The sequence below is a fragment of the Vibrio sp. QJM3NY_21 genome (assembly GCF_057785975.1).
Map to the genome: position 1 here is coordinate 3,169,306 of NZ_CM173513.1, position 230,686 is coordinate 3,399,991.

195 protein-coding genes, 12 tRNA genes, 12 rRNA genes and 1 riboswitch (2 of these 220 running past the window's edge) are annotated in these 230,686 nt (G+C 45.5%); of the genes, 77 read left to right on the forward strand and 142 right to left on the reverse strand.

What is annotated here, in order from left to right:
- From rplE to fkpA, 23 genes are all read right to left on the reverse strand, one after another.
- On the reverse strand, positions 1 to 360 hold the 5' portion of the coding sequence (gene rplE, locus AC3CID_RS14150; protein WP_004736744.1) for a 50S ribosomal protein L5. Its footprint begins 180 nt before the window's first position; only the first 360 of its 540 coding nucleotides appear in the window; its start codon is at positions 358 to 360; its stop codon lies off the left edge, out of view.
- Between the two features lie 24 nt (positions 361 to 384).
- Entirely contained in the window at positions 385 to 702 is a 318-nt protein-coding gene (gene rplX / locus AC3CID_RS14155) for a 50S ribosomal protein L24 (RefSeq protein WP_004736742.1), read from the reverse strand.
- A gap of 11 nt (positions 703 to 713) precedes the next feature.
- Positions 714 to 1,085: a 50S ribosomal protein L14 gene (rplN, locus tag AC3CID_RS14160; RefSeq protein WP_004736740.1), complete on the reverse strand. Its 372-nt coding sequence runs from the start codon at positions 1,083 to 1,085 to the stop codon at positions 714 to 716.
- 162 nt (positions 1,086 to 1,247) lie between these two features.
- The gene (gene rpsQ / locus AC3CID_RS14165; protein WP_004736739.1) at positions 1,248 to 1,502 is read right to left on the reverse strand and encodes a 30S ribosomal protein S17; all 255 of its coding nucleotides are present in this window, start codon (positions 1,500 to 1,502) and stop codon (positions 1,248 to 1,250) included.
- The gene (gene rpmC, locus AC3CID_RS14170; RefSeq protein ID WP_237297584.1) at positions 1,502 to 1,693 is read right to left on the reverse strand and encodes a 50S ribosomal protein L29; all 192 of its coding nucleotides are present in this window, start codon (positions 1,691 to 1,693) and stop codon (positions 1,502 to 1,504) included. The genes rpsQ and rpmC overlap by 1 nt, the downstream gene beginning before the upstream one ends.
- Positions 1,693 to 2,103, reverse strand: a complete 411-nt coding sequence (gene rplP, locus AC3CID_RS14175) for a 50S ribosomal protein L16 (protein ID WP_004736736.1) — start codon at positions 2,101 to 2,103, stop codon at positions 1,693 to 1,695. Before rplP ends, rpmC begins: the two co-directional genes overlap by 1 nt.
- An 11-nt stretch (positions 2,104 to 2,114) precedes the next feature.
- Positions 2,115 to 2,813 (reverse strand): 30S ribosomal protein S3, encoded by a 699-nt coding sequence (gene rpsC, locus AC3CID_RS14180; RefSeq protein WP_004736734.1) that lies wholly within the window; start codon positions 2,811 to 2,813, stop codon positions 2,115 to 2,117.
- Positions 2,814 to 2,831: 18 nt separating this feature from the next.
- The gene (rplV, locus tag AC3CID_RS14185; RefSeq protein WP_004736732.1) at positions 2,832 to 3,164 is read right to left on the reverse strand and encodes a 50S ribosomal protein L22; all 333 of its coding nucleotides are present in this window, start codon (positions 3,162 to 3,164) and stop codon (positions 2,832 to 2,834) included.
- Between the two features lie 10 nt (positions 3,165 to 3,174).
- Positions 3,175 to 3,453 carry a 30S ribosomal protein S19 gene (gene rpsS, locus AC3CID_RS14190; protein ID WP_004736729.1) on the reverse strand — a complete coding sequence of 93 codons (279 nt, stop codon included), beginning with the start codon at positions 3,451 to 3,453 and terminating at the stop codon, positions 3,175 to 3,177.
- Between the two features lie 19 nt (positions 3,454 to 3,472).
- Positions 3,473 to 4,297, reverse strand: a complete 825-nt coding sequence (gene rplB / locus AC3CID_RS14195; protein ID WP_017076297.1) for a 50S ribosomal protein L2 — start codon at positions 4,295 to 4,297, stop codon at positions 3,473 to 3,475.
- 14 nt (positions 4,298 to 4,311) lie between these two features.
- The gene (gene rplW, locus AC3CID_RS14200) at positions 4,312 to 4,614 is read right to left on the reverse strand and encodes a 50S ribosomal protein L23 (protein WP_004736765.1); all 303 of its coding nucleotides are present in this window, start codon (positions 4,612 to 4,614) and stop codon (positions 4,312 to 4,314) included.
- Positions 4,611 to 5,213, reverse strand: coding sequence for a 50S ribosomal protein L4 (gene rplD / locus AC3CID_RS14205; protein ID WP_004736764.1), 603 nt, complete (start codon positions 5,211 to 5,213; stop codon positions 4,611 to 4,613). The genes rplW and rplD overlap by 4 nt, the downstream gene beginning before the upstream one ends.
- Positions 5,214 to 5,229: 16 nt before the next feature.
- Complete coding sequence (gene rplC, locus AC3CID_RS14210; protein ID WP_004736763.1) at positions 5,230 to 5,859, reverse strand: 50S ribosomal protein L3; 630 nt, start codon at positions 5,857 to 5,859, stop codon at positions 5,230 to 5,232.
- Between the two features lie 14 nt (positions 5,860 to 5,873).
- Positions 5,874 to 6,185, reverse strand: a complete 312-nt coding sequence (rpsJ, locus tag AC3CID_RS14215; protein ID WP_004736761.1) for a 30S ribosomal protein S10 — start codon at positions 6,183 to 6,185, stop codon at positions 5,874 to 5,876.
- Positions 6,186 to 6,631: 446 nt separating this feature from the next.
- A complete protein-coding gene (tuf, locus tag AC3CID_RS14220) occupies positions 6,632 to 7,816 on the reverse strand; it encodes an elongation factor Tu (RefSeq protein ID WP_012604914.1) in 1,185 nt (394 codons plus the stop codon).
- A 146-nt stretch (positions 7,817 to 7,962) separates the two neighbouring features.
- On the reverse strand, positions 7,963 to 10,059 hold the full coding sequence (gene fusA, locus AC3CID_RS14225) for an elongation factor G (RefSeq protein ID WP_146456889.1): 2,097 nt from the start codon (positions 10,057 to 10,059) through the stop codon (positions 7,963 to 7,965).
- Between the two features lie 166 nt (positions 10,060 to 10,225).
- Positions 10,226 to 10,696: a 30S ribosomal protein S7 gene (gene rpsG, locus AC3CID_RS14230; RefSeq protein WP_017073678.1), complete on the reverse strand. Its 471-nt coding sequence runs from the start codon at positions 10,694 to 10,696 to the stop codon at positions 10,226 to 10,228.
- A 103-nt stretch (positions 10,697 to 10,799) separates the two neighbouring features.
- Complete coding sequence (gene rpsL, locus AC3CID_RS14235; RefSeq protein ID WP_012604917.1) at positions 10,800 to 11,174, reverse strand: 30S ribosomal protein S12; 375 nt, start codon at positions 11,172 to 11,174, stop codon at positions 10,800 to 10,802.
- Between the two features lie 181 nt (positions 11,175 to 11,355).
- Positions 11,356 to 11,631: a sulfurtransferase complex subunit TusB gene (tusB, locus tag AC3CID_RS14240; protein WP_017083779.1), complete on the reverse strand. Its 276-nt coding sequence runs from the start codon at positions 11,629 to 11,631 to the stop codon at positions 11,356 to 11,358.
- An 8-nt stretch (positions 11,632 to 11,639) separates the two neighbouring features.
- The gene (gene tusC, locus AC3CID_RS14245) at positions 11,640 to 11,996 is read right to left on the reverse strand and encodes a sulfurtransferase complex subunit TusC (RefSeq protein ID WP_017085994.1); all 357 of its coding nucleotides are present in this window, start codon (positions 11,994 to 11,996) and stop codon (positions 11,640 to 11,642) included.
- On the reverse strand, positions 11,993 to 12,382 hold the full coding sequence (tusD, locus tag AC3CID_RS14250; protein WP_488526689.1) for a sulfurtransferase complex subunit TusD: 390 nt from the start codon (positions 12,380 to 12,382) through the stop codon (positions 11,993 to 11,995). Before tusD ends, tusC begins: the two co-directional genes overlap by 4 nt.
- A complete protein-coding gene (locus tag AC3CID_RS14255) occupies positions 12,376 to 13,101 on the reverse strand; it encodes a helix-turn-helix transcriptional regulator (RefSeq protein WP_004729851.1) in 726 nt (241 codons plus the stop codon). Before AC3CID_RS14255 ends, tusD begins: the two co-directional genes overlap by 7 nt.
- Before the next feature lie 205 nt (positions 13,102 to 13,306).
- Positions 13,307 to 14,083 (reverse strand): FKBP-type peptidyl-prolyl cis-trans isomerase, encoded by a 777-nt coding sequence (gene fkpA / locus AC3CID_RS14260; protein ID WP_004729852.1) that lies wholly within the window; start codon positions 14,081 to 14,083, stop codon positions 13,307 to 13,309.
- Positions 14,084 to 14,214: 131 nt separating this feature from the next.
- Here fkpA and AC3CID_RS14265 point away from each other — a divergent pair, with 131 nt between their 5' ends.
- Both AC3CID_RS14265 and AC3CID_RS14270 read left to right on the forward strand, forming a co-directional pair.
- Entirely contained in the window at positions 14,215 to 15,192 is a 978-nt protein-coding gene (locus tag AC3CID_RS14265; protein ID WP_488527297.1) for a WD40 repeat domain-containing protein, read from the forward strand.
- A 5-nt stretch (positions 15,193 to 15,197) separates the two neighbouring features.
- Positions 15,198 to 15,425 (forward strand): SlyX family protein, encoded by a 228-nt coding sequence (locus tag AC3CID_RS14270; RefSeq protein WP_004729640.1) that lies wholly within the window; start codon positions 15,198 to 15,200, stop codon positions 15,423 to 15,425.
- Between the two features lie 144 nt (positions 15,426 to 15,569).
- Here AC3CID_RS14270 and AC3CID_RS14275 read toward each other — a convergent pair whose 3' ends face one another.
- The 5 genes from AC3CID_RS14275 to kefG form a co-directional block, all read right to left on the reverse strand.
- On the reverse strand, positions 15,570 to 16,535 hold the full coding sequence (locus AC3CID_RS14275; RefSeq protein ID WP_372244114.1) for an isoaspartyl peptidase/L-asparaginase: 966 nt from the start codon (positions 16,533 to 16,535) through the stop codon (positions 15,570 to 15,572).
- 235 nt (positions 16,536 to 16,770) lie between these two features.
- A complete protein-coding gene (slyD, locus tag AC3CID_RS14280) occupies positions 16,771 to 17,367 on the reverse strand; it encodes a peptidylprolyl isomerase (RefSeq protein WP_017083786.1) in 597 nt (198 codons plus the stop codon).
- A gap of 94 nt (positions 17,368 to 17,461) precedes the next feature.
- Positions 17,462 to 17,662 (reverse strand): YheV family putative zinc ribbon protein, encoded by a 201-nt coding sequence (locus AC3CID_RS14285; RefSeq protein WP_086048637.1) that lies wholly within the window; start codon positions 17,660 to 17,662, stop codon positions 17,462 to 17,464.
- 183 nt (positions 17,663 to 17,845) lie between these two features.
- Positions 17,846 to 19,642: a glutathione-regulated potassium-efflux system protein KefB gene (kefB, locus tag AC3CID_RS14290; protein WP_004729644.1), complete on the reverse strand. Its 1,797-nt coding sequence runs from the start codon at positions 19,640 to 19,642 to the stop codon at positions 17,846 to 17,848.
- Complete coding sequence (kefG, locus tag AC3CID_RS14295) at positions 19,629 to 20,213, reverse strand: glutathione-regulated potassium-efflux system ancillary protein KefG (protein WP_054548209.1); 585 nt, start codon at positions 20,211 to 20,213, stop codon at positions 19,629 to 19,631. Before kefG ends, kefB begins: the two co-directional genes overlap by 14 nt.
- A 174-nt stretch (positions 20,214 to 20,387) precedes the next feature.
- Between kefG and AC3CID_RS14300 the strand changes: the two genes are divergently transcribed.
- The 6 genes from AC3CID_RS14300 (at position 20,388) to crp (ending at position 26,176) form a co-directional block, all read left to right on the forward strand.
- Positions 20,388 to 22,310 carry an ABC transporter ATP-binding protein gene (locus AC3CID_RS14300; RefSeq protein WP_171316612.1) on the forward strand — a complete coding sequence of 641 codons (1,923 nt, stop codon included), beginning with the start codon at positions 20,388 to 20,390 and terminating at the stop codon, positions 22,308 to 22,310.
- On the forward strand, positions 22,307 to 22,777 hold the full coding sequence (locus AC3CID_RS14305; RefSeq protein ID WP_004729647.1) for a TIGR02444 family protein: 471 nt from the start codon (positions 22,307 to 22,309) through the stop codon (positions 22,775 to 22,777). The genes AC3CID_RS14300 and AC3CID_RS14305 overlap by 4 nt, the downstream gene beginning before the upstream one ends.
- Positions 22,778 to 23,053: 276 nt before the next feature.
- The gene (locus AC3CID_RS14310; RefSeq protein WP_017095847.1) at positions 23,054 to 24,046 is read left to right on the forward strand and encodes a hydrolase; all 993 of its coding nucleotides are present in this window, start codon (positions 23,054 to 23,056) and stop codon (positions 24,044 to 24,046) included.
- Positions 24,047 to 24,144: 98 nt separating this feature from the next.
- Entirely contained in the window at positions 24,145 to 24,357 is a 213-nt protein-coding gene (locus AC3CID_RS14315; protein ID WP_004729649.1) for a YheU family protein, read from the forward strand.
- A 77-nt stretch (positions 24,358 to 24,434) separates the two neighbouring features.
- Positions 24,435 to 25,304 (forward strand): phosphoribulokinase, encoded by an 870-nt coding sequence (locus tag AC3CID_RS14320; RefSeq protein WP_004729650.1) that lies wholly within the window; start codon positions 24,435 to 24,437, stop codon positions 25,302 to 25,304.
- A gap of 239 nt (positions 25,305 to 25,543) precedes the next feature.
- Entirely contained in the window at positions 25,544 to 26,176 is a 633-nt protein-coding gene (gene crp / locus AC3CID_RS14325; RefSeq protein ID WP_004729651.1) for a cAMP-activated global transcriptional regulator CRP, read from the forward strand.
- Positions 26,177 to 26,381: 205 nt separating this feature from the next.
- Here crp and AC3CID_RS14330 read toward each other — a convergent pair whose 3' ends face one another.
- From AC3CID_RS14330 to pilM, 18 genes are all read right to left on the reverse strand, one after another.
- Complete coding sequence (locus AC3CID_RS14330; protein WP_488526690.1) at positions 26,382 to 27,173, reverse strand: 2-oxoadipate dioxygenase/decarboxylase family protein; 792 nt, start codon at positions 27,171 to 27,173, stop codon at positions 26,382 to 26,384.
- Between the two features lie 256 nt (positions 27,174 to 27,429).
- Positions 27,430 to 28,887 (reverse strand): succinylglutamate-semialdehyde dehydrogenase, encoded by a 1,458-nt coding sequence (gene astD, locus AC3CID_RS14335; protein WP_488526691.1) that lies wholly within the window; start codon positions 28,885 to 28,887, stop codon positions 27,430 to 27,432.
- 39 nt (positions 28,888 to 28,926) lie between these two features.
- Positions 28,927 to 29,946, reverse strand: coding sequence for an arginine N-succinyltransferase (gene astA / locus AC3CID_RS14340; RefSeq protein WP_029224872.1), 1,020 nt, complete (start codon positions 29,944 to 29,946; stop codon positions 28,927 to 28,929).
- A 108-nt stretch (positions 29,947 to 30,054) separates the two neighbouring features.
- Positions 30,055 to 31,266, reverse strand: a complete 1,212-nt coding sequence (locus AC3CID_RS14345; RefSeq protein WP_017073695.1) for an aspartate aminotransferase family protein — start codon at positions 31,264 to 31,266, stop codon at positions 30,055 to 30,057.
- Between the two features lie 465 nt (positions 31,267 to 31,731).
- Positions 31,732 to 32,310: an aminodeoxychorismate/anthranilate synthase component II gene (locus AC3CID_RS14350; protein WP_029224873.1), complete on the reverse strand. Its 579-nt coding sequence runs from the start codon at positions 32,308 to 32,310 to the stop codon at positions 31,732 to 31,734.
- A 184-nt stretch (positions 32,311 to 32,494) separates the two neighbouring features.
- The gene (locus AC3CID_RS14355) at positions 32,495 to 35,548 is read right to left on the reverse strand and encodes an ExeM/NucH family extracellular endonuclease (protein WP_488526692.1); all 3,054 of its coding nucleotides are present in this window, start codon (positions 35,546 to 35,548) and stop codon (positions 32,495 to 32,497) included.
- A gap of 471 nt (positions 35,549 to 36,019) precedes the next feature.
- Positions 36,020 to 37,036, reverse strand: coding sequence for a tryptophan--tRNA ligase (gene trpS, locus AC3CID_RS14360; protein WP_017103608.1), 1,017 nt, complete (start codon positions 37,034 to 37,036; stop codon positions 36,020 to 36,022).
- A gap of 176 nt (positions 37,037 to 37,212) precedes the next feature.
- Complete coding sequence (locus tag AC3CID_RS14365; RefSeq protein WP_054548214.1) at positions 37,213 to 37,899, reverse strand: phosphoglycolate phosphatase; 687 nt, start codon at positions 37,897 to 37,899, stop codon at positions 37,213 to 37,215.
- 102 nt (positions 37,900 to 38,001) lie between these two features.
- Entirely contained in the window at positions 38,002 to 38,676 is a 675-nt protein-coding gene (gene rpe, locus AC3CID_RS14370; protein WP_029222055.1) for a ribulose-phosphate 3-epimerase, read from the reverse strand.
- A gap of 200 nt (positions 38,677 to 38,876) precedes the next feature.
- Positions 38,877 to 39,725, reverse strand: coding sequence for a Dam family site-specific DNA-(adenine-N6)-methyltransferase (locus tag AC3CID_RS14375; RefSeq protein WP_065207402.1), 849 nt, complete (start codon positions 39,723 to 39,725; stop codon positions 38,877 to 38,879).
- A gap of 69 nt (positions 39,726 to 39,794) precedes the next feature.
- The gene (locus AC3CID_RS14380) at positions 39,795 to 41,312 is read right to left on the reverse strand and encodes an SPOR domain-containing protein (protein WP_065606427.1); all 1,518 of its coding nucleotides are present in this window, start codon (positions 41,310 to 41,312) and stop codon (positions 39,795 to 39,797) included.
- Positions 41,313 to 41,391: 79 nt separating this feature from the next.
- Complete coding sequence (gene aroB / locus AC3CID_RS14385; RefSeq protein ID WP_004729663.1) at positions 41,392 to 42,480, reverse strand: 3-dehydroquinate synthase; 1,089 nt, start codon at positions 42,478 to 42,480, stop codon at positions 41,392 to 41,394.
- 25 nt (positions 42,481 to 42,505) lie between these two features.
- Positions 42,506 to 43,024, reverse strand: coding sequence for a shikimate kinase AroK (aroK, locus tag AC3CID_RS14390; protein WP_004729664.1), 519 nt, complete (start codon positions 43,022 to 43,024; stop codon positions 42,506 to 42,508).
- A gap of 176 nt (positions 43,025 to 43,200) precedes the next feature.
- Entirely contained in the window at positions 43,201 to 44,919 is a 1,719-nt protein-coding gene (locus AC3CID_RS14395) for a type IV pilus secretin PilQ (protein ID WP_243578741.1), read from the reverse strand.
- A gap of 35 nt (positions 44,920 to 44,954) precedes the next feature.
- Positions 44,955 to 45,476 (reverse strand): pilus assembly protein PilP, encoded by a 522-nt coding sequence (locus AC3CID_RS14400; RefSeq protein WP_017085981.1) that lies wholly within the window; start codon positions 45,474 to 45,476, stop codon positions 44,955 to 44,957.
- Positions 45,460 to 46,089, reverse strand: coding sequence for a type IV pilus inner membrane component PilO (locus AC3CID_RS14405; protein WP_004729667.1), 630 nt, complete (start codon positions 46,087 to 46,089; stop codon positions 45,460 to 45,462). The genes AC3CID_RS14400 and AC3CID_RS14405 overlap by 17 nt, the downstream gene beginning before the upstream one ends.
- A complete protein-coding gene (locus AC3CID_RS14410) occupies positions 46,082 to 46,681 on the reverse strand; it encodes a PilN domain-containing protein (RefSeq protein WP_488526693.1) in 600 nt (199 codons plus the stop codon). The genes AC3CID_RS14405 and AC3CID_RS14410 overlap by 8 nt, the downstream gene beginning before the upstream one ends.
- The gene (gene pilM / locus AC3CID_RS14415) at positions 46,665 to 47,690 is read right to left on the reverse strand and encodes a type IV pilus assembly protein PilM (RefSeq protein WP_488526694.1); all 1,026 of its coding nucleotides are present in this window, start codon (positions 47,688 to 47,690) and stop codon (positions 46,665 to 46,667) included. Before pilM ends, AC3CID_RS14410 begins: the two co-directional genes overlap by 17 nt.
- 151 nt (positions 47,691 to 47,841) lie before the next feature.
- Between pilM and AC3CID_RS14420 the strand changes: the two genes are divergently transcribed.
- Entirely contained in the window at positions 47,842 to 50,403 is a 2,562-nt protein-coding gene (locus AC3CID_RS14420; protein ID WP_019350879.1) for a penicillin-binding protein 1A, read from the forward strand.
- 112 nt (positions 50,404 to 50,515) lie between these two features.
- On the opposite strand, the gene oxyR is transcribed toward AC3CID_RS14420, so the two are convergent.
- Positions 50,516 to 51,409: a DNA-binding transcriptional regulator OxyR gene (gene oxyR, locus AC3CID_RS14425; RefSeq protein WP_019821390.1), complete on the reverse strand. Its 894-nt coding sequence runs from the start codon at positions 51,407 to 51,409 to the stop codon at positions 50,516 to 50,518.
- Here oxyR and AC3CID_RS14430 point away from each other — a divergent pair.
- From AC3CID_RS14430 to AC3CID_RS14440, 3 genes are all read left to right on the forward strand, one after another.
- The gene (locus AC3CID_RS14430) at positions 51,408 to 51,587 is read left to right on the forward strand and encodes a hypothetical protein (protein ID WP_017080197.1); all 180 of its coding nucleotides are present in this window, start codon (positions 51,408 to 51,410) and stop codon (positions 51,585 to 51,587) included. The genes oxyR and AC3CID_RS14430 overlap by 2 nt on opposite strands.
- Before the next feature lie 43 nt (positions 51,588 to 51,630).
- On the forward strand, positions 51,631 to 52,359 hold the full coding sequence (locus tag AC3CID_RS14435) for a glutathione peroxidase (RefSeq protein ID WP_004729672.1): 729 nt from the start codon (positions 51,631 to 51,633) through the stop codon (positions 52,357 to 52,359).
- 288 nt (positions 52,360 to 52,647) lie between these two features.
- On the forward strand, positions 52,648 to 54,114 hold the full coding sequence (locus tag AC3CID_RS14440) for a dihydrolipoyl dehydrogenase (RefSeq protein WP_488526695.1): 1,467 nt from the start codon (positions 52,648 to 52,650) through the stop codon (positions 54,112 to 54,114).
- A gap of 329 nt (positions 54,115 to 54,443) precedes the next feature.
- On the opposite strand, the gene AC3CID_RS14445 is transcribed toward AC3CID_RS14440, so the two are convergent.
- Entirely contained in the window at positions 54,444 to 54,791 is a 348-nt protein-coding gene (locus tag AC3CID_RS14445; protein ID WP_102370802.1) for a RidA family protein, read from the reverse strand.
- An 87-nt stretch (positions 54,792 to 54,878) separates the two neighbouring features.
- On the opposite strand from AC3CID_RS14445, the gene AC3CID_RS14450 reads away from it, so the two are divergent.
- A complete protein-coding gene (locus AC3CID_RS14450; protein WP_080572706.1) occupies positions 54,879 to 55,127 on the forward strand; it encodes a DUF3624 domain-containing protein in 249 nt (82 codons plus the stop codon).
- Between the two features lie 253 nt (positions 55,128 to 55,380).
- Here AC3CID_RS14450 and argH read toward each other — a convergent pair whose 3' ends face one another.
- The 4 genes from argH to argC all read right to left on the reverse strand — a co-directional run bounded on the left by argH (position 55,381) and on the right by argC (position 60,733).
- Positions 55,381 to 57,255, reverse strand: a complete 1,875-nt coding sequence (argH, locus tag AC3CID_RS14455; protein ID WP_004729676.1) for an argininosuccinate lyase — start codon at positions 57,253 to 57,255, stop codon at positions 55,381 to 55,383.
- 347 nt (positions 57,256 to 57,602) lie between these two features.
- Positions 57,603 to 58,814, reverse strand: coding sequence for an argininosuccinate synthase (locus AC3CID_RS14460; protein ID WP_009848894.1), 1,212 nt, complete (start codon positions 58,812 to 58,814; stop codon positions 57,603 to 57,605).
- Positions 58,815 to 58,927: 113 nt separating this feature from the next.
- Entirely contained in the window at positions 58,928 to 59,716 is a 789-nt protein-coding gene (gene argB, locus AC3CID_RS14465) for an acetylglutamate kinase (RefSeq protein ID WP_488526696.1), read from the reverse strand.
- A gap of 12 nt (positions 59,717 to 59,728) precedes the next feature.
- Positions 59,729 to 60,733 (reverse strand): N-acetyl-gamma-glutamyl-phosphate reductase, encoded by a 1,005-nt coding sequence (argC, locus tag AC3CID_RS14470; RefSeq protein ID WP_488526697.1) that lies wholly within the window; start codon positions 60,731 to 60,733, stop codon positions 59,729 to 59,731.
- 153 nt (positions 60,734 to 60,886) lie between these two features.
- Between argC and argE the strand changes: the two genes are divergently transcribed.
- The 3 genes from argE (at position 60,887) to AC3CID_RS14485 (ending at position 65,824) form a co-directional block, all read left to right on the forward strand.
- A complete protein-coding gene (gene argE, locus AC3CID_RS14475) occupies positions 60,887 to 62,023 on the forward strand; it encodes an acetylornithine deacetylase (RefSeq protein ID WP_488526698.1) in 1,137 nt (378 codons plus the stop codon).
- A 251-nt stretch (positions 62,024 to 62,274) separates the two neighbouring features.
- Positions 62,275 to 64,911: a phosphoenolpyruvate carboxylase gene (gene ppc, locus AC3CID_RS14480; protein WP_488526699.1), complete on the forward strand. Its 2,637-nt coding sequence runs from the start codon at positions 62,275 to 62,277 to the stop codon at positions 64,909 to 64,911.
- A gap of 373 nt (positions 64,912 to 65,284) precedes the next feature.
- Positions 65,285 to 65,824, forward strand: a complete 540-nt coding sequence (locus AC3CID_RS14485; RefSeq protein WP_065207413.1) for a PadR family transcriptional regulator — start codon at positions 65,285 to 65,287, stop codon at positions 65,822 to 65,824.
- Positions 65,825 to 65,939: 115 nt separating this feature from the next.
- Here AC3CID_RS14485 and metF read toward each other — a convergent pair whose 3' ends face one another.
- From metF to AC3CID_RS14500, 3 genes are all read right to left on the reverse strand, one after another.
- Positions 65,940 to 66,839, reverse strand: a complete 900-nt coding sequence (metF, locus tag AC3CID_RS14490; protein WP_004729683.1) for a methylenetetrahydrofolate reductase — start codon at positions 66,837 to 66,839, stop codon at positions 65,940 to 65,942.
- Between the two features lie 275 nt (positions 66,840 to 67,114).
- Positions 67,115 to 69,526: a bifunctional aspartate kinase/homoserine dehydrogenase II gene (locus AC3CID_RS14495; protein ID WP_004729684.1), complete on the reverse strand. Its 2,412-nt coding sequence runs from the start codon at positions 69,524 to 69,526 to the stop codon at positions 67,115 to 67,117.
- A 2-nt stretch (positions 69,527 to 69,528) separates the two neighbouring features.
- Complete coding sequence (locus tag AC3CID_RS14500) at positions 69,529 to 70,710, reverse strand: O-succinylhomoserine (thiol)-lyase (RefSeq protein ID WP_029224093.1); 1,182 nt, start codon at positions 70,708 to 70,710, stop codon at positions 69,529 to 69,531.
- A 208-nt stretch (positions 70,711 to 70,918) separates the two neighbouring features.
- Here AC3CID_RS14500 and metJ point away from each other — a divergent pair, with 208 nt between their 5' ends.
- Entirely contained in the window at positions 70,919 to 71,239 is a 321-nt protein-coding gene (gene metJ, locus AC3CID_RS14505) for a met regulon transcriptional regulator MetJ (RefSeq protein ID WP_004729686.1), read from the forward strand.
- A 191-nt stretch (positions 71,240 to 71,430) separates the two neighbouring features.
- Here the strand turns inward: metJ and AC3CID_RS14510 are convergent, their stop codons facing one another.
- Complete coding sequence (locus AC3CID_RS14510; protein WP_054548226.1) at positions 71,431 to 72,720, reverse strand: malic enzyme-like NAD(P)-binding protein; 1,290 nt, start codon at positions 72,718 to 72,720, stop codon at positions 71,431 to 71,433.
- Between the two features lie 332 nt (positions 72,721 to 73,052).
- Positions 73,053 to 73,271 carry a 50S ribosomal protein L31 gene (gene rpmE, locus AC3CID_RS14515; protein ID WP_004729688.1) on the reverse strand — a complete coding sequence of 73 codons (219 nt, stop codon included), beginning with the start codon at positions 73,269 to 73,271 and terminating at the stop codon, positions 73,053 to 73,055.
- Positions 73,272 to 73,603: 332 nt separating this feature from the next.
- On the opposite strand from rpmE, the gene priA reads away from it, so the two are divergent.
- The 7 genes from priA (at position 73,604) to rraA (ending at position 81,541) form a co-directional block, all read left to right on the forward strand.
- Positions 73,604 to 75,805: a primosomal protein N' gene (gene priA / locus AC3CID_RS14520; RefSeq protein ID WP_488526700.1), complete on the forward strand. Its 2,202-nt coding sequence runs from the start codon at positions 73,604 to 73,606 to the stop codon at positions 75,803 to 75,805.
- 240 nt (positions 75,806 to 76,045) lie between these two features.
- On the forward strand, positions 76,046 to 77,050 hold the full coding sequence (gene cytR / locus AC3CID_RS14525; protein WP_004729690.1) for a DNA-binding transcriptional regulator CytR: 1,005 nt from the start codon (positions 76,046 to 76,048) through the stop codon (positions 77,048 to 77,050).
- A 122-nt stretch (positions 77,051 to 77,172) separates the two neighbouring features.
- Entirely contained in the window at positions 77,173 to 77,706 is a 534-nt protein-coding gene (ftsN, locus tag AC3CID_RS14530; protein WP_065207417.1) for a cell division protein FtsN, read from the forward strand.
- A gap of 222 nt (positions 77,707 to 77,928) precedes the next feature.
- A complete protein-coding gene (gene hslV / locus AC3CID_RS14535) occupies positions 77,929 to 78,477 on the forward strand; it encodes an ATP-dependent protease subunit HslV (RefSeq protein WP_004729692.1) in 549 nt (182 codons plus the stop codon).
- 58 nt (positions 78,478 to 78,535) lie between these two features.
- Positions 78,536 to 79,876 (forward strand): ATP-dependent protease ATPase subunit HslU, encoded by a 1,341-nt coding sequence (gene hslU / locus AC3CID_RS14540; RefSeq protein WP_017077598.1) that lies wholly within the window; start codon positions 78,536 to 78,538, stop codon positions 79,874 to 79,876.
- A 155-nt stretch (positions 79,877 to 80,031) separates the two neighbouring features.
- Complete coding sequence (locus AC3CID_RS14545) at positions 80,032 to 80,949, forward strand: 1,4-dihydroxy-2-naphthoate polyprenyltransferase (RefSeq protein ID WP_488526701.1); 918 nt, start codon at positions 80,032 to 80,034, stop codon at positions 80,947 to 80,949.
- 73 nt (positions 80,950 to 81,022) lie between these two features.
- Positions 81,023 to 81,541: a ribonuclease E activity regulator RraA gene (rraA, locus tag AC3CID_RS14550; RefSeq protein ID WP_017077596.1), complete on the forward strand. Its 519-nt coding sequence runs from the start codon at positions 81,023 to 81,025 to the stop codon at positions 81,539 to 81,541.
- Positions 81,542 to 81,653: 112 nt separating this feature from the next.
- Here rraA and zapB read toward each other — a convergent pair whose 3' ends face one another.
- Complete coding sequence (zapB, locus tag AC3CID_RS14555; RefSeq protein ID WP_004729696.1) at positions 81,654 to 81,896, reverse strand: cell division protein ZapB; 243 nt, start codon at positions 81,894 to 81,896, stop codon at positions 81,654 to 81,656.
- Between the two features lie 324 nt (positions 81,897 to 82,220).
- On the opposite strand from zapB, the gene glpX reads away from it, so the two are divergent.
- The 3 genes from glpX (at position 82,221) to AC3CID_RS14570 (ending at position 84,461) form a co-directional block, all read left to right on the forward strand.
- Positions 82,221 to 83,228, forward strand: a complete 1,008-nt coding sequence (glpX, locus tag AC3CID_RS14560) for a class II fructose-bisphosphatase (protein WP_004729697.1) — start codon at positions 82,221 to 82,223, stop codon at positions 83,226 to 83,228.
- A 162-nt stretch (positions 83,229 to 83,390) separates the two neighbouring features.
- Positions 83,391 to 84,011 (forward strand): helix-turn-helix transcriptional regulator, encoded by a 621-nt coding sequence (locus tag AC3CID_RS14565; RefSeq protein ID WP_054548230.1) that lies wholly within the window; start codon positions 83,391 to 83,393, stop codon positions 84,009 to 84,011.
- 102 nt (positions 84,012 to 84,113) lie between these two features.
- Positions 84,114 to 84,461 (forward strand): DUF3135 domain-containing protein, encoded by a 348-nt coding sequence (locus AC3CID_RS14570; protein ID WP_017077594.1) that lies wholly within the window; start codon positions 84,114 to 84,116, stop codon positions 84,459 to 84,461.
- Positions 84,462 to 84,595: 134 nt separating this feature from the next.
- Here the strand turns inward: AC3CID_RS14570 and AC3CID_RS14575 are convergent, their stop codons facing one another.
- A complete protein-coding gene (locus AC3CID_RS14575; protein WP_488526702.1) occupies positions 84,596 to 85,018 on the reverse strand; it encodes a DUF805 domain-containing protein in 423 nt (140 codons plus the stop codon).
- A gap of 86 nt (positions 85,019 to 85,104) precedes the next feature.
- Positions 85,105 to 85,452: a 5-carboxymethyl-2-hydroxymuconate Delta-isomerase gene (locus AC3CID_RS14580; RefSeq protein WP_017077592.1), complete on the reverse strand. Its 348-nt coding sequence runs from the start codon at positions 85,450 to 85,452 to the stop codon at positions 85,105 to 85,107.
- A 249-nt stretch (positions 85,453 to 85,701) separates the two neighbouring features.
- Here AC3CID_RS14580 and tpiA point away from each other — a divergent pair, with 249 nt between their 5' ends.
- Positions 85,702 to 86,472 (forward strand): triose-phosphate isomerase, encoded by a 771-nt coding sequence (gene tpiA, locus AC3CID_RS14585; protein ID WP_004729704.1) that lies wholly within the window; start codon positions 85,702 to 85,704, stop codon positions 86,470 to 86,472.
- Positions 86,473 to 86,618: 146 nt separating this feature from the next.
- Here tpiA and pfkA read toward each other — a convergent pair whose 3' ends face one another.
- The 3 genes from pfkA to AC3CID_RS14600 form a co-directional block, all read right to left on the reverse strand.
- A complete protein-coding gene (pfkA, locus tag AC3CID_RS14590) occupies positions 86,619 to 87,581 on the reverse strand; it encodes a 6-phosphofructokinase (RefSeq protein ID WP_004729705.1) in 963 nt (320 codons plus the stop codon).
- Between the two features lie 316 nt (positions 87,582 to 87,897).
- Positions 87,898 to 88,806: a CDF family cation-efflux transporter FieF gene (fieF, locus tag AC3CID_RS14595; protein ID WP_026012358.1), complete on the reverse strand. Its 909-nt coding sequence runs from the start codon at positions 88,804 to 88,806 to the stop codon at positions 87,898 to 87,900.
- Between the two features lie 164 nt (positions 88,807 to 88,970).
- Entirely contained in the window at positions 88,971 to 89,480 is a 510-nt protein-coding gene (locus AC3CID_RS14600; protein WP_065207420.1) for a CpxP family protein, read from the reverse strand.
- Between the two features lie 187 nt (positions 89,481 to 89,667).
- On the opposite strand from AC3CID_RS14600, the gene AC3CID_RS14605 reads away from it, so the two are divergent.
- The 4 genes from AC3CID_RS14605 (at position 89,668) to AC3CID_RS14620 (ending at position 92,987) form a co-directional block, all read left to right on the forward strand.
- Positions 89,668 to 90,357 carry a response regulator gene (locus AC3CID_RS14605; RefSeq protein WP_171308887.1) on the forward strand — a complete coding sequence of 230 codons (690 nt, stop codon included), beginning with the start codon at positions 89,668 to 89,670 and terminating at the stop codon, positions 90,355 to 90,357.
- Complete coding sequence (gene cpxA, locus AC3CID_RS14610) at positions 90,357 to 91,736, forward strand: envelope stress sensor histidine kinase CpxA (protein WP_054548232.1); 1,380 nt, start codon at positions 90,357 to 90,359, stop codon at positions 91,734 to 91,736. The genes AC3CID_RS14605 and cpxA overlap by 1 nt, the downstream gene beginning before the upstream one ends.
- Positions 91,737 to 91,812: 76 nt before the next feature.
- The gene (locus tag AC3CID_RS14615) at positions 91,813 to 92,430 is read left to right on the forward strand and encodes a superoxide dismutase (RefSeq protein WP_488526703.1); all 618 of its coding nucleotides are present in this window, start codon (positions 91,813 to 91,815) and stop codon (positions 92,428 to 92,430) included.
- Positions 92,431 to 92,507: 77 nt separating this feature from the next.
- Positions 92,508 to 92,987 (forward strand): tRNA (cytidine(34)-2'-O)-methyltransferase, encoded by a 480-nt coding sequence (locus AC3CID_RS14620; RefSeq protein WP_004729711.1) that lies wholly within the window; start codon positions 92,508 to 92,510, stop codon positions 92,985 to 92,987.
- Between the two features lie 181 nt (positions 92,988 to 93,168).
- On the opposite strand, the gene AC3CID_RS14625 is transcribed toward AC3CID_RS14620, so the two are convergent.
- A complete protein-coding gene (locus AC3CID_RS14625) occupies positions 93,169 to 93,693 on the reverse strand; it encodes an FxsA family protein (protein WP_004729712.1) in 525 nt (174 codons plus the stop codon).
- A 284-nt stretch (positions 93,694 to 93,977) separates the two neighbouring features.
- On the opposite strand from AC3CID_RS14625, the gene aspA reads away from it, so the two are divergent.
- The 11 genes from aspA to AC3CID_RS14680 all read left to right on the forward strand — a co-directional run bounded on the left by aspA (position 93,978) and on the right by AC3CID_RS14680 (position 108,762).
- Positions 93,978 to 95,429 (forward strand): aspartate ammonia-lyase, encoded by a 1,452-nt coding sequence (gene aspA / locus AC3CID_RS14630; RefSeq protein ID WP_004729713.1) that lies wholly within the window; start codon positions 93,978 to 93,980, stop codon positions 95,427 to 95,429.
- Between the two features lie 181 nt (positions 95,430 to 95,610).
- On the forward strand, positions 95,611 to 96,918 hold the full coding sequence (locus AC3CID_RS14635) for an anaerobic C4-dicarboxylate transporter (protein WP_004729714.1): 1,308 nt from the start codon (positions 95,611 to 95,613) through the stop codon (positions 96,916 to 96,918).
- A gap of 542 nt (positions 96,919 to 97,460) precedes the next feature.
- The gene (locus tag AC3CID_RS14640) at positions 97,461 to 98,909 is read left to right on the forward strand and encodes a YfcC family protein (RefSeq protein WP_114634081.1); all 1,449 of its coding nucleotides are present in this window, start codon (positions 97,461 to 97,463) and stop codon (positions 98,907 to 98,909) included.
- 814 nt (positions 98,910 to 99,723) lie between these two features.
- Entirely contained in the window at positions 99,724 to 100,947 is a 1,224-nt protein-coding gene (gene arcA, locus AC3CID_RS14645) for an arginine deiminase (protein ID WP_054548236.1), read from the forward strand.
- 73 nt (positions 100,948 to 101,020) lie between these two features.
- On the forward strand, positions 101,021 to 101,932 hold the full coding sequence (gene arcC, locus AC3CID_RS14650; RefSeq protein ID WP_146456945.1) for a carbamate kinase: 912 nt from the start codon (positions 101,021 to 101,023) through the stop codon (positions 101,930 to 101,932).
- 212 nt (positions 101,933 to 102,144) lie between these two features.
- Positions 102,145 to 103,155 (forward strand): ornithine carbamoyltransferase, encoded by a 1,011-nt coding sequence (locus AC3CID_RS14655; protein WP_004729719.1) that lies wholly within the window; start codon positions 102,145 to 102,147, stop codon positions 103,153 to 103,155.
- A 484-nt stretch (positions 103,156 to 103,639) separates the two neighbouring features.
- Complete coding sequence (gene pyrB / locus AC3CID_RS14660; RefSeq protein WP_004729720.1) at positions 103,640 to 104,569, forward strand: aspartate carbamoyltransferase; 930 nt, start codon at positions 103,640 to 103,642, stop codon at positions 104,567 to 104,569.
- 15 nt (positions 104,570 to 104,584) lie between these two features.
- Complete coding sequence (gene pyrI / locus AC3CID_RS14665) at positions 104,585 to 105,049, forward strand: aspartate carbamoyltransferase regulatory subunit (RefSeq protein ID WP_004729721.1); 465 nt, start codon at positions 104,585 to 104,587, stop codon at positions 105,047 to 105,049.
- Positions 105,050 to 105,375: 326 nt separating this feature from the next.
- Positions 105,376 to 105,864, forward strand: a complete 489-nt coding sequence (locus AC3CID_RS14670) for an arginine repressor (RefSeq protein WP_009844705.1) — start codon at positions 105,376 to 105,378, stop codon at positions 105,862 to 105,864.
- Positions 105,865 to 106,039: 175 nt separating this feature from the next.
- Entirely contained in the window at positions 106,040 to 107,920 is a 1,881-nt protein-coding gene (locus tag AC3CID_RS14675; protein WP_488526704.1) for a protein-disulfide reductase DsbD, read from the forward strand.
- A gap of 212 nt (positions 107,921 to 108,132) precedes the next feature.
- Positions 108,133 to 108,762 carry a response regulator transcription factor gene (locus AC3CID_RS14680; protein WP_004729724.1) on the forward strand — a complete coding sequence of 210 codons (630 nt, stop codon included), beginning with the start codon at positions 108,133 to 108,135 and terminating at the stop codon, positions 108,760 to 108,762.
- Here the strand turns inward: AC3CID_RS14680 and AC3CID_RS14685 are convergent.
- Positions 108,759 to 110,510, reverse strand: a complete 1,752-nt coding sequence (locus AC3CID_RS14685; RefSeq protein WP_488526705.1) for a potassium/proton antiporter — start codon at positions 110,508 to 110,510, stop codon at positions 108,759 to 108,761. The two genes, AC3CID_RS14680 and AC3CID_RS14685, sit on opposite strands and share 4 nt — an antisense overlap.
- Positions 110,511 to 110,936: 426 nt before the next feature.
- Between AC3CID_RS14685 and AC3CID_RS14690 the strand changes: the two genes are divergently transcribed.
- From AC3CID_RS14690 to AC3CID_RS14705, 4 genes are all read left to right on the forward strand, one after another.
- Positions 110,937 to 111,203: a DUF4212 domain-containing protein gene (locus tag AC3CID_RS14690; RefSeq protein WP_004729726.1), complete on the forward strand. Its 267-nt coding sequence runs from the start codon at positions 110,937 to 110,939 to the stop codon at positions 111,201 to 111,203.
- A gap of 10 nt (positions 111,204 to 111,213) precedes the next feature.
- Positions 111,214 to 112,917 (forward strand): sodium:solute symporter family protein, encoded by a 1,704-nt coding sequence (locus tag AC3CID_RS14695; protein WP_054548240.1) that lies wholly within the window; start codon positions 111,214 to 111,216, stop codon positions 112,915 to 112,917.
- A gap of 211 nt (positions 112,918 to 113,128) precedes the next feature.
- Positions 113,129 to 113,515 (forward strand): hypothetical protein, encoded by a 387-nt coding sequence (locus AC3CID_RS14700; protein ID WP_488526706.1) that lies wholly within the window; start codon positions 113,129 to 113,131, stop codon positions 113,513 to 113,515.
- A 12-nt stretch (positions 113,516 to 113,527) separates the two neighbouring features.
- Positions 113,528 to 114,913: a class II fumarate hydratase gene (locus AC3CID_RS14705; protein WP_488526707.1), complete on the forward strand. Its 1,386-nt coding sequence runs from the start codon at positions 113,528 to 113,530 to the stop codon at positions 114,911 to 114,913.
- A gap of 124 nt (positions 114,914 to 115,037) precedes the next feature.
- Here AC3CID_RS14705 and AC3CID_RS14710 read toward each other — a convergent pair whose 3' ends face one another.
- Both AC3CID_RS14710 and AC3CID_RS14715 read right to left on the reverse strand, forming a co-directional pair.
- Complete coding sequence (locus tag AC3CID_RS14710; RefSeq protein WP_162838729.1) at positions 115,038 to 118,469, reverse strand: hybrid sensor histidine kinase/response regulator; 3,432 nt, start codon at positions 118,467 to 118,469, stop codon at positions 115,038 to 115,040.
- A gap of 110 nt (positions 118,470 to 118,579) precedes the next feature.
- Positions 118,580 to 119,770 carry a 3-phenylpropionate MFS transporter gene (locus AC3CID_RS14715; RefSeq protein ID WP_488526708.1) on the reverse strand — a complete coding sequence of 397 codons (1,191 nt, stop codon included), beginning with the start codon at positions 119,768 to 119,770 and terminating at the stop codon, positions 118,580 to 118,582.
- Between the two features lie 232 nt (positions 119,771 to 120,002).
- Between AC3CID_RS14715 and AC3CID_RS14720 the strand changes: the two genes are divergently transcribed.
- The 9 genes from AC3CID_RS14720 to fis all read left to right on the forward strand — a co-directional run bounded on the left by AC3CID_RS14720 (position 120,003) and on the right by fis (position 129,808).
- Complete coding sequence (locus AC3CID_RS14720) at positions 120,003 to 121,835, forward strand: DUF294 nucleotidyltransferase-like domain-containing protein (protein ID WP_488527298.1); 1,833 nt, start codon at positions 120,003 to 120,005, stop codon at positions 121,833 to 121,835.
- Positions 121,836 to 121,846: 11 nt separating this feature from the next.
- Positions 121,847 to 122,479 carry a 3'-5' exonuclease gene (locus AC3CID_RS14725; RefSeq protein ID WP_004729733.1) on the forward strand — a complete coding sequence of 211 codons (633 nt, stop codon included), beginning with the start codon at positions 121,847 to 121,849 and terminating at the stop codon, positions 122,477 to 122,479.
- Positions 122,480 to 122,697: 218 nt separating this feature from the next.
- Positions 122,698 to 124,647: an acetate--CoA ligase gene (gene acs / locus AC3CID_RS14730; protein ID WP_004729734.1), complete on the forward strand. Its 1,950-nt coding sequence runs from the start codon at positions 122,698 to 122,700 to the stop codon at positions 124,645 to 124,647.
- 323 nt (positions 124,648 to 124,970) lie between these two features.
- Positions 124,971 to 125,420 (forward strand): type II 3-dehydroquinate dehydratase, encoded by a 450-nt coding sequence (gene aroQ, locus AC3CID_RS14735; protein ID WP_004729735.1) that lies wholly within the window; start codon positions 124,971 to 124,973, stop codon positions 125,418 to 125,420.
- Positions 125,421 to 125,494: 74 nt separating this feature from the next.
- Positions 125,495 to 125,944 carry an acetyl-CoA carboxylase biotin carboxyl carrier protein gene (accB, locus tag AC3CID_RS14740; protein ID WP_017083823.1) on the forward strand — a complete coding sequence of 150 codons (450 nt, stop codon included), beginning with the start codon at positions 125,495 to 125,497 and terminating at the stop codon, positions 125,942 to 125,944.
- Between the two features lie 15 nt (positions 125,945 to 125,959).
- Positions 125,960 to 127,303, forward strand: a complete 1,344-nt coding sequence (accC, locus tag AC3CID_RS14745) for an acetyl-CoA carboxylase biotin carboxylase subunit (protein WP_065207430.1) — start codon at positions 125,960 to 125,962, stop codon at positions 127,301 to 127,303.
- 188 nt (positions 127,304 to 127,491) lie between these two features.
- Positions 127,492 to 128,379: a 50S ribosomal protein L11 methyltransferase gene (gene prmA, locus AC3CID_RS14750; RefSeq protein ID WP_488526709.1), complete on the forward strand. Its 888-nt coding sequence runs from the start codon at positions 127,492 to 127,494 to the stop codon at positions 128,377 to 128,379.
- Between the two features lie 140 nt (positions 128,380 to 128,519).
- Positions 128,520 to 129,488: a tRNA dihydrouridine synthase DusB gene (gene dusB / locus AC3CID_RS14755; protein WP_004729742.1), complete on the forward strand. Its 969-nt coding sequence runs from the start codon at positions 128,520 to 128,522 to the stop codon at positions 129,486 to 129,488.
- 23 nt (positions 129,489 to 129,511) lie between these two features.
- On the forward strand, positions 129,512 to 129,808 hold the full coding sequence (gene fis, locus AC3CID_RS14760; protein WP_004729744.1) for a DNA-binding transcriptional regulator Fis: 297 nt from the start codon (positions 129,512 to 129,514) through the stop codon (positions 129,806 to 129,808).
- Positions 129,809 to 129,899: 91 nt separating this feature from the next.
- Here fis and zntR read toward each other — a convergent pair whose 3' ends face one another.
- Positions 129,900 to 130,340, reverse strand: coding sequence for a Zn(2+)-responsive transcriptional regulator (gene zntR / locus AC3CID_RS14765; protein WP_029222059.1), 441 nt, complete (start codon positions 130,338 to 130,340; stop codon positions 129,900 to 129,902).
- Between the two features lie 325 nt (positions 130,341 to 130,665).
- On the opposite strand from zntR, the gene purH reads away from it, so the two are divergent.
- Together purH and purD are read left to right on the forward strand one after the other, a co-directional pair.
- Complete coding sequence (gene purH, locus AC3CID_RS14770) at positions 130,666 to 132,258, forward strand: bifunctional phosphoribosylaminoimidazolecarboxamide formyltransferase/IMP cyclohydrolase (protein WP_488526710.1); 1,593 nt, start codon at positions 130,666 to 130,668, stop codon at positions 132,256 to 132,258.
- An 85-nt stretch (positions 132,259 to 132,343) separates the two neighbouring features.
- Positions 132,344 to 133,633: a phosphoribosylamine--glycine ligase gene (gene purD / locus AC3CID_RS14775; protein WP_488526711.1), complete on the forward strand. Its 1,290-nt coding sequence runs from the start codon at positions 132,344 to 132,346 to the stop codon at positions 133,631 to 133,633.
- A gap of 170 nt (positions 133,634 to 133,803) precedes the next feature.
- On the opposite strand, the gene AC3CID_RS14780 is transcribed toward purD, so the two are convergent.
- Positions 133,804 to 134,502: a DUF1481 domain-containing protein gene (locus AC3CID_RS14780; RefSeq protein ID WP_054548250.1), complete on the reverse strand. Its 699-nt coding sequence runs from the start codon at positions 134,500 to 134,502 to the stop codon at positions 133,804 to 133,806.
- A 47-nt stretch (positions 134,503 to 134,549) separates the two neighbouring features.
- Entirely contained in the window at positions 134,550 to 134,822 is a 273-nt protein-coding gene (gene hupA, locus AC3CID_RS14785; RefSeq protein WP_004729753.1) for a nucleoid-associated protein HU-alpha, read from the reverse strand.
- Positions 134,823 to 135,092: 270 nt separating this feature from the next.
- Here hupA and AC3CID_RS14790 point away from each other — a divergent pair, with 270 nt between their 5' ends.
- A complete protein-coding gene (locus AC3CID_RS14790; protein WP_017077566.1) occupies positions 135,093 to 136,244 on the forward strand; it encodes a CNNM domain-containing protein in 1,152 nt (383 codons plus the stop codon).
- Positions 136,245 to 136,324: 80 nt separating this feature from the next.
- Here the strand turns inward: AC3CID_RS14790 and AC3CID_RS14795 are convergent, their stop codons facing one another.
- Positions 136,325 to 136,912, reverse strand: a complete 588-nt coding sequence (locus AC3CID_RS14795; protein ID WP_054548251.1) for a YjaG family protein — start codon at positions 136,910 to 136,912, stop codon at positions 136,325 to 136,327.
- 71 nt (positions 136,913 to 136,983) lie between these two features.
- Here AC3CID_RS14795 and AC3CID_RS14800 point away from each other — a divergent pair, with 71 nt between their 5' ends.
- Positions 136,984 to 137,910, forward strand: a complete 927-nt coding sequence (locus AC3CID_RS14800) for a D-2-hydroxyacid dehydrogenase (RefSeq protein WP_171308895.1) — start codon at positions 136,984 to 136,986, stop codon at positions 137,908 to 137,910.
- Positions 137,910 to 138,503, forward strand: a complete 594-nt coding sequence (locus tag AC3CID_RS14805; protein WP_171308896.1) for a uracil-DNA glycosylase family protein — start codon at positions 137,910 to 137,912, stop codon at positions 138,501 to 138,503. Before AC3CID_RS14800 ends, AC3CID_RS14805 begins: the two co-directional genes overlap by 1 nt.
- A gap of 108 nt (positions 138,504 to 138,611) precedes the next feature.
- On the opposite strand, the gene hemE is transcribed toward AC3CID_RS14805, so the two are convergent.
- The gene (gene hemE / locus AC3CID_RS14810; protein ID WP_004729761.1) at positions 138,612 to 139,679 is read right to left on the reverse strand and encodes a uroporphyrinogen decarboxylase; all 1,068 of its coding nucleotides are present in this window, start codon (positions 139,677 to 139,679) and stop codon (positions 138,612 to 138,614) included.
- A 299-nt stretch (positions 139,680 to 139,978) separates the two neighbouring features.
- Positions 139,979 to 140,788, reverse strand: coding sequence for an NAD(+) diphosphatase (gene nudC / locus AC3CID_RS14815; protein WP_054548254.1), 810 nt, complete (start codon positions 140,786 to 140,788; stop codon positions 139,979 to 139,981).
- Positions 140,789 to 140,953: 165 nt separating this feature from the next.
- Here nudC and AC3CID_RS14820 point away from each other — a divergent pair, with 165 nt between their 5' ends.
- Entirely contained in the window at positions 140,954 to 141,451 is a 498-nt protein-coding gene (locus AC3CID_RS14820) for an Rsd/AlgQ family anti-sigma factor (RefSeq protein WP_054548255.1), read from the forward strand.
- A gap of 360 nt (positions 141,452 to 141,811) precedes the next feature.
- On the opposite strand, the gene rpoC is transcribed toward AC3CID_RS14820, so the two are convergent.
- The 13 genes from rpoC to AC3CID_RS14885 all read right to left on the reverse strand — a co-directional run bounded on the left by rpoC (position 141,812) and on the right by AC3CID_RS14885 (position 155,731).
- Positions 141,812 to 146,014, reverse strand: a complete 4,203-nt coding sequence (gene rpoC, locus AC3CID_RS14825) for a DNA-directed RNA polymerase subunit beta' (protein ID WP_029222058.1) — start codon at positions 146,012 to 146,014, stop codon at positions 141,812 to 141,814.
- A 90-nt stretch (positions 146,015 to 146,104) separates the two neighbouring features.
- Positions 146,105 to 150,133, reverse strand: coding sequence for a DNA-directed RNA polymerase subunit beta (rpoB, locus tag AC3CID_RS14830; protein WP_029222057.1), 4,029 nt, complete (start codon positions 150,131 to 150,133; stop codon positions 146,105 to 146,107).
- A 235-nt stretch (positions 150,134 to 150,368) separates the two neighbouring features.
- Complete coding sequence (gene rplL, locus AC3CID_RS14835; protein WP_054548256.1) at positions 150,369 to 150,734, reverse strand: 50S ribosomal protein L7/L12; 366 nt, start codon at positions 150,732 to 150,734, stop codon at positions 150,369 to 150,371.
- 57 nt (positions 150,735 to 150,791) lie between these two features.
- Positions 150,792 to 151,286, reverse strand: a complete 495-nt coding sequence (rplJ, locus tag AC3CID_RS14840; RefSeq protein ID WP_017077558.1) for a 50S ribosomal protein L10 — start codon at positions 151,284 to 151,286, stop codon at positions 150,792 to 150,794.
- Between the two features lie 243 nt (positions 151,287 to 151,529).
- Entirely contained in the window at positions 151,530 to 152,234 is a 705-nt protein-coding gene (rplA, locus tag AC3CID_RS14845; protein WP_017077557.1) for a 50S ribosomal protein L1, read from the reverse strand.
- A 4-nt stretch (positions 152,235 to 152,238) separates the two neighbouring features.
- On the reverse strand, positions 152,239 to 152,667 hold the full coding sequence (gene rplK / locus AC3CID_RS14850) for a 50S ribosomal protein L11 (protein ID WP_010435555.1): 429 nt from the start codon (positions 152,665 to 152,667) through the stop codon (positions 152,239 to 152,241).
- A 212-nt stretch (positions 152,668 to 152,879) separates the two neighbouring features.
- Positions 152,880 to 153,428 carry a transcription termination/antitermination protein NusG gene (gene nusG, locus AC3CID_RS14855; protein WP_012605006.1) on the reverse strand — a complete coding sequence of 183 codons (549 nt, stop codon included), beginning with the start codon at positions 153,426 to 153,428 and terminating at the stop codon, positions 152,880 to 152,882.
- A gap of 13 nt (positions 153,429 to 153,441) precedes the next feature.
- Positions 153,442 to 153,819: a preprotein translocase subunit SecE gene (gene secE, locus AC3CID_RS14860; protein ID WP_017073785.1), complete on the reverse strand. Its 378-nt coding sequence runs from the start codon at positions 153,817 to 153,819 to the stop codon at positions 153,442 to 153,444.
- Between the two features lie 223 nt (positions 153,820 to 154,042).
- Positions 154,043 to 155,227 (reverse strand): elongation factor Tu, encoded by a 1,185-nt coding sequence (tuf, locus tag AC3CID_RS14865; RefSeq protein ID WP_012604914.1) that lies wholly within the window; start codon positions 155,225 to 155,227, stop codon positions 154,043 to 154,045.
- 95 nt (positions 155,228 to 155,322) lie between these two features.
- Positions 155,323 to 155,398: transfer RNA gene (locus tag AC3CID_RS14870), tRNA-Thr, on the reverse strand.
- A gap of 14 nt (positions 155,399 to 155,412) precedes the next feature.
- Positions 155,413 to 155,487, reverse strand: a tRNA-Gly gene (locus AC3CID_RS14875).
- 38 nt (positions 155,488 to 155,525) lie between these two features.
- A tRNA-Tyr gene (locus AC3CID_RS14880) sits at positions 155,526 to 155,610 on the reverse strand.
- A gap of 45 nt (positions 155,611 to 155,655) precedes the next feature.
- A tRNA-Thr gene (locus AC3CID_RS14885) sits at positions 155,656 to 155,731 on the reverse strand.
- A gap of 210 nt (positions 155,732 to 155,941) precedes the next feature.
- Here AC3CID_RS14885 and coaA point away from each other — a divergent pair.
- Positions 155,942 to 156,865 (forward strand): type I pantothenate kinase, encoded by a 924-nt coding sequence (gene coaA, locus AC3CID_RS14890; RefSeq protein ID WP_146458067.1) that lies wholly within the window; start codon positions 155,942 to 155,944, stop codon positions 156,863 to 156,865.
- A gap of 7 nt (positions 156,866 to 156,872) precedes the next feature.
- Here coaA and birA read toward each other — a convergent pair whose 3' ends face one another.
- Positions 156,873 to 157,838, reverse strand: coding sequence for a bifunctional biotin--[acetyl-CoA-carboxylase] ligase/biotin operon repressor BirA (gene birA / locus AC3CID_RS14895; RefSeq protein ID WP_479302729.1), 966 nt, complete (start codon positions 157,836 to 157,838; stop codon positions 156,873 to 156,875).
- Positions 157,835 to 158,881, reverse strand: coding sequence for a UDP-N-acetylmuramate dehydrogenase (murB, locus tag AC3CID_RS14900; protein ID WP_488526712.1), 1,047 nt, complete (start codon positions 158,879 to 158,881; stop codon positions 157,835 to 157,837). Before murB ends, birA begins: the two co-directional genes overlap by 4 nt.
- 66 nt (positions 158,882 to 158,947) lie before the next feature.
- Between murB and AC3CID_RS14905 the strand changes: the two genes are divergently transcribed.
- Positions 158,948 to 159,379, forward strand: coding sequence for a GNAT family N-acetyltransferase (locus AC3CID_RS14905; RefSeq protein WP_488526713.1), 432 nt, complete (start codon positions 158,948 to 158,950; stop codon positions 159,377 to 159,379).
- A gap of 91 nt (positions 159,380 to 159,470) precedes the next feature.
- The gene (gene pssA / locus AC3CID_RS14910; protein ID WP_488526714.1) at positions 159,471 to 160,811 is read left to right on the forward strand and encodes a CDP-diacylglycerol--serine O-phosphatidyltransferase; all 1,341 of its coding nucleotides are present in this window, start codon (positions 159,471 to 159,473) and stop codon (positions 160,809 to 160,811) included.
- Between the two features lie 636 nt (positions 160,812 to 161,447).
- On the opposite strand, the gene AC3CID_RS14915 is transcribed toward pssA, so the two are convergent.
- The 20 genes from AC3CID_RS14915 to AC3CID_RS15010 all read right to left on the reverse strand — a co-directional run bounded on the left by AC3CID_RS14915 (position 161,448) and on the right by AC3CID_RS15010 (position 183,722).
- Positions 161,448 to 161,524 (reverse strand) — tRNA-Asp (locus AC3CID_RS14915).
- Between the two features lie 67 nt (positions 161,525 to 161,591).
- Positions 161,592 to 161,707: ribosomal RNA gene (rrf, locus tag AC3CID_RS14920) — 5S ribosomal RNA — on the reverse strand.
- A gap of 98 nt (positions 161,708 to 161,805) precedes the next feature.
- Positions 161,806 to 164,699: ribosomal RNA gene (locus AC3CID_RS14925) — 23S ribosomal RNA — on the reverse strand.
- A gap of 334 nt (positions 164,700 to 165,033) precedes the next feature.
- Positions 165,034 to 165,109 (reverse strand) — tRNA-Ala (locus tag AC3CID_RS14930).
- 21 nt (positions 165,110 to 165,130) lie between these two features.
- A tRNA-Ile gene (locus tag AC3CID_RS14935) sits at positions 165,131 to 165,207 on the reverse strand.
- Positions 165,208 to 165,273: 66 nt separating this feature from the next.
- Positions 165,274 to 166,828: ribosomal RNA gene (locus AC3CID_RS14940) — 16S ribosomal RNA — on the reverse strand.
- A 394-nt stretch (positions 166,829 to 167,222) separates the two neighbouring features.
- Positions 167,223 to 167,338: ribosomal RNA gene (gene rrf / locus AC3CID_RS14945) — 5S ribosomal RNA — on the reverse strand.
- A gap of 98 nt (positions 167,339 to 167,436) precedes the next feature.
- Positions 167,437 to 170,330, reverse strand: a 23S ribosomal RNA gene (locus AC3CID_RS14950).
- 369 nt (positions 170,331 to 170,699) lie between these two features.
- Positions 170,700 to 170,775: transfer RNA gene (locus tag AC3CID_RS14955), tRNA-Val, on the reverse strand.
- Positions 170,776 to 170,807: 32 nt separating this feature from the next.
- Positions 170,808 to 170,883 (reverse strand) — tRNA-Lys (locus AC3CID_RS14960).
- A gap of 2 nt (positions 170,884 to 170,885) precedes the next feature.
- Positions 170,886 to 170,961 (reverse strand) — tRNA-Glu (locus AC3CID_RS14965).
- A 122-nt stretch (positions 170,962 to 171,083) separates the two neighbouring features.
- Positions 171,084 to 172,638 (reverse strand): 16S ribosomal RNA (locus tag AC3CID_RS14970).
- A 394-nt stretch (positions 172,639 to 173,032) separates the two neighbouring features.
- A 5S ribosomal RNA gene (gene rrf, locus AC3CID_RS14975) occupies positions 173,033 to 173,148 on the reverse strand.
- 98 nt (positions 173,149 to 173,246) lie between these two features.
- Positions 173,247 to 176,140: ribosomal RNA gene (locus AC3CID_RS14980) — 23S ribosomal RNA — on the reverse strand.
- Between the two features lie 303 nt (positions 176,141 to 176,443).
- Positions 176,444 to 176,519: transfer RNA gene (locus tag AC3CID_RS14985), tRNA-Ala, on the reverse strand.
- Between the two features lie 21 nt (positions 176,520 to 176,540).
- A tRNA-Ile gene (locus AC3CID_RS14990) sits at positions 176,541 to 176,617 on the reverse strand.
- Between the two features lie 66 nt (positions 176,618 to 176,683).
- Positions 176,684 to 178,238: ribosomal RNA gene (locus AC3CID_RS14995) — 16S ribosomal RNA — on the reverse strand.
- A gap of 410 nt (positions 178,239 to 178,648) precedes the next feature.
- Positions 178,649 to 178,764 (reverse strand): 5S ribosomal RNA (gene rrf, locus AC3CID_RS15000).
- Between the two features lie 98 nt (positions 178,765 to 178,862).
- Positions 178,863 to 181,756: ribosomal RNA gene (locus AC3CID_RS15005) — 23S ribosomal RNA — on the reverse strand.
- A gap of 411 nt (positions 181,757 to 182,167) precedes the next feature.
- Positions 182,168 to 183,722: ribosomal RNA gene (locus tag AC3CID_RS15010) — 16S ribosomal RNA — on the reverse strand.
- Together the 16S, 23S and 5S rRNA genes with 8 tRNA genes alongside form the textbook arrangement of a ribosomal RNA operon.
- A gap of 626 nt (positions 183,723 to 184,348) precedes the next feature.
- Here AC3CID_RS15010 and AC3CID_RS15015 point away from each other — a divergent pair.
- The gene (locus AC3CID_RS15015) at positions 184,349 to 184,801 is read left to right on the forward strand and encodes an RNA recognition motif domain-containing protein (protein WP_488526715.1); all 453 of its coding nucleotides are present in this window, start codon (positions 184,349 to 184,351) and stop codon (positions 184,799 to 184,801) included.
- On the opposite strand, the gene murI is transcribed toward AC3CID_RS15015, so the two are convergent.
- The 3 genes from murI to btuB are packed head-to-tail and all read right to left on the reverse strand — an operon-like array spanning position 184,764 to position 188,180.
- On the reverse strand, positions 184,764 to 185,570 hold the full coding sequence (gene murI / locus AC3CID_RS15020; RefSeq protein WP_488525462.1) for a glutamate racemase: 807 nt from the start codon (positions 185,568 to 185,570) through the stop codon (positions 184,764 to 184,766). The two genes, AC3CID_RS15015 and murI, sit on opposite strands and share 38 nt — an antisense overlap.
- A gap of 60 nt (positions 185,571 to 185,630) precedes the next feature.
- Entirely contained in the window at positions 185,631 to 186,296 is a 666-nt protein-coding gene (locus tag AC3CID_RS15025) for a Dph6-related ATP pyrophosphatase (RefSeq protein ID WP_488526716.1), read from the reverse strand.
- Positions 186,297 to 186,344: 48 nt separating this feature from the next.
- Entirely contained in the window at positions 186,345 to 188,180 is a 1,836-nt protein-coding gene (gene btuB / locus AC3CID_RS15030; protein WP_428784613.1) for a TonB-dependent vitamin B12 receptor, read from the reverse strand.
- 40 nt (positions 188,181 to 188,220) lie between these two features.
- Positions 188,221 to 188,424: riboswitch (cobalamin riboswitch) on the reverse strand.
- A gap of 155 nt (positions 188,425 to 188,579) precedes the next feature.
- On the opposite strand from btuB, the gene trmA reads away from it, so the two are divergent.
- The gene (gene trmA, locus AC3CID_RS15035) at positions 188,580 to 189,689 is read left to right on the forward strand and encodes a tRNA (uridine(54)-C5)-methyltransferase TrmA (RefSeq protein WP_488526717.1); all 1,110 of its coding nucleotides are present in this window, start codon (positions 188,580 to 188,582) and stop codon (positions 189,687 to 189,689) included.
- A gap of 86 nt (positions 189,690 to 189,775) precedes the next feature.
- On the opposite strand, the gene AC3CID_RS15040 is transcribed toward trmA, so the two are convergent.
- Together AC3CID_RS15040 and fabR are read right to left on the reverse strand one after the other, a co-directional pair.
- Positions 189,776 to 190,147, reverse strand: coding sequence for a YijD family membrane protein (locus tag AC3CID_RS15040; RefSeq protein WP_004736696.1), 372 nt, complete (start codon positions 190,145 to 190,147; stop codon positions 189,776 to 189,778).
- Positions 190,147 to 190,788, reverse strand: coding sequence for an HTH-type transcriptional repressor FabR (gene fabR / locus AC3CID_RS15045; protein ID WP_004736697.1), 642 nt, complete (start codon positions 190,786 to 190,788; stop codon positions 190,147 to 190,149). Before fabR ends, AC3CID_RS15040 begins: the two co-directional genes overlap by 1 nt.
- Before the next feature lie 327 nt (positions 190,789 to 191,115).
- On the opposite strand from fabR, the gene sthA reads away from it, so the two are divergent.
- The gene (gene sthA, locus AC3CID_RS15050) at positions 191,116 to 192,516 is read left to right on the forward strand and encodes a Si-specific NAD(P)(+) transhydrogenase (protein ID WP_004736699.1); all 1,401 of its coding nucleotides are present in this window, start codon (positions 191,116 to 191,118) and stop codon (positions 192,514 to 192,516) included.
- 206 nt (positions 192,517 to 192,722) lie between these two features.
- Here sthA and dinF read toward each other — a convergent pair whose 3' ends face one another.
- From dinF to AC3CID_RS15070, 4 genes are all read right to left on the reverse strand, one after another.
- Positions 192,723 to 194,078: an MATE family efflux transporter DinF gene (gene dinF / locus AC3CID_RS15055; RefSeq protein WP_488526718.1), complete on the reverse strand. Its 1,356-nt coding sequence runs from the start codon at positions 194,076 to 194,078 to the stop codon at positions 192,723 to 192,725.
- A 99-nt stretch (positions 194,079 to 194,177) separates the two neighbouring features.
- Positions 194,178 to 195,056 (reverse strand): class I SAM-dependent methyltransferase, encoded by an 879-nt coding sequence (locus AC3CID_RS15060; RefSeq protein WP_237291230.1) that lies wholly within the window; start codon positions 195,054 to 195,056, stop codon positions 194,178 to 194,180.
- A gap of 97 nt (positions 195,057 to 195,153) precedes the next feature.
- On the reverse strand, positions 195,154 to 195,774 hold the full coding sequence (lexA, locus tag AC3CID_RS15065; RefSeq protein WP_004736702.1) for a transcriptional repressor LexA: 621 nt from the start codon (positions 195,772 to 195,774) through the stop codon (positions 195,154 to 195,156).
- A 94-nt stretch (positions 195,775 to 195,868) separates the two neighbouring features.
- Complete coding sequence (locus AC3CID_RS15070) at positions 195,869 to 196,231, reverse strand: diacylglycerol kinase (protein ID WP_054542654.1); 363 nt, start codon at positions 196,229 to 196,231, stop codon at positions 195,869 to 195,871.
- 220 nt (positions 196,232 to 196,451) lie between these two features.
- Here AC3CID_RS15070 and plsB point away from each other — a divergent pair, with 220 nt between their 5' ends.
- A complete protein-coding gene (gene plsB, locus AC3CID_RS15075) occupies positions 196,452 to 198,875 on the forward strand; it encodes a glycerol-3-phosphate 1-O-acyltransferase PlsB (RefSeq protein ID WP_004736704.1) in 2,424 nt (807 codons plus the stop codon).
- A gap of 103 nt (positions 198,876 to 198,978) precedes the next feature.
- Here plsB and ubiA read toward each other — a convergent pair whose 3' ends face one another.
- Complete coding sequence (ubiA, locus tag AC3CID_RS15080; protein WP_488526719.1) at positions 198,979 to 199,833, reverse strand: 4-hydroxybenzoate octaprenyltransferase; 855 nt, start codon at positions 199,831 to 199,833, stop codon at positions 198,979 to 198,981.
- The gene (locus AC3CID_RS15085; RefSeq protein WP_181257485.1) at positions 199,834 to 200,376 is read right to left on the reverse strand and encodes a chorismate lyase; all 543 of its coding nucleotides are present in this window, start codon (positions 200,374 to 200,376) and stop codon (positions 199,834 to 199,836) included. It lies immediately after the preceding gene.
- 162 nt (positions 200,377 to 200,538) lie between these two features.
- On the opposite strand from AC3CID_RS15085, the gene AC3CID_RS15090 reads away from it, so the two are divergent.
- Entirely contained in the window at positions 200,539 to 200,946 is a 408-nt protein-coding gene (locus tag AC3CID_RS15090) for a flagellar basal body-associated protein FliL (protein ID WP_004736708.1), read from the forward strand.
- A gap of 86 nt (positions 200,947 to 201,032) precedes the next feature.
- On the opposite strand, the gene glpG is transcribed toward AC3CID_RS15090, so the two are convergent.
- From glpG to ftsY, 6 genes are all read right to left on the reverse strand, one after another.
- Positions 201,033 to 201,878, reverse strand: a complete 846-nt coding sequence (gene glpG / locus AC3CID_RS15095) for a rhomboid family intramembrane serine protease GlpG (protein ID WP_488526720.1) — start codon at positions 201,876 to 201,878, stop codon at positions 201,033 to 201,035.
- Between the two features lie 58 nt (positions 201,879 to 201,936).
- A complete protein-coding gene (gene glpE / locus AC3CID_RS15100; protein ID WP_004736711.1) occupies positions 201,937 to 202,257 on the reverse strand; it encodes a thiosulfate sulfurtransferase GlpE in 321 nt (106 codons plus the stop codon).
- A 429-nt stretch (positions 202,258 to 202,686) separates the two neighbouring features.
- On the reverse strand, positions 202,687 to 203,544 hold the full coding sequence (gene rpoH / locus AC3CID_RS15105) for an RNA polymerase sigma factor RpoH (protein ID WP_026012297.1): 858 nt from the start codon (positions 203,542 to 203,544) through the stop codon (positions 202,687 to 202,689).
- Positions 203,545 to 203,721: 177 nt separating this feature from the next.
- The gene (gene ftsX, locus AC3CID_RS15110; RefSeq protein ID WP_004736584.1) at positions 203,722 to 204,690 is read right to left on the reverse strand and encodes a permease-like cell division protein FtsX; all 969 of its coding nucleotides are present in this window, start codon (positions 204,688 to 204,690) and stop codon (positions 203,722 to 203,724) included.
- Positions 204,677 to 205,354, reverse strand: coding sequence for a cell division ATP-binding protein FtsE (gene ftsE / locus AC3CID_RS15115; RefSeq protein ID WP_004736585.1), 678 nt, complete (start codon positions 205,352 to 205,354; stop codon positions 204,677 to 204,679). Before ftsE ends, ftsX begins: the two co-directional genes overlap by 14 nt.
- A gap of 77 nt (positions 205,355 to 205,431) precedes the next feature.
- Positions 205,432 to 206,685, reverse strand: a complete 1,254-nt coding sequence (ftsY, locus tag AC3CID_RS15120; protein ID WP_428784617.1) for a signal recognition particle-docking protein FtsY — start codon at positions 206,683 to 206,685, stop codon at positions 205,432 to 205,434.
- A 230-nt stretch (positions 206,686 to 206,915) separates the two neighbouring features.
- On the opposite strand from ftsY, the gene rsmD reads away from it, so the two are divergent.
- Positions 206,916 to 207,518: a 16S rRNA (guanine(966)-N(2))-methyltransferase RsmD gene (gene rsmD, locus AC3CID_RS15125; protein WP_016796095.1), complete on the forward strand. Its 603-nt coding sequence runs from the start codon at positions 206,916 to 206,918 to the stop codon at positions 207,516 to 207,518.
- 10 nt (positions 207,519 to 207,528) lie between these two features.
- Positions 207,529 to 207,795: a DUF1145 domain-containing protein gene (locus AC3CID_RS15130; protein WP_004736590.1), complete on the forward strand. Its 267-nt coding sequence runs from the start codon at positions 207,529 to 207,531 to the stop codon at positions 207,793 to 207,795.
- Positions 207,796 to 207,868: 73 nt separating this feature from the next.
- Here the strand turns inward: AC3CID_RS15130 and AC3CID_RS15135 are convergent, their stop codons facing one another.
- The 4 genes from AC3CID_RS15135 to AC3CID_RS15150 all read right to left on the reverse strand — a co-directional run bounded on the left by AC3CID_RS15135 (position 207,869) and on the right by AC3CID_RS15150 (position 210,921).
- Positions 207,869 to 208,453, reverse strand: coding sequence for a YhgN family NAAT transporter (locus AC3CID_RS15135; RefSeq protein ID WP_009848232.1), 585 nt, complete (start codon positions 208,451 to 208,453; stop codon positions 207,869 to 207,871).
- Positions 208,454 to 208,671: 218 nt separating this feature from the next.
- Positions 208,672 to 208,908 carry a YecH family metal-binding protein gene (locus tag AC3CID_RS15140; protein ID WP_017084862.1) on the reverse strand — a complete coding sequence of 79 codons (237 nt, stop codon included), beginning with the start codon at positions 208,906 to 208,908 and terminating at the stop codon, positions 208,672 to 208,674.
- A 90-nt stretch (positions 208,909 to 208,998) separates the two neighbouring features.
- Positions 208,999 to 209,619: a lysoplasmalogenase gene (locus tag AC3CID_RS15145; RefSeq protein WP_029405933.1), complete on the reverse strand. Its 621-nt coding sequence runs from the start codon at positions 209,617 to 209,619 to the stop codon at positions 208,999 to 209,001.
- Positions 209,620 to 210,546: 927 nt separating this feature from the next.
- A complete protein-coding gene (locus tag AC3CID_RS15150; RefSeq protein ID WP_004736595.1) occupies positions 210,547 to 210,921 on the reverse strand; it encodes a hypothetical protein in 375 nt (124 codons plus the stop codon).
- A 244-nt stretch (positions 210,922 to 211,165) separates the two neighbouring features.
- Here AC3CID_RS15150 and AC3CID_RS15155 point away from each other — a divergent pair, with 244 nt between their 5' ends.
- The gene (locus tag AC3CID_RS15155; RefSeq protein ID WP_004736596.1) at positions 211,166 to 211,495 is read left to right on the forward strand and encodes a DUF2500 domain-containing protein; all 330 of its coding nucleotides are present in this window, start codon (positions 211,166 to 211,168) and stop codon (positions 211,493 to 211,495) included.
- 59 nt (positions 211,496 to 211,554) lie between these two features.
- Here the strand turns inward: AC3CID_RS15155 and AC3CID_RS15160 are convergent, their stop codons facing one another.
- The 7 genes from AC3CID_RS15160 to rhtB all read right to left on the reverse strand — a co-directional run bounded on the left by AC3CID_RS15160 (position 211,555) and on the right by rhtB (position 218,183).
- Positions 211,555 to 212,568, reverse strand: a complete 1,014-nt coding sequence (locus AC3CID_RS15160) for an acyltransferase (RefSeq protein ID WP_054548345.1) — start codon at positions 212,566 to 212,568, stop codon at positions 211,555 to 211,557.
- Positions 212,569 to 212,707: 139 nt separating this feature from the next.
- Positions 212,708 to 213,928 (reverse strand): organoarsenical effux MFS transporter ArsJ, encoded by a 1,221-nt coding sequence (gene arsJ, locus AC3CID_RS15165; protein WP_488526721.1) that lies wholly within the window; start codon positions 213,926 to 213,928, stop codon positions 212,708 to 212,710.
- A 221-nt stretch (positions 213,929 to 214,149) separates the two neighbouring features.
- On the reverse strand, positions 214,150 to 214,659 hold the full coding sequence (locus AC3CID_RS15170; RefSeq protein WP_488526722.1) for a cyclin-dependent kinase inhibitor 3 family protein: 510 nt from the start codon (positions 214,657 to 214,659) through the stop codon (positions 214,150 to 214,152).
- Positions 214,660 to 214,817: 158 nt separating this feature from the next.
- Positions 214,818 to 215,819 carry an ArsJ-associated glyceraldehyde-3-phosphate dehydrogenase gene (locus AC3CID_RS15175; RefSeq protein WP_488526723.1) on the reverse strand — a complete coding sequence of 334 codons (1,002 nt, stop codon included), beginning with the start codon at positions 215,817 to 215,819 and terminating at the stop codon, positions 214,818 to 214,820.
- Between the two features lie 41 nt (positions 215,820 to 215,860).
- Entirely contained in the window at positions 215,861 to 216,202 is a 342-nt protein-coding gene (locus AC3CID_RS15180) for a metalloregulator ArsR/SmtB family transcription factor (RefSeq protein ID WP_171309423.1), read from the reverse strand.
- 99 nt (positions 216,203 to 216,301) lie between these two features.
- Positions 216,302 to 217,522, reverse strand: coding sequence for an EAL and HDOD domain-containing protein (locus AC3CID_RS15185; protein WP_054548349.1), 1,221 nt, complete (start codon positions 217,520 to 217,522; stop codon positions 216,302 to 216,304).
- Between the two features lie 43 nt (positions 217,523 to 217,565).
- Positions 217,566 to 218,183 (reverse strand): homoserine/homoserine lactone efflux protein, encoded by a 618-nt coding sequence (rhtB, locus tag AC3CID_RS15190; protein WP_004736604.1) that lies wholly within the window; start codon positions 218,181 to 218,183, stop codon positions 217,566 to 217,568.
- An 81-nt stretch (positions 218,184 to 218,264) separates the two neighbouring features.
- On the opposite strand from rhtB, the gene AC3CID_RS15195 reads away from it, so the two are divergent.
- On the forward strand, positions 218,265 to 219,245 hold the full coding sequence (locus AC3CID_RS15195) for an alpha/beta fold hydrolase (RefSeq protein ID WP_114634111.1): 981 nt from the start codon (positions 218,265 to 218,267) through the stop codon (positions 219,243 to 219,245).
- 223 nt (positions 219,246 to 219,468) lie between these two features.
- Positions 219,469 to 220,296, forward strand: a complete 828-nt coding sequence (locus AC3CID_RS15200) for a Cof-type HAD-IIB family hydrolase (protein WP_114634112.1) — start codon at positions 219,469 to 219,471, stop codon at positions 220,294 to 220,296.
- A gap of 87 nt (positions 220,297 to 220,383) precedes the next feature.
- Here AC3CID_RS15200 and AC3CID_RS15205 read toward each other — a convergent pair whose 3' ends face one another.
- On the reverse strand, positions 220,384 to 220,851 hold the full coding sequence (locus AC3CID_RS15205) for an EVE domain-containing protein (protein ID WP_017096078.1): 468 nt from the start codon (positions 220,849 to 220,851) through the stop codon (positions 220,384 to 220,386).
- 39 nt (positions 220,852 to 220,890) lie between these two features.
- Here AC3CID_RS15205 and AC3CID_RS15210 point away from each other — a divergent pair, with 39 nt between their 5' ends.
- Together AC3CID_RS15210 and AC3CID_RS15215 are read left to right on the forward strand one after the other, a co-directional pair.
- On the forward strand, positions 220,891 to 222,435 hold the full coding sequence (locus AC3CID_RS15210; protein ID WP_488526724.1) for a COG3650 family protein: 1,545 nt from the start codon (positions 220,891 to 220,893) through the stop codon (positions 222,433 to 222,435).
- 2 nt (positions 222,436 to 222,437) lie between these two features.
- On the forward strand, positions 222,438 to 223,034 hold the full coding sequence (locus AC3CID_RS15215) for a tRNA-uridine aminocarboxypropyltransferase (protein WP_488526725.1): 597 nt from the start codon (positions 222,438 to 222,440) through the stop codon (positions 223,032 to 223,034).
- Positions 223,035 to 223,214: 180 nt separating this feature from the next.
- Here AC3CID_RS15215 and AC3CID_RS15220 read toward each other — a convergent pair whose 3' ends face one another.
- The 5 genes from AC3CID_RS15220 to AC3CID_RS15240 form a co-directional block, all read right to left on the reverse strand.
- A complete protein-coding gene (locus tag AC3CID_RS15220) occupies positions 223,215 to 225,695 on the reverse strand; it encodes a bifunctional diguanylate cyclase/phosphodiesterase (protein WP_479301358.1) in 2,481 nt (826 codons plus the stop codon).
- Positions 225,696 to 225,887: 192 nt separating this feature from the next.
- Entirely contained in the window at positions 225,888 to 228,386 is a 2,499-nt protein-coding gene (locus AC3CID_RS15225; protein WP_488526726.1) for a bifunctional diguanylate cyclase/phosphodiesterase, read from the reverse strand.
- A gap of 170 nt (positions 228,387 to 228,556) precedes the next feature.
- Entirely contained in the window at positions 228,557 to 229,273 is a 717-nt protein-coding gene (gene yigB / locus AC3CID_RS15230) for a 5-amino-6-(5-phospho-D-ribitylamino)uracil phosphatase YigB (protein WP_488526727.1), read from the reverse strand.
- Between the two features lie 15 nt (positions 229,274 to 229,288).
- Positions 229,289 to 230,221 (reverse strand): tyrosine recombinase XerC, encoded by a 933-nt coding sequence (gene xerC, locus AC3CID_RS15235; RefSeq protein ID WP_114634116.1) that lies wholly within the window; start codon positions 230,219 to 230,221, stop codon positions 229,289 to 229,291.
- A protein-coding gene (locus AC3CID_RS15240; RefSeq protein ID WP_488526728.1) for a DUF484 family protein crosses the window boundary here: on the reverse strand, positions 230,190 to 230,686 show its 3' portion. The gene runs 202 nt beyond the window's last position; only the last 497 of its 699 coding nucleotides appear in the window; its start codon lies beyond the right edge, outside the window; it ends in the stop codon at positions 230,190 to 230,192. Before AC3CID_RS15240 ends, xerC begins: the two co-directional genes overlap by 32 nt.

Sequence of the window (230,686 nt, forward strand, 5' to 3'; positions counted from 1 at the left end):
CTTAGCGCTAACACCACGGAAATCACGTACACGTGGAAGTGCGATAGAGATTAAACGCTCTAAAAATTCCCACATGCGCTCACCACGCAAGGTTACTTTACAACCAATTGGGTAGCCTTCACGAATTTTGAAACCAGCTACAGATTTACGCGCTTTCGTGATAAGTGGCTTTTGACCAGAGATCGTTGCCATATCAGATGCTGCGTTTTCTAGCAGTTTCTTATCGTTGATTGCTTCACCAACGCCCATGTTTAGGGTGATTTTCTCAATCCTAGGGACTTGCATGACGCTTGTGTAGCTGAACTCTTTGGTAAGCTCAGCGACTACAGACGACTTGTAGTAATCATGCAGTTTCGCCATAGTAGAACTCCAAATTACTTCTAATTAGTTAGAAACAGTTTCGCCGTTAGATTTGAAGAAACGAACTTTCTTGCCATCTTCGATACGGAAACCGATACGGTCTGCTTTACCAGTAGCCGCGTTAAAGACTGCAACGTTAGAAGCATCAATAGCTGCTTCTTGTTCAACGATGCCACCTTGTTGACCTAGAGCCGGAACCGGCTTTTGGTGTTTTTTAACAAGATTGATGCCTTCAACAACAACTTTACCAGTTGTCAGAACCTTAGTTACTTTACCTTTCTTGCCTTTATCTTTACCAGCAAGAATGATTACTTCGTCGTTACGACGGATTTTAGCTGCCATGTTGCCGCTCCTTACAGAACTTCAGGTGCAAGTGATACAATCTTCATGAATTTCGCGTTACGAAGTTCACGAGTCACAGGACCAAAGATACGTGTGCCGACTGGTTGCTCAGTAGTGTCATTTAACAATACACAAGCATTACTGTCGAAGCGAATGACAGAACCGTCTGGGCGACGAACGCCTTTACGGGTGCGCACTACTACCGCCTTCAGAACATCACCTTTCTTTACTTTACCGCGAGGAATCGCTTCCTTCACTGTAACCTTGATGACGTCACCGATATGTGCATAACGGCGGTGAGAGCCACCCAGAACCTTAATACACATTACCTTGCGCGCGCCAGAGTTATCTGCTGCGTCAAGTGTACTTTGCATCTGGATCATTGTTAGTGCTCCGCTAAATATTAAAACTAGACCCTCTCGGGTCGGGCTGCCTCTTTAAAAGGGACGCGAATTGTACCACCCTTTTTTTAAATTGGGTAGACAAAAAACAAGCGGCTCCAAAAAATAATTTGGAGCCGCTTATAAGTTATAGAATTACAAAGATTAAATCTTCGCTTTTTCTAGAACTTTAACCAATGTCCAAGACTTAGTCTTAGACAGAGGACGACACTCAGCGATTTCAACTTTGTCGCCTAGGCCACAAGTGTTGTCTTCGTCGTGTGCGTGTACTTTAGTCGTGCGTTTGATGAACTTACCGTAAATTGGGTGTTTTACAGTACGCTCAATAGCAACAACGATAGACTTGTCCATCTTGTCACTTACTACACGGCCTTGCTGGATGCGGTTAGTTTCGCTCATTATGCGTCTGCCTTTTCAGTCAAAACAGTTTTCACACGTGCGATGTCACGGCGTACAGCTTTTAGAGTATGAGTTTGCTGAAGTTGACCAGTTGCAGCTTGCATGCGCAAGTTGAACTGTTCACGTAGCAAATTCAATAGCTCAGCGTTAAGCTCTTCAACGTTCTTTTCGCGTAGATCTTGTGCTTTCATCACATCACCTGCTTAGTTACAAAAGTAGTTTTAACAGGCAGTTTACGCGCCGCTAGGCGGAACGCTTCACGTGCCAACTCTTCAGGTACGCCATTCATCTCGTACATAACTTTGCCTGGTTGGATTTGAGCAACCCAGTACGCAACTGAACCTTTACCTTTACCTTGACGAACTTCAAGAGGCTTTTCAGTAATTGGTTTGTCTGGGAAAACACGGATCCAGATTTGACCTTGACGCTTAATGTGACGTGTCATAGCACGACGTGCCGCTTCGATTTGACGTGCAGTCAGACGACCACGGCCAACAGCTTTAAGACCGAATTCGCCGAAGCTTACTTCAGTACCTTTAGCTAGACCACGGTTACGACCAGTCATAACCTTGCGGAACTTAGTACGTTTTGGTTGTAGCATCGTTCGACTCCTTACTTACGGCCTTTACGCTGCTTCTTAGGCTTATCGCCTTTTGGCTCTACTGCGTTAGCAGCTGGCATACCGCCTAGAATCTCACCTTTGAAGATCCAAACTTTAATGCCGATCACACCGTATTGAGTGTGAGCCGAAGAAGTTGCGTAATCAATGTCTGCACGTAGAGTGTGTAGAGGCACACGGCCTTCACGGTACCACTCTGAACGTGCGATTTCAGCACCGCCAAGACGGCCGCCTACTTGTACTTTGATGCCTTTAGCGCCTAGACGCATAGCATTTTGTACCGCACGCTTCATTGCACGACGGAACATAACACGACGCTCTAGTTGAGACGCGATGCTATCAGCTACAAGCTGACCATCTAGCTCAGGCTTACGTACTTCAGCGATGTTAATTTGCGCTGGTACACCTGCGATTTTAGCTACAGCTGCGCGTAGCTTCTCTACGTCTTCACCTTTCTTACCGATAACAACGCCAGGACGAGCTGTGTGAATAGTCACACGGATGCTCTTCGCTGGACGCTCGATAACGATACGAGATAATGATGCTTTTTGTAGTTCCTTGGTAAGGAACTGACGTACCTTGAAGTCGCCGTCTAGGTTGTCAGCGAATTCGTTGGTATTAGCAAACCATGTAGCATTCCAAGGCTTGACGATGCCAAGACGAATACCATTAGGATGTACTTTCTGACCCATTGCTTACTCTCCTAGTCTTTAGCGATCTGCTACAACAATAGTGATGTGGCTTGAACGCTTCAAGATACGATCCGCACGGCCTTTAGCACGAGGCATAATACGCTTCATGATAGGGCCCTCATCTACGAAGATTTTAGCGACATTTAGATCGTCGATATCTGCACCTTCGTTATGTTCCGCGTTAGCGATAGCTGACTCAAGAACTTTCTTAACTAAAACAGCAGCTTTTTTGTTGCTGAAAGTTAGAATTTCTAGAGCCTGGTCTACCGACTTACCGCGAATTTGGTCTGCAACTAAGCGAGCTTTCTGTGGAGAAATACGAGCAAAGTTATGTTTAGCTAAAGCTTCCATCATCTACTCCTTATTTCTTCTTAGCTTTCTTATCTGCAGCATGACCGCGATAAGTACGAGTTGGTGCAAATTCGCCTAGTTTGTGACCGATCATTTCTTCGGTAACGAAAACAGGGACGTGCTGACGACCATTATGGACAGCGATGGTCAAACCAATCATTGTTGGGATGATCATTGAGCGACGGGACCAAGTCTTAATAGGCTTTTTGTCTCCGCTTTCCACCGCTTTCTCTACCTTCTTCAGCAAGTGTAGGTCAATAAAAGGACCTTTCTTGAGAGAACGTGGCATGGCGATTCCTCTTTATAAATTATTTAGTGCGACGACGTACGATGTACTTGTCAGTGCGCTTATTCTTACGAGTCTTGAAGCCCTTAGTAGGAACGCCCCAAGGAGATACTGGGTGACGACCACCAGATGTGCGGCCTTCACCACCACCATGTGGGTGATCCACCGGGTTCATTACTACACCACGTACGGTTGGACGTACGCCGCGCCAGCGTGAAGCACCAGCTTTACCAAGTTCACGTAGCATATGCTCAGAGTTACCAACTTCACCGATCGTTGCACGACCTTCAGAAAGTACTTTGCGCATTTCACCAGAACGTAGACGGATAGTTACGTATGCACCATCGCGAGCGATGATTTGAGCATAAGCACCAGCCGAACGAGCTAGTTGTGCACCTTTACCAGGCTTAAGTTCAACACAGTGTACAGTAGAACCTACTGGGATGTTGCGCATCGGCAGAGTGTTACCTGCTTTGATTGCAGCATCTACGCCAGATTGAATCTGGTCGCCTGCGTTAACACCTTTAGGTGCAATGATGTAACGACGCTCACCGTCTGCGTACAGAACTAGAGCGATGTTAGCACTACGGTTTGGATCGTATTCTAGACGCTCAACTTTCGCTGGGATGCCATCTTTAGTACGTTTGAAGTCAATCAGACGGTAATGGTGTTTATGACCACCACCGATGTGACGTACTGTAATACGACCGTTGTTGTTACGACCACCGTTCTTAGAGTTTTTCTCTAAAAGTGGTGCGTATGGCTTACCCTTGTGCAGGTCAGCGTTAACAACTTTAACGACGTGACGACGACCAGGGGAAGTCGGCTTACATTTAACAATAGCCATTTTTACTACTCCTGTTATTCCGCGCCGCCAACGAAGTCAAGATCTTGACCTTCTTTCAAAGTAACGTAGGCTTTCTTAACGTCTGAACGACGGCCTTCACGCATACCTTGACGTTTGGTCTTACCCTTTAATACAAGAGTATTTACAGACTTAACTTCAACTTCAAATAGCTTTTCTACAGCTGCTTTGATCTCTTTCTTAGTTGCATCTTTAGCTACTTTGAAAACGATAGTGTTCGCTTTCTCAGCTGCCATAGTTGCTTTTTCAGAGATGTGCGGAGCACGTAGAACTTTTAAGATACGCTCTTCAGTGATCATGCTAGCATCTCCTCAACTTGCTTAACTGCGTCAGCAGTCATCAGAACCTTGTCGAAAGCGATTAGTGATACTGGATCAACACCAGCAACATCACGTGCATCTACTTTGTATAGGTTACGAGCAGCTAAGAATAGATTTTCATCTACTTCGCCAGTCACAATCAGAACGTCGTTTAGCTCAAGCTCTTTAAGCTTAGCTACAAGTTCTTTTGTTTTTGGTGCTTCTACAGAGAAGTTATCAACAACGATTAGACGCTCTTGACGAATCAACTCAGACAGAATGCTCTTCATAGCACCGCGGTACATTTTTTTGTTTACTTTTTGGCTGTGATCTTGTGGTTTCGCAGCAAAAGTAACACCACCTGTACGCCAGATTGGGCTACGAATTGTACCAGCACGTGCACGGCCAGTACCTTTTTGGCGCCATGGCTTAGCACCGCCGCCTGATACTTCAGAACGAGTCTTTTGAGCACGAGTACCTTGACGAGCACCTGCTGCATATGCAACAACTACTTGGTGTACTAGAGCTTCGTTAAAGTCACGTCCGAAAGTAGTCTCGGAAACAGTTAGTGCATCAGCACCTTTAACCATCAATTCCATTACTTACTCCTAGACGTTATGCTTTAACAGCAGGTTTTACGATCACGTTACCGCCTGTTGAGCCTGGTACTGCACCTTTAATAAGGAGTAGATTGCGCTCAGCGTCAACACGTACGATCTCTAGGTTTTGAGTCGTTACACGCTCAGCTCCCATGTGACCTGCCATTTTCTTGCCTTTAAACACGCGGCCTGGAGTTTGACATTGGCCAATTGAACCCGGTGCGCGGTGAGACAAAGAGTTACCGTGAGTCATATCTTGAGTAGAGAAATTCCAACGCTTGATAGCGCCTTGGAAGCCTTTACCTTTAGATGTACCAGTAACGTCTACTTTTTTAATTTCGTTGAAAAGTTCTACGTTTAGCTCAGCGCCAACTTCAAACTCTTCGCCGTTTTCTAAACGGAATTCCCAAAGACCGCGACCTGCTTCTACACCCGCTTTCGCGAAGTGACCAGCTTCAGGTTTAGTTACACGGTTAGCTTTCTTAGCACCAGTAGTTACTTGGATTGCTGCGTAGCCGTCTGTCTCAAGAGTTTTAACTTGAGAAATACGGTTCGCTTCAACCTCAACAACAGTTACTGGGATAGAAACGCCTTCTTCAGTAAATACGCGGGTCATACCCACTTTACGTCCGACTAGACCAATCATTATTCTTATCTCCCTTAACCTAGGCTGATTTGAACATCAACGCCAGCTGCAAGATCAAGACGCATTAGAGCATCAACAGTTTTATCTGTTGGCTCAACGATGTCGATCAAACGCTTGTGAGTACGAATTTCGTACTGGTCACGTGCATCTTTGTTGACGTGTGGAGAGGTAAGAACAGTGAAACGCTCTTTACGAGTAGGAAGTGGAATAGGACCACGAACCTGTGCGCCAGTACGTTTTGCTGTTTCAACGATTTCCGCAGTTGAAGCATCGATTAGCTTGTAATCAAACGCTTTAAGGCGGATACGAATACGTTGGTTCTGCATGAGACAGAGCTCCAATTATTAAAAATTACACAAACAATATCGCCACTCAAGCTCGAAAGAACGAGAGAATGCCGATTGATTTATGTGAAACCGTAGCATCCAAAATCAGGACGCATTGTCAGTTAACTTTTGAAGTAAACACGAAGTTTACTATTTTTATTAACCGCGAACATAAGCTGAGTATACATTACTAGGTAAGACCTACTCCTCAGTGCTCATTGGTTCACAAACCGGCGTTAGCCAGTGCGATGCATTATACAGATCACGTTTTAGTATGCAAGTAGTGTTGGGAAAATAATCGGAATATATTGAAAAAGGAACTTGGGGAGATATGGAGTATTGCGCGGGACAGGAATGTTTCTCTATAAATAATAAAAGGGAAGCCGAAGCTTCCCTTTTCAGATGCGTGCTCTTCTAATGAAGAGTGTGCAAAAATCTAAATGCTATTAAGCGAAGATTTTAGCTACAACACCAGCACCAACTGTACGGCCACCTTCGCGGATTGCGAAACGTAGACCTTCGTCCATTGCGATTGGAGCGATTAGCTCAACAGTCATTTGAACGTTGTCACCTGGCATTACCATTTCTACGCCTTCTGGTAGAGTGATATCGCCTGTTACGTCAGTTGTACGGAAGTAGAACTGTGGACGGTAACCCTTGAAGAAAGGAGTGTGACGGCCGCCTTCGTCTTTAGAAAGTACGTATACTTCAGACTCAAACTTAGTGTGTGGGTTGATTGAACCTTTAGCAGAAAGTACTTGGCCACGTTCAACGTCATCACGCTTAGTACCACGTAGAAGTGCACCAACGTTCTCACCTGCACGACCTTCGTCAAGCAGCTTACGGAACATTTCAACACCAGTACAAGTAGTAAGAGTAGTTTCTTTGATACCAACGATTTCTACTTCGTCACCTACACGTAGGATACCGCGCTCGATACGACCAGTAACTACAGTACCACGACCTTGGATTGAGAATACATCTTCAATAGGAAGTAGGAACGGTAGGTCAACAGCACGCTCTGGAAGTGGAATGTAAGAATCTAGTGCTTCTGCAAGCTCAACAATCTTGTCTTCCCACTGCTTTTCGCCGTTTAGAGCGCCAAGTGCAGAACCTTGAATTACTGGAAGGTCGTCTCCTGGGTACTCGTACTCAGAAAGAAGTTCACGTACTTCCATTTCTACTAGCTCAAGTAGCTCTTCGTCATCAACCATGTCACATTTGTTCATGAATACGATGATGTAAGGGATACCAACTTGACGACCAAGTAGGATGTGCTCACGTGTTTGTGGCATAGGGCCATCTGTAGCAGCAACAACTAGGATACCGCCGTCCATTTGAGCAGCACCAGTGATCATGTTTTTAACATAATCGGCGTGTCCAGGACAGTCTACGTGTGCGTAGTGACGTTCAGGAGTATCGTACTCAACGTGAGAAGTTGCGATTGTGATACCGCGCTCGCGCTCTTCTGGAGCGTTATCGATAGATGCGAAATCTTTAGCAACACCGCCGTACACTTTTGCAAGTGTAGTACAGATAGCAGCAGTTAGAGTTGTTTTACCGTGGTCAACGTGGCCGATAGTACCAACGTTTACGTGCGGTTTCGTACGTTCAAATTTTTCTTTAGACACAATCGTGTTCCTTCCTAGTTATGATTCGCCACGTTCATTATTGAGCGAGACGCGCCAGAAATTGCTATTTTATGCGCCAACTCTCGTTAGCGCAATATTTGGACGCATTGATCTTTCAAAAAATGAAAAAAATGCATCCCTTTTGTTTAACCACGCTCTGCAATGATTGCATTAGCAACATTTTTTGGCACTTCGGCGTACTCACTAAACTCCATAGAGTAAGAAGCACGACCTTGTGTCGCAGAACGTAAATCAGTTGCGTAACCGAACATGACAGACAACGGAACTTGTGCACGAATTATCTTCAGGCCAGCTGTCCCCTCGTCCATACCTTCGATGATGCCGCGACGACGGTTAATATCGCCAACAACGTCACCCATCCAGTCTTCTGGAGTAGTTACTTCAACTTTCATCATAGGCTCAAGCAGAACCGGTTGCGCTTCAAGTGCACCCGATCTGAAAGCCATAGAGGCAGCGATTGTAAACGCCATCTCACTTGAATCTACTTCATGGTAAGAACCATCATATAGTGTAGCTTTGATATCCAAAACTGGATAGCCAGCAAGTACACCATTGTTCATCTGCTCTTCAACGCCTTTAGCGACTGAAGCGATAAACTCTTTAGGTACGATACCGTTGGCAATTTCATCAACGAAGACAAAGCCTTCGCCAGCTTCTGATGGTTCAAGTTTTAGCCACACGTGACCGTACTGACCTTTACCACCATGCTCACGGATAAATTTGCCTTCCGCTTTCGCAGTACCGCGAATCGTTTCACGATAAGCTACTTGCGGGTTACCAACGTTGCAGTTGACGTTAAATTCACGCTTCATACGGTCAACGATGATATCTAAGTGTAGTTCGCCCATACCAGAAATCAGTGTCTGGCCAGTTTCCGCATCCATATCAACGCGGAATGATGGGTCTTCTGCTGCTAGTTTACCTAGAGCGATAGTCATTTTATCTTGATCAGCTTGAGAGCGAGGCTCTACAACGATCTGAATAACTGGATCTGGGAATTCCATACGCTCAAGAACGATTTTATGGTTCTGATCACATAGAGTTTCACCAGTAGTAACATCTTTAAGGCCGATAATGGCTGCGATGTCACCTGCTCGTACTTCTTTTACTTCTTCACGTTTGTTTGAGTGCATTTGAACAATACGCCCTAAACGTTCACGTTGTTTCTTCACAGAGTTGTAAGCTGTTTTACCGCTTTCAACAACTCCAGAGTAAACACGGATGAAAGTTAAAGTACCAACAAATGGGTCTGTTGCAATTTTAAATGCTAGCGCTGAGAACGGTTCTTTGTCGTCCGCGTGACGCTCAATTTCATTCTCGTCGTCATCAACACCTTTAATTGCCGGTACATCGACTGGAGAAGGAAGGAAATCAACCACTGCATCTAGAACAGCTTGTACACCTTTATTTTTGAATGCACTACCACAAGTGGCCAGTACGATTTCATTATTAAGGGTACGAATACGAAGACCTTGCTTGATTTCAGCTTCTGTTAATTCACCTTCTTCAAGGTACTTATCCATCAGCTCTTCATTTGCTTCTGCAGCAGCTTCAACAAGTTCGGTACGATATTCTTCAGCCATTTCTTGCATGTCTGCAGGAATATCTTCGTACGTGAAAGTCATGCCCTGGTCAGCGTCGTTCCAGTTTATTGCCTTCATCTTGAGAAGATCGACAACACCTTGAAAGTTTTCTTCAGCACCAATGTTCAGTTGAATTGGAACAGGGGTTGCGCCTAGGCGGTCCTTGATCTGTTCAACTACGCGCAAGAAATCTGCGCCTGTACGGTCCATTTTGTTAACGAAAACCATACGTGGAACTTGGTACTTATCAGCTTGACGCCATACTGTCTCTGACTGAGGTTCAACACCAGACGAGCCACAGAAAACAACAACTGCACCATCAAGTACACGCAGAGAACGTTCTACTTCGATTGTGAAGTCAACGTGTCCAGGAGTGTCGATGATGTTGATACGGTGGTCCGAGAACTGAGCTTCCATACCACGCCAAAACGTAGTCGTTGCTGCTGAAGTGATCGTAATACCGCGCTCTTGCTCTTGCTCCATCCAGTCCATGGTTGCTGCACCATCGTGAACTTCGCCGATTTTGTGAGAAAGACCGGTATAGAACAGAATACGTTCACTTGTGGTTGTTTTACCTGCATCTACGTGAGCAACGATACCGATATTACGGTATTGCTCTATAGGAGTTTTACGAGCCACGGTTGAATCCTCTTATTAGAGACTTAGGGACTATTGCTATGTCTAGATTATGCGTTAAAAGCGATACTTCGCTAAAAAGTGCTTGCCCTAGAAATAGCAATAGTTCCTAGCATAAGCATAGGAACTAAAGAAGTGCTGCAAGGAACCTTGCAGCACTAAAAAGGTATTACCAGCGGTAATGTGCGAACGCTTTGTTTGCGTCAGCCATGCGGTGAACGTCTTCACGTTTCTTAACCGCAGTACCTTTGTTCTCAGACGCGTCTAGCATTTCAGCAGCTAGGCGTTGAGCCATAGATTTTTCACCACGCTTACGCGCAGCTTCAACTACCCAACGCATAGCAAGAGCGTTACGGCGAACCGGACGAACTTCTACAGGTACTTGGTAAGTTGAACCACCCACACGGCGAGATTTAACTTCTACCGCTGGGCGAACATTTTCAAGAGCTTCTTCAAATACAGCTAAGTGATCTTTACCAGATTTCTCAGCCATAGTTTCTAGTGCAGTGTAAACAATCTTCTCTGCAGTAGATTTTTTTCCGTCAACCATAAGGATGTTAACGAATTTTGCCAGCAGTTCAGATTTGAACTTAGGATCTGGAAGGATCTTACGCTGGCCTATTACGCGACGACGTGGCATGGAATTTCTCCGTTGTCTTCTTCAGGTTTTTTCCAAAACTTTTCAGAATAATAAATAAATAGTGTTTGGCCTTACTTAACGCTTTCTTTTTAAAAAAGACGCATTAAGACTTAGGACGTTTCACACCATACTTAGAACGACCTTTCTTACGGTCGTTAACGCCTGCACAGTCAAGTGCACCGCGAACAGTGTGGTAACGCACACCTGGTAAATCTTTAACACGACCACCACGGATAAGAACAACACTGTGTTCTTGAAGGTTATGACCTTCGCCGCCGATGTATGAAGTAACTTCAAAGCCGTTAGTTAGACGAACACGACATACTTTACGTAGTGCTGAGTTCGGTTTTTTTGGAGTAGTAGTATATACGCGAGTACATACACCACGTTTTTGTGGGCACGCTTCTAGTGCAGGCACGTTGCTTTTAACAACCTGCTTTACACGAGGAGTACGTACCAACTGGTTAATAGTTGCCATTAACTAGCTCCTGATTTACTTGAAAGTAAGCTTGATGAAAAATCTAGCCCTATTACACATAGTGTAAATAGGGACGCAAAATTCTATTCAGCAGTGGGATGTGTGTCAAGAAATATACAGATCTTTTTTAGCCGTCTAGAGCTCAGGATGGTCTTTTTTTAACCATACTGATAAAACACAGCTACCAAGTTACTGATTTGTCGTTCAAAACCGTTAGTTTGACGAATCCGTCGAAGTCCACTTGATCCAGAGTGCTTGAAGCAAGTTGTTGTAAACCTCGGCTATCGAGATCTGTTTTTAATACCGACACATGTTCAACGGTTGAGATTTGATTGAATAACTCATGATTTGGAAGGCAAACATACACCGCATCTTCAACCAAAAGGATGTGATCCTTTTGTTGCGAGTACGCCAATGCAAGCTTGAGTTTGTCTACTGATTTTACAATATGAAGCATAACGTTCCCTAGAAAGTCAGTATTTTTTGGCTCTGAGCTAACTTCTGCGTCAACTCATTCACTTCTAGCGCAGTCACATCGATCAGTAAGTTATCGGTCGAAAGACCAAACTGATTGAGGCTATGTTGACATACGTAAACCTGCTCGATGTCGTAGAGGTCCATAAGCTTGAATGCAGAAATATAGTCACGTGATAGGGATTCATCAGGCTGTTGAGCCTTGAGGAGCTGTGTAACGCCATTACCGACAAAGAACACGGTAATGTCTTCACTATAGGCTGAAGCCGCTAGCAGTGCGTCTAGCCCTTCCCTGCCAGCTGCCGTCGTATGAGGAAAAGTGTTAAATACAAAGGCCAATTTACTCAAAACTGTACAACCCTATCTTTCGTCAAAAGTGCTTCAGATAAGCTCCCTAACCCAGCTTGGGTAAACCCAGCCGCCAAGTTAGATGCACTCAATTGATGTTGCGTTGCTTCATCCGTGCTGATCACTCCGCGTCTAAGCGCAGCAGCAACACACGTTTCAAGGCTAACATTGTGCTCATCCGCCAGTTTTTGCCAAGCGGAAGCCAAGTCGAATTCATCATTAGCAGGTACGGTAAGGTCAGAGCCATTACTGACGCCATCTTGATAGAAGAATACACTGTGAAGTTTGTGGCCCTGATTAATAAGAGCCACTGCAAACTGGTAAGCACTTCTTGCCGACTGTGAACCGTAGACCGGTCCATTCACTAAAAGTGTATAGCTTAACAACCCTCTTCATCCTCTGTTTTACGTTGTCGGATGTATAGGTATACGGTGTGCTTAGAGATGTTCAATCGCTCAGCAACACGGTTAATCGCGTCTTTAATATCGAAAATACCTTTGTCGTAAAGCTCCATCACGATTTGACGGTTCTTAGTATTGTTCGATACTGATTTGTCGGCATTGATTTCTTCAATGGTGCGTTCAACCGTCTGGTCGACAAGCTCTTCCACATCACTCGCAAAGTTTACTGATGATGCTGCTTCGTCCGCATCTTGCGTAGGCATGAAAGATTGCAGTACTTGTGAGAATGGCGCATCTAAGTTTACGTTAATACACAACAAACCAATCACTCGGTCTTCACCATTGCGGATAGCAACCGTGATCGACTTCATCAATACTCCGCCTTTAGCGCGAGTAAAGTATGAACGTGAGAAGTTACGCTTAGAACCTTCAATATCTTTCAGCATCTTCAATGCGAGATCGGTGATCGGCGAACCAACCTGACGACCTGTATTTTCGCCGTTGGCAATTTTAATCGCAGAAGTATTGAGGTCTTCTAAAGAGTGTAAAACGATTTCACAAAACGGACCGATAAGACTCGCAATACCGTCAACCACGGCCTCATAAGATCTTAGAATGATTTTATCGTGTTCACTGAATGGCATAACGTGGACTGATTCCATTTCAAGTAACACATCTGCATTGACTGTTTCTGTAGTAGTCACTTATTCCTTACCTTCGTGTGAAAAATCAACAAATTTATGTAAGTTTATCAGAAAATTTTAATTGCACACCTAGCTAACATTGCAACTAGTGATTTAGAACAAGTTTAAAAATCAAATACTCACCTTCAAATCATAAAAAAAGCCTAACTCAAAGTTAGGCTTTTTGTTCAATCAACGTATTTTAGAATAAAACTTTTAGCTGATATTACTGAGCAGGAGCCGCTTCAGCGTTATCAATTTTAAGTAGTTCAACTTCGAATACTAGCGTTGAGTTAGCAGGGATAGTCGGTGTGTCTTGCTCACCGTATGCTAGCTCTGGCGGGATTACGAATTTGTACTTAGAACCAACTTGCATCAGTTGTACGCCTTCAGTCCAGCCTGGGATTACGCGGTTTAGTGGGAATGTTGCTGGTTCGCCACGATCGTAAGAGCTGTCGAACTGAGTACCGTCTGTTAGCGTACCTTTGTAGTGTACTTGAACGGTATCAGTGTCTTTTGGAGAAGCACCTTCACCAGCCGTCATTACTTGGTAAAGTAGACCAGATTCAGTTTGCTTAACGCCTTCAGTTTTAGCGAACTCAGCACGGAAATCATCACCGGCTTTCTTCACTTCTGCAGATTTTTCTGCCGCTTGTGCTTGCATTGTTTCAGCAACACGCTTGTCTAGAGCTTCAAGAGCTGCGCGAGTTTCTTCTTCGTTAAGTGCTGTTTTCTCTGCGAATACGTCTTCGATACCTTGAAGAACCATATCTTTGTCTAGGTTAATGCCTAGCTCGCTTGGCTTATCAATGCTTGTGCTTAGGTAGTTCGCGAAAGATACACCGATTGCGTATGCCGCTTTGTCATCTTCTGTTTTAAAGTTTACTGCTGCAACTTTAGCTTCTTCTACCTGTGGAGCTTCTGCCTTTGGTTCTTCTTTCTGACAACCAACTGCTAGCATAACCGTTGCGGCAAGCAGTGATACTTTTAAAACTGATTTCATTGAATTCTCCAATTAATGGCCAAGCCATTGGTTATTGTGCACAAATCTAATGATTAGATTGGTGTGAATACGTTAGTTATAACAATATACTAGTCATATGTCTTTCGACACAAACCGGATTATTAGATGTGATGCGAATATTTTTCCACTCATTGCTATGTACGATTGTCATCACCTTGTTAAATGGTTGCTTTTTCTTTCAAGATGATGAGCAACGTTGGGAAATTGAACCCAATGGTGCCACCAGCTTTGCACTAAGCAGAGATGGACGCTTCGCCCTGCTCTACTCTCAGCAAAAACAACTGTTACTCTGGGACCTCGTCCAAGATAAAGAACTCGCTCAACTCGGCCCGCAAGATCAATCAGAAAACCAAGTATCGCGTATCCGCATCTCGGACAACGGCCGCTTCGCCATTACCGCCAGCCAGATGAATTTCGCCGTTTGGGACTTATCTTGGACTCAAGCTGAAGGGCTTTGGTCTATTTCCGATGGCCTAATTCGTGATGTCGATATATCCAGCAATGGTGAAAAAGTCTTACTTGGCCTGTCTAATGGCAAAGCTATCTATGTGGACTTAGTCACCGGACGCCGTCTTGAGTTCCTTGCTCACCGAGAAAAAGTTAATTCAGTCTCCCTCTCTTCTAATGGCCGCTACGCATTATCAGGCGGCAACGACTACAAAGCTTACCTTTGGGATACCGAATCAGGCTTGGTGTTACGTACCTTCGAGCATGAACAAAGAGTAGTACGAGTTGCACTACAACGGGATGGAGAATTGGCTTTTACTTCCGATGGCGGCAACCAAGCGATGATTTGGGATCTAGAAACAGGTGAACCTCAAGCGCAATTGCAGAGCTGGTCTCGACAGCTGATATTCTCTAGTGCTCGCTTTTCTGACGACGGCAGTATGTTGGTGACGGGTACACCATCCAGCCAAGTGAGTGTGTGGCATACTCAAGATGGAAAACGCATTTCTCGTCACGATGCCGAGCCATTAAAAGATGCTCGCCCTCCCCGTGCGGTAGTGTATGATGCAGCCTTTGATGAAAAGAACCGTGTGATATCGGGCACCTCTGCGGGCATCGCCCAAGCTTGGAATGTGGATTAAGAACGATGACAGAAAAGCGAATTGAACAACTAGAAAGCCGCGTGAATGACCTAGAATGTCAGTTGGCTTTCCAAGAACAAACCATTGAAGAACTCAATGAAGCGCTTAGCCAACAACAGATGTTGATCACGAGAATGCAAGATCAAATGAAGTTCGTGGTGGGTAAAGTGAAAAATATGGATGGCTCAAACCTCGCTGACGCATCAGAAGAGACGCCACCTCCACACTATTAAGCGCCGTTCAAAATGACGAATTGATTCTAGTGACGTGTATCACTAGAAATATGCAAACTAAAAGGGCGACAGATTCTTATCTGTCGCCCTTTTGTTTGTTTAGTCTGCGCTAATTCAACCAAAGCTAGTTAAACCAATATAAGCTTAGTCATCGGCATAAATCTTCACTTCCACGCAGCCGTTAGTATCAACACTCGCGCGATACATTCCTGAACTGTTCATACCGAAGTGAATATCACCTTGGCCATCGATAGCAATCAAGCCGCCTTCGCCACCCATGGTTTTCAGTTCACCTTGAATGATGTGTTCACAAGCCGTATGCACATCTTCCTTGAGATAACGCATTCTTGCCGCCACATCACTGGCGACCATCTTTCTAAGGAAGAACTCACCCATACCTGTCGTTGATACGGCCACGTTGCCATTTTCAGCAACAGTGCCTGCACCGATGATTGGAGAATCTCCCACACGACCGTATTTTTTATTGGTTACGCCACCGGTACTGGTTGCTGCAGCTAAGTTACCGGCCTGGTCTAATGCTACTGCGCCAACCGTGCCGTACTTTTTATCATCTGGATATTTTTGAGCTTGTTGCTCATCGTATTTTGCTTCAGACAAAGCAAAGATACCTTTCTCTTTCATCGACTGAAGTTGGTCATAACGACGCTCAGTAAAGAAGTAATCTTGCTCGGTGAAGATATACTCATGCTCAAACGCAAACTTCTCTGCGCCTTCACCAATCAGCAGCACATGATCGCTTTTAAACATCACATCACGCGCAAGCTCAATGGGATTTTTGATATGGCGGACACCTGCAATAGCACCCGCATCCATTTCGCGACCGTGCATCACAGAAGCATCCATCTCAACAAATTCGTCATGAGTTAAAACAGAGCCTTTACCGGCATTAAAATGCGGGCTGTCTTCCATCACTTTAACCGATGCAACCACCGCATCCAGCGCATCTCCACCCGATTGCAACACTTGATAGCCGGCTAAAACAGACTTTTCCAAAGCCTCGGTAATACCCGTTTTTAGTTCATCGTTCATTTGCTCTCGTAAGATGGTTCCTGCACCACCATGAATGGCAATTGAAAAAGGCTGTGACATGCGAACTCTCCACTGACGTCGTCTTATAATGTTGTGCTATCAATACCACATCCATGGTTTGATGTCTGATAGCGAAAACCACACTTTCTACTAATGCTTAGATTTGCGGACACTTAGATTTGCAGACACTTAGTTCGCTAGATTAAAAGTCAGCTCAAAAAGCGAGACTTCTAAACGAAGAAAGCCTCCGCAAGGGAGGCTTTCAGTATTCTTAAACTAAACCGCTAATTCGGTATTAGTGAGAACCACAGCTACCGCCGCCGCAGCAGCCGTCTTTTTTCTCTTCAGCGTGGTCATGGCCTTCGCCACCACAGCAACCGCCTTCGTGGTCATGATCATGGTCGTGACCGTGGCTACCACAGCCGCCTTCTTGGTGTACGTGACCGTGTTGAACTTCTTCTTCAGTCGCTTCACGAACGGCTACAACTTCAACGTCAAACGTTAGAGTTTGGCCGGCTAGCATGTGGTTACCATCAACAACAACTTCGTCGCCATCTACTTCAGTAACTTCAACTGGGATTGGACCTTGGTCAGTATCCGCTAGGAAACGCATGCCAACTTCGATTTGTTCAACACCTTGGAATACGTCTGCAGGAACACGTTGAACTAAGTCATCGTTGTGCTCGCCGTAAGCGTCTTCTGGAGTAACCGTTGCTGAGAACTTGTCGCCAGCTACTTTGCCTTCAAGCTCTTTTTCAAGACCTGTAATTAGGTTGTTGTGACCGTGAAGGTAATCTAGTGGAGCTTCTGCAGTTGATTGGTCAACTACTACGCCATCTTCAAGTTTCACTTGATATGCAACACTAACTACTACGTTCTTTTCAATTTTCATGAGAGCTCCAAGGAGGTTTGGACTAAGCTCGAACAGTTGAGCTTAGGAAAAATTCTGTACCGGGATATTATGGGGATCAATTAACGAAACTCAATCATTCTGGCTTAAAAATACCGATCATTTCTTGATTCGCGTGTTCAGATTTCTCTACAGTTTTCGGTTTGCGCTGCTCTGTGAAGTCACAATCGACGCATTCCACCAGCTCAATATTATTTTCAACCCACCAGCGGAGTGTGTCTTGAGTCTTGCAGCTTGGGCAGCTCGCCCCTGCGATAAAGCGTTTTTTCTGTTTCACGTTCATATCCTTTACTACTCTGGGTTCGCAGTTCTTCCCACATGCTCTATTCGAGACTAAGCAGAGACCGCGTTTATTATTAGATTGGTTCTTTAAGTTACAGTTTTTAAGAACAACTATAGAGCTAAGCTCAAGCGATTAGTTCTAAGTTCTAAGTTCTAAGTTCTAAGTTCTAAGCTCAGGCTATTGCCAATAGTTTCTAGATTGGTGATCATTTTCCATCTCATGTCCAAAGATCTCTTCAAGCTCTTTACGAGCCTCTTTCGCTCTCTGAGCTAACTCGGCATCTTCGCTATGCTGAGGAAGCAACTCTTTGAGCATACCATTATCCAATTTCCTAAAATGTGCTTCTGCTCGCTTCGCTTTATATGGATGCATACCAAGTTCAGTCAATGTTTGACGACCTAAATCTAGAGCCCCAAGGAAAGTTTCACGAGAATAGTTGCTTACACCATGGTTAAGTAATTGATACGCTTCAACACGGCTTCGAGCACGCGCTAAGATCTTCAACTGCGGGAAATGCTGCTTACACAAATCCACGGTCTTCATGATTTCATCGGGAGAGTCGGTACACAGCACAATGGCTTCAGCCTTATCCGCTCCCGCAGCTCGTAATAGTTCAAGGTGAGTTGAGTCACCGTAGAATACCTTGTAGCCGAATTTTCTAAGGATATGGATTTGGCTGGCATCACTTTCAAGAACGGTGATACGAATCTTGTTGGCATACATTAGACGCCCAATGATCTGACCAAAACGACCAAAGCCCGCAATAATCACTCGAGGGCTGCGATCAACCACATCCGAAGACATTGCGCTTTCACTGATTTGATTGAGTTGACGAGCAAAGAAACGATCTTGCAGCTTAAGCATCAATGGCGTGGTCACCATCGAAAGGCTCACAACAACCAGTAAGAACGACACTTGGTCACCACTTAGGATGCCTTGTGCACTCGCTGCGGTAAAAATAACGAAAGCGAATTCACCACCTTGGCTGAGAATCATCGCCATACGGCTGCGCGCTTTAGTTTGAGTGCCGAAGATACGAGCCAGCGTATACAGCACTAAGCCTTTCAATACGACCAGAGACGACACCGCGATCAATATTGCGAATGGACTTTCTGCCAGTAAACCTAGGTTCACCGCCATACCCACAGAGATAAAGAACAGCCCGAGCAGTAACCCTTTAAATGGGTCTATGGCGATTTCAAGCTCATGTCGATATTCACTTTCAGCCAGAAGTACGCCCGCTAAGAAAGTACCTAATGCCATCGACAAACCAATCTGCTGCATGATGACGGCAATACCAATAACCAATAATAGCGCCGCGACCGTGAACAACTCACGCACACCGCTCATGACTACGTATCGGAACAGTGGTCTCAATAAGAAGTGACCACCGACAAGCAAGCCAATGACACCACCTAGCATCCACAACATGTCAGCCCAACTGCCGCCCGTATTACCCGCAAGTAGAGGCAACATCGCTAGCATTGGAATAACAGCAATATCTTGAAAAAGTAGTACTGCAAAGCCGGATTGCCCCGCTTCTTTTCCGCCAAGCTCTCGCTCTTCAATAACACGTAAGGCTATGGCTGTCGAAGACAGCGCTAAACCCATACCTATTACGAGGCTGGTTTGCCATGTTAATCCGAACAAACAGGCGATAGCGGTAATAATCAAGGTGGTGATCAGCACTTGCGCTCCACCGAGTCCGAGAATAGGCGCCCTCATCTGCCACAGTTTTTTAGGGTTAAGCTCTAAGCCAATCAAGAAAAGCAGCAGCACCACCCCGAATTCGGAGAAATGTAGAATCGCCTCGACATCACTGATTAAACCAAGCCCCCACGGGCCAATCGCCACGCCAGCTAATAGATAGCCGAGTACTGAACCTAAGCCAGCTCGCTGCGCGATAGGAACCGCAACCACAGCAGCCGCTAAAAATATAACGCTACTTTGTAGAAAATCATTAGTCAGAGCCATCATTCGCCCCTATATCTTGTAGCGGGTCTCGCAACCAATTTCGATACGCTTCTGCGTGTTGGTAAAGCGTCATATCCGAAACATTTCTCGCCCAGTGTAAAACTAAGGGGGATATCCAGTGCATCTGACACAAAGCAGCGGTTAACTCGAATGGTTGCAAGATCTCTTGTAATGGATATTTATTATAGCCTGCGGCGCCAAACGCCTCTTCTTTACCACCGGTAGTAATAACGCTGCGCCAGTGTTTGCCTTTAAGCGCACTCTGCTCACCGAATGCAAATCCTTTTCCTAACACACGATCAAACCACTCCTTCAATAACGAAGGACAGGAATACATAAACAGAGGATGCTGGAACACAATCACATCGTACTCTAGGAGTAAGTCATGCTCATAAGGCACATCGATAAAGAAGTCTGGGTAGATGGCGTAGAGATCGTGAATTTTGACATGACCGAGCGACTCGACCTTTTTAACCATCATTTGATTAGCAATAGAGGTGTGTGGCTCTGGGTGTGCGTAGATTATTAACACCTTTGGCACGGCTTTGTCTGTCGAGGGAGTAGTACTCATTCCTTTGAAACATTCCTTTGAGGGCTAAACGGTGGCAAGGCCACAAGAATTTAAGCAAAAGTTATTAATATGTTATTGGCATCATAACGCAAATTGCATTGTGATCGACTTTTATCTGGTTTCAGCCTACTATGCAGGCGTCTGTTCACCTCTAATTTCTATGCTATTTCAATTATGATTACTTTCTCTGATATTCAATTGCTCCGCGGTGGTAAGCCACTCCTCGACCAAGCATCTGCGACTTTTCATCCTGGCGACAAGATCGGTTTGGTTGGTAAAAACGGCTGTGGTAAATCTACGCTGTTCGCCCTAATCAAGGATGAACTGTCTATTGATGCAGGCTCGTTCAGTAAACCAGCTCATTGGGAAATGGCTTGGGTTGCTCAAGAAACACCAGCATTAGAAAGAACAGCCATTGAATACGTGATTGATGGCGACCGTGAATACCGTGGCCTTGAAGATCAACTAGAGAAAGCGGAACAAGCCGACAACGGCACATTAGTCGCAGAGATCCACGGCAAGGTTGAAACCATTGGTGGTTACAGCATCAAAGCACGTGCTGCCGAGTTATTGGATGGCCTAGGCTTTCGCCAAGAGCAAATGACATGGAACCTAACCCAGTTCTCGGGTGGTTGGCGTATGCGTTTGAACTTAGCGCAAGCCCTTCTATGTCGCAGTGACTTACTGCTACTCGATGAGCCTACCAACCACTTGGATTTAGACGCAGTAATGTGGCTAGAGCGCTGGTTACAAAACTACCCAGGCACACTGGTTCTTATCTCGCACGATAGAGACTTCTTAGATCCTATCGTCAACCGCATCGTGCATGTTGAAAACCAGCAGCTCAATGAATACACAGGTAACTACTCGTCGTTTGAAACTCAACGAGCACAAAAGTTAATCCTGCAGCAGGCAATGTTCCAAAAGCAGCAGAAACAAATGTCTCACATGCAGAGCTACATTGACCGTTTCCGCTACAAAGCATCAAAGGCTCGCCAAGCGCAAAGCCGTATTAAAGCACTAGAGAAAATGGAACAAGTGCTACCCGCTCAGTTTGATAATCCATTCAGCTTTGAGTTTAGAGAGCCAGACGCGCTGCCGAACCCAATAATGATGATGGATGAGGTATCGGCGGGCTACGATGACAACCTGATTCTAGAAAAGATTCGCCTTAACCTCGTTCCGGGTAGCCGAATTGGTCTGCTTGGTCGAAATGGTGCTGGTAAATCAACGCTAATCAAGCTGCTTTCAGGTGAACTGAAACAGCAAGGCGGTGAGCTGAGCTATTCGCAGGGCGTTAAGATGGGTTACTTCGCTCAGCATCAATTGGAGACGCTGCATCCAGAAGAAACGCCACTTCAGCACATGATGCAAATTGCACCGAAACACACCGAGCAACAACTACGTGACTACCTAGGTAGCTTTGGCTTCCAAGGTGAAAAAGCACTCGACAAGGTGGCCCCATTCTCGGGTGGTGAAAAAGCGCGTTTAGTATTAGCGCTACTGGTATGGCAAAAGCCGAACCTGTTGTTACTCGATGAACCAACCAACCACTTGGATCTCGACATGCGTCAGGCGTTGACCTTCGCCCTACAAACGTTTGAAGGCGCGATGGTTATCGTATCGCACGACCGCTACCTACTTCGTGCGACTACCGATGATTTATACCTTGTACACGACCGTCAAGTTGCACCGTTTGATGGTGACCTAAGCGATTACTACAAATGGCTAACCGAACAGCAGAAAGTTGAACGCAAAGAAGCACAAGCATTGGCACCAGCAAAAGACGGCGCCAACAGTGCAGCAGCGAAAAAAGAGCAGAAACGTAAAGAAGCCGAGTTCCGTAAACTGACGGCACCACTTCGTAAAAAGCTGACTCAATTTGAAAAGCAGATGGATAAGTTAACGCTATCTCTCGAAGAAGCTGAGCAAGAATTATCCGACACTTCACTGTATGAAGCTGAAAATAAGGCTAAACTGAATAAAGTACTCGCTCTGCAAGCGAGCAGTAAGTCACAGCTAGAAGAAGTTGAAATGGATTGGATGTCCACTCAAGAAGAGCTTGAGCAGATGGAACAGGATATGGATAGCTTATGAGCCCAGAGCACGCACCAATATCACTAACACTGGAACGACTATGGCAATTTAGCCTTCAGTATTACAGTGTGCGCGGTGTAAAGGATGCGTGCCTAGCTTTGCAAAACCAGTTCCACGGCAACGTCAATCTACTGCTGCTTCTCAAATGGCTCGATGAGCAGCAATTGTCTTTTGCCGAAGAAGAGTGGCACAAGGTACAACAGTGCTTAAGCCGCTCTGAAACCCTGCTTCATAGCTATCGAGAGCTGCGTAAGCACCTCAAACCTCAAGTCGTCGATTCCCTCTACCGTGAAGCTCTCCAATTTGAACTGCAGTTAGAGAAGCAACAGCAATCTGATCTCGTCGACTGCATTAATTCTCTTCAGCTTACGGCTAACCAGCAATCACCACTCGCTTTTCAATACTGTCGTTTATTAGGGGCAGAAAACCTCTACGACGCTTTTTCTGAACCAGCACCCCAACCCTAACGCGTTTCCTTTCTCTAATCTTCAATCAAGATCCCAGCTGACCTTGGTAGTATCGCTCTTCGTTTTCACACGGGAGTGGCGCGCATGACTGGCAATATGTTTGAAGCTCAATCTCGACAATATTCAACCAGTTACCTACACCCTGTTTTTGTAACCCGTATCAGTGAAACCCTTGCGCTTATACCGAGAATCAACCAAGCTCAAATAAAAACGTGGGCGTTTCGCTAAAAGCTCAACACTTTATCAAAGCCCATAAAAGAAGCATGGACTGTTTTTATGACAATATTTACCGCAGCCGCTGGTTTATCTAATCCGCACTTACAAACCTTAGTGCCACGATTTATTAGAAAGCAGGCATTGTTTGACCCTCAATGGCAAACCTTAGAAACCCCTGACGGTGACTTTCTCGATCTTGCTTGGAGCGAATCGCCAGAGGGTGACACCCCAAGTAATGAGGCTCGAAGTAACAAGCCGATATTCGTTCTATTCCATGGCTTAGAGGGAAGCTTTGAAAGCCCTTATGCCAACGGACTGATGAATGCCTTTGCTAAAGATGGCTGGCTATCAGTGATGATGCACTTCAGAGGCTGCAGCGGAAAGCCCAATCGCTTGGCTCGCGCTTACCATTCAGGTGAAGTCGAAGATGCACGCTTTTTCCTAAGACATCTACACGCCCAGTTTCCCAATAACCCGAAGGTAGCGGTTGGTATATCTTTGGGCGGTAACATGCTGGCGAACTATTTGGCTGAGTACGCGGACGACCCACTGCTGTCGGCGGCGACGATTGTCTCTGCACCTTTTGATCTGGCTTGTTGCTCTAGTCGTATTGAGCGAGGTTTCTCTAAGCTCTATAAAAAGTACCTGCTCAACTCTCTCAAATCGAATGCCTTGAAAAAGATTAAGCTGCTGCAAGAAAAGCTCGGTATCACCGCCGAAACCATTAAGAAGATAGACAAGCTGTATGAGTTTGATGAACGTATTACTGCGCCTCTGCACGGGTTCAAGAATGCTCAGGATTACTATGCTCAGTGCTCAGCGCTTCCTAAACTTAATAAGATTAAACTACCGACTCAGATCATCCATGCCAAAGACGATCCGTTTATGACAGACGACGTGATTCCAAAGTTCGTGTTGCCTGACAACATCGACTATCGCCTATTTCAAAAAGGCGGCCATGTGGGGTTCATTACCGGTAGCACGCTCAAACCAAGGTTTTGGTTAGAAGAAGCGTTACCCGCCTACTATGAAAGTATTCAAGATTCGGCATAATGGCCGAGCCTTTTTAAGGACTGAGTGGTAGACGTCACTAGACACAGTAATCAACACATCAATAAACCTATTTATGAACATAAAAGAGAGAAGTATTTATGATCATCCCATGGCAAGACATTGCGCCAGAAACACTGGAAAACCTCATTAAAGAATTCGTGCTGCGTGAAGGCACAGACTACGGCGACGTAGAGGTTTCACTGCAAAACAAGATTGATCAAGTGAAACATCAATTAGCCTCAAAGGAAGTCAGCATCGTGTTTTCTGAGCTGCATGAAACCGTTGATATTCAAGTCACAAAACGCTTCTAAGCTGCGCTCATAAAGGAGCCGTGTTATAGTGGTAAACGATTGCTAACAAGTAAGTTACTCAAAAGACAAGGGTTGTCATGTCCGCTAAACATCCAATTATTGCGGTGACGGGTTCATCAGGAGCCGGCACCACCACTACCTCAGAAGCCTTCCGAAAAATGTTCAATATGATGGACGTGAAGGCCGCTTGGGTTGAAGGGGATAGTTTCCATCGCTTCACTCGACCAGAGATGGACGTCGAGATCCGTAAGGCTCGCGAGCAAGGTAAGCACATCAGCTACTTTGGTCCACAAGCCAACGATTTTGGCGCATTAGAAGAGTTCTTCCGTCAATACGGTAATGAAGGCACGGGTAAAGTCCGTAGTTACCTACATACCTTCGATGAAGCCGTGCCTTACAATCAAATGCCGGGCACCTTTACGCCATGGCAAGAGATCCCAGAAAATTCCGATGTGATGTTCTACGAAGGTCTTCATGGTGGCGTAGTCGATGGCGATATTAACGTCTCGCAACACGTCGACCTGCTTATCGGCATGGTACCTATCGTAAACCTAGAGTGGATCCAGAAATTCGTTCGTGACACACGCGATCGTGGGCATTCTCGCGAAGCGGTGATGGACTCGATTGTTCGCTCAATGGATGATTACCTTAATTACATCACCCCACAATTTTCGCGTACTCACATCAACTTTCAGCGTGTTCCAACCGTAGATACATCGAACCCACTGAACGCCAAAGGGATTCCAAGTTTAGACGAAAGCTTCGTGGTTATACGTTTGCGTGGCATCAAAAACGTCGATTTCCCCTACCTTCTAGCTATGATAGATGGCTCATTTATGTCACGCCACAACACGCTTGTGGTGCCAGGCGGCAAGATGAGTTTTGCTATGGAGCTCATTGTAAGGCCCATCCTACAACAGCTCATCGAAACCGGAAAAATAGGTTAACAAGACACCATTCTGGTTGATTACTTTTCATACCGTGATCATGTGCACAATTTTGCGTAAAAAATCGTAGCTTGGTCACGATTAAAATCAAGAAATAGTACCTGAAAAAGGATACTATTCTTAAACGAAACACAAGATAGCTTGCAGCGCTCAACGAGTGCTCTTATCCTACAAGTCAATCCAGGCTTAGCTAAAATACGGAAAGCGGCAAGCATACCCTGCAGAGGAAGTAAGATATTATGGTTCTAGGTAAACCCCAAACCGATCCAACATTAGAGTGGTTCCTTTCACACTGTCATATTCATAAGTACCCTTCAAAAAGTACTTTGATTCATGCTGGTGAAAAGGCAGAAACCTTGTACTACATCGTTAAAGGTTCTGTGGCAGTTCTTATCAAAGACGAAGAAGGTAAGGAAATGATTCTTTCTTACCTAAACCAAGGTGACTTCATTGGTGAACTTGGCCTCTTCGAAGAAGACCAAGAGCGTACTGCATGGGTTCGTGCAAAATCTCCTTGTGAAGTAGCTGAAATTTCTTTCAAGAAATTCCGTCAGCTTATCCAAGTGAACCCAGATATCCTAATGCGCCTTTCAGCGCAAATGGCAAACCGTCTACAAGTAACTAGCCAAAAGGTTGGCGACTTAGCGTTCCTTGACGTAACAGGTCGTATCGCTCAAACGCTACTTAACCTAGCGAAACAGCCAGATGCAATGACTCACCCTGACGGCATGCAAATCAAGATCACTCGTCAAGAGATTGGCCAGATTGTTGGTTGTTCTCGTGAGACAGTAGGTCGTATCTTGAAGATGCTAGAAGAGCAGAACCTAATTTCTGCACACGGTAAAACTATCGTGGTATACGGCACTCGTTAATCTCGATTAACTGAGCCAAAAATTTGAAAGCCACCAAATGCAAATTTGGTGGCTTTTTTGTTTTCTAAAGATCTAGAGAGCAGATGCGAGATGCGAGATGCGAGATGCGAGATGCGAATGGAGCACCTCCCGCGTCCAAGCGCAAACACTCTCAAAGCGAAGCGTACCCGCATCTTTAGGGTAAAGCCCGTGCTCGTATCTTTCTTTAACCGTTGGTGCTCTCAAAGATCTTGTCAGCCGATACTGCAACAAATCCTGTATAAATCTCACCATTCGCCATCGCATAACGCTTAGCGAACTCGTAGAAGCCACCAGGAATCACCTCATTGCCTTCAACAAATGAAACTGGCACTTTGTCTGCCATTGTAGATGATTGCTCTAATAAGACCTCTGGAGAGCCTTTAACCTGACCGCCAGATGCATTGATAGTGAAACCTGAATCACTCAAATAGTCATTCACAGTCTGTACTTCATCGAACTCATTAAGCTGGTTCACACTCACCGTAAAGTGGTTTGCACCGTAACCATGAGCCGCTAGCCAAGACGCGTATTCACTCTCTTTTGCTAGCACTTGGAAATCCGCGAAACTCAGATCCCAAAGGCGACCACCAAACAAGAACTCATGACCTTGAAGCTTGCTTGCGTCTACTTGCTCAACCAACTTCGCAACGATCTGTTGTAAGTCACTTGAACACTCTTCTACCTTCAACTCACTAATGAACACTTTCGGTTGGTTTGGGTCTGGGTGCTCGTAGTGCTTAGCCACTAACTTCTTGCTCTCAAACAAGTAGTCGCCACACGCCTTGTAGCCTAATTCAAGAAAAGGCTTGGCCAGTGTTTCAATGCCCAGAGGTGCAACATTGAAAGTACGCAGTGCAATGTGATCATTAATCAGGGATTCGTCTTCTTTCAGCAGATGATGAACTTTCTCGGCCGATGGGCAAAGCCTGTGAATGTAATCGTCCCATAGTGATTTAAAGAGTAGATCGGGCGTCATGGTGACTCCTTGTCAGAGGTTCTAGCAAGCTAGTAATTTGGATTAGAGAGGGAGAGGCTGGACACAGAGTCAGCAGCCATCAGCCTGTGACATACTTGTTCTATTATTATCTACCGCCCAATCAAGGTGTCGGACGTGATGGAAAAGGAAGCGATAACACCGCTTCCTCATTACACAATTAACCAATGAATCTGTTATTCATGAACCTAGAGCTCATAAGCTTATGATTCATGAACTTATAGCTTAAGAGCTTAAACTAAAGCTCAATACCTGGGCTAAATGTCGCTGGCAGTTGAGTTTCACCACCTTCCATTGAAGCCATAGGATAAGCACAGTAGTCAGCTGCATAGTACGCACTTGGGCGTAGGTTGCCTGAAGCACCCGGACCACCAAATGGTGCATCACCACTTGCGCCTGTTAGCTGGCGGTTACGATTAACAATACCCGCACGGATATGGTCAACGAAGTATTCCCACTCTGAATCGTCGGTTGAAACTAGGCCTGCAGACAAACCAAAGCGCGTGTCATTAGCCAATTCTACCGCTTGCTCTAGCGATTGGTAACGAACCACTTGCAACAATGGACCGAAGTACTCTTCATCTGGTAATTCAGCAATGTTGGTTGCATCAATAATACCCGGAGAAACAAACGCCGCTTCACCCGCCTTTGCTTCTACTAGGCTTACACCGCCTAACGATTGCAGATTAGCTTGCGCGTCCAGAATGAATTTAGCCGCAGCTTCCGAAATTTGTGGCCCCATGAAGGGTGCTGGCTCAGCGAATGGCTGATCGACACGAATCTTCAAGGTCGCAGCCACGAGCTTGTCCAGCAGTTGATCGCCCTTCTCTCCAACAGGCACATACAAGCGACGTGCACACGTGCAACGTTGACCCGCACTGATGAAAGCCGATTGAATGATGGTATAAACCGTCGCGTCAGCATCACCAAATTGGTCAGTGATCACCATAGGGTTGTTGCCGCCCATCTCTAGCGCCAGCATTTTGCCCGGTTGACCCGCGAATTGACGGTGAAGAATATGACCAGTATTAGCACTGCCTGTAAATAGCACACCATCAAGACCTTTAGCATCAGCCAATGCGATGCCGGTCTCTTTAGCGCCTTGCACTAGGTTAATCACGCCAGCAGGAAGGCCAGCGTCTTGCCATAGTTTCATCGCAAATTCACCTGTCCAAGGTGTTTGCTCTGACGGCTTAAATACCACGGTATTACCCGATAGCAATGCTGGAACAATATGACCGTTAGGTAGGTGACCTGGGAAGTTGTAAGGACCAAATACCGCCATTACGCCTAATGGACGATGACGCAGTACGATTTGGTTGCCTGCCGCTTCACGTGAAGCCTCACCAGTACGCTCATGATAAGCACGAATAGAGATAGCGATTTTACCTGCCATCGCACCCGCTTCAGTACGAGTTTCCCAAATCGGCTTACCCGTCTCTTTCGCGATGATTTGTGCGATTTCTTCGTTGTTTTCTTTTACTTTCTCAGCAAAATTCAACACGATCGCTTCACGCTCTGCAAAGCTCATCTTTTTCCAAACTAGAAAAGCTTCACGTGCCGCTGATACTGCAGATTCAACCTGTGCTGGAGTTGCACTATCACCTTGCCACACTACTTCATTATTGTATGGGCTTACCGATGTCATGGCGTCACCTTGACCTGCCACCCACTGTCCTGCTATCCACTGAGTCATACTTCTATCCTTAAAATCTTCGACAGATAATCGCCGCTCTTATTGAGCCAACATGCGAACAAATTCGCCTTCTTTTACTTCAAGAGCGCTTGCTACTTCAGATGATAAAATCACTGTGTCGCTTGCTTGGTCATACGCACCTTTCGCAGCTACTGCGCGGAAGTTCTCAAACGAGGTATTACCAATTAGGAAGTCTTTAGAGCTAGAGTGCTCTGCAATTTTCACTTGAGCACGAATCGCATTACGCACCGATTCGATATTTCTTAAATCACACTCAACCGTTGGGCCTGCATCAAAGATGTCGACATAACCGCGGTTAGTGAAACCCTCACGTTCAAGCAGCTTGAGTGCAGGGCGCGTATTGTCATGTACCTCTCCAATCACTGCCTGAGCTTCTTTGCTTAGTAGGTTCACGTAGATAGGTAACTTCGGCATCAGATCAGCAATGAAGCCTTTCTTACCAATACCGGTTAGGTAATCGGCGAGCGTGAAATCAATCGAGAAAAAGTGCTCTTGCAACCATTGCCAGAAAGGAGAGTTACCTTCTGCATCTGATACGCCACGCATCTCAGCAAAAATGGTTTTTGAGAAACGCTCTGGGTGCTCTGCCATGATCAAAAATCGGCACTTCGACATCAAACGACCATTCAAACCACCACGGAAATCAGGGCGTAAGAATAGCGTGCAGATCTCACTGCAACCTGTGTAGTTATTGCCGAAAGTTAGTAGCTTAACAACGTTATTCACGCCTAGCTTTTGTGATGAATGGACAACTTTACTGATGTGATAAGAATAAAACGGTACATCCCAGCCAATCGAAGCTTCGATGCCGGTCGTACCTGCCACATCTCCAGTTTCGCTATCGCAGCCAACCATCAAGTAACCTTCGTCACCAGGTTCGGTCACGTCTTGTTTAGCGAAGCTATATTCAGAGTGAGTAATTCGGTTGGTTAACAGTTCTTCGTTAACCGGAAGAGATGTAAATCCGTGTCCTGACTCAACGGCGCAGGTATGCAGCGCATCGTAATCAGATAGTTTAATTGGGCGAACAACTAGCATCAATATTCCCTCCAGATGCAAAATAGGCCCAAAACCAGAAGCTTGGGCCTTTAGCAGAACGTCATAGGAGTCGCTCTAATGGCGAACATTCCTATAACGCCGCTCAGGCTAAACTAGCGTAGCGATTGCTTTGTCTAGTTTTGATAAGCCTTCTTCAATTTCTTGTGTGGTGATAACCAGTGATGGCGTAAAGCGAACCACGTTTGCACCCGCAACCAATATCATCAGGCCTTGTTCGCCTGCTGCTACTAATACGTCACGTGCACGTCCTTGCCACTCATCATTCAGCGCAGCGCCTAACAATAGGCCTTTACCGCGAACTTCACTGAATATTTGGTATTTGTCGTTAATCTTAGCTAGCCCTTCACGGAACATTGCTTCACGCGCTTTCACGCCTGCCAAAGTTTCAGGTTGGCTAACAACATCAACAACCGCTTCAGCAACAGCACACGCCAGTGGGTTACCACCGTAAGTAGAGCCGTGCGTACCGACTTTAAGGTGCGTAGCGAGTTCTGTAGTCGTTAACATTGCGCCGATAGGGAAACCACCACCTAGTGATTTCGCAGTGCTTAGGATGTCTGGTGTAACACCTAAGCCTTGGTATGCGTAAAAGTTACCAGTACGGCCATTACCTGTTTGCACTTCATCAAAGATAAGCAGCGCATTGTGTTTGTCACACAGCTCACGAACTGTGTTCACGAACTCAGATGTTGGAGAGATGATACCGCCCTCGCCTTGCAGAGGTTCCATCATGATTGCACAAGTGCGATCAGAGATGTGCGCTTCTAGCGCTGCAATATCGTTGTAAGGCAGGTGCGTAACATCGCCTGGTTTAGGACCGAAACCATCAGAGTAAGCTTCTTGACCACCAACGGTTACTGTAAAGAAAGTACGACCGTGGAAACCTTGTTTGAATGCAATGATTTCAGATTTCTCAGGACCGTGAACGTCAGCAGCCCAACGACGAGCTAACTTCAGCGCAGCTTCATTCGCTTCAGCGCCAGAGTTAGCGAAGAATACTTTTTCTGCAAAACATACGTCTGTTAGCTTTTTAGCTAAGCGTAATGCAGGTTCATTGGTCATTACGTTACTTAAGTGCCAAAGCTTATTTGCTTGCTCAGTAACGGCATTCACCATTGCTGGGTGACAGTGACCCAAACAGCTCACAGCGATACCACCAGCAAAGTCGATATATTCTCGGCCTTGTTGGTCCCAAACGCGTGCGCCCTCCCCTTTTACCGGGATCATTTCCATTGGGTTATAACAAGGCACCATCACCTCATTAAAAAGACTACGTTCTACATTATTTTCCACTGTCATCGTACATTCCTTCTCGATACCGCAAGCTTCGCAAATAAGCGTAATGGTTCATAAGTGAGACAAAGATATTTTGTCCCGCCATAATCCCGCTGCAGCATTATATTTACATTTAATTAACCTTTTCAATAGTAGATTATTCTTTAGCCATCACTCACTACCAGCTAAACATCACTACCTATGACTATTTATGCATCAATTAATCTGTTTTATGAAGCTTTTTTTACCTAAACGCATGACAGGCAACAGCAAAGCCTTACTGGCACTGCGGTATATTGGGTTCGAGAGGAAATAAGGCGAATAATATTGCATAGACTAAAAACTTAGCCTGAAGAGGGAGAAATGTTATAAAAGGTGATCAGCGTCAGAGGGATAGAGACGCGTAGTGCCCCGAATTTAAACGCTTAACAAGTAAGTTGATACGTTTAACTGGCTTACTAACACGGATAAAGAGTCGAATTAAAACACTCAACGTGCCAAGAAGTTAGCGAGAAGCTGATGTCCTTGCTCTGTTTTAATCGATTCCGGGTGAAACTGCACCGCATCAATCGGCAAGGTTTTGTGTTGATAACCCATGATTTCATCCATGCTGCCATCTTCAAATTCCGTCCATGACGTCAATTCAAAGCAATCCGGTAGCGTGCCATTTTTCACGACTAAAGAGTGGTAACGCGTTACGGTCAGAGGATTATTAAGCCCTTGAAAAACGCTTTTGCCGTTGTGACGTATAGGAGAAGTTTTACCATGCATCACTTGTCTAGCTCTTACCACTTCACCACCAAAAACTTGGGCAATGGCTTGATGACCCAGACACACACCCAAAATAGGCAATTTACCAACGAAGTGTTCAATCACCTGTAGAGAGATTCCCGCATCATCAGGCGTGCAAGGGCCCGGCGAGATAACAAGATGGCTAGGATTTAGCGATTCAATACCTTCGATATCAATCTCATCGTTGCGTACAACTTTCACAGTGACCCCTAACTCACAGAAGTACTGATACAAGTTATAGGTAAAAGAGTCGTAGTTATCGATGATAAGTAACATGGGTCGAAATCGTTTGCTAAATACTAAATGATTGGGAGATATAGGGGCGGTATTGTGCAATACCCATGGCGAAAGGCAAGTGGAAACTGCATTTCGCCAATAATTAAGGCCAACCTAAGTTGACCTTAATTGTTTACAGATAACTTTCAGTTACCTGAATTAGCTTGTATGACTTATGGCTAATCTATTTGCGAGTACGACGGCGTAGGAAGCCAAAGCCGAACAGAGCAAATAAACCGCTTAGACCAAATGATGCACCTGATTTCGAACTGGTTTCAACGTTTTCTGTAGAGGCTTCACTAATAGTGATATCTGCAGAAACTGTTGATTTCACGGTACCCGCACTGTCAGCCAATTCTTGAGTCATAACATAACTAGCTTTTTCTGGCTCTTTATCAAAGCTAACTTGTACAACACCTGCATCAACATCTGGTTGAGTTAAAGTAGTTGAAGCTGTTAGATCATCAGAAGCAGCCATTGCTTTTAATGCCGCCTGGCTTTTCTTCGCTAAACGAACCGTCACAACATCTCCAACAACAGCCTCTTCAGGTAAGTAATATTCAACCTTCAGTTTTTCGCCTTTAGCAGGCAATTTGATCTTATTCGATTTCGCGTAATCAAGAGCAATGATCACTGGATCATGATCCGATGCCGAGAACACATCTGCGTACTTTGGCATCTTGCCCGTATACTTAGATGAATACTCAAACATTGTGCTTTCTGACGCATTGATATGCCAGTCTGTAATTGAGGTTACTTTGTTAGCCAGCGATGGATTTGCTAAAGCATGATCCAAGTTACCTTGCTCACCGCCGTAAGTGTAAGAGAACGTATCAGCTCCGTGGAACTTAGTATTCAAGTTAATGTAACCAAAACCTTTCGTTATGACACTACCCGTAGCTTCATAAGGTTTATTTTCACCAGCGTCATCTTTACCTAATGTAGTAAATGAAGCTGTGCGGATCTCGCGATCATATTTCGCTTCAGAATAGTCAGTTAGAGTAAGAACAGGATCTTCCATGCCATAAGCATTCAAATCACCAATAATCAGCACATCACCTTTAACTGATTTAAGGCTATCGCCTAATACTTTAGTTGCTGAAGTACGGAAGCGATTACACTTACCTTGTAGATCTGCTGGATCAGATTTCTCTTCAAAACTCTGCCACTGCTCAATACAGTGAGAGCCTTTTGATTTTAAGTGGTTAACAACAACCGACAGCGGTACGGTACTACCTTTTGCAGTAAAGGTTTGTAGCAGGCTATGACGCTGATATTTAGAAAGCGCAGTATTTGACTCTTGCGTTCCGTCTTCTTTCGTTCGTGTTAACACATCCGCAGGAATATGCTGCTCAGGAGTAACTATAACTTTCGCTTTGCCTTTTGGTACTACTTTGTCAGCACGGTATAGCATAGCTACCATAATGGCGTCGCTACCAAAGAACTCCCCCTTGGTCATGTCCGCTTTTTTGATTTCTACATAGCTGTAGTGCTTTTTAACGTCATCAATTGTCGCGTTGAGGCCATCGGTTAGATCTTTAAGTGCACTACCATCTCCAAAGCCATTGTTTTCAACTTCCATCAAGCCGATAATGTCAGAATCCATTGCAGCTAGTGCTTTTATAATTTTTGCTTTTTGAAGCAAAAACTCATCATTCACTTTGGCACCACGGTTACAGCCTCTTGAGGCATCAGCATCTGCCTGATCACTACAAGATGCATTCAGCGGCCCACCAATACTGCTGTGGCTATTGAAGTAGTTCAGTACGTTGAAACTAGCAATACGTATATCAGCATTCGTCAGTTCCGGTGCTGCTTTACGGGTCACATCAAAAATTGTGTTACCTTGAGCATCAACAGCTTTTGTTACAAAAGTATCTTTGGTTGCTGTATTAGTCGCGATTAAACGATATTGGCCATAGCTGTAATCTACAACCCCTTGTAGGCCTTCCACGCGAGAACCCAAACGAATGTGGTTTTCTGAACTGCCGTCTTGGTCTGTATCTTTAGCAAAATCAGGGTAGTACGGTATTTCGCCAGAAGCGGCTTTATAATCCGACTCTAGGTAAACTTGGCTTACTGCATTTTTCTTTGCCAGATCGGTTGCTTGTGCACTTTCAGCGGCGAAAACTTGAGTTGGCTTCATCAGTGGCTTCTCATGAGCCAATACCATGTTATTTCGACGACCTGCATAGTCGTAGCTAAAGTTTCGAGTGACAAACAACTTGGAGTCTGCTGACAGCTCTACATTCATGCCCTCGTAACGCTCTAACGCTTGATGCAATGTTTCACCATCGGCAACAACAAACTCTACCGCTGTTGGCGCAGCTTGCGAACTTTGCTTAACAAAGCTATTAGCATCTGATTTCAATTGCGTTCGGTTAAACAGCTCATGCGCCTTACCTTTCACACACACCACATCGCCAGGGGATAAGCCAGTATCTGAACTGCCGGTTTCTACAAAGAGACCTTCGGATGTTTTAGCGTTGTAGTCATCCTCTAGGGCTTGTAAGTAGAAGCCTTTAGTAATGCTTTTCGTTACAGCTGAAACGACACCAGTAACAAAGATATCTTGCTCTGATTCAAATTTACCGTCAGGTATTAGTGGCGAACGATCACCATCCCCCTGAACGGCTTGAATAGAGGTAAACGTTGGAGTAGCACCATCATCGGTACAAGTAAAGGCTGGTGGCGGCTCTGGCGCATCATATCCTAGAGATCCAAGGCCTGTGATGTCATCTTTAACAAGTTCTTTCCACTGTGCTTTATCGTAAGAAGCATTTGACGTCATTGCTTCATCTTTACGGATAAAAGTTTTATCTTTAGCAAAATCAACATCGCCCATAACACCAAACATGTCATGTACTTCACCTTGCGCGTTTAGTAACGCAATCGGATCGTTACCATTAAAGTTAGCTACTGCTCCGTCTTGCTGATTTGCTAGTGCTTTAATTGCATCACTGGCTCTTGAGTGAGCTAACACCCAAACACTTTTTGCGTTAAGTATTTTACCAGTCAAGTCTATTTTAGTATCCCAGATACCACCACCGTTACTTGATTTGGCAAGCGAGAAGCCATCAAGAGAAACCGCGCTGTCACCAGTATTAGCGATCTCAATGGCTTTATTGTAGCTGCCGCCTTCTACGTATTGCGAAATGATGATTTCAGCCGATGCACTCGCGGCAAAGACACTACTCACCGCGAGGGCGATTGCGGTATGGGTAAGTTTGCGTTCCATGGTTATTTACCTTTAATAATGAACTTGATATCGAGAGCAAGCACAAATTCCACTGGTTTATTTGCACTTGCTCTACCAAAGATGGCCATTACTGAACTTTGCCAAACGTGAGACTAAAAATAGGGAAGTCTCTACACATTATGACTTATGGCAAAAATCAGCGTTATTATCTTATTTAGCCAATGTCTCTTTTTTATGAAACACACAAAAGTAATTCAGCATTTTAATGAGAGATTAATCGCTAGTGACTTTTCACTCTTTTGACTCACTGTCCAGTTCCAACAGAACTCGAGGCTAAGCAACATTTTTTTACATAACGTAGTAAAAATTAGAGCTATTACTCATTTTTTGTTTTCATTTTGCTTTATATGATTTGACATTAAATTAGTAATCACTAATAAAAAAGGCCACCCTATTAAAGGTGACCTTTTATTTATAATTAATGATTTTTAAAGTGATTTACATGCCAATCTACGGACGAGTTACAAAACCTACCGCTTCGTATGCTTTTTTCAGCGTTACGGCAGCGCGCTCAGAGGCTTTTTCAGCACCCGCTTTCATTACTGCATCCATATAAGCACGGTCAGCACGGATACGGTGGTATTCAGATTGAATTGGCTCAAGCATCTCAACCAATGCTGCGCCTACATCTTTCTTAAATGGACCGTACATTTCAACGCCTTGGTATTGCGCTTCGATCTCTTCGAACGTTTTACCCGTCGCTGCAGAGTACAGACCCATTAGGTTAGAGATACCCGCTTTGTTTTCCCAATCGTGAGCAATACGTGGTGGTGTTTCTGCGTCAGTCTGCGCTTTGTTGATCTTCTTGATGATCGACTTAGGCTCTTCTAGCAGAGTAATCACGTTCTTACGGTTATCATCAGATTTAGACATCTTCTTAGTCGCATCTTGCAGGCTCATCACACGTGCATTCACTGTTGGAATGTAAGGTTCTGGTACTTGGAAGATTGGCGTTTCAGGACCGTAGATGTTGTTAAAGCGATTTGCGATATCACGCGCTAGCTCTAGATGTTGTTTCTGGTCGCTACCTACTGGCACTTGGTGAGCACCGTAAAGCAGGATATCTGCAGCCATCAACACTGGGTAGTCGTATAGGCCTACGTTTACGTCATTTGAGTGACGTGCAGACTTATCTTTAAACTGAGTCATACGGCTCAGTTCACCCATTTGTGTGTAACAGTTAAGAAGCCAACCAAGTTGAGCATGCTCTGGTACGTGTGACTGAACAAATAGCGTGCTCTTCTTTGGATCAACACCGACAGCAAGACAGATTGCTAATGCGTCTAGAGTGGCTTCATGCAGTGCTTTCGGATCTTGGCGAACCGTAATTGCGTGAAGGTCTACAACACAGTATTGGCAATCGTAATCATCTTGCATCTGTTGCCATTGACGTAGAGCACCCAAGTAGTTACCGATACTTAGTTCACCAGATGGTTGAACACCACTCAATACGATGGGCTTGCTCATGCTTTTAATTCCTTTGCTTGTTCGCTAAGCTCGTTAACTTAGTTTCTTAACGTAGTATCTGAAAAACTTAGCTTCTTAACTTTAAAATAGAAAAGCCGCACAGCTCTTCTGTACGGCTCATCCAGTGTACTCATTGATAAGTATTTTGCTAGTAGGTTAGCTAACTTTTGTCCGCTTTATGCTGAAACTAGAACGACATCTAGTAATTGTGCAATGTTGTCTGCGACATAGTCAGGGTTTGATACTGAAATCGGCTCACCGTGGTTATAACCGTAAGTCAGACCAAACGAGTGGCAGCCTGCGTTCTTAGCCGCTTTGATGTCGTTGCTTGAATCGCCTACCATCAGCATCTCTTCAGCCTTCACATTATGCTTTTCCAGCAACCAGTTCAGCGCTACTGGGTTCGGTTTCTTCTCTGGGAAAGAGTCGCCACCCAACACATCAACAAAGTACTTATCGATACCGTGCTGCGCCAGAACATCTGGTACAAATTTCGAAGGCTTGTTGGTGACAAGCGCCATGGTGAAGCCCGCTTTGTCTAGCTCAGCTAACGTCTCTTTAACCGATGGATAAAGGTGACTCAGCTTATGGCCGCCCTGCTCGTAGAAATCATCAAACAGGATACGCGCTTTCTTCAAAAGATCAGGCTCAAGGCTTGGATCAACCGTAAGATTACGGCTCAATGAACGTCCAATAAGAACATCAGCACCATTACCCACATAGTCGCGAACTTGTTCTTCGCTTACTGAAGAAAAACCCAGTTCCTGACAAGCTTGGTCAGCGGCGACAGCCAAATCAGGCACGCTATCTAACAAGGTTCCATCCAAATCAAAGGCAATCAGTTTTATTGAGCTTAATGACATCTTACTTTCCTATTTATTATGTTCGTCTTATGAGTTGAGCTCCAAGACGTAAAAAAGGGGCCAATTAGCCCCTTAATATTCAATCTATCTGTAGTTTTACGATTATGCGTTTACTTTTGCAAGCTCTGCACGCATCTCATCAATCACTTCTTTGTAATCTGGTTGATTGAAGATAGCTGAACCGGCAACGAACATATCTGCGCCCGCTTCTGCGATTTCACGGATATTATCTACCTTCACGCCGCCATCAATCTCTAGGCGGATATCACGGCCTGACTCATCAATAAGTTTACGAACAGCGCGCAGCTTATCAAGAGTATGAGGAATGAAAGATTGACCGCCAAAGCCAGGGTTCACTGACATCAGTAGAATCATGTCGACTTTGTCTAGGATGTAATCAAGGCAAGAAAGTGGCGTTGCTGGGTTCAATACTACGCCTGCTTTACAGCCGTGTTCTTTAATTAGCTGTAGAGTACGATCAACGTGCTCAGACGCTTCAACGTGGAAGGTAATCATTGATGCACCGGCTTTAGCAAACTCAGGTACGATGCTGTCTACTGGCTTAACCATTAGGTGAACATCGATTGGAGCTGTGATGCCGTAGTCTCGCAGCGCTTTACAGATCGGAGCACCAAAAGTCAGGTTGGGTACGTAGTGGTTATCCATCACATCGAAGTGCACAACATCGGCACCGGCTGCGAGTACTTTTTCTACGTCTTCACCAAGACGAGCAAAATCTGCAGACAAAATCGATGGAGCGATTAGAAAATCTTTCATACCAAACCTCTTAAGAGTGAGTAAATTGCGAATATCACCGCCTTGTGACATCTCGTACACGAATACAAGACTCAATCCCAAGACTATTTGGTGTGCAATTCTACCTAAGCACCTAAGCAGATTCTAGCAGTTCGAAAGATTAGTTTGTGAAAGTACCCGTTGGTCACTCAATTTAATGAGTTTGGGGATTATGCTGACGACTACAATTCTGTTGAAACGTGTTGCTGGTTTTTCTCTTTATGAAAAAGTGCCAGTAACTCATCAACTTTATTACGCCCTGCGCCATTACGGCTAATGGTGCGCTTAACCTTGACCACGTTCAGTTCCGCACCATGGTATAAACGGCGCGTTAAGGTCGTATCATGGTTTGAAATCAAGACAGGGATGCCTCGTTCCATTGCCGCTCTTTCTGCAACATCAGCCAAGGCAGCTTGATCATCTAAGCTGAAGCCATTACCCGCATAAGAGGTAAAGTTAGCAGTACTAGACAATGGCGCATAAGGAGGATCACAATAAACCACACAGCCTTTACGGGCGCGGCTAAAGGTCTCGCTATACCCTTCACAAACAAACGTCGCTTTCTTCGCTTTCTCAGCAAAAAACTCCAACTCAGCTTCTGGAAAGTAAGGTTTTTTATAAGAACCAAATGGAACGTTAAAACCGCCCTTCTTGTTGTAACGACACAGGCCATTGAAGCCAAATCGGTTCATGTACAAGAAAGCTAACGAGCGATACATGACGTTATCTGTACCATTGAACTCAGCGCGAACATCTAAGAACACTTCTCTACGGTTATTCTCCGGACAGAACCAACGCTTCGCTTCAGTGATATAGGTTTCAGGATCGGTTTTAAGTAGATTGTATAGGTTGATAAGATCGGGATTGATATCTGCAAGCAGGTACTGTTCAAAATCAGTATTCAGAAATACTGAGCCGGCACCGACAAACGGTTCTACCAATTTACGAGCAGGTGGCAGGTGACGTTGGATGTCTTCAACTAGGCCATATTTACCACCAGCCCATTTTAGAAAGGCACGCTGCTTTTTCATTTACTGCTCTATCTATCAACTCAAAAATAAGGCTGCGGAATGTAACATATTTTGAGGCTAAGCTCAGGGTTATTTCGCACGTTCTATCTCTCGATGCACTTGATTCATCGATTTTGCCCAAGGTTCCAACTGCTGAAGTGGTTTTGATAACGCACTTACGGCATCTCGCGCGACTTGAATCGTTGGATAATCTTGATAAGTGATAATAAACCACTTAGTGTCATTGCGAAGTGTTGGGTAAATACGAACCTTGTCTTCGACTTCATATTCTTCAATAAAAGACTGAACATCTTCTAATGACGTCATCGCGCTCAACTGTAAGGTATAAGCGCGTGGCGAGATAGCTTGTAACTCTTCGCGAGCAAATGAGAAGGTGATCTTTTTCGTCGGCGGTGTTGATTCCGTTAGGTCAGTATCTTCATCAACTGAAGCTTGTGACTCGTTTTTCGCCGCATCAGGTTGCGCGCTAACCGCGGCACCTGTATTTTCTTCTACGGCAGCATCAATCGCACTGGTATCGGCACTTTTCGGCTTGTCATCAAGCAAGGCATCAACCACATCAGAAGTAATCACCACACGTTGCTGCTCTTGTTTCACCTCGCCAACACTGGCTGTACCTTCCACCACAACCGGTGGTAAAGATGAACTGTCATCGTCAGCACCTTGATAGCTCATGTCAGCTTCGGCTTCAGAATCTGAAGATCCGTCGACTCCGGCTTGCTCGGTACCACTTTCCACTTCAAACGTTGGGATAGCGGTTTGTTCGATGGGAGCGATAAGTGATTGCGCTTTATCGTCAGGGGTTGGTTGACTGAACATCCACCAATAGCCACCACCAATTAAAACCAACAACAAGGCCACCACAATCGCGATATTGATGGGTGAGCCAATAATTGAGCGAATAATAATCCTTTTTTCCACTTTCAATTCTCCTAAAGCCATTAACTCGCCGGGCAAAGGTTGCGCTTTATTAAACGCACGTCGCACGCGAGTTTCAGACTCATCATCAACATATCGAATCACTAGGGATTCAAAGAAATGTTCCGCTTCTGGTTGAGAAAGATCATCGATTTCGAGGTCGATAGGCTTGTGTGGTTGCCCGTAACTAAGACGTGTTAGTAGCGTGTCTAGATGGCCAATTTCCGAGAAGAGAACGATATTAATCGTCCATTGAGGGTTTGATTGAGCTTCAAGTACCAACATCCATAATTCGGATACCAATAGCTCAGACAGTCGATGGGCATCATCTACAACGATAACCACATTACACGACTCTCCATCCAGTAGCCTTGCGAGGCTATCTGATAAAGAATCATGTTGATTAAACAGGGGATCAGAAACAATTTGGCTAAGAATAAGCGCGCGACGTTGTTGATCGTCTTGGCTTGGGTGACAAAGCAGTAAGCACTGATTTTTTTCTGTCGACCACGCCTCAAGATAACGTTGAGCCAACCAAGATCGGCCAGAGCCAGCTTTGCCCGCAACCGTTACAAGGTTTGAACCAAAGTTAGTCAAAAGCTGTAAGCGCTCTAGCAGCTCAACTTGAGACTCTAACTCTAATACTCTTAATTCATGAGCCAAACTCATTGGGGATCCCTACTGATAAGATCGATCAGTAAAACGCTTCAGCAGCCTAGAGTTTAGCTAGGCAACCTCACAACCAAATTTAAAGAGTACGGCAGAAATCAATCGCTTGTTTAATGATGTCTTGAGGCACATCAGCGACCACTTCAGCGGTACCAATACTTGTTGGTAATACCAAACGTAACTGACCAGACAGCACTTTTTTATCACGCATCATGTGCTTCATAAAGTCTTCAAAAGACATGCTTTCTGGCGTATGGATTGGCAGTTTCGCATTCTTGAGTATAGAAATAATTCGCTCAAGTTGCTGCTGAGAGATCAGTCCCTGTAATTGAGCGGTTTTCGCTGCCATTACAGTGCCTGACGACACAGCTTCACCATGTAGCCAATTACCATAGCCTAGTTCTGCTTCGATCGCATGACCAAATGTATGACCTAGGTTCAATAACGCTCTGATTCCTGACTCTTTTTCATCTATAGCAACCACTTCAGCCTTAATTGCACAACAACGAGCAATCGCGGTAATCAGTGCATCTTCATCAAGTTGATAAAGTTTCTCTAGATTCTGTTCCAACCAATCAAAGAAGACTTCATCGTAAATGATGCCGTATTTGATCACCTCAGCAATGCCCGCTGCGAACTCACGCTCAGGAAGCGTTGATAGGCAGTTAGTATCGATGATGACAGATTTTGGTTGGTAAAAAGCGCCGATCATATTCTTGCCAAGAGGATGGTTCACTGCAGTTTTACCACCTACAGAGGAGTCCACTTGAGAAAGAAGGGTCGTCGGGATTTGAATGAAATCAATACCGCGCTGGTAGCAAGAGGCAGCAAAACCGACCAAATCACCGATAACACCACCACCCAAAGCAATCACCACCACATCGCGGCTGTAATTTCCTTCAAGCATGTAGCTCATCACTGAGTTGAACGTTTCAAGTGTTTTGTATTGCTCACCGTCTGGCAACTCTAAAAGAGAAGTTTGACAGCCTACTTGATCCAACAACGATAAAATTTTATCGGCATAAAGAGGCGCTACTGTCACATTACTGATAACAACAACTTTCTGTTTGCCTGATAAAAAAGAAAGGTACGCCGGGTCTTCAAATAACCCGGCGCCAATAGAGATAGGGTAGCTACGCTCAGCTAGATTGACCGTAATCCGTTCCATGGGTTTGCTCTCCGAAAAAATGAACTTAACGTTCTTCTAGCATTTTTACGATCTGGTTGGCTACCACTTTTGCACTTTGATCGTCGGTACGAACTGTGTAGTCCGCCACTTCGTCGTATAGTGCGTTGCGAGATACAGCTAGATCTTCTAGCACATCACGCGGGTTGTCTGTTTGAAGTAGAGGGCGTTTCTTGTCGCGGTTAGTGCGAGCAAGTTGCTTTTCAATTGTTGTTTCTAGGTATACAACAATGCCTCGTGCAGATAGACGGTTACGGTTTTCTTTGCTCAGCACTGAACCACCGCCTGTCGCAAGAACAATACCTTGTTCTTCTGTCAGATCGTTGATTACAGATTCTTCGCGCTTACGGAAACCATCTTCGCCCTCAACATCAAAAACCCATGCGATGTCTGCGCCAGTGCGCTCTTCGATCACAGTGTCAGAGTCTAGAAACTCCATATGAAGTTGGGAAGCTAGGTGTCTACCAATTGTACTTTTGCCGGCGCCCATTGGGCCAACAAGAAAAATATTGCGTTTCTCAGCCATGTTTTTAGCAGTAATTTACAACGTTAATTCAATGACATCGCCACAAGGTAGGTCAGTACAAGTACTGAAATTAAAAGGCCCGTGGCACCGATTCCTCACAGATAATTCGTGATAAGACCCGAAATTATCAAGGTTAGGTGCCACTAATGCAACTTTATTTTTAATCTAATTGCTCATTACTGAATCACAACTTTGGGTGTAACAAAAATAAGTAGTTCACTTTTACCCACATTTTCATAGCTACGACGGAATAATGCACCCAAAACTGGCAGGTCTCCTAACAGAGGAACTTTGTCCACTGTACTGCTCACACTGTGCTGAAATATCCCGCCAAGCACGACTGTTTCACCATTATTAACAAGCACTTGCGTCCCTATGCGTTGAGTATCAATGGCAACAGCCTCACCCGTTCCCGTTTTTACTACTTGCCCTGGCCTATCTTGGGTCACGCTTAAATCCAATACCAAACGATTGTCGGGCGTGATTTGTGGTGTCACCTTAAGACTCAACACTGCTTTCTTAAATGCGACCGAAGTAGCACCACTTGAAGACGACTCTAAATAAGGAATTTCAGTACCTTGCTCAATATAAGCGGGTTTTTTATTGGTGGTGATTAAACGTGGGCTAGAAATAATCTCAGCTTTTGACTCTTGTTGTAGTGCCGACAATTCAAGATCAAGCAAGGTATCTGAACCCAGTTTGGCCACCTGAAACGCAATGCTTGATGCATTAGGAGACGTTGCCCCTAGATTAACGTTGAGGAAATCGTCAATCGCACTATTCCCACCATTATCGTCATACGGCGTAATTTGCGATGGGTGGTTGCCCTCTATCGAGCCGCCAACTTTGAAGCTACCGTTGGTGGAAGAAACACCCCAACGCACCCCTAACTCATCAAGGTTACCCTCGGTAACGGTTACGATGCGCGCCTCTATCTGGACTTGCTTCACGGGGATGTCCAAAGATTCAATGATGCCTCGTATCACGGCAATGTTTTCTGCCAGTTCACGAATCAATAGGGAATTGGTGCGTTCATCAATGGTGATCGAGCCACGATCGGACAACATGCTCACCGCACCTTCACCGCCAATCATGTCGGCAATGTCGGTGGCTTTAGCAAAATTAATCTTGATGATTTCCGACTTAAGCTCCCCTAACTCCTCTTCCAAGCGAGATTTCTCTAACGCTTGTTGCTCTCGAAGATCGAGTTCTGCTTTTGGCGCCACCAAAATAACATTGCCATCAACGCGCTTATCTAGTCCTTTAACTTGCAAGATAATGTCGAGAACTTGCTGCCAAGGTACGCCATCTAAACGTAAAGTGAGGTTACCCGCTACTGAGTCAGACACCACGAGATTGAAATCGTTGTAGTCAGCAATCAGCTGCAGGACATTTCGTACCGGGATATCTTGGAAGTTAATCGATATCAGTTTGCCCTCTTTTTCTAAAACGCTTTTCTCTTTGGTCGCTTCATTGATAACAGGCTTGCTGATCACCACCTCTATGAAGCGACCTTTTAGGTTATATTCATACTGATAGTCGCCAGCGATCGTCGCCAACAGTCGTGTGCTGGGCGTCTCTTTATAGACTTCAATACCTTCCACTAGGGTCGCGAAATCCTTCACATCCAAAAGATAAAGCTTATCGTCATTAACTTGAGTATTGAGTAATTCGATACTTAACCCTTCCTGAGCACGTTGAACATCCACCACAGCGGTGCTGGTTGCCAGCTCAATAATAATGACGGCGTCTTTATCTTTGTTTACCCTAAAATCAATATTCTCCAATTGATTAGGTAAGCTCTCGGCGTGACTGAGCACGCTAACAACCAACATCACAGACACAGCAAAACCTTGTAGAGCCTTGCTCACTAATCCACTTATTCCTTTAATCATATTTACATCTCATATCCACATCATGTGACATTGGTTTACTTCAGAGCCAGTCTAACGTTGCGCTTATGCCAACAACCTAAGCCATCTGGAAGAGTTTCATTAATCTGAACGTACTGGCTCGTCACTTTAGTAACTCGGCCGTTATTTAAGCCGATAAACTGGCCTTTTTTGACGTTTACCACGTTCCCTTTGGGTGTTTGCACTAACCCAAACACACTTGTTCCGCTTCCCATGACGCCTCTTAAACGAAGCTTACTCAACGGGTACTTTTCTAATTTCCCATTACGAGAACGCGCGCTAGGTTGCCAACAGTCCTTCTTAACTAAAGGCTGGTTTTGCACGATGGCTTCTTTAGGCAGTTCAAACGGAGGACGAAAGGCTCGGCGCTGATAAGTAGCGGCCAAAAACTCAGTCGCAGGAACCAATTGTTCCACCTCTTTTCTCGCTTTGGCCTCAACTTGCACTACAAAGTCTTCTAACGAATCTTCATTCGCTTTACAGCCCGTGAGCACAAGCAATAATAATGTTGAATAAAACACGCTATTGGGTTTCATCATTGACCTCCGATTTAAATTGGTAGGTATAAGCTCGAACCCTGAAGTGCAGCGTGCTACTTTCTTGACTGACTCGCTGCCAATTCACGTCATCAAAGCTGATGATGCGTGGCAGCTTAGCAATGGCCGCAGAGAAATCACCAATCTCGTGGTAGTCACCCGTCAGCTCGATGTTGAGCGGTAAACGATAGAGAAACTCTTTGTTCTGCTTCTGCCCCCAGTCAATTCGCGTAAATGTCAGCTTATTATCCAATCCAAGCTCGTTCACAGAGGCCAACATACTGGCTAGCTCTTTTTGAACGGGCAATTGCTCCAATAGATAGTCATAACGGCTAGTTAGCTCATCCAGCTGGCTCTGAAGCTTAGGTAAGGCCGCAACCTTATTGGCCTTTATTCTCAAGGTCGCTTTTAAGGTCTGCTCCTGTTGCTTCATCTGTTGCAGTTCATCGTCGAGCGGCAGCACATAAAGCCAAGTGCCAACACCTTGGATTAACACTATCAACACCAGAATCACGAGAAGCTGAGGCAACAATGGCCATTCGGTGATCTCATCAACATCGAGATCTTGCAAACTCATCCTGTTTTGCCAACTAATCTTATTTTGAAGGTTAGCCATGATGCGCCCCCTTCTCTTTTCTGCTCGCGGTTGTGTTTTCTAAAGACACAGGGCTAAACACAAAAGAGACCTTGAAGGTCTGAAACTCTTTATTGAAGCGCTTGCGGTTATGAACGATAGAGTGCATCTCGACCCCTTCCAGAGAATCTGAACGCTCGAGGTTGTCCAACATCGTAGCGAGACGAGCAGTACTGTCGCTAATGCCCGACATTTCAATCTCCTGACCATTCATCTTTATCTTGTCGACATACACACCCTCAGGAATCAGCTCCGGCATCAAGTTCATAAAGTCGGTGGTCTTATTGCGGCCAAGCTGTAGCGATTCGACTACATCAAGCCTAGTCAGAATCGCTTTATGCTCCTGCTCTGCGACCTTTAATGACTGAATTTGTCGGTCGAGCTCGGCAATATATCGATTGAGGTAACTAAGACGGGCTTGCTGCTTGGCTTGTTGGTCGTAAAAATAGTGACCAACCGCCCATTGCCCTGCAAGCGCGATGATGACACCAAGAATGATCAGATGGATAAAGCGCTTCTTATGCTGAGCGCGAATCTCATCACGCCACGGCAGCAGGTTAATTTGATGCAACATGCTTTTCTCCCTGCCACTTGAGTCCACTCATCGCCATACCCGCCGCAATACCGAAATGTTGCCAGTTCGTTGGTAATCGACGTCGCTTCGCCACCTTATTCTCAAATAGAGACAAAGGGTTCAGTGACTCGCAACTCAACTGGAATTGACGTTCTAGCTCTTCGGTTACCATAGGAATGCTGGCGCCCTCGCCCATCAGCCAGATCCCTGAGATAGGTTGCTGCGCATTTCCCGAGGAATAGAGCTGTAATTGACGCTTGAGCTTCTCAATCAAATTAACAATAAATTGATGTGTATCTTCAGTGGTGGCGAACACACTCTCGATATCACTTACAGCACCATTGCTGCGAAGATCTTTGGTACCAAAAGCGATATCTTTATAAAACGGTGCCAAACCTTGTGGAATAATGCCTAACGACGTTTGGTCGATTCCCACATCCACCAGCAGCCAATTTTTCTTTTCGGGGTACAGGCGCGATGCCATTTGCCAGATGTTAAGCAACCCATGCGCCTGCGTGTCTACCACCACAGGTTTAAAACCAGCTTTGGTCAAAGCATCCGCTCGGCTATCCACCACTTCTTTACGAGTGGCGTATACCTGATAACTGCTTGTCGAACCTTTACCAAATCGTTTGTCTTCCAGCTTTACAAAATCTAAACTCAGCTCCTCTATCGGAAAGGGAGATTGATGAGCAAAGGTTTGATAGATCGAAAACTCCTTTTCTCTGTCTTCTAACTCACTCTCTATTTGCAGTACTTTGCTGATCACCGTGTTATCAGGTACTGAAATGGCGACGTTGCAACAGCCAAAAGGCAGCCCTTTCCTAAGTTCTTTAAGTTTCTTAACAGTTTTCTGATACTCCAAAGTATGGTTAGCTGTAAAAATGTCGTCCGAAATCGGCAGCTCTTTGTATCCCACTAGGGCATACAACTCCCCCACGGGTTTTAGTACCACAGCTTTGATGCTGTGATGATTTATATCTATACCTGTAATTAATGATGAACCCATGTGACCTAGCTCCTGAAGTGCCAAGCATTTCGTTGATTATCTAGGGGTTGTGATTATTAGTTAAATAAGCGTTAATAAACGAAAGCTAAGTTTTTAGCCTAGAGTACAAGGGTTTGCTGCTTCTCAGCCTTAACTAATCAGGGATTATCCGGTGAAGTTCATAAAGCGATTATTCATATTTACATTGATTTGCATGATTCTTGGAGTCAGTACAATTTTTGGGTTTTATTATTACGTAAAACCAGAGTTGCCTGATGTTGCCACTTTGCGTGATGTGAAGCTCCAAACGCCAATGCAAGTCTTCAGTCAAGACGGTAAGTTGATCTCTCAATTTGGCGAAAAGCGTCGTAACCCAGTGACTTATGACGAGATTCCTCGCCACTTAGTTGAAGCTCTGATTGCCACCGAAGATAGCCGTTTTTACGAACACCCAGGTATTGATCCAATTGGTATCACCCGTGCAGCGCTCGTCGTTGCAATGTCGGGTTCAGCCAAACAAGGGGCGAGTACCATTACTCAGCAGCTTGCGCGTAACTTCTTCTTATCTAATGAGAAAAAGATCATGCGTAAGATCAAAGAGATCTTCATTGCGATCCATATCGAGCAACTGCTTAGCAAAGAAGAGATCATGGAGCTTTATGTAAATAAGATCTTCCTTGGTCACCGCTCGTACGGTTTTGGCGCGGCAGCGCGTGTTTATTTCGGTAAAGATCTCCCTGAGCTTACCCTGAGTGAAATTGCTACGCTGGCGGGTATGCCAAAAGCACCGTCCACGATGAACCCTATCTATTCGATTGAGCGCGCGACTCACCGTCGTAACGTGGTATTACGTCGTATGTTAGACGAGAAATACATCACTCAAGCAGAGTTCGATGAAGCTCGTAGCGAGACATTGATATCGAAATATCACGGTGCAGAGATTGAACTGAGCGCGCCGTATGTTGCTGAAGTAGCACGTGCGTGGATGGTTGAACGCTATGGCGAAGCCGCTTACACATCAGGTATGAAGGTTTACACGACCGTTGATTCAAAACTGCAAAAGGCAGCGAACCAGGCGGCGATTAAGAACCTACTTGGCTACGATGAGCGTCACGGCTACCGTGGTGCAGAAAAAGTATTGTGGCAGACGGCTCAATCAGCTTGGGATCAGGAACAAATCGTTAAACACCTTAAGTCTCAACCAACCTATGGTGACTTAGTCCCTGCGGTTGTTACCGCGGTTGATTCGAAAAGCGCTCAAGTTTGGGTTAAAAACCAAGGCGAAGGCACTATTGAGTGGCAAGGCATGAACTGGGCGCGTAAATTCCTAACGGATAATCGCCAAGGACCAGCCCCTTCTCAAGCGAAAGAGATTCTTGCTGTTGGTGAGCAAGTTTGGGTTCGCCATGAAGCAATTACAGGAGACGAAGTATCTGAAGAGCCGACAGAAGAGTCAGCAGAGGCGAAGTCAGAAACCCCTGTTGAATGGCGACTAAGCCAAGTACCCAATGCGAACACCGCTTTTGTTGCAATGAACCCGAACAACGGCGCAGTACTGTCGATGGTGGGTGGCTTTAACTTTGTTCACAACAAATTCAACCGTGCGACGCAATCTATCCGTCAGGTGGGTTCTGGTATCAAACCATTTATCTACTCAGCGGCCATTGATAAAGGCCTAACGTTAGCCTCACTGATCAACGATGCGCCTATCAATCAATGGGATAAGAGCCAAGGTACCGCATGGCGACCAAAGAACTCACCACCGACCTACGTGGGTCCTACGCGTTTACGTATTGGCTTAGCTCAATCTAAAAACGTAATGGCTGTGCGTGTGCTGCGTGAAGTTGGCTTAGATGATACTCGTAACTACCTAACTCGTTTTGGTTTTGATATTGACGAAGTACCTCGCTCTGAAACCATTGCTCTAGGTGCGGGTAGCTTAACACCAATGAAGGTAGCTCAAGGTTACTCAGTATTCGCTAATGGCGGCTACTACGTTGAACCTTTCTACATCAGCCGCATTGAAACGCCATTTGGTGAGACTGAATTCGAAGCGACACCAAAAGTGGTTTGTAAGGACAATTGCGATCATAAGGTTGCCACAGACCCAATGGCCGATGAGTTTGCAGAACAAGATGTGGATGCCAAAGTGCAATACGCGCCTCAAGTCATCTCTGAGCAAAACGCATTCCTTGTTCGCGAAATGATGTACAGCAACATCTGGGGCGGCGGTGACTGGAGTGCTGGCACAGGTTGGAATGGTACAGGTTGGCGAGCTCAGCCGTTGAAGCGTCGTGACATTGGCGGTAAAACCGGTACAACCAATGACTCGAAAGATACATGGTACAGCGGCTACGGCCCTGGCATGGTGGCAACGGTATGGGTTGGTTTTGATAACCACAACCGTAACCTAGGTCGAACTAAAGCGAACTCTAACCTTGGCAAGAGCCAAATTACCGGTGCCGAAGCGGGCGCTAAAACAGCAGAACCTGCATGGGTTGATTTCATGGGTACTGCGTTAGCGGGCGTTCCTGCTGAACGTAAAGAGATTCCGGAGAACATCGTTCGTGTTCGTATCGACCGTGAAACTGGCTTACTGACTAACAAGTTCGATAGCTCATCGATGTTCGAGTACTTCGAGAAAGGCACAGAGCCAACTGAGTACATCACTGAACGTTTCAATGATGACATCTACTCAACGTCATCAGGCGAAGCAGTAGAAGAGCTATTCTAGCTAGGGTTTGTTGAACCTAGTAAGATGAACCAACAAAAAAGGGTTGATATGAATTCATATCAACCCTTTTTTTATATCTACATCTGAACGAACTCAACTCTAAACTCGAGTGCTAAGCCGCTTTTTCCAATTGAGTTCGGATAGCCTCAGCCAGTTGCTCAAAACGCCCCTTTAGCGGAGAGCCCGGTCGGTAGGCAACAACAATGCGACGTGAAGGTGTTGGATTCACCGCTGGCACGTAACACACGCCATCTTTCTGTTTTTCCTTTGGAACCGATAACTGAGGTAACAAGGTAATACCCGCCCCTGCCGCTACCATGTTACGCAGCGTTTCTAAGCTGGTCGCTTTAAAGCGTTCATCATCTTTTGCACCCGCAGCAAAACAGAAGCCCAAGGCTTGGTCTCGTAAGCAATGACCATCGCCCAGTGCAAGTACGGTTTGTCCATTTAACTGCAGCATATCGACAGCATCCTGCTGTGCCCATTCATGATCACACGGTACGGCAACGCTTAATGGCTCGTCATAGACATCAATCTCTTTGAACGCCGCCGTTTCATCTACCGCAGCCAGCACCAAGCAATCAAGTTTGCCATCTTCTAACTGGCTCACTAACTGATGTGTCTGCGCTTCGTGCAGGTAAAGCTCAAGATCGGGGAAACTCTCTTTTAGATAAGGAATGATCTTAGGCAAAATGTACGGGCCAACGGTCGGGATAAAACCAATATGCATCGGCCCCGTCATCGCTTCACCGTGTCCACTTGCCATATCTTTAAACGTCTTTACCTCGTTGAGAATGCGCTTGGCTTGCTCAACAAGTTGTAAACCTGATTCTGTAAATATTACCTTCCTTGGGCTACGCTCGGTTAACTGAAGTCCAATTTCATCTTCCAGTTTGCGTATTTGACCGCTCAATGTCGGCTGACTTACAAAGCACGCTTCTGCTGCTTTTCGAAAATGTTTGTGCTCAGCGAGCGCCACCAAGTATTCAAAGTCACGAATGTTCATGCTCAGTCTCTTACCTCAGGTTTTAATAAGAACAAGGGTTTTAATAGAAACATTTAAAAGAAAAATGCTCTTGATAGAATTTACCTATCAAAACCATAACATCAAACGATTAGAGCTATCAAAGGATTTATCTAATAATGGGCTCAACGAAACGAAACAGAGCAAAGAAAAACGTTAAGCTCTGATAGAACAAAATTAAAATACTATTTAAGGAAATCAATATGTTTGCATCTAAAGAAGGTCAATCAATCCCTCAAGTAACATTCCCAACTCGCCAAGGTGATGCATGGGTTAACGTAACGACGGAAGAGCTATTCAAAGACAAGACAGTTATCGTATTCAGCCTACCAGGTGCGTTTACACCAACATGTTCTTCAAGCCACCTACCTCGTTACAACGAGCTGCACTCTGTATTCAAAGAAAACGGCGTTGATGACATCCTTTGTGTTTCTGTAAACGACACGTTCGTAATGAACGCATGGAAAGCAGACCAAGAAGCTGAAAAAATCACATTCATCCCAGATGGCAACGGGGACTTCACAGACGGCATGGGTATGCTAGTTGAGAAAAACGACATCGGCTTTGGCAAACGTTCATGGCGCTACAGCATGCTGGTTAAAAACGGCGTGGTAGAAAAAATGTTCATCGAAGAAGACGTACCAGGCGACCCGTTCAAGGTTTCTGATGCTGATACTATGCTTAACTACCTTGCTCCTGAACACAAAGAGCAAGAGTCAATCACAGTATTCACTAAGCCAGGCTGTCCTTTCTGTATGAAAGCAAAACAGAACCTAATCGACAAAGGTCTAAACTACGAAGAAGTGGTTCTAGGTAAAGACGCAACAACAGTAAGCCTACGAGCAATCTCTGGTCGCACTACCGTTCCTCAAGTATTCATCGGTGGCAAACACATCGGTGGCAGCGAAGAACTAGAAACTTTCCTAGGTTAATCACTTAGTCGCTAATAAACGCTAATAAACGCTTAGTGATTAAATAACCTAAGTAATTAAATAGCTTAGTAATACCAGCTAACTCACCTTTTTGTGGGTTAGCTATTCCAAACCACTCTTATCTGAGCTTTGGAAAAGAATATAGCTCGTAGCTCGCAAACCTAAGAGTCACAAGCTAAACCTAATAAAACAGAATCACAAAACTGACCCGCAATCCTGACTCTCAAAAAATCACCAGAGTTGGAGGGGTTCGTTCACACTAAATTTAGCCATTGCGAGAAAATTATTATGAAACAAGTCAATGTAGATGTAGCAGTTATCGGGGGCGGTACAGCAGGTCTAGGTTCTTACCGCGCTGCAAAAGCACACACTGACAGTGTCGTGATGATTGAAGGCGGCCCTTACGGTACAACCTGTGCTCGTGTTGGTTGTATGCCATCTAAACTGCTTATTGCAGCAGCTGAAAGCGTACACCAAATCGAGAAAGCTCCGGCTTTTGGCGTTCACCCACAAGGTGATATCGTGATTAACGGCCGTGAAGTGATGGACCGAGTGAAGTTTGAACGTGACCGTTTTGTTGGTTTTGTTTTAGAAGGTGTTGATGAAATCCCAGAGCAAGACAAGATTTCTGGCTACGCAAAGTTCTTAGACGACAACACGCTACAAATTGATGACCACACGGTTGTCACCGCTAAACGTATTGTTATCGCAACCGGCTCTCGCCCTGCATATCCGGCAGTTTGGAATGAGCTTGGTGATCGTCTGATCATTAACGACGACGTGTTCAGCTGGGATGATTTACCGGAATCAGTCGCAGTATTTGGCCCTGGTGTTATTGGGCTTGAGCTTGGTCAGTCACTGCATCGCTTAGGTGTGAAGACCAAACTGTTCGGTTTGGGTGGTCAAGTTGGCCCAGTAACCGACCCAGAGATCATGGCTTATGCAGATAAAGCCTTCAATGAAGAGTTCTATCTTGATGCTGACGTAAAAATCGAAAGCATGAAGCGTATTACCATTGAATCGGGTGAAGCTCGTGTCGAAATCCAGTTCATCAATAAGCAAGGTGAACTAGAAACTAACGTCGTTGAATACGTACTGGCAGCGACAGGCCGTCGTCCTAACACTGATAAGCTTGGCCTAGAGAATACCTCTCTTGAGCTTGATGAGCGTGGTGTTCCAATTGCCGACCACTACACGCTACAAACATCGCTACCATCAGTATTTATTGCCGGTGATGCAAGTAACCAACTGCCTCTGCTACATGAAGCAGCAGACCAAGCACGTATTGCCGGTGATAACGCAGGTCGCTTCCCTGAGATTCGCGCTGGCTTACGCCGCTCTAAAATCTCTGCGGTATTCTCTGACCCACAAATCGCGATGGTGGGTGAAACATACAAAGAGATCATAACCCGCTTAGGCACCTGTGGCTGTTTCGCAACAGGTGAAGTGTCTTTCGAGAACCAAGGTCGTTCACGAGTGATGCTACGCAACAAAGGTATTCTGCACGTTTACGGCGAGCAAGGTACAGGCCGTTTCCTTGGTGCTGAGATGATGGGACCAAACGCAGAACATTTGGCTCACTTACTCGCATGGGCACACCAGAAAAAGATGACGGTTTCTGAAATGTTGGATATGCCGTTTTACCATCCAGTAATTGAAGAAGGTGTACGAACAGCGCTACGTGACCTAAATGCGAAACTGCACCTTGGTCCAGAGATGGTGAAACACTGTCTAGATTGTGGCCCTGGTTGTTAATCTCAGGTCGTTGCAAAACTAGCAGTTTGGTCTATTAACAGAGACTAGGTACTAAAAAGGAAAGCCATTGGCTTTCCTTTTTGTTTTTGGCCACGAGCAAATAATAGATTCCCGATTACGCTCCTTCGTCGCTTTCGGGAATGACGATAATTTTCCTATACCGTCAATCCGAAGCTAACCAGTATAACGATGCTTTTTAATACGCATCTAAGCTGAAGCAGACCAAAGTGACGCATCAGCTAAACCAAAACTTAACCGTCATTCCAGAACCGAGGGACGAGGTATCTGGAATCTCTTGAAGCCATTACTTGTCGCTAAAGGCTTAGCGATTACTTCTCAGCAGCAATCACAGAGATCTCAACAAGTAGCGCTTCGCGAGCCATGTCGCCCGTCACACATGCGCGAGCTGGAGCGTGACCTTCTGGAACCCATGCATCCCAAACTGCATTCATTTCTTGGAAGTCTTTCATGTCTTTCAAGTAAATCGTTGCTGACAGCATGTGTTCCTTGTCGCTACCCGCTTGCTCAAGTAGGGCTTCTACTTTATCTAGCATCGTCTGTGTTTGCTCAGTGATGTCTTTGGTTGCATCAGCACACACTTGGCCACATAGGTAGATAGTGCCGTTGTGTTTCACAATACGGCTCATGCGTTGTTTGGTGTCTTGGCGCTCAATCATCGACTTTCTCTCTCTGTGTCACCGTGATCCAATATCTTGTGACGTGTTATTATCAGGGCAACAAGCATAACGCGAATCAAACCCAATATGACATGCATTCATTGCAATAAAAGTGAAAAAATCCGTAACAAACTCGGTCGCTGCCAGCGTTGCATGAATCAGCTGATGGTGTTGTCGATTTTGAGTTGGGGAGTATGGTGGCTATTTTTCAGAGAAGATCCAAAAACCATCAATGCCATCGCTTTGATGATGGCCGCTTTCGCGTTCAGTGGTTTGTTGTCGCTGCATTGGTTCATGAAGTTTGTGGTGCTGCCTTTAAGGAACAAAAAGCATTAATAACGAGATTGGTTGGATAGGCGATAACGGCTAGGTGCTAGATTCAATACACAAAAAATTAATCTCAACTCGAGTTATCATCACTTCTCAAACAACAGATAGAAAAAAGCCCCAGAACCAATCGATTCTAGGGCTTTCTTAGAAAATTCTAAGAAAAAGCAGTGGTACTTTAATAGACCGGACTTTTCTTAGTTTGTTCCCAAAAAAGATCAGATTTTTGATCTTTTTTTTAGGGAGCTACAAAATCAATGTGTTATGCCACATTAACCTTTGCGATAATCTGCTCTACCAAGTTTACTTCCAAGGCCACTTCATCACATGCATGTTGACGAGGGCACTGGTCACAATCTTTCAGCACCTTCTCAGGCAGCAGAGATTTTGATGTCGGTAAGAAGTCATGCTTCATAAAGAACTCTGGAGTACGAGTCAGTACAAACACCTTCTTAATGGCCATTTGTCGTGCTTTATCAACCAAGTGCTGCACAATCGCTGTACCCTGCCCTTGACCTTGCCACCCAGCCTCAACACCGAGCGAGCGAATTTCCGCTAAGCCAGAGTCATACACATAGAGTGAGGCGCAACCTGTCACCTCACCATGATGTTCTGCGACAGCAAACGAGCCAATATCACGCACCAGTTCATTACGAGAACGAGGTAGGTTTTCACCCATGTTCGCCCAGTAGGCCACCATGCCTTCCAACGCTTCAATATCCGTCAGACGAGCAGGACGAACCTTCACGATGGAAGTGTCACGCTGTGATAAACGCTTCTCAGCTTGGTCAACCGCGTAAGCCACTTGCTGTGGTGATACACCGCCTAGCGCGCTACGTTTTTCAAGACACGATTCAATGGTCAGAATGTCATACACATCCTCTTCAATCACCTCAGAGAACTCTTTCATCTCTGCGATGGTTAACTCTTCTAATGCACAGCCTTTAGCAATCGCCGCCACTACCGTCACACCAACAATATGGTGAGCTTCACGGAAAGGAATGCCTTTCGCTACTAGGTAATCAGCCAGCTCAGTTGAGTTCGCGTAGCCTTGTTTCGCTGCTTCAAGTGTACGTTCGCCGTTCACTTTAATGCCGTCAAAACAAAGAGCAGCCATTTCCATACAATCATTCCAAGTGTCTAAAGCGTCGAACAGACCTTCTTTATCTTCTTGCATGTCTTTGTTGTACGCCAAAGGCAGGGCTTTCACTGTCATCATCATTGCGGCTAATGAACCATAAACACGGCCAGTTTTGCCACGGATAAGTTCGAGCGCATCAGGGTTTTTCTTTTGTGGCATCAGAGATGAACCTGACGTCACAGTATCCGCTAACTCGATGAAGTTCGATTCACCTGAGTTATAGAAAATCATATCTTCTGCAAGACGTGAAAGGTGAAGCATAGAGATAGATGCAATCGACATCAGCTCCATCACATGATCACGGTCAGAGACTGAATCTAGAGAGTTGCGTGTTGCACGACGGAAACCTAAGTTGTGAGCTAACTCTTCACGGTCCATCGGGTAAGCAGTTCCTGCAAGGGCACCAGAACCCAGCGGACATGTATCTAGACGCTTAATCGCATCATTCAAACGCGAGTAATCACGCTCAAGCATTTCAACGTAAGCCAAGCACCAATGAGCAAAAGTTACCGGCTGAGCACGTTGTAAGTGAGTGTATCCAGGAAGCACGGTTTCTTGATGCTGAGAAGCGACATTCACCATTTGGCTTTGCAGACGATCAAGCGCGAGTAGCAGTTGGTTACCTTGTTGACGACACCATAGTTTAAGGTCGGTCGCTACTTGGTCATTACGAGAACGGCCAGTATGAAGTTTTTTGCCCAAATCACCGACTTTGCCGATAAGTTGTTGCTCAACCCAGCTGTGAATATCTTCTGCATCAGAACGTAAGATCTGTTCAGGATCTTCCATCACCTCGAGTTTTAGCTCGTTCAGTGCAAGCTCTAGTCTTTGCTGTTCTTCTTCTGTTAGAACGTTGACCGATTGTAGAGCCTTTGACCAGGCAATAGAGCCCACAATGTCTTGCTCAGCCAATCGGTAATCAAAACGAAGAGAATCGTTAAAATCTTTGAACCGGGTGTCTGCTGCTTGGGTAAATCTACCGCCCCATAATGCCATTGTGTATCTCCTAATTGCACAGTGCTCACTGTTTTTGCAAATGATAATTCTGATTAAGATTCAGTATTTTTCTGATGGTTTAAACTTACGGCAATTCAAAATGAAAATAAAGTATTAATTCATTATTTTCACATATTTATTCACCAAAAGTTCATTCCATTGATTATTTTCAGCGTGGAGAGCGAATTATATGCCATTCGACAGTAAAAACCGAAGCTGATTTATTAAACAAACAAAAAGCAAAAAGCCCACTCACTAATCAATAGTAAATGGGCTTTGCATAATGATGTCTGTTTACTGGCCTTCAACCTTTCGCTAAAGGCTAGCTCACTAACTCATTGTTCGGATTACTTTTGGCTATTCAGAGCACGGATACGGCTTGATAGCGAGTAAAGACGGATGAAGCCTTCAGCGTGGCTTTGGTCGTATACTTCATCTTCACCAAAGGTTGCAAACTCTTCTGAGTACAGGCTGTTGTCAGAACGCTTCTGAGTCACCGTTGCATGGCCTTTGTAAAGTTTGATAACCACTTCACCATTCACGTCTTGTGCTAGCTCATCTGTTGCTGCAAGAATTGACTTACATAGCGGAGTGAACCAACGGCCGTCATATACAAGGTGAGAAGCCTTAACACCCAGCTCTTCACGGAATTCGAATGCCGCTTTATCAAGAACCAATTGCTCTACTGCACGCAGTGCTTCCATCATGATTGTGCCACCCGGAGTTTCGTAACAACCACGAGACTTCATGCCAACAAGACGGTTTTCTACGATATCGATACGACCAACACCGTGTTTAGCACCCTTCTCGTTTAGGTAAACCAGCGCGTTGTATGGCGTCATTGTTTCGCCATCAACCGCAACCACTTCACCTTTTTCAACTTTAAGCGTCACTGTTTCAGATTCGTTTGGCGCTTGCTCTGGGTCTACAGTCCAAGCCCAGCAATCTTCATCCGGTGCGTTCCATGTGTTTTCTAGAACACCACCTTCTGTAGAGATATGCCATGCGTTTGCATCACGCGAGTAAATCTTGGTAAGAGAAGCCGTACAAGGGATGTTACGCTCTGCTAGGTAATCTAGACACTCTTCACGACTTACTAGATCCCATTCACGCCAAGGTGCAATTACGTGTAGGTCTGGTGCTAGTGCAGCAAATGCACCTTCAAAACGAACTTGGTCATTACCCTTACCTGTACAGCCGTGACATAGAGCGTCTGCACCTACTTTACGTGCAACTTCAACCTGAGCTTTCGCAATGATTGGACGAGCCATTGAAGTACCTAACAAGTATTTACCTTCGTAGTAAGCACCTGTTTTAAGCGTTGGGTAGATGTAATCTGCCACCATCTCTTCTTTAAGGTCAGCGATGTAACACTCAGACGCACCAGAAGCTTTTGCTTTCTCTTCGATTCCAATCAGCTCTTCATCGCCTTGGCCTACATCAGCAACAAATGCGATAACTTCGCAGTCATAGTTCTCTTTCAACCATGGGATGATTACTGATGTGTCTAGACCGCCAGAGTAGGCTACTACAACTTTCTTTACGTTAACTTTGCTCATTTTCTTTCTCCTAGTTTCCATACTGCACATGGCGGTCAGCGTTGGAAATCACTTTAATAATTATATATTTAATTTATTTATCTAAATTCTTTAGTAGTAACTCGTAGTGAGGTCTACTGAGGTAAAAACTGTGTTCCTATGCTCTTACCTGCAAAAAGTTGTGTCAGCTTGTCTGGGTATCGCCAGGTTGCAACTTCAATTGGTCGTCCTAGGTCATTAGCCGCTTCTAGTGCAGCTTGTACTTTCACGATCATGCCATCGGTAATCACTTTACCTTTAATAAGGTCATCGGCTTGTTGCTGATTAAGGCTTGGAATCAGATGACCTTTACCATCCAACACACCACTTACATCAGAAAGCAGTACCAGTTCAGCATCAAGTGCGCCTGCAACAGCAACCGCGGCTTGATCGGCATTAACGTTCATCAGTTGTCCTTGATCAGTGAGACCAATAGAACTAATGATTGGTAATGCACCAGCATTTAGGATGGCTTGCAGAACGGTTGAGTCGCCCGGCTCAGCTTTACCTACTGCACCCAATTCAGGGTTCAGCTCGCTGACTTTACATAAACCACCGTCTGCTAGGCTCAAACCAACGGCATTGATACCGTCTTTGATCGCCTGACCTTGAAGTAACTTGTTGGCTGTACCCGCTAGCGCGCCAGCAATCACAGGGATCTGATCATAAGGAGTAACACGTAGCCCTTCTTTCTTAACGGTTTCGAGGTTCAACTTATTCATCAAATCATCAACAAGGTAACCACCACCGTGAACAATCACGATTGGTCGTTGTGCTTGTTGTTGGTAAGCAGAGATAGCACCAAATAACTTGCTAAGTGTTTCACCACAAGATAGCGCAGCGCCACCTAACTTTATGATTAATGGTTGATTATTAAGGCTCATATCTAGATTTCCTTACACTAACGCAGTTAATGGCGCAAAACCATAACGTAAATTCAAACACTGCATCGCTTGGCTAGATGCACCCTTTAATAAGTTATCAATCGCTGAAACAACGATGATGTGTTGACCTTGAACCTTCCAACCTAAGTCGCAGAAAGGCGTCTGTTCTACATCTTGAATTCTTGGCAATGTCTCTTCGAGTAATCTCACCGCTGGTTTACCTTGGTAAGCTTGCTCAAAGGCATCTTGTATCTGTTGTTCTGTCACGCCTTCGGCCAATTTCATGGTGATGGTCGCCAAAATACCGCGCTTAAAGTTGCCTAGGTGCGGGGTGAAAATCACATCACATCCTAAGTGTGCAGCCATTTCAGGTTGATGACGGTGATTGAATACCCCATAAGCTTGTAAGCTCACTTCACAGAAGCTGTTGACCATGCTCGCCTTACGACCGGCTCCGGTTACACCACTGGTTGCATTAATCACCGGCCATTGGTTTGTATCAAGTAGCTTTGCTTCAACCAAAGGCTTAATCGCTAATTGAGAAGCTGTTGGGTAACAACCGGCTACTGCGACAAGTTGAGCTTCTTTAATTTCTTGCTCATTCCACTCAGCTAAGCCGTAAGCCGCTTTATCGAGCCACTGTTCATGTTGATGCTCAAAACCGTAGAACTCTTGATAAAAGTTTTCGCCTTTAACTCTAAACGCGCCCGATAGGTCGAATACTTGGCAATCATTCTCAAGAAAGATGGGGGCTAGGTCGTGGCTTACTTCATGCGCGGTTGCTAAGAAAATCACATCAGACTGTTTAGCCACTTCTTCCGGATTTGTTAAAGGTTGTACTGGCATATCAATCAGGCCAGCTAACTTACCGTGCAGTGCAGCGATAGGTTTACCCGCGTCTACACTATTGGCTGAGACATATAAACCTGATAGCGTGAGCTCAGGGTGTCTGTTTATCATTAGAGCCAGTTCTGCTCCTGTGTAGCCGCTTGCGCCAATGATCGTGGTTTTCAACATCTCAACACATCCATTCCTGAGGTAAGTAACATTTCAAATTTGACTATTCATACTTAATTTTTAGCTTTATTTGATTTCTTATGCATTAAATATGATTTAATATGTGTTTTACCGACTTATGGTTTTCCTGTCAATAGTAGAAGTGAAGATATTATGCAATTACCGAGTTTCCTTGAGGTCTATAAAGGCCTAATTTCAACCGACTCTATTAGCTCTACCGATCCAAGCTGGGATCATGGCAACGAAAAAGTCATCGAGAAAATGGCTCAATGGTTTAAAGACTTGGGCTTTAGTGTAGAGGTCGTAGAAGTCGAACCCGGCAAACATAATATGGTCGCAAAGATGGGTTCTGGAGAAGGCGGCTTATTGCTTGCAGGACACAGCGATACGGTGCCATTCGATGAAGGACGTTGGAATTTCGATCCTCACGCACTGACAGAACACAACAACCGCTTCTACGGATTGGGCACCGCGGATATGAAAGGCTTTTTCGCTTTCGTTTATGAAGCTGCAAAGAAGATGGATTGGAGCAAGCAAACCAAGCCGCTTTATGTATTAGCAACCTGTGACGAAGAAACCACTATGCTGGGTGCACGTCATTTCACTGAAAATGCGCCGTTTAAACCGGATTACTGCATCATTGGTGAGCCAACCAGCCTCGTGCCGATTCGTGGTCATAAAGGCCATGTCGCTAATGCTGTTCGAGTCACGGGTAAGTCAGGCCACTCTTCAGATCCAGCTTTAGGCGTCAACGCCATTGAGATCATGCATGAGGTGCTGCTTGCCTTAATGCAGCTGCGTGACAAGCTAGTCAAAGAATACCATCACCCAGGTTTTGCAATTCCAAGTCCTACTCTAAACCTTGGTCATATTCACGGTGGCGACAGCGCTAACCGTATCTGTGGCTGCTGTGAACTACACTATGACGTTCGTCCTTTGCCCGGTATCAGCTTAGATGGCTTGGATAACATGCTGCGCAGCGCGCTTAAAGAAGTAGAAGCAAAATGGCCGGGCAGAATTGAGATTACTCCCCTGCATGAGCCAATCCCGGGTTATGAGTGCCAGCACGACCATCCATTTATTGGTGGCATGGAATCAGTTTGTGAAATTGAATCGCAAACCGTGAACTACTGTACTGAGGCACCTTTCCTTCAAGAGTTATGTCCAACCTTGGTGTTAGGTCCAGGCTCAATTGACCAAGCTCACCAACCGGATGAGTTCTTAAGCTTCGATTTTATTGACCCAACAATTGATGTTCTGAGTAAATCGATCCGTAAATATTGTTTCTAGTTATTACTTCCCTTCCAATATTTTCGTATAAAAGCCACCCCAAAAGGTGGCTTTTATTCTGTTATCCCTGACACAGCCTGATCTTGTAATTAAATTTCACTTTTTCCCTAAGTTTTGAAAAATTTACTTCTCCCGCATTTTTAAACCTAATAATTGCAAACTTAGAATGCTTTATTTGACTAGATACAGCACTTTTCGCTAGATTGTGTACTTAACAAGGAACAATGGATGTAATTTTTTTACGAGGCAGGATGACAATGAACGAGAAATACGCCGCTCTCAAGAGTAACGTAAGCATGCTGGGACGCTTGCTAGGTAACACAATCCAAGATGCACATGGTGACGTTATCTTAGAGAAAGTGGAGACTATCCGTAAACTTTCCAAATCCGCCCGCGCAGGCAACAAAGCTGACCGTGACAGCCTAGTTGAAGAAATCAAAAACCTGCCGAACGAACAACTCACTCCTGTTGCTCGTGCATTTAACCAATTTCTCAACCTCACCAACATGGCAGAGCAATACCACACCATCTCTCGCCACTGTGAGGAGCATGTTTGCGAACCAGACGTGCTGCAATCTCTATTTTCTAAACTAAATCAAAATGACATCAGCAAGCTAGACGCGGCTCAAGCCGTTCGCGACCTGAACATTGAACTCGTTTTGACCGCTCACCCAACAGAAATCACTCGTCGAACCATGATCAACAAGCTGGTTAAGATCAACGAGTGTCTGTCTAAATTGGAATTAAGCGACCTATCACACAAAGAACGCGTGAAAACAGAACGTCGTCTAGAGCAGCTTATCGCTCAAGGTTGGCACTCTGATGTGATTCGTCAGCAACGCCCGACACCACTTGATGAAGCTAAGTGGGGCTTTGCGGTTGTAGAAAACTCTCTATGGGAAGCCGTGCCTGATTTCCTACGTGATATGGATGGCCGACTAAAAGGTTACCTTGGTGAAGGCCTACCAATCGATGCACGCCCAGTTCACTTCTCATCTTGGATGGGTGGCGACCGCGATGGTAACCCATTCGTAACGCACACCATCACCAAAGAAGTACTGCGCCTATCTCGCTGGAAAGCCGCTGATCTGTACCTAGGTGACGTGAACGAGCTGATTACCGAACTGTCGATGACGAAGTGTAATGATGCCGTTCGTGAATTGGCTGGCGATGAGCACGAAGCTTACCGTGCAATCCTTAAGAGCCTACGCACTCTGCTGAACAACACGCTAGAAGTGCTTGATGCAAAACTGCATGATGCTGAAGTACCGAAGAAAGAAACACTACAGAACATCGACCAACTTTGGACACCACTTTACGCGTGTTACCAATCGCTGCACGAATGTGGCATGGGCGTAATCGCGGATGGTTCTCTGCTTGATACCCTACGTCGCCTAAAAGCATTCGGTGTGCATTTAGTTCGTCTCGATGTTCGTCAAGAAAGTACACGTCACTCAGATGTCCTATCTGAACTGACTCGCTACCTAGGCATTGGCGATTACGACCAGTGGAGCGAGCAAGACAAGATTGCTTTCTTAACCAATGAATTAAGCTCAAAACGCCCACTGCTACCGCGCGACTGGGAGCCATCTGAACAAGTCAAAGAGGTTTTAGACACCTGTAAGGTCGTTGCTGATCAACCTCGCGAAGCCTTTGGTGCTTACGTAATTTCTATGGCTCGTACAGCATCGGATGTGCTGGCTGTTCACTTGTTGCTGCAAGAATGTGGTTGCCCGTACCGCATGGACGTATGTCCATTGTTCGAAACGCTGGACGACTTGAACAACTCAGAAGCAGTAATGAAACAGCTAATGAGCATCGATTTGTACCGTGGTTTTATCCAGAACCACCAAATGGTGATGATTGGGTATTCTGACTCAGCGAAAGATGCCGGCGTAATGTCTGCAGGTTGGGCTCAATACGACGCGATGGACAAGCTGGTTAAGGTTTGTGATGAAGAAGGCATCGAACTGACTCTATTCCACGGCCGTGGCGGTACAGTTGGTCGTGGTGGTGCGCCAGCGCACGCAGCCCTACTTTCTCAACCACCTAAGAGCTTGAAAGGCGGCTTACGTGTAACAGAACAAGGCGAGATGATCCGCTTTAAGCTTGGCTTACCAGATGTTGCCGTAAACAGTTTCAACCTGTACGCAAGTGCGATTCTAGAAGCGAACCTTCTGCCGCCACCAGAACCAAAGCAAGAGTGGCGCGACCTAATGGAAGTGCTTTCTCAAGTTTCTTGTGAGGCTTACCGTAACGTGGTTCGCGGTGAAGAGAAGTTTGTCCCTTATTTCCGTCAAGCTACGCCAGAGCTAGAGTTAGGCAAATTGCCCCTTGGTTCTCGCCCTGCAAAGCGTAACCCGAACGGTGGCGTAGAAAGCTTACGTGCGATTCCATGGATCTTCTCTTGGAGCCAAAACCGTTTGGTACTTCCAGCATGGTTAGGTGCAGGTGAAGCAATCCAATACTCCGTAGATCAAGGCCATCAAGCGCTACTGGAAGAAATGTGTCGTGAATGGCCATTCTTCTCTACTCGTCTAGGTATGTTGGAAATGGTGTACTCGAAGTGCAACATGGAAATCGCTAAGTACTACGATCAACGCCTTGTTGATAAAGAACTGCTGCCGTTAGGTGAATTACTGCGAGAACAATTGCAGAAAGACATCAAAGCCGTGCTGAATGTAGAAAATAACGAGAACCTGATGCAGAGTGACCCATGGGGGCTTGAATCAATTCGCCTACGTAACATCTATGTTGAGCCACTAAACATGCTTCAAGCTGAGTTGCTTTACCGTACTCGTAAGTGTGAAACACCACCAGCAGAGCTAGAAGAAGCACTAATGGTGACGATTGCAGGTATTGCAGCAGGTATGCGAAACACTGGTTAATTAGTGATTCCTACTATAACCTAATCAGCATTTACATCTAAAAAAAGAACAAAAGGTCGCCATGTGCGGCCTTTTTATTTCACCAGATAACCACTAGTAAGTATTTTGTCAGTTTTTTGGGTTATTTTGTTCATGTATTCTACTTTATGCTTATTATTTAGATATACTACTGCTCCGCTGCGGAAACACTCCAACAAAATAATCTGCAGCAACTTGACCTATAAACTGGTCAACCTAGGTGATAAACGGCTTTGTAAGGTGACATAACCAACCGCCGAGTTGGTGCTACTTAGACATAACCAATATAACGTGCCATTAGAAGCACACTTGTTGTCTAAGTATTTGTTTACTGTTTACCATTTGGATTTCAGACATGTCATTACCACACGTAATTCTAACCGTTTTAAGTACACGCGATGCTACTGGTTACGATATCACAAAAGAATTCTCCTCAAGCATTGGTTACTTCTGGAAAGCTAGCCACCAACAAGTTTACCGCGAGCTAAATAAAATGGCTCAGAACGACCAGGTAACTTGCGTGCTTGAGCCTCAAGAAGGCAAACCTGATCGTAAAGTTTACTCTATCACTGACGCAGGCCGCAGCGCGCTAGGTGAATGGTTTGAACAACCAACTGCACACCCAACCGTTCGTGACGAGTTCTCAGCTAAGCTAATGGCTTGTGCTGTACAACCTGCTGACGCTTACCGTGTACAACTTGCTGAGCTAGTTGAAGAGTCTCGCAAACTGGTTTCTCACTACAAAGAAATCGAAGCGGCTTACTACGCAACGCCATCTACACTAGACAAGCAAGCACGCCTTGAGCGTTTAACGCTTCGTCGTAACCTACTTATCCGTGAAGCATGGATTGTTTGGGCGGACGAAGTACTGCTTGAACTTGGTGCTCTTGCTTAAGTTAAGCTAGACGCTAGAAAAGCAAAAGGCTTGAACTCTTAGAGTCCAAGCCTTTTTTGTATCTATCGGACTTGAGATTTACAGCAAATAGCGCTTTAACAAGGCTGAAGCTTAATTACAGCGCAGCAACTTGTGGGCGAACACCTAGAGTATGGCAAAGTGCGTAGGTCATTTCTGCACGGTTTAGCGTGTAGAAGTGGAAGTCTTTCACACCTTCACGGCTCAGCGTACGAACCATATCGATCGCTTGGCTCGCACCGACTAACTGGCGGGTCGTTGGATCATCATCCAAGCCTTCGAATTGCTTCGCCATCCAGCCCGGTACTTTTACGTTATTCATCGCAGCGAAACGAGACGCTTGCTTGAAGTTAGATACTGGCAAGATACCCGGTACAATCTCAACATCCACACCTGCCGCTACACAACGGTCACGGAAACGTAGGTAGCTTTCTACATCGAAGAAGAATTGCGTAATAGCACGGTTCGCGCCCGCATCCACTTTACGCTTTAGGTTAATAAGATCAGATTGAGCGCTTTTTGCTTCAGGGTGAACCTCAGGGAATGCCGCTACTGAGATATCAAAATCGTGGCGAGATTTAAGTAGCTCGACTAGATCAGATGCGTACATCTCTGGCGCACCGCCGCCTGCTGGAATGTCACCACGCAACGCAACAATACTTTCAATGCCATTTGCCCAGTAGTCGTCGGCAATTTGAATCAGCTCTTCGCGGCTCGCATCAATACATGTTAGGTGTGGTGCTGCCACTAGGCCAGTTTGGTTCTTAATTTCTTTAATGATTGAGTGGGTACGGTCACGTTCACCCGAGTTTGCACCGTAAGTTACCGATACAAATTTTGGTTGAAGTGTTTTAAGACGGTGAACAGAGTTCCACAAGGTCTCTTCCATCTTCTCACTGCTTGGTGGAAAAAACTCAAATGACACATTGATGTTGTCAGAAAGCTCAGCGATATTCTGATTTAAAGCGTCGATATGACTAGCGTGTGTGTATCCCATCTTACTCTCCCTGTGGCAAAAGCAACCACTAAAACTCAAATCCTTAAACGACGTTTAGACGTCTATATGTCTGTAGAATGTATTGAATACGATTTAATGTCAACAGATCCATTATGAATTTTTCTCAAGTAGATCGTGAGTAAAACTCAAGTCGTTAGATGGGTCGCAAAGCAGAAATAATGTAGAAAAAAGGCTGACAAACACATCGTGCTTTCAGCCTTATTTATCTTAGTGAATAGTATGCTATTTACGTACTAAACCAACCGATCTAAGTATCAAAACAGGCTAGACATTCTGTTTAGATCAGATTGAATTGCGCCAGCTGTTACTTCACGACCTGCACCCGGGCCACGAATAACCAATGGATTATCTTTGTACCATTTGCTCTCAATCGCAAAGATATTATCGCAGGGCAGTAAGTTCGCCAGTGCGTGCTCTTTCGATAGTGCTTCAACGCCTACGGTTGCTTTACCATTCTTCTCCAAACGCGCTACGTAACGTAGAACCTTTTGTTGAGAGTGCGCTTTTTCCAAACGCTCAGCTAACTCTTCGCTCAGCACAGAAGCCTTATCAAAGAAATCATCCACCGATAGCTCTTGCAGCTCTGCAGGTACTAACGATTCAACTTTAACGTTTTCAGGTTCAATATCCAAACCCGATTCACGCGCCAGAATCACCAGCTTACGCATGACGTCTGAACCATCAAGGTCAGCACGCGGGTCCGGTTCAGTCAGGCCTTGTTGCCACGCTAAGTCGACTAACTCGCTGAACGGCACCGTGCCATCAAACTGTTGGAACAACCAAGATAGAGTGCCAGAGAAGATGCCTGATAACGCAATAATATCATCGCCGCTTTCACGCAGGTCTCGTACTGTGTGGTTGATAGGTAAGCCTGCACCCACTGTCGCGTTGTACAACCAATGACGGCTGATCTTAGCGAAAGCATCTTGTACCTGATGGTAATACTCGCTCGATGCAGAACCAGCCACCTTGTTAGCCGAGATTAGGTGGATACCTTGTTGTGCAATTTGTAGGTATTTTGCAGCAAGCACAGGACTTGCAGTTACATCGAGTACTACTGCTTCATCGTAACCCTGAATAGAGCCCAAACGCTCTAACCAGTCGTTACCGTTGTTGGCAATCGCTTCGTCATCAAAACGCTTACCTACAGAAGTCGCATCAATACCTTGGTCATCGAACCAATAGGTTTGGCTATCAACCACCGCAACCAATTCAAAGTTCATCCCACGACGCTTTTCAAGTTCCGCTTTTTGCTCGGAAAACAGGCTTAACCAACTTGAGCCAATGTTGCCCTTACCACACAAGGCAATCGCTACACGCTTCTGAGCTTGGAACAATTGAGAGTGAATGCCTTTCACTAGGCTTGATGTTTCACTCTTACGAATCACGGCCACCAAGCTTAAGCCTGAGTTCGCTTCTGAGATGAACTCCACTGGCGAGCTCTTGAGCTGTTGGTAGAAACCGTAGCAATGGTTCGGGTTCTTAGTCACACCCGCCCCCACAGCAGCAATCAGAGAAAAACCTTCTTTCAGTTTAATCTCAGCTTCAATCGCGTGGTCTTGTAGATATTCTAATGCACCACCAGCGATCTCTTCCGTGTAAGCAAGGCGCAAGCAGTGTTGATCTGGTTCTAATTCATAAGCAAGCGGCTCTAATTGAGCACGCTTAAGCCCTTCAAGGACTTCACTCTCCAGACGGTCGAAATCATGGCCGTGACCAAAGGTCAGTTGCACGATAAGAACTTCATCCAAAGAGGTAATGATTTTTGCACCACGCCCCGATGCCAGTACTCGCTCTATCTGTGTAGAGCCTGCCTCCGGCTGGTAGCTGCAGCGCAAGCTGAGATCCATAGCACTTTGAGCGACAGGCTGTAGCGTTCGACTGTGTAGCACTGGAGCCGCAAGACGAGCTAATTCACTGGCTTCATCAAGGCGAAGCAGAGGTAATAAACACGCATCCGAAACCAAACGAGGGTCTGCGCTGTATACTCCCGCCACATCACTCCAGATTGTCACGCGTTCAACTTCAGCCAGAGCACCAATCACGGTTGCTGAGTAATCCGAACCGTTACGACCAAGCAGTACCGTTTCGCCTTCGCAGTTCTGAGCCATAAAGCCAGTAATTACCACGCGGCAATGTGCATGCTGCGCCAAGGCTTCTTTAATCAGAGGATAAGAGCGTGCGCGGTCAACTTCAGGTTGAGCACCCGCTTCTGCACGTAAAAAGGCACGCGCATCTTGAGCAACTGCTTGTAAGTCATGCTGGCACAACAAGGTCGCCAGCAAACGTGAAGACCAAACCTCACCATGACCCAGTACTTGTGCTTTTTGTGCTTCACTCAAGGGAGCTGTAAGCTCACCCAAAGCGGTAAATTCTTGTTGAATGGTTGCCGTTAGTTGCGAGGCAGCTTCACCTTCAAGCAGAGCCTCAATCAGTTCAAGTTGAAACTGACGAAGGGTTTGCAGGCATTCATGAGCAATACGACCATCTTTGTCGAGCGCTTCGACAAACTCAATTAAGCGGTTGGTTGTTTTGCCTGCGGCCGATACCACCACCAAATCCGTCGCTGATGAATATTCTCTAAGAATGTTGACCACGCGTTGGTAACATTCAGGGTTCGCTAAACTGCTGCCACCAAATTTATGTAGCTGGCGAAAGGTTGCCATTATTAAGCCTCCCCTTCAGCAATAAAGCGTTGTGTTTTTTCAAACGCTTGCTTGAGATCGTCGATTAGGTCTTCCGCATCTTCAAGGCCAACAGAAAGGCGCAGTAGTTGTTGAGAAACACCCGCTTCTGCCAATGCTTCTTCGCCCATCGCACGGTGAGTCATCGACGCAGGGTGACAAATCAGGCTTTCAACACCACCCAGTGATTCAGCCAAAGAAAATAGCTCTAACTTATCTACAAAATATTTAAGTGCTTCAAAAGAGCCCGCAAACTCAAAGCTCAACATGGAACCAAAGCCCAACTGCTGTTTCTTCGCGATCTCGTGACCCGGGTGTTCAGGAAGGCTTGGGTGGTAAATAGTGCCCACCAGATCTTGTTGTTGCAGCGCCGTCAGAATTTCACGTGAACTCTCTTCGTGAACACGCATACGCGCACCTAGCGTACGAATACCACGTAGAGTCATGTAACTATCAAATGGTGTACCGGTCGCACCAATACAGTTGCCCCACCATGCAAGCTCTTCAGCGTGCTCTTCAGTTTTCGTCACGACAACGCCACCAATAACATCTGAGTGTCCGTTGATGTATTTGGTGGTTGAGTGGATAACAAAATCAGCACCCAGCTCTAAAGGCTTTTGGAACACCGGCGTCAAAAACGTGTTATCGACAGCAACCAGAGCACCAACCTCTTTCGCTTTACGGCAAGTCTCTGCAATATCAACCACACGAACCAACGGGTTCGATGGGGTTTCTATTAAGATCAATTTTGGCTTGAGCGCGATCGCCGCATCCAATGCTGCTTGATCCGATTGATCAACGAACAAAACTTTGAAGTCACCTTTTAACGAGCGGGTATTAAACAGGCGGTAAGTACCACCGTAGCAGTCGTGTGGTGCGATAATAAGATCATCACCGCCTAAGAAAGCGGATACCCACAAGTTAAGTGCCGAAGTGCCGCAGTTAGTCACCACAGCACCTTTGCCAGACTCAAGCTCAAACAATGCCGTTTCTAATAAGCCACGATTTGGGTTACCAGAACGGGTGTAATCGTACTTTGGCACTTCACCAAAAGCGGGAAACCCATAGTTAGTCGAAAGATAAATGGGTGGGACAACGGCATGGTGTTGCGTGTCTGACTCGATACCAGTACGTACTGCGATTGTTGCTGGCTTCCGGCTGCTCATAGGTGCTTCCTTACAAGTTTTGCGTCTGAGAATCACAGCGGCTTGTCGGCATTCTGCGGCTGTGTTAGATATATGTTATTCACTTTACTTTCATAAATGTGAGACGTCAACACTTCTGGACGTCTATATGTCTTTGCTTATGGCAGTAAATCCCGCTAAAATCACCACTATTAATTTATTCTAACAACTAAAGTGATGAAGGTACGCAATGGCCGACTGGAATGGTGAATACATAAGCCCATATGCTGAGCATGGAAAGAAAAGCGAACAAGTAAAAAAAATTACAGTTTCTATCCCTCTAAAAGTGTTAAAGGTTCTTACTGACGAGCGCACTCGCCGCCAGATTAATAACCTACGCCATGCAACAAACAGTGAGCTACTGTGCGAAGCCTTTCTACATGCGTACACAGGCCAACCACTGCCAACGGATGAAGATCTCCGTAAAGACCGTCCAGACGACATCCCGACTGAAGTGAAAAAGCTGATGACAGAGATGGGTATCGAATTCGAAGCGTTTGACGAAGAATAAAAACAACTCAGTCACTGGCTTCAATATTGATTCGCTATAGCTGAACCTTATTTGTCACATCATCCACTATGTTATCTGTAGCTGTTCTGTGAATGATAGACATAAAAAAACCGACTCCTATGAGTCGGTTTTTTATTATTCTTTTTCGCTCAATAGAGCAACAGTTATTACGCTATTACGCTATTAAGGCATTAAGCCATATAGTTAGCAGGCATCTCAATACGAGCTACGCCAGATTCAACGGCCGCTACTGCAACCGCTTTTGCTACGCGAGGAAGTAGACGTGGGTCCATTGGCTTAGGAATGATGTAGCCTTTACCAAACTCCAGTGCAGTCTCACCTGCAGCAGCGAGTACTTCAGCCGGAACTTCTTCTTTCGCTAGTTCACGAATCGCTTTAACCGCAGCCAGCTTCATCTCATCATTGATTTCGCTCGCACGCACATCAAGCGCACCACGGAAAATGAATGGGAAACAAAGTACGTTGTTTACTTGGTTCGGGTAATCGCTACGGCCTGTACCCATGATAAGGTCAGAACGAACTTCATGAGCAAGCTCTGGCTTGATCTCTGGATCTGGGTTTGAACATGCAAACACAACAGGCTTATCAGCCATCAGCGTGAGTGCTTTAGCTGGTAGCAGGTTAGGACCCGATACGCCCAAGAACAGGTCAGCGCCTTCAATAACATCTTCAAGCGTGCGCTTGTCCGTGTTATTTGCGAATAGCGCTTTGTATTCATTCAAGTCTTCACGACGAGTGTGGATTACACCTTTACGGTCAAGCATATAGATCTTCTCACGCTGAGCGCCACACTTAATCAGCAGTTCCATACAAGCAACAGCTGCTGCGCCAGCACCTAAACAAACGATCTTACACTCTTCAAGCTTCTTACCTTGAAGCTCAATCGCGTTCAGCATACCTGCAGCCGTTACAATCGCAGTACCGTGTTGGTCATCATGGAAAACAGGGACATCACAACGCTCAATCAGGCGACGCTCAATCTCAAAACAGTCAGGTGCTTTGATGTCTTCTAGGTTAATACCGCCGAATGTATCTGCGATATTCGCAACCGTATCAACGAACTCATCGATTGTGCGGTGTTTTACTTCAATATCGATAGAATCTAAACCAGCAAAACGCTTAAACAGTAGCGCTTTACCTTCCATAACAGGTTTAGAAGCAATAGGGCCAAGGTTACCTAGGCCAAGAATCGCTGTACCGTTAGAGATAACTGCAACCATGTTGCCTTTACCTGTGTACTTATAAACGTTATCAACGTTCTGTGCGATCTCGCGAACAGGCTCAGCCACGCCTGGGCTGTATGCAAGTGCTAGGTCTTCTGCAGAGTTTGCAGGCTTCGTCAGTGCTACGGCAATTTTGCCTGGAATTGGGAACTCATGGTAATCAAGAGCTTGCTGACGGAATTGTTCTTGAGGCGATAACGCTTGAGAGGATTGATCTTGGCGGCTGTCTTCAGACATAGGTGTAGGTTCCTAGGATATTATTATTTGGGGGATCTTGTTCATGTTAATAGATGTACTTCAAAGTTCCTAGGTGGTTAAAGCCTCTGTCTCATTAAAAAACGAGATTTCACTACTAATAAGACCAGTGAGCAGTTGAAATTACTGTCGCTTGTTGAACTTTCGAGCGGATTTCGAGAGTGGAGTATTGGGTGTAAGTTATGAAACAAAACTCAAGCGGGTTGCCTGTCGTTTTCGAGAAGTTGATGGTTGAATATGATTCAGCGTTTTCTTAGATTTCAGGCAACAAAAAAGGACACCGAAGTGTCCTTTTTATGTCTAAATAGCGAGAATTACTTCTTGCTAGAAAGAGCACCGAAACGCTTGTTGAAGCGATCAACACGGCCGCCAGTATCTACGATACGTTGCTTACCAGTGTAGAATGGGTGACATTTGTCACATACGTCTAGGTGGATAGATTCTTTTGCAAGCGTTGAGTTGAACTCAAATGTGTTGCCGCAAGAACAAGTTGCAGAAACTGCTTTGTATTCTGGGTGGATACCAGTTTTCATGGGATAACCTCAAGTAGGCCGTGTCGCTATACGATTCTAAGCCGCACACCACACGTAGTTAAAAAATAAAATAAAGACACCGCTGCATCACTAAACTGCGATAAAGCCATACCTTTAAGGCGCAGTATAGTAATGAATCTATAAGGCAGGATCAACTGATTTGATACATTTTTCACCAATAGCCTCTTTTATTTCCTTTGTCGGCCTGAGATTTCGGGCTTTCGTTATCTTCCTGCGTTAACTCGATACTCTCATCCAAACTGCTCCTCGAATTTAACGCCCTTATCCATTAGACTGTTCGCTCTCGTCAACTCAGATAAAGCTGTCCCTTTATGCGTCCAATGATTGCCCGCGTGGCACTGCCTGTTCCACTAGACAAGCAGTTCGATTACAAGATTCCTAACCACCTATTCCCGATTATTGGTGGACGAGTATCTGTGCCTTTTGGACGACAAACCTTAACAGGTATTGTTACAGCTCTGGTTAACGAATCTGAATTCGAGCTAGACAAGCTCAAGCCCATTAAAGCCTTATTAGACAACCAACCTGTTTGGCCAGAATCGGTCTACTCACTCTTGGTATGGTGCAGCCAGTTCTATCAGTATCCACTGGGTGAAACCTTGGCTAATGCTCTACCAAGCGCTTTACGAAAAGGCAAAGCTGCCGACTTCGCAACGCTTGTCGAGTGGCAATTGACCCCATCAGGCAGAGATCAACTGATGCAAGGCTTTGGTCGTGCGGTTAAGCAAGCCAAAGTGATGCACATGCTTGAACACGGCCCTGTTCCTCATCAAGAGTTCATTGACGAGGAAGTAGGCAGCGCGGTGCTTAAGACTTTGGAAGAGAAAGGTTGGATTGAGTCGGTAGAGAAAAAGCCAAAGCGCCAGCCGTGGCCCGTTGAACTTGAAAACGAACAAGACAAGCCGAAGCTCAATGCTGAACAAGCGATCGCGATTGCGACAGTAAATAGCCAAACCGATTTTAGTTGCTTCTTGCTAGAGGGGGTTACCGGCTCAGGTAAAACCGAAGTCTACCTCAATATGATCAAGCCGATTCTCGAGCAAGGTAAACAAGCATTAGTCTTGGTACCGGAAATAGGCCTCACTCCACAAACGATTAATCGCTTTAAGCGTCGTTTTAATGTGCCTGTTGAGGTGATTCACTCTGGATTAAACGATTCTGAACGATTGAATGCTTGGTTATCAGCACGTGACAAAATAGCGGGCATTGTGATTGGTACGCGCTCGGCTCTGTTCACGCCGTTCGCTGATCTGGGAATTATCATTGTCGATGAAGAGCACGACGCCTCTTATAAGCAGCAAGATAGCCTACGCTACCACGCTCGTGATGTCGCGATCATGCGTGCTCATAAAGCACAGATTCCGGTTGTGTTAGGCTCGGCGACTCCGGCCTTTGAAACGCTGCACAACGCTCAGATCGGTAAATACAGTTACCTCACCCTGACCTCACGTGCGGGTGTCGCGCTGCCGACCACCAATAAAGTGTTGGATGTGAAGGGTGAATATCTAGAAAGTGGCTTGTCTGCTTCTTTGATTGCTGAAATGCAAAGACACCTCAAAGCGGGCAACCAAGTGATGTTGTTTCTCAACCGCCGTGGGTTCTCTCCCGCATTGATGTGTCACGATTGTGGTTGGACAGCGGAATGTAAGCGTTGTGATGCCTACTACACCTATCACCAATACAGCAATGAGATGCGCTGTCACCACTGTGGTTCTCAGCAGCATATCGTGCACAATTGCCAAGGCTGTGGTTCAGCGAACTTAGTGACGGTGGGTGTAGGTACCGAACAGTTAGAGGCTCAACTTGGTCAGCTATTCCCTGAATACAAAACCATTCGTATTGACCGAGACAGCACCCGCCGCAAAGGCAGCTTAGAAAGTGCGCTCGAGTCGATTCGTAAAGGTGAATACCAAATTCTTATCGGTACACAGATGCTTGCTAAAGGTCACCACTTTCCTGACGTGACACTTGTGGCGTTATTGGATGTGGACGCCTCTTTATATAGTAGTGACTTCCGCGCCTCTGAACGGTTGGCGCAACTGTTTACTCAAGTCGCCGGTCGAGCAGGCCGTGCCAGTAAGCCGGGTGAGGTTATCTTACAAACTCACCATCCAGAACATGGCTTGTTACAAGCGTTGCTGCACAAAGACTATAACCACTTTGCCCAAACCGCATTGGCCGAGCGTAAACAAGCGATGCTGCCACCTTATACCTTTATGACTCTATTTAGAGCGGAAGCCAATGACACACATTTGGTGGAAGAGTTCTTGCGTCAGGTTCGTCATACATTAGAATCGCACCCCTTGTTTGACCAATATTGCATGGTTCTAGGCCCCACCCCAGCGCCACTGGCCAAGCGAGCGGGCAAATCACGCTGGCAGTTGATTCTACAAACTCAGACTCGTTCGTTAATGCAGAAGTTATTAATGAGTGCGAAGCCGGCAATTAATATGTTACCTGCTGCGAAAAAAGTCCGTTGGTCACTCGATATTGAGCCGCAAGATTTGAGCTAAACCTACTTGGGTTAAAACTAATGATAAGTTTGTTCACAAATATTTCATATTTCTCGTGAGCAACCTCACACTAGTCATGTGATTTTTGTTAATCTAGCCGTAACTTTACACGGATGAAACGAATAAAATATTGCAATAAAAAAAGTGTTAGCAACACTTTCATAATATCTATCCGATTGTATTAATTATTCACGCCTTAAATACTTAGGCGACAAAGGAACTTAAAAGAGGGTTTAATTTATGGCGACAATGAAGGATGTTGCCCAGCTAGCAGGCGTCTCAACGGCAACAGTATCACGTGCATTGATGAACCCTGAAAAAGTCTCGGTTTCGACTCGTAAACGAGTTGAGACAGCAGTACTTGAAGCTGGATACTCACCCAATACATTAGCTAGAAATTTACGTCGCAACGAATCAAAAACCATCATTACTATCGTTCCTGATATCTGTGACCCTTACTTCGCCGAAATCATTCGTGGTATCGAAGATGCCGCTGTAGAGAATGACTACCTCGTTCTACTGGGTGACAGTGGTCAACAAAAGAAGCGTGAGTCTTCATTTGTTAACTTGGTCTTCACAAAACAAGCAGACGGTATGCTACTGCTTGGCACTGATCATCCGTTTGATGTCAGTAAGCCTGAGCAAAAGAATTTACCGCCAATGGTTATGGCGTGTGAATTCGCACCTGAGCTTGAACTGCCAACGGTTCACATCGACAACCTAACCTCTGCATTTGAAGCCGTGAATTACCTAGCTCAGTTAGGTCATAAGCGCATCGCTCAGATCTCTGGACCAACGACTGCAACCCTGTGTAAGTTCCGTCAACAAGGCTACCAACAAGCATTGCGCCGCGCTGGAGTATCAATGAACCCAGCTTACAGCACTGTGGGCGATTTCACCTTTGAAGCTGGTGCGCAAGCGGTTCGTCAATTACTCGCACTTCCTGAACAACCTACAGCGATCTTCTGTCATAACGATGCGATGGCGATTGGTGCGATTCAAGAAGCGAAGAAGCTAGGTTTACGCGTTCCTCAAGACCTATCGATTGTTGGCTTCGATGACATCCAATTCGCTCAATACTGCGATCCACCGCTAACCACTATTTCTCAGCCTCGTTATGAGATTGGACGCCAAGCGATGTTGATGATGCTTGATCTATTGAAGGGCAACGATGTGCAAGCAGGTTCGCGTCTGCTTGAAGCTAAATTAGTCGTTAGAGGCAGCACCGCACCACCTCGAATGTAACCCTCAGAAATACCCTTATAAATCTGCGGCACATTTTGATGTGCCGCTTCCATTTCTGCACTATTATCCTCGCGCAATCTGGATTACCATGAGGACAGAATCAGCAACTATTGAATTGTCTTGTGGCTAATAGAGATTATGTAAAGCGCGGTCGTGGCACGAAAAAACCGACCAAGAAACAAGCCCCTCGCCGTAAACCTTGGCGCAGTGGTCTTTTGGCGATCCTCCTTGCCGGTGGTTTTGGTTATGGACTTTACTTATTGAGTAATGATCCTGAGCCGCCAACTCCAGTGGTAACCAAACCAAAACCTAAGCCAAAACCAGCGAAAGTGATTCCACCGCCTCCTGAAGAGAAGTGGGACTACGTTGAAACGCTGCCAAGCCGCGAGATTGAAGTTAAAGCCAAAGAACAAGAGATCTCTAAGATCCCTTACGTGATGCAGTGTGGCGCTTACAAAACGTCAGCACAGGCAGAAACGCGCAAGTTAGATATTGCGTTCCAAGGTATCTCGAGTGAAATCCGTAAAAAAGACGGCAGTAGCTGGTACCGTGTGGTTCTAGGGCCATACAAATTGAAGCGAGATGCAGAGCGAGATCGCCATAAGCTGCAACGGGCGAAAATCGAACCTTGCGCGATTTGGAAAGACACCGATTAGATTTAGCGATAGTCTTAATCTTAATCTTAGCAAAAGCCGAAAACCAAACACCGAAAGCCTCCCATTGTGGAGGTTTTCTTTTATTTACTCCCTTTAGTCAGTTTTCCTTACAACTTCCGCCGATAAGTTGCGCGACATCACTCGCCCTTCCTTGAATTATCCGAGCACCATCCTCATATACTTTTTATACCCAAAGATAAGAAATATTAAGAGGCCCTACTCGTGACTACCATTGTATCTGTACGTCGTAATAATAAAGTCGTCATCGCGGGTGATGGACAAGTATCTCTAGGCAATACTGTAATGAAGGGCAATGCCCGTAAAGTGCGTCGCCTATACAACAACAAAGTACTGGCTGGTTTTGCTGGCGGTACGGCAGATGCTTTCACGCTATTCGAAAAATTTGAAAGCAAGCTGCAAATGCACCAAGGCCACCTAACCAAAGCTGCCGTTGAGCTGGCGAAGGATTGGCGTAGCGACCGTGCTCTACGTAAATTAGAAGCACTGCTAGCAGTCGCGGATGAAACCGCTTCGCTGATCATTACTGGTAACGGTGACGTCGTTCAACCAGAGAACGACCTGATTGCGATCGGTTCGGGCGGTAACTTCGCTCAAGCAGCAGCGACTGCACTATTAGAAAATACTGATTTAGATGCGCGTGAAATCGCAGAAAAGTCGCTGAACATAGCTGGCGATATCTGTGTATTCACCAACCATCACCACACTATTGAAGAACTAGAAAGCACCGTTGAGCTGCCAAAGCCAGAGTAACGACCGCTTCCATCAATAACGTTGTATTCAACAGTGATTAAAGAATTAAGGAAAAACCATGTCTGAGATGACTCCTCGCGAAATTGTTCACGAACTCAATCGCCACATTATCGGCCAAGACAACGCTAAGCGTTCAGTGGCTATCGCTCTACGTAACCGCTGGCGTCGTATGCAGCTTGAAGAAAGCCTGCGTGTTGAAGTATCACCAAAGAACATCCTGATGATTGGCCCAACGGGTGTGGGTAAAACTGAAATTGCTCGCCGTCTAGCGAAACTCGCTAATGCGCCGTTCATCAAGGTAGAAGCGACTAAGTTCACCGAAGTTGGCTACGTTGGTAAAGAAGTTGAGACCATCATCCGTGATCTAACGGACGTTGCGATCAAGATGACGCATCAACAAGCGATGGAAAAAGTACAATACCGCGCTGAAGAGCAAGCTGAAGAACGTATTCTTGATGCCCTTCTACCACCAGCACGTGATGCTTGGGGTCAGAACGAGCAATCAACTGAAGACACCACCTCTTCAAACACTCGCCAAATTTTCCGCAAGAAACTGCGCGAAGGTAAGCTAGACGACAAAGAGATCGAAGTCGATGTAGCCGCACCGCAAATGGGCGTTGAAATCATGTCACCTCCTGGTATGGAAGAGATGACGAACCAGCTGCAGGGCATGTTCCAAAACCTAGCGGGCGACACCAAGAAAAAACGTAAGATGAAAATCAAAGACGCATTCAAAGCACTGACGGAAGAAGAAGCTGCGAAGCTTGTGAACCAAGAAGAGCTAAAAGAGAGCGCGATCTTCAACGCTGAAAACAACGGCATCGTATTCATCGATGAGATCGACAAAATCTGTAAGCGTGGCGACAGCTCAGGCCCAGACGTATCTCGTGAAGGTGTTCAGCGCGACCTACTGCCTCTAATCGAAGGCAGCACAGTATCAACGAAACACGGCATGGTTAAAACTGACCACATCTTGTTTATCACATCAGGTGCTTTCCAAGTAGCTAAGCCATCTGACCTGATCCCTGAACTGCAAGGTCGTCTACCAATCCGCGTAGAACTTGAAGCACTATCAGCACATGACTTCAAACGTATTCTTACTGAACCAAAGGCGTCACTGACAGAACAGTACATTGCCCTGATGAAAACAGAAGATGTTGGCATTGAGTTCACTGAAGATGGCATCAACCAAATTGCAGACGCAGCATGGCGTGTGAACGAAACTACTGAAAACATCGGTGCGCGTCGTCTACACACAGTCATGGAGCGCCTAATGGATGAAATTTCATTTGACGCAACAGACCGAGCAGGCAGTAAATTGCTGATTGATGAAGCTTATGTAATATCTAAGCTTGGCGAGCTCGTGGAAGACGAAGACCTAAGTCGCTTCATCCTGTAGCACACAAAACTCCAACTTATTGCTCTATCTCAAAGAAATAGCAGCTAATAAGCGAATTCAAGGCCCACTTTCGAGTGGGCTTTTTATTACCCGAAAAATGGGCGTATACTCAAATCACAGTTTGAAACGAAGACTTACAAAGAAATAGACCTACGATGAAACAATCTCTACTGATTTGGCTTGATGCCGCACGACCAAAAACTCTGCCTCTCGCACTTGTCTCTATTCTTACAGGAAGTAGTTTAGCGTTCGCCGGCGGTCAGTTTTCTCTATCAATAGCCCTACTGGTTTTTTTAACTGCCACCTTATTACAAATCCTGTCGAACCTAGCCAATGACTATGGCGACGCAGTAAAAGGCACCGACAACGAAAACCGTCTGGGGCCAACACGCGCAATGCAATCCGGCGCGGTGACCGCGAAAACTATGAAGCAAGCCATCATCCTCAATATCGTGTTTACCATGCTCGCTGGGCTGATTCTTATTTTTCATGCCTTAACCTCGATTGAAAGCATCTTATCTTTCATCGCGTTAGGCGTATTAGCCATAATGGCTGCCATCGCTTACACCGTGGGCAATAAACCTTATGGTTATATTGGCCTTGGCGACTTATCGGTATTTATCTTCTTCGGTTTGTTAGGCGTTTCAGGCACATACTTCCTACACACTGGTCATGTTGAGCCAAGCCTATTTCTTCCGGCTTTAGGCTGTGGATTAATGGCGGTTGCAGTACTCAACATCAACAACATGCGTGATATCGAGAACGACAGCGAATGTGGTAAGCGCACCATGGCGGTTCGCCTAGGGCAACGCAAAGCCAAACACTATCATTTTGCACTGCTTGGGCTCGCCCTTGCATCTTTCGCTATCTACCTACTGATTCAAGAAAAGCCAGTCTGGATCAGCCTGCCGTTTTTACTGAGCATTATTATTGTTTATAAGCATGGCAAGGCCGTTTGGGAAACCGAAAAACCAGCGCAGATTGCACCAATGATGCCGGTGATTGTGAAATGCTCACTGGTCACTAACCTATTGTTTGCAGGGGTTGTCGTAGCTCAAACTCTATTGAGTTAAATGAGACTAATCATTGCAAAGGGATCAAGCACCGATATACTCAAAGTAAGCTCATTGTTCAAAAGGTATACTAATGGAATACAACACTTCAGCACTGTGCGACATATATTTGGATCAAGTTGATGTCGTGGAGCCCATGTTCAGCAACTTCGGTGGACGTGCATCCTTCGCAGGACAGATCACGACATTAAAGTGTTTTGAAGACAATGCTTTGATTCGCTCCGTATTAGAGCAAGATGGCTTGGGACGTGTGTTGTTAATCGATGGTGGCGGCTCACTACGCAAAGCGCTGATCGATGCTGAGATTGCCCTACTTGCCGAAGACAATGAGTGGGAAGGTATTGTGGTTTACGGCTGCGTTCGTGAAGTCGATGAGCTAGAAGACATGAACATTGGTATTCAGGCTTTGGCTTCTATCCCTGTTGGTGCGAGCCAAGAAGGTGTCGGCGAATTGGACGTACCGGTCAACTTTGGCAGCGTAACCTTCTTACCGGAAGATTACCTCTACGCCGACAACACCGGCATTATTCTTTCGGCAGAGCCTTTAGATGTAGAACTTGATCTGGATGTTGAAGAAGAAGAGGTCGAGTAACTCTCACTCAGCTTCAAATAATAAAACAAACCATAAGAACACGAAGCATAAGAATACAAACAAAAACGCCCGCTACTCAGTAGCGGGCGTTTTTTTAAATCTGAAGAGTCAATTACTCTACGTCATCCATTTTACCAAGAAGGTTACGGATGCGATCTTGCCACGCTGAATGCTCTTCCTGCATTTGCTGAGTTTTTTGCTCTAGCTCGTGACGGCTTTCTTTAAGCTCACCAGCTTCTGTTGCTAGTGCTTGTTTCTCTTCTTTAAGCTCTTCCACTTCCATTTGAAGAAGTGCAATTGTATCTACTGCTGTTTGAATTTTTGCTTCTAGCTGCTCTAGTACTTCAAAAGACATTCTGGCCTACCTTTAAGTTATCCGTTTGATGGTGAAGGTCTACTCCACTTATTTCCCCATTCTACTCAGCAGAGCAAGGATAAACACTCAATATATTCGATATTTTGCGCCATTCGATGAAAAAAACAGCGCTTTTTACCGAATATTGACGTGAATTATTACTACCGCGACAACAGACTGATTATTTTGATGAATATTACCTGTTTTCACCCGCAAATTGATCAAGAGCAATCCCCAAAAAACAAAAAGGCAAACGTTTCCTTTGGGATATGGTAAAATTCGCCGCGAAATTTCTATTCCCCTTTTGAAAATTTTGGAGTCCGCATGAAACGCGATTTAGCAATGTCATTCTCTCGTGTCACTGAAGGTGCAGCACTAGCTGGTTACAAGTGGCTTGGCCGCGGCGATAAAAACGCTGCAGATGGCGCTGCTGTAGAAGTAATGCGTAGCCTACTGAACAAAACCGAAATTAGCGGCGAGATCGTTATCGGCGAAGGTGAGATCGATGATGCACCTATGCTATACATCGGTGAAAACGTCGGTATTGGCGGTGATGCAGTAGATATCGCCGTTGACCCAATTGAAGGGACACGCATGACAGCAATGGGTCAATCAAATGCATTGGCTGTCTTGGCTGCAGGCGAAAAAGGTAGCTTCCTAAAAGCACCTGACATGTACATGGAAAAATTGGTTGTTGGTCCTGGCGCAAAAGGCGTGATTGACCTAGAACTGCCGCTGACAGAAAACCTAGAAAACATTGCGAAAGCACTAGGTAAAACACTCGATACACTGGTAGTAACGACACTGGCTAAGCCACGCCATGATCAAGTGATTGCCGACATGCAGGCGATGGGCGTTCGTGTATTCGCAGTGCCAGACGGTGATGTTGCTGCTTCTATCCTCACGTGCATGCCAGACAGCGAAGTCGACGTAATGTACTGCATCGGCGGCGCACCTGAAGGCGTGGTTTCGGCTGCGGTTATTCGCGCACTCGACGGCGACATGCACGCACGCCTGCTTCCTCGCCATGAAGTAAAAGGTGATACAGAAGAGAACCGCAAGCACGGTGAGCTTGAACTAGAGCGTTGTGCTGAAATGGGCGTAACGGCCGGTATCGTGTTGAAGATGGAAGACATGGCTCGTAGCGACAACGTTGTATTCTCAGCAACCGGCATTACTAAGGGTGACCTTCTAGAGGGCATCACACGTACAGGTAATATCGCAACCACAGAAACACTGCTTATCCGTGGTCGCTGCCGTACGATTCGCCGCATCAAATCTATCCATTACCTAGAGCGTAAAGACCCAGAAGTAATCGGTCACATCCTATAGACCTAAACTCGCTCAAGCAGAACATTCGAAGGCTGATACCAAGTATCAGCCTTTTGTTTTATTGGTCATCAATAATCTGTGCATTTCACCTGCACCATAGTAAATGGTTTGCTTTATAAACACCTTGCCTCATAATAGTAAGGTTCATGAGGTAGAGATAGTATGAAAACAAGCGACAAAATCTTACAGACCATTAAGCGTCAAGGCGCGGTAACCGCGAAACAGTTGTCAGAAGAATTTGGCATGACGACAATGGGTGCAAGGCAACATCTGCAAAGTCTGGAAGATGACGGTATTCTTGCGTTTCATGATGTTAAAGTAAAAGTGGGTCGCCCGACTCGCCACTGGTCCCTGACTCAACAAGGCCATGGTCAATTTTCAGATCGACACGGTGAACTCACCATTCAAGTGATCGATGCTGTCGAGAACCTGTTTGGTAAAGAGGGGTTAGCTAAGGTTGCGGCCGAGCGCGAACAACACACCCTTAAGCAATATCAAACCGCGCTGTCTGATTGTGAATCGCTGAGCAGCAAGCTTAAAAAACTCACCCAGCTGCGTGAAGACGAAGGCTACATGGCTGAACTTCAAGAGCATGACGATCACTACATCTTGATCGAGAACCACTGCCCTATCTGCAAAGCTGCAACTCGCTGCCCTAGCCTGTGCCAATCTGAGCTCAATGTTTTCAAAGAATTACTCAAAGATGAATGTCATGTGAGCCGCACTGAACACATCATTACTGGCGAGCGTCGTTGTACTTATACCCTAACGCCAAGTTACTGATCCTGTCTCAATATTGAGAAAACACCAATAGATTAAAATTTGTACAAATTTCTTTCTTAAGCTTAAAGCATATGAAACATGCTTAATGCTAAGGAAGGAATCATGGCACATCCACAGCCCAATCAAAAACTGCCCCCTTTTGATGAACTGGTCCAACTCGCGAAAAGCGATCCGAAAGCATTCGATCAATTCAAACACGAGATGTGCGAACAGATGATTTGCTCAGCCTCAGAGACCATGCAAAACAGGCTTCGCGCTCAACAAAGTCATATCGATTTAGTCGTCAGCCGCTGCAAGAATCCACATCACGCTAATGTTGTTCTGATGCAAGAGCTGCGCTGTCAGGTCTGTAAATTCCAAGATGCACTCAAAGGCCGCTGCGATTTTGAAGAATCTCTGCCTGAAAATGTCGTGCCTTTCAGGCCAAATACAGAGCCAAAAATGTACTAACCGTTAAAGTATACTAACTGTTGAAATGTACTAACCGTTGAAATGGACTAGCGACAAAAACCATTCAAAGAAAAACGCCTTAAAAAGAAAAAGGGAGCACAAGGCTCCCTTCTTACTTATCAATCATTCAACCTTTAAACGGGATCTTCGCCGTAATCATTGCGGCCTTCTGTGCCTTTCAACAAGCCACACTCAATCAGAATCCACAAGCCACACACTAATGCTGCAACGGTTGCCGCCATATGAACTGGCGATACCGACTCTGTTGTCGTTGCTACCATTGGCGAAGCCAAACGCCCAAGCACCAGTGGCACGTTCAACAACAGCCAGTAGTTCGACTTATTGCGGTCGTGCCAACGCTTGGCGGTGACCGCAAGATCTGGGATAACCAGCAACAGTAGGAAGATTGGTAGCAGGATATAGGAATATGCAGGGAACAGAACAGAAATACCGGAAGCAAAACCAGTAATCGCTACATAGTAGAAAACATTCCAAATCCAGTAAGTCTTACGACCAATTCTCCCCTTGAAAGAGAGCAGTAAATCTTTCATCGACATCTTAAATACTCAAAAAATTAATACGCTACCAAAAAGTTAGCAGCAAATAGTCAGTTAATCACTTTTAGTTAGTTGATTCTTTTTAGCTAGTTCATCACTTTCTGAAAGCAACTTTTATCCATATCTCGTATGTTGACCGTTAGGCTACGGATATGGCTTGCCTGTTCTTGTAAGGTTTGCATCAACAAACGCGACAATTCTCTTTTCTGTTCTTCGGTACGTCCTGAAAGTAACTCAAAGCTAATATGAACAAAATCCACATTGTCCTCTTCATCACCGACCAACCAGTTATGACAGCGCAGTGAACGAGACTTCACAGAGGGTACATCAAACAAACCACAGTTTAATGTAACTTGATGAAGGTCTTCCAGTAAACCTTGGATATTCACTCGCTCATCCACTGAATTTGAGTACTCTAGAACTAGATTCGGCATTATTACTTCCTATTGTTAACGCAATCGTTTGTCCCTTAATAGCAACTAACGATGAAAAATCCGAGAAGTTAGCTATTATTCTGTCTGCCGGATCACTGATATATGCTCAAAATCTACTCTGACCATTGAGTAAGATCCAAGAAAGTCATGACCACAGTCATGATCTGTTGATATTATTCTGTTATATTATTTCGTAATAAAGTTTACTTTTTTACATTCGATTTATTTAAATACTTTGGAGATATTCCTATGCGTCATCCTGTAGTTATGGGTAACTGGAAACTAAACGGCAGCAAAGAAATGGTTGTTGATCTACTAAACGGTCTTAACGCTGAACTTGAAGGCGTAACAGGCGTAGACGTAGCAGTTGCTCCACCAGCACTTTTCGTTGATCTTGCTGAGCGTACGCTTACTGAAGCGGGCAGCGCGATCATCCTAGGTGCTCAAAACTCTGACCTAAACAACAGCGGTGCATTCACTGGCGACATGTCTCCAGCAATGCTTAAAGAGTTCGGCGCATCTCACATCATCATCGGTCACTCTGAGCGTCGTGAATACCACGCTGAGTCTGACGAATTCGTTGCTAAGAAATTCGCATTCCTAAAAGAGAACGGCCTAACTCCAGTTCTTTGTATCGGTGAGTCTGATGCACAAAACGAAGCAGGCGAAACTGTTGCTGTATGTGCTCGTCAACTTGACGCTGTTATCAACACTCAAGGTGTTGAAGCTCTTGAAGGCGCTATCATCGCTTACGAACCAATCTGGGCTATCGGTACTGGTAAAGCAGCTACAGCTGAAGATGCACAACGCATCCACGCTCAAATCCGTGCACACATCGCAGAGAAATCTGAAGACGTTGCTAAGAAAGTTGTTATCCAATACGGCGGTTCTGTTAAGCCAGAAAACGCAGCAGCTTACTTCGCACAACCAGACATCGACGGTGCTCTAGTTGGCGGCGCAGCTCTAGACGCGAAAAGCTTCGCAGCTATCGCTAAAGCAGCAGCTGAAGCAAAAGCTTAATTTAAACGTCACCGTTTAGATTAAATGAAAGGTCAACTTAGGTTGGCCTTTTTTATTGCCTGAGATTTGGTTTTAAAACAACAGGCACAAAAAAACCGCTGATAAATCAGCGGTTTTTAATATTTTAAGCGAACGCTAAGCGTGTCTTAGAACAACTCTTCTGCAACGCGGAACAGCTCAGAACGGTCTGGGTTCTGCATGTTCTCGATACAGTCGATGATGTCGTGGTGAACAAGCGCTTCTTTCTCGATACCAACACAACGACCACCGTGGCCTTCTTGAAGAAGGTGAACAGCGTAGTTACCCATGCGAGAAGCCAGTACACGGTCAAATGCAGTCGGGCGACCACCACGTTGGATGTGACCAAGAACCGTTGCACGAGTTTCACGACCTGTTGAAGCTTCGATCTCTTTCGCTAGTTCATTCGCATCCATCATTAACTCAGTTAGAGCGATGATTGCGTGCTTCTTACCTTTCGCAATACCATCTTGGATATTGCTGATAAGCTGATCTTTATCTAGGCCAGTCTCAGGTGTGATGATGTACTCACAACCACCCGCGATTGCTGACATAAGCGTAAGGTCACCACAGTGACGGCCCATGATTTCAACAATAGAAATACGTTGGTGAGAAGAAGACGTGTCACGTAGACGGTCGATTGAATCAATAACAGTGTTAAGCGCTGTTAGGTAGCCGATTGTGTAGTCAGTACCCGCGATATCGTTATCGATTGTGCCTGGAAGACCGATACATGGGTAACCCATCTCAGTCAGTTTCTTAGCACCCATGTAAGAACCGTCACCACCGATAACAACTAGTGCTTCGATACCGTGCTTCTTAAGGTTCTCGATGCCTTTCTCACGAACAGCAACGTCTTTGAACTCAGGGAAACGTGCAGAACCTAAGAAAGTACCACCACGGTTGATCACGTCAGATACGCTTGAACGGTCAAGCTTTTCGATACGGTCTTCAACAAGGCCTTGGTAGCCATCGTAAATACCGTAAACTTCAATGCCAACTGATAGCGCAGTACGAACTACACCACGAACTGCTGCGTTCATGCCTGGAGCGTCACCACCACTGGTCAAAACACCGATCTTCTTAATCATGCTCACCCTCGATTTTTGGGAATCTATTATTCAATTCTTATTCTTGCTGATTGTATATCAACAAGATTTTAAATCTATATTTGTGCGTTATGTTACATTTCCTCAACAGGAATAGCACTTAAATCGCGTAAAATTATGTAACATTTCTACTTCTGTAAGAGTATTACAGTTTTACTCAGTAACTTTGTTGATTCACATCAGAATCAACATTAATTGTTACTAAGGTGGTTTTTGAATCACCGAAGAATTAGTAATTTTTACTCACTTTAGTTCAAAAGCCACCTACTTACCATTTGCCAACCCTTTTTTAGCTCGCTTACCATGAGTGAAATTTCTGCTGCTTCTCGGGTCCAAATACGACCGAATACGGGTCTTGATGAATTAATACATCAGCATCAGGGAAAACGGAGATAAGCTTGTCTTCTACTTCGTCAGAAATGCGGTGCGCTTCAATAAGTGGGATATTATCTTCGAGTTCTAAATGCAATTGAATGAACCGAACAGGCCCTGAACGACGCGTTCTTAGTTGATGCACGCCAAGCACACCTTCCACACTCAGCGATGTCTCTTTTATCTGTTTTAATTCTTCATCTGGCAGCTTTCTATCAAGCAGAGATTGAATGGCTTCTGTTGCCATTTGGTAGGCACTGTAAAGAATGTAGATACCGATACCAATCGCGAATACCGAGTCCGCTTGACCAATGCCAAACCAGCTCAGTGCTAGCGCGAGCATGATCGCTGCATTCATATAAAGGTCGGATTGATAATGCAGTGAATCGGCGGCTATCGCTTGGCTGCCCGTTTTGCTGACAACATGTTTTTGGAATCGAACCAAACCAAAGGTCATTACGATCGCGAACAAGCTGACATAAATACCAATTTCAGGAGAGTTCAGCTCATGCGGTCGGAAGAAACGCTCAATACCATTAAGAATAAGGAAACAAGCGGAACCGGAAATAAACATTGCCTGCGCTAATGCAGCAAGAGACTCAGCCTTACCATGACCAAAGGTATGTTCTTTATCGGCAGGCTGAAGAGAGTAGCGAACCACCACTAGATTGACGACAGAAGCGGCGATATCCAACAGCGAATCAACCACAGAAGCTAATAAACTGACTGAACCTGTCACCCACCACGCAGCAACCTTCACAACCAATAATATGGAGGCAATGATGGTGGCAGCCCAAGCGGCGAGCGTAACTAAACGTGCGTATTCTTGTTTCATAATTTGGCTATAAAGTGACTGATAGCACAAAGTATAACCTGCAAACAATCAATTGAATATGACAGCTCGGATGTAAAACATTCATTTCTAGGGATCAAAAAAAGCGACACTCGGCCGCTTCTTTCTCAACACTGTCATTCAGTCCGGCTTTCTCAAGCCATGAATTACTTGTCTTTGTTCATGCGTTTTTCCATTTTGTCAGCACACTTCGCCATGCGCTCTTGTTGGATTTCTTTCAGCTGAGTCTTTTGCTCAGGCGTTAGTACGCTCATCATTTGGTGTTGCTTCTTAAGCATAGCAACACGACGCTCTGTTTGCTTCTCAACCATTTGGCTTGCTAGGTCGTTTGCTGCAGCTTCATCAAAAGTATCAGCTAGAACTAGATCTTGAACTTTCTCGTGATGCGCTTTCATTTGCGCCATTTTATCTGCTTTGTTGCCTGAGTGTTTTGCTTTCATCTCAGCGCGGTTCGCTTCGCGCATCTCTTTTAGTTCTGTTTTTTGAGCATCCGTCAGGTCTAGTTGACGCATCACTTTCTTATCGAAGCCGCCACATTTACCGTGCATGCCTTTGTGGTCGCCTTTATCGCCGCCGCCATATGCGAATGCGCTTGCTGTACCTAACATTAGTGGAAGTGCCGCAGCTGCTAGTACAAGTTTCTTAGTCATTTTCATAATTGTTGCCTCAATTCGGTATAATAAGTCATGTGTTGCGTCTGTTTCTCAGCGCTTAGATATAGATTAGTCTTTCCCTCGTAAAGTGACGTTTAGAAAGCGTAAAGAATCGTAAAGAGTGAAAGTTGACGAATAATTAGCAGTATTATTAACCTGTAAATAGTAGATAACCGATTAAGGCTTCCCAATGGCGAACATTCTTCTTATTGATGACGACACAGAACTAACCAGCTTACTGAAAGACATCCTGAGCTTTGAGGGCTTCACTGTTTCCGAAGCCAATGATGGCTATGCGGGACTTGACGCTATCAATGATGAGATTGATCTGATTCTTTTGGATGTGATGATGCCGCGCCTTAACGGTATGGAAACGCTAAAGAAGCTGAGAGAAAACTGGGAAACACCAGTATTGATGCTGACTGCCAAAGGCGAAGAGATCGACCGTGTTATTGGCCTTGAACTTGGCGCAGATGATTATTTGCCAAAGCCGTTCAGTGACCGAGAACTGCTCGCTCGTATTCGTGCCATCTTACGCCGAACACAGACTAACACCGCGCCTAAATCAGCCAGCGACACCATTCAATATCAAGACATCGAAGTCTTCCCTGGTAAACAAGAAGCCTACTGCAATGGTCAGCTCATCGACCTCACCACAACCGAGTTCGCACTACTGAGTCACCTTATCCAAAATCCAGGGCAAGTGATCACCAAAGAAGCATTGAGCTTAGATGTGTTAGGAAAAAGGCTTGCGGCGTTTGACCGCGCAATTGATATGCACATCTCCAATCTGCGTAAAAAGATTCCTGAGCGCAGCGACGGAAAATCTCGCATCAAAACCTTACGAGGCCGTGGCTACTTATTGGTAGAGGAAGATTAATGCGTATCCCTAAAATCACCAGCTTATATGGACGTATCTTTGCTATCTTTTGGTTCACCATGTTACTGGTGCTTTTGTCGGTGCTATCACTTCCTCATTTAGATCCACGTGTAGCACGTGATGTGCCCGCGGATCATCTAAATAAATTGGAGCGTATCGCTAAAATCACAGAGAAACGCTACGCCAAAGAACCTAATCTAGGCAAAATTGTTTTCCAACTTGAGGCACCACGTAGCCGCAAGGATTCTCGAGCTCGCATCTATTTAACCGACCTTGAAGGTGCTGTCCTTACGTCGAAAAGACATTCGGACTATAAACTTAAGGCGATTCGCAACTTTGTTACCTCGATTGATAACCCTGAAGTACCAAAACAGAAACTATACGGACACTACATGGTGGCAGGGCCAGTACCTATCACACTCGCTGGTGAAGAATTACTGATGTATGCCGGAGTAAAATGGAACCAACCACCGCCATTTTTGCTACGACTATTTGATAGACCTTTACAGCTGTTGCTTGCGGTAATGCTAGCAAGTACCCCGCTATTGCTATGGCTAGCTTGGGCATTGAGTCAACCCGCACGTAGGCTTGAACGCGCAGCGCAGCGTGTAGCAAAAGGGCAATTTGAGGTTGATCCAACACTTGAAAAAGGCACATCAGAATTCAGACAAGCGGGTGAAAGCTTTAACCAAATGGTGGAAGCGGTAAACCAGATGATTTCAGGGCAGCAGCGACTACTTTCTGATATCTCACACGAACTGCGCTCGCCATTGACTCGTCTACGTATGGCCAATGCACTGGCAATTCGTAAGCAAGGTGAGAGCCAAGAATTAGAACGTATTGATACCGAAGCGCAGCGTTTGGAACAAATGATCAGTGAGCTACTGACGCTATCTCGTATGCAGGTCGACAGCCACATAACTCGCGAGGTTCAACCTATCTCGAGCTTATGGGAAGAGATCTTAAAAGATGCAGAGTTTGAAGCTGAACAGATGGGTAAATTACTGACGTTTTCAGAGATCCCAGAACGTTCTATTTCAGGTAATCCTAAGCTGCTGATGAGTGCCTTAGACAATATTACGCGCAATGCTATCTACTACGGTAAAGACCAAGTCGATGTGCAATTCCATGTTGTCCAAGATCAGCTGACGATTTGCGTCAATGACAACGGTGATGGTGTACCGGAGGATGAACTGGATTCTATCTTCAGACCTTTCTACCGAGTTTCAACGGCACGCGATCGTAATTCAGGTGGCACTGGGCTTGGCCTCACCATTACAGAAAGTGCGATTCGCCAACACAGCGGAACCATCACTGCAAGCCGTAGCCAGCTCGGTGGATTACAACTCGAAATCACCCTACCAATCTTGCCGGTATAATACCCCCACAAAGATCACAGTTGATAATAATTGTTATTATCATTATGGTAAATCCTCTAATTAAGGAGGATTTACCATGTCACACACTTTCCCTACTTTACCCTACGCTTACGACGCCCTAGAACCTTACATTGATGCTAAGACGATGGAAATGCATTACAGCAAGCACCATAGAACCTACTACGATAAGTTTGTTGCGGCTATTTCTGGCAGCGAGCTAGAGCAACAGTCTCTGACCGAGATCTTCGCTAACATTTCTCAGTACAGCCCAGCGGTTCGTAACAATGGTGGCGGTTACTACAACCACATCTTGTATTGGAACTGCATGTCGCAAGACGGTGGTGGTGAACCCACGGGCGAGCTTGGCGAGGCTATCAAAAGTACTTTCGGAGATTTCGAGACATTCCAAGATCAGTTCGCTCAAGCGGCAATCAATACCTTTGGTTCAGGCTTCGCTTGGCTAGTGGTTGAAGAAGGACAACTGAAGATCATCTCGACTTCGAACCAAGACAATCCGTGGATGGATACGGTTGCCAGTAATGGCGAGCCCATCCTTGCACTCGATGTTTGGGAACACGCCTACTACATCAGCTACCAAAACCGTCGTCCTGATTACATCAATGCATGGTGGAACGTAGTGAATTGGAATGCGGTATCTGAAAACTACGCGCAGGCACTAGCGAACCAGGCCTAAGCTGAGGGTGGCGAACTGTACTCACTCAGCTTGCCACCGTATACTCTGGCTATCTTTGATTATTCTTGTGAACCAACATGTTTGATATCGCTCTATATGAACCAGAAATCGCGCCCAATACGGGTAACATCATCCGCCTATCAGCTAACTGCGGCGCAAACCTGCACCTTATCGAGCCGCTTGGTTTTGATTTCGAAGAGAAGAAAGTTCGTCGTGCGGGTTTAGATTATCACGACCTCGCACGAGTAAAGCGTCACAAGAATCTAGAAGCCTTCCTTGAGTATCTAGAGAATGAACGTGAGGGTGACTACCGTATCTTTGCTTGTACGACCAAGACCACTGGCCACCACGTTGATGCGAAATTCCAACAAGGTGATGTACTGATGTTTGGCCCAGAGTCTCGCGGTCTGCCTGCTGAGTTCATCGAAAGCATGCCAATGGAGCAACGCATTCGTATTCCAATGATGCCAGAAGCACGTAGCTTGAACCTGTCTAACGCAGTGGCCATTATTGCGTTCGAAGCTTGGCGACAAATGGGTTTTGAAGGCGCGGTATAACCCAATCTCAGTAAATTAATCTCAGTAAATAACTGTTCACACGGCCTGTTATCTGTTCCTGCTAGCAATCGTAAATAGCAGGTAACATGCAATAAAAAAGGCTCTTACCATTATCTCTTTCTTGCGAAGGATAAAGGTAAGAGCCTTTCCTGTTTGTCTCTCTATATAAAGAGACAAACCATTAATTTAAGCGGTTACGATCGTTGTCGTCGTCTTTCTTCTCAAACTCACCCTCAAAGGTGTTGCCGTCTTTTGATTGGTCAGATGGACCTGAATTGAATGGGTCTTGTCCAAATGGGCTCTGGCCAAAACCAGCTTGTCCACCCGCATGAAAACCACCAGACATATTGGTCACCACCATTTTTTCCATCATTTTCTTGGCAATCATCGCTCTTGGTGCTGGTAACAATACCAACATACCGAGTGCGTCCGTCATAAAGCCCGGAGTCAGCAGCAATACGCCTGCAACCGCAAGCATCACGCCTTCAAGAATCTGTTGTGCTGGCATTTCGCCTTGTTGCAACCGACCTTGAACAGACATAAGTGTCTGAATGCCTTGGCTACGAACCAGCGATGCACCCACAAATGCAGTGATCAAAACCAACGCGATAGTTGGCCACAATCCTAAGAAGCCACCAACTTGAATAAATAACCCAATCTCAATGATAGGTACGAAGATAAAGAGTAATAATAAGATAGGAAACACACGCCCTCCTTTGTTACGTCCAGTTTACGCTGAAAGCCCTACCAATCTCAAATTTATCCTGTAAATAAGCGTGTTTATTGACCCGGAATAAGTTTGCTAAATATTGACGAAACAAAAACGAAAAAGGTGATCAACTTAATATTTTTATGCGCTAAGTACAGTATCATGTGCCACATAAGTCAGGACGGATTTATCAGCCCAATATTCTAGCGAACGGAGTATTTGCACACAGAATAGGCTAATAACTAACTATATAATCAGAATAATTCTCTAAGGATCCTGTTATGGCTACTCAATCAGAAGCTCAAGTTGAAGCTCCTCAAGCTACTCGTCTCGAAGAAGATCTATTAGGTCAACGTCATGTTCCGGCTGATGCTTACTACGGCATCCACACTCTACGCGCAGTTGAAAACTTCAACATCTCAAATGTAACGATCTCAGATGTACCTGAATTCGTTCGCGGTATGGTGATGACAAAGAAAGCAGCGGCTTTAGCAAACAAAGAGTTAGGTGTAATTCCAAGCGAAGTGGCTAAATACATCATCGAAGCTTGTGACCTCATTCTAGACACTGGCAAGTGCATGGATCAGTTCCCATCGGATGTATTCCAAGGTGGCGCTGGTACTTCTGTAAACATGAATGCTAACGAAGTTGTGGCAAACGTGGCACTTGAACTTATGGGCAAAGAAAAAGGCCAATATGAGTTCATCAACCCGAATGACCATGTTAACCGCAGCCAATCAACTAACTGTGCTTACCCAACTGGTTTCCGTATCTCTGTGTACAACAGCGTTCGTAAACTGATTGACGCTATCGAGTACCTAAAAGGTGCATTCGAGCTTAAGAGCCAAGAATTCAACACAATCCTGAAGATGGGTCGTACTCAGCTTCAAGATGCTGTTCCAATGACGGTTGGCCAAGAGTTCCACGCTTGGGCTGTAACCATCAATGAAGAAATCAAAAACCTAGAATACACTTCAAAGCTTCTGCTTGAAGTTAACCTAGGCGCAACAGCTATCGGTACTGGTCTGAACGCAGCACCGGGTTACCAAGGCCTAGCAGTTAAGCACCTAGCAGAAGTAACTGGCTTAGAGTGTGTAGCGGCTGAAGATTTAATCGAAGCAACGTCTGACTGTGGCGCATACGTAATGACGCACGGCGCACTTAAACGTCTAGCGGTTAAACTGTCTAAGATCTGTAACGACTTACGTCTTCTTTCTTCAGGTCCACGTACTGGCTTCAACGAGCTAAACCTACCGGAACTGCAAGCAGGTTCTTCAATCATGCCTGCTAAAGTAAACCCAGTTGTACCTGAAGTAGTAAACCAAGTTTGCTTTAAAGTTCTAGGTAACGACAACACGGTTTCTTTCGCAGCAGAAGGCGGTCAACTTCAACTGAACGTAATGGAACCCGTTATCGCACAGAGCATGTTTGAGTCTTTAGACATCCTGACAAACGCATGTGTGAACCTACGCGACAAATGTGTAGACGGCATTACTGTAAACAAAGAAGTATGTGAATCTCACGTATTTAACTCTATCGGTATCGTTACTTATCTAAACCCATACATTGGCCACCACGAGGGTGACATTGTAGGTAAGATTTGTGCTGAAACAGGTAAGAGTGTTCGTGATGTGGTTCTAGAGCGCGGTTTATTGAGCGAAGAAGAACTTGATGACATTTTCTCTGTTGAAAATCTGATGCATCCTCAGTATAAAGCTAAACGCTACGAATAACGGTAGCGAGAAAGGGCTCCAAACGGAGCCCTTTTTTAGGCTCCAATACGGTTAACCCTGCTGACCTTGTGGATTTCCGTTGGTTGCGTTTTTGCTTAATTAGACCTAAACCATAGAACTATTATGTGAACATTCCAGTGGCGAATGTTCACATAATAAAATCTAAAATGAGGTGTTACTTATGATTGCAGTAGAACTATTTGTCGTCCTGCTCTTTATCTTTTTGGGGGCCAGAATTGGCGGTATCGGTATTGGTTTTGCCGGTGGTGCTGGTGTTATTGCCCTTTCATTAATTCTTGGTGTTCCAACAAGCCAATCTTTTATCCCGGTCGATGTAATTTTGATCATCATGTCGGTTATCACCGCAATTGCAGCAATGCAGGTTGCTGGCGGTATGGACTGGTTGGTACAAATTGCAGAAAACTTCTTGCGTAAACACCCTGAACGCATCACCTTTTACGCGCCGATTGTGACCTTTGTAATGACACTAATGGCGGGTACTGGTCACACAGCATTCTCTACGCTGCCTGTTATTGCAGAAGTAGCAAAAGGCCAAGGTGTTCGTCCTTCTCGTCCACTGTCTATCGCAGTTGTAGCCTCTCAAATTGCGATCACAGCTTCGCCTATTTCGGCAGCAGTTGTGGCTTTCGCAGCGATGCTTGCACCCTTTGGTGTCGATTACCTAACGCTATTGATGGTTTGTATTCCAACAACCTTCATCGCTTGTATGGTTGGTGCGGTTGTCGCGAACTACATGGGCAGCGAACTGAAAGACGATCCTATTTACCAAGAACGTCTAGAGAAAGGTCTAATCAAGCTAGCAACAGAAGAGAAACGCGAAATTCTACCAACAGCGAAAAAAGCGACTTACATCTTCCTTGCGGCGATTGGTTTTGTTGTTTGCTACGCAGCCGCTATCTCTAGCTCTGTTGGCCTAATTGAAAACCCAGCACTGGGCCGTAACGAAGCGATCATGTCTGTGATGCTGGCAGCAGCAGCGGCAATCGTGATGTTCACTAAGATTGATGCAGCAAAGATTTCTTCAGCGCCAACATTCCGCTCTGGTATGACAGCGTGTGTATGTGTACTGGGTGTGGCTTGGTTAGGTTCAACGTTTGTGAATGCACACGTTGCTGAAATCAAAGACGTTGCTGGTGCTCTACTGGCTGACTACCCTTGGATGCTGGCTCTTGTTCTGTTCTTCGCTTCTATGCTGCTTTACTCTCAAGGCGCAACAACGGTTGCACTGATGCCTGCAGCTCTAGCGATTGGCGTAGCACCACTAACAGCCGTAGCTTCTTTTGCTGCGGTAAGTGCACTGTTCGTACTTCCAACTTACCCTACGCTACTGGCAGCGGTTGAGATGGATGACACAGGTTCAACTCGTATTGGTAAGTACGTATTTAACCACCCATTCTTCATTCCTGGTGTGGCAACAATCAGTACAGCGGTAGCACTCGGCTTCGCATTCGGCGGTCTATTTATCTAACACTCGCTGAAAAACCAAACCTAAAAGGAAGCTTCGGCTTCCTTTTTTCTTTTCTGAACAATGTGTTTATTTGATACGTATCAAATAAACATTATAAACTTAAAAACCCGAACAAAAATAACGTTTGAATAAAATTCCAAGAATATTCACGCCATTCATTAACAATGCCTGCCAACGCAACCACCCCTTGTTTCTCTCTAATTAACATCGAATATTAATCCAAGCTAACTAACCAAAAAACCTTGCTCTTTTTCTAACGTTTTTCAGCCTATTCATTGGTCACTATTTTTGTGAACAATACCAAAATTAAATGGCGACGTAAGGAATAAAATAACCGCAGTTAAATTAAATCTTAATTCATTTGGATATATAAATATAAAGATACTTATATTTAAAGTCGGCAACGTCATATAGATGAACGCTCTATAAGGGCAATAATTTTATATCGTTGAATGCTTTATAAATGTCACTGTATTTACAATCTATAAACATTAGTCGCTAATTCACGTCAATTCTATTTAGGATGATGTAAGGAGATAGCCATGACGACTCAGACGATACCAAGCGAGAAAAAAAAGGGCGGCTTCTTTGCCAACTTTAAATTCCCTTCTGCCTACACCATTCTATTTATTCTAATTGCATTCGTAGCCCTGCTTACCTGGGTTGTTCCAGCAGGCCAATACGACCGAGCAATGAATGAAGAGTTAGGTCGAGAAGTACCGGTAACCGGCACCTATCAAGCAGTAGAAGGTAACCCTCAAGGTGTGATTGACGTACTACTCGCGCCTATTGACGGTTTCTACGACCACAATAGCTATGAAGCTGCAGCAATCGATGTTTCGCTGTTCATCTTAATCATTGGTGGCTTCTTAGGGCTAGTAACCAAAACTGGCGCCATCGATGCCGGTATCGAACGCGTCACCGCCCGCCTAGAAGGGCGAGAAGAGTTGATGATACCGATACTGATGGCATTGTTTGCTGCTGGCGGTACCGTCTACGGCATGGCGGAAGAATCACTGCCATTCTATACGCTGCTAGTACCTGTAATGATGGCCGCTCGCTTTGACCCTCTTGTTGCCGCTGCGACCGTACTGCTTGGCGCAGGGATTGGGGTGCTAGGGTCAACGATTAACCCATTCGCGACCGTTATTGCTGCCAACGCCTCCGGCATTCCATTTACCGACGGTATCGTGCTGCGTGTTGGTATGCTGATTATTGGTTGGGGTATTTGTGTCGCTTACGTTATGCGTTACGCAAGAATGGTTCAAGCCGACCCAACAACATCGATTGTCTACGACAAATACGAAGAGAACAAAGCGCACTTCTTAGGTAATGCCAGCGGCGAAAAACTTGAATTCACCGCGACTCGTAAACTGATTCTGACCATTTTCGGTGGCTCTTTCGCTGTGATGATTTACGGCGTATCCGTTGCTGGATGGTGGATGGCCGAGATCTCCGCGATGTTCTTAGCGGCGACAATCATCGTTGGTATTGTATCTCGCATGAGCGAGGAAGAGTTTACGACTAGCTTCATTGATGGTGCCCGCGACCTACTTGGTGTAGCGCTTATCATCGGTATCGCGCGTGGTATCGTGGTCGTGATGGACCGAGGTATGATCACCGATACGATTCTGTTCTCTGCAGAACAAATGGTAACGGGGCTTTCTTCAGTTATCTTTATTAACGTGATGTTCTTCTTAGAGATTTTGTTGTCCTTCTTAGTGCCATCAACGTCTGGTTTAGCCGTACTCACCATGCCAATCATGGCACCACTGGCCGACTTTGCTGGCGTAGGTCGTGACCTCGTTATCACCGCTTACCAATCGGCATCTGGCTTGGTGAACCTAATCACCCCGACCTCTGCGGTTGTGATGGGTGGCTTGGCGATTGCCCGCGTCCCTTATGTTCGCTGGGTTAAATGGGTAATGCCATTAGTCGGTATCTTAATGGTGTTCTGCATCGTTGTACTAAGTATTGGTGCGCTGATCTAACTTAAAGCACTTCACTCCGTTCTCATCCAAAGCCGCTTCCATAGCGGCTTTTTTTATTGCTATCTAATCCAACTCCAACCCAATCACCAAAACAACCTGCCGAGCTGCACACGCTTCATTTAACACCTCTCTATGACCTATCTCAGTAGCAAAGCTTAAACAAGCAAAAACCACTTGCGACAAAGAGTAAGCCAACGTTTAAATATCAACATTAAGGCTAATAAAACGCCAACTATTCTTCGCTCTTATATTTATACAAATATTTAGTCATTTATTAACGTTAATTATATTTAAAGTAATTCACTCCGTAATAACCAAAGAGGAAACAGTAGTGATTTTTATAGAAAACCGGCTTAAAAAGCCCAATTATAAAGTGTGACCACAATAGCTTTATTCGCATTTAAATTGTTAAATAATAATTAATTCTACGTACAAAATTAAATATATAAATACTAACATTGCATACTTCCAATCTAAGCTCATTCTTATCAATAAAACCATTTTGCATATAATCCCTCACAAATTGGATTCTAGCTAGGCGAATGAAAAAAGCATGCATAATATTCCCAAGTAGTTAACTATTTAGAAAAGGCCAGCAATAGTTGAAAGTGCATAAAGTTTGTTAAAACCCTTGATTTTAAAGGGCTGCGGGATAAAAAACGATTTGTGATAGATCTCTAAGAATACCTGACTAGCAGGCGTAATATTAATTCCAGACAAGAGATATGAATAAAACAATTCATTCTTCTCAACTGAAAATAAATAATTACTCTTAGCGATAAAAGTAATTCAAATATATAAGAGAGAGACGATCATGAGTAAGTTCTATGTAGGTTCTGAAATAGGTCAATTACGCCGCGTTCTAGTTCACCGTCCAAGACGCGCACTGACTCACCTAACACCCTCTAACTGTCACGATTTGCTGTTTGATGACGTACTGGCTGTTGAGCGTGCAGGTAAAGAGCATGACGCATTTACTCAAACGCTACGTGATCAAGGTGTTGAGGTTCTTCTTCTTACTGACTTGCTAGCCGACACACTAGCGGTGTCAGAAGCGAAAGATTGGCTACTAAGCTGCCAAGTATCTGATTACCGTTTGGGTAAAACATTCGCCAATGATGTGCGCTGCTACTTGGGCGACTTACCAAACCTAGAGCTAGCAAAAATTCTAACGGGCGGTTTGTCTTACGCTGAGATGCCAATGAAATCATCTTCAATGATGCAAGGCATGCACGCACCAACCGACTTCATTATCGAGCCTCTACCAAACCACCTATTTACTCGCGACACGTCTTGCTGGGTATACGGCGGTGTCTCTATCAACCCAATGGCGAAACCTGCTCGTCAACGTGAAACCAACCACGTTCGCGCTATTTACCGCTGGCACCCAACATTCGCAGGCCAAGACTTCATTAAATACTTCGGCGATGAAGAAAAAATCAATTACGACAACTCTACGATTGAAGGTGGTGACGTTCTTGTGCTCGGTCGTGGCGCGGTGCTTATCGGTATGTCTGAACGTACAACAGCACAAGGTGTTGAACACTTAGCATCTAGCCTATTCAAACACGGTCAAGCGAAACAAGTTATCGCAATGCAGCTACCAAAACACCGCTCTTGCATGCACTTAGACACCGTAATGACGCACATGAACGAAGATACGTTCTCTGTTTACCCTGAAGTGGTGAGTAAAGATGTGCAGTGTTGGAACCTAACTGGCGATGAGTCAGGCGCAGTGAAAGTGAAAGAAGAAGGCTACTTCGTAACGGCTATCGAAAAAGCACTTGGCGTAGACAAGCTAAACCTAATCACAACTGGTGGCGACAACTTCCATGCAGAACGTGAACAGTGGAACGATGCAAACAACGTTCTAACGGTTAAACCTGGCGTCGTTATTGGCTACGAAGGCAACACATACACCAACGAAAAATACGACAAAGCAGGCATCACGGTTCTTCCGATTCCAGGAGACGAACTTGGCCGCGGTCGCGGTGGCGCACGCTGCATGAGCTGCCCAATTGAGCGTGATGGTATCTAATCACTAAGACGAAAACGGCCAAGTTGAACGATCTTAAATAATCTCAGCTTGGCCAAAATGAGAGAACACAATTATGACTAAGCAAACTGTTGTTGTTGCACTCGGCGGTAACGCCCTACTTCGTCGCGGTGAGCCGTTAGAAGCCGACGTTCAACGCCGTAATATTGAAACAGCGGTTAAAACCATCTCTGAAATCGCGAAAGTGTACAACGTGGTTCTAGTACACGGTAATGGCCCACAAGTTGGCCTACTTGCTCTGCAAGGTTTGGAATACAAAAAAGTAAACCCGTATCCGCTGGATGTATTGGGCAGTGAAACTCAAGGCATGATCGGCTACATGCTGATGCAAGAGTTCAAGAACTACCTGCCTGACCGCAACATCTCGTGCATGTTGACGCAAATGACCGTCGATCCGAACGACCCTGCATTTGCTGATCCAACGAAGCCAATTGGCCCGATCTACGAAGAAGCAGAAGCACGTGAATTGGCGGAAAAATACCACTGGATAGTGAAACCAGATGGCAAACATTTCCGTCGTGTAGTACCAAGCCCAAGACCGACAGGCATTGTTGAACACGAAGCGATCACACAGCTTATTGAGGCGGGTCACCTAGTCATTTGTACTGGTGGCGGTGGTATCCCAGTGAAAAAAGAGAATGGCAAATTAGTCGGGGTTGAAGCTGTTATCGATAAAGACATGTCGGCCGCTTTCTTAGCTAAACAATTGGATGCAGATGCCCTGCTTATTTTGACTGACGCTGACGCTGTATACCTTGATTGGGGCAAACCAACTCAACACGCACTACGCAGTACCACACCAGGTGAATTGGCGAAGTTTGAATTTGATGAAGGCTCAATGGGGCCAAAAATTGAAGCATCATGCGAATTCATTCAACAAGGCGGCAAAGTGGTTGGTATCGGCGCACTCGAAGATGGCTTGCAAATACTGCAAGGCCAAGCGGGCACCAATATCACCAAAGATTAACGCACTAGCGAGCTTTATCATCTTGAAAAACTTAAAGCTTGAGAACCTTAAAGCTTAAGAAGCTGAAACCTTGAGAGCTTTTAAAGCTTGCGAAAACAGAATTAAACGAAACAAACAGAACCGAACAAATTTAACTAAAAAATTGAATCGCGCTTTCTTGAATTTTCTTTCCCTGTAACAAGAAAGCGCCTAAATCTAAGAAGGAATACATCATGGCTTTTAACCTACGCAATCGTAACTTCCTAAAACTACTAGATTTCACTCCACGCGAAATTCAACACTTGTTAGATCTTTCTATGGAGCTAAAAAAAGCGAAGTACAACGGTTACGAACAGCCAACACTGACTGGCAAAAACATTGCGCTTATCTTTGAGAAAACGTCTACTCGTACTCGTTGTGCATTTGAAGTTGCCGCGTTCGACCAAGGTGCTCGAGTGTCTTACTTAGGCCCATCTGGCTCTCAAATTGGCCACAAAGAATCAATGAAAGATACCGCTCGCGTTCTTGGCCGTATGTACGATGGCATTGAATACCGCGGCTTCGGTCAAGAAATCGTTGAAGAGCTAGGCGCTTACGCTGGTGTACCAGTATGGAATGGCCTAACTGACGAATTCCACCCAACACAAATCTTGGCTGACTTCCTAACCATGACAGAATACGGTCGTGGTAAACAACTGCATGAAATCAGCTTTGCTTACCTAGGTGATGCTCGCAACAACATGGGTAACTCTCTGATGGTTGGCGCTGCGAAAATGGGCATGGACATTCGCCTTGTTGCTCCAAAACAATTCTGGCCACAAGAAGAACTATTGGCTCAATGTCGTGAAATCGCAGAACACACTGGCGGCAAAATTACGCTAACAGAAGATGTTCAAGAAGGCGTGCAAGGTTGTGACTTCCTATACACCGACGTTTGGGTATCAATGGGCGAAGCAAAAGAAGCATGGGCTGAGCGCATTAACCTAATGATGCCTTACCAAGTCAACATGGACATGATCAAGGCAACAGGCAACCCACATGTGAAATTCATGCACTGCCTACCGGCTTTCCACGGCGAAGATACCACAGTAGGCAAACAGCTTGCTGCTGAATATCCGCAACTTAAAGATGGCGTAGAAGTGACAGATGAAGTGGTCGAGTCTGAATACTCTATCGTGTTCGATGAAGCAGAAAACCGCATGCACACAATCAAAGCAGTCATGGTTGCGACATTAGGCAGCTAAGAAGTTAAGAAATTAAGCAGTTAAGCAGTTAAGCACTCACTTGTTCGCAAGACGTTAATAAGTTAAGTGCAATGACAGGGAAATGCGGGTGGCGTTCTTGGGATTTTGACCTTGGATAAAGCTCGCATTTTTTTTCATGTAGTTGAATAGGTTATTACCTAAAAAAGCCTGAGATTCTCAGTTCCAACAAAGGCTTAAATGGAAGCTTAAAATGGACGTTATTTCGCATAAAAATCCATTAAATGAATACTTTACAGAAAGTATTGCATGGACTTTTTATCTGAGTATAATCCTCCGCAATTTGTCTTAAGAGAGCAAAAAATGAACCGCAATTTTGTCGCACATGATTGTCAACCAATACGCCTTAGAATGGCGTTGGTGTCATTTTTATTTTGCTCTATTGATCGTTTCGAAGCCTCCTATTTTTAGGGGGCTTTTTTTTGTCCGCAATTTGACTGTATGCATAGAAAAAGGAAGACCCGTTATGGCGCATTCGTTATTTAACAAGCACATCATCTCCATTCCAGAGCTCTCTCGTGATGAACTGGAGCTTATCGTCGATACTGCCGCAAGACTCAAAGCAGAGCCAAATCCAGAGCTGCTGAAAAATAAGGTTGTCGCGAGCTGCTTCTTTGAACCTTCAACTCGAACTCGCCTTTCATTTGAAACCGCAGTTCAGCGTCTTGGCGGAACCGTCATCGGCTTTGATAATGGCGGAAACACATCACTGGCTAAGAAAGGCGAAACACTTGCCGATTCGGTGCAGGTCATTTCTTCTTACGTCGATGCCTTTGTGATGCGTCACCCACAAGAAGGCGCAGCACGTTTAGCCTCTGAATTCTCTAACGGTGTGCCAATTGTGAATGGTGGCGACGGTGCGAACCAACACCCAACGCAGACCTTGTTGGATCTGTTCTCGATTTACGAAACGCAAGGCACGCTCGATAACCTCAATGTGGCATTCGTTGGCGACCTAAAATATGGCCGTACCGTGCACTCATTGACGCAAGCATTATCAAAATTCAATAACGTGCGTTTCTTCTTTATCGCGCCAGAAGTGTTAGCGATGCCAGATTATATCTGTGAAGAATTAGAAGAGATGGGTATCCAATACAGCACCCACAGCAGCATTGAAGAAGTGGTGCCTGAACTGGATGTTCTGTACATGACTCGCGTACAGAAAGAGCGCTTTGATGCGTCAGAATACGCACACATGAAATCGGCTTACATTCTGACGGCCGATACGCTGAAAGACGCTCGCCAAAACATGAAGGTACTTCACCCACTGCCACGCGTCGACGAAATCACAACTGACGTCGATAAAACGCCACACGCTTACTACTTCGAACAAGCCGAAAACGGTGTGTATGCACGTGAAGCTTTATTAGCCCTAGTTCTAAACGACACTTTATAAGCAGGAGATACAGTCATGGTTAAACAAACTCAGCTACAAGTAGAAGCGATCCGTAACGGCAGCGTCATTGACCACATCCCTGCTCATCTTGGGATTAAAATTCTCAAACTGTTCAAGCTGCATAAAACAGAGCAACGCATCACGATGGGGTTAAACCTGCCATCATCAGCGCTCGGCAACAAAGACCTAATCAAGATTGAGAACATCTTTCTGACCAAGGAACAAGCCAATCAATTGGCTCTGTACGCTCCACAAGCGACAGTGAATCAGATTGAAGAGTACAAAGTGGTCAACAAGCTCACACTTGTACTGCCAGAACAAATCAACAGTGTGTTCGCCTGCCCAAATAGCAACTGTATTTCACACGGTGAACCTGTCGAAAGTAGCTTTAAAGTGCAGCTAAAACACGAAAACGTACAGTTAAAATGTCACTATTGTGAAAAAGTATTCTCTCGCGAGATCATGAGTGAAATTCGCTAACCCTTAGCGCTACTACCTCCGCAACAAAAACCCTTCATAACTTATGGATATTTATTCCCAACGCGGAATAAATATCCATTTAACCAAAGAATAAAACTCCACAATAAAAGCAATTAACCAGAATTTTGTTTGGTGATCGCCTTCAAAAAGATAACTATCCTTTAGTGGTAGACTCAATGCATAGATGATCATACATCTCGCATACCCTCCCTCTTATTTCGGGGTTCATCGGTAAGCCCTAATTAACAATCGTACTCTACGGCTTTGGGAGTGCGTTCTGCGCTATGGACAAGCGATATCAACACGTTGACCTTAAGGAGTTGTTCATGAACCAAATCACTGAGCACGGTTGCTTGTATTCAGCTGAAGATAAAACACTGACTGCCGCGTGCAAACGCTTACTACAACAGCAAAGCTTCTCGACCCAGAACCAACTGCGCGAGAAACTCGTCGATATTGGCTATACAGGTATCAGTCAATCGACCGTCTCTCGCATTTTGTCACAGCTTGGCGTTGTCAAAATTCAGAATGCCTGTGGCAAAAAGGTTTACTGCATCACGGTTGAAAGCGCGCCTGTGCGTGTCGATGCCTCAATCTCATCACAAATCGAATTAATTACTCACAACCAAGCGATGGTGATTGTAAAAACAAACCCTGGTTGCGCACAGTTGGTCGCAAGATTAGTCGATATCGACCCACATACCGAGATTATCGGTACGGTTGGCGGCAATGACACCGTGCTAATTATTCCGAAAGACACCACGAATATAGATGCTTGCGAACAAGTAGTAAGAGCACGCTTAGGAGTGGCTTAAATGTCTTATTGGCAAGGGCTGTTCACTGCAGTTGCGCAGCTAACCCTCTCTCGACTGCCTAAGAAAGTGGCTCACCCGCCCTAGCGGATATTTGCTGGTCGATGAAACTAATCACAAACTATTACGGTCTGATTGAGTTAAGATACCTTCAACTCCATTTTGATGACTAAATAGTATGCGACGACTTGCCACATTACTTTTTGTTTGTGTTTCCCTGTTCACCCAGCCTGCGTGGGCGCTTTTTGGAAACGACAACGCCGAGCCAAGCTTCGGAGGCAATAACAACGGTTTTGTCCCTGTAGACCAAGCTTTCCCTTTCAATTACTACCAGCAAGACGGCAAGGTTCTTCTCGACTGGCAAGTAAAAGAGGGCTACTACCTCTATCAACATAGCCTCTCGTTCACAGGCCAAAACCTCGCTATCGGCAACGTTGAAATGGAAGATGGCCAACCACACCAAGATGAATTCTTCGGTGAGGTAAGCATTTATACTCAGCCGTTATTCGTGCAAGTTCCTCTACAGAGTTACCAAGACGGCTCACAGCTGGTCGTTAAGTATCAAGGCTGTGCAGATGCTGGTTTCTGCTACCCACCAGAAACTCGAGTAATCGATATTGAACCGTTTACTGCGACGAGTTCTGGCGATATGAAAAGCAGTGATGTGCAAAACAGTGATGTGCAAAATAGCGGTGCCTCACAAGGTTCTTCTGATGCAGCAGGTGAAGCGGACAAATCAGTACAACCCTCTTCTCCTACAGCTGACGCAGCAAGCAATACCACTCAACAAACCAATACTCCCGTTTCAAAAGAAGCAGGCTTAGCCGATAAGCTGGGTGACAGTTGGTGGACTCCATTATTATTCTTAGCACTCGGTGTTGGCTTAGCCTTTACGCCGTGCGTTCTGCCTATGTACCCAATTCTGACGGGTATCGTATTAGGTGGCGGCAAGCTCAGCCAAGGTCGTGCGCTGATGCTGTCTTTCATCTACGTGCAAGGCATGGCGTTAACCTACACCTTATTAGGTTTAGTGGTTGCTTCAGCAGGTATGCAGTTCCAAGCTGCCATGCAGCACCCTTACGTATTAATCGCGCTGAGTGTTCTGTTCGTGACGTTGGCGATGTCGATGTTCGGCGTTTATAACCTACAACTACCAAGCAGCATCCAAACTTGGCTTAACAACCAAAGTAACAAGCAACAAGGTGGCAATACCTTGGGCGTGTTCGCAATGGGCGCTATCTCTGGCTTGGTATGTTCACCTTGTACCACAGCGCCACTGTCAGGTGCACTGCTGTATGTGGCTCAAAGTGGCGACCTATTAACCGGAGCGATCGCTCTTTATGCGTTAGCGATGGGTATGGGTATTCCGCTGATTTTGGTTGCGGTGTTTGGTAATAAGCTACTACCAAAAGCAGGTAGCTGGATGGACAAGGTGAAGATCGTATTCGGCTTTATCTTGCTGGCAGCACCTATCTTCCTGCTAGAGCGAATTATTCCTGAATTGTGGGCAACGGTACTTTGGTCTGGTCTTGGGTTCATCGCCTTTGGTTGGCTTTACCACAGCAAGAATGCACTGCCATTCGGTGGTTGGAAACAGAGCGCTGTGGGTATCATCGCGATGCTTGGCCTGTTCGCATCAGCTCAACCTGCACTCAATTACTGGTTCGCAGAAAAGAGCGTTGTGGTTGAGCAACAAATCCAATTTGCACGCGTCAACACGGTTGAAGAGTTAGAAATCCAGCTCATCGAAGCCAAGAAACTCGGCAAACCAGTGATGCTCGATTTCTACGCCGATTGGTGTGTGGCATGTAAAGAGTTTGAGAAGTACACCTTCCACCAAGCTGATGTTGAGAGCAAGCTTTCTGATTTCGTCCTGCTTCAGGCTGACGTAACGAGAAACATGCCTCAAGACATTGAACTGCTTAAACAATTACAGGTGCTGGGCTTACCAACAATTGAGTTCTGGGATGGTGAGGGTAACCATGTTCCAAATGCTCGTGTCACTGGTTTTATGCCTGCAGATGTATTCTTAAAACATATGCAAGACCACCAGCTATAACGGCAATATTCACCGGAATATCCGCCTAAACGAAAGCCGCACCGCCCCTCAGTAACGAGATGGCAGTGCGGCTTTTTTGCTATTCAGAGTAACGCTTTCTTATTCCGGGGATAAAAGTCGATATGGTTCAGACTTTTCATGCATAGATATTGTCCACATACTCAATCAGGATGATAATAAATATTAACTAAATTGTTAAAAGTATGAACGTCATGGACTCGACCTATACCATCATCATTGCTGATGACCATCCTCTTTTTCGCAACGCCCTGTTTCAGTCAGTTCATATGGCGATCAGTGGTGCGAACCTGCTTGAGGCTGATTCCCTCGATGCCTTACTGACTCTGCTAAAGAAAGAAGATGAACCAGACCTGTTGCTTCTCGACCTTAAGATGCCGGGGGCTAATGGGATGTCTGGCTTAATTCAACTGCGTGCTGAATATCCAGATTTACCGATTGTAGTGATCTCTGCCAGTGAGGATGCCAGCGTCGTAACTCAAGTAAAGAGCCACGGTGCCTTTGGCTTTATTCCTAAGTCGAGTGATATGCGTGAATTGGTCAGCGCACTCAATCAAGTGCTGAATGGCGACCCGTTCTTCCCTGAAGGGCTGATCACCAACAATGCAGCCTGTAGCGACCTTGCGGAAAAGCTTTCCACATTGACGCCTCAACAATACAAGGTGTTAGGAATGCTATCGGACGGTCTGCTGAACAAGCAAATCGCGTATGAATTGAATGTTTCGGAAGCGACCATCAAGGCACATATGACAGCCATCTTCCGTAAACTGGATGTGAAAAACCGAACTCAAGCAGTTATCTTGCTACAAGAAATCCACAATTAAGCTTCGTTTACATCCTCTTCTAAAGTCGTCTTAGGCAAACATAAACCCAGCTTGACGACTTTATGATCATCTATATCTGCAACCACCCAAGTGATGTCATGCCACTCAAAGCTATCGCCTAATACCGGGTGTGCACCAAGCTCTTGATCAACCAATTGTTTTAGCGTCATTTCTCGCTCTTCTTCCGAGCCAAGTTCAATACCATAACAATCGCTTACCGCAGCGACCGATAACCCAACATCTAAGAAGAAGTCACCAAAGAATCGAGCGGCTTCTTCTGCCAAAGGTGCCTCACTGAACAGCTCACTTAGACTATTTAGATCTTTATCTTGACCAAGTACACAGAGAATATCGTTCGCCTCTAATATGGTACTGCCCGATGGGTGAAGTAAGGCATCTTGTCGAAACAGTGCGGTGATGCGCGTCCCTTCAGGCATCGATAAACGCTTGAGCGGTTCACCGACACACCACTTTTCCTCTTTCAGCTTGTAGACAAACATCTCCCACTCACTGGTCGGGTAAATCTCGATACCGGTGCGAGAAATAGGTGTCGGCGTTGGTGGTAAGGTCACTTTAGCGAGTCTTGCGACTTTCATTAAGCTGCCGCCTTGAACAATCAACGAAACCATAACCACGAAGAAGGCGATATTGAAATACAGCTGAGCATTTGGCAGGCCTGCCATCATCGGGAAAACCGCCAAAATGATCGGAACTGCACCACGTAAACCGACCCAAGAGACAAACCAGCGCTCCTTGGTGGTAAAGCTTCTGAACGGCAGCAAACCCAACCAAACCGACACTGGACGAGCAAACAAAATCATACCGAAAGCCAGTGCTAACGCAGGAAGTGCAATGTCCATTAAGGTCGATGGCGTAACCAATAGCCCCAGCACCAAGAACATCACGATCTGGCTTAGCCACGTCATGCCATCAAGAACATTAAGAATAGAGTGTCGAGAGCGAGTTGGACGATTACCAATGAATAGACCGACTAGGTAAATCGATAAGATGCCACTACCACCAAGCATGTTAGAGAACGCAAACAGAGCCACGCCTCCACTGAGTACCAGAATGGAATAAAGGCCATCAGCCAGCTGTACTCGATTGATTAAGCTCCATAGAACCCAGCCGCCGCCGATACCAACAAGAGTACCGATACCAAACTGCATCGCAAAACTTTGCAGTAGGAAGTTCATTCCCATCTCAGCGTCAGGGTAACCTAACAGCGCAATTAAGGTCACCGTCAGAAAGACTGCCATTGGGTCGTTAGTGCCTGATTCGATCTCTAGAGTTGAACCCACACGCTCATTGAGACTCTGCCCTTTCAACAAAGAGAATACCGCTGCCGCATCGGTTGAGCCAACAATCGCCCCGACCAAGATGCCCTGCATTAATGACAAGTCAAACAGCCAAGCCGCCATTAATCCGGTTAAGGTTGCTGTACATGCGACACCTATCGTCGCCAGCGAGAGCGAAGGCCAGAAAGCGACCTTGAAGCTCGCTACCTTGGTTCGCATACCGCCATCCAACAGAATCACAGCAAGCGCAAGGTTACTCACCAAGTAGGTCAGTGAGTAATCATCGAAATGAATATTACCGGGTCCATCTTCACCCGCTAACATACCAACGAACAAAAAGATCAAAAGAATAGGAACGCCCAATCGAGAGGACACTTGTGAGAAAAGTACGCTGATGGCGATGAGTACGGCACCAGTCAAGAATAAGTGGTTAATGGTTATTGCGTCCAATTCGTTCCCCCAAAGAATAAAATCCGAGCTTTAAGCCTGTTGATCTTCTGCCGTTTAGCAAGGCACGGTCGGTGAAAGTGCCTTAGTTACTATAACAAACTTATGTTTCGCTTCGTGTCATAAGCAGAGCTAAATACCGTTTCTCGGTCATTTAGTTGTTAAATTTTATGACTCGCAGTCTAATTCATCCCTTTTTGTTAGACCTTTGGCTAATTTAACAATACTGTAACATCACATTTTTCTATGGTTATGTCTCCTAGCTCCCATATTTCAGTACATTAGCGCTAATACCATCCCGACTAAAGTTGCACAGATCCCTTGACTTATCCTTGCTACATTCTAAATCGTAACATTACGTTAACACGCTATTTTACAAAACGGTTTCACAAAAACGGTTTCTACGAAAACGGAATAAAGGAGAAGGCAATGGCGTTCGAATCTACGGAACATGCTCAAGCCTACTGGAAGGAAAACTTGGGAATAATGGGAACACTACTCGCAATATGGTTTGTGGTGTCTTACGGCGCTGGCATCTTATTTGTGGATGTCCTCAATACCATTCAATTTGGCGGATTTAAGCTAGGTTTTTGGTTCGCTCAACAAGGTTCAATTTATACCTTCGTGGCGTTGATATTTATTTACGTTGTTCGCATGAATAAGCTGGACAAAAAATACAACGTACAGGAAGACTAGAGGCTAGAACATGGATATTCAAACTTGGACGTTTATTCTCGTCGGTATTACTTTCGCAGTATATATCGGCATCGCAATCTGGGCTCGCGCTGGAACAACTAGTGAATTCTACGTTGCTGGCGGCGGCGTACACCCAGTAGCAAACGGCATGGCAACAGCCGCTGACTGGATGTCGGCAGCATCGTTCATCTCAATGGCAGGTATCATCTCATTCGTTGGTTACGACGGTGCGGTTTACCTAATGGGTTGGACAGGTGGTTACGTACTACTTGCGTTATGTTTAGCACCTTACCTACGTAAGTTCGGTCAGTTTACGGTTCCTGATTTCATCGGTGAACGTTACTACTCGAAAACAGCACGTATGGTAGCGGTATTCTGTGCAATCTTCGTATCATTTACGTACGTTGCAGGCCAGATGCGTGGTGTTGGCGTTGTATTCTCTCGTTTCCTAGAAGTTGATATTAACCTAGGCATCATCATTGGTATGGGTATTGTGTTCTTCTACGCAGTGCTTGGTGGCATGAAAGGCATCACTTATACGCAGGTAGCTCAATTCTGTGTCCTCATTTTCGCCTTTCTTGTTCCAGCAATCTTTACCTCAATCATGATGACGGGTAACCCACTTCCACAAGTTGGTATGGGTTCAACGCTATCTGGCACGGATGTTTATCTTCTTGATAAACTGGATGGCCTAACCGAAGAGCTCGGATTTACCGCCTATACCGAAGGTAACAAGAGCATGGTGGATGTATTCTTCATCTGTGCAGCTCTAATGGTCGGTACTGCGGGTCTTCCACATGTAATCATTCGTTTCTTCACAGTACCAAAAGTACGTGATGCTCGTATCTCAGCGGGTTGGGCACTACTGTTCATCTCATTGCTATACACAACAGCACCCGGCGTTGCAGCGTTCGCTCGTGTTAACATGATTGAAACGATTAACGGTCCTGACATGCAAGGTGTCGCAGCAGCAGACGCACCAAGCTGGTACAAAAACTGGGAAAGCACTGGCCTAGTTGGTTGGGAAGATAAGAACGGCGATGGCAAAATGTTCTACTCGGGCGACGAACGCAACGAGATGAAGATTAACCGTGACATCATCGTACTGGCTTCTCCAGAGCTAGCAAAACTACCTAACTGGGTTGTAGCACTACTCGCAGCCGGTGGCCTAGCAGCCGCACTATCAACAGCCGCAGGTCTACTATTGGTAATCTCAACGTCGATTTCACATGACTTGTTGAAGAAAGGCTTTAGACCAAACATGACCGACAAGCAGGAGCTATTAGCTGCTCGTTTGGCCGCCATGGTCGCGATTGTCGGTGCTGGTTACTTAGGTATTAATCCACCAGGTTTCGTAGCTCAGGTAGTAGCGTTTGCCTTCGGCTTAGCCGCAGCATCCTTCTTCCCTGCCATCATCCTAGGTATCTTCTACAAGAAGATGAACAAGGAAGGCGCTATTGCAGGTATGTTGTCAGGTATTGCCTTCACAGCAAGCTACATCATCTACTTCAAGTTCATTAACCCAGCAGCAAGCACACCGGAAAATTGGTGGTTTGGTATCAGCCCAGAAGGCATCGGTACGCTAGGTATGTGTCTAAACTTTGTAGTATCAATTGCAGTGAACAAAGTGACCGCTGAAGTTCCTGAAGATGTACAAGAGATGGTTGAGTCTATCCGTTATCCTAAAGGTGCTGGTGAAGCTCACGACCACTAAGAAGCTCGCTACTTAGTGACTAGGATAAGAAGCACTTAGAAAATGAATCAGTACTTACATTGTAGGGATTAGGTACTGACTCAAGAAAGCCGATACTTTATGTATCGGCTTTTTCTTTTTTCCTGCCATTTTATAAAAAGACTAAAGAAAGGGTTGTTTTTAAATTCTCATTTGATAATAATTATCATTAACATCCATTAAAGAGATGCAAATGATGATGAAAGAGCAGCAGGTTCTCTATTCGAGATTTTACAAAGCACAGGATCGCTTTGCTTCATTAGAGCAAGTTCAAGGTAACGAACCGTTTGTGATTCGAGACTATATCGAATGCGCACTCACGCTTTCGGCTTACTATGAAAAGCATGCCGCTCAAGAAAATATCTTGTTGTGCGAACTGTACCTGCGCCAAGTTTTCTTTCATTTAATTGAAGCGATTGAGTCTCCTGACCGTAGTTTCGCCTTTCGTCATATCTGCCTAGACTCTATTCACTCTCCACTATTTTATTTAAAACGCTACTACCGCCAGCAACCGCACGGCCAAGCGCGTTTTTTGAATATCAGCCAGACACTACAACAAGTCCAAGCCCCACTTGGCTAACAAGGATAGAACATGACCCAAGAATTTCGGATTGAGAAAGACAGCATGGGCGAAGTTAAAGTTCCTGCCGATGCTCTATACCAGGCACAAACTCAACGTGCCGCGGATAACTTTGCGTTTAGTTCGCACAAGATGCCAACCAGCTTTATTCAAGCACTGGCGTTAATTAAGCAAGCCGCCGCCGATACCAACGCTCAATTAGGCTTATTAGAAGGTGATATTGCCAACGCAATTGCCGAAGCAAGCCAAGAGATCATTGAGGGTAAACACCTCGAGCAATTCCCTATTGATGTCTATCAGACGGGCTCTGGCACTAGCTCCAACATGAATGCTAACGAAGTGATTGCTACACTCGCTTCAAGAAGCCTGCAAGGCGAAGTGACCCCCAATGATCACGTCAACATGGGTCAAAGCAGTAACGATGTCGTGCCAACGGCGATCCAAATAAGCGTTGCTTTGATGACAGAAAACAAATTGTTGCCTGCATTAGCTCACCTTTCTGCAGCACTTACCGTTAAACAGCAAGAGCTTGCTGAGGTAGTAAAAACAGGTCGTACTCACCTAATGGATGCGATGCCGATTACCTTTGCTCAAGAGCTTGGTGGTTGGAAGTTCCAGATTGAACACGCCAAGCAAGCCATTGAAAGCAGTTTGCCAGCAATCAAGGCGCTTGCTCAAGGTGGCACAGCGGTAGGTACGGGCATCAATGCCGACCCACGCTTTGCCGATAAGTTTGCGAGTAACCTGTCTCAATCGACAAAGATCAGTTTTACCTCGAGTGAAAACTTCTTTTTTAGCCTCAGCAGCCAAGACGCGATCGTTGCGTTTTCTGGTCAGCTTAAAACTGCAGCAGTTGCGATCCTCAAGATCTCAAACGATCTTCGCTGGATGAACTCAGGCCCGCTGGCTGGCTTAGGGGAAATTGAGTTACAAGCGCTGCAACCGGGCTCGTCTATCATGCCAGGAAAGGTCAACCCTGTGATTCCAGAGGCTGCTGCCATGGCGGCGGCGCAAGTGATTGGTAATGACACCACGATCACGATTGCTGGCCAATCGGGTAACTTCCAATTGAATGTGATGCTGCCGGTTATTGCTCATAACGTTCTAGAAAGCATAGAGTTGTTAGCAAACAGCTCAGTCGCACTGGCTGATAAAGCGATAGCTACCTTCACCGTGCGCCAAGACAATCTCGATTTGGCACTGTCAAAGAACCCAATTCTGGTGACAGCGCTCAACCCTGTGATTGGCTATCTAAAGGCAGCAGATATTGCCAAGAAAGCTTATAAAGAGGGCTTACCGATTCTTGATGTGGCAGAAAGAGAAACTGATCTCAGCCGAGAAGAACTTAGCAAGCTACTTGATCCAACCAAACTGACGCAGGGTGGTATTGCCGGTTAGTTAGTTAGTTAGTTAGTTAAAAAGCGAACAGGCATTAACGATCCTTACTGAAACAACAAAGGCCTCATCCGAGGCCTTTTCTACATCCGTTCATTAATTAGAAATTCGAGCTGATTATTCCTAATTAGCTCACCCGATTTAAGACCGCTCTGAGTTTTAGCGGCTTGACGGGTTTAGCGATAAAGCTGAAGCTATTGGCTTTTATCGCCGCCAGCATGTCATCGGTTCTATCAGCACTGATGATGACCCCTTCAAAAGAGTCCCCAAGACGTAAACGACACTGTTGCAGGACTTCGAGTCCAGTTCGACCATTATCCAAACGATAATCAGAGAAAATCACATCCGGCTGCCAACCATCATCTAGGCACTTCAAACTTTCAACTAGATCAACGGCTGTCTTAACCTCACAACCCCAACGACCAATCAAGTTCTCCATACCGACTAAAATCTCTCGTTCATTATCGACACACAATATTTTCAAGTGCTCGATATCACTGGTCGCCATTGGCGTCGAAGCTTGTACAACCGGAGCCACCTTTTCAGCTCTCGCTAAGGTGATGGAAAAGACACTGCCTTGACCCGGCCATGAACGCATCGATATTTGATGACCAAGCACATGGGCAATACCTTTGGAGATGGCTAATCCTAGCCCTAACCCCTGATCAGCACGCACTTGGCTACCACGAGTAAATTCTTCGAAGATCTCTTGTTGCTTGTCTTCATCGATACCGGTTCCGTTATCCCACACATCGATTCGCACCTGACCATTCACTCGTCTCACACCGAGGACCACTTTGCCCTCAGGGTTATAGCGGAACGCATTAGTCAAAAAGTTCTGAATCACGCGTCTTAATAATTTAGGGTCAGAATGAATGAACAATGACGATGGGATCATTTGAAACTGGATTTTTTGTTGTATCGCTAAAGCGCTAAATTCCGCATTCAAATTGGTTAGTACATCATGCACGGCAATCGCATGAATATTGGTTTCTAACTTGCCGGATTCCAAGCGAGAGATATCCAACAAATCACCAATCAGATCTTCAGCCGCACCAAGCGCACTTTCGATATGAGAAGAAAGCTGTTTGACCTCTTGTTCTTTGGCGACCTCAGATAACGAAGAAGCAAACAAGCGAGCAGCATTTAATGGCTGCATCAAATCGTGACTCACAGCCGCAAGAAAACGACTCTTGGATTGTGATTCTTGGTCAGAGATTTGCGTCGCCTTTACCAAGCGATGATTCAGTTTTTCTAGCTCTTGAGTACGCTCATGCACTCTCGATTCCAAGCTTTCATTGGCATCTTTTAGCGCTTGCTCTGCTTGTCTGAATACCGTGATGTCGGTAAAGCTCATCACAAAGCCACCGCTTGGCATCGGGTTACCTTGCACCTCAATCACTCGACCATCAGGACGAATACGAGAAGAAGTATGTCGGGTGCCTTGTTCAAGGTGATAAACACGGCGGCGTACGTGATCTTCCGGGTCGCCAGGACCACACAAACCTTGCTCAGCATTATGGCGAATCACATCTGAAATGGGTCGACCAACCTGAATCAAGCCAGCAGGGAACTCAAACAGTTCTAAGTAACGTTGATTCCACGCCACCAGCCTCATTTGTTTGTCGATTACTGCAATACCTTGGCCAATATGTTCAATCGCACCTTGCAGTAAACCACGACTGAAGTCGTACAGCTCAGAGGCTTCATCAACGATAGTCGCAACCTCTTCAAGCTGCATGTTTCTGCCTTGTAAAGCAGAAGTGAGTACTAACTTAGCAGACGAAGCACCGAACACCCCAGCAAGCACGCGCTCTGCATGTCTAATCAGGCTTGCAGGTGCTTGTTGATTAGGAAGTAACGGCTGGCCGTGTTGTTGCCAATAGCTGTGTAAGGCGCTTTTCGCTCGCTTTCGACCCACAAAACGCGATGCCAACATCTCTAATTCTGCGACTGTCACACGGTTCTGATAGAGGCTGATGTTCTCATTTTCAGGCAGTGGTGTACCAACAAATGCTGCCGATTGTAAGCGCTCACTTAGGCTTGGTCTGGTCGTCATCGAGACCACGGCATAGCACAAGGTATTGAGTAAAATACTCAGCACTATGCCCCAATTAGAGCTGCTAACATCCCAACTTCTCAGCAGTTCTGGCGGCGTGATAATCCAAAGCAGTAAGTTACTTTCGCTATCGCCCGCTAGCATGCTGGTTTGACTCATCAGGGTAATCAGCCAGATCACCGAACCGACAAGCAAACCGACATAGACACCCTTTCGGTTTCCGGGACGCCAGTACAATCCACCAATTAATGCAGGAGCGAACTGAGCAATCGCAGCAAAAGAAAGAAAGCCAATAGCCGACAATGAATGGATAGTATCGAGGGCCTGATAAAACAACCAAGCACCAAGTAACAGCAGCAAAATTAACCCGCGTCGAATCACCAGTAACAGGCCAGAAAAATGTCGATGTGTTCTTTGGGTTAGACGCATACGGCGCAGCAGCAATGGCATCACTAAATCATTCGATACCATGATCGCTAATGCGATGGTCGATACAATCACCATGCCACTCGCCGCCGAAGTACCTCCGAGGAAAGCTAACAAAGCAATGTGATTGGCACCTTCTGCCATTGGCACGCTGATAACGTAAGTATCAGCCGGCATGTCAGTGAGCAACCCTTGTCCTGCCCAAGCAATTGGCAGCACGAACAGTCCCATCAAAATCAGATAAAGCGGAAACAGCCAGCGAGCAGTATGCAAATCTTGAGGACGTTCGTTCTCAACCACCATGGTGTGGAATTGGCGCGGCAGACAGACAATCGCCAACATGGTTAAAACGGTATGAATAATTAAGGTCGGAATATTCGGCGATTCATAGGTGGAAGCCGCCACATCAAGCAGGTCGATTTTATCACTGCTCACCGCCAGGTACATGATGAACAAGCCAACAATCAAAAATGCCGCGAGCTTAACGATGGATTCAAACGCTACAGCCATCATCATGCCACGGTGGTGTTCAGTGTTATCGATGTGTCGCGTGCCAAACAACATCGTAAAAATGGCCAATGCACCGACCACAAACCAAGAGACGTGATAGTCCTGATAACCAAAATCAGTGGCTAGGTTTGGCGCAACAATATCTAAGCCCATGGTAATACCGCGCAATTGCAGGGCGATATAAGGAAGAATGCCAACCACAGCGATAATGGTCACCGCCACCGCCAAGCCTTGAGATTTTCCATAACGAGCCGCGATAAAATCGGCAATAGAGGTGATGTGTTCACGCTTGGCGATGAGGATCAGCCGAGCTAAGATCCGCCACCCCAACGTGAAAACTAAAATAGGGGCGAGGTAGATGGGTAAGAATGACCAAGGATTGTTACTGGCCTGCCCGACCGTTCCATAGAAGGTCCAAGAGGTACAATACACCGCAATAGAAAGGCTATATATCCATGGACGCCAGCGTGATAGCCAACGAACTTGCCTGTCTCCATACCAAGCGATCAAAAACAACACGCCCAAATAGGCTAAAGAGACTGGAATTACTATCCATCCTTGCATTAAAAACCCTTTTTCATCCATAAAAAAACCTCTCCATAAGGGAGAGGTTTCATTTAACTAGGGAAGTGTGTTTAACTCAATCGCATCGCTTAAATTCTGTGCTTTAGGCTTTAATTCTGAGCATCAGATTGAGCTGAGGCTGTTTGATTAACCTCAACCACGGAGCTTCTTTCATCGACCTTAATAAACAAGGCAAGTGCTCCCATTGCGGCCATACCCCAGAAAATATTGGCACCCCAAAGCTCATATCCCCAACCACTTAAGGTGGTCATTAGTGCGATAAATGCACCCAATGGAATCGCATTATAGAGAGCTTGTAGCGCAACCATCTTGTTCTGTTCTTCAGATTGGATGTATTGAATCGCTGCGATGTGTGCCATAGCAAACGTCACACCATGCAGCAGCTGCACCATAACCAGTGCGAAAATTGCTGTGGTAGAAGCGGTAATACCCCAACGAGCCATCACCCCAATTGCCGCTACCACGAACAGAGTACGCAGTGACCAACCAGAGAATAAGCGCTTACTTAACGCAAATACGGCCACCTCAGCGACAACACCAAGGCTCCACAAATAACCGATGATCGCTTCTGAGTGACCGGCTTCTTTCCAATAAATTGCACTAAAACTGTAGTAAGCCGCATGGCTACCTTGCAACAGTGCCATCAAGGCTAAAAATTTCACCACTGATGACTCGCGCAGTAACTCACCTAGTTTTGGTCGCACCGCTTGTTGCTCAGATTGTGTTACTGGCATCACATTGGGATTTCTCATCGCAAGAATCAACGACAACAACACACCGGCAAGCGCAGTATACAAAATCATGTCAGTACCGAATTCAGCCACTAGATAACCAACCACGGTTGAACCCGCGATAAAAGAAACCGAACCCCAAAGGCGAGTTCGGCCGTAGTCGAGCATCTTAAGACGACTGTAATGGTTAGCCATTGCGTCAGAAAGAGGAATAATCGGCCCACAACACAGGTTAAACAGTACCGTTGCCAGCAACATCAGTATAAAACTGCCACCCGTGAAAAAGTGGAAGCCTACAAACAACAGCGCGGCGAAACTCAAACAGCGTAAAGCTGGCATCAAGTGTTCAACTTTATGGATACGTGGCGTAATCACTAGGTTGGCCACACAACGCGTCGCAAAGCCGATACCAATCAATACACCAATATCACCAGCAGACACGCCTTGGTCTTCAAACCACAACGCCCAAAATGGCAAGTACACGCCATACGCAAAAAAGAAACCAAGAAAATACTGAGAGATCCAGCCATAGGGTGAAGGGCTAAACATAAATAACCTATAAAGTGTGCGGAAAAAGGCAGCACCAATTATGCCTATCTCGCATACGATGAAAAAGGGAATTATTACTGGGATGCTATTCCTATATTCAATTTACTTGGATATCGCATTTCAACGAGATATCTCAGGCTCATCAATACCCATACTCTCATTTAGACTAAAGTCGTCTGGAGCTTCGCTGGTATTTTGTCAGACTGATTAAAGACTCCCATTTCTTCTTGTGATGCTTATGCCTGACAAATTTAATATGCAGCACCCACCCTTCGATAGCCTGTCCGACACCGAACAGTTAAAGCTGCGCTCTTCATTAGACGTGGTGTATTACCGCTCTCAAGAAGTAATACTGGAAGCCGATAGGCCGAGCCGACACCTGCACATTTTGATCAAAGGAGCGGTTGAAGAGCGTGCGAGCAGTGATGGCGAGATTTACGCACACTATGCCAATGACGATATTTTTGATGTGCGCAGCCAATTTGAACCTCACACCAAACACCAATATATCGCGCTCGAAGATACATTAAGTTATCTGCTACCCACTGATATTTTTCTCGAGCTTTACCACGCCAATGGCCAATTCGCCGCCTACTTTGATAGTAACCTATCAACACGTAAAGCACTGATCGAAGCCGCCCAACAACAGCAGAATCTAGCCGAGTTCATATTGACCAAAGTGGATGACTCTATCTATCACCCACCACTGATACTTGAACCGAACCAACCTATCAACCAAGTCACTCAAACCCTTAAAGAACGAGGGTTGGACTCAGCTCTCGTTCATTTGGAACATGATGACCCAAAAGCTTTTGGATCATCATGTTCCTTACCGTATGGAATCGTCACTCGAACCAATTTATTGCATGCTGTGATGCTCGATAATTTCCCACTGGATGCGCCCGTCGGCAAGATCGCGACGTTTCCGGTGATGCACGTAAATCAAGGCGACTTCTTATTTAACGCCATGATCACCATGACCAGGAATCGGGTAAAAAGGTTGATGGTTTGTGATGGTCTAAATGCCGTCGGCATGGTGGACATGACACAGATCCTCAGTGCATTCTCCACTCACTCTCACGTTCTTACTTTGCGTATTGCGCGAGCCACCAGCATTGAAGAGTTGTCAATGGCCTCTAACAAACAGCGTCAGCTGGTCGAGAGCTTGCTCAGTAACGGGATTCGCACACGCTTTATCATGGAGCTGATTTCTGCGGTTAATGAACAGATCATAGAAAAAGCTTTTGAGTTGGTGATCCCACCAGCACTGCATAATCATTGCTGCCTAATCGTATTGGGTTCCGAAGGCCGTGGAGAACAAATTCTCAAAACCGATCAAGACAACGCGCTAATAATTCAAGATGGCTTGGAGTGGCATCAATGCCAAAGTGCCATGAACGATCTCACCCACACACTGCAGCAATTGGGCTATCCACTGTGCCCGGGCAATGTGATGGTCAACAACCCGAAATGGGTACATTCAGAACAAGAGTGGAAACAAACGCTCACCCGTTGGGTAAAAAAAGCCACGCCAGACACCGTGATGGATATTGCTATCATGGCGGATGCACACGCCGTTGCGGGTAACAGAGAGTTATTAAAACCAGTAAAACAACACCTCAGTGATTTGATGCTCGGACAGGAATTGATTCTGACTGAATTCTGCCGCCCTGCTCTGAACTTCTCGGTTCCCCTCACCCTGTTTGGTAATGTAAAAAAATCCAAATCAGGGCTCGATATCAAACAAGGTGGCATTTTCCCTATCGTGCATGGTGTGAGAGCACTTTGTCTTGAGCATGGCGTCACGGTCAACAACACCTTCGAACGCATTGAGCAACTGGTCAGCAAGAAGGTATTAGAGCAAAGCACCGCAGACAATCTCAGTGAAGCTCTCAAACAATTCTTTAAGTGGCGCTTAGCCCAAAGGCTTTCTCAGCAGCACAGCAGCAACAAGATCAACGTCAAACTGATGGAGCGAGCAGACAGAGATCTGCTTCGTCATAGCTTACATGTGGTGAAGAAATTCAAGCAATGGCTAGGTTACCACTATCAAATAAGAGATTAGGCGGCTGAACGATGAATAGATTGGTTCGTTATTACTGGCATCACAAGCTCAAAGGCTCTCCTTATCAGCCTCTGTTTGCTACGCCTACACATAATGAATATGTATCGCTCGATTGTGAAACCACTAGCCTCGACCCTAATCAGGCGGAATTAGTCACTATTGCCGCGACAAAGATCATCGGTAACCGAATCATTACCAGCCAACCTTTTGAAGTTCGACTCAGAGCACCTCAGTCACTCGATTGCAATTCCATCAAAATCCACCGCATTCGCCATCAAGATCTAAAGCACGGTATAGAAGAGAAACAAGCTTTAATTGAGCTACTGAACTTCATCGGAAATCGTCCTTTAGTCGGCTATCACATCCGCTATGATAAAAAGATTCTCGACCGTGCCTGTTTAAAACAGCTTGGATTTCCACTGCCTAACCGATTAGTCGAAGTGAGCCAGCTCTACCAAGATAAACTCGAAAGGCAGCTGCCGAATGCCTATTTTGACCTCAGTATCGATGCCATCTGTCGTCAGCTCGATTTACCTATCCCGGTCAATAAACATGATGCATTACAAGATGCTATCTCCGCTGCGCTGATTTTTGTTCGCCTAAAGCACGGCGACCTACCGCGCTTCAACTCTTCGTATACCTAATTCAACTACTGCCTTTCCACATAGAGAGCAATCTCTCAAAAATGAACTTAACTCGCTATTTTTTAAGTGAAAAGCGGCGTCTCATCCTAAAGTCTAATTGTGGAAATCGCCGTCCTAGCCGAGAGTGATAGCACAACGACGGTTCTGTAATAGACCTAGAAACTGAACACAAAGGAAGTTGCCAGTTCATTAGGAATGTAGGCACAAGGAGAGATGCAATGAGTGAAGCCCACGTTTATCCGGTAAAAGAAAATATTAAATCAACCACACACGCGGATAATGACACTTACCTAGCCATGTACCAGCAATCTGTTTCTGACCCTGAAGGCTTTTGGGGTGAACACGGAAAAATCGTTGATTGGATTAAGCCTTTCACACAGGTAAAAAACACCTCTTTCGACCCTGGCCACATTGATATTCGCTGGTTTGAAGATGGCACGCTTAACGTTTCGGCTAACTGTATCGACCGCCACCTTGCTGAGCGCGGTGACGAAGTCGCTATCATCTGGGAAGGCGATGACCCGGCTGATGACAAAACACTAACTTTTAATGAACTACACAAAGAAGTGTGCCTGTTTTCAAATGCTCTAAAAGAGCAAGGCGTACGCAAAGGTGATGTGGTTTGTTTATACATGCCAATGGTTCCAGAAGCTGCAGTTGCGATGCTGGCATGTACCCGTATCGGTGCGGTTCACACAGTCGTATTTGGTGGTTTCTCACCAGAAGCACTGTCTGGTCGTATTATCGATTCAAATTCTAAAGTCGTGATCACTGCCGATGAAGGCGTGCGTGGCGGCCGTGCAGTTCCACTGAAGAAGAATGTGGATGAAGCACTAACGAACCCTGAAGTGAAAAACATCGAGAAAGTTGTCGTATTCAAACGCACCGGCGGTGATGTTGCTTGGCACGAACACCGCGATGTGTGGTGGCATGATGCTATCGCAAATGTATCTGCAGATTGCCCACCAGAAGAGATGAACGCAGAAGACCCACTATTCATCCTTTATACGTCAGGCTCTACAGGTAAACCGAAAGGTGTTATGCACACCACAGGTGGCTACCTTGTTTATGCAGCCATGACCTTCAAATACGTATTCGACTACCAAGAAGGCGAAACCTTCTGGTGTACAGCGGATGTGGGCTGGATTACTGGTCACACTTACCTTGTTTACGGACCGCTTGCCAATGGCGCAAAAACAATCCTATTCGAAGGCGTGCCTAATTACCCGAACACCAGCCGTATGAGTGAAGTGGTCGATAAGCATCAAGTTAATATTCTTTATACTGCACCAACAGCGATTCGTGCTTTGATGGCGAAAGGCAATGAAGCGGTTGAAGGTACTTCTCGTGACAGCCTAAGAGTCATGGGTTCGGTAGGTGAACCTATCAACCCTGAAGCGTGGGAGTGGTATTACAAAACAATTGGTAATGAGCAGTCTCCGATTGTCGATACATGGTGGCAAACAGAAACGGGCGGTATCTTAATCTCACCACTGCCGGGCGCAACAGACCTAAAACCGGGGTCAGCGACTCGCCCATTCTTCGGTGTACAGCCCGCGCTGGTTGATAACATGGGTAACATCATTGAGGGTGCAACAGACGGCAACCTTGTGATTCTTGACTCTTGGCCAGGCCAAATGCGTACCGTACATGGCGATCATGACCGTTTTGAACAGACTTACTTCTCAACCTTTAAAGGCATGTACTTTACGAGTGATGGTGCTCGTCGTGATGAAGACGGTTATTACTGGATTACGGGCCGTGTGGATGACGTGCTTAACGTATCAGGTCACCGTATGGGTACCGCTGAGATTGAATCCGCTCTAGTGGCGTTTGATAAGATTGCTGAGGCCGCCATTGTCGGTATTCCTCATGATATTAAAGGCCAAGCCATTTACGCTTACATCACGTTGAATGATGGTGAGTTCCCAACTGCAGAGCTTCATAAAGAAGTGAAAGACTGGGTACGTAAAGAGATTGGTCCTATCGCAACGCCAGATGTCCTGCATTGGACAGACTCTCTACCAAAAACTCGTTCGGGTAAGATCATGCGTCGTATCCTGCGTAAAATTGCCACCGGCGATACTGGAAATCTTGGTGATACCTCGACACTGGCCGACCCAAGCGTGGTTGATAAACTGATTGCAGAGAAAGCTGAACTGGCATAAGCAAGCCGTCACATTAGCTAATCACTGTTTAAAACAGACCATAACGAAACCGTCACCTATGTGGCGGTTTTTTTATGGCCGATCTTGATCTCAAATATCTTCGATAAAATTAAAGCAATCGTGGTTTTTTGTTAAGTTGATAACAATTCCATGCTGTACTTATAGGAGATTAGACCAGTAAATTGCTGCGATTTGCGCTGAATTAGCTATAATCTGGTTCTAATTTTTAAATTTGGGTTTTTCTTACTGGAAATTAACCCCAAATTTTCAATAAAATGGCAACATTCACATTCGTAAACACGATAAAGGAAGATAGCCCCACAATGTCTACAAAGTTTCGCATTCTAGTTTTAAATGGCCCAAACCTTAACCTGTTAGGCCTTAGAGAGCCTGCACACTACGGTTCTCAAACACTTGACCAGATTATTAGCTCATTGACCGAGCAAGCGAAAACACAAGATGTTGAGCTGTCTCACTTACAGTCAAATCGTGAGTATGAACTGATTGAAGCTATCCATAGTGCTTATCAAAATGTTGATTTCATTATTATCAACCCAGCGGCCTTTACACATACCAGTGTGGCGTTGCGTGATGCACTACTTGGTGTTGCTATCCCATTTATTGAGGTTCACCTATCGAATGTTCACGCACGTGAACCATTCCGTCACCACTCTTACCTATCTGATAAAGCAGAAGGTGTGATTTGTGGCTTAGGTGCCCAAGGTTATCAATTTGCTTTGACGGCTGCGCTCAACAAGCTCAACGCAAAGTAAATAAAAACAACGAACTATTACTAACCTACTCAGTCAAAGAGTAAGTTCAATCAACAGATAAAGAGAAAGAAACAATGGATATTCGCAAAATCAAAAAGCTAATCGAATTGGTTGAAGAGTCTGGTATTTCTGAGCTAGAAATCTCTGAAGGTGAAGAGTCAGTACGAATCAGTCGTAACAGCCCTGTATCTGCAGCACCTATTCAATATGCAGCGGCTCCAGCTCCTGTAGCGGCAGCACCTGCGGCGGCACCTGTAGCAGCAGAAGCAGCAGCTCCTGCAGTTCCAGCTGGTCACCAAGTTCTTTCTCCAATGGTTGGTACTTTCTACGGCGCTCCAAGCCCAGATGCAAAACCATTCGTTAAGGTTGGTCAATCTGTAACTGCTGGCGAAACGCTATGTATCGTTGAAGCAATGAAAATGATGAACCAAATCGAAGCTGATAAATCTGGTGTTGTAACGGCTATCCTAGTTGAAGACGGTCAACCAGTAGAATTCGACCAAGCTCTAGTAATTATCGAATAATAGAGAGCACTCATTATGTTAGATAAATTAGTAATCGCGAACCGTGGTGAAATTGCACTGCGTATTCTGCGAGCATGTAAAGAGCTTGGCATCAAAACAGTAGCTGTTCACTCAACAGCTGACCGCGATCTTAAGCACGTACTGCTTGCAGACGAAACCATTTGTATCGGTCCAGCTCGTGGTATCGATAGCTACCTAAACATCCCTCGTATCATCAGCGCTGCTGAAGTAACGGGTGCAGTCGCTATCCACCCTGGCTACGGCTTCCTATCTGAAAATGCAGATTTTGCAGAACAGGTAGAGCGCAGTGGTTTTATCTTCGTTGGCCCTAAAGCAGAAACCATTCGCATGATGGGTGACAAAGTGTCAGCTATCACGTCAATGAAGAAAGCTGGCGTACCTTGTGTACCGGGTTCTGACGGCCCTCTTGATGATGATGAAGTGAAAAACAAAGCGCACGCTAAGCGCATTGGCTTCCCTGTAATCATCAAGGCATCTGGCGGCGGCGGCGGTCGTGGTATGCGTGTTGTTCGTACTGAAAAAGAACTAACAGAAGCTATCGCAATGACTCGTGCTGAAGCAAAAGCATGTTTCAATAACGACATGGTTTACATGGAAAAATTCCTAGAAAACCCACGTCACATTGAAGTACAAGTGCTTGCAGATGGCCAAGGCAATGCTATCCACCTAGGTGAGCGTGACTGTTCAATGCAGCGTCGTCACCAGAAAGTTGTGGAAGAAGCGCCAGCACCAGGTATCACTGAAGAGATGCGTAAGTACATCGGTGACCGTTGTACTCGTGCATGTCTTGAGATTGGTTACCGCGGCGCAGGTACATTTGAATTCCTATACGAGAACGGTGAGTTCTACTTCATCGAAATGAACACTCGTATCCAGGTTGAGCACACGATTACTGAAATGGTAACGGGTATCGACCTAGTGAAAGAGCAACTTCGCATTGCTGCTGGTCAGCCTCTATCATTCACACAGGATGATATTAAACTGCGCGGCCACTCAATCGAATGTCGTATCAACGCGGAAGATCCAGTTCGCTTCTTGCCATCTCCAGGTAAGATCACGCGCTTCCATGCTCCAGGTGGTATGGGTGTTCGTTGGGAATCTCACATCTATACTGGCTACACAGTACCACCACACTACGATTCAATGATTGGTAAGCTGATCACTTACGGTGAGAACCGTGATGTCGCTATCGCTCGTATGAAGAACGCATTGGGTGAGATGATTGTTGAAGGTATTAACGTTAATACTGAACTTCAATTGGCTATTATGAACGACGAAAACTTCCAACACGGTGGTGCAAACATCCACTATCTTGAGAAGAAGCTTGGTCTACAATAGAAGCTAGCCTTCCGTAATGAGTTCTCTATAGAACACTAATAAATGCTCACTTCGGTGGGCATTTTTGTTTTTAAACACTCGCAAAAATCAATCAATAATCCCTCTTATAATCCGCGGTGTTTTGATGAATTTGCTCATATTTTCTGCTAGACTCCCCATCCAATTTTTCTCATATAGAAGATGCAGCCATGCCTTGGATTCAAATCAAGCTTAATGCGACCAATGAAAATGCCGAACAAATCGGCGACATGTTAATGGAAGAGACTGGTGCTCTTTCCGTAACTTTCCTGGATGCACAAGATACTCCTGTATTTGAGCCTCTGCCGGGTGAAACTCGCCTTTGGGGTGATACTGACATTCTCGCGCTTTACGACGCTGAGACTGATACTGGTGTCGTTCTAGCGCAGATTAAAGCAAGCAACATGTTCCCTGCAGACTTTGCTCATAAAGTAGAGCAAATTGAAGACAAGGATTGGGAACGTGAATGGATGGACAACTTCCACCCAATGAAGTTTGGTGAGCGTTTATGGATCTGCCCTAGCTGGCGCGATATCCCTGAACCTGACGCTGTAAACGTAATGCTGGATCCCGGTCTTGCATTTGGTACAGGTACGCACCCGACAACGGCATTGTGTCTTGAGTGGCTTGAAGGCCTAGACCTGGCAGGCAAAACCGTGATCGATTTCGGTTGTGGTTCAGGCATCCTAGCGATCGCTGCGATCAAACTTGGCGCGGCAAAAGTTATCGGGATCGACATTGATCCTCAAGCCCTGCTTGCATCAAAAGACAACGCACAACGCAATGGCGTGGCAGAGCAACTAGAGGTGTTCTTACCACAAGATCAACCGGAAGGTTTGCTTGCTGACGTTGTTGTTGCCAACATCCTTGCAGGTCCATTACGCGACCTTTCTGGCATCATTAAAGGCCTAATTAAGCCAAATGGTGTACTTGCGATGTCGGGTGTTTTAGATACACAAGCGGAAGATGTTGCGACTTATTATCGTGATGAGCTTCACATTGATCCGATCATTGAACAACAAGAATGGTGTCGAATCTCAGGTCAGAAGCAAGGCTAGGTAAGACTTTAAGCGCTAATTGACTGAAATTTAAACAAATTACAAAAACAAATTGTAAATGCTCAAATATTAGTCTTTTCACGCAGCGAAAAAATGCGTAAAATGCGCGCCCTTGCTGGTACAGAACTGTGATGACATTTTTGAAAATCGGAAATTATCAACTTAAGAACAATCTAATCGTCGCTCCTATGGCTGGCGTAACGGATAGACCATTCCGTGAGTTGTGTCTTCGTTACGGTGCGGGGATGGCAGTCAGTGAAATGATGTCCTCCAATCCTAAAGTTTGGAAAACGTCAAAGTCTCAGCAGCGTATGGTACATGAAGGCGAATCGGGCATTCGTTCAGTACAAATCGCTGGTGCAGATCCACAGCTTATGGCCGAGGCTGCTCAATTTAATGTCGATAACGGTGCGCAAATCATCGATATCAACATGGGGTGTCCAGCCAAAAAAGTGAATAAGAAGCTTGCGGGCTCAGCCCTACTGCAGCATCCAGAACTCATTGAAGATATTCTGAAAGCGGTGGTAAATGCTGTCGACGTTCCAGTAACGTTGAAAACGCGCACAGGCTGGGACACAGACAACAGAAACTGTGTTCAAATCGCGAAAATAGCCGAAGACTGCGGCATACAAGCTCTTGCCCTTCATGGGAGAACTCGCGCTTGTATGTACAAAGGTGAGGCAGAATACAAACACATTAAAGCAGCGAAACAAGCAGTATCTATTCCGGTTATCGCTAACGGTGATATCGATAGCCCGGAAAAAGCGAAGTTTGTGCTGGAGTACACCGGTGCTGATGCTTTAATGATAGGTCGACCTGCCCAAGGACGTCCTTGGATTTTTAACGAAATCCTACACTATTTGGAAAACGGCACCACGATGGACCCGCTCCCGATTTCGGAAGTGAAAGACATCATGCTTGGTCATGTGAACGCTCTACATGAGTTTTATGGCGAGTTTTTAGGCCCCCGAATTGCTCGTAAGCATGTGGGTTGGTACCTAAAAGAACATGAACAAGCGAGTGAGTTTCGCCGTACCTTCAACGCATTCGAAGCAGGTGATCTGCAGCTTGAAGCGCTAGAAGGTTTTTTTGATAACGTTGCACCATAATTACGAGAAGAGCTAGACCGAATATGTTCGAACAAAATCTGACTTCAGAAGCATTGACAGTAACTACAGTTACATCACAAGACCAAATCACGCAGAAACCACTACGTGACTCAGTTAAAGCATCATTGAAAAATTACCTTGCTCAATTAAACGGTCAAGAAGTCAGCGAGTTATACGAATTAGTATTAGCTGAAGTTGAACAGCCACTACTAGACACTATCATGCAGTACACTCGCGGTAACCAAACTCGCGCAGCAACCATGATGGGTATTAACCGCGGTACTCTTCGCAAGAAACTTAAAAAATACGGCATGAACTAATCGTTCTTTCGTAATTTATTGAATGGAAAGCCAAGCTCATTTTTTGAGTTTGGCTTTTTTTTTGGCTTGTCGAACCGTAATAGGTGGCTGATTACTCTCCAGTGCGACAGCAGCGCTCTTTATCAACGTTTGCTGAATCCAAGGCTGCCAGAATAGAACAATGGCTTGCATCGTCGTCTACGTGGCCACAACACGCATCATTGATCTTTTTAAGTGCAGTGCGAATCTTGGTTAACTCGGTAATCTTCTCATCGATCATCTCTAGTTTTGCTGAGGTAATTGATTTCACTTCGGCGCAACTGTGCTGTGTGGCTTCGAGACGAATCTCAAGCAATTCTTTAATCTCGTCCAGACTCAGTCCCAACGCTTTAGATTTGAGAATAAACGTCACCTGTTTCTGGTTATTTTCATCATATAGACGATAACCCGACTCACTGCGACTGGCTGGCGCGATCAGGTTATTCTTCTCATAAAATCGTAAGGTATCGGCTGTCACACCGCATCGTTTCGCTAATTCACCGATCTGAAACATGTTTTTTCCTACTGTTCCGTCCATTCCACAATTAACCTTATCGTTACTTTTCAGGCTGAAATGGCACTTTTCATAATTAATTTTGAGATGCCAAACGATTGCGCGAGCTTTTTTGTAATAAATTAGTTAGAATCTGCGCCATCAAATTTGGAGTTGGTTATCTTATAGCTTAATCATAAGACTAACCCAAAAGGTCTTTACCAAAACTGGCCAATATTTTATCTCTTACTGGTATCTAAGATAATCCACGCTAAGAAGATAGAAACAAGTTCTTTTTTGGCAAATATCTTTATTTTAACCCCATGAATTTGAGGAAGATGGAAGCATGAATAACGCTCGTCCAATTCGCCGCGCTCTCATCAGCGTATCAGACAAAACTGGTATCGTTGAATTTGCACAAGCTCTTGCTAACCGTGGTGTAGATATCCTATCTACCGGTGGCACTGCTCGCCTGCTTGCTGAAAAAGGCATCTCTGTTACAGAAGTATCTGACTACACTGGTTTCCCAGAAATGATGGATGGCCGTGTTAAGACTCTGCACCCTAAAGTTCATGGTGGTGTTCTAGGCCGTCGTGGCCAAGATGATGACGTGATGGAAACTCACGGTATCAACCCTATCGATATGGTTGTTGTAAACCTATACCCATTCGCAGAAACCGTTGCTAAAGAAGATTGTACCCTTGCTGACGCTGTTGAGAACATCGACATCGGTGGCCCTACAATGGTTCGCTCTGCAGCGAAAAACCACAAAGACGTAACGATCGTTGTAAACGCACACGACTACGAGCGCGTTGTCACTGAAATGGACGCTAACGAGCAATCTCTAACCCTAGAGACTCGCTTCGACCTCGCTATCGCGGCATTTGAGCACACGGCTTCTTACGACGGCATGATCGCTAACTACTTCGGCACTATGGTTCCTAGCTACGGCGCGAACAAGGAAGGCGATGAAGAGAGTAAGTTCCCTCGCACGTTCAACCAACAGTTCGAGAAGAAGCAAGACATGCGCTACGGTGAGAACAGCCACCAAGCAGCAGCATTCTACGTTGAAGCGAACCCTGAAGAAGCATCAGTATCGACTGCTCGCCAAATTCAAGGTAAAGCCCTTTCTTACAACAACATCGCTGACACTGACGCAGCGCTTGAGTGTGTGAAAGAGTTCAACGAGCCAGCATGTGTGATCGTTAAGCACGCTAACCCATGTGGTGTAGCATTAGGTACAGATATCCTAGAAGCTTACGACCGCGCATTCAAAACAGACCCAACGTCTGCATTTGGCGGCATCATCGCATTCAACCGTGAACTAGACGCGGCAACAGCGACGGCTATCACTGAGCGTCAATTCGTTGAAGTTATCATTGCACCATCTGTTTCTGCTGAAGCAGTAGAAATCGTAGCGGCTAAGAAAAACCTTCGCCTACTTGAGTGTGGTGAGTGGACAACGAAGACGACTGGCTTTGACGTGAAGCGTGTTAACGGTGGTTTGCTAGTTCAAGACTGCGACCAAGGCATGGTTTCTGAAGACGACCTGAAAGTCGTTTCTAAGCGTCAACCAACGGCTGAAGAGCTAAAAGATGCTCTATTCTGCTGGAAAGTAGCGAAGTACGTTAAGTCTAACGCTATCGTTTATTCGAAAGGCGACATGACGATTGGTGTCGGCGCTGGCCAAATGAGCCGCGTTTACTCTGCGAAAATCGCAGGCATCAAAGCTGCTGACGAAGGTTTGGTTGTTGAAGGATGTGCAATGGCATCAGATGCATTCTTCCCATTCCGTGACGGTATCGACGCGGCAGCTGAAGCGGGTATCAAGTGTGTTATCCAACCGGGCGGCTCTATGCGTGATGACGAAGTTATCGCAGCAGCAGACGAACACGGCATGGCGATGATCTTTACGGGCATGCGTCACTTCCGCCACTAATATTTAGTTCACCTAAACAATTAGTAGCTATCGAGCCTCTCAATTTTGAGGGGCTTTTAAGAATTAAAGACTTAAGGATTGAAACATGAACGTATTAATCATCGGTGCTGGCGGTAGAGAACATGCTTTGGGTTGGAAAGCAGCACAAAACCCAAATGTTGAAACAGTATTCATTGCTCCAGGCAACGCAGGTACTGCGCTAGAGCCTAAACTTGAAAACGTAAAGATTGGCGTTGAAGACATCGCAGGTTTAGTCGCGTTTGCTCAAGAGAAGAAAATCGAACTGACTATCGTGGGTCCTGAAGCACCATTGGTTATCGGTGTGGTTGATGCATTCCGCGAAGTAGGTTTGCCAATCTTTGGCCCTACTCAAGCCGCAGCACAGCTTGAAGGCTCTAAAGCATTCACTAAAGACTTCCTAGCTCGTCATGAGATCCCAACAGGTTACTACTCAAACTTCACTGAGATTGAGCCAGCTATCGCTTACGTTCGCGAGCAAGGCGCTCCAATCGTAGTGAAAGCTGATGGTCTTGCCGCGGGTAAAGGCGTTATCGTTGCGATGACACTTGAAGAAGCAGAAGACGCAATCAAAGACATGCTAGCGGGCAACGCCTTTGGCGAAGCTGGCAGCCGCGTGGTTATCGAAGAGTTCCTTGAAGGCGAAGAAGCAAGCTTCATCGTAATGGTTGACGGTTCTAGCGTACTTCCTATGGCCACCAGCCAAGATCACAAACGTGTTGGCGACAAAGACACTGGGCCGAACACGGGCGGCATGGGTGCTTACTCTCCTGCGCCGGTTGTAACTCCAGAAATCCACAACCGTATCCTTGAAGAAGTTATCTACCCAACGGTACGTGGCATGGACGCGGAAGGCGCACCTTACACAGGTTTCCTTTACGCTGGCCTAATGATCGATGCTGACGGCACACCTAAAGTTATCGAATACAACTGCCGCTTCGGCGATCCAGAAACGCAACCTATCATGATGCGTATGGAGTCAGACCTTGTTGAGCTTTGCCTAATGGCTATCGACGAGAAACTCGACGAAGCAGAATCGAAGTGGGATCCACGCGCTTCTATCGGTGTTGTTCTTGCGGCTGGTGGTTACCCTGCTGACTACGCAAAAGGTGACGTTATTTCACTACCAACAAGCGAAGTTGAAGGCCAAAAGGTTTTCCACGCGGGTACGACAAATAATGAAGCTGGCGACGTTGTGACAAACGGCGGTCGTGTACTTTGTGCAACAGCACTGGGCAATACGGTTTCTGAGGCTCAAGAGCGCGCTTACGCGTTAACTAAGCAAGTTAACTGGAATGGTATGTTCCACCGCAATGACATTGGTTACCGTGCGATTGCGCGCGAGCAAGAGCAGTAATCAACATCATCATTCGGCTAGATTCGAATATCAGCAAATGAATGACTGCAATTGAATAAAAGAAAAGGCGCCTCAACAGGCGCCTTTTTTATCGATTAGTGGTACTTGTACTGACTAATCAGCACTTTGCCTATAGTAGGGTAAATACTCTGATACTGTTCAAGCGATCTCTATTCTTTCAGCAATGAGGGCCTTGATACACACTCATGATTTTCATCTGCCAATATCAAAAACTCAGCAACCGACAATTTTCTCAAAGACGCTTTACCGACAAAAGCACCATAGCTCTCTACAGACGATAAACGGTTAATCACAAAATTAGGCAATGTTTGGTTGAACTCAAAGTCATCAAACTGTTTACCAGAACAAGTCTGAAACGTTTTGCCATTCCAATAGCCCTGCAAAAGTTCTAACCCTTCATCATTTTGCTTCTCGGTAACATCGAGAACGGATGTCGCTTCCTGTTTATATCTGTCGAGTTGAACTGACTGTAACGGTAATACTTTTTTACCAATACGATACTGTTGATACACAGCCTCACCAGACTGATTAAAGCGCACATGTACACGATATGGAACCAACGCAAGTGAATCATCGCGTAGCTCACCTTCACGTACAAATTCACGAAGCACATCTTCCGACCAAACATAGTCAGTTTTGTACCAGCCGTAATCGCCCATGGTGACATAGTCAGCAGAAGTATGAGGTTGTGTTAGCTTGTTGGTGACCCAGTAGAAACTTGTCGCGTCGCCCATGACTTGGCCGCCGGTGTGAGTTTCAAATTGCTCTAGGTTTTTGCTGGGGCTGGTTGATGAACAGCCAATGAGGAATGTAGATAATAGTGAAACGAGAAGAAATGCTTTTTTCATAAAAACCTGTACCGAGGTGGAATATGACTACCTCGGTACAGTTTAGATTATTTCACTGAATCTTTCAGCGCTTTACCTGCAACAAATGCTGGAACATTTGCAGCAGCGATTTGGATCTCATCACCAGTTTTTGGGTTACGACCAGTGCGAGCTGCACGGTGGTTTACTTTAAAAGTACCAAAACCAATTAGCTGAACTTGATCGCCATCTTTAAGAGCATCTGTAACACCGCCAAGAGTCGCTTCTAGAGCAGCTTTAGCTTGTGCTTTAGAAAGGTCCGCTTTTTCAGCAATAAAGTCGATTAATTGAGTCTTGTTCATTTTAGGTTTCCCTTCTTTGTATTTTTGAATTCAATTTACTCTAAAACATAAATGCCCCATCTGGCAAAGGTTTGTCGTCGATCTTTAGCTCTAATGCCGTAGTTTTAGCCATAATATGAGTAATAACTCACAATTTGTTACTGATTTTATTGAGCAAGCCCTTGTTTAAAAGGGGCTGAGAGGCAAATTAATGATGACCTAGCCACTACTTTATCTCTATAATCCACGCTGAATCGCTGCTAAAGCGTACAATTTAATTTAAGGGCAAACATGCTGCTGCTAACTATTTACGTCTCCATTGCTATTGGAGTTTCTTTCATTTGTTCTGTTTTAGAAGCTGTACTTTTGAGTATTAGTCCGAGCTATATTGCTCAACTAAAACAAAATGGGCACCCTGCAGCAGAGTCTTTAGACAAACTGAAAACAGACATTGACCGCCCGCTCGCGTCAATTTTAACGCTCAACACCATCGCGCACACAATCGGTGCTGCGACGGCAGGTGCACAAGCGGCTGTGGTTTTTGGTAGCCAATGGTTAGGTGTATTCTCTGCCGTACTGACTTTGGGTATTTTGGTTTTGTCTGAGATTGTTCCAAAAACCATTGGTGCAACCTACTGGCGCCAACTTGCTCCTGCATCATCAAACGTACTTCGCTGGATGGTTTTCTTTCTAACACCGTTTGTCTGGTTCTCAGAACAGATCACCAAACGTCTTGCTCGTGGCCACCAAGCACCAAAAATGCGTGATGAGCTGTCTGCAATGGCTATTTTGGCAAAAGAAAGTGGTGAGTTTGCTGAAGGCGAATCAAAAATTCTGAGCAATCTATTAGGCATTCAAGATGTGCCCGTGACGCAAGTGATGACACCGCGCCCTGTTGTATTCCGCGTCGATGCCGAAATGAGCGTGAATACGTTCCTAGAGCAGCACAAAGACACACCATTCTCGCGCCCATTAGTTTACAGCGAGCAAACTGACAACATCATTGGTTTTGTACACCGTCTGGAGCTGTTTAGATTGCAACAAGCGGGTTGTGGCGAGAAAGCTCTGGGTGAAGTAATGCGCCCTATCCACGTGTTGCTGAACAATATGGGCTTGGCTAAAGCCTTTGACCAAATGATGGCAAACCGCCTGCAGCTTTCCTTAGTGGTTGACGAGTACGGTACGATTCAGGGCATCATCACCCTAGAAGATATCTTTGAGCACCTAGTGGGCGAAGAGATCGTCGACGAGGCAGATAAGACAACTGACATGCAAGAACTGGCATTTCAACGTTGGGAACAATGGAAAGAAACACACGGTGTTATCGAAAACCGCGATGAAGAGGACGAGCTAGAGGAAAAAACTCTAACAGACAACGACACCTCAGACTCAAAGTCAGCGGATGAAGACAAGGTTCAAAAAGAAGACAAAAAAGACGCTTAATCTCAATTTGATACCGTCAGATACAACAAAGGCTCCCTAGGGAGCCTTTGTTTTTATTCGTACTTTGGTGCGATAGCGAATTATAACGCTACACCAATGTTACTTACTGGGTCTTCACGCAGTTCGTGGCGTAGATCTTTGATCAGATCTAGGTCACGCTCAGTCGTTTCACGTAGAGGTCGGAAGATGGCCCACTGAACGTCCCACTCTTCACACACCGCTTCGTTTTCTTTCTGATTTTCGTTTGTCACTTCTTCAGCGCCTTGAGCAAACTCAAGCTCAGCAACCGTCTTCACCGATTGTTGACTCACTTTAATTACAGTTTCAAGCAGATGTTCACGATCAAGTAAGCCATGAATTAACGTTGCCAAGCCTTGGCACGCGTCCATCGCAGGGTAAACACCGTAAAAATCAAAATCATCTCCACTTGGGAATAGCTCTTCGACTTTCTCAAGTTGACGCTCAAAATTCACCTTTGCCGTTTTAACGGTTAGGATTTCCCAAATGCTATCCAAAACATCACGATAGATTCGAGCTTCCGCAAATTCTGTATTCTCACAAAACATGGCATAGTTAGGGTACATACGCTCACATAGACACGCCATAAAGGTAATTTGTTGCCAAGGTTCTAACTTTTCTAGACGAACCTGCAGTGGATTCTGAAGCATAGTCACTCAATAATTGCAGAAAAAGACAGCGAAAGTGTACTTGATAAACCTAGGATGGAAAAGGTAGGCCGATGAACAATTTTACGAATAAGCTCTATATTCTTACTGAGCATGACGATACTTATACGCAACTGATTCTAAACCAAGGGTTACCTGACCTCGAAATCACTCAAAACCCCGAATTAGCTGAGATCGTGCTGGCTTCTCCTCCTTTAATCGCGGAGCGACTTAATGAGTTTAAACATCTAGATTGGGTGCAAAGTACCTACGCAGGAATCAATAAACTCACTCAGCCGGATCTGCGTCAAGATTATACGCTGACCAACGTCAAAGGCATCTTCGGCCCTGCGATTGCTGAATACGTGTTAGGTTACACGATCAGCCACTGTAGACACTTCCCTCACTACCACCAGCAACAAGCACAACGAAGCTGGCAACCACAGCTATATACTAGCCTAACTGACAAAACCATGGTGATTTTAGGGACAGGTTCAATCGGCAGTCATTTAGCGAAAACCGCAGCTGCCTTTGGTATTCATACCATTGGAGTCAACCGTACCGGCATTCCATCAAAGCAAGAGACCTTTAAAGACACTTTCCACATCAATGAGATAGAGGCTGCCCTTAAGCAAGCGGATATCGTGGTCAACACCTTGCCATCAACAGATGAAACCTATCAATTACTCAATCAAACGACCTTAAGTTACTGCTCGAATGTGCTGCTCTTTAATGTTGGCAGAGGAGAGAGCTTAGATAACAAAGCCTTGCTGCTTGCGATTAAGAATAAATGGGTTGAGCACGCTTTCTTGGATGTGTTTGAAAGTGAGCCCCTCTCGCAGGAACACCCTTTCTGGACATTGCCGCAAGTGATCATCACCCCGCACATTGCAGCGCTGAGTGAGCCAAGGCAGGTGGTAGAGATCTTCGCCGAGAATTACCAACAGTGGCGAGATGGCTTTAAACTTAACCATGTCATCGATTTTGATAAAGGTTACTGATGCCCTCATCGTTACTCAAAGAGATTCGACAATGCCGAGCTTGTGAGCCTCACATATCACACGGTGCTAACCCGGTGATTCAAGCGCATCCAAACGCGCGCTTGCTTATTATTGGGCAGGCACCCGGCATCAAGGTTCATGAGTCATCGATCCCTTGGAATGATGCCAGTGGCGAACGATTAAGAGAATGGTTAGGGATAGATAGCGATACGTTTTATGACGAACAAAAAGTCGCGATTGTTCCTATGGGGTTTTGTTATCCGGGAAAGGGAAAGAGTGGCGATCTCCCACCACGTAAGGAGTGTGCGGAGCTTTGGCATAACAAAGTGCTGAAATCGCTACCCAACATCCAAATGACACTGCTGATTGGTCAGTACGCACAAAACCATTACCTAACAAACAAAACCACCAGCACACTGACCGCAACCGTACGTGATTGGCAAAGGTGGGCGCCTGAGTTTTTGCCTCTACCTCATCCTTCGCCACGCAATAATATCTGGCTCAAGAAGAACCCTTGGTTTGAGAGTGACGTTATTCCTTACATCCAAAAGCACATCTCGGAGCATTTGGCCTACCATGATCCAAATACCTAATTAGCTGCACATCCACGATGATGAAGCCGATATTGGATGCGGATAAAAAGGTAATAAAAAAGCGCTGCCGATTTCTCGACAGCGCTTTTTCTAAAAACACATACTTAATTACTTATGGTATGGCTTAGATAGGTCATGAACTGCGTCCACAAATACACCAGCATTCTCTGGTGGCACATCTAGGTGAATACCATGGCCAAGGTTAAATACGTGACCAGTACCGCCGTCACCAAAACCTTCAAGGATAGTGCCGACTTCTTCACGAATACGCTCAGGTTGTGCGTAAAGCACTGATGGGTCCATGTTGCCTTGTAGAGCCACTTTATCGCCAATACGCGCTTTTGCATCCGCAATATTGATTGTCCAGTCTAGACCCACCGCATCACAGCCAGTCGCTGCGATAGATTCTAGCCACATGCCACCGTTCTTAGTGAACAGAGTAACCGGTACACGGCGACCTTCGTTTTCACGGATTAGGCCATCTACAATTTTATGCATGTACTGTAGTGAGAACAGGTTGTAGTCACGCGGAGTAAGTACACCACCCCATGTGTCGAATACCATTACCGATTGTGCACCCGCTTTAATTTGCGCGTTCAGGTATTCAATAACGGTGTCAGCCAGTTTATCTAGAAGTAAATGCAGTGTTTGTGGCTCTGCGTACATCATCTTCTTGATCTTAGTAAACGCCTTCGAGCTGCTGCCTTCAACCATGTAAGTTGCCAGTGTCCAAGGGCTACCAGAGAAACCAATCAATGGCACTTCGCCTTTCAGATCTTTACGGATCTGACGAACGGCATTCATTACGTATTGAAGCTCTCCTTCTGGATCAGGTAGGCCAATCTTCTCCACGTCAGCTTTACATGTGATAGGACGTTCAAACTTAGGACCTTCACCAGTTTCAAAGTACAAGCCTAAGCCCATTGCATCAGGGATAGTTAGGATGTCAGAGAACAAGATTGCCGCATCAAGCGGGAAACGACGTAAAGGTTGAAGTGTTACTTCTGATGCCAGTTCAGCGTTTTTGCACAAAGACATGAAATCGCCAGCTTCAGCGCGCGTTGCTTTGTACTCTGGAAGATAGCGGCCAGCTTGGCGCATCATCCATACTGGTGTGTAATCAACAGGCTGTTTTAAAAGTGCGCGTAAATAGCGATCGTTTTTTAATTCGGTCATTCCGTTAAATTCCAATTCAATCTTGTCTAGTTTTGATGGCAAGTATTCTAACACTGATTGAAGGGTAAAAGCTGTGTGCTTTGCAACCTAGATCAAGTTATTAACTTTTAAATCAATGCTTAATTTGCACCCAATTGCAGGAGCATGTTAAAAATTTGTTCGCTAGCGAAAATTACAATTATAACATCTGAGTAGTCACTACTCAGCATCTCATAACGACATCTTACTTACCCCCTCCACTTGTGGAGGGTTTTTTTTAGCTTTTGACCACCTATAGGCCAAATACTATCATAGGTATATTAGTACTCTATCGTCTGCTCCGTCACATCATCTTTCGCCACGTCACCCACAGTTTTCTCAATCAATTGTCTCGCAATCGTTCCTACAGGTGCAACATCAGGCAGGCTTGTTACATCAAACCATTGGGCATCCGACAATTCACTATAATCTGGTTTAAGCGTTCCACCAGCATAGTCAGCCAGAAAGGCCATCATCATACTCGACGGAAACGCCCATGGCTGGCTGCTAAAGTAACGAATATTAGCAACATCGATACCAGTTTCCTCTTTGACTTCTCTTGCCACACACTGCTCTAAGGTTTCTCCGACCTCTAGGAAGCCCGCTATCACGGTATACATACCAGTTTTATGCCTTGGGTGCTGTGCAAGCAATATCTTGTTGTCGTTACGTACAGCGACAATGATGCACGGGAAGATACGAGGATAATGAAGCGTTCGGCAATCTCCGCATTGCATCGCCACCTGATTATGATTGAGGTGATTACGACCGCCACACTGAGGACAAAAACGCATACTTTGCGTCATGTGCCCATACTGGATAGCTTTGCTTGCTGTCAGAAAACTCGATTCAGGCCAGTGTAATAACTCACGTAGGTTTATCATGGTCAACTCACTCTCAACATCACAGTCGTTGAGCCAATACACCTTACGACCTTGATGCTGACCAATACAGATTGCATGCTCGACACTCAGCCCTAGCTCCTCTGCTGAGCCATAAGGAAACTGATCATTATTAACCCAAATATCACTACCTGAAACGACGCACCAATAAGCTTGCTCTGTCATTTTGTTATCACTTTTTTTTAACATCCCTATGCCTCATTGCTTGCAGTTCGTTCATTTTACTGGCAATCTAATTTCATACTAGAGTTGTAGCAGAGAATATTTCAAGCTATTACTTTTAGTAGTTACCAATAAACGGACCTTGCTTAGGCAATTACCATGATCACAAGGTTGTGATCAGATCATGAGGACATGGTCATGCTAAATAAATTCAAACAAATACAAGAACAATGGGGTGGCTCTAATGAGGTCATCGATCATTGGCTCGAAACTCGACAGTCTCTAATCGTTGAGTATTGTAAGCTTGCCGCTCTACAGCCTTCATCGTCGAAAGCAACGGCAATCACCGAACTGCCTTCTCCAGAAGAACTCCAAAAATTCAGCCAACACCTTGTTGATTACATCTCCGAAGGTCATTTCAAAATCTATGACATGGTGATGGACAAATGGCAGTCTACTGGCTTCAAAGCAACAGACGAAATCAACCAGTCTTATGGTCATATCGTCCTTACCACGGACCCTCTGCTCAACTTCACCGATAAGTACGCCGCCATTGAAGCTAGTGATACATTAGAAAGCTTTGATAGTGAGCTGTCACTTATAGGTGAGATTCTTGAGGCTAGGTTTGCGGTTGAAGACCAGCTGATACAACAAATTGCCGACAGCCTAGCGGTTCCACCAGGAGCTTAATGGCTTAACATCTTCTAAGCTTGCCTCTGTGCAAGCTTTTTGTTTTGTCTGTAGCGTTACCTAACACATCCAACTCTTTTATCAGAGCCTATTGGTTCGTCCCTACTCTGATGTTTTGCGATAACCCGACGTAACACTTCTCACCAGTTTCATCCTCAGCGCCTCCCTGTAAACACGCAAGCTGCCTTAGAGAAAGTACTATCGACTAAGTCCACCAGCCAAGCAATCGACAAGCAATCGACAAGCAAGCATACCTATCAACTTCGAATCTATAAGCCTCTCATTAAACACCTATACGCCAGATACAAAAAAGGCACCCAAAGGTGCCTTTTCTTATCTCTTAGAGACTACTCGTAGAGCTTACTCTTCTGAAGAGAAACCAGCGTTTAGAAGTGCTGCTAGATTGTCAGTAGCTTGTTCAGCTGAAGGACCTTCTTGCTCTTCTTCACGTTGCTTTTGACGCTCTTGGTGGTATGCGAAACCAGTACCAGCTGGGATCAGACGACCAACAATTACGTTCTCTTTCAGACCGCGAAGGTCATCACGCTTACCAGAAACCGCAGCTTCTGTTAGTACGCGAGTCGTTTCTTGGAACGATGCAGCTGAGATGAATGACTCAGTTGCAAGAGATGCTTTAGTAATACCTAGTAGATCACGTTCGAAACGTACTAGTTCTTTACCTTCAGCTTCTAGCTTACGGTTAGCAATCTTAACATTGTGGTACTCAACTTGTTCGCCAGGTAGGAACGGAGAGTCACCAGAATGAGTGATTGTACACTTACGTAGCATTTGACGAACGATAGTCTCAATGTGCTTATCGTTAATCTTTACGCCTTGTAAGCGGTAAACTTCTTGAACTTCGTTCGCGATGTACTGAGTTACTGCGTGGATACCACGTAGACGCAGGATATCGTGTGGAGTTTCAGGACCGTCGGCGATTACATCACCACGTTCAATCTTCTCACCTTCGAACACGTTCAATTGACGATGCTTAGGAATCATCTCTTCGTAAGCGTCACCGCCTTCACGAGTGATTACTAGACGACGCTTACCTTTCGTTTCTTTACCGAAAGACACAGTACCTGTGTGCTCAGCAAGGATCGCAGGCTCTTTAGGCTTACGAGCTTCGAATAGGTCAGCTACGCGTGGTAGACCACCGGTGATATCTTTGTTTCCGCTCGATTTTTGAGGGATACGAGATAGTGTGTCACCAATGCCAACTTCAGCGCCATCTTCGATGTTTACAATCGCTTTGCCAGGTAGGAAGTAGTGAGCTGGCATATCAGTACCAGGGATCATTACGTCGTTACCTTGCTCATCAACAAGTTTGATAGCTGGACGCATATCTTTACCTGCTGCTGGGCGAGCTGCTGCGTCTGTAACTTCACTTGAAGAAAGACCCGTTAGATCGTCAGTGTTACGAGAAACTGTAATACCATCGATCATATCTACGAATTGGATACGACCTGCCACTTCAGTGATGATTGGCATGGTATGCGCTTCCCAGTTAGCTACAACTTCACCAGCAGTAACTGCTGCGTTGTCGCCTTTGGTTAGCATCGAACCGTAAGGAAGTTTGTGCTTCTCTTTCGTACGGCCGAATTCATCAATAATCGTCATCTCAGATGCACGAGAAGTGATAACCAGTTTCTTATCTTTGTTAATTACGAACTTAGCATTGTGAAGCTTCACAGTACCAGTTGTCTTAGCTTGGATGCTGTTCTCTGCTGCTGCAGTAGATGCCGCACCACCGATGTGGAACGTACGCATCGTTAGCTGTGTACCCGGTTCACCGATAGATTGTGCAGCGATAACACCAACTGCTTCACCTTGGTTCACTAGGTGACCACGTGCTAGGTCACGACCGTAACACTGTGCACAACAACCGAAGTCTGCATCACAGGTAACAACAGAGCGCACTTTCATGCTATCTACTGAGTTGTCTTCCATGATTTGACACCACTTCTCATCAATCAGAGTATTACGTGGAATCAGTACATCTTCAGTACCAGGCTTAAGAACATCTTCAGCAACAACACGACCAAGAGCAAGCTCAGAAAGTGCAACTTTAACGTCACCACCTTCGATGTGAGGCATCATGTCGATACCTTCATGCGTGCCACAGTCATGTTCGTGTACTACAACGTCTTGAGCAACGTCTACTAGACGACGAGTTAGGTAACCCGAGTTTGCTGTTTTCAGTGCTGTATCCGCAAGACCCTTACGAGCACCGTGCGTTGAGATAAAGTACTGAAGGACGTTTAGACCTTCTTTAAAGTTCGCAGTGATCGGCGTTTCGATGATTGAACCATCTGGACGCGCCATCAGACCACGCATACCTGCTAGCTGACGAATCTGAGCTGCAGAACCACGTGCGCCCGAGTCGGCCATCATGTAGATGCTGTTGAACGATTCTTGCTGTTCTTCTTCGCCGTCACGGTTAATAACTGTTTCAGAAGATAGGTTATCCATCATTGCTTTCGCAACGCGGTCATTCGTAGATGCCCAGATATCGATAACTTTGTTGTAACGCTCACCCGCAGTAACAAGACCAGATTGGAATTGCTCTTGGATTTCGCGAACTTCTTCTTCAGCAGATTCAATCTCGTCGTATTTCGCTTGAGGAACAACCATATCGTTGATACCTACAGAAACACCAGAAAGTGCCGCGTATGCGAAACCTGCGTACATGATTTGGTCAGCAAATACTACTGTATCTTTTAGACCAAGCTTACGGTAACACTCGTTAAGAAGAGTAGAGATCTGCTTCTTACCTAACTTTTGGTTAACGATGCTGTACGGAAGGCCTTTAGGAACGATCTGCCATAGCATTGCACGACCTACAGTCGTATCTACTAGGCCAGTATTCGTTGTGCTATTGCCGTCTTCGTCTACTACTGTTTCAGTGATACGTACTTTAACGCGAGCATGTAGCTCAGCAGTCTTAGTACGGTATGCCTTTTCAGCCTCAGCAGGGCCAGCAAGGTACATACCTTCACCTTTCACGTTGATCTTGTCACGTGTCATGTAGTAAAGACCCAATACAACGTCCTGAGAAGGTACGATGATCGGATCACCTGATGCTGGCGACAGAATGTTATTCGTCGACATCATTAGGGTACGAGCTTCAAGCTGTGCTTCTAGAGTTAGAGGCACGTGTACAGCCATTTGGTCACCATCGAAGTCGGCGTTGTATGCCGCACATACTAGTGGGTGAAGCTGAATCGCTTTACCTTCGATTAGTACTGGTTCAAACGCTTGGATACCTAGACGGTGAAGTGTAGGTGCACGGTTAAGCAGTACTGGGTGTTCACGGATAACTTCGTCTAGGATATCCCAAACGATCGCTTCTTCGCGCTCTACCATTTTCTTAGCAGCTTTGATTGTCGTAGCCATGCCACGAGTCTCTAGCTTGCTGTAGATGAACGGCTTAAATAGCTCAAGTGCCATCTTCTTAGGAAGACCACACTGATGTAGACGAAGGTATGGACCTACTGTGATTACAGAACGGCCAGAGTAGTCTACACGTTTACCTAGAAGGTTCTGACGGAAACGACCTTGTTTACCCTTGATCATATCAGCAAGAGATTTCAGAGGACGCTTGTTAGAACCCGTGATCGCACGGCCGCGACGACCGTTATCTAGAAGGGCATCAACAGACTCTTGCAACATACGCTTTTCGTTACGTACGATGATGTCTGGAGCCGCTAGCTCTAGAAGACGCTTCAAACGGTTGTTACGGTTGATCACACGACGGTAAAGGTCGTTCAGATCTGAAGTCGCAAAACGACCGCCATCTAGAGGAACTAGAGGACGAAGATCTGGCGGTAGCACTGGAAGTACAGTTAGGATCATCCACTCAGGCTTGTTGCCTGACGAGATGAACGCTTCAACTAGCTTCAAACGCTTAGTAACTTTCTTACGCTTAGTTTCAGAGTTAGTTGTTTCCAACTCTTCGCGCATTTCTTCCACTTCTTGATGAAGGTCCATTGTTGAAAGCAGATCTTTGATCGCTTCAGCACCCATCTTAGCAGTGAATTCGTCACCCCACTCTTCTAGACGATCCAGGTACTCTTCTTCAGTAAGCATCTGAGATTTTTCTAGATCAGTCATACCCGGTTCAGTTACTACGTACATTTCGAAGTAAAGAACACGTTCGATATCACGCAGAGGGATATCCATTAGTAGACCGATACGAGACGGTAGTGATTTTAGGAACCAGATGTGAGCAACTGGTGAAGCAAGCTCGATGTGGCCCATACGGTCACGACGAACTTTAGTTTGTGTAACTTCAACGCCACACTTCTCACAGATAACACCACGGTGCTTCAGGCGCTTGTATTTGCCACAAAGACATTCGTAGTCTTTAACTGGACCAAAAATACGTGCACAGAACAGACCATCACGTTCAGGTTTGAACGTACGATAGTTAATTGTTTCTGGCTTTTTAACTTCACCAAAAGACCACGAACGGATCGTGTCTGGTGAAGATAGACCGATTTTGATTGCATCAAATTCTTCGGTCTTATGCTGTGCTTTTAGAAAGTTTAATAAGTCTTTCACGTTCAGCTCCTGTAAGGAGTTAAAGGAGCTCACCGACTAAAGTGAGCCCCCTTTACCAAGTAATCCAATCTTCTTTATAAAAAAGAGGGATTACTCTTCGTCTTCTAGCTCGATGTTGATACCTAGCGAGCGAATCTCTTTCAACAGTACGTTGAACGACTCTGGCATGCCAGGTTCCATGCTATGGTTGCCATCTACGATGTTCTTATACATCTTAGTACGGCCGTTAACGTCATCCGACTTAACTGTTAGCATTTCTTGTAGAGTATATGCAGCACCGTATGCTTCTAGTGCCCATACTTCCATCTCACCGAAACGCTGACCACCGAACTGAGCTTTACCACCAAGTGGTTGCTGAGTTACTAGGCTGTAAGAACCAGTTGAACGAGCATGCATCTTGTCATCAACCAAGTGGTTCAGTTTCAGCATGTACATGTAACCAACAGTTACAGGACGCTCAAACGAATCACCAGTACGACCATCAAACAGTTTAAGCTGACCAGATTCTGGCAGATCACCCAGTTTAAGTAGTTCTTTGATTAGAGACTCAGAAGCACCGTCGAACACAGGAGTAGCAATCGGTAGACCGCCACGTAGGTTCTTAATCAGTGTACGAACTTGATCATCAGACAGTTCAGCAATATCAACTTTCTGACGAGTATCACCAAGATCATAAACCTTCTGTAGGAACTCACGGAACTTATGCAGTTCTTGTTGTTCCTTAACCATTTGGTTGATCTTGTCACCGATACCTTTCGCAGCCAAACCTAAGTGAACTTCTAGGATCTGACCGATGTTCATACGCGATGGTACACCCAGCGGGTTAAGTACGATGTCTACAGGCTGACCTTTCTCATCGTATGGCATGTCTTCAACAGGGTTAATCTTAGAGATTACACCTTTGTTACCGTGACGACCGGCCATCTTATCACCAGGCTGGATACGACGTTTAACCGCTAGGTAAACTTTAACAATCTTAAGAACGCCAGGCGCTAGATCATCACCTTGAGTGATTTTACGACGCTTAGTTTCAAACTTCTTATCGAAGTCTGCTTTTAGCTCATCCCACTGCTCAGCAAGTTGCTCAAGCTGAGTTTGTAGCGCATCGTCTTCTAGAACTTGCTCTAGCCATTGCTTACGACCGATAGTATCAAGCTTAGCTTCAGAGTAACCACCAGACAGAAGTACAGCTTTAACACGGTTAAGAAGACCACCCTCAAGAATTTGGAACTCTTCAGTTAGATCTTTCTTAGCTTCTTTAAGCTGCATCTGTTCGATTTCAAGTGCACGTTTGTCTTTCTCTACGCCATCGCGAGTGAAGACTTGTACATCGATGATAGTACCCGAAACAGAGTTTGGTACACGTAGAGAAGTATCTTTAACATCAGATGCTTTCTCACCGAAGATAGCACGTAGTAGCTTCTCTTCAGGAGTCAGTTGAGTTTCACCTTTAGGGGTTACTTTACCAACTAGGATGTCGCCACCCTTAACTTCAGCACCAATGTAAACGATACCTGACTCGTCTAGTTTAGACAGAGCAGACTCACCTACGTTTGGAATATCAGCTGTGATCTCTTCAGAACCCAGCTTAGTATCACGAGCCACACAAGATAGTTCTTGAATGTGGATTGTCGTGAAACGGTCTTCTTGAACTACGCGCTCAGATACTAAGATCGAGTCTTCGAAGTTGTAACCGTTCCAAGGCATGAATGCGATACGCATGTTTTGGCCAAGAGCAAGTTCACCAAGGTCAGTTGAAGGACCATCAGCAAGAACATCACCGCGTGCAACTGGTTCACCAGGAAGTACAGTTGGACGTTGGTTAATACATGTGTTTTGGTTCGAACGCGTGTACTTAGTTAGGTTGTAGATATCGATACCAGCTTCGCCAGGTACCAATTCATCTTCGTTAACCTTAACTACGATACGAGAAGCGTCTACAGACTGAACTTGACCACCACGTTTAGCAACCGCTGTAACACCAGAGTCAACTGCGATGTTACGTTCAATACCAGTACCTACTAGAGGCTTATCAGCTCTAAGTGTTGGTACCGCTTGACGTTGCATGTTGGCACCCATCAATGCACGGTTCGCATCATCGTGTTCTAGGAACGGGATAAGCGAAGCAGCGATAGATACTACTTGGTTTGTCGCAACGTCCATGTAGTCAACGTGCTCGCGTGGGTGAAGACCAGATTCACCTTTCTGACGAGCTGTGATTAGCTCATCTGCAAACGTACCTTCTTCTGTAAGAATAGTGTTTGCTTGCGCGATTACGAATTGACCTTCCTGGATTGCAGACAGGTAATCAACTTCTTCTGTTACTACACCATCTACTACACGACGGTACGGAGTTTCTAGGAAACCGTAATCGTTACAACGTGCAAACGCAGATAGCGAGTTAATTAGACCGATGTTTGGACCTTCAGGCGTTTCGATCGGACATAGACGACCGTAGTGAGTTACGTGAACGTCACGTACTTCGAAGCCTGCGCGCTCACGAGTAAGACCACCAGGACCTAAAGCAGAGATACGACGTTTGTGCGTAACTTCTGACAATGGGTTGTTTTGGTCCATAAACTGTGAAAGCTGTGAAGAGCCAAAGAATTCTTTAACTGCAGCAGAGATCGGCTTAGCGTTGATAAGATCTTGAGGCATGATTGCATCAAGGTCACCAAGGCTTAGGCGCTCTTTAACGGCACGTTCTACACGAACTAGACCAACACGGAATTGGTTTTCTGCCATTTCACCTACAGAACGGATACGACGGTTGCCAAGGTGGTCGATATCGTCCACTTCACCAATACCGTTACGGATGCCGATCAGTTTCTTCATCACTTCGATGATGTCTGATTCATCCAGAGTACCGCGCTCTTCTTCTTCTTCACGCTCGATAGAGCTGTTGAATTTCATACGGCCTACAGTTGATAGGTCGTAACGATCTTCAGAGAAGAATAGGCTTTCGAACAATGATTCTGCAGCTTCTTTCGTTGGTGGCTCGCCAGGGCGCATCATGCGGTAGATTTCTACCAATGCAGAGATGCGATCTACTGTGCTATCCGCACGTAGAGTGTCTGACATGAATGGACCATGGTCTAGGTCATTCGTGAACAGCACTTCTAGAGTCTTGTGACCTGCTTGAGACAGGTTAGCAAGTGCTTCTAGGCTAATCTCTTGGTTTGCGCCAACGATGATCTCGCCAGTTGCTTCGTTGATGTAATCTTTCGCAGCAATCTTTTCAACGATGTACTCTACTGGTACTTCGATGTGCTCAACGCCATCTTTTTCAAGTTGACGGATATGGCGAGCAGTAACACGACGACCAGTCTCAACGTAAGTTTTACCGTTTGATTCGATGTCGAATGACGCAGTTTCACCACGTAGACGATCAGGAACCAACTCCATAAGTAGAGTTTGGTCTTTAACTTCGAAGTTCACCTTGTCGAAGAACAGATCTAGGATCTCTTCAGTCGATTTACCAAGTGCACGAAGAATAATCGATGCAGGTAGCTTACGACGACGGTCGATACGTACGAATAAGTTATCCTTAGGATCGAACTCAAAGTCTAACCATGAGCCACGGTAAGGAATTACACGTGCGTTATAAAGAACTTTACCTGATGAGTGGGTCTTACCCTTATCACTGTCGAAGAACACGCCTGGGCTTCGGTGCAGCTGGGATACGATAACCCTCTCGGTACCATTAATTACGAAAGTACCATTGTCTGTCATAAGCGGAATTTCGCCCATGTAGACTTCTTGCTCTTTAATGTCTTTTACAGTGCCTGCTGGTGCGTCTCGATCAAAGATAACTAGACGTAGTTTTACGCGTAGTGGCTTTGAGTAAGTTACACCGCGGATTTGACATTCTTTAACGTCAAAAACTGGCTCACCAAGACGGTAGCTAACGTATTGCAGCTCAGAATTGCCGTTGTAGCTCTGAATTGGAAATACAGAACGGAAAGCAGCTTCAAGACCGTATTGACCTTCTGGATCCTGTTCGATGAATTTATCGAAAGAATCAAGCTGGATCGATAACAGGTATGGAATGTCCAAAACTTGTGGACGAGTACCAAAATCCTTACGGATGCGCTTTTTCTCGGTATAAGAGTAAACCATGGGGTTCCTCAGCTCGCTGATAAGTGACCCAAACCACCCAAAACACTCTTCAGAGGGGGCGGTGACAAACAGCTGTTTACTGTAGTTGAACAATCATTTCGAAAAAATGACTGTTTTTTTGCTCGGATTATGACGGTTAAACAGCGGGAAATTCGTCATAGCCCTACAGCGCAAAAAGGCCGGTGGTTAATAAACCACCAGCCAATAGCCTTGCGGCTAGGAAATTAAGTAATAATTACTTGATTTCAACAGAAGCGCCAACTTCTTCTAGCTGTGCTTTAAGAGCTTCAGCTTCAGCTTTGTCAACGCCTTCTTTAAGCGCTGCAGGAGCTGAGTCTACAAGACCTTTAGCTTCTTTAAGACCTAGGCCAGTTGCGCCACGTACAGCTTTGATAACTTGTACTTTGTTAGCGCCAGCAGCAGTAAGGATAACGTCGAATTCAGTTTGCTCAGCAGCAGCTTCAGCAGAAGCACCACCAGCTACAACTGCAGCAGCAGCAGTAACACCGAATTTTTCTTCCATAGCTTCGATAAGCTCAACAACTTGCATTACAGACATTTCTGCAACTGCGTCTAGGATTTGCTCGTTAGTAATAGACATAACAATTCTCTTTTAAGTCAACAATAAGTTTAAATAGCAACCAGTGAAAAGCAAGGCTTATGCCGCAGCTTCTTCTTTTTGGTCGCGAACAGCAGCGATAGTACGAACCAGCTTGCCAGCAGAAGCTTCTTTCATGCACATCATTAGGCGTGCGATAGCTTCGTCGTAAGTTGGTAGTGTCGCTAGTACATCAGCATCAGTAACTGCGCCTTCAAATGCAGCAGCTTTGATCTCGAATGTTTTGTTCTCTTTAGCGAAGTCTTTGAAAAGACGCGCTGCAGCACCAGGGTGCTCGTTAGAGAACGCAAGTAGGCTAGGACCAGTAAATGTGTCTTGTAGACACTCATACTCAGTACCTTCTACTGCACGGCGTGCTAGTGTGTTACGAACAACTCTCATGTAAACACCCGCTTCGCGAGCTTGTTTACGTAGAGAAGTCATCGCGCCAACAGTAACGCCACGAGAGTCAGCTACAACTGCAGAAAGTGCACCACTGGCTGCTTCGTTGACTTCAGCAACAATTGCTTTTTTGTCTTGAAGATTTAAAGCCATTTGGATTAACCTCTGGTTGTGATTACAGCACTCAATATAAAATACATTGAGCGTTTACGATGTTATTCAAAAATGAATAAATTCATTTCAAACGACAACATCGCCTACGTAGGTTTTATTAAGCTTCACCTTAAAAGGTTCAGCGCCTACGGTCTTGGGATAGACAGTTATGAATTGCTTCAAAAACCACCCAACCACAAATATTAGGCGCAGAAGTATACACTAAATCTGCGCCAAAGCAAATTAGTTTGCTTGAGTGTCAAGACTAGCTTGATCAACAGTAACACCAGCACCCATCGTAGTAGAGATGCTTACTTTCTTCAGGAAAGTACCTTTCGCTGAAGAAGGCTTAGCTTTCTTAAGAGCAACTAGAAGTGCTTCTAGGTTCTCTTGAAGCTGGTTAGCTTCGAAAGACGCTTTGCCGATAGTAGTGTGGATGATACCGTTCTTGTCGTTACGGTAACGAACCTGACCAGCTTTAGCGTTCTTAACCGCTTCAGCAACGTTAGGAGTTACAGTACCAACTTTAGGGTTTGGCATTAGACCGCGTGGACCTAGGATTGTACCTAGTTGACCAACAACGCGCATTGCATCAGGAGAAGCAACAACAACGTCAAAGTCCATTACGCCTTTTTTCACTTGCTCAGCAAGATCTTCCATACCAACGATATCTGCGCCAGCTGCTTTAGCTGCTTCTGCGTTTGCACCTTGAGTGAACACAGCAACGCGGATTTCACGGCCAGTACCGTGAGGTAGCACAGTTGCGCCACGTACGTTTTGGTCAGATTTACGAGCATCGATGCCTAGGTTAACAGCAACATCTACAGACTCAACGAATTTAGCAGTCGCTAGTTCTTTAAGAAGAGCAACAGCTTCGTTGATTTCGTATTCTTTAGTTACTTCAACTTTGTCGCGGATTACGCGCATACGCTTAGTAAGTTTTGCCATGATCTTATCCCTCTACCACTAGGCCCATTGAACGAGCAGTACCAGCAATAGAACGCTTCATTGCTTCGATGTCAGCACCAGTCATATCAGCAGCTTTAGTTTCTGCGATTTCCTGAACTTGAGCGTCAGTTACAGTACCAACTTTCTCAGTGTTTGGACGACCTGAACCAGACTTAACGCCAGCAGCTTTCTTAAGAAGAACAGCAGCAGGTGGAGTCTTAGTTACGAACGTGAAAGAACGGTCGTTGTAAACAGTAATTACTACTGGAGTAGGTAGACCTTTCTCAACAGATTCTGTTTTTGCGTTGAACGCTTTACAGAATTCCATGATGTTCACGCCGTGTTGACCTAGAGCAGGACCAACCGGTGGACTTGGGTTTGCCATACCAGCTGCAACTTGCAGTTTGATATAAGCTTCAACTTTCTTAGCCATGATATTTCCTAATTTTTGGGTACATGCGCTAGCCCTAAGGCAAGCTCCCCTTAATTTCAATTAACTCTTTCTTACTTCGATAGAAGCAAAAAGGCGCGAAATTATAATCATAATTCGCGCCTTTAACAACCCTAAAAAGGTGGTTTTTTATACTCTTTTATTTTGAACAACTTATGAAGTATTTATCCACAGCTTGTTCAAAGATTAGAGTTTTAGTCTAGCTTTTCAACTTGACCAAATTCAAGCTCAACCGGTGTTGCACGACCAAAGATCGATACAGATACCTTAATGCGGCTTTTCTCGTAATCTACTTCTTCAACTGTACCGTTGAAATCAGCAAACGGACCATCGTTCACACGAACCACTTCACCCGCTTCGAACATTGTCTTAGGACGTGGAGACTCGCTCGCTTTCTCTAGACGGTTCAAGATAGCATCAGCTTCTTTGTCAGTGATTGGTGCAGGACGATCAGAGGTACCACCAATGAAGCCCATAACACGAGGAATACTGCGCACTAAGTGCCATGATTCATCATTCATGATCATTTGCACTAATACGTAGCCAGGGAAGAACTTACGTTCGCTTTTACGGCGTTGACCTGCACGCATTTCCACTACTTCTTCAGTAGGTACTAAAACGTCACCAAAGAACTCTTCCATGTCGTGCATTTTAATATGTTCGCGTAGCGATTGAGATACACGACCTTCATAGCCAGAAAAGGCTTGAACTACATACCAACGTTTTTTTGGAGCTTCACTCATGAATCAGAACCCTCTACACCCCAGTCGCTAGAGAAACTAAACGGACCATAATGCCGTCAATTCCCCAAAGCACTAGAGACATAACAATACATACAGCTAAAACGATCAATGTAGTTTGCATAGTTTCTTGGCGAGTAGGCCAAACAACTTTACGAATCTCCATACGAGATTCTTTTGCAAAATCGATCGCAGCTTTACCTTTAACTGTTGTTGCTGCAACGCCTAGTGCGGCAGCAATCAGCACAACTACACCTGCAGCGCGAATTACAACAGACAATTCACCATACAGGTAATTACCCACAACAGCAGCAGCCAACAGTACAAAAGCGACTACCCACTTCATTGTATCTGCTGCACCTGAGCTATCAGGAGTTTCAGCGTTTGCTTTCATAAAACCAACCTGTGATAAGTCTTAAATATAGACGACAATAACCCCGCTGTTGCAGGGCACATTCCTTTGCGTTGCAAAACAACACATCTAACAGTCATTTTAGTCAAAAAGACCGTTTAATTCTTTGCTGAGAGCTAAAATTGATGCCAAAACATCCAACTCTTTTTTCAGCGAAGAAAAAGGGCATCAAATGATGCCCTTTTTACTAGTGGTTCGTCAAATCTTATGCAAAGATTTTAGCTACAACACCAGCACCAACTGTACGGCCACCTTCGCGGATTGCGAAACGTAGACCTTCGTCCATTGCGATTGGAGCGATTAGCTCAACAGTCATTTGAACGTTGTCACCTGGCATTACCATTTCTACGCCTTCTGGTAGAGTGATATCGCCTGTTACGTCAGTTGTACGGAAGTAGAACTGTGGACGGTAACCTTTGAAGAAAGGAGTGTGACGGCCGCCTTCGTCTTTAGAAAGTACGTATACTTCAGACTCAAACTTAGTGTGTGGGTTGATTGAACCTTTAGCAGAAAGTACTTGGCCACGTTCAACGTCATCACGCTTAGTACCACGTAGAAGTGCACCAACGTTCTCACCTGCACGACCTTCGTCAAGCAGCTTACGGAACATTTCAACACCAGTACAAGTAGTAAGAGTAGTTTCTTTGATACCAACGATTTCTACTTCGTCACCTACACGTAGGATACCGCGCTCGATACGACCAGTAACTACAGTACCACGACCTTGGATTGAGAATACATCTTCAATAGGAAGTAGGAACGGTAGATCAACAGCACGCTCTGGAAGTGGAATGTAAGAATCTAGTGCTTCTGCAAGCTCAACAATTTTGTCTTCCCACTGCTTTTCGCCGTTTAGAGCGCCAAGTGCAGAACCTTGAATTACTGGAAGGTCGTCTCCTGGGTACTCGTACTCAGAAAGAAGTTCACGTACTTCCATTTCTACTAGCTCAAGTAGCTCTTCGTCATCAACCATGTCACATTTGTTCATGAATACGATGATGTAAGGGATACCAACTTGACGACCAAGTAGGATGTGCTCACGTGTTTGTGGCATAGGGCCATCTGTAGCAGCAACAACTAGGATACCGCCGTCCATTTGAGCAGCACCAGTGATCATGTTTTTAACATAATCGGCGTGTCCAGGGCAGTCTACGTGTGCGTAGTGACGTTCAGGAGTATCGTACTCAACGTGAGAAGTTGCAATTGTGATACCGCGCTCGCGCTCTTCTGGAGCGTTATCGATAGATGCGAAATCTTTAGCAACACCGCCGTACACTTTTGCAAGTGTAGTACAGATAGCAGCAGTTAGAGTTGTTTTACCGTGGTCAACGTGGCCGATAGTACCAACGTTTACGTGCGGTTTCGTACGTTCAAATTTTTCTTTAGACATGGGGTGTCCCTCTAGGTACGGATTAGGTGGCTTAAAATAAGACCACGCAACCAAAAAAAATGGTTTTCTTTATTAAAGGAGAAGAAGCTTTAGACTGGTGCTAATACCCAGAGTCGAACTGGGGGCCTCACCCTTACCAAGGGTGCGCTCTACCGACTGAGCTATATCAGCACACAAAAATGAGTTGGAGCGTGCAGCGGGAATCGAACCCGCATCATCAGCTTGGAAGGCTGAGGTAATAGCCATTATACGATGCACGCAACACGTAACTCTTTTGAGCTATTTAACCTTTAGAATATGGTGGAGGGAGACGGATTCGAACCATCGAAGGCAGTGCCGGCAGATTTACAGTCTGCTCCCTTTGGCCACTCGGGAACCCCTCCAAATTTTGATCTTTCTCTCGCTCTCTATAAATAGAAGGGAGAAAGTGGTGCCGACTACCGGAGTCGAACTGGTGACCTACTGATTACAAGTCAGTTGCTCTACCTACTGAGCTAAGTCGGCACAAGTGGGGCGCATTTTATTGAATGATTTTCCACCTTGCAATAGTAAATTGCAAAAAAGTGTAAAATTCTCTTATCAAATTCCTATATACGGTTATTTAGCTCAAGGTTTCTGCCTTTAATCCGCATCTAGTAAAGGAAGATATTTAATTTATCTATCGCTTGATGTATTTTCCATGCACTTGTTTTGTTATCCACTATAGAGTTTTGTATGAGCCCATTTATGTCATTTGACCGCGCGCAGTGGTCTGAACTAAGGAATTTAGTTCCAATGACACTTTCTGAGAGCGATTTGAAAGAGCTTCAAGGCATCAATGAAAAGCTGACAATGGAAGAAGCCGTAGAGATTTATCTACCGTTATCGCGCCTGTTGAACCTCTATGTGGCTGCTCGACAAAATAGAAACTCAGTGCTCCATCAATTTCTGGATAAGAAAGAAACTGCGCCACCATTCATTATTGGTATCGCTGGCAGTGTTGCGGTAGGGAAAAGTACAACAGCTCGTCTACTGAAAGCGTTGCTATCTCGTTGGGAAAACCATCCTAAAGTTGAATTGGTTACGACAGATGGCTTCTTATACCCCAATGAAATACTGGAAGAAAAAGGCTTAATGAGTAAAAAAGGGTTCCCTGAGTCTTATGATATTAAAGCGCTAGTTAATTTTGTATCAGACGTGAAGGCATGCAAGCGTAATGTGACAGCACCTGTGTACTCTCACCTCACCTACAACATTACCAATGAAGTAAAAGAGGTCGACTTACCAGATGTGCTTATTATTGAAGGACTCAACGTTCTACAAAGCGGTATGAATTACCCACATGAGCCTCATAGAGTCTTTATTTCAGACTTCCTCGACTTCTCGTTATATGTCGATGCTGAAAGCGCTCAAATTCAACAATGGTATGTAAATCGTTTTATGAAGTTTCGTGAAGGTGCCTTCGCTAAACCAGGGTCATACTTCGGGCACTACACTAAATTATCAGATCTAGCCGCTAAGGAAAAAGCAGAAGGTATTTGGCAATCAATCAATGGTTTAAACCTAGAGCAGAATATCCTTCCGACCAGAGAAAGGGCTCACCTGATTCTACGCAAGGGCGCAGATCATATGGTTGAGGAAGTGTTACTAAGAAAGTAGTAACCTCTTAGTCCCCTTTTCTTAGGGATATCTCTCCACCGATATAACTCTCAACACCGTTCTCAGTTTTGAGTAACACGGCACCTTGTTCATCGATACCCTGTACAACACCTTCTATTTCTCTAGGTCCAATGATCAGTCTAACGTTGCGACCTAAGAAGTTATCTAAACGATTCCAGCGTTCGACAAAATTCGACATCCCTTTCAACTCATAGTCGGCAAGTGACTTGTCCCAAGCATTGATCAGAGCCTGTGCTAACTGGTTACGGTCGGGCACTTTTCCATCACAGACCTCTTTGAGAGAGGTCCACGGCTGACCAATACCTGATGTTGTCGGGTCCATGGACAGGTTTAGTCCCAAACCAATAACAATATGAGCAGCGCCACCAGACTGTCCTGACAACTCGACTAAAATACCCGCGAGTTTCTTGTCATTATGGTAAAGATCATTCGGCCATTTCAGTTTAACGCCTTCAACACCCATCTCTTCCAAGGCTTCAACAACAGCAACACCAACGACAAGGCTTAACCCCATAGCGGCAGCCATGCCTGCATCGAGCCTCCAATACATTGAAAGGTAAAGATTTGCACCAAATGGCGATACCCACTCTCTTCCACGACGTCCACGACCTGCAGCTTGATATTCAGCAATACAGACCGACCCCGATTCGAGGGTATTAGTACGCTCTAACAGGTGTTGGTTTGTTGAACCTATGATTGGAATGAGTTCAAGAGAAGCATCACGACTGACAGCGGACAATTTTTCTTGGTCAAGCATATCTAAACGACTGGCTAGCTTATAACCTTTGCCTTGTACTCGATAGATGTCTAACCCCCACTCTTGGATACCTTTAATGTGCTTACTGATAGCCGCTCGTGATACACCGATCATTTCACCTAAGTCTTCACCAGAATGAAACTCACCATCGGCAAGACATCTCAATAGTGCAAGCTTGGTATTGTGCTCTCTCATGCCAATGACTCCAAAGCTTTATCTAGGTTTGTCTCACTGTCTTGACCCATGAAGCGAACTTCGTGTTCCAATGATATGTCGAACTTGTCTAGAACAGCTTGACGTACTCGCGCTGCAAGTCTGAGGATATCCGTAGCAGACGCTTCATCATAATTGATGATAACCAAAGCTTGATTTGGATGAATTTGAGCACCACCTTCAATCACACCTTTAAACTGGCATTGATCAATGAGCCACCCAGCGGCGACTTTGATCATGTCGTTACTCTCATAACCGACAATGTTTGGGTATAACGCAGACAGCCGATCAAAATGATCTTTGGTGATCACAGGGTTTTTGAAGAAACTTCCCGCATTACCCTGTACGGAAGGGTCTGGTAGCTTGCTTGAGCGTATAGCACACACTTCATCAAATATAGAACGAGGAGAAAGTGTCTCTAAAGGTAAACTTTTAAGCGGGCCGTAGTGGTTACATGGCTTCCACTCTTTAGGTAGGGTCAAACCAATCGCAACAACAATCGCTTTACCATAGAGAGCGTGCTTAAAAATAGAATCTCGGTAGCCAAAGAGACATTCCTCTTTGCTTAACCGCTTAACTGTATAAGTATCCAGATACAGAATATCAACATATTCGCATACGTCTTGCAGTTCAACACCATACGCACCAATATTCTGAATCGGAGCAGAACCTGAACAACCAGGTATCATTGCGAGGTTTTCTAGACCACCCAGACCTTTATCAACACTCCACTCAACCAAGCTTGGCCAATCCTCACCACCACTCACATGCAGAAGGTGATGACGGTCCGTCTCGGTCATCTCAATCCCAGCTAATTTATTGACAATGATCAAACCAGCGAAATGCTTGGTAAAAAGCATATTGCTGCCCTTACCCAGAATTAACTTAGGTGAAGTTGACCATTTAGGATTCCTATAAACCGAAATCAGTTCGTCGATCGTAGTTACTTCAACCAACGCATCACAGGTCTGATCGATAGAAAAAGTATGAACATTTTTTAAACTAGCATTGAGATGGAATTGCATGGCGATATTCAATTAACTTACACTGCCATCATTCTACAGCAGATAAACCAATGGCGCAGTGACTGAATGAACAATGTCATCATTACTCAATTAGACCCCGTAAAGGTTCCCCTCGTTAAGCGTTTTTACAAAGAGCATTACCCAACAGGTAAAGCCAACAAAAGCGAAAAAATCTACTCATTAGAACTAGACGGCCAGTTATGTGGTGTAGTTCGCTTTCGAACGATAGAAGATGCACGCTTACTTACCGGAATGGCTATCTCTAAGGAATACCGTGGCAAGCGATTAGGTTCAGAGCTAATGGATTATTGTGTTCTTCACACGCTGACGGAAAAAGATTATTGCTTCGCGTATTCTCATCTGACTAATTTCTACAATCGTCATCAATTCATACAAATCGATCCCAATGAACTACCAAATGGTTTGAGAGTCTTATATGAGCGCTATTCGAATAGCGGAAAAGATCTCATTCCTATGCATTATCAGCAAAATTGTTAGAGAATGACTCGATTATCTAGTATTTGATGCTATCCCTTTGGTAAAATTAAAGGTTCGCAATTTTGCATATTTTTAAGGTAAAACAGTCAATATGATTGCCAGTAGGAATCCATTCATACAGTTGCCAACCATAGCGCAGAATCCTGACAAGTTTGAAGTACTACTATCAGCGCAAGAGTTTAGAACTCGCTTACTTGATGAGATATCTCGCGCAAAAACTCGTATTAGTTTAGTCGCTTTGTATCTTGAAGATGATGAGGCTGGCCGTGAGATCCTAACTGCCTTATATGAAGCAAAGCAAAAGAATCCAGAATTAGATGTGAGTGTATGTGTCGATTGGCACAGAGCTCAACGTGGATTGATTGGTGCGGAGTCTTCTGAAGGCAATGCAGCCATGTATAAAGAGTTTGCGGAAAAATATCAGCACTCTGTACCCGTCTATGGCATTCCAGTTCGCGGCAAAGAAGTCTTTGGCGTATTGCACTTAAAAGGCTTTATCGTCGATGACAGCGTGATATACAGCGGTGCAAGCCTTAACAATATCTATTTAAGTTATCATGATCGTTACCGTTTCGATCGCTACCATGTTTTAAACAACGCAACACTTGCTGACTCAATGTTCTCCTATGTCCAAGAACAAATGATCTCAGACATCGCTGTTTATGATTTGGCTGATAAGAACAAACCAGTTACCAAAGAACTGAAACCTGCAATCCGTCAATTCAGAGCATCATTAGCACGCTCTCAATACAAGTTCGACTCTCAAGATGTCTCCGCAGAACAAGTGGCCGTAACTCCTTTAGTTGGTATAGGTAAGAGACGTAACCGCCTAAATCAGGGAATTAACCAACTGGTTGCTCAAGCTAAAGATGAAATTTTCATTTGTACGCCATATTTCAATTTTCCGCCTAGCCTAGCGAAGGAAGTGAAGAGAGCACTTAAACGTGGCGTAAAGGTCACGATTGTTGTCGGCGATAAGACAGCCAATGACTTCTTTATCTCCCCAGAGGAAGAGTTTAAAACGATTGGTGGCTTGCCTTACTTATACGAATTGAACCTGCGTCGATTTGCGAAGGCAAATGAAGCGAATATAGCAAGTCGTAACCTGTCTATCCGACTTTGGCAACACGATTCCAACAGCTTCCATTTGAAGGGCATTTGGGTTGATAAACGCTACATGCTACTCACAGGTAATAACCTAAACCCACGCGCATGGAAGTTGGACTTAGAAAATGGCATATTCATCCAAGATAACTATCATCATCTAACGGATAAATTCCAAGCTGAGGTTAATAATATTGTTCAACACACACAGCTAATCTGCACTTATAAGCAATTGGACAAGATTGAGAGCTATCCGATGGAGGTTCAGAAGTTGATTCGTAAGATCACTCGTGTCAAAGCCGATAGAGTCCTTAAACAAATATTGTAGTCGATGTTATTAGGAACATTATTTATCAACGCCTAGCAAACGCTAGGCGTTTTTGTATCTGTGAGATAAGTTTGTTTGTTGTAATTTCGCTATTTACTCAAGACTAGTGCCAACGCTTAAATCTCCAAGTACCTACCTTTCTTAGTCAGCCTAATAATTAAGATGCGGCTATCAGATACAAATAACAACCACGTAAGATACCAACTCAATCGACAATTACTTTCTATATCCTGATCGCCACTCCTTACAGCGAGAACTAGCGTGACAGCCCCTGATATTCACTTGTATTTATACTGGTCTAATTTGATGCTCCGTTATCTTTAGAGGGTGTAGCAAAAAGAATTAGAAGTAACCATCTCAATTCGTCAGGTTTAAATGTAAAACAGCACGAGCCTCCCTCTATCTAGAGAGACACCTCAATATATAGCGATAAGGTCTGTAACCAAAATCCAAAAACTCATACCCGAGAAACGACGAAAGCCTAGTCGTCAGACTAGGCTTTCTAATAAGTAGCGGAATGGACGGGGTTGCGGACTTCAGGCAACCCCTTTGTGGGACTCATTCGACCGAAGGGCAAAACACCTTTCTTGAGATGTAAAAAAGCCCTGCTATTTCTAGCAGGGCTTTTTTAATAAGTGGCGGAGTGGACGGGACTCGAACCCGCGACCCCCGGCGTGACAGGCCGGTATTCTAACCAACTGAACTACCACTCCGCAGTGGTCAACTCACTAAGTGAGCGTCCATATCTCCAGGTCGGTCAACCTAAAGATTTAATTTAAAGCCTGGCGATGTCCTACTCTCACATGGGGAAACCCCACACTACCATCGGCGCTATTGTGTTTCACTTCTGAGTTCGGCATGGAATCAGGTGGGTCCACAATGCTATGGTCGCCAAGCAAATTTTAAAATTCGGAAAGCTAATCTAAAAGTTATTTCTCTTCAAACTCATTCAAGGTCTGGTACTTCTGAGTCCACAAAACCCCTTGGGTGTTGTATGGTTAAGCCTCACGGGCAATTAGTACAGGTTAGCTCAATGCCTCGCAGCACTTACACACCCTGCCTATCAACGTCGTAGTCTACGACAACCCTTTAGGACACTTATAGTGCCAGGGAAAACTCATCTCAAGGCTCGCTTCCCGCTTAGATGCTTTCAGCGGTTATCGATTCCGAACTTAGCTACCGGGCAATGCCATTGGCATGACAACCCGAACACCAGAGGTTCGTCCACTCCGGTCCTCTCGTACTAGGAGCAGCCCCTTTCAATTTTCCAACGCCCACGGCAGATAGGGACCGAACTGTCTCACGACGTTCTAAACCCAGCTCGCGTACCACTTTAAATGGCGAACAGCCATACCCTTGGGACCGACTTCAGCCCCAGGATGTGATGAGCCGACATCGAGGTGCCAAACACCGCCGTCGATATGAACTCTTGGGCGGTATCAGCCTGTTATCCCCGGAGTACCTTTTATCCGTTGAGCGATGGCCCTTCCATTCAGAACCACCGGATCACTATGACCTGCTTTCGCACCTGCTCGAATTGTCATTCTCGCAGTCAAGCGGGCTTATGCCATTGCACTAACCACACGATGTCCAACCGTGTTTAGCCCACCTTCGTGCTCCTCCGTTACTCTTTGGGAGGAGACCGCCCCAGTCAAACTACCCACCAGGCACTGTCCGTAATCCCGATTCAGGGACCAACGTTAGAACATCAAAACTACAAGGGTGGTATTTCAAGGACGACTCCATCACATCTAGCGACGCAATTTCATAGTCTCCCACCTATCCTACACATGTAGGTTCAATGTTCAGTGCCAAGCTGTAGTAAAGGTTCACGGGGTCTTTCCGTCTAGCCGCGGGTACACTGCATCTTCACAGCGATTTCAATTTCACTGAGTCTCGGGTGGAGACAGCGTGGCCATCATTACGCCATTCGTGCAGGTCGGAACTTACCCGACAAGGAATTTCGCTACCTTAGGACCGTTATAGTTACGGCCGCCGTTTACCGGGGCTTCGATCAAGAGCTTCGACCGAAGTCTAACCCCATCAATTAACCTTCCGGCACCGGGCAGGCGTCACACCGTATACGTCATCTTACGATTTTGCACAGTGCTGTGTTTTTAATAAACAGTTGCAGCCACCTGGTATCTGCGACTCTCGTCTGCTCCATCCGCAAGGGACTTCACTGATAAGAGCGTACCTTCTCCCGAAGTTACGGTACCATTTTGCCTAGTTCCTTCACCCGAGTTCTCTCAAGCGCCTTGGTATTCTCTACCCGACCACCTGTGTCGGTTTGGGGTACGATTCCTTACAATCTGAAGCTTAGAGGCTTTTCCTGGAAGCATGGCATCAATGACTTCACTACCGTAGTAGCTCGACATCGTATCTCAGCGTTAATGAAAGTCCGGATTTACCTAAACTTTCCGCCTACATACTTGAACCTGGACAACCGTCGCCAGGCCCACCTAGCCTTCTCCGTCCCCCCATCGCAATTGTAAGAAGTACGGGAATATTAACCCGTTTCCCATCGACTACGCCTTTCGGCCTCGCCTTAGGAGTCGACTTACCCTGCCCCGATTAACGTTGGACAGGAACCCTTGGTCTTCCGGCGAGGGAGTTTTTCACTCCCTTTATCGTTACTCATGTCAGCATTCGCACTTCTGATACCTCCAGCAGCCCTTACAGACCACCTTCAACGGCTTACAGAACGCTCCCCTACCCCACATACCCTAAGGTACGTAGCCGCAGCTTCGGTGTATAGCTTAGCCCCGTTACATCTTCCGCGCAGGCCGACTCGACCAGTGAGCTATTACGCTTTCTTTAAATGATGGCTGCTTCTAAGCCAACATCCTGGCTGTCTGAGCCTTCCCACATCGTTTCCCACTTAGCTATACTTTGGGACCTTAGCTGGCGGTCTGGGTTGTTTCCCTCTCCACGACGGACGTTAGCACCCGCCGTGTGTCTCCCGGATAGTACTTACTGGTATTCGGAGTTTGCAAAGGGTTGGTAAGTCGGGATGACCCCCTAGCCTTAACAGTGCTCTACCCCCAGTAGTATTCGTCCGAGGCGCTACCTAAATAGCTTTCGGGGAGAACCAGCTATCTCCAGGTTTGATTGGCCTTTCACCCCTAGCCACAAGTCATCCGCTAATTTTTCAACATTAGTCGGTTCGGTCCTCCAGTTGATGTTACTCAACCTTCAACCTGCCCATGGCTAGATCACCTGGTTTCGGGTCTAATCCTAGCAACTGTACGCCCAGTTAAGACTCGGTTTCCCTACGGCTCCCCTAAACGGTTAACCTTGCTACTAAAATTAAGTCGCTGACCCATTATACAAAAGGTACGCAGTCACACCACGAAGGTGCTCCTACTGCTTGTACGTACACGGTTTCAGGTTCTATTTCACTCCCCTCACAGGGGTTCTTTTCGCCTTTCCCTCACGGTACTGGTTCACTATCGGTCAGTCAGTAGTATTTAGCCTTGGAGGATGGTCCCCCCATATTCAGACAGGATATCACGTGTCCCGCCCTACTCGTTTTCACTGATTATGAGATGTCGACTACGGGGCTATCACCCTTTACTGCGGCACTTTCCAGAGCCTTCGTCTGTCTCATTAAAAGCTTAAGGGCTAATCCAATTTCGCTCGCCGCTACTTTCGGAATCTCGGTTGATTTCTCTTCCTCGGGGTACTTAGATGTTTCAGTTCCCCCGGTTTGCCTCCTGTTGCTATGTATTCACAACAGGATACTTACTTATGTAAGTGGGTTTCCCCATTCAGGAATCCCAGACTCAAAAGGTTATTACTACCTAATCTGGGCTTATCGCAAGTTATTACGCCTTTCATCGCCTCTGACTGCCAAGGCATCCACCGTGTACGCTTAGTCACTTAACCATACAACCCGAAAGGGTCTCTATTTGCTTTCACTTTAAAAAGTGAAGACAAATAAGCGTATGGCAACTAACCAAGGTTTTTGGTTGTCATCAAGAAGGGTTAATTCTTGATAACTGTTTGCCGGACTCAATTGTGAATCAAACTAAAGTTTGATTCGAATACAAGACACTTGAATGTGTTTGTTGTGTTTATCTAATGAAAGATAAACATTGAGAACTTTTAAATTTGATTGAATTACTCGTAAGTAATCAATCAGTCAGCTTTCCAAATTGTTAAAGAGCTAGATTTCTTTCGAAACCATTTTTAAATATTTTCAGATAAAAACACTTAAAGATGGTGGAGCTATGCGGGATCGAACCGCAGACCTCCTGCGTGCAAGGCAGGCGCTCTCCCAGCTGAGCTATAGCCCCATCTTTGTATCTAGTCGATATTGGTGGGTCTGAGTGGACTCGAACCACCGACCTCCCGCTTATCAGGCGAGCGCTCTAACCAGCTGAGCTACAGACCCAATATCGTCTCTTTTACTTTCTAAACCTAATCAATCTGTGTGGACACTCATCGTGGTATCTTCGTATAAGGAGGTGATCCAGCCCCAGGTTCCCCTAGGGCTACCTTGTTACGACTTCACCCCAGTCATGAACCACAAAGTGGTGAGCGTCCTCCCCGAAAGGTTAAACTACCCACTTCTTTTGCAGCCCACTCCCATGGTGTGACGGGCGGTGTGTACAAGGCCCGGGAACGTATTCACCGTGACATTCTGATTCACGATTACTAGCGATTCCGACTTCATGGAGTCGAGTTGCAGACTCCAATCCGGACTACGACGCACTTTTTGGGATTCGCTCACTATCGCTAGCTTGCTGCCCTCTGTATGCGCCATTGTAGCACGTGTGTAGCCCTACTCGTAAGGGCCATGATGACTTGACGTCGTCCCCACCTTCCTCCGGTTTATCACCGGCAGTCTCCCTGGAGTTCCCGACATTACTCGCTGGCAAACAAGGATAAGGGTTGCGCTCGTTGCGGGACTTAACCCAACATTTCACAACACGAGCTGACGACAGCCATGCAGCACCTGTCTCAGAGTTCCCGAAGGCACACCTGCGTCTCCGCTGGCTTCTCTGGATGTCAAGAGTAGGTAAGGTTCTTCGCGTTGCATCGAATTAAACCACATGCTCCACCGCTTGTGCGGGCCCCCGTCAATTCATTTGAGTTTTAATCTTGCGACCGTACTCCCCAGGCGGTCTACTTAACGCGTTAGCTCCGAAAGCCACGGCTCAAGGCCACAACCTCCAAGTAGACATCGTTTACGGCGTGGACTACCAGGGTATCTAATCCTGTTTGCTCCCCACGCTTTCGCATCTGAGTGTCAGTGTCTGTCCAGGGGGCCGCCTTCGCCACTGGTATTCCTTCAGATCTCTACGCATTTCACCGCTACACCTGAAATTCTACCCCCCTCTACAGCACTCTAGTTCACCAGTTTCAAATGCAGTTCCGAGGTTGAGCCCCGGGCTTTCACATCTGACTTAATGAACCACCTGCATGCGCTTTACGCCCAGTAATTCCGATTAACGCTCGCACCCTCCGTATTACCGCGGCTGCTGGCACGGAGTTAGCCGGTGCTTCTTCTGTTGCTAACGTCAAGATGCGCAGCTATTAACTACACACCCTTCCTCACAACTGAAAGTACTTTACAACCCGAAGGCCTTCTTCATACACGCGGCATGGCTGCATCAGGCTTTCGCCCATTGTGCAATATTCCCCACTGCTGCCTCCCGTAGGAGTCTGGACCGTGTCTCAGTTCCAGTGTGGCTGATCATCCTCTCAGACCAGCTAGGGATCGTCGCCTTGGTGAGCCATTACCTCACCAACTAGCTAATCCCACCTAGGCATATCTTGACGCGAGAGGTCCGAAGATCCCCCTCTTTGGCCCGTAGGCATTATGCGGTATTAGCCATCGTTTCCAATGGTTATCCCCCACATCAAGGCAATTTCCTAGGCATTACTCACCCGTCCGCCGCTCGACGCCCAACAAATCCTCCGAAGATTCAATGTTGTCGTTTCCGCTCGACTTGCATGTGTTAGGCCTGCCGCCAGCGTTCAATCTGAGCCATGATCAAACTCTTCAATTTAAGATTTTGTGACTCAACGAATACTGACTTCAAAACTAATATTTACCGAAGTAAACATGTAATTCTAAAGCTATTACCATTCCAACAGAATGGTAATGAATTGACTGTGCCAAAATTAAGTAAACTTAACTTTGTATTGGTCACTCAGTTCATTGAAATCAAGTTTGTTACCGAAGTAACTGTTACTACCTAAGTAATAACGTTTTGATATTCATCAACGAGTGCCCACACAGATTGATAGGTTTAAATTGTTAAAGAGCTTTGCTTTCAGCGCCTTAGCACGTAAGCAGGACGCGTATAATACGCTTTCCACTTTGAAAGTCAACATAAAATACTAAGAAAACTTAGAACCCTATGGTGACTTGTCTATTAAATAGACAAAGTCGAAATTAAAGCCTGGCGATGTCCTACTCTCACATGGGGAAACCCCACACTACCATCGGCGCTATTGTGTTTCACTTCTGAGTTCGGCATGGAATCAGGTGGGTCCACAATGCTATGGTCGCCAAGCAAATTTTAAAATTCGGAAAGCTAATCTAAAAGTTATTTCTCTTCAAACTCATTCAAGGTCTGGTACTTCTGAGTCCACAAAACCCCTTGGGTGTTGTATGGTTAAGCCTCACGGGCAATTAGTACAGGTTAGCTCAATGCCTCGCAGCACTTACACACCCTGCCTATCAACGTCGTAGTCTACGACAACCCTTTAGGACACTTATAGTGCCAGGGAAAACTCATCTCAAGGCTCGCTTCCCGCTTAGATGCTTTCAGCGGTTATCGATTCCGAACTTAGCTACCGGGCAATGCCATTGGCATGACAACCCGAACACCAGAGGTTCGTCCACTCCGGTCCTCTCGTACTAGGAGCAGCCCCTTTCAATTTTCCAACGCCCACGGCAGATAGGGACCGAACTGTCTCACGACGTTCTAAACCCAGCTCGCGTACCACTTTAAATGGCGAACAGCCATACCCTTGGGACCGACTTCAGCCCCAGGATGTGATGAGCCGACATCGAGGTGCCAAACACCGCCGTCGATATGAACTCTTGGGCGGTATCAGCCTGTTATCCCCGGAGTACCTTTTATCCGTTGAGCGATGGCCCTTCCATTCAGAACCACCGGATCACTATGACCTGCTTTCGCACCTGCTCGAATTGTCATTCTCGCAGTCAAGCGGGCTTATGCCATTGCACTAACCACACGATGTCCAACCGTGTTTAGCCCACCTTCGTGCTCCTCCGTTACTCTTTGGGAGGAGACCGCCCCAGTCAAACTACCCACCAGGCACTGTCCGTAATCCCGATTCAGGGACCAACGTTAGAACATCAAAACTACAAGGGTGGTATTTCAAGGACGACTCCATCACATCTAGCGACGCAATTTCATAGTCTCCCACCTATCCTACACATGTAGGTTCAATGTTCAGTGCCAAGCTGTAGTAAAGGTTCACGGGGTCTTTCCGTCTAGCCGCGGGTACACTGCATCTTCACAGCGATTTCAATTTCACTGAGTCTCGGGTGGAGACAGCGTGGCCATCATTACGCCATTCGTGCAGGTCGGAACTTACCCGACAAGGAATTTCGCTACCTTAGGACCGTTATAGTTACGGCCGCCGTTTACCGGGGCTTCGATCAAGAGCTTCGACCGAAGTCTAACCCCATCAATTAACCTTCCGGCACCGGGCAGGCGTCACACCGTATACGTCATCTTACGATTTTGCACAGTGCTGTGTTTTTAATAAACAGTTGCAGCCACCTGGTATCTGCGACTCTCGTCTGCTCCATCCGCAAGGGACTTCACTGATAAGAGCGTACCTTCTCCCGAAGTTACGGTACCATTTTGCCTAGTTCCTTCACCCGAGTTCTCTCAAGCGCCTTGGTATTCTCTACCCGACCACCTGTGTCGGTTTGGGGTACGATTCCTTACAATCTGAAGCTTAGAGGCTTTTCCTGGAAGCATGGCATCAATGACTTCACTACCGTAGTAGCTCGACATCGTATCTCAGCGTTAATGAAAGTCCGGATTTACCTAAACTTTCCGCCTACATACTTGAACCTGGACAACCGTCGCCAGGCCCACCTAGCCTTCTCCGTCCCCCCATCGCAATTGTAAGAAGTACGGGAATATTAACCCGTTTCCCATCGACTACGCCTTTCGGCCTCGCCTTAGGAGTCGACTTACCCTGCCCCGATTAACGTTGGACAGGAACCCTTGGTCTTCCGGCGAGGGAGTTTTTCACTCCCTTTATCGTTACTCATGTCAGCATTCGCACTTCTGATACCTCCAGCAGCCCTTACAGACCACCTTCAACGGCTTACAGAACGCTCCCCTACCCCACATACCCTAAGGTACGTAGCCGCAGCTTCGGTGTATAGCTTAGCCCCGTTACATCTTCCGCGCAGGCCGACTCGACCAGTGAGCTATTACGCTTTCTTTAAATGATGGCTGCTTCTAAGCCAACATCCTGGCTGTCTGAGCCTTCCCACATCGTTTCCCACTTAGCTATACTTTGGGACCTTAGCTGGCGGTCTGGGTTGTTTCCCTCTCCACGACGGACGTTAGCACCCGCCGTGTGTCTCCCGGATAGTACTTACTGGTATTCGGAGTTTGCAAAGGGTTGGTAAGTCGGGATGACCCCCTAGCCTTAACAGTGCTCTACCCCCAGTAGTATTCGTCCGAGGCGCTACCTAAATAGCTTTCGGGGAGAACCAGCTATCTCCAGGTTTGATTGGCCTTTCACCCCTAGCCACAAGTCATCCGCTAATTTTTCAACATTAGTCGGTTCGGTCCTCCAGTTGATGTTACTCAACCTTCAACCTGCCCATGGCTAGATCACCTGGTTTCGGGTCTAATCCTAGCAACTGTACGCCCAGTTAAGACTCGGTTTCCCTACGGCTCCCCTAAACGGTTAACCTTGCTACTAAAATTAAGTCGCTGACCCATTATACAAAAGGTACGCAGTCACACCACGAAGGTGCTCCTACTGCTTGTACGTACACGGTTTCAGGTTCTATTTCACTCCCCTCACAGGGGTTCTTTTCGCCTTTCCCTCACGGTACTGGTTCACTATCGGTCAGTCAGTAGTATTTAGCCTTGGAGGATGGTCCCCCCATATTCAGACAGGATATCACGTGTCCCGCCCTACTCGTTTTCACTGATTATGAGATGTCGACTACGGGGCTATCACCCTTTACTGCGGCACTTTCCAGAGCCTTCGTCTGTCTCATTAAAAGCTTAAGGGCTAATCCAATTTCGCTCGCCGCTACTTTCGGAATCTCGGTTGATTTCTCTTCCTCGGGGTACTTAGATGTTTCAGTTCCCCCGGTTTGCCTCCTGTTGCTATGTATTCACAACAGGATACTTGCTTATGCAAGTGGGTTTCCCCATTCAGGAATCCCAGACTCAAAAGGTTATTACTACCTAATCTGGGCTTATCGCAAGTTATTACGCCTTTCATCGCCTCTGACTGCCAAGGCATCCACCGTGTACGCTTAGTCACTTAACCATACAACCCGAAAGGGTCTTAGCGTATGGCAACTAACCAAGGTTTTTGGTTGTCATCAAGAAGGGTTAATTCCTGATGACTGTTTGCCGGACTCAATTGTGAATCAATGTAAACATTGATTCGAATACAAGACACTTGAATGTGTTTGTTGTGTTTACCTAATAAAAGATAAACATTGAGAACTTTTAAATTTGATTGAATTACTCGTAAGTAATCAATCAGTCAGCTTTCCAAATTGTTAAAGAGCATGAGACTTTAAGAACCAGTGTTCTAAAATTCACATTTTCTAAAGACTCTCAGGGTCAAACATACCAACCAACGACAAAAGAAGTGGTTTGGATATGAAGATAACCAAGAATTTTTAGAGAATGGTGGGCGATACCGGGCTCGAACCAGTGACCCCCTGCTTGTAAGGCAGGTGCTCTCCCAACTGAGCTAATCGCCCACGATAGTTTTAATTCCTTCGCGGAGAAAGAATGGTGGGTCGTGCAGGATTCGAACCTGCGACCAATTGATTAAAAGTCAACTGCTCTACCAACTGAGCTAACGACCCAATGGTATCCCGTAGGGGAGTCGAACCCCTGTTACCGCCGTGAAAGGGCGGTGTCCTAGGCCTCTAGACGAACGGGACACTGCAATTTATCTCTACTTTAAAAAGTAGAAACAAACTTCGAAGAACTTGGGAGTTCTTCATCTCTTTGCTTTTCTAAACCTAATCAATCTGTGTGGACACTCATCGTGACTATCTTCGTATAAGGAGGTGATCCAGCCCCAGGTTCCCCTAGGGCTACCTTGTTACGACTTCACCCCAGTCATGAACCACAAAGTGGTGAGCGTCCTCCCCGAAAGGTTAAACTACCCACTTCTTTTGCAGCCCACTCCCATGGTGTGACGGGCGGTGTGTACAAGGCCCGGGAACGTATTCACCGTGACATTCTGATTCACGATTACTAGCGATTCCGACTTCATGGAGTCGAGTTGCAGACTCCAATCCGGACTACGACGCACTTTTTGGGATTCGCTCACTATCGCTAGCTTGCTGCCCTCTGTATGCGCCATTGTAGCACGTGTGTAGCCCTACTCGTAAGGGCCATGATGACTTGACGTCGTCCCCACCTTCCTCCGGTTTATCACCGGCAGTCTCCCTGGAGTTCCCGACATTACTCGCTGGCAAACAAGGATAAGGGTTGCGCTCGTTGCGGGACTTAACCCAACATTTCACAACACGAGCTGACGACAGCCATGCAGCACCTGTCTCAGAGTTCCCGAAGGCACACCTGCGTCTCCGCTGGCTTCTCTGGATGTCAAGAGTAGGTAAGGTTCTTCGCGTTGCATCGAATTAAACCACATGCTCCACCGCTTGTGCGGGCCCCCGTCAATTCATTTGAGTTTTAATCTTGCGACCGTACTCCCCAGGCGGTCTACTTAACGCGTTAGCTCCGAAAGCCACGGCTCAAGGCCACAACCTCCAAGTAGACATCGTTTACGGCGTGGACTACCAGGGTATCTAATCCTGTTTGCTCCCCACGCTTTCGCATCTGAGTGTCAGTGTCTGTCCAGGGGGCCGCCTTCGCCACTGGTATTCCTTCAGATCTCTACGCATTTCACCGCTACACCTGAAATTCTACCCCCCTCTACAGCACTCTAGTTCACCAGTTTCAAATGCAGTTCCGAGGTTGAGCCCCGGGCTTTCACATCTGACTTAATGAACCACCTGCATGCGCTTTACGCCCAGTAATTCCGATTAACGCTCGCACCCTCCGTATTACCGCGGCTGCTGGCACGGAGTTAGCCGGTGCTTCTTCTGTTGCTAACGTCAAGATGTGCAGCTATTAACTACACACCCTTCCTCACAACTGAAAGTACTTTACAACCCGAAGGCCTTCTTCATACACGCGGCATGGCTGCATCAGGCTTTCGCCCATTGTGCAATATTCCCCACTGCTGCCTCCCGTAGGAGTCTGGACCGTGTCTCAGTTCCAGTGTGGCTGATCATCCTCTCAGACCAGCTAGGGATCGTCGCCTTGGTGAGCCATTACCTCACCAACTAGCTAATCCCACCTAGGCATATCTTGACGCGAGAGGTCCGAAGATCCCCCTCTTTGGCCCGTAGGCATTATGCGGTATTAGCCATCGTTTCCAATGGTTATCCCCCACATCAAGGCAATTTCCTAGGCATTACTCACCCGTCCGCCGCTCGACGCCCAACAAATCCTCCGAAGATTCAATGTTGTCGTTTCCGCTCGACTTGCATGTGTTAGGCCTGCCGCCAGCGTTCAATCTGAGCCATGATCAAACTCTTCAATTTAAGATTTTGTGACTCAACGAATACTGACTTCAAAACTAATATTTACCGAAGTAAACATGTAATTCTAAAGCTATTACCATTCCAACAGAATGGTAATGAATTGACTGTGCCAAAATTAAGTAAACTTAACTTTGTATTGGTCACTCAGTTCATTGAAATCAAGTTTGTTACCGAAGTAACTGCTATTACCTAAGTAATAACGTTTTGATATTCATCAACGAGTGCCCACACAGATTGATAGGTTTAAATTGTTAAAGAGCTTTGCTTTCAGTGCCTTAGCACGTAAGCAGGACGCGTATAATACGCTTTCCACTTTGAAAGTCAACATAAAATACTAAGAAAACTTAGAACTCTATGGTGACTTGTCTATTAAATAGACAAAGTCGAATTTAAAGCCTGGCGATGTCCTACTCTCACATGGGGAAACCCCACACTACCATCGGCGCTATTGTGTTTCACTTCTGAGTTCGGCATGGAATCAGGTGGGTCCACAATGCTATGGTCGCCAAGCAAATTTTAAAATTCGGAAAGCTAATCTAAAAGTTATTTCTCTTCAAACTCATTCAAGGTCTGGTACTTCTGAGTCCACAAAACCCCTTGGGTGTTGTATGGTTAAGCCTCACGGGCAATTAGTACAGGTTAGCTCAATGCCTCGCAGCACTTACACACCCTGCCTATCAACGTCGTAGTCTACGACAACCCTTTAGGACACTTATAGTGCCAGGGAAAACTCATCTCAAGGCTCGCTTCCCGCTTAGATGCTTTCAGCGGTTATCGATTCCGAACTTAGCTACCGGGCAATGCCATTGGCATGACAACCCGAACACCAGAGGTTCGTCCACTCCGGTCCTCTCGTACTAGGAGCAGCCCCTTTCAATTTTCCAACGCCCACGGCAGATAGGGACCGAACTGTCTCACGACGTTCTAAACCCAGCTCGCGTACCACTTTAAATGGCGAACAGCCATACCCTTGGGACCGACTTCAGCCCCAGGATGTGATGAGCCGACATCGAGGTGCCAAACACCGCCGTCGATATGAACTCTTGGGCGGTATCAGCCTGTTATCCCCGGAGTACCTTTTATCCGTTGAGCGATGGCCCTTCCATTCAGAACCACCGGATCACTATGACCTGCTTTCGCACCTGCTCGAATTGTCATTCTCGCAGTCAAGCGGGCTTATGCCATTGCACTAACCACACGATGTCCAACCGTGTTTAGCCCACCTTCGTGCTCCTCCGTTACTCTTTGGGAGGAGACCGCCCCAGTCAAACTACCCACCAGGCACTGTCCGTAACCCCGATTCAGGGGCCAACGTTAGAACATCAAAACTACAAGGGTGGTATTTCAAGGACGACTCCATTACATCTAGCGACGCAATTTCATAGTCTCCCACCTATCCTACACATGTAGGTTCAATGTTCAGTGCCAAGCTGTAGTAAAGGTTCACGGGGTCTTTCCGTCTAGCCGCGGGTACACTGCATCTTCACAGCGATTTCAATTTCACTGAGTCTCGGGTGGAGACAGCGTGGCCATCATTACGCCATTCGTGCAGGTCGGAACTTACCCGACAAGGAATTTCGCTACCTTAGGACCGTTATAGTTACGGCCGCCGTTTACCGGGGCTTCGATCAAGAGCTTCGACCGAAGTCTAACCCCATCAATTAACCTTCCGGCACCGGGCAGGCGTCACACCGTATACGTCATCTTACGATTTTGCACAGTGCTGTGTTTTTAATAAACAGTTGCAGCCACCTGGTATCTGCGACTCTCGTCTGCTCCATCCGCAAGGGATTTCACTGATAAGAGCGTACCTTCTCCCGAAGTTACGGTACCATTTTGCCTAGTTCCTTCACCCGAGTTCTCTCAAGCGCCTTGGTATTCTCTACCCGACCACCTGTGTCGGTTTGGGGTACGATTCCTTACAATCTGAAGCTTAGAGGCTTTTCCTGGAAGCATGGCATCAATGACTTCACTACCGTAGTAGCTCGACATCGTATCTCAGCGTTAATGAAAGTCCGGATTTACCTAAACTTTCCGCCTACATACTTGAACCTGGACAACCGTCGCCAGGCCCACCTAGCCTTCTCCGTCCCCCCATCGCAATTGTAAGAAGTACGGGAATATTAACCCGTTTCCCATCGACTACGCCTTTCGGCCTCGCCTTAGGAGTCGACTTACCCTGCCCCGATTAACGTTGGACAGGAACCCTTGGTCTTCCGGCGAGGGAGTTTTTCACTCCCTTTATCGTTACTCATGTCAGCATTCGCACTTCTGATACCTCCAGCAGCCCTTACAGACCACCTTCAACGGCTTACAGAACGCTCCCCTACCCCACATACCCTAAGGTACGTAGCCGCAGCTTCGGTGTATAGCTTAGCCCCGTTACATCTTCCGCGCAGGCCGACTCGACCAGTGAGCTATTACGCTTTCTTTAAATGATGGCTGCTTCTAAGCCAACATCCTGGCTGTCTGAGCCTTCCCACATCGTTTCCCACTTAGCTATACTTTGGGACCTTAGCTGGCGGTCTGGGTTGTTTCCCTCTCCACGACGGACGTTAGCACCCGCCGTGTGTCTCCCGGATAGTACTTACTGGTATTCGGAGTTTGCAAAGGGTTGGTAAGTCGGGATGACCCCCTAGCCTTAACAGTGCTCTACCCCCAGTAGTATTCGTCCGAGGCGCTACCTAAATAGCTTTCGGGGAGAACCAGCTATCTCCAGGTTTGATTGGCCTTTCACCCCTAGCCACAAGTCATCCGCTAATTTTTCAACATTAGTCGGTTCGGTCCTCCAGTTGATGTTACTCAACCTTCAACCTGCCCATGGCTAGATCACCTGGTTTCGGGTCTAATCCTAGCAACTGTACGCCCAGTTAAGACTCGGTTTCCCTACGGCTCCCCTAAACGGTTAACCTTGCTACTAAAATTAAGTCGCTGACCCATTATACAAAAGGTACGCAGTCACACCACGAAGGTGCTCCTACTGCTTGTACGTACACGGTTTCAGGTTCTATTTCACTCCCCTCACAGGGGTTCTTTTCGCCTTTCCCTCACGGTACTGGTTCACTATCGGTCAGTCAGTAGTATTTAGCCTTGGAGGATGGTCCCCCCATATTCAGACAGGATATCACGTGTCCCGCCCTACTCGTTTTCACTGATTATGATGTGTCGGTTACGGGGCTATCACCCTTTATTGCGAGACTTTCCAGACTCTTCACCTGCATCATTAAAAGCTTAAGGGCTAATCCAATTTCGCTCGCCGCTACTTTCGGAATCTCGGTTGATTTCTCTTCCTCGGGGTACTTAGATGTTTCAGTTCCCCCGGTTTGCCTCCTGTTGCTATGTATTCACAACAGGATACTTGCTTATGCAAGTGGGTTTCCCCATTCAGGAATCCCAGACTCAAAAGGTTATTACTACCTAATCTGGGCTTATCGCAAGTTATTACGCCTTTCATCGCCTCTGACTGCCAAGGCATCCACCGTGTACGCTTAGTCACTTAACCATACAACCCGAAAGGGTCTTAGCGTATGGCAACTAACCAAGGTTTTTGGTTGTCATCAAGAAGGGTTAATTCTTGATAACTGTTTGCCGGACTCAATTGTGAATCAAACTAAAGTTTGATTCGAATACAAGACACTTGAATGTGTTTGTTGTGTTTATCTAATGAAAGATAAACATTGAGAACTTTTAAATTTGATTGAATTACTCGCAAGTAAATCAATCAGTCAGCTTTCCAAATTGTTAAAGAGCTTGATTCAAACTAATGAACCATTTTTAAATATTTTCAGATAAAAACACTTAAAGATGGTGGAGCTATGCGGGATCGAACCGCAGACCTCCTGCGTGCAAGGCAGGCGCTCTCCCAGCTGAGCTATAGCCCCATCTTTGTATCTAGTCGATATTGGTGGGTCTGAGTGGACTCGAACCACCGACCTCCCGCTTATCAGGCGAGCGCTCTAACCAGCTGAGCTACAGACCCAATATCGTCTCTTTTACTTTCTAAACCTAATCAATCTGTGTGGACACTCGTCGTGGTATCTTCGTATAAGGAGGTGATCCAGCCCCAGGTTCCCCTAGGGCTACCTTGTTACGACTTCACCCCAGTCATGAACCACAAAGTGGTGAGCGTCCTCCCCGAAAGGTTAAACTACCCACTTCTTTTGCAGCCCACTCCCATGGTGTGACGGGCGGTGTGTACAAGGCCCGGGAACGTATTCACCGTGACATTCTGATTCACGATTACTAGCGATTCCGACTTCATGGAGTCGAGTTGCAGACTCCAATCCGGACTACGACGCACTTTTTGGGATTCGCTCACTATCGCTAGCTTGCTGCCCTCTGTATGCGCCATTGTAGCACGTGTGTAGCCCTACTCGTAAGGGCCATGATGACTTGACGTCGTCCCCACCTTCCTCCGGTTTATCACCGGCAGTCTCCCTGGAGTTCCCGACATTACTCGCTGGCAAACAAGGATAAGGGTTGCGCTCGTTGCGGGACTTAACCCAACATTTCACAACACGAGCTGACGACAGCCATGCAGCACCTGTCTCAGAGTTCCCGAAGGCACACCTGCGTCTCCGCTGGCTTCTCTGGATGTCAAGAGTAGGTAAGGTTCTTCGCGTTGCATCGAATTAAACCACATGCTCCACCGCTTGTGCGGGCCCCCGTCAATTCATTTGAGTTTTAATCTTGCGACCGTACTCCCCAGGCGGTCTACTTAACGCGTTAGCTCCGAAAGCCACGGCTCAAGGCCACAACCTCCAAGTAGACATCGTTTACGGCGTGGACTACCAGGGTATCTAATCCTGTTTGCTCCCCACGCTTTCGCATCTGAGTGTCAGTGTCTGTCCAGGGGGCCGCCTTCGCCACTGGTATTCCTTCAGATCTCTACGCATTTCACCGCTACACCTGAAATTCTACCCCCCTCTACAGCACTCTAGTTCACCAGTTTCAAATGCAGTTCCGAGGTTGAGCCCCGGGCTTTCACATCTGACTTAATGAACCACCTGCATGCGCTTTACGCCCAGTAATTCCGATTAACGCTCGCACCCTCCGTATTACCGCGGCTGCTGGCACGGAGTTAGCCGGTGCTTCTTCTGTTGCTAACGTCAAGATGTGCAGCTATTAACTACACACCCTTCCTCACAACTGAAAGTACTTTACAACCCGAAGGCCTTCTTCATACACGCGGCATGGCTGCATCAGGCTTTCGCCCATTGTGCAATATTCCCCACTGCTGCCTCCCGTAGGAGTCTGGACCGTGTCTCAGTTCCAGTGTGGCTGATCATCCTCTCAGACCAGCTAGGGATCGTCGCCTTGGTGAGCCATTACCTCACCAACTAGCTAATCCCACCTAGGCATATCTTGACGCGAGAGGCCCGAAGGTCCCCCTCTTTGGCCCGTAGGCATTATGCGGTATTAGCCATCGTTTCCAATGGTTATCCCCCACATCAAGGCAATTTCCTAGGCATTACTCACCCGTCCGCCGCTCGACGCCCATTAACGCACCCGAAGGATTGTTAGTGTCGTTTCCGCTCGACTTGCATGTGTTAGGCCTGCCGCCAGCGTTCAATCTGAGCCATGATCAAACTCTTCAATTTAAGATTTTGTGACTCAACGAATACTGACTTCAAAACTATTCTTTATAAATAAAGAGTGTAATTTTAAAGCTATTACCATTCCAACAGAATGGTAATGAATTGACTGTGCCAAAATTAAGTAAACTTAACTTTGTATTGGTCACTCAGTTCATTGAAATCAAGTTTGTTACCGAAGTAACTGCTATTACCTAAGTAATAACGTTTTGATATTCATCAACGAGTGCCCACACAGATTGATAGGTTTAAATTGTTAAAGAGCGTGTTCTCTAAAAAGAGAACGCTTTCAGTGCCTTAGCACGTAAGCAGGACGCGTATAATACGCTTTCCACTTTGAAAGTCAACATAAAATACTAAGAAAACTTAGAACCCTATGGTGACTTGTCTATTAAATAGACAAAGTCGAAATTAAAGCCTGGCGATGTCCTACTCTCACATGGGGAAACCCCACACTACCATCGGCGCTATTGTGTTTCACTTCTGAGTTCGGCATGGAATCAGGTGGGTCCACAATGCTATGGTCGCCAAGCAAATTTTAAAATTCGGAAAGCTAATCTAAAAATTATTTCTCTTCAAACTCATTCAAGGTCTGGTACTTCTGAGTCCACAAAACCCCTTGGGTGTTGTATGGTTAAGCCTCACGGGCAATTAGTACAGGTTAGCTCAATGCCTCGCAGCACTTACACACCCTGCCTATCAACGTCGTAGTCTACGACAACCCTTTAGGACACTTATAGTGCCAGGGAAAACTCATCTCAAGGCTCGCTTCCCGCTTAGATGCTTTCAGCGGTTATCGATTCCGAACTTAGCTACCGGGCAATGCCATTGGCATGACAACCCGAACACCAGAGGTTCGTCCACTCCGGTCCTCTCGTACTAGGAGCAGCCCCTTTCAATTTTCCAACGCCCACGGCAGATAGGGACCGAACTGTCTCACGACGTTCTAAACCCAGCTCGCGTACCACTTTAAATGGCGAACAGCCATACCCTTGGGACCGACTTCAGCCCCAGGATGTGATGAGCCGACATCGAGGTGCCAAACACCGCCGTCGATATGAACTCTTGGGCGGTATCAGCCTGTTATCCCCGGAGTACCTTTTATCCGTTGAGCGATGGCCCTTCCATTCAGAACCACCGGATCACTATGACCTGCTTTCGCACCTGCTCGAATTGTCATTCTCGCAGTCAAGCGGGCTTATGCCATTGCACTAACCACACGATGTCCAACCGTGTTTAGCCCACCTTCGTGCTCCTCCGTTACTCTTTGGGAGGAGACCGCCCCAGTCAAACTACCCACCAGGCACTGTCCGTAATCCCGATTCAGGGACCAACGTTAGAACATCAAAACTACAAGGGTGGTATTTCAAGGACGACTCCATCACATCTAGCGACGCAATTTCATAGTCTCCCACCTATCCTACACATGTAGGTTCAATGTTCAGTGCCAAGCTGTAGTAAAGGTTCACGGGGTCTTTCCGTCTAGCCGCGGGTACACTGCATCTTCACAGCGATTTCAATTTCACTGAGTCTCGGGTGGAGACAGCGTGGCCATCATTACGCCATTCGTGCAGGTCGGAACTTACCCGACAAGGAATTTCGCTACCTTAGGACCGTTATAGTTACGGCCGCCGTTTACCGGGGCTTCGATCAAGAGCTTCGACCGAAGTCTAACCCCATCAATTAACCTTCCGGCACCGGGCAGGCGTCACACCGTATACGTCATCTTACGATTTTGCACAGTGCTGTGTTTTTAATAAACAGTTGCAGCCACCTGGTATCTGCGACTCTCGTCTGCTCCATCCGCAAGGGACTTCACTGATAAGAGCGTACCTTCTCCCGAAGTTACGGTACCATTTTGCCTAGTTCCTTCACCCGAGTTCTCTCAAGCGCCTTGGTATTCTCTACCCGACCACCTGTGTCGGTTTGGGGTACGATTCCTTACAATCTGAAGCTTAGAGGCTTTTCCTGGAAGCATGGCATCAATGACTTCACTACCGTAGTAGCTCGACATCGTATCTCAGCGTTAATGAAAGTCCGGATTTACCTAAACTTTCCGCCTACATACTTGAACCTGGACAACCGTCGCCAGGCCCACCTAGCCTTCTCCGTCCCCCCATCGCAATTGTAAGAAGTACGGGAATATTAACCCGTTTCCCATCGACTACGCCTTTCGGCCTCGCCTTAGGAGTCGACTTACCCTGCCCCGATTAACGTTGGACAGGAACCCTTGGTCTTCCGGCGAGGGAGTTTTTCACTCCCTTTATCGTTACTCATGTCAGCATTCGCACTTCTGATACCTCCAGCAGCCCTTACAGACCACCTTCAACGGCTTACAGAACGCTCCCCTACCCCACATACCCTAAGGTACGTAGCCGCAGCTTCGGTGTATAGCTTAGCCCCGTTACATCTTCCGCGCAGGCCGACTCGACCAGTGAGCTATTACGCTTTCTTTAAATGATGGCTGCTTCTAAGCCAACATCCTGGCTGTCTGAGCCTTCCCACATCGTTTCCCACTTAGCTATACTTTGGGACCTTAGCTGGCGGTCTGGGTTGTTTCCCTCTCCACGACGGACGTTAGCACCCGCCGTGTGTCTCCCGGATAGTACTTACTGGTATTCGGAGTTTGCAAAGGGTTGGTAAGTCGGGATGACCCCCTAGCCTTAACAGTGCTCTACCCCCAGTAGTATTCGTCCGAGGCGCTACCTAAATAGCTTTCGGGGAGAACCAGCTATCTCCAGGTTTGATTGGCCTTTCACCCCTAGCCACAAGTCATCCGCTAATTTTTCAACATTAGTCGGTTCGGTCCTCCAGTTGATGTTACTCAACCTTCAACCTGCCCATGGCTAGATCACCTGGTTTCGGGTCTAATCCTAGCAACTGTACGCCCAGTTAAGACTCGGTTTCCCTACGGCTCCCCTAAACGGTTAACCTTGCTACTAAAATTAAGTCGCTGACCCATTATACAAAAGGTACGCAGTCACACCACGAAGGTGCTCCTACTGCTTGTACGTACACGGTTTCAGGTTCTATTTCACTCCCCTCACAGGGGTTCTTTTCGCCTTTCCCTCACGGTACTGGTTCACTATCGGTCAGTCAGTAGTATTTAGCCTTGGAGGATGGTCCCCCCATATTCAGACAGGATATCACGTGTCCCGCCCTACTCGTTTTCACTGATTATGAGATGTCGACTACGGGGCTATCACCCTTTACTGCGGCACTTTCCAGAGCCTTCGTCTGTCTCATTAAAAGCTTAAGGGCTAATCCAATTTCGCTCGCCGCTACTTTCGGAATCTCGGTTGATTTCTCTTCCTCGGGGTACTTAGATGTTTCAGTTCCCCCGGTTTGCCTCCTGTTGCTATGTATTCACAACAGGATACTTACTTATGTAAGTGGGTTTCCCCATTCAGGAATCCCAGACTCAAAAGGTTATTACTACCTAATCTGGGCTTATCGCAAGTTATTACGCCTTTCATCGCCTCTGACTGCCAAGGCATCCACCGTGTACGCTTAGTCACTTAACCATACAACCCGAAAGGGTCTTAGCGTATGGCAACTAACCAAGGTTTTTGGTTGTCATCAAGAAGGGTTAATTCTTGATGACTGTTTGCCGGACTCAATTTACTTTTTGTTTCCACTTTTTAATAAAAAGTAGAATCAAAAAATGAACAATCATTTCTGATCATTCGAATACAAGACACTTGAATGTGTTTGTTGTGTTTATGCCGTTCTTATTAAATAAGAGCAGATAAACATTGAGAACTTTTAAATTTGATTGAATTACTCGTAAGTAATCAATCAGTCAGCTTTCCAAATTGTTAAAGAGCATAAAGCAAAAAGCTTTAATCAATAACTTACGTTATTAATTAAAGCTCTGGCTTTAACTAAATCTAAACCATCAATCTGTGTGGACACTCATCGTGACTATCTTCGTATAAGGAGGTGATCCAGCCCCAGGTTCCCCTAGGGCTACCTTGTTACGACTTCACCCCAGTCATGAACCACAAAGTGGTGAGCGTCCTCCCCGAAAGGTTAAACTACCCACTTCTTTTGCAGCCCACTCCCATGGTGTGACGGGCGGTGTGTACAAGGCCCGGGAACGTATTCACCGTGACATTCTGATTCACGATTACTAGCGATTCCGACTTCATGGAGTCGAGTTGCAGACTCCAATCCGGACTACGACGCACTTTTTGGGATTCGCTCACTATCGCTAGCTTGCTGCCCTCTGTATGCGCCATTGTAGCACGTGTGTAGCCCTACTCGTAAGGGCCATGATGACTTGACGTCGTCCCCACCTTCCTCCGGTTTATCACCGGCAGTCTCCCTGGAGTTCCCGACATTACTCGCTGGCAAACAAGGATAAGGGTTGCGCTCGTTGCGGGACTTAACCCAACATTTCACAACACGAGCTGACGACAGCCATGCAGCACCTGTCTCAGAGTTCCCGAAGGCACACCTGCGTCTCCGCTGGCTTCTCTGGATGTCAAGAGTAGGTAAGGTTCTTCGCGTTGCATCGAATTAAACCACATGCTCCACCGCTTGTGCGGGCCCCCGTCAATTCATTTGAGTTTTAATCTTGCGACCGTACTCCCCAGGCGGTCTACTTAACGCGTTAGCTCCGAAAGCCACGGCTCAAGGCCACAACCTCCAAGTAGACATCGTTTACGGCGTGGACTACCAGGGTATCTAATCCTGTTTGCTCCCCACGCTTTCGCATCTGAGTGTCAGTGTCTGTCCAGGGGGCCGCCTTCGCCACTGGTATTCCTTCAGATCTCTACGCATTTCACCGCTACACCTGAAATTCTACCCCCCTCTACAGCACTCTAGTTCACCAGTTTCAAATGCAGTTCCGAGGTTGAGCCCCGGGCTTTCACATCTGACTTAATGAACCACCTGCATGCGCTTTACGCCCAGTAATTCCGATTAACGCTCGCACCCTCCGTATTACCGCGGCTGCTGGCACGGAGTTAGCCGGTGCTTCTTCTGTTGCTAACGTCAAGATGTGCAGCTATTAACTACACACCCTTCCTCACAACTGAAAGTACTTTACAACCCGAAGGCCTTCTTCATACACGCGGCATGGCTGCATCAGGCTTTCGCCCATTGTGCAATATTCCCCACTGCTGCCTCCCGTAGGAGTCTGGACCGTGTCTCAGTTCCAGTGTGGCTGATCATCCTCTCAGACCAGCTAGGGATCGTCGCCTTGGTGAGCCATTACCTCACCAACTAGCTAATCCCACCTAGGCATATCTTGACGCGAGAGGTCCGAAGATCCCCCTCTTTGGCCCGTAGGCATTATGCGGTATTAGCCATCGTTTCCAATGGTTATCCCCCACATCAAGGCAATTTCCTAGGCATTACTCACCCGTCCGCCGCTCGACGCCCAACAAATCCTCCGAAGATTCAATGTTGTCGTTTCCGCTCGACTTGCATGTGTTAGGCCTGCCGCCAGCGTTCAATCTGAGCCATGATCAAACTCTTCAATTTAAGATTTTGTGACTCAACGAATACTGACTTCAAAACTAATATTCATGTAAACATGAACATGTAATTCTAAAGCTATTACCATTCCAACAGAATGGTAATGAATTGACTGTGCCGAATAACTACAAGTAGTTAAACGTATTGGTCACTCAGTTCATTGAAATCAATTTTGATTCCGAAGAATCTGTTTTATCTAACGATAAAACATTTTGATATTCATCAACGAGTGCCCACACAGATTGATAGGTTTAAATTGTTAAAGAGCGCTAGCGTTTTGTGATTTACATCTCAGTCGCTAGGGGTGCGTACTATACCTGCACCACTTAGAGAGTCAAGGGTTATTTTCAACTCCTTTTTCTCTACCGATTTCGCTGTGTGACTTTCGTCTCACTCCGTGTCGGTGAGGCGGCATTATAGAGAGATCGACATAGAGCACAAGGGCTTTTTTGAATAAAAGTTTTGTTCGCCTAAAAAGCCACCAGATCCGCATTTTTCGAATAAAAACTAAACATTTGAGACGTATCACAGCAATACATTGGCAAAATGGAAACCATGAACGTAAGATTCATGTATCTATTTTGTTAAGAGTAGATGCGTCTATTTCGTTTATTAATATGTAGTATTCCGATATGAACTCAAAAAAATCGATGTTGTTAATTGTCGCACTAGCTGTTCTAGGTGGCATTGTTTTCTCTCAGGTAGATATACCGCCTGAAATTACCTTTATCCTTGGTGTCTTGGCTTCCGCTTTTGTTGTTAACTTTTCAAGCACCGACTCAAAACCAGGCTCAGAACCTAAAGCATCAACAAAAACACTTTATGTAGGTAACCTTCCATACAAAGCGAATGAGTCACACGTACGTGAATTATTCTCAGAGTATGGTGAAGTATTTGCAGTACGCTTAATGAAAGACAAACGTACTGGTAAAAGAAGAGGCTTTGGATTTGTCGTAATGGCTAGCAATGATGTGAATCATGCTATTTCAGAACTTAACGATAAAGATTACATGCAACGAACTTTAAAAGTGCGAGTTGCAAATGATCCTAAACATCCAGAAACGGACGAAGCTGAACTGAGCTAAATCCTAACTGCTTTAACATGCTATTTAGTGCACTTTCTTTCTTAGGAAGTGCACTACAAAAAACCTCACGCACTCCCCCTTCTTTATCACTACTTTCCAAATCCAATAAATCTTGAACTCGCTTCGCTATCGCTTTACCAGAATCAACCAATAAAACACTCTTACCGAGGACTTGTTGAATCTCTGATTTTATCAGCGGGAAATGTGTGCATCCTAAAACGGCTACATCAATTGTATTGATCATCGGTTGAAGGATGAGTTGCAGCTCTTCAAGGTCAATAGTCTCCCCCCTGAGTTTATCTTCAGCCATATCCACCAGCCGAGTAGAACCTAAAAGTTCGACTCTTTTATTACTTGAGAAGTTTTTGATGAGCTCGTGTGTGTATTCACGAGTAATCGTTGCAGGAGTAGCAATAAGACCCACCGCTTTATTGGCAAGCAGGGATGCAGGTTTGATTGCCGGAACAACGCCAACAATTGGGATTAGATTATTAGCACGCAGTGTAGGTAAGACAATCGTACTTGCGGTATTACAGGCTATTACTACGATATCAATAGCGTGGCTAGCCACAAAGCTAGCGACGATATTTTGGACTCTGCGGACAAGAACTTGTTGATCGAGTTCACCATATGGGTAAGCCTCGTTATCGAATACATAAGTATAGTTATGATTCGGTAGTAACTGGCTTATCTCCTTATATACAGATAGGCCACCCACTCCAGAATCAAAGACCAATATATTTTTTTGCAGACTATCCGACACAACGATTACCTATAATAAATTTCGCTGCAATGATACTCCTTCGCTTAGTTTTCGCCAATCCTCACTCTATATAATGCAAGCTTGATAACGTTGATGAACAAAGCGCTTACCTTGCTCCACATTTTCTAGATCTACCTTGAGCTTACCTTTAAAGCATGGCGCTGATGTCACTAAGGTATGGAACTCGCCATCTTCGCCACATGGATCAACATGACTCGGTAAGCTGTCTATTAGTTCAAGCGTGTATTTTTTCCCGCAATAGCTCATGTCTAATGCATCGCTATCGACCGTGACGAGAAAGGTTTCGATGCCTCTGTCTATTATTTCACTCGCAAGTGCCTGACTGCTCTCTCCCATTAGGGGAAACACACACTCCCAACCCGCTGGTTCTATATAGCTTCTTCGATAATCGGCAATGCCATTACAAAACATGTCTCCAAACGCAACCGCATCGATTGATAAGCCAGAACCTTTAAGTGCAGAGACAATGGTACTTTGATAAATCTCATTACTAGGAAACACTTCCGGCAGCTCAATCGTGATTAATGGTAAACCGACTAATTGCGCCTGCATTGCAACCACATCAATCGGAGTCACTTGGAAAGGAACCTCATCTCCAACATATGTCGTATAGAGAGCGACAACTTCATATTCGGAGCTTTCAAGTAGACGCTCTAGCGTTAATGTCGAGTCTTTACCTGACGACCAACTTATGACGACTTTCTTTTTCATTGATATACCCAATAAGAAAAAACCGCCCGGAGGCGGTTTAGGTGTAAATTAGAATTGGTAAGCTACGTTCAAGTAGTAAGCACGCTCTGCGGCTGGGTACCCTAAAGCCGTTTCGTAGTCTTCATCAAGTAAGTTATCAACACGAGCACTGATCGTAGTGTTCTCATTAGCATAATAGCTAACAGCAGTGTCAACCAATGAGTAGGATGGTAGAGTTACATCACCATATGGCCATGTCCCGTAATCAACATCAGGTCGCTTACCGACATATTGATAGCTTATAGACCAATCGACAACGTCAAATGCCACCAATGCATTCCACTTATACAGCTCTTTTGCTCGGCGCTGCAGTTGCTTACCGTCATCACCTTCTGCATCTTTATAATCAGCACTCAACTGGTGTTGAACAATGCCCGTATCAAACTCGGCAGTCACTTCTACACCTTGAATATGCGTCTCACCGTCAACGTTGATGTACTTATATGTTGTTGGGTGGTAATCGATTAGATTGGTGATCTTGTAATCGTATCCAGTTAATGTCCAATATACGTCTTTCACTAGGCCATAGAAGCCCACCTCAATCGCATCAGACTCTTCTGGCTTAAGATCTTGAGTTCCATAAGACGGATCATACTGCTGGTAAAGGTTCGGAGCTTTAAAAGCTGTACCGTATGAAGCTTTCACACCAAATTCTGGAATAAGTTGATAGCCAGCCCCGACGTTATATGTCGTTTCTGTACCAAATTCTTCATTGTCATCGACTCTTGCGCTTGCCTCTAACGTCGCAGAATCAACAGTGACTGAAGATAGGCCGAATACTGCCAAGTTAGAACGGTCGAATGTTTTATTTGCGTTTTTATCTACATATGATTCATCGCGCCAATCAACGCCACCAGCTAACACAACATTCTTGTTCAATTTATAGCTATTGACCCACTGAACATTGTTTTGTTCTAATTCGTCTTGAGTTCCAGAAGTTTTGCTTTCACCAAATTGATAATTCCAAGAATCTTGGCTTTGTACTGTTGCTTGCATCTCAGAGTGTAATTGGCTGCCTTGATAAGTACCACCAATAGACACTGATAAATCGTCTTTTTCAGACTCCATATAGCTACGTGTACTATATGTATTGTCATATTGGTAAATATTCTCATAAGCACGAACATTACCAAATACACTGAATTGTTCATTCAACTTATGAGTATAACCAATCAAACCATTCAACGTTTCAAAGCCATGGCGGTCGCCATCATTTAAGCCAGGTACGGGCTTAACATTGTAGCCTTCATCGCTCTCATGGCTAATAGCAAGGTTTAACTGACCATTTTCAGAAGTCGCAACGCCGGATGCTAGACTAAGTTCTTGATAATCTAAGCTACCCAAACCAGCACTCAATGTTGTTGACTCATCCGTCGCACGAGCAATCGTAATAATGTTGATTACACCACCAATTGCTTCAGAACCGTATAAAGAAGCTCTAGCTCCTCGTACATACTCGATTCTCTGAACATAACTCAATGGGATCTGGTTGAAATCTACTGCACCTTTTGCTGCACGAGCAAAACGAACACCATCAACTAAAACTAGAACTTGATCAGAACTTGTTCCGCGAACAAATATAGAAGCGAGCTGTCCTCTACCACCATTTTGAGTAATCTGGATCCCTGTTAATCTTCTCAACACCTCTGGGATTGTTTTAGCTTGTGTTCTTTGAAAATCTTGGCGAGTAACAACTTCAACATCAGTTAATGTCGCAGTGGCAGACTGCTCAAAACGGTTAGCCGTTACTACCATGGTTTCGTCAGTAGATGCTTCTTGGGCGTGTAAATTGGAGATAGGTGAAAGCAGCGATGCTACAGCAACCGCTAAAAGGGATTTGTTCATGTTGTGATCCTAAATCGCGTAAATTCCTACCAAACCACATTGTGTGGTTTAGCTACTGGCAGGTATTCGGACTCAAGAGCACAACCTTATGGTTTACCTCATATTCGACTTCCCACAAAAAGCTATTTGCAGTGTCTTTGAATACTCGTTCTCTCTTACCGCTGCGCGTCAGTTCTGGATTCACACCAGATTCCCTCTTCAGCCATCTATACATCCAAATGGCACCAGCTTGCGGGAGATAGTATTAACCTATGAATCATTTGTCTAGTCTAAGATAGTTATAAGCTATAGTTTTCATGCTCGATTTACATTGAATGGCTCTCAACACTGGACAAGCGCCTGTGATTGAATAAAATCTGCGATCTTGATTTAAAAGCACGACAGCAAAAAGGCATAACAATGGCGAATTTAGATGTAAACCCGCAACGCTACCAAGAACAGCTCGCAGAAAAGACTGAGCGTCTTACTGAGATGTTCTCACAATACGATGTGCCTGAGTTGGAAGTGTATGAATCTCCAGAACAACACTACCGCATGCGTGCTGAATTTCGCGTGTGGCATGAAGGTGACGATATGTATTACGTCATGTTCAATCAAGAGACCAAAGAAAAATACCGTGTAGACCAGTTCCCAGCAGCTAGCCGTCTTATCAACGATTTAATGCCTCTACTAACAGATGCAATGAAAGAGAACCACTCTCTGCGCCACAAGCTATTCCAAGTGGATTTTCTTTCTACGTTGAGTGGTGAGATTTTGGTATCACTGCTTTACCACCGTCAATTGGGTGAGCAATGGATTCAAGATGCTAAAGCACTAAAGCAGCAGTTAAACGATGAAGGTTTTAACCTAAACCTGATTGGCCGTGCGCGTAAGATGAAGATCGTACTGGATCGCGACTTCGTCATTGAAAAGCTAGACGTGAATGGTGACAGCTACATCTACCAACAAGTAGAGAACAGCTTTACTCAACCAAACGGTAAAGTAGCAGAGAAAATGCTTGAATGGGCTGTCGACTGTACTCAAGACAGCAAAGGTGACTTATTAGAGCTTTACTGTGGCAACGGTAACTTCTCATTAGCTCTGGCACAAAACTTTGAGCGTGTACTTGCAACTGAGCTAGCGAAGCCATCTGTTGAGTCTGCTCAATACAACATTGCGGCGAACAAGATTGATAATGTTCAGATCATTCGTATGTCTGCGGAAGATTTTACCGTAGCAATGGAAGGTAAGCGTGAATTCCGCCGCCTACAACAAGCAAACATCGATCTAAAGAGCTACAACTGCAACACTATCTTTGTTGATCCACCGCGTTCAGGTATGGACGTTGATACTTGTAAGATGGTTCAAGGCTACGAGCGTATCATGTACATCTCTTGTAACCCTGAGACATTAAAAGAGAACCTAGACATTCTAAGCGAAACACACGACATCACTCGTTTTGCTCTATTTGACCAGTTCCCTTATACGCACCACATGGAAGCCGGTGTATTCCTAGAGCGTAAAGCGTAAGTATCGCTATCTAGGTCGAAGTCGAAGCTAAACAGCAGATACAAAAAAACGAGCCAATTGGCTCGTTTTTTTATTTATACGTTGGTTTAAGCGGTTTTACCGATAAAGCCTAGTTTCTTACCTACCCAAGCGAGCAGTAGCATCGCGACGATAATCGCGAAGAAGTTTGATCCTGCATCAGGGTGTTGTGCTTTCACAAAAGCCGAATGGCCAAATGCACCTACAAAGAAACAAGCTAAACCCACTAATGGAATATCTTCAGATACTGGATTAGTTAGGTATTCTTGGTAAAGCGCTTGTACAGCCAAAACTAAAGCAATCAATGGGAAAATAGAGAAGCCCACTTCGCTCATTGTTACCCAAGATAACAGTGCATCACCACACACACCTGCAACAACAGCAAGTACGAGTGTCTTTCTTTCAGAACCACGGTTTACAGTATTATTTTCATTCGACATTATTCAATCCCGCCTTTTAATCGGTTACGTTCACGTTCTTTACGATACCAAAAAGCACCTTTGGCCATCATTCGCAATTGCATGATCAAGCGATCAGCCAATTCATCTCGCTGACGTCGATCTAAATCTAATGCTTCTGCCCCTGAGTTGAAGACCAAAATGACGGAGGCTTCAGCTTGAGTAAAAGCTTCATCTCGTGTCATGCCAGTCGTTATCAAATATTCGGTTAACTCAGCAGAGAAGTGCTGTATCTCACGAGCTACCGCAGCACGAAACTCAAAAGAGGTTCCTGAGCGCTCTCGCAATAACAGTCTGAATACGTTTGGGCTGCTTTCAATGAACTCCATAAAGGTTTCAACCGAGGTACGAATCACACTGCCTTCTTTTACTATGCGTTGCCTAGCTTGACGCATTAGCTGACGCAACAGTAAGCCACCTTCATCAACCATGGTTAAGCCAAGCTCATCCATGTCTTTGAAATGACGATAAAAGGAAGTCGGCGCTATTCCAGCCTCACGAGCAACTTCTCTCAAGCTTAGGTTGGAAAAGCTACGATCGGCACTGAGCTGGCTAAATGCTGCGTCGATTAAGCTGCGACGAGTTTTTTCTTTTTGCTGCGCGCGAATGCCCATTGGTTTCATACTTTATCAAACTCTTCTTTTACAGCCTAAACAGGCATGCCTAATACTCTGTTCAATATAACGCGAATCACATATTTATATAAGGCACTCTGGTTATATAAGACACTAAACACACCTCTTTGTTCACGTACCGAAGTAAATACGTTCGAAGAAAAAATTTCAATATCCACACTGTCATTTGGAGACATACGACATACCAAATATTATTTTTTCGATAACACTGCGTGATCCCACCGACTCTCTGATGCCCTTTTCATGTACCCAAGAACAGAATCAGTTAAAATCTCGCTAAAGCAATGTTAATCAAATATAACAAGGAAGATATCTATGCCGCACTCCAACCACTTTGATGTAATCGTAATTGGTAGTGGCCCCGGAGGCGAAGGGGCAGCGATGGGATTAACCAAAGCCGGGTTGAACGTTGCAATCATTGAAAAAGAGAGCAGCGTTGGTGGTGGTTGCACCCACTGGGGAACGATTCCTTCAAAAGCGCTACGTCATGCAGTAAGCCGCATCATTGAATTCAATAGCAACCCGCTGTTTTGTCAGAATAATAAAAGCATTCACTCAACGTTCTCCAACATTCTGGGGCATGCTAAGTCAGTCATCGACAAACAGACTCGATTGCGTCAAGGCTTCTACGACCGTAACCAGTGCACATTAGTGTTTGGTACTGCGCGTTTTATCGATACTAACACTATCTCTGTCATGCAGAGCGATGGTACTGAAGAACATTACAGCGCAGACAAATTTGTTATCGCAACAGGTTCTCGCCCTTATCAGCCAGACAACGTCGACTTTCTGCATGAACGTATCTACGACAGCGACTCGATTCTTTCTCTTAAACACGACCCTCAACACATCATCATCTATGGTGCTGGCGTTATTGGTTGTGAATACGCTTCAATCTTCCGTGGTTTAGGCGTTAAAACCGATCTTATTAATACTCGCGATCGCCTGTTGTCATTCTTAGACAATGAAACCTCGGATGCTCTGTCTTATCACTTCTGGAACAGCGGCGTTGTTATTCGTAATGATGAAACCTTTGAGAAAATTGAAGGTACTGACGATGGCGTGATCATTCACTTAGAGTCTGGTAAGAAAATGCGTGCCGACTGTCTACTGTATGCCAATGGCCGAACGGGTAATACTGACAAGTTGAATCTTGGTGCCGTTGGCTTAGAAGCGGACTCTCGAGGACAAGTATCAGTCAACAGCAACTACCAAACCAGTGTTGAACATGTTTACGCTGTTGGTGATGTGATTGGTTATCCTAGCCTAGCAAGTGCTGCTTATGACCAAGGTCGATTCGTGGCTCAAGCCGTGGTGAAAGGTGAAGCAGAACGACACCTTATCGAAGACATCCCAACAGGTATCTATACTATTCCTGAGATCAGCTCTGTCGGAAAAACAGAACAAGAGCTTACCGCGGCTAAAGTACCTTATGAAGTGGGACGATCTTCATTCAAGCACTTAGCTCGTGCTCAAATCGCAGGTAAAGATATTGGTAGCTTGAAGATACTTTTCCATCGTGAAACTAAAGAGATTTTAGGTATCCACGTGTTTGGTGAGCGTGCTGCTGAGATCATCCACATCGGTCAGGCAATCATGGAACAGAAAGGCGAAGCAAATACCATCGAGTACTTTGTGAATACGACCTTCAACTATCCAACAATGGCCGAAGCTTATCGCGTCGCAGCGCTGAACGGACTTAACCGTTTGTTCTAAACAAAGAACCAATAGGACTATTTGACCACCTGTAGGCCAAATACATAAACAGCAAGCCATGAGCTTGCTGTTTTTATTTAAACTACTGAATTATATAGTCATGCTAGCAATTAGATCATGACGTTCCAAATGCCACTTTACCTGCACAGCTTCTCTTTTTCGCTCCCTGAACTAATCTATCTAAGCTATCTATCTATCTATCTAAGCTAAGCGAGAAACTCCCCTTTCTTCCACTGAGAGATAAATAGAACACCAAGACCAATGCCGCGCATTGCCATAAAGCTCAACATTGCTAGCCACAGCGCATGGTTCTCTAAACCTGATGCTAAGTAGAAAATCGCAAAGAAACTGCAGGTGGCCACAAACATACTGTTACGCATATCTTTGCCTTTGGTAGCGCCCACGAAAATACCGTCTAGCAAGAAGCACCACATAGAAACTAGCGGCATCGCAATCAGCCATGGCAGATATACCTCAGCCTGACTCTTAACCTCTGGAATTGTAGTAATCATATTAATCAAACTAGACCCAACAATCGCGAACGCTATGGTCAGTACCAAACAAATATTGAAGCTCCAGAAGAAAGTGCCAATCAAAGACTGATTTAACTCTTCTTTATCTCTCGCGCCAATCGCCTTTCCGACCATAGCTTCCATTGCATAAGCAAAGCCATCCATCCCATAAGAGATGATCATCAAGAAGCTCATCAATACCGCATTGGCCGCCACAACATCATCACCAAAACTTGCACCTTGGAAGGTCATAAAAGTGAAAGTCGCTTGCAGACACAGCGAGCGCAGAAAGATATCGCGATTCAGTTTTACGAAACGACTCAAACCTTGGCTGGTTTTCTTAAGCAGCTCCCATGGAGATGGCAGTTGCCTCTTCATCCAGATTCGATAAACACAAATTAAGCCAAACGTTAAACCCGCATAGTCCGCTATCACCGATGCCAATGCCGCACCTTCAACTTGCCAACCGAAGCCAATCACAAATACGATATCTAAAACAATATTGGTGATATTAGTAATGATCACCATCCACATAGGTGCTTTAGCATTTTGGGTTCCGAGCAACCAACCTAAAATTACAAAGTTAGTTAGCGCAGCAGGCGCACTCCAGGCACGGATAGAGAAGTACTGCAGGCCATAATGTTTGACTTGCTCGCTGGCACTGCTCAATGAGAAAACCGCATCCGCAACAAAGCTGTGTAAAAGCAAAAAGACACCAGCAAACCCTAAGGCCATAGTCACGCCTTGCACAAAGACTAAACCAAGCTGCTTACCATCATTCGCACCATAAGATTGCGCGGCCAATCCAGTCGTCGACATACGCAGGAAACCAAGCAACCAGAAGGTCACACTGATCATGGTGCCGCCTAAGGCCACACCACCTAAATACCAAGAATGCTCTAGGTGACCGATAACCGCAGCATCGACTAAACCCAGCAGTGGCACCGTAATATTAGAGAGAACCATCGGGATCGCGAGCAATAGCACTTTTTTGTGCATCGCCTGATTGGATAGCGTTTGAAAAATAGTTTGGGGATTAAATAACTTCACGATCACCTCTTTGATTAGAGGCGATAGTTTAACCTAGTGGGTGGGGTTTTACTTATCTTGGTACTTCTATTCAGCTACCTGCAAACAAAGTCGCTAGCACTACCACTTAACAAGCACTAACTGTGGCGTTAAGCGCTTTTTGACCTGAGAGATCTTACACAGTAATCGCTGCCACAATTTCCAACGATTGCATTGTTGATCAAGTGGAGAAAACGCTTTTACCCATTGCGCCCATGGCAGCCAATTAAGAACACTGTCTACTGGAGAAGATAAGCCATGTGCATATTTTCCTGAACCAAGCTTTTGCCCCAGAGCACTAGAGCTTTTGTCTCCAGCTAACACTAAACACGCGTGTGCATGAGTAAAGTAACGACTCAATGACTGAATAAAATATGCGGTTTGTTGTTCATTGCAATCAAGCAAAGCATGTTCGCACACCACCATCACCGAGGCTTGTTCTGGGATATTAAGCTCATCCAACCAAGTCAGATCATCAACCGAACCACATTCCAAACGATAGCGTTCATTTTTGTGGAACAAGCGTTGGCGCCAAACTAGATTTTCAGTTACATCCAATTCAACCCAATGACAGCGGCCATTATCTAAACGGTAGAAACGAGTATCGAGGCCTGCCCCAACATTGATAATCCAAGCATCTGGGTTATGAGATAGAAATTGTTGAACTTGAGAGTCACAAAGCTGAGTCAATGTTGCGTAGAGAAGTTGTTGTTGGTCGAGTTCACCAGTAAGACATTCTGGTGCTAATTGGCAGCGCTTGCAGGCTTGAGCTGCGATAGGGTCATAGACTAAGCCGTCATCGGCAAGGCTTTCGCGGCTACGAAACCAAAGATGTTGAACGAGATCCGTCGGAACTTGGAATTCCTGATGTGCAGACCCTCGATCAAAAGGAGCCTTTTGAACAGAAGAGCGCGGCTTAGGAATAAGCGGCTTCATTTGAGGTTTGGTTGGATTTGGCATCATCATCTTCCTTGTATCTCGACAAAGAAGATGATAATGAATATCAATTACAATAACAAGTTATTGAGAATAAATATCAATAAGCTGTTTGTACTGATTACATCCAGTCAGTGTTCCGGATAATACCAACCGCAAGCCCTTCAATAGACAAGTGTTGAGATTCCAGATCGACATGGATTGGAGAAAACTCTTCATTTTCAGCGTGTAACAGCACCGTTGAACCTTTACGTTCTAGGCGTTTTACCGTTACATCATCATCGACACGAGCCACGACAACCTGACCATCGCGGACATCTTGTGTTTTATGAACAGCTAATAGATCACCGTCCATAATGCCGATGTCTTTCATACTTTCGCCATTTACACGGAGTAAGAAGTCAGCTTGTGGTTTAAACATGCCTGGATCAACTTGATAATGCATTTCTACATGCTCTTGAGCCAAAATAGGCTCACCAGCGGCAACCTGACCGATTAGTGGTAAACCTTGCTCTTCATTCGCTGCATCTTCAAGCAAAATACGAATACCACGAGACGCACCCGGGATAATCTCAATCGCTTCTTTACGAGCAAGAGCTTTTAAATGTTCTTCTGCAGCATTAGCAGAACGGAAGCCAAGTTCGCGCGCGATTTCTGCACGTGTCGGTGGCATACCGAAATCTTCGATCTTACTTTTGATAAGGTCAAAAACTTGTTGCTGGCGGGGCGTTAACGGCTTCATGATTCACCTGTCTTTTTATACAGTTGACTGTGAGTATATCCAGTAACTGAACAAAAGCAAAGCAATTGGTTGTTTTTAGTTCATTTTTAGCGAATTACAAAAACAAGATATCTAGCCACACGTAACCCGCTAATACTAAACAGATAAAAACTGCAGCTGAGCCAACATCTTTCGCCATCCCAGAAAGCTCATGATGTTCACTACCGATTCGGTCAACGACCGCTTCAATCGCGGTATTGATCAACTCGACAACCATCACCAACACGACTGCTGAAATCATCAAGATTCTCTCAACTTGGCTTACATCTAAGTAAAACGCCAACGGAATAAGCACTGCGGCCATGAAGACTTCTTGTCGAAATGCCGCCTCATTTTTAAACGAGCTCGTGATGCCTTGCCATGAAAAGCCCGCCGCTTTCACTATACGTTTGAATCCGGTGTTTGATTTTTTGGTCATTTTTAACCCTATACTCAATCAGTCGATGAATGATTTTCCACAAACTTAACGGCAATATGACTATTTCCATTAAAAGGTTAGACCAGTTTCTGGTATTCTTGCATCGATTAAATTTACGCCTAGGCTTATCCCTATTTCACTCACAGGATTTATCCTTTTCATCATAGAAATAGAGATACGCTTGAGCACATTGAAATAACTATTGAGGCAGTGAACCTATATGTCTTCTGGACAATCTTTTTCACGTTCATTAATGAAGCTACCTTTATCCGTATTGGTAAAGGGCACATCAATTCCTTCAAACCCTGTTGAGGATTTGAACATTGATTTGAGCAAACCGATTGTATACGCCTTACCGTTTCGCTCAAGTGTAGACATTCTTACATTGCAAAAACATGCACTTGAATTAGGGTTACCTGATCCGTTGAGCAAGCTTGAAATCAATGGCAAATCACTGCAACGCTACGTTTTTATCTCTTCTCGCAAAACTCTACTGCAAGACGATGATTATGTACCAAGCTCATCAATTGAAGTCTTCTCTGAGCTGCTTTCACTGCATGCTGAAGACTCTGATCTCGACGTTCAAGTTATCCCTGCCACTGTATTGTGGGGTCGTAAGCCAGGTAAAGAGAATAACCAGAAACCTTACCTACAAGCAATGAACGGCTTAGAGAAATCAAAAGCGGTATTACTGGCAGGTCGTGACTGCTTGGTTCGCTTTAGTCCTGTGGTTTCTCTGCGTTACATGGCTAACTCACACGGCACCGACAACACCATCGCACACAAACTGGCGCGGGTGGCACGTATTCACTTTTCTCGCCAAAAATTGGCGGCATCAGGTCCTAACCTGCCAAGTCGCCAAGCTCTGTTTGACCGCCTACTAAAATCTGAAGCGATCAAGAAAGCGATTGAAGATGAAGCACAAGCAAAGAACATCTCGATCGAGAAAGCGAGCAAAGAAGCTCAAGACATCATGGACGAGATTGCTGCGAACTTCTCTTACTCGCTAATCAAACGCGGTGAGAAGATTCTTGGTTGGTTGTGGAATAAGTTGTATCAAGGCCTGCATATCAGCAACGCTTCAACCGTTCGTAAGCTGGCTCAAGATGGTCACGAGATTGTTTATGTGCCTTGTCATCGTAGTCACATGGATTACTTACTGCTTTCTTACGTGCTTTACCACGAGGGCATGGTGCCGCCGCATATCGCTGCAGGTATCAATCTGAACTTCTTCCCTGCCGGTCCTATTTTCCGTCATGGTGGTGCATTCTTTATTCGTCGTAGCTTCAAAGGCAACAAGCTGTACTCGACTATTTTCCGTGAATATCTGGCAGAATTGTTCGCCAAAGGTTACTCGGTCGAGTATTTCAGTGAAGGTGGTCGCTCTCGTACGGGTCGTCTACTGCAAGCGAAAACGGGCATGCTAGCAATGACCATTCAGGCGATGCTGCGTGGTATGAACCGCCCTGTGACTTTGGTTCCTGTATACATCGGCTACGAGCACGTAATGGAAGTGGCGACCTACGCAAAAGAACTTCGTGGTAAGCGCAAAGAAAAAGAAAATGCGAGCCTAGTGATTCGTACGCTCCGTAAACTGCGCAATTTTGGTAAAGGCTACGTGAACTTTGGTGAGCCGATTCAGCTTAACCAATATCTGAACGAGCACGCTCCAGAGTGGACTAAAGATATCGATCCAATGGGAACCAGCAAGCCACAATGGATGAATCCAGTGGTCAATGACTTGGCAACCAAAATGATGACACACATCAACGATGCGGCAGCGACCAACGCACTAACACTTTGTGCAACGGCGTTACTGGCTTCAAGACAGCGTGCATTGTCTCGTGATTCTTTGGTTTCTCAGATCAACTGTTACCTGTCTCTGCTTAAGAACGTACCTTACTCTGATACATTTACGGTACCAAAAGACAGTGCTGAAGATCTGGTAAAACACGCTGAATCGCTAAACAAGTTCCTAATTGAATCAGACTCAATGGGCGACATCATTTCGCTAGACCGCCACCAGTCAATTCTGATGACCTACTACCGTAATAACATCATTCATTTGTTTGCTCTACCATCATTAATTGCTCAGATGACCATTCGTCAGCACGGCCTAACCATTGACACGATTCAAGAGAACGTTGCTGCTATCTACCCGTTCTTGAAGAAAGAGTTGTTCTTAAGCTACGACGAAGATCAGCTTGAAAGCGTGGTGGCGAACATCATTGAAGAGCTTGTTGGCCAAGGTATGCTTGTGGTGTCGGACAACCAAGTCACCATCAACCAGTCAAACAGCCAAGCACTGATGCTGCTAGGCCGTACGATTTCAGAAACGCTACAGCGCTACTCTATTGCTCTGAACCTATTGGCAGAGAACCCTGATTTGGATAAATCTGATCTTGAGCAGAAGAGCCAAGACATCGCACAACGACTGGGACGTCTACAAGGCATTAATGCACCAGAGTTCTTCGATAAAGGTGTGTTTGCGTCGATGTTCGCAACTTTGAAACAGCAGCAATATTTGGATAACGATGGTAACTGCGATTTAGAAAAGACTCAGCAATTCGCTAAGCTTCTTTACTCAATGCTTTACCCAGAGGTCCGTCTGACGATTCAAGAGAGTATCCACCAAGCAGAGTAATCGCTTGGTTAGCAATTGCTTTAATCACTAGACTGAACACGATCAAAAAAGGCACCCATTGGGTGCCTTTTTATTGAGCGTTAGTTTTGCAAAAAACTCGTGCTTACCAGAAGGTGATGAATAAGCCTGCTGTCACTGCCATTCCAACATAATTGTTGTTTAGGAAAGCTTGGAAACATAAATCTCGATCACGGTGGCGCATCAGATGTTGTTGATACACAAACAAGCCCCCCGCAACCAGCAGTGCCCAATAAAAGGTATCTCCTAATTGGTAATGCATGCCTAACGCTATTAACATCGCCAGTGTCACTAGCTGTAGGAAGCCAACGATAAGCTTGTCGAAACGACCAAATAGAATAGCCGTCGATTTGATGCCAATTTTTAAGTCATCATCTCGGTCAACCATTGCATATTGCGTGTCGTAGGCAATCGTCCACAGCGCATTGATAATGAAAATAAACCAGACCACATTAGGTAGCTCATTAGTTTGCGCCGCCCAAGCCATTGGGATAGCCCAACTAAACGCTAAGCCGAGGAACAACTGTGGAAGGTGCGTAAAACGCTTCATAAAAGGATAAATGAAGGCTAAGCCAACACCGATAACAGAAAGCTTAATCGTCAGCGGATTCATGGTTAGCACCAGTAAGAATGAAACCATGGCTAGCACTAAAAAGAGCAGAATAGCTTCCTTACTGGAAACCAAACCTGAAGGTAATGGGCGCTGCTTGGTTCGTTTTACATGACCATCCACTTTACGGTCAGCAAAATCATTGATCACACAGCCAGCTGAACGCATCAATACCACGCCGAGTACGAAAACAACCAAGACATCAAAATCAGGCATGCCTTTCGCGGCGATAATCAGCGACCATAAGGTCGGCCAAAGGAGTAACAGGGTACCAATCGGGCGATTCATTCGCGTTAATTGCCAATACGCCTTCGCTTTGGTGGCAAGCATTTACACACTCTCCTTAGAGTAAATGGGTGATGTTGGCAAAAACAGTTCTGCCACAAGCATCGGTTTATGGTTCATCCATAATCGAGAACGACGCGCGAGCAGTCGCTCATCGCCTGCGATAACCCAACCGACTTGCAGCGCATCTCGCTCCACGTTCTCAGCGCTGAACACGGTTAAACCAAGTGGGACATTACCTTGTTGAGAAAGGTCAGAGTGCTGATGATCTTCTAATGTGACTCGAGGAATCAATGTTCGCCCTAACACCCACGGCTCATCATCACCCTTCAAAATTACTTTACGCAGTAAGCAATCAAACGATGATAAAAGAAGTTCCTCGTCCTGTTGTAGCATTGAGCGTTCTACAACTTGATTATGAAGCAACTCAACAGACAGGTGCTGACAGCTCTTGCCCAACTTGCGGGAAAGAGAACCTTGCTCCAAAAGCCACTCTCTGGTGGTTTTATTAGGAAAATCAAATGTTTCTGTGCTTTGCCAATCTACATTCATTAACGAATTAAGATACAGCGATATTGGCTGATTCATACTAGTATTCAATAGGTGACTTTACACGTACAATAAAGCTTCAACTTTCGAACAAAATTAAAGCGTTCTTCGAATTGTAAACGTATTTAGATTTAGACCGCTCATTGTAACAAGACTAATGCGTTTCGAATATCGCGAATAAACTAAAGAAAAGTCACAAATATGCACAAACGTTATGTAGCCCAAATATTTCTTGCGATTACCCTACTCTTTTCAGCATCAAGTTTCGCTGAAGAGGAATCGGCACCCAAACTAGCCTACTTCACGCTAGAGCCTGACCTGACCACCAATTTTTACACTAAAGGTAAAAAACTGGGCTACATTCAGGTTCGCCTCGATATTATGGTTGCGAATAGTAACGACTTGGCAGCCATTGAGCACCACCAACCACTGATTCGTGATGCTGTGATTGAATTGCTCGGTAAACAAAACGAAGAAACCATTAAGTCTCTATCTGGTCGTGAAGATTTAAGAAAAACCTTAGTTGAACATCTCAACAAGGTATTGCTTCCTGAAACAGGCAAAACCCTCATTGCTGACCTACTGTTTACCAAATACCTTTATCAGTAATAATGATGTAAAAACGAATCCAAATAAGAAAGCGGCTCATCAGGCCGCTTTTTTGTCTCTATTATTTAGCTACTGCCAAAAAGCATCTACTCGCTTCGTGCTGAACTCGGTGCTTTCATAGCATCAATCCAACCAATAATGACCCCAGCGGCTAGGCCAGCCAAATGAGCGGTGTTTGCAATGGCCATGAACGGTTGCATGTACCCAAGCACTAACCAGACCAACATAAAGCCGACGATCTGTCTTGGAATACCTAAACCAAGCTGAGGGGCTTTTGCACCCACCACCCATAGATAGCCAACCAAGGCATACACAACACCAGACAAACCACCGAAATTCGCCCCTTCAACCCAGTACTGCCCAGCACCTGAAAGCGCAGAAGAGACAGCAAAGATCTGAAGTAGCTTGAGGCTACCTAGTTTTTTCTCAATGTCCCCACCTAACTGCCACCACCACAAAATATTAAATGCGATATGCATAACAGAGAAGTGCAGAACAGCATGGCTTAACCAACGCCACAATTGCCATTGTTGTCCGTCAACCGCAGGGAAATGTAGGGCGTTGAAAATAGCTTGACCAAAACCGACTTGCTGCAGTGCAAAAATTACCACACACACCAACATCAGGCTGAGTGTCACGGGGCCCGCTTTGGCTTTTGACATGCCCATAAAACTTGGCGTGTGATAATGAAAGTTGCTCTTTCTGGTCTCTGCCATGTCCCAAGATGCTGCTTGATAGCGCTTATGATTGGGTTCCGACAGGAAACGATTGAGCTCGGCCTCGGTTTCAACCTGATATTGACCATCAAGAAGCCAAAGAGCAAAACGCCCTTCTCCCTCAGGTGACATCTGAATAGGGATCTGACGAGAGGCCATATAATCAATAAACGCTTGAGCAAGACGTGGATTGTCTAACACCATCAATCTAATCATTGTTACTTCCTATTCATGCTATGAGAGATGCTTGAAGCGGTTCAAGTGATAAAGGCTATTAACCCGCGATCACTGGAAGTTCAGCACGATGCCAAGCTTCAAATCCACCATCAACACTATATACCTCTTCAAAGCCTTGGTTCACTAAATATTGTGCCGCACCTTGGCTACTAATACCGTGATAACACATCACTAAGATTGGCTGTTCGAACTCAACCTCATCCATGAACGACACCATCGTATCGTTAGTAAGATGGTAAGCGGTTTTTGAGTGAGCTACCGCAAAAGACTGCGGGTCACGTATATCGACAAGTCGAGCTTCGCCTTGTTCAATAAGGGCTTGAGCACCTTTAACATCGATATGTTTAAACTGGTCCATGACTTTCTCTTTTATACTGATTTACTTTGCTGCCATTGTAACCTATCCCAAGGCTAACAATCACATCCACTTAATAAGGTTATCCACCAGCGATCACTTTTACACCATTTGTGGATAAACCTGTGAATTGCGTGAATAAAGTGCTTTTTTAAAAATAGATCCACAACATGTAGTAATGATCCTGATCTAGCTGTGGGTTAACTGAAACATATCCCCACTCGAAAAACCCCTTCAAAGCCTTACTACACCCTGCTTTTAGACAGCTGACGAATAAACTTCTCACAGAGTTATCCACAAAATCACTTTGCAAATTTCGATCGCAAAAATTGAGAAATCGATCCAAAACAAAAAGGCCGAGATCTCTCGATCTCGGCCTTTTCAAAATTCAGCGATTTGCTAGCTCTACTATTAGATAGAAGCTAGATGCGATTAGAAATCGCCAACGGCTTGTTTCAATTTCTTCATCGCATTCTTTTCTAACTGGCGAACACGCTCTGCAGAAATGCTGTAGGTATCCGCTAAGTCTTGCAGTGTCGACTTGTTATCATCCAACCAACGTGAGCGCACAATGTGCTGGCTGCGTTCGTCTAAGCTCTTCAATGCGAGTCCTAAACGATTATTGGTATGAGATTCCCAGTTCGCCGCTTCAACCGTTTCTGCAACGTCTGATGCTTTGTCTTCTAGGTAGTAAACTGGAGCCGTGTAAGCAGAACCACCGTCATCGTCATCCATCGGGGCTTCAAACGTAGCATCTTGTGCCGCTAAGCGTGATTCCATCTCACGAACTTCTGAAGGCTCAACACCCAACTCACGTGCAACCGTCTCAACTTCGCCGTTATTGAACCAACCTAAACGCTTTTTAGACTTACGAAGGTTAAAGAACAATTTACGTTGTGCTTTCGTTGTTGCGATCTTAACGATACGCCAGTTACGCAAAACGTACTCATGAATCTCAGCTTTGATCCAGTGAACAGCAAAAGAGACTAGACGAACACCAACTTCTGGATTGAAGCGCTTAACAGCCTTCATCAAGCCGATGTTACCTTCTTGGACGAGATCAGCCATTGGTAGCCCGTAGCCAGAGTAGCCTCTTGCAACGTGCACCACGAATCTTAGGTGGGAAAGGATCAAGCCTTTCGCAGCGTCGATCTCACCTTTGTAATGTAATCGCTCTGCAAGTCCACGTTCCTCTTCAGGAGTCAGCATAGGGTAGCTGTTCGCTGAGCGGATATAGCTATCTAAACTATCTTGTGTGACTAAAGCCATTTGATACGCTTGGTTTGCCATTCGGTTCCTCATCAATCTCTGATCTGGAGTAATACATCTATTAAAACCCGACAATCTTGAACCTAAAATGAACAGGTTTCAAGGAGGGGGAAGTAATTATGCATAATCAATTCGTCTATACAAGGCAAAAACTGGTTAAGAACTGCCTATTTTTCGTATAAATATGACTCTATTCACCTAAACTGGTTCAATTTCTTTTAGGTGACGCTGTGCAGAAAGCTTCGCAGCCACACTACCAAGCAGGGTTCCGACGATCAAAAGTAATAAAGACTCATCCCAACTCAGGCCAATTAAGCGGAAATGGCTATCATAAAGCTGAGCCAAATCATCCACTGCACTGTTGAGCAATACGGTAATCAATGCCGTCATAACCCAAGCACTAATCGAACCTAAAACGCCAAACCACATCCCAGCATAAAGGTATGGTCGAAGAATGTAGCTGTCGGTGGCACCAATCAGCTTCATGGTTTGAATCTCGTCTTTATGCGCCAACACATTAAAGCGTAATGTATTGCCAATAATCAAAAATACCGCGCCCAACATCAATACCGTTAGGGTAATAACGATGACCGCTGCTAATGCTTTGATCGCATCTAATCGAGCTAACCAATCTTCGTCTAAACGAACATCGGTCACTAGCTCTTGTTTTTTAACGTTGCTTGCTAATTCTTTGATTAAGACATCACTGTGCACGCTTGGCGTAATCACCAACACACCTGGCAATGAATAGTCATCTAGGATAGTCAGGGCATCTTCAAAACCAGAATACTGGCTTAGATCCGCAAGCCCTTGTTGCGGTGAAATGTATTCCACCAGCTCGACTTGATCCCAACTTTCAATTTCATCCTTAAGCACCATTACTCTCGGCTCAGGAATACCATCCTCTACATAAGCACTTATTTGTGACGGGCTGGTGACATCTTGAGCCACTTCACCAACGTTCTTACCCAGTAGGTACAAACAAGCTGGCATCGCCAAAGCCATTGAGATCACCGCAAGGGTCAACAAGTTGCCCAACGGACGTTGCCACATTTGCGAGAACGATGACTTAGCTTGTTTCCAATGAACAACAAAGAAGCCGTCGCTTGAAGCCCGGTTTGCTGCTCGATTGGATTGAGGTTTTTTAATGCGCTTATTCGCGGCCATAGTCTTCAACCTCACTCAAAAAGCCTTGGTTTAACTCAAGATGACGGTACTGAGGGCGAGTGTTCACTAACCCGATATCGTGCGTCGCTAGGATGATCGTGACACCTGCGCGGTTGAACTCTTCAAACAAACGTAATACACGGTTAGATAATTCAGGATCGAGGTTGCCGGTCGGCTCATCCGCTAAAAGCAGAGTTGGACGGTTAACCACAGCGCGAGCGATACCCACGCGTTGCTGCTCACCACCAGAAAGCTGGCTTGGCAAACAACGGGCTTTGTCTAGTAAGCCGGTTTTATCCAACGCAGCACTGACTCGGCGTTTTATTTCATTTTCAGAAATAGATTCAATACGCATAGGCAGTGCGACGTTATCAAAAATCGAGCGATCCATCAGTAGGCGATGGTCTTGAAAGACAATCCCGATGTTACGACGTAAGAAGGGAATGTCTTTAGCTGGAATACGAGTGATATCGTGATCGTTAAACCAAACACGTCCGTCAGTTGGACGCTCGATGGCGCAGATCAACTTCAGCAAGGTACTTTTACCAGCGCCAGAGTGCCCACCCAAAAAAGCCATCTCTCCACGTTTAAGGTGAAAGTCCACTTTTTGGAGCGCTTGTCGTCCGCCTCGGTAGGCTTTGCTCACTTGCTGAAATTTGATCACCGAAAATTCCTCTTACGATCACTCATATCAAATTTAAAACGGTAGCAGGTTAAGGATAAACCACTTTGCTACTCGCGTTACTCTTCGCGGCTAAATAGTGCTTCAATAAAGTCTTTAGACTCAAATGGACGCAGGTCATCAATGCCTTCACCCACACCAATGTAGCGGATTGGAATCTGGAACTGATCAGCAATTGAGAAAATCACGCCGCCTTTCGCCGTACCATCTAGCTTAGTGAGCGTAATACCCGTTACTGGTGCCACGTCACTGAACAGCTTCGCTTGGCTGATAGCATTCTGACCGGTACCTGCATCTAGCGTTAACATGATTTCGTGCGGTGCAGAGTCATCAATCTTCTTCATTACACGAACAATCTTACGCAGCTCTTCCATCAAGTTGCTCTTGTTCTGCAAACGACCTGCAGTATCAGCAATCACAACATCAACACCACGCGCTTTCGCCGCTTCAATGGCATCGTAGATAACAGACGCGCTATCGGCACCTGTGTGCTGAGCGATCACAGGAACATTATTACGTTGGCCCCAAACCTGAAGTTGTTCAACTGCTGCCGCACGGAAGGTATCACCCGCCGCCAACATCACTTTCTTGCCTTCACTTTGGAATTGTTTAGCCAGCTTACCGATGGTGGTTGTCTTACCGACACCGTTCACGCCAACCATTAAAATAACGTAAGGTGTTTTAGTCGTATCAACAACCAATGGCTGTTCCACTTGGCTTAAGATATCTGCCATCTCTTCTTTGAGCAGACCATATAGAGCTTCACCGTCTTTTAGGTCATTGCGAGATGCTTTTTCTGTCAGATTTTCAATGATCTTAACGGTGGTGTTCATACCCACGTCTGCAATCAGAAGTTGCTCTTCTAGTTCTTCAAACAGATCCTCATCGATTTGTTTACCCTTGAACAAGCCAAAGAAGCCAGCACCGATGTTTGCTTTAGTACGGCTAAGGCTACGCTTAAGGCGCGCAAAGAAGCTTTCTGTCGGCTTATCTTGAACTTCTTCAACCTGAGCTTGAGGAACAGCAACTTCTTCCTGTTCTGCTTCTGCTTCTGCTTCTGCTTCTGCTTCTGCTACGACAGGCTGCTGCTCTTGCTGAATCTCTTCAAGCGCTTGCTCTGAATCAACTGGCTTAGATTCAACTGGCGTAGTTACCTCTAGTTCAGACTCGGCTTGTTCAACCTCGACTTGTGATTCAACTTCAGTTTGATCTTCAACGTTTTCTACGTTCGCTTCATTCTGAGTTTTTGGGCTTTGTTCTTCGTCACCAAAACCAAGCCACGATAATAATCCGCGCTTCTTTTTTTCCGTCATCAGAGGAGTTTCCTAGATCTACTAATTAGCTGTATTGACTTAATACACGTCGACTCTTTGCTATTGTTATACAATACAAGCTTGTACAAACGAATAGTAAAGAAAAATGACAAAGCAGTGATAAGTTTGCTTTTAGCTTGATACACTTTGTCATTGCAAATTTATTTAATACTCGAACCCACTTAAATTGGGCTCGGTATAGTATCACTTTATTAGCGGTCAAAAAATCTATGGTAAGACGTCGCCAGCAAAACACATCACAAAAAAAGCCATCCGGAGGCTTTGTTCGAATTATTAGTGGCTCATGGAGAGGTAGAAAGCTGCCTGTTCATGATTTAGAAGGATTACGCCCAACCATTGACCGAGTAAAAGAGACACTCTTTAACTGGGTGGCTCAAGATATCCCACATTCAACTTGCTTGGATGTATTTGCCGGTTCTGGCGGTCTAGGTTTTGAAGCAGCTTCTCGCCAAGCAAAAATGGTGACACTGCTCGAAATGAATCAAAAGGCAGCCAAACAGCTTTCTGATAACGCGAAAGAGCTCAAAGCAGACAACATCAGTGTCGTGAATACTGATGCTATCTCTTTCCTTAAGAAGCCAGGTACTCCTTACGATATGGTTTTCCTAGATCCACCATTTCGTAAAGGCTTACTTGCAGAAACTGTACAACTGCTTGAGAGCAATGGCTGGTTGGCAGACAACGCCATCATTTACGTAGAGACAGAAAAAGAGCTGCAGCTTGAGGCTATGCCAGAAAACTGGGAATTACATCGCGATAAGACCACTGGCCAGTCTAGCTACCGACTGTTTAATCGAACCACTGAAGAATAGGAGTTATTGAATGAAGTTCTTACTTCCACTAGCAAAAGTAGCCATCGCCTTTGTTTGGTTTATCTTAATCGTAAATATTTTCTACCCATTCCCAGGTAATGCTGCGATTGCGCTTTATATCATGACAGCATTCTTGTTCTTCATGCACGGCCTGCAGATGCTGATTTTCATCGGTGCTTTTGGCGATAAGATCGAAATGTCACGTTGGGAGAAGTGGTCAATATTGATTTTCGGAGTCTTTGCTCTCCTCGATATCAGACGCAAACACATGATGTAATAAAACTTAAGCTCAGATACAAAAACGCCGCTCATTTGAGCGGCGTTTTTTTTATTCAGCAATGATACTGATGTTAGCCCATGTAGCCTTTTACACCATCTAGGAACATTTGCGTCGACAACATAACCAACAACAAGCCCATCAAGCGTTCGATGGCTTTAAGGCCTCGCTCACCCAGCACTCGCAGGAAGAAACCATTAAACATCAGAATAAAGAAGGTCGCGCCCCAAGCCAGCATCACTGCGCCTGAAAGCTCTAACATGTTGTCAGGGTGCTGTGTCGACAACAGAATCAATGCAGCAATCACCGACGGGCCTGCAATCATAGGGATCGCCATCGGCACGATAAACGGTTCTTCACCCGCCGCTAGGCCGGTAATACTGCCCGCACTTGGGAAAATCATCTTAATCGCGATGATGAACAGAATAATACCGCCAGAAATGCTCAAGGTTTCAGGCTGCACGTGCAGGAAGTTCATGATGCTTTGACCGGCAAACAAGAACAACAGCAGGATAATCAGCGCAAACATCAGTTCACGAACAAGAACAATACGGCGACGCTTCGGATCAATATGCTTAAGGATAGAGAGCACGATTGGTAGATTGCCAAGCGGATCCATAATAAGAAACAGCATGGTCGCTGCAGATAAAATTTCCATAAGTTTGTCTCGAAAAGCGTAAGTGCGCGGAGTATAGCAGCCTCAACATTGATTTTCGAACGCAGTAATAAAAGGATTAACTTACGTAATTAGAAGGGAATTTTGCGAGAGCAGATAGAAAGCTAGAAGAGATAATTTAAAGAGTGGAGCCGAAAACATCGCATCCACTCATCTTATATAAAAGTCAAAAGGCTCAAAAAACCAGTTGTTACTCGAGATTAGTGGTTACACACACGTTCGCGATTGGTGCAAAGTTTGTCATCAACAACCACGACCTTTTCCATCTTCAGAAAAAATTTCAGCAGGCCATCCAAATCCAGACCATTTAGCTTACACGTATGGAAGCGAGTTTCTGCACCATATGTTTGAGCGAGCTCTTGCGTCAACTCTTCACGAGTCAGGGGCTTTTCACTCAGTAGGTTTAAAACGTTGTGTGCATGAATTTCGGTAGTCATAACTCTATCTCATGTTTAATGAAGTAGACGTAGAGTACCTACTTTCATCTTAGCTGCCTTGATGTAGCTCAGAATTAAGCTAGCTCTACCCTAAATGGTAAGGGAAGCAACAATGAGAGCGTGCGCGAGAAAGTAACTGCCCGTCACCCAAAAGTAGGCACCTTTGATTGGGCTACGATAGAAATTTAGCGCATACGCCAGTGCCGAAAGTAGTAACACGCTACAGCCAGCAAAACCAACCGCATGTGACAATTGAGGATCAAGCAACCAGAGCTCACCAGAAGCCCATGCAAGCTGAATAAGCACTATACCCATGATGACCACAGGAAAGACGAGTTTGTCTAAGCGAGGCAGAAGTAAGAAGAAAGCAACGACACAAGCCGCTAATAGGAGCGCGAACAACCACCAGACCATTTCTCCTGATAGCTGTAACCAAAATGCTTTGCTGTAACAGAGCTGAGCCAATAAGAAGCACACAAAATGCAAAGGACGCTTTTGAGTAACCGTATGAAGGACATCTGCGATTGCAGAGATCGCCAACCCAGCGACTATCCAATAGGTAAAGTCAGAAACGACAGATTGAGTTAAAGCAATGGTCGCCAATAATACAAAGGTAAATACCTTATACGACAAGGCCTGACCGATATGTCCATGTTTCGTTCCTGCTATTGCTCCGATACCAGATAAGGAAACCGCCAACCAACTCCACATACCATTTGCCCCATTGCTTTAAATCGTCGCCAGTCTAGGCACACGAGTGTTGATGTAAAGCCTCAGCCCCTCAAAATTGGATCTTGATTACGCTTCCACTAAAAAGAGCCTCTTTAGATTGAAGTCGTAACAATTACTATGATGACTATGGCTATTCTTTTAAAACTAGAGCGATTCATCGACAAACTTATTTAAATTGGCATTAGAGCGTCCAGACTTGAATTTTAGTCACTTCTAACCTATAGACTCCTTATAAAACCCCCATATATCATCAAATACCACACTTGAAAATTTAAAAAACACCGCACTTAAGGTCAATTATAACAATAACTTAAACAAACAAACCCAGAATTAATAGGGGAATGAAAACACCACATCACTCTAGACTTACAAAGTAAGTGGCTTGCTTTCTTAAAACCCAACTTTGTCAGGTTTTTTCAAGTCCTCTGTAAAAATTCCTACAAAAATCAATCCGAAAAATTTAAAACGGAACAAAATCAAAGCCAGAAACCACCAACCCCTATTAATACAGTTTAACAACCTTTAACAATATAAATTACACAAAATGACCATTACAAAACAACAACTTAAATCAAAAATGGATAAACATGAAGCACAACGTATAAAATAAGAACACACCAAAAGACACAGTTAAACACACCCAAACAAGCCAAAAACCAATAGTTTTCTACTACTTTTAAAGCTTTCGAAAGTAATTCTTGATCTAAACCTATAAGTAGTGCTATTCTTTAAAACATAGCGAGAGACAACCAAATTTAGGAGTAGTGTTATGATTTCATCTTCGCAAAGACAAGGACTTGTAATGATCGCGGTAGTTGTAGGTCTAATGACACTACCGATGATGTACTAAGCAAGTTACAAATAAAAAAAGGGACGCCATGAGCGTCCCTTTTTTGTTCAATTTTTTCACTTCGAAAACAGATGCAGTGTTAGCACATCCCAGTTCGCATAATAGAAACCCGCGGCTGCTAAAGTCATTGCCATCATCAGTAAGATCGCAACTCGCCAGATAAAACGACCACTACGTGGAGTCAGCTCCTTCTCACAGTCGTTACACATCATGATGAACTTATGTTGGTCTTCCAACTTAGCCTCATGTTCATTGACTACCTTATTACGACACGTTGCGATATAACGCAGCTTGCTCACCATATCGTGCGGTAGCCTTTCTTCACAGCTTGTTACAAGCTCATGCAATCCTTCGCCTTCGGCATGATATTGAAGCCTCAATAACTTCTCTATATTGCGAGTTCTTGTCACCACTTTTTCAATATCGGTCATCTTGGCCCTCCCACTCCACACTATAATTCTAGTCGAGCATTCCCTTATTTTTATACAAATTTACTGATATTTACGTGAGAAAGAGACAATAAATAACAATGCTTTATCCCAAACAAGCCACTAAATGTGATGTCTGCCGAAAAATAATCAGCTTGGCTTACAACAGTTCACGAATAACAGCTTTAAACACATATCCCTATTGCTTGAAAGACTAGAATAACCATCACGACTACATGGAGGTTATATGCCTAATTCACTCTTTTTTGCCATCTTTGCACTTGCTGGTCTAGCGGCTTGGGTATTTATTGGTTTCTATCGAAAACACTCGCAAGGTGAAAATGCGCCAGAAAAGAAAGTGAATGTCACGGTATTAGACAAACAATCCATCGACCTTCCTGATGCAGAACCAGGCCAAGAAGATCAAGAGTACTGGATTTACGTTCAACGTGGTGTCGTTGGTCCAAAACGAGAATTCCAAGTCGGCATCCACTACTTCCACGCCCTTAACCCTGGCGACAAAGGAACCTTAACCTACCAAGGCGATAAGTTCTTACACTTTGCGTTGAAGCGCTAACCCTAGCCGCCTCAACTGTCTCTTCTAAGCAACCCATCAAAAAGCCTTAGCCCCTACCGCTAAGGCAATAACCAACGCGTTCTCTCTGACTTTGAGACCAAACAGCTCATCCATAACGCGCCAGCTCCGCTGATCACAATCCATAATGGAATAACCCAAGCAGGGTGTCCTTGGTACCAACCGAACTCTTTCATTGGCCACAAGAAAATCGGGTGCAGCAGATAAATACCTAAGCTGTGTTTACTGATAAAACCAACCACTTGATTGCTCTTCTCAGACAAGCCTTCACCATAATAACGACATACCATGAACACCATGCTCGCTGCTAATACGGTATTCAACGTTTTGTAAGATAGCCAGCGCCCTACCGTGTACTCTTCTGCCACCAAGCTTGCATCAACCACCATGTAAACCGTGGTTAGTAACGCTAGCCCACCCAGTAACACACTCACGCCAACTGTCATCTTGTTAAGTGGCACAATCTTATACAGCAAGTAACCCAATGGTAAGTAACCGGTGTACAACCACAATTCGTGACTCCAAGGGCCATCGATTTTCAATAAGAACAATAACGTAGTGAACAACCATACCGCCGTAAAGGCATAGACAGATCTATCACCGTACTTTCTGACCATGATCTGTAAAAAAGGAATCACAAAGTAGAGTGGGATGAAGTAATAAAAGAAGCCAAGGTGATAGTAGGTATAGTGATGATAGCTATTGAGTAGCACATCCCAACTGACGGCAGCATCGAAGCCCATGACCGACCAACCCGATAGGTAGGTATAGAAAAGCGACCAGACAATGAAAGGGATCAGCACCTTACCCAGACGACGCTTGAGGTAGTACTTGGCGTCAAACGGGCGCTGATCACTCAGCATCAGAGCACCAGTAATCAAGATGAACACCGGCACCGCCCAACGACTGAAACCGTTCACCGTAATGGCGGTCAGCCACTCACCGAAAGGAATGGTGCCTAATTCATTCCGATAAGGCGCCAAAACATGAATCGCGATAACTGCTATGGCCGCGACACATCGTGCTAAATCAAAAAAGAGAATTCGCTGCTTCATGTAAATGCCTGATTAATATTCAATCATTCTACTATAGCAATAAAAAAGCTGACCGGAATAAATACCAAGTCAGCTTAGTGTTAAAGGAGAGGCTTATCGCGAATTTGGCTCGTGTGAATTTAGTACGTGAGGCTGAAGCTTATGCTGCTGAGATTTGCGGCACTTTAGGTAAACGCAGAGAGATCACCGTCGTTATCGCTAAGAACGCAAAAGATACCCACAGACACGCAGACAAACCGGCCATTTGGAATACCAAGCCCGACAATATCGTGCCAATCAAGCGACCCATCGCGTTTGCCATGTAATAGAAACCGACATCAAGAGAAACGCCATCGCCTTTCGCATAACTCACAATCAAATATGAGTGCAGCGATGAGTTCACCGCAAAGATGGCACCAAACACCATCAAGCCACCGATAATAACGAACTCGGGTTGCCAGCCAATTTGCACCGCATAGGCAATACAGGCAGTCACGATAGCCAACGCACCCGCCCATAATAGCGCTGCATGTCCATCAGGCACCTTGCCTTGGTCTTTACCGGTAATCTTCGGCGCTATGCCCTGTACAAAGCCATAAGCAATTGTCCAAGCTGCTAAGAAACCACCCACCCATGAGTGATCCCAACCAAACACACTGCCGAGGTAAATCGGCAAAGCAATCACAAACCACACATCACGAGCACCAAACAGGAACATACGCGCAGCCGACAAGATATTGATGGATTCAGACTTAGAGAAGATTTGTTTAAACTTAGGTTTGGTTTTCGCTTTGCCCATGTCCGCTTCTAAGCTCACCAAACTGCCAATGAACACCAATGTCAGCACAACAGCCATCGCTAGCACTGCGTATTGGAAACCAATCGTCGAAAGCAGTAAGCCACCGATAAAGAACCCAGCACCTTTCAGTGCATTCTTAGATCCGGTCAGAATTGCAATCCACTTATAAAGTGCACCTTGTTGCTCATCCGGAACCAAGGTTTTGATTGAGCTCTTGGCACTCATCTTATTGAGGTCTTTAGCAATACCAGACAACGCCTGCGCCGCCATGACCCAAGGAATAGTCAACATTGCGCTTGGCACCGCGAGCATACCCAAGGCGACGACTTGTATCCCTAACCCGATGTTCATGGTCTTATTGAGCCCAAGACGCGCCCCTAACCAGCCACCGATTAGGTTGGTCACCACACCAAAGAATTCATAGAAAAGGAACAGTGAGGCGATTTCTAGTGAACTGTAGCCAAGGTCGTAAAAATACAGAACCACCAGCATACGAAGTGCACCATCAGTAATGGTGAAGTTCCAGTAGTTGAAAGTCACCAACATGTATTGGCGAACGCTCTTACTTAGATTTGAAAACATAACGCTATCTCTGCAATCTAAACAAAAAGAGCTTTTAGAACATAGGTATCCAAAAGCTCTAATTCTTACTTTCCACTTAACTTATACTCAAAATAATTGGAGTTGCAGCTAGGCAACAAGCAAGTTCAGCCCTATGAGCATAGGTGTTCTATGTGATTAGGGCGGCCGGCGCTCCGGTGAACTTGCACAGTTAACAACGCTGCAGGTTCAAGTATGAAGAGCTACGCAGAAGCTACGCCGTTGATATACTCAACCTGAATGGGCTTAGTAAATGCACCCGGACGCAGTGCCTGTACCTCTTGAATAATCTTGCTCATGTCCCAGTTCTTTTCTAGCAATAAGTGTGCAGCTAGTAAGCCCGTGCGGCCAGAACCGCCCATGCAATGCATCGCAACCTTGCCGCCGTTATCAACCACTTGATGCAACGCAGGGCTAGCCGCTTGCCATTTCGCAGTAAAATCAGCGCCTGGCGCGCAGTCGTCTTCAATCTCTATCTGGAACCATTGCATGCCTAGTGCTTGCGCTTTCTCGCCAAGTGTCGCCACGTCTTTGCTTGCAAGCTCATGATCATCAAGTGCTGTCACGATAGCTTCAACGCCTTGTGCTTTCAGTTGCGTTAACGATGCATCTAGGTCAGTGTCTTTAGTACCTGGGCACGGAGTAAGCACTAACGCACCAGTTTCTAGATCTAGTTGCCATGTTGGGTGTACTTGAGAATTCGTCATCGTCATCAATCTCTTAAAATTCTTTTGTATATAGACCGATACTCAAAATAATTGGAGTTGCAGCTAGGCAACCAGTAAGTTCAGCCCTATGAGCATAGGGGTTCTATGTGATTAGGGTGAACTTACGCAGTTAACAACGCTTGCAGCTTCAAGTATGAAGAGTATTAAGCTAGGCCAACTGTACGTACTAGCTCTGCCGTACGTGTCGCGTAACCCATCTCGTTGTCGTACCAAGCGTAGATCTTAACCATGCGCTTACCTACCAACATCGTTGATAGTGCATCCACGATGGTTGAGCGTTGATCGCCTTTGTAATCGATAGAAACCAGTGGACGCTCTTCAAAGCCAAGGATACCTTTCAGTTCATTCTCAGACGCTTCTTTCAGCATCGCGTTAACTTCTTCTGCTGTGGTGTCTTGCTTCACTTCGAAGATGATGTCGGTCAGAGAAGCATTCGCTAGTGGTACACGAACTGCGTGGCCGTTGATGCGGTTTTCAAGCTCTGGGAAGATCTCAACAATCGCTTTAGCACTGCCCGTTGTTGTCGGAATAAGGCTCATGCCACATGCACGAGCACGACGTAAATCTTTATGGGGCGCATCAAGAATAGTTTGCGTATTGGTTAGATCGTGAATAGTGGTGAAAGCTGCATTTTCGATCCCCAGCTTCTCGTTGATCACTTTAACTACTGGCGCGAGACAGTTGGTTGTACAAGATGCTGCAGTTACGATTTTATGTAAAGCTGGGTCGAAGATATTGTCGTTCACACCGACAACGATGTTTGCAATGCCTTCTTCTTTCACTGGCGCCGATACCACAACGCGCTTCACACCTTGCTCAAGGTATTTATTTAGGAAAGATGCCTTACGGTGAACACCGGTCGCTTCAAGGACAACATCGCAACCAGACCAATCGATCGCATCGATGTCGCGCTCTTGCGTAGTTCTAATGCGTTGACCGTTGATGATCATCTCATCGCCTTCAACCGCGACTTCGTGGTTCCAGCGACCTTGAACCGAATCGAACTCAAGAAGGTGAGCCAATGTCGCGGTGTCGCCAGCCACATCGTTAATCTGTACGAACTCGATTTCCGCCCAATCAAACGCTGCGCGAAGTGCTAAACGGCCGATACGACCAAAACCATTGATACCTACTTTGACTGTCATTTTCTATTCTCTCAGCTCGTGGTGAATCTAAAAATATTAAATTAAACGCAACATTGAGGGCGTGAAGTCATGGCTTCTAAGCACTCAATATCTTGCTGGTATTCAGTTTTCAAACAGTTCGATGCGATAAGGTCGTCAATTAACTTTAGCATCCAACCTGGTAAATCTTGTGACAGGCGGTAAAACACCCACTGCCCCTGGCGAACATCAGTCAAAATGCCGTTTGAACGCAACTGCGCAAGATGGCGTGAAACCTTTGGCTGACTTTCTTGCAATGCCTGAGTCAACTCACCAACAGATAAGCACTCATTGCGAACGATCAACATTAAGCAACGCACTCGCGTTTCATCGGACAGTAATTTAAAAAATTGGTGAGGAAGCATAAATACATACTCATATATGGATATGCATATATATTAGATGTAAAAAAACGCACGTCAAGGCGTGCGTTATAATTGTCATAAAAGTTTAACGAAGATAAATCAGAGCTGATTGGTTACGTTATGACTCCAGCGTCGAGCTTCGGTGAGCTCAGTTTTAACCTGTTCCACACTCAATCCTAAATGAGCACAGTGCTCATCCATTTGCTGCCAATCGGCATGTTCAAAGCTCTCTTCAAGGGCCAGCAAGGTTCCATATGGCCCTTCTCTACGTAGCAAAGCCACCTTGATACTTTTACACAAAGGCAGTTGCTCAACTAAATTCTCTAACGACAAGTCGAGCAGCGCATCAAGCAACGAGAACAATCCAATCATAAAGGCTTGCTCGGCATGCCCTTCAAATGCCTGATAACGAGACATACGTTGGCAGAACTGAGCTCGCTGAAGCGATAAGCCATATAGCTCTTTTGGCTTTTTATCAGAGACATAAGACGCCACTGCCAACGAGACAAACATTTTCAATTTCTCTTGCCCCAGATAAACCAAAGCCTGGCGGAACGAAGAGATGGTGACCTCAAGGCGAGGTGACATGGTATTCACAAAACGCAGTAACTTATACGATAAGGCGACATCTTTCGCGACGATGCTTTCGACACGTTGGAAGTTGACTTCCGGCTTACACACTTCTTGGAACAGCTCCATCGCAATTACTTGCTCAGGGCTAATGTACTTGGTCTTGATGATTTCAGGTTTGCTGAAGAAGTACCCTTGGAAGAACTTAAAACCCGCCTCTTTCGCTTGCTTAAACTCTTGCTCAGTTTCGACTCGTTCAGCCAGAAAGCTAAACTTCTTCCCTTGATGAGCTCTTACCAAATCACACGCTTCATTCAAGCCCATTTGCATGATATCGAGCTTAACAATATGCGTGTATTTAAGGAATCGTTCCCATTCTGGCGTAGAGGTAAAGTCATCTAGGGCAATCATGTACCCCGCTTGATAGAGCTCTTTGACCGCCTCTAACAGCTCATCCGTCGGTTGGCAGGTTTCAAGAATCTCGACCACAACCTTGTCTTTCGGCAAGCCTAAAGGAAGCCGACGAATCAAGCTTTGATGAGGGAAATTAATAAAACAGCGCGAAGATGGAATCGAAGGGTTATGCCCAACCGATAAGAAGTTCTCAACAATCAGACGGTACGTTGCTCGATTAGACTCAATATGCGCTGGGTAGGCATTCCTTTCTCCGTCGCGAAACAACAGCTCATAACCAAGCGTGTTCTTGTTACGGTTTAAGATAGGTTGTCGAGCAACGTAGGTAGCGGTCATTTATCTATAACTCTATTGATTTATCTATAACTGTATTGCTTTACTAAGCTTTAGCGGCAGCAAGCAAGGCACCGCAACCCATGAACATACCACCAAATATTTTATTTATCTTACTCATTATACGATCAGAACGAATAAAACGTCCCATTTGTGAAGCTAATGAGGTGTAGCCCAACATAACAACACTATCAATGAATACTGTTGTAACTCCTAACACTAATAACTGCGGTGCTTGCGGTTGTGTAGGATCGATAAACTGAGGAAACAGAGCCACCAAAAACACGATAGATTTTGGGTTAGTTAGATTGATAAGCACGGCATTTCTAAGCAGCTTACCACTCGATAGCGTTGAGCTTTCTTCTGAAGCCACCAAGCTAGAATTATCACGCCATTTTTGAATACCCAACCAAACAAGGTAAACCACGCCTACCCATTTGATGATGGTGAACGCTAACGCAGATTGAGCCACCAGAGCACCAATACCTGCACCCACCAGCATGATGTGGAATGCAAGACCGAGCTGTAAGCCGGCGATCGACGCAAGTGACTTCTTGGTGCCATAACTTAGCCCATTGCTGATTGAGTTAACGGTACCTGAGCCCGGAGCCAAACTAAACAATATCGCCGTGACGACATAAGCAAGCCAAACATGAGTATCCATTTGCATTTCCTTACTAGTTCTTTAATCTAACAACATTAGTAGCGATAAAGCTCTCACATGCATCAGTTCAGGTAATTTCCCATGGAAAACCACAGTGCCGCCCCATTTTCGTACACGCAAGAACCTGAGTTCGAGCAAGCGATTAAACACCCGATCCCTGCCCTTTGGCAACAACGTAAAGATGGGTATGTCACATCATCAGGTAAAAAGAAGCTGTACTGGTGTAGCCTAACCTCACCAATGCACACCAAAGCCATTGTTATTTCAAATGGCCGCATTGAGTGTTGCTTGAAATACCAAGAACTCTTTTATGATTTTTATCAGCAAGGCTATGACGTTTATTCATTTGACCACCAAGGTCAAGGCCAGTCGGAACGTATGGTAACAGACTCTGACATTGGTCACATTCATGAGTTTGATGATTACGCCTCAGACATGTCTGACGTCATTGCCAGTTTTGACCTAAGCCGATACTCCAATCGCTACCTACTGGCACATTCAATGGGCAGCACCATAGCTACTCGCTATCTACAAACTCACCCCGATCACCCATTTGACAAAGTTACTCTGTGCGCTCCGATGTTTGGGATTAAGACTGAATGGTACTTCAAGCCCATCGCGATGGTTGTTGGGCAAGTACTCACCGCTTTCTATGCTAAGCCGACTTATGCCCCGGGGCAGCAAGCGTACTACTCTAAGCCCTTCGAAAATAACTTACTCAGCCACAGCAAGGTACGCTATCACTGGTTCCGTTGCTTGTATGACGGATCCCCTTCTTTGCAGGTTGGCGGACCAAGCACTCGCTGGGTATGGCAAGGGTTAATGGCAGCGAAGCAGGCGATACAACAAACTCGTCAAATCAAGATCCCACTGTTATTGATTCAAGCTGGAGAAGAGAAGATTGTCAGCAACAGCGCTCAAGTGAAGTTCATCAATAAACTGAAGAAAACCAACTCAGCCTGCCAGTTTAAGGCCATTGAAGGGTCTAAGCATGAGGTGCTGTTTGAGAAAGACGAATATCGCAATCAAACACTGAATGCTATCAATCAGTTTTTTGCCTAGAGCTAATAAACTAATAAGCGAATAAGCGAATAAGCGAATAAGCGAATAAGCTGAGTAACCGACCAAGAACATAAGTGCTAAAGAGGAAGAGAAGTAAGTGAGCTTTGCCCTCTTTTCTTGCATGAAATTGGCATACAATTTCTACCTAGAGATATTGTAGTTAAAACGATTCTAGCGTTGGCTAGCGTCGATATTGGTTAAGCATTTTTGCAATGAGGGTTAAATGAGTATTCCTGCACTAAAAGATTCCGTGAAAATTGTTGCTTCTGATTTAGATGGTACGCTTTTGGCTCCCAACCATCAGCTCAGCGACTTTACCAAGCTAACACTTAAGAAATTACACGACCAAGGTTATACCTTTATCTTCGCTACGGGTCGTCACCACGTCGATGTGGCGGGTATTCGTCAGATCGCAGGTATTCCGGCGTACATGATCACTTCAAACGGTGCACGCGTGCATGACCAGAACGATCAACTGATGTATAGCCAGAACGTGCCTCAGGAACTCGTTCAACCTGTTATCGATATTGTTCGCCAAGATCCAAATCTCTTTATTCACATGTACCAGAATGAAGATTGGCTATTGGACCGTGAAGACGAAATGCTGGCAAAATTCCACAGTGAGTCTGGCTTTAGCTACAAGCGCTTTGAAGCAGAAAATGCACCAAGCGAAGGTATTGCGAAAGTCTTTTTCACTCACCCAGAACAGGACCACGAATATCTCGTCACGTTTGAACAAAAGCTAAGAGATACTTTTGGCGACAAGCTGAACATCGCCTTTTCAACGCCTTGGTGTTTAGAAGTGATGGCCGCTGAAGTTTCTAAAGGCCATGCCTTAGACGCTGTCGCGAAGTCACTGAACCTGACACTGGATAACTGTATTGCCTTTGGTGACGGAATGAACGATGCCGAGATGCTGGCTATGGCAGGCAAAGGCTTAGTGATGGGTACATCGCATGAGAAAGTATTTAAAGCTTTGCCAGACAATGAAGTGATTGGCAGCAGCGCAGACGACGCCGTTGCGCACTACCTAGAAAAGCACCTGCTCTAACCTCATCTCGTCGAAGAGATCTGAATAAATAAAAAGGCAGCCAATGGCTGCCTTTTTTGAACCTTACGTAAAAAGCTCTCTCTAACGCTAACGAGAACCTAGCACTTCTTTGCTTAAGATCGCCTGCCACTCTTGCTCTGTAACCGGCATGATGGATAAGCGATTGCCCCGTTTAACCAACGGCATCTCTGCTAGCTCAGGCATCGCTTTAAGCGTTGCCAAAGGAATTAAGCGCTCAGTCACTCGCACAAACTCGACATCCACCATTATCCAACGTGGGTTGTCTGGCGAAGACTTGGCATCGTAGTAATCACTTTCTGGATCGAATTGAAAATGGTCTGGGTAGGCTTCTCTGGTTACTTTAGCGATCCCCGCGACGCCCACTTTTTTACATGATGAATGGTATATCATCACCAGGTCTCCAAGCTTAACGTCATCGCGCATCATGTTTCGAGCCTGATAGTTGCGTACACCCTCCCAACAAGAGGTTTTTTGTACTCTCAGAGTCTGAATAGAGAAGGTGTCAGGTTCTGTTTTAAATAACCAATATGCCATAATAAATCCAATTAACGGTTGCTCCGAGGAAGATATAACATGAAGGTAATGAAAAACCCAGTGACATGGCTAGTCGCATTCGCTCTACAAGGCTGTGTCACAGCACCAGATTCCCCCCAAAAGCCAGAACTACCACCAGCAACCTTGGATGAGCCACTAAGCATTCAACCGCAAACCTTCATCATGCGTGGCCAGGTGGTGGTTGGCCATGAAAGCCGAACCTTCACCCCTTGCGGTAGCCAACAACAATACTGGTTAGATTTAACGCCAGAACTCGCATTAGAAGCGCAAGGGCTCTCAACGAGACCTTACCAAGCCTTATACGGCGAGCTGATTGGTCATCTAACCGTACCGAGCCAAACAGGGTATAACGCAGATTTCACGGCACGTTTCGTGGTTGATCAAGTGAATATCCTCACCGCAGAAAACCCTGATCGTTGTGACCAACCCCTGCGTTCAACACGTGTATTCGGCAATGAACCTTTCTGGTCAGCAAGCTTCGATAAGGACCAGCTCAAATACACTAAGATGGGCGAGCAGCCACAGATCCTCGATATTGAATCAAGCCGCACCACACCAAGCAGTCGTGATTACCAATTAGAAGGTAAAGCAGCGCAAGGCAAACTCAACCTTACAAAAGAGAGTTGCAGCGACGGCATGAGCGATTCTATCTATGGATGGCATGCCAAGCTTAACCTCAATGACAGTAACTATAATGGCTGTGCAACGGTCTCTAACCAAGATCCAACATTGGACTGGAGCGGACTCTACTTCGCTAGCTCAACGCAGAACACTGGATTCTCTATCAACCTTGAGCTCAACGATGACCACAGCACCATTACGACATACTCGTACAGCAATGGCGACCCTTCTATTGTTGAACAAGGCTTCTGGCAGCAACTGAACCAAAATCAGGTACAAGTGGTTATGACTCGCCACCAGCAACAGTATTTAATCTCCGAGCGCATCTTCACGCTCGATAACGGCAAGCTGGTCGCTGAAAAAGAGAAAGTGGGCAACGTTGTCTACCCGATTGCCAATGGCGGTCTGGTGCTATTCGAAGCTAAGAATGCACAAGCGCAAGTAAACACCACCGCTAACGTTGATCTAACCGCAAAGCAGGTGAACTCCAGTGATCAACTTGATCAAAAAGTCGACCAAGCGATCCGTGAGTATTTTAAGATCAACAACAGCTCACCTGACGATACCAAGTACCGCTGGTTAACCTACGACTTAAATGGCGATGGTAAGGAAGAACTGTTTGCCCAGCTCGATTGGTGTGGCTCTGGTGGCTGTACACTGCTTATTTTTGAAAATCATCAAGATAACTGGCGCTTCAATAGTCGAGTGACATTGGTTAAGGGCGACATACGCTTAGGTAAATCACAAAACCACGGTTGGCAAGATCTGATCTTCAATGTCAGCGGCGGCGGTGCAACACCTGCGAAACACACATTGTCATACTCTGGTGTGAGCTACCCACTCAACCCAAGTGTTGCTCCAATTGCGGATGATGCTGATATCAGCGATGTGGTTTTGTTTGCTGATGGTGTATCACCTACACAAAGTGGAGTTAAGCTGTAAAGATGAGTAACCAACAAGCTTGCCATGGTTGTGGCTTCACTCACCAGTGCGTTTGTCATCTAATACCGACGGTTGAAAGCCAAACCGATCTTGTACTACTGACTCATGAGAATGAGCTGTCGCGAGACACCAACACCGGAAAGTTGCTTCAGCAATCCCTTGAGCAGTGTCAGTCCATTCTGTGGCAAAGGAAAGCACCACCAGCCAAGCTAATGGCGCTGCTTGAAGATGAAACACGACAACCGTTTCTTTTATTCCCGAGTGATCAAAGCATCGAGTGTCAGCAAGCAATGACGACCCAAGCCATGAGTCGAAAACCGCTATTCATTATCTTGGATGGCACATGGCAAGAAGCGAAGAAGATGCTTAACAAGAGCTCGTGGTTACAAGCTGTCCCACAAGTTCACCTCAACATTACCAGCGAATCCTCTTACACCTTGCGCCGCAATCAAGACAGTGGCCATCTGTGTACTTGCGAAGTGGGTATTGAGTTACTCAAATCTTTAGGTGAAAGTGAACCTGCCAAGCTCATTGATGACTACTACCAACAGTATCTAAAAGTATTCCACGCCGACAAATGTGGCCACGCTCTCAAATAGATCAAGCAGGAGCGTAAGAAGGCAATAAGCACATTTCAGGGCGGGACAGATACTAAAAACAAAAAGGGTGAGCCGTAAGCTCACCCTTTTCACATCGTACTTTAATCTATTGAACCATTTAGTGTTTCACGTGAAACGCACACGCTGGCTGTTCGCTGAAAAGAGATTTTACTCTCCCTATCAGAATAAGCGTTGAGGCTGACCAAAGTAGTAACCCTGCAAATAATCGACCCCCATATCCTCTGCGATTCGACACACCTGTTCGTTATGAACAAATTCAGCCACCGTCTTAGCATTCAGAATCTGACATAAGCTCACCAGCTGTTGCGCTATCTTGCGTTGCTTTTTATCCTTATCGATATTGCGAATTAAACTGCCATCAAGCTTTATCACTTGTGGTTCCAGTTTCAATATCTCATCAATGTTCGAATAGCCTGAACCAAAGTCATCGACAATAATATTCACACCAAGATCTCGGAAGTGATTACACACCTCGATCAAGCGACCATAATCCTGAATTTGCTCGGTTTCCAACACTTCTAAACCAATACGCTGTGGGTGACTGATTTTTTTGATGGCTTGCTCAAGGTGTAAAATGGTTTTCTCATTGCTGAAATCTTGTGGCGCTAAGTTAATTGAGAACGAGTCCGTTCTTTGGCTCATAAAATCAAAAGTGCGCGTTATCATTTGGCGACTCAGGCGCGTATAGAGGTGGGTTCCTTCAATGATTGGTAAGAACTTACCCGGAGCGATCAGCTGACCATCTTCTTCGATTCGAACCAAGCACTCGTAGCTTTCTACTTGATGACTATGCGCCGATACAATGGGTTGCGAGCAAGCAACAATATTTTGGTTGAGCACCGCGCGGCTGACACACGATAGCCAACCGAGTTGTTCTTGGCGATGCTTCTCTAATTGAATTAACGCCTTGGCACTCACCAGATGTTTATTCTGACTCACCGCGCTGCGTCGAGCTTCAATCGCTTTCAGTAATAAATCATCAATGGAGGTCGTAGGGAAATCGCGACGACTCGCGACACCTGCGCAGACCGAAACCGAAAGATAATCGATATCGGGTAGCCCCATCGGCTCAAAATTAACATGCTCGGTTTGATCTGAAAATTCAGAGAAACGCTGATGAATGTGTTCTTGGCTGGCCCAACTATCAAACACCACCGCCCACTCACCAATACCAATACTGTAGAGCTGGCAACCCTCATCAAAAAACTGCCACAGTGCTTTCTGAAAGTACTCACTCAGATCATGCAGAAGTTTGTCACCTACTCGATAACCATACTTCTCATTGATTTGACCAAATGTGGTGACCTTCAAAGCCAACAAATGACTGTCAGAGCTCATTTGTGACAGCTTCTCACGCAGTACACTTCTATTGGGTAACCCAGTGCGACGATCAATTCGGTAGCTCGCCGTCAATGCGGTCGCTTGCTGCTGAATCTTACTCGCCATGCTATTGTTCATGTCATCAACATCAAGCAGTGCATTTCGAATCAATGAAAACAGAGGCGATATGTTGGTCGTGGGTTGTGTCTCTAATGGCTGTACAGCCTTGCCTTCACCTTCTCTAAGCGCGAGATAAGTGAGGCTATGATGCAGGATTCGTTGTTGGCCACGATCTTGATAGAGTTCTCCCATGCAGTACACACCATAGGTGTCTGCGAGCTTCTGGAAGACTTCTACTTCTTGGTTACCATCAATAAAATCGATACGAGAGGTGCAGTTGTAGATAAAAAACTGCTCCGGTCTATGAGAGGCAATCTGTTGAACACCGAGTCGGATCTGCTCCAAGGTCAGTGAAGGGTGGTCGTAACAAAACCTGACCTCATCACCAATCTGAAAATGACCACTAAATTCTATCTCTCCACATTCTCTCACCTTGAGTGGCAAGTGAATGTTTTGCTCTTTCGGGTCGCCGACCATCAAGGGGAAATTATGCAGTTGCTCGAAAGGTACTTCGAGGCCATCAGCAAGGTAGCGATTATAAAGATCGCGAACAGGCATACCATCCAATTCAGCCAACCGGTTATCTTGAGCACCAGTGACACGAAAAGTGCGGCCAATAGGGTTCCACTCGGTGTAATAACCCTTGGTGGTTACGAGCTCGACACTGTGCAACGCCAACATCACATAAGCATTCTCATAGCAAATGCCTTCTAGCATTACCCATCGCCCATTATCTGTGATGGTCGATGCACCGCCACAAATAGGCAATGAATATCTCGATTGTTCAAACGCTGAAAATAAGTCGCGGTTGTTTATCTGCAAGCGATCGGCGAAACAGATGATATTTTGAGTATTGGTATTACACTCAAGCTGCTGCCACATCGATTGACTATCTAATAGTGGTTGCTTGCTGTATTCGACAACGCCACAAGTGTAAGAGGTCGCATCGAAGCGAGTGACAATAAGATAGAGACCTTGATGCAGGATGACGCCTTGGCTGATGTAGTGGTTTGCACTACAGCCAATCAGCCTAGCATTAGGGAAAGTCGCTTGAATCACTTGGCAGGCAGCCAAAACCGAACCTTTCTCGAAAGAAGAAAACACCTGAATCAGTAGGTCTTCATGTTGATGAAAATCTATCTTTTGCAATTCACGCTGGGTTTGCTTTATATCTTGTATCAGGAGAGAGGTCGATTGCATATTCACATTAATCGTTACGTTAATGATTGGTTATTGTGCTTATTATAGATAAGGCTTGCACGGAATACTTACGATCGTCTTATAAATAATGTGACGTTAGTTAGACATCATTGATTCCATCCAAAACAGTCACCAATAGCGGCAGAACACTTTTTAAAGCAAGTCACAATAGGATAAGGAAAGCTTTAACAACTAAAACAGTCGCTTAGGCTCACCAAAGTAGTAACCCTGCAGATAATCGACACCCATTTGCTCTGCTATCTCACAAACCTGTTGGTTATGGACAAATTCAGCGACGGTTTGCGCATTAAACACCTGGCATAAGCGAACCAACTGAGAGGCGATATTTCTTTGTTTTTGGTCTTTGTCGATGTTGCGAATCAGACTACCGTCGAGCTTGATAATCTGCGGCTCAAGCTTAATGATCTCATCAATATTGGAATAGCCAGACCCAAAGTCATCAACAATGATTCTCGCCCCAAGAGCACGGAAGTGATCACACACCTCAATCATACGACCGTAATCTTTAATCTGCTCAGACTCAAGAACCTCTAGGCCAAGTCGAGTGGGATCGTTCATAGCACTGATGGCGGTCTCGAGTACCTCAAGCGTCTTGTCGCTCAACAAATCTTGTGGGGATAGATTGATAGAAAATGAGCTTTGCTTATCCGCCATATAACCAATGGTGTTCTTAATCATGTGTCGGCTGAGGCGAGTGTAAAGGTGCGTGTCGGCAATGATAGGCAAGAACTTACCTGGTGGCACAATGGTACCGTCTGACTCCATGATTCTGACCAGGCACTCTTGGCCAATCATTTCGTGAGTACCGGACGCCACAATTGGCTGGGAATAAGTGATGATGTTCTGATCTAAAATCGCACGACTTACACAGCTCAGCCAGCCAAGTTGCTCTTTACGATCTTCTTCACTCACCTGAATGTCTTTAGCATTGGTGATGTGAGTGTTATTCCTGACCCCATAACGTCGAGCTTCGATCGCTTTCAATAAGATCTCATCACCGCTATCAGTTAGGAAATCGCAACGACTAGCGAAGCCGCCACACAGAGAAACTGACAGATAATCAATATCAGCCAAGCCATACGGCTCAAAATTGATGTGCTCAATATCATCAGCAAACTCAACGAAACGTTGTTCTATCTTATCGCAGCCAACATTGGCGTTAAAAATGATCGCCCATTCACCGATACCAATGCTGAACAGCTCTACTTTCACCTGAGATTCTTTAGCCACACTAAGGTGTAATCGCTCGACAAAATGATTAGACAGATCAAGTAACAGCTGGTCACCCACTTGGTAACCATACTTCTCGTTAACTTGATGGAAATTAGTCAGCTTTAACGTCAGTAAGTGCTCACTGAAGAGAATCGTATTGAGGCGCTCTTTTAACACGATACGGTTGGGCAGCCCGGTGCGGGAATCAATACGGTAGCTTTCGGTTAAACGACGCGCCTGTTGATGAAGTTTTTTCTCCATCTGCGTGTTCATACTGTCGAGATCAGCTACCGCATTTCTGACGAGATTAAGCAGTGGCGATACCGTTGAGTCACGCTGGAAATCATCACAACGAAACTCATTAATCTCGTCCGACTCTCTCATCGCAATATAGGTGAGGCTGTGATGCAGTATCTCTTGGCGATCGTCGTTGCGGTATAGCTCACCCATGCAGTATGCGCCGCACGCGTTTACTATCCCCTCAAATGGCTTGAGCTCAAGTTTACTGTCGATGAATTCAAGTCGAGAGACGCAGTTATAGATGATCACCGATTCCGGCTGATGCATGGCAAGCATCTCAGCGCCGTGACGCACTTTTTCTGCGGTCAAAGAAGGATGGTTATAACAAAACTGTGCCTCTTCGCCCACATGCCAAGGACTATCAAACTCGATACTGCCATCATCATTAATACGCAGCGGTGTCGATATGCCCTTCTTTCTGCCAAGCTCCCGATAAAGCGGAAAACTCATCAGCTGACTGAAAGGAAGGTCTTTGCCATCTGCAAGGTAATGTTTGAATACGTCGATAGCCGGCTTGTCATTCAACGCATATAAACGGTTACCCACTGCGTGAGTGACTCGCAGCTTCATCCCGATCGGGTTCCACTCAGAATAGGCATCTGACCAAACCTTCAATCTGGGGTTAGTCAGAGCCACCGCCACACAAGCGTGTTGGTAGGTCTGTTCGTTATGCATAACCCAACGCCCGTATTCATTCTCATGACACAAGCCACCAGCAACAGGCAATGTGTAGGGTAGGTTTTCAAAGGCGCTATAGATAGGATAATCACGACCTTCAACCTGATCGCATAGGCTGATGACTGTTTTAGCATCTTTCGAGAGTTCTAGTTGAGAAGCGAGCTCTTGGCTGTCTTGGTTTGGGTTGCCTGTAAAAGGCTGAACCGCGGAGGTTAAACGGGTTTCATTAAACTCACTGATAATGATTAAGGTACAACGACTCTCAAGACAATTGTCACAGATAACATGACGAGCACTCTGGCCAATTAAGGTGGCATTGCTTAGGCGATTGAGAGCAACACTCGCGATTCGACGAGCCATATCAGAAGATTGGGTAGAGAAAAGTTGAATAAGATATTGTTTGCTGTCACACCACTCTCGCTGATCAAATTGAGATTTAAATAGCTCCTCAGTATTTGCGAGAAATGTAAATGTTTGCATGCCAACCCTTGATCGAAATAGAGTGAAGTGAAGAACCCGCAACCACTGCTATGACTGAAATGAATCGATAAAAAGTAGTCGCCAATTATCCTAGCCTAAACAGGCATTTAATTGCGACTAATGTAACAATTCAATATCATAAATGCGACACAATAAGCTTACAGAGGTCTTTAAATTAGTCGCATGAGATCGCTAAGTTGCTCTATTTCAACATCAGGCAGCACACTCGCCTTCGAAGAGAGGTATAAATTGGAACCAATGTCATTAAACCAGCATGCTTGGAAGCCATTTTGCTTAGCTCCGTAAACATCCGTTCTAAGGTGATCGCCGACATGAAGAATGTTGATGGCATCAACATCTAAGTATTGTTGCGCTTTATCAAACATATCTGGGTAAGGTTTTGCTCTACCGTTTGGGCCAGCTTTAAGGATTCGTTGAAAATACTGCCCTAAACCAATTTTATGTGGATCGACATTGCCATTGGTAATCGCAACCAAAGGAATGCGTTGGCTAAGTTCTGCCATCACTCGATGCGTTTCTTGAGGAACATCGACTTGATTGCGCAACCACAAAGCATGTTCTATCCCCTCACGAGCCGCCTGTTCAGCTTGCTGCTGAGAGTAGCCCAACTGCAGTAAGCCACTCTTAATCTGTGTTTCACGCCAAACGGTAACATCATGCTTTAAAGCTGGGTTTTCAGAGGCGACTTGCTGCTTAATGCCCTGCCACACTTCAAGCGATAAAGAAGCCGACACTGGGTGCTTTTGGTAAAGCCACTGCGCCATCTCTTTTTCTACCTTCATGATCACAGGCCAGTTGTCATACAGGGTGTCATCCAAGTCAAAGGTCATGGCTTTGATGGGCTTCAACCCTCGATAAATTCGCATAGTAAAACCTTTAATCTAATCTTTATTCTTCTTACGCGCTCTTGGGTGAGCTTGATCGTAAGCTTGTGCTAAGTGTTGAAAGTCCAAGTGAGTATAAATTTGGGTTGTCGAGATGTTTTCATGCCCCAACAACTCTTGGACAGCACGAAGATTCTGGCTCGATTCAAGCACGTGAGTTGCAAAGGAGTGACGCAGTTTATGCGGGCTAATATGACTCGCGACGGATTGCTTCTTACCCCACTCTTCCATGCGCTTCTGAACACTGCGATGAGAGATCCGGGTCCCTAACTTGGACACAAACAGGGCCTTTTCTCCCGGGGAAGCAAGATCACCGCGCACTTTGAGCCATTTATCGACCCACTCTTTAGCCAGTCCTGAAAACGGCGCTTTGCGTTCTTTGTCGCCCTTACCAATCACTCGGATTTCGCCTTGCCGGCCCAGCACATCTTTAAGATTGATGCCAACCAGTTCAGCGAGGCGTAAACCTGCACCATACATCACCTCCATCATCGCTCGATCACGAATCGATAATGGATCGTCTTCATTCACGTCTAGCAACTGTCCGACTTCATCGACATCGAGATTTTTAGGTAAAGGACGCTGTTTGCGAGGTGCAGAAACCCCTTTGGCTGGATTTGCAGTCATTTCGCCACGTAACACAAGGAAATCAAAGAAGCTGCGTAGTGACGATAAGCGCGTCGCGATACTGCTCGCTTTCATTCCTTCTCGCATGCCTTTACTGGCAAGTTGTCTTACCCACGCCGCGTCTACTTGGCCCCAATCTTTCAGTCCAAGTGTGACCAAATGAGAAGCCATAGTTTCAAGTTGTTGTTTGTAATTACGTTGGGTGTGCAGGCTGAGTCCCTTCTCGCTTCTGAGATATTCATAGAAGCGAGAAAGTGGCTTTTGAAGGCTGTTAGGAAGAGGTATTTTGGGCTCTAGGCTCATTATTTATCTGCCAAGGTAAGGTGTCCGCCAAATGAGACACAACAAGTGCTAAATGGCGTAAAAATAGCGTATCCATATGAGGTTGGAAATGTCCGCCATCTTCACTAGAAAAGGCAAGCAAACCCAATGGAGACTGCTTAGCAAGTGGTAGTACTACATAAGAGCCTAGCTCTGGAACTTGGAAATCACCAAACAAATCGTGTCTGTCGGCTTTTCTCAAGCGTCCTAGATAAGCATCTTTACCATTGAAATGGTTGATCGAAAACTTCGAATAGCGCTCTTCACTCAGCTTATAAAAGCCAGGTTGCGAGAGAATTCGTACATGGGCCTTCAACCCTAAATCTAACGCTTTTTGTTCAACAGCCTTGATAACCTGCATAAAGTCACTGCATTTCAGCACGTGAGCTTGCAGATCCATAAATTCATAGAAGGTTTTATCGTTATTCGCTGCCAACGACATCAAGC

Bases quoted from the DNA above. Each gene is read 5' to 3' on its own strand.
- rplX (WP_004736742.1), bottom strand. From the start codon at position 702: ATGGCAGCTAAAATCCGTCGTAACGACGAAGTAATCATTCTTGCTGGT.
- rplN (WP_004736740.1), bottom strand. From the start codon at position 1,085: ATGATCCAGATGCAAAGTACACTTGACGCAGCAGATAACTCTGGCGCG.
- rpsQ (WP_004736739.1), bottom strand. From the start codon at position 1,502: ATGAGCGAAACTAACCGCATCCAGCAAGGCCGTGTAGTAAGTGACAAG.
- rpmC (WP_237297584.1), bottom strand. From the start codon at position 1,693: ATGAAAGCACAAGATCTACGCGAAAAGAACGTTGAAGAGCTTAACGCT.
- rplP (WP_004736736.1), bottom strand. From the start codon at position 2,103: ATGCTACAACCAAAACGTACTAAGTTCCGCAAGGTTATGACTGGTCGT.
- rpsC (WP_004736734.1), bottom strand. From the start codon at position 2,813: ATGGGTCAGAAAGTACATCCTAATGGTATTCGTCTTGGCATCGTCAAG.
- rplV (WP_004736732.1), bottom strand. From the start codon at position 3,164: ATGGAAGCTTTAGCTAAACATAACTTTGCTCGTATTTCTCCACAGAAA.
- rpsS (WP_004736729.1), bottom strand. From the start codon at position 3,453: ATGCCACGTTCTCTCAAGAAAGGTCCTTTTATTGACCTACACTTGCTG.
- rplB (WP_017076297.1), bottom strand. From the start codon at position 4,297: ATGGCTATTGTTAAATGTAAGCCGACTTCCCCTGGTCGTCGTCACGTC.
- rplW (WP_004736765.1), bottom strand. From the start codon at position 4,614: ATGATCACTGAAGAGCGTATCTTAAAAGTTCTACGTGCTCCGCACATC.
- rplD (WP_004736764.1), bottom strand. From the start codon at position 5,213: ATGGAATTGATGGTTAAAGGTGCTGATGCACTAACTGTTTCCGAGACT.
- rplC (WP_004736763.1), bottom strand. From the start codon at position 5,859: ATGATTGGTCTAGTCGGACGTAAAGTGGGTATGACCCGCGTATTTACT.
- rpsJ (WP_004736761.1), bottom strand. From the start codon at position 6,185: ATGCAGAACCAACGTATTCGTATCCGCCTTAAAGCGTTTGATTACAAG.
- rpsG (WP_017073678.1), bottom strand. From the start codon at position 10,696: ATGCCACGTCGTCGCGTAATAGGCCAGCGTAAGATCCTTCCAGATCCT.
- rpsL (WP_012604917.1), bottom strand. From the start codon at position 11,174: ATGGCAACTATTAACCAGTTGGTACGTACTCCTCGTGTAAAGCAGGTT.
- tusB (WP_017083779.1), bottom strand. From the start codon at position 11,631: ATGCTTCATATTGTAAAATCAGTAGACAAACTCAAGCTTGCATTGGCG.
- fkpA (WP_004729852.1), bottom strand. From the start codon at position 14,083: ATGAAATCAGTTTTAAAAGTATCACTGCTTGCCGCAACGGTTATGCTA.
- AC3CID_RS14265 (WP_488527297.1), top strand. From the start codon at position 14,215: ATGCGAATATTTTTCCACTCATTGCTATGTACGATTGTCATCACCTTG.
- AC3CID_RS14270 (WP_004729640.1), top strand. From the start codon at position 15,198: ATGACAGAAAAGCGAATTGAACAACTAGAAAGCCGCGTGAATGACCTA.
- AC3CID_RS14275 (WP_372244114.1), bottom strand. From the start codon at position 16,535: ATGTCACAGCCTTTTTCAATTGCCATTCATGGTGGTGCAGGAACCATC.
- slyD (WP_017083786.1), bottom strand. From the start codon at position 17,367: ATGAAAATTGAAAAGAACGTAGTAGTTAGTGTTGCATATCAAGTGAAA.
- kefB (WP_004729644.1), bottom strand. From the start codon at position 19,642: ATGGCTCTGACTAATGATTTTCTACAAAGTAGCGTTATATTTTTAGCG.
- kefG (WP_054548209.1), bottom strand. From the start codon at position 20,213: ATGAGTACTACTCCCTCGACAGACAAAGCCGTGCCAAAGGTGTTAATA.
- AC3CID_RS14300 (WP_171316612.1), top strand. From the start codon at position 20,388: ATGATTACTTTCTCTGATATTCAATTGCTCCGCGGTGGTAAGCCACTC.
- AC3CID_RS14305 (WP_004729647.1), top strand. From the start codon at position 22,307: ATGAGCCCAGAGCACGCACCAATATCACTAACACTGGAACGACTATGG.
- AC3CID_RS14310 (WP_017095847.1), top strand. From the start codon at position 23,054: ATGACAATATTTACCGCAGCCGCTGGTTTATCTAATCCGCACTTACAA.
- AC3CID_RS14315 (WP_004729649.1), top strand. From the start codon at position 24,145: ATGATCATCCCATGGCAAGACATTGCGCCAGAAACACTGGAAAACCTC.
- AC3CID_RS14320 (WP_004729650.1), top strand. From the start codon at position 24,435: ATGTCCGCTAAACATCCAATTATTGCGGTGACGGGTTCATCAGGAGCC.
- crp (WP_004729651.1), top strand. From the start codon at position 25,544: ATGGTTCTAGGTAAACCCCAAACCGATCCAACATTAGAGTGGTTCCTT.
- AC3CID_RS14330 (WP_488526690.1), bottom strand. From the start codon at position 27,173: ATGACGCCCGATCTACTCTTTAAATCACTATGGGACGATTACATTCAC.
- astD (WP_488526691.1), bottom strand. From the start codon at position 28,887: ATGACTCAGTGGATAGCAGGACAGTGGGTGGCAGGTCAAGGTGACGCC.
- astA (WP_029224872.1), bottom strand. From the start codon at position 29,946: ATGCTAGTTGTTCGCCCAATTAAACTATCTGATTACGATGCGCTGCAT.
- AC3CID_RS14345 (WP_017073695.1), bottom strand. From the start codon at position 31,266: ATGACAGTGGAAAATAATGTAGAACGTAGTCTTTTTAATGAGGTGATG.
- AC3CID_RS14350 (WP_029224873.1), bottom strand. From the start codon at position 32,310: ATGTTACTTATCATCGATAACTACGACTCTTTTACCTATAACTTGTAT.
- AC3CID_RS14355 (WP_488526692.1), bottom strand. From the start codon at position 35,548: ATGGAACGCAAACTTACCCATACCGCAATCGCCCTCGCGGTGAGTAGT.
- trpS (WP_017103608.1), bottom strand. From the start codon at position 37,036: ATGAGCAAGCCCATCGTATTGAGTGGTGTTCAACCATCTGGTGAACTA.
- AC3CID_RS14365 (WP_054548214.1), bottom strand. From the start codon at position 37,899: ATGTCATTAAGCTCAATAAAACTGATTGCCTTTGATTTGGATGGAACC.
- rpe (WP_029222055.1), bottom strand. From the start codon at position 38,676: ATGAAAGATTTTCTAATCGCTCCATCGATTTTGTCTGCAGATTTTGCT.
- AC3CID_RS14375 (WP_065207402.1), bottom strand. From the start codon at position 39,725: ATGAAAAAGCAGCGTGCCTTTCTAAAATGGGCTGGTGGTAAATATGGC.
- AC3CID_RS14380 (WP_065606427.1), bottom strand. From the start codon at position 41,312: ATGAGTTTGGCTCATGAATTAAGAGTATTAGAGTTAGAGTCTCAAGTT.
- aroB (WP_004729663.1), bottom strand. From the start codon at position 42,480: ATGGAACGGATTACGGTCAATCTAGCTGAGCGTAGCTACCCTATCTCT.
- aroK (WP_004729664.1), bottom strand. From the start codon at position 43,024: ATGGCTGAGAAACGCAATATTTTTCTTGTTGGCCCAATGGGCGCCGGC.
- AC3CID_RS14395 (WP_243578741.1), bottom strand. From the start codon at position 44,919: ATGATTAAAGGAATAAGTGGATTAGTGAGCAAGGCTCTACAAGGTTTT.
- AC3CID_RS14400 (WP_017085981.1), bottom strand. From the start codon at position 45,476: ATGATGAAACCCAATAGCGTGTTTTATTCAACATTATTATTGCTTGTG.
- AC3CID_RS14405 (WP_004729667.1), bottom strand. From the start codon at position 46,089: ATGGCTAACCTTCAAAATAAGATTAGTTGGCAAAACAGGATGAGTTTG.
- AC3CID_RS14410 (WP_488526693.1), bottom strand. From the start codon at position 46,681: ATGTTGCATCAAATTAACCTGCTGCCGTGGCGTGATGAGATTCGCGCT.
- pilM (WP_488526694.1), bottom strand. From the start codon at position 47,690: ATGGGTTCATCATTAATTACAGGTATAGATATAAATCATCACAGCATC.
- AC3CID_RS14430 (WP_017080197.1), top strand. From the start codon at position 51,408: ATGCTCAGTCTCTTACCTCAGGTTTTAATAAGAACAAGGGTTTTAATA.
- oxyR (WP_019821390.1), bottom strand. From the start codon at position 51,409: ATGAACATTCGTGACTTTGAATACTTGGTGGCGCTCGCTGAGCACAAA.
- AC3CID_RS14435 (WP_004729672.1), top strand. From the start codon at position 51,631: ATGTTTGCATCTAAAGAAGGTCAATCAATCCCTCAAGTAACATTCCCA.
- AC3CID_RS14440 (WP_488526695.1), top strand. From the start codon at position 52,648: ATGAAACAAGTCAATGTAGATGTAGCAGTTATCGGGGGCGGTACAGCA.
- AC3CID_RS14445 (WP_102370802.1), bottom strand. From the start codon at position 54,791: ATGATTGAGCGCCAAGACACCAAACAACGCATGAGCCGTATTGTGAAA.
- AC3CID_RS14450 (WP_080572706.1), top strand. From the start codon at position 54,879: ATGACATGCATTCATTGCAATAAAAGTGAAAAAATCCGTAACAAACTC.
- argH (WP_004729676.1), bottom strand. From the start codon at position 57,255: ATGGCATTATGGGGCGGTAGATTTACCCAAGCAGCAGACACCCGGTTC.
- AC3CID_RS14460 (WP_009848894.1), bottom strand. From the start codon at position 58,814: ATGAGCAAAGTTAACGTAAAGAAAGTTGTAGTAGCCTACTCTGGCGGT.
- argB (WP_488526696.1), bottom strand. From the start codon at position 59,716: ATGAGCCTTAATAATCAACCATTAATCATAAAGTTAGGTGGCGCTGCG.
- argC (WP_488526697.1), bottom strand. From the start codon at position 60,733: ATGTTGAAAACCACGATCATTGGCGCAAGCGGCTACACAGGAGCAGAA.
- argE (WP_488526698.1), top strand. From the start codon at position 60,887: ATGCAATTACCGAGTTTCCTTGAGGTCTATAAAGGCCTAATTTCAACC.
- ppc (WP_488526699.1), top strand. From the start codon at position 62,275: ATGACAATGAACGAGAAATACGCCGCTCTCAAGAGTAACGTAAGCATG.
- AC3CID_RS14485 (WP_065207413.1), top strand. From the start codon at position 65,285: ATGTCATTACCACACGTAATTCTAACCGTTTTAAGTACACGCGATGCT.
- metF (WP_004729683.1), bottom strand. From the start codon at position 66,839: ATGGGATACACACACGCTAGTCATATCGACGCTTTAAATCAGAATATC.
- AC3CID_RS14495 (WP_004729684.1), bottom strand. From the start codon at position 69,526: ATGGCAACCTTTCGCCAGCTACATAAATTTGGTGGCAGCAGTTTAGCG.
- AC3CID_RS14500 (WP_029224093.1), bottom strand. From the start codon at position 70,710: ATGAGCAGCCGGAAGCCAGCAACAATCGCAGTACGTACTGGTATCGAG.
- metJ (WP_004729686.1), top strand. From the start codon at position 70,919: ATGGCCGACTGGAATGGTGAATACATAAGCCCATATGCTGAGCATGGA.
- AC3CID_RS14510 (WP_054548226.1), bottom strand. From the start codon at position 72,720: ATGTCTGAAGACAGCCGCCAAGATCAATCCTCTCAAGCGTTATCGCCT.
- rpmE (WP_004729688.1), bottom strand. From the start codon at position 73,271: ATGAAAACTGGTATCCACCCAGAATACAAAGCAGTTTCTGCAACTTGT.
- priA (WP_488526700.1), top strand. From the start codon at position 73,604: ATGCGTCCAATGATTGCCCGCGTGGCACTGCCTGTTCCACTAGACAAG.
- cytR (WP_004729690.1), top strand. From the start codon at position 76,046: ATGGCGACAATGAAGGATGTTGCCCAGCTAGCAGGCGTCTCAACGGCA.
- hslU (WP_017077598.1), top strand. From the start codon at position 78,536: ATGTCTGAGATGACTCCTCGCGAAATTGTTCACGAACTCAATCGCCAC.
- AC3CID_RS14545 (WP_488526701.1), top strand. From the start codon at position 80,032: ATGAAACAATCTCTACTGATTTGGCTTGATGCCGCACGACCAAAAACT.
- rraA (WP_017077596.1), top strand. From the start codon at position 81,023: ATGGAATACAACACTTCAGCACTGTGCGACATATATTTGGATCAAGTT.
- zapB (WP_004729696.1), bottom strand. From the start codon at position 81,896: ATGTCTTTTGAAGTACTAGAGCAGCTAGAAGCAAAAATTCAAACAGCA.
- glpX (WP_004729697.1), top strand. From the start codon at position 82,221: ATGAAACGCGATTTAGCAATGTCATTCTCTCGTGTCACTGAAGGTGCA.
- AC3CID_RS14565 (WP_054548230.1), top strand. From the start codon at position 83,391: ATGAAAACAAGCGACAAAATCTTACAGACCATTAAGCGTCAAGGCGCG.
- AC3CID_RS14570 (WP_017077594.1), top strand. From the start codon at position 84,114: ATGGCACATCCACAGCCCAATCAAAAACTGCCCCCTTTTGATGAACTG.
- AC3CID_RS14575 (WP_488526702.1), bottom strand. From the start codon at position 85,018: ATGTCGATGAAAGATTTACTGCTCTCTTTCAAGGGGAGAATTGGTCGT.
- AC3CID_RS14580 (WP_017077592.1), bottom strand. From the start codon at position 85,452: ATGCCGAATCTAGTTCTAGAGTACTCAAATTCAGTGGATGAGCGAGTG.
- tpiA (WP_004729704.1), top strand. From the start codon at position 85,702: ATGCGTCATCCTGTAGTTATGGGTAACTGGAAACTAAACGGCAGCAAA.
- pfkA (WP_004729705.1), bottom strand. From the start codon at position 87,581: ATGATTAAGAAGATCGGTGTTTTGACCAGTGGTGGTGACGCTCCAGGC.
- fieF (WP_026012358.1), bottom strand. From the start codon at position 88,806: ATGAAACAAGAATACGCACGTTTAGTTACGCTCGCCGCTTGGGCTGCC.
- AC3CID_RS14600 (WP_065207420.1), bottom strand. From the start codon at position 89,480: ATGAAAATGACTAAGAAACTTGTACTAGCAGCTGCGGCACTTCCACTA.
- AC3CID_RS14605 (WP_171308887.1), top strand. From the start codon at position 89,668: ATGGCGAACATTCTTCTTATTGATGACGACACAGAACTAACCAGCTTA.
- cpxA (WP_054548232.1), top strand. From the start codon at position 90,357: ATGCGTATCCCTAAAATCACCAGCTTATATGGACGTATCTTTGCTATC.
- AC3CID_RS14615 (WP_488526703.1), top strand. From the start codon at position 91,813: ATGTCACACACTTTCCCTACTTTACCCTACGCTTACGACGCCCTAGAA.
- AC3CID_RS14620 (WP_004729711.1), top strand. From the start codon at position 92,508: ATGTTTGATATCGCTCTATATGAACCAGAAATCGCGCCCAATACGGGT.
- aspA (WP_004729713.1), top strand. From the start codon at position 93,978: ATGGCTACTCAATCAGAAGCTCAAGTTGAAGCTCCTCAAGCTACTCGT.
- AC3CID_RS14635 (WP_004729714.1), top strand. From the start codon at position 95,611: ATGATTGCAGTAGAACTATTTGTCGTCCTGCTCTTTATCTTTTTGGGG.
- AC3CID_RS14640 (WP_114634081.1), top strand. From the start codon at position 97,461: ATGACGACTCAGACGATACCAAGCGAGAAAAAAAAGGGCGGCTTCTTT.
- arcA (WP_054548236.1), top strand. From the start codon at position 99,724: ATGAGTAAGTTCTATGTAGGTTCTGAAATAGGTCAATTACGCCGCGTT.
- arcC (WP_146456945.1), top strand. From the start codon at position 101,021: ATGACTAAGCAAACTGTTGTTGTTGCACTCGGCGGTAACGCCCTACTT.
- AC3CID_RS14655 (WP_004729719.1), top strand. From the start codon at position 102,145: ATGGCTTTTAACCTACGCAATCGTAACTTCCTAAAACTACTAGATTTC.
- pyrB (WP_004729720.1), top strand. From the start codon at position 103,640: ATGGCGCATTCGTTATTTAACAAGCACATCATCTCCATTCCAGAGCTC.
- pyrI (WP_004729721.1), top strand. From the start codon at position 104,585: ATGGTTAAACAAACTCAGCTACAAGTAGAAGCGATCCGTAACGGCAGC.
- AC3CID_RS14670 (WP_009844705.1), top strand. From the start codon at position 105,376: ATGAACCAAATCACTGAGCACGGTTGCTTGTATTCAGCTGAAGATAAA.
- AC3CID_RS14675 (WP_488526704.1), top strand. From the start codon at position 106,040: ATGCGACGACTTGCCACATTACTTTTTGTTTGTGTTTCCCTGTTCACC.
- AC3CID_RS14680 (WP_004729724.1), top strand. From the start codon at position 108,133: ATGGACTCGACCTATACCATCATCATTGCTGATGACCATCCTCTTTTT.
- AC3CID_RS14690 (WP_004729726.1), top strand. From the start codon at position 110,937: ATGGCGTTCGAATCTACGGAACATGCTCAAGCCTACTGGAAGGAAAAC.
- AC3CID_RS14695 (WP_054548240.1), top strand. From the start codon at position 111,214: ATGGATATTCAAACTTGGACGTTTATTCTCGTCGGTATTACTTTCGCA.
- AC3CID_RS14700 (WP_488526706.1), top strand. From the start codon at position 113,129: ATGATGATGAAAGAGCAGCAGGTTCTCTATTCGAGATTTTACAAAGCA.
- AC3CID_RS14705 (WP_488526707.1), top strand. From the start codon at position 113,528: ATGACCCAAGAATTTCGGATTGAGAAAGACAGCATGGGCGAAGTTAAA.
- AC3CID_RS14710 (WP_162838729.1), bottom strand. From the start codon at position 118,469: ATGCAAGGATGGATAGTAATTCCAGTCTCTTTAGCCTATTTGGGCGTG.
- AC3CID_RS14715 (WP_488526708.1), bottom strand. From the start codon at position 119,770: ATGTTTAGCCCTTCACCCTATGGCTGGATCTCTCAGTATTTTCTTGGT.
- AC3CID_RS14720 (WP_488527298.1), top strand. From the start codon at position 120,003: ATGCTTATGCCTGACAAATTTAATATGCAGCACCCACCCTTCGATAGC.
- AC3CID_RS14725 (WP_004729733.1), top strand. From the start codon at position 121,847: ATGAATAGATTGGTTCGTTATTACTGGCATCACAAGCTCAAAGGCTCT.
- acs (WP_004729734.1), top strand. From the start codon at position 122,698: ATGAGTGAAGCCCACGTTTATCCGGTAAAAGAAAATATTAAATCAACC.
- aroQ (WP_004729735.1), top strand. From the start codon at position 124,971: ATGTCTACAAAGTTTCGCATTCTAGTTTTAAATGGCCCAAACCTTAAC.
- accB (WP_017083823.1), top strand. From the start codon at position 125,495: ATGGATATTCGCAAAATCAAAAAGCTAATCGAATTGGTTGAAGAGTCT.
- accC (WP_065207430.1), top strand. From the start codon at position 125,960: ATGTTAGATAAATTAGTAATCGCGAACCGTGGTGAAATTGCACTGCGT.
- prmA (WP_488526709.1), top strand. From the start codon at position 127,492: ATGCCTTGGATTCAAATCAAGCTTAATGCGACCAATGAAAATGCCGAA.
- fis (WP_004729744.1), top strand. From the start codon at position 129,512: ATGTTCGAACAAAATCTGACTTCAGAAGCATTGACAGTAACTACAGTT.
- zntR (WP_029222059.1), bottom strand. From the start codon at position 130,340: ATGTTTCAGATCGGTGAATTAGCGAAACGATGCGGTGTGACAGCCGAT.
- purH (WP_488526710.1), top strand. From the start codon at position 130,666: ATGAATAACGCTCGTCCAATTCGCCGCGCTCTCATCAGCGTATCAGAC.
- purD (WP_488526711.1), top strand. From the start codon at position 132,344: ATGAACGTATTAATCATCGGTGCTGGCGGTAGAGAACATGCTTTGGGT.
- AC3CID_RS14780 (WP_054548250.1), bottom strand. From the start codon at position 134,502: ATGAAAAAAGCATTTCTTCTCGTTTCACTATTATCTACATTCCTCATT.
- hupA (WP_004729753.1), bottom strand. From the start codon at position 134,822: ATGAACAAGACTCAATTAATCGACTTTATTGCTGAAAAAGCGGACCTT.
- AC3CID_RS14790 (WP_017077566.1), top strand. From the start codon at position 135,093: ATGCTGCTGCTAACTATTTACGTCTCCATTGCTATTGGAGTTTCTTTC.
- AC3CID_RS14795 (WP_054548251.1), bottom strand. From the start codon at position 136,912: ATGCTTCAGAATCCACTGCAGGTTCGTCTAGAAAAGTTAGAACCTTGG.
- AC3CID_RS14800 (WP_171308895.1), top strand. From the start codon at position 136,984: ATGAACAATTTTACGAATAAGCTCTATATTCTTACTGAGCATGACGAT.
- AC3CID_RS14805 (WP_171308896.1), top strand. From the start codon at position 137,910: ATGCCCTCATCGTTACTCAAAGAGATTCGACAATGCCGAGCTTGTGAG.
- hemE (WP_004729761.1), bottom strand. From the start codon at position 139,679: ATGACCGAATTAAAAAACGATCGCTATTTACGCGCACTTTTAAAACAG.
- nudC (WP_054548254.1), bottom strand. From the start codon at position 140,788: ATGTTAAAAAAAAGTGATAACAAAATGACAGAGCAAGCTTATTGGTGC.
- AC3CID_RS14820 (WP_054548255.1), top strand. From the start codon at position 140,954: ATGGTCATGCTAAATAAATTCAAACAAATACAAGAACAATGGGGTGGC.
- rpoB (WP_029222057.1), bottom strand. From the start codon at position 150,133: ATGGTTTACTCTTATACCGAGAAAAAGCGCATCCGTAAGGATTTTGGT.
- rplL (WP_054548256.1), bottom strand. From the start codon at position 150,734: ATGTCTATTACTAACGAGCAAATCCTAGACGCAGTTGCAGAAATGTCT.
- rplJ (WP_017077558.1), bottom strand. From the start codon at position 151,286: ATGGCTTTAAATCTTCAAGACAAAAAAGCAATTGTTGCTGAAGTCAAC.
- rplA (WP_017077557.1), bottom strand. From the start codon at position 152,234: ATGGCAAAACTTACTAAGCGTATGCGCGTAATCCGCGACAAAGTTGAA.
- rplK (WP_010435555.1), bottom strand. From the start codon at position 152,667: ATGGCTAAGAAAGTTGAAGCTTATATCAAACTGCAAGTTGCAGCTGGT.
- nusG (WP_012605006.1), bottom strand. From the start codon at position 153,428: ATGAGTGAAGCTCCAAAAAAACGTTGGTATGTAGTTCAAGCCTTTTCT.
- secE (WP_017073785.1), bottom strand. From the start codon at position 153,819: ATGAAAGCAAACGCTGAAACTCCTGATAGCTCAGGTGCAGCAGATACA.
- tuf (WP_012604914.1), bottom strand. From the start codon at position 155,227: ATGTCTAAAGAAAAATTTGAACGTACGAAACCGCACGTAAACGTTGGT.
- coaA (WP_146458067.1), top strand. From the start codon at position 155,942: ATGAGCCCATTTATGTCATTTGACCGCGCGCAGTGGTCTGAACTAAGG.
- birA (WP_479302729.1), bottom strand. From the start codon at position 157,838: ATGAGAGAGCACAATACCAAGCTTGCACTATTGAGATGTCTTGCCGAT.
- murB (WP_488526712.1), bottom strand. From the start codon at position 158,881: ATGCAATTCCATCTCAATGCTAGTTTAAAAAATGTTCATACTTTTTCT.
- AC3CID_RS14905 (WP_488526713.1), top strand. From the start codon at position 158,948: ATGAACAATGTCATCATTACTCAATTAGACCCCGTAAAGGTTCCCCTC.
- pssA (WP_488526714.1), top strand. From the start codon at position 159,471: ATGATTGCCAGTAGGAATCCATTCATACAGTTGCCAACCATAGCGCAG.
- AC3CID_RS15015 (WP_488526715.1), top strand. From the start codon at position 184,349: ATGAACTCAAAAAAATCGATGTTGTTAATTGTCGCACTAGCTGTTCTA.
- AC3CID_RS15025 (WP_488526716.1), bottom strand. From the start codon at position 186,296: ATGAAAAAGAAAGTCGTCATAAGTTGGTCGTCAGGTAAAGACTCGACA.
- btuB (WP_428784613.1), bottom strand. From the start codon at position 188,180: ATGAACAAATCCCTTTTAGCGGTTGCTGTAGCATCGCTGCTTTCACCT.
- trmA (WP_488526717.1), top strand. From the start codon at position 188,580: ATGGCGAATTTAGATGTAAACCCGCAACGCTACCAAGAACAGCTCGCA.
- AC3CID_RS15040 (WP_004736696.1), bottom strand. From the start codon at position 190,147: ATGTCGAATGAAAATAATACTGTAAACCGTGGTTCTGAAAGAAAGACA.
- fabR (WP_004736697.1), bottom strand. From the start codon at position 190,788: ATGAAACCAATGGGCATTCGCGCGCAGCAAAAAGAAAAAACTCGTCGC.
- sthA (WP_004736699.1), top strand. From the start codon at position 191,116: ATGCCGCACTCCAACCACTTTGATGTAATCGTAATTGGTAGTGGCCCC.
- AC3CID_RS15060 (WP_237291230.1), bottom strand. From the start codon at position 195,056: ATGCCAAATCCAACCAAACCTCAAATGAAGCCGCTTATTCCTAAGCCG.
- lexA (WP_004736702.1), bottom strand. From the start codon at position 195,774: ATGAAGCCGTTAACGCCCCGCCAGCAACAAGTTTTTGACCTTATCAAA.
- AC3CID_RS15070 (WP_054542654.1), bottom strand. From the start codon at position 196,231: ATGACCAAAAAATCAAACACCGGATTCAAACGTATAGTGAAAGCGGCG.
- plsB (WP_004736704.1), top strand. From the start codon at position 196,452: ATGTCTTCTGGACAATCTTTTTCACGTTCATTAATGAAGCTACCTTTA.
- ubiA (WP_488526719.1), bottom strand. From the start codon at position 199,833: ATGCTTGCCACCAAAGCGAAGGCGTATTGGCAATTAACGCGAATGAAT.
- AC3CID_RS15085 (WP_181257485.1), bottom strand. From the start codon at position 200,376: ATGAATCAGCCAATATCGCTGTATCTTAATTCGTTAATGAATGTAGAT.
- AC3CID_RS15090 (WP_004736708.1), top strand. From the start codon at position 200,539: ATGCACAAACGTTATGTAGCCCAAATATTTCTTGCGATTACCCTACTC.
- glpG (WP_488526720.1), bottom strand. From the start codon at position 201,878: ATGATTAGATTGATGGTGTTAGACAATCCACGTCTTGCTCAAGCGTTT.
- glpE (WP_004736711.1), bottom strand. From the start codon at position 202,257: ATGGACCAGTTTAAACATATCGATGTTAAAGGTGCTCAAGCCCTTATT.
- rpoH (WP_026012297.1), bottom strand. From the start codon at position 203,544: ATGGCAAACCAAGCGTATCAAATGGCTTTAGTCACACAAGATAGTTTA.
- ftsX (WP_004736584.1), bottom strand. From the start codon at position 204,690: ATGGCCGCGAATAAGCGCATTAAAAAACCTCAATCCAATCGAGCAGCA.
- ftsY (WP_428784617.1), bottom strand. From the start codon at position 206,685: ATGACGGAAAAAAAGAAGCGCGGATTATTATCGTGGCTTGGTTTTGGT.
- rsmD (WP_016796095.1), top strand. From the start codon at position 206,916: ATGGTAAGACGTCGCCAGCAAAACACATCACAAAAAAAGCCATCCGGA.
- AC3CID_RS15130 (WP_004736590.1), top strand. From the start codon at position 207,529: ATGAAGTTCTTACTTCCACTAGCAAAAGTAGCCATCGCCTTTGTTTGG.
- AC3CID_RS15135 (WP_009848232.1), bottom strand. From the start codon at position 208,453: ATGGAAATTTTATCTGCAGCGACCATGCTGTTTCTTATTATGGATCCG.
- AC3CID_RS15140 (WP_017084862.1), bottom strand. From the start codon at position 208,908: ATGACTACCGAAATTCATGCACACAACGTTTTAAACCTACTGAGTGAA.
- AC3CID_RS15145 (WP_029405933.1), bottom strand. From the start codon at position 209,619: ATGTGGAGTTGGTTGGCGGTTTCCTTATCTGGTATCGGAGCAATAGCA.
- AC3CID_RS15150 (WP_004736595.1), bottom strand. From the start codon at position 210,921: ATGACCGATATTGAAAAAGTGGTGACAAGAACTCGCAATATAGAGAAG.
- AC3CID_RS15155 (WP_004736596.1), top strand. From the start codon at position 211,166: ATGCCTAATTCACTCTTTTTTGCCATCTTTGCACTTGCTGGTCTAGCG.
- AC3CID_RS15160 (WP_054548345.1), bottom strand. From the start codon at position 212,568: ATGAAGCAGCGAATTCTCTTTTTTGATTTAGCACGATGTGTCGCGGCC.
- arsJ (WP_488526721.1), bottom strand. From the start codon at position 213,928: ATGTTTTCAAATCTAAGTAAGAGCGTTCGCCAATACATGTTGGTGACT.
- AC3CID_RS15170 (WP_488526722.1), bottom strand. From the start codon at position 214,659: ATGACGATGACGAATTCTCAAGTACACCCAACATGGCAACTAGATCTA.
- AC3CID_RS15175 (WP_488526723.1), bottom strand. From the start codon at position 215,819: ATGACAGTCAAAGTAGGTATCAATGGTTTTGGTCGTATCGGCCGTTTA.
- AC3CID_RS15180 (WP_171309423.1), bottom strand. From the start codon at position 216,202: ATGCTTCCTCACCAATTTTTTAAATTACTGTCCGATGAAACGCGAGTG.
- AC3CID_RS15185 (WP_054548349.1), bottom strand. From the start codon at position 217,522: ATGACCGCTACCTACGTTGCTCGACAACCTATCTTAAACCGTAACAAG.
- rhtB (WP_004736604.1), bottom strand. From the start codon at position 218,183: ATGGATACTCATGTTTGGCTTGCTTATGTCGTCACGGCGATATTGTTT.
- AC3CID_RS15195 (WP_114634111.1), top strand. From the start codon at position 218,265: ATGGAAAACCACAGTGCCGCCCCATTTTCGTACACGCAAGAACCTGAG.
- AC3CID_RS15200 (WP_114634112.1), top strand. From the start codon at position 219,469: ATGAGTATTCCTGCACTAAAAGATTCCGTGAAAATTGTTGCTTCTGAT.
- AC3CID_RS15205 (WP_017096078.1), bottom strand. From the start codon at position 220,851: ATGGCATATTGGTTATTTAAAACAGAACCTGACACCTTCTCTATTCAG.
- AC3CID_RS15210 (WP_488526724.1), top strand. From the start codon at position 220,891: ATGAAGGTAATGAAAAACCCAGTGACATGGCTAGTCGCATTCGCTCTA.
- AC3CID_RS15215 (WP_488526725.1), top strand. From the start codon at position 222,438: ATGAGTAACCAACAAGCTTGCCATGGTTGTGGCTTCACTCACCAGTGC.
- AC3CID_RS15220 (WP_479301358.1), bottom strand. From the start codon at position 225,695: ATGCAATCGACCTCTCTCCTGATACAAGATATAAAGCAAACCCAGCGT.
- AC3CID_RS15225 (WP_488526726.1), bottom strand. From the start codon at position 228,386: ATGCAAACATTTACATTTCTCGCAAATACTGAGGAGCTATTTAAATCT.
- yigB (WP_488526727.1), bottom strand. From the start codon at position 229,273: ATGCGAATTTATCGAGGGTTGAAGCCCATCAAAGCCATGACCTTTGAC.
- xerC (WP_114634116.1), bottom strand. From the start codon at position 230,221: ATGAGCCTAGAGCCCAAAATACCTCTTCCTAACAGCCTTCAAAAGCCA.